This window comes from Neobacillus niacini, assembly GCF_030817695.1.
Taxonomy (GTDB): Bacteria; Bacillota; Bacilli; order Bacillales; family Cytobacillaceae; genus Neobacillus; species Neobacillus niacini_F.
The window spans coordinates 920,812-1,151,497 of record NZ_JAUSZQ010000002.1; the positions used below are offsets into that span (position 1 = coordinate 920,812).

214 protein-coding genes, 17 tRNA genes, 3 rRNA genes, 4 pseudogenes and 2 riboswitches (1 of these 240 cut by a window edge) are annotated in these 230,686 nt (G+C 40.0%); of the genes and pseudogenes, 149 read left to right on the forward strand and 89 right to left on the reverse strand.

Annotated elements, in window-relative coordinates; all coding sequences use genetic code 11:
- Positions 1-95: 95 nt before the first annotated feature.
- Together QFZ28_RS04755 and QFZ28_RS04760 are read right to left on the reverse strand one after the other, a co-directional pair.
- Positions 96-968 (reverse strand): sulfite exporter TauE/SafE family protein, encoded by an 873-nt coding sequence (locus tag QFZ28_RS04755; protein WP_307193592.1) that lies wholly within the window; start codon positions 966-968, stop codon positions 96-98.
- 326 nt (positions 969-1,294) lie between these two features.
- Positions 1,295-1,834, reverse strand: a complete 540-nt coding sequence (locus QFZ28_RS04760; protein ID WP_307193593.1) for a hypothetical protein — start codon at positions 1,832-1,834, stop codon at positions 1,295-1,297.
- 162 nt (positions 1,835-1,996) lie between these two features.
- On the opposite strand from QFZ28_RS04760, the gene QFZ28_RS04765 reads away from it, so the two are divergent.
- On the forward strand, positions 1,997-2,170 hold the full coding sequence (locus tag QFZ28_RS04765; RefSeq protein ID WP_307193594.1) for a YjcZ family sporulation protein: 174 nt from the start codon (positions 1,997-1,999) through the stop codon (positions 2,168-2,170).
- A 207-nt stretch (positions 2,171-2,377) separates the two neighbouring features.
- Here the strand turns inward: QFZ28_RS04765 and QFZ28_RS04770 are convergent, their stop codons facing one another.
- On the reverse strand, positions 2,378-2,521 hold the full coding sequence (locus QFZ28_RS04770) for a hypothetical protein (protein WP_307193595.1): 144 nt from the start codon (positions 2,519-2,521) through the stop codon (positions 2,378-2,380).
- A 171-nt stretch (positions 2,522-2,692) separates the two neighbouring features.
- Positions 2,693-3,736, reverse strand: a complete 1,044-nt coding sequence (locus tag QFZ28_RS04775) for a CdaR family transcriptional regulator (RefSeq protein ID WP_307193596.1) — start codon at positions 3,734-3,736, stop codon at positions 2,693-2,695.
- A gap of 351 nt (positions 3,737-4,087) precedes the next feature.
- On the opposite strand from QFZ28_RS04775, the gene dapA reads away from it, so the two are divergent.
- The 6 genes from dapA to QFZ28_RS04805 all read left to right on the forward strand — a co-directional run bounded on the left by dapA (position 4,088) and on the right by QFZ28_RS04805 (position 10,973).
- The gene (gene dapA / locus QFZ28_RS04780; protein WP_307193597.1) at positions 4,088-4,984 is read left to right on the forward strand and encodes a 4-hydroxy-tetrahydrodipicolinate synthase; all 897 of its coding nucleotides are present in this window, start codon (positions 4,088-4,090) and stop codon (positions 4,982-4,984) included.
- A gap of 24 nt (positions 4,985-5,008) precedes the next feature.
- The gene (locus QFZ28_RS04785; protein ID WP_307193598.1) at positions 5,009-6,334 is read left to right on the forward strand and encodes a gluconate:H+ symporter; all 1,326 of its coding nucleotides are present in this window, start codon (positions 5,009-5,011) and stop codon (positions 6,332-6,334) included.
- A 31-nt stretch (positions 6,335-6,365) separates the two neighbouring features.
- Positions 6,366-7,253, forward strand: coding sequence for a 2-hydroxy-3-oxopropionate reductase (gene garR, locus QFZ28_RS04790; protein WP_373428043.1), 888 nt, complete (start codon positions 6,366-6,368; stop codon positions 7,251-7,253).
- Between the two features lie 72 nt (positions 7,254-7,325).
- Entirely contained in the window at positions 7,326-8,678 is a 1,353-nt protein-coding gene (gene gudD / locus QFZ28_RS04795; RefSeq protein WP_307193599.1) for a glucarate dehydratase, read from the forward strand.
- Positions 8,679-9,031: 353 nt separating this feature from the next.
- The gene (locus tag QFZ28_RS04800) at positions 9,032-10,159 is read left to right on the forward strand and encodes a glycerate kinase (RefSeq protein ID WP_307193600.1); all 1,128 of its coding nucleotides are present in this window, start codon (positions 9,032-9,034) and stop codon (positions 10,157-10,159) included.
- Between the two features lie 106 nt (positions 10,160-10,265).
- Positions 10,266-10,973 carry a FadR/GntR family transcriptional regulator gene (locus QFZ28_RS04805; protein WP_307193601.1) on the forward strand — a complete coding sequence of 236 codons (708 nt, stop codon included), beginning with the start codon at positions 10,266-10,268 and terminating at the stop codon, positions 10,971-10,973.
- Positions 10,974-11,234: 261 nt separating this feature from the next.
- On the opposite strand, the pseudogene QFZ28_RS04810 reads toward QFZ28_RS04805, so the two are convergent.
- Both QFZ28_RS04810 and QFZ28_RS04815 read right to left on the reverse strand, forming a co-directional pair.
- Positions 11,235-11,381, reverse strand: a pseudogene (locus tag QFZ28_RS04810) (GMC family oxidoreductase); the annotation flags it as partial.
- A gap of 80 nt (positions 11,382-11,461) precedes the next feature.
- On the reverse strand, positions 11,462-11,638 hold the full coding sequence (locus QFZ28_RS04815; RefSeq protein ID WP_307193602.1) for a hypothetical protein: 177 nt from the start codon (positions 11,636-11,638) through the stop codon (positions 11,462-11,464).
- A gap of 279 nt (positions 11,639-11,917) precedes the next feature.
- Here QFZ28_RS04815 and QFZ28_RS04820 point away from each other — a divergent pair, with 279 nt between their 5' ends.
- From QFZ28_RS04820 to QFZ28_RS04845, 6 genes are all read left to right on the forward strand, one after another.
- On the forward strand, positions 11,918-12,874 hold the full coding sequence (locus QFZ28_RS04820; RefSeq protein WP_307193603.1) for a sugar phosphate isomerase/epimerase family protein: 957 nt from the start codon (positions 11,918-11,920) through the stop codon (positions 12,872-12,874).
- Positions 12,875-12,909: 35 nt separating this feature from the next.
- Positions 12,910-13,998: a sugar ABC transporter substrate-binding protein gene (locus QFZ28_RS04825; RefSeq protein WP_307193604.1), complete on the forward strand. Its 1,089-nt coding sequence runs from the start codon at positions 12,910-12,912 to the stop codon at positions 13,996-13,998.
- A 70-nt stretch (positions 13,999-14,068) separates the two neighbouring features.
- The gene (locus tag QFZ28_RS04830; protein WP_307193605.1) at positions 14,069-15,592 is read left to right on the forward strand and encodes a sugar ABC transporter ATP-binding protein; all 1,524 of its coding nucleotides are present in this window, start codon (positions 14,069-14,071) and stop codon (positions 15,590-15,592) included.
- Positions 15,573-16,568: an ABC transporter permease gene (locus tag QFZ28_RS04835; RefSeq protein WP_307193606.1), complete on the forward strand. Its 996-nt coding sequence runs from the start codon at positions 15,573-15,575 to the stop codon at positions 16,566-16,568. The genes QFZ28_RS04830 and QFZ28_RS04835 overlap by 20 nt, the downstream gene beginning before the upstream one ends.
- A 5-nt stretch (positions 16,569-16,573) precedes the next feature.
- On the forward strand, positions 16,574-17,491 hold the full coding sequence (locus QFZ28_RS04840; RefSeq protein WP_307193607.1) for a ribokinase: 918 nt from the start codon (positions 16,574-16,576) through the stop codon (positions 17,489-17,491).
- A gap of 28 nt (positions 17,492-17,519) precedes the next feature.
- The gene (locus tag QFZ28_RS04845; protein ID WP_307193608.1) at positions 17,520-18,263 is read left to right on the forward strand and encodes a DeoR/GlpR family DNA-binding transcription regulator; all 744 of its coding nucleotides are present in this window, start codon (positions 17,520-17,522) and stop codon (positions 18,261-18,263) included.
- Between the two features lie 444 nt (positions 18,264-18,707).
- Here the strand turns inward: QFZ28_RS04845 and QFZ28_RS04850 are convergent, their stop codons facing one another.
- The 4 genes from QFZ28_RS04850 to QFZ28_RS04865 all read right to left on the reverse strand — a co-directional run bounded on the left by QFZ28_RS04850 (position 18,708) and on the right by QFZ28_RS04865 (position 20,865).
- A complete protein-coding gene (locus QFZ28_RS04850; RefSeq protein WP_307193609.1) occupies positions 18,708-19,319 on the reverse strand; it encodes a hypothetical protein in 612 nt (203 codons plus the stop codon).
- A gap of 335 nt (positions 19,320-19,654) precedes the next feature.
- Positions 19,655-20,236, reverse strand: a complete 582-nt coding sequence (locus QFZ28_RS04855; protein WP_307193610.1) for an undecaprenyl-diphosphatase — start codon at positions 20,234-20,236, stop codon at positions 19,655-19,657.
- A 294-nt stretch (positions 20,237-20,530) separates the two neighbouring features.
- On the reverse strand, positions 20,531-20,698 hold the full coding sequence (locus QFZ28_RS04860; protein WP_307193611.1) for a hypothetical protein: 168 nt from the start codon (positions 20,696-20,698) through the stop codon (positions 20,531-20,533).
- A gap of 23 nt (positions 20,699-20,721) precedes the next feature.
- Entirely contained in the window at positions 20,722-20,865 is a 144-nt protein-coding gene (locus QFZ28_RS04865) for a hypothetical protein (RefSeq protein ID WP_307193612.1), read from the reverse strand.
- Between the two features lie 111 nt (positions 20,866-20,976).
- On the opposite strand from QFZ28_RS04865, the gene tnpA reads away from it, so the two are divergent.
- Entirely contained in the window at positions 20,977-21,381 is a 405-nt protein-coding gene (gene tnpA / locus QFZ28_RS04870; RefSeq protein ID WP_307193613.1) for an IS200/IS605 family transposase, read from the forward strand.
- 45 nt (positions 21,382-21,426) lie between these two features.
- The gene (locus tag QFZ28_RS04875) at positions 21,427-22,809 is read left to right on the forward strand and encodes a transposase (RefSeq protein ID WP_307196950.1); all 1,383 of its coding nucleotides are present in this window, start codon (positions 21,427-21,429) and stop codon (positions 22,807-22,809) included.
- A gap of 514 nt (positions 22,810-23,323) precedes the next feature.
- Here QFZ28_RS04875 and QFZ28_RS04880 read toward each other — a convergent pair.
- Together QFZ28_RS04880 and QFZ28_RS04885 are read right to left on the reverse strand one after the other, a co-directional pair.
- A complete protein-coding gene (locus QFZ28_RS04880; protein ID WP_307196951.1) occupies positions 23,324-24,328 on the reverse strand; it encodes a DUF3231 family protein in 1,005 nt (334 codons plus the stop codon).
- 471 nt (positions 24,329-24,799) lie between these two features.
- Positions 24,800-25,339, reverse strand: a complete 540-nt coding sequence (locus QFZ28_RS04885) for a DoxX family membrane protein (RefSeq protein ID WP_307193614.1) — start codon at positions 25,337-25,339, stop codon at positions 24,800-24,802.
- A 170-nt stretch (positions 25,340-25,509) separates the two neighbouring features.
- On the opposite strand from QFZ28_RS04885, the gene QFZ28_RS29685 reads away from it, so the two are divergent.
- The 16 genes from QFZ28_RS29685 (at position 25,510) to QFZ28_RS04960 (ending at position 39,852) form a co-directional block, all read left to right on the forward strand.
- Positions 25,510-25,692, forward strand: coding sequence for a TRAP transporter large permease subunit (locus QFZ28_RS29685; protein WP_373428117.1), 183 nt, complete (start codon positions 25,510-25,512; stop codon positions 25,690-25,692).
- A gap of 142 nt (positions 25,693-25,834) precedes the next feature.
- Positions 25,835-26,710 (forward strand): PHP domain-containing protein, encoded by an 876-nt coding sequence (locus QFZ28_RS04890; protein WP_307193615.1) that lies wholly within the window; start codon positions 25,835-25,837, stop codon positions 26,708-26,710.
- A gap of 17 nt (positions 26,711-26,727) precedes the next feature.
- A complete protein-coding gene (locus QFZ28_RS04895) occupies positions 26,728-27,360 on the forward strand; it encodes a DapH/DapD/GlmU-related protein (protein WP_307193616.1) in 633 nt (210 codons plus the stop codon).
- Positions 27,361-27,471: 111 nt separating this feature from the next.
- Positions 27,472-28,173 carry a GntR family transcriptional regulator gene (locus tag QFZ28_RS04900; protein WP_307193617.1) on the forward strand — a complete coding sequence of 234 codons (702 nt, stop codon included), beginning with the start codon at positions 27,472-27,474 and terminating at the stop codon, positions 28,171-28,173.
- A 1,110-nt stretch (positions 28,174-29,283) separates the two neighbouring features.
- On the forward strand, positions 29,284-29,709 hold the full coding sequence (gene phnG, locus QFZ28_RS04905) for a phosphonate C-P lyase system protein PhnG (protein WP_307193618.1): 426 nt from the start codon (positions 29,284-29,286) through the stop codon (positions 29,707-29,709).
- A gap of 16 nt (positions 29,710-29,725) precedes the next feature.
- Positions 29,726-30,331, forward strand: a complete 606-nt coding sequence (phnH, locus tag QFZ28_RS04910; RefSeq protein WP_307193619.1) for a phosphonate C-P lyase system protein PhnH — start codon at positions 29,726-29,728, stop codon at positions 30,329-30,331.
- On the forward strand, positions 30,331-31,455 hold the full coding sequence (locus tag QFZ28_RS04915; RefSeq protein ID WP_307193620.1) for a carbon-phosphorus lyase complex subunit PhnI: 1,125 nt from the start codon (positions 30,331-30,333) through the stop codon (positions 31,453-31,455). Before phnH ends, QFZ28_RS04915 begins: the two co-directional genes overlap by 1 nt.
- Entirely contained in the window at positions 31,455-32,309 is an 855-nt protein-coding gene (locus tag QFZ28_RS04920) for an alpha-D-ribose 1-methylphosphonate 5-phosphate C-P-lyase PhnJ (RefSeq protein WP_307193621.1), read from the forward strand. The genes QFZ28_RS04915 and QFZ28_RS04920 overlap by 1 nt, the downstream gene beginning before the upstream one ends.
- On the forward strand, positions 32,310-33,149 hold the full coding sequence (locus QFZ28_RS04925; protein ID WP_307193622.1) for an ATP-binding cassette domain-containing protein: 840 nt from the start codon (positions 32,310-32,312) through the stop codon (positions 33,147-33,149).
- A 32-nt stretch (positions 33,150-33,181) separates the two neighbouring features.
- Positions 33,182-34,360 carry a phosphonate metabolism protein PhnM gene (gene phnM / locus QFZ28_RS04930; protein ID WP_307193623.1) on the forward strand — a complete coding sequence of 393 codons (1,179 nt, stop codon included), beginning with the start codon at positions 33,182-33,184 and terminating at the stop codon, positions 34,358-34,360.
- Between the two features lie 27 nt (positions 34,361-34,387).
- On the forward strand, positions 34,388-35,107 hold the full coding sequence (locus tag QFZ28_RS04935) for a phosphonate C-P lyase system protein PhnL (protein ID WP_307193624.1): 720 nt from the start codon (positions 34,388-34,390) through the stop codon (positions 35,105-35,107).
- A gap of 92 nt (positions 35,108-35,199) precedes the next feature.
- On the forward strand, positions 35,200-36,231 hold the full coding sequence (phnD, locus tag QFZ28_RS04940) for a phosphate/phosphite/phosphonate ABC transporter substrate-binding protein (RefSeq protein WP_307193625.1): 1,032 nt from the start codon (positions 35,200-35,202) through the stop codon (positions 36,229-36,231).
- A 28-nt stretch (positions 36,232-36,259) separates the two neighbouring features.
- Positions 36,260-37,048: a phosphonate ABC transporter ATP-binding protein gene (phnC, locus tag QFZ28_RS04945; protein WP_307193626.1), complete on the forward strand. Its 789-nt coding sequence runs from the start codon at positions 36,260-36,262 to the stop codon at positions 37,046-37,048.
- Positions 37,038-37,823 carry a PhnE/PtxC family ABC transporter permease gene (locus tag QFZ28_RS04950; protein WP_307193627.1) on the forward strand — a complete coding sequence of 262 codons (786 nt, stop codon included), beginning with the start codon at positions 37,038-37,040 and terminating at the stop codon, positions 37,821-37,823. The genes phnC and QFZ28_RS04950 overlap by 11 nt, the downstream gene beginning before the upstream one ends.
- Positions 37,823-38,683 carry a PhnE/PtxC family ABC transporter permease gene (locus QFZ28_RS04955; RefSeq protein WP_307193628.1) on the forward strand — a complete coding sequence of 287 codons (861 nt, stop codon included), beginning with the start codon at positions 37,823-37,825 and terminating at the stop codon, positions 38,681-38,683. Before QFZ28_RS04950 ends, QFZ28_RS04955 begins: the two co-directional genes overlap by 1 nt.
- Before the next feature lie 269 nt (positions 38,684-38,952).
- Complete coding sequence (locus QFZ28_RS04960; protein WP_307193629.1) at positions 38,953-39,852, forward strand: acyl-ACP desaturase; 900 nt, start codon at positions 38,953-38,955, stop codon at positions 39,850-39,852.
- 423 nt (positions 39,853-40,275) lie between these two features.
- Here the strand turns inward: QFZ28_RS04960 and QFZ28_RS04965 are convergent, their stop codons facing one another.
- Together QFZ28_RS04965 and QFZ28_RS04970 are read right to left on the reverse strand one after the other, a co-directional pair.
- A complete protein-coding gene (locus tag QFZ28_RS04965) occupies positions 40,276-41,016 on the reverse strand; it encodes a hypothetical protein (protein ID WP_307193630.1) in 741 nt (246 codons plus the stop codon).
- A 170-nt stretch (positions 41,017-41,186) separates the two neighbouring features.
- Positions 41,187-41,561, reverse strand: coding sequence for a YmaF family protein (locus QFZ28_RS04970; RefSeq protein WP_307193631.1), 375 nt, complete (start codon positions 41,559-41,561; stop codon positions 41,187-41,189).
- Between the two features lie 310 nt (positions 41,562-41,871).
- Here QFZ28_RS04970 and QFZ28_RS04975 point away from each other — a divergent pair, with 310 nt between their 5' ends.
- The 6 genes from QFZ28_RS04975 (at position 41,872) to gnd (ending at position 49,108) form a co-directional block, all read left to right on the forward strand.
- Complete coding sequence (locus tag QFZ28_RS04975) at positions 41,872-42,939, forward strand: hypothetical protein (RefSeq protein ID WP_307193632.1); 1,068 nt, start codon at positions 41,872-41,874, stop codon at positions 42,937-42,939.
- Positions 42,926-43,669 (forward strand): hypothetical protein, encoded by a 744-nt coding sequence (locus tag QFZ28_RS04980; protein ID WP_307193633.1) that lies wholly within the window; start codon positions 42,926-42,928, stop codon positions 43,667-43,669. The genes QFZ28_RS04975 and QFZ28_RS04980 overlap by 14 nt, the downstream gene beginning before the upstream one ends.
- 335 nt (positions 43,670-44,004) lie before the next feature.
- A complete protein-coding gene (locus QFZ28_RS04985; protein WP_307193634.1) occupies positions 44,005-44,736 on the forward strand; it encodes a GntR family transcriptional regulator in 732 nt (243 codons plus the stop codon).
- Positions 44,729-46,270, forward strand: coding sequence for a gluconokinase (gene gntK / locus QFZ28_RS04990; protein ID WP_307193635.1), 1,542 nt, complete (start codon positions 44,729-44,731; stop codon positions 46,268-46,270). Before QFZ28_RS04985 ends, gntK begins: the two co-directional genes overlap by 8 nt.
- 21 nt (positions 46,271-46,291) lie before the next feature.
- On the forward strand, positions 46,292-47,638 hold the full coding sequence (locus tag QFZ28_RS04995) for a GntP family permease (protein WP_307193636.1): 1,347 nt from the start codon (positions 46,292-46,294) through the stop codon (positions 47,636-47,638).
- Positions 47,639-47,707: 69 nt separating this feature from the next.
- Positions 47,708-49,108: a decarboxylating NADP(+)-dependent phosphogluconate dehydrogenase gene (gene gnd / locus QFZ28_RS05000; protein ID WP_307193637.1), complete on the forward strand. Its 1,401-nt coding sequence runs from the start codon at positions 47,708-47,710 to the stop codon at positions 49,106-49,108.
- 244 nt (positions 49,109-49,352) lie between these two features.
- Here the strand turns inward: gnd and QFZ28_RS05005 are convergent, their stop codons facing one another.
- Both QFZ28_RS05005 and QFZ28_RS05010 read right to left on the reverse strand, forming a co-directional pair.
- Positions 49,353-49,571: a DUF2922 domain-containing protein gene (locus QFZ28_RS05005; RefSeq protein WP_307193638.1), complete on the reverse strand. Its 219-nt coding sequence runs from the start codon at positions 49,569-49,571 to the stop codon at positions 49,353-49,355.
- A 33-nt stretch (positions 49,572-49,604) separates the two neighbouring features.
- Positions 49,605-49,823 (reverse strand): DUF1659 domain-containing protein, encoded by a 219-nt coding sequence (locus QFZ28_RS05010; protein ID WP_307193639.1) that lies wholly within the window; start codon positions 49,821-49,823, stop codon positions 49,605-49,607.
- Positions 49,824-49,941: 118 nt separating this feature from the next.
- Between QFZ28_RS05010 and gloA2 the strand changes: the two genes are divergently transcribed.
- From gloA2 to QFZ28_RS05030, 4 genes and pseudogenes are all read left to right on the forward strand, one after another.
- The gene (gloA2, locus tag QFZ28_RS05015) at positions 49,942-50,328 is read left to right on the forward strand and encodes an SMU1112c/YaeR family gloxylase I-like metalloprotein (RefSeq protein WP_307193640.1); all 387 of its coding nucleotides are present in this window, start codon (positions 49,942-49,944) and stop codon (positions 50,326-50,328) included.
- Positions 50,329-50,713: 385 nt separating this feature from the next.
- Positions 50,714-50,863 carry an aspartyl-phosphate phosphatase Spo0E family protein gene (locus QFZ28_RS05020; protein WP_307193641.1) on the forward strand — a complete coding sequence of 50 codons (150 nt, stop codon included), beginning with the start codon at positions 50,714-50,716 and terminating at the stop codon, positions 50,861-50,863.
- A 218-nt stretch (positions 50,864-51,081) separates the two neighbouring features.
- Positions 51,082-51,438, forward strand: a complete 357-nt coding sequence (locus tag QFZ28_RS05025) for a nucleotide excision repair endonuclease (protein ID WP_307193642.1) — start codon at positions 51,082-51,084, stop codon at positions 51,436-51,438.
- A gap of 96 nt (positions 51,439-51,534) precedes the next feature.
- A pseudogene (locus QFZ28_RS05030) lies at positions 51,535-51,722 on the forward strand (VOC family protein); the annotation flags it as partial.
- Between the two features lie 16 nt (positions 51,723-51,738).
- On the opposite strand, the gene QFZ28_RS05035 reads toward QFZ28_RS05030, so the two are convergent.
- Entirely contained in the window at positions 51,739-51,954 is a 216-nt protein-coding gene (locus QFZ28_RS05035; RefSeq protein WP_307193643.1) for a hypothetical protein, read from the reverse strand.
- A 187-nt stretch (positions 51,955-52,141) separates the two neighbouring features.
- Here QFZ28_RS05035 and QFZ28_RS05040 point away from each other — a divergent pair, with 187 nt between their 5' ends.
- Complete coding sequence (locus QFZ28_RS05040) at positions 52,142-52,996, forward strand: TRM11 family SAM-dependent methyltransferase (RefSeq protein ID WP_307196952.1); 855 nt, start codon at positions 52,142-52,144, stop codon at positions 52,994-52,996.
- Between the two features lie 387 nt (positions 52,997-53,383).
- Here QFZ28_RS05040 and QFZ28_RS05045 read toward each other — a convergent pair whose 3' ends face one another.
- From QFZ28_RS05045 to QFZ28_RS05060, 4 genes are all read right to left on the reverse strand, one after another.
- Complete coding sequence (locus QFZ28_RS05045; RefSeq protein WP_307193644.1) at positions 53,384-54,796, reverse strand: glycoside hydrolase family 1 protein; 1,413 nt, start codon at positions 54,794-54,796, stop codon at positions 53,384-53,386.
- Between the two features lie 87 nt (positions 54,797-54,883).
- Entirely contained in the window at positions 54,884-56,809 is a 1,926-nt protein-coding gene (locus QFZ28_RS05050; RefSeq protein WP_307193645.1) for a beta-glucoside-specific PTS transporter subunit IIABC, read from the reverse strand.
- A 185-nt stretch (positions 56,810-56,994) separates the two neighbouring features.
- Entirely contained in the window at positions 56,995-58,440 is a 1,446-nt protein-coding gene (locus QFZ28_RS05055; RefSeq protein WP_373428044.1) for a L,D-transpeptidase family protein, read from the reverse strand.
- A gap of 357 nt (positions 58,441-58,797) precedes the next feature.
- Entirely contained in the window at positions 58,798-60,171 is a 1,374-nt protein-coding gene (locus tag QFZ28_RS05060; protein WP_307193647.1) for a sigma-54 interaction domain-containing protein, read from the reverse strand.
- A 206-nt stretch (positions 60,172-60,377) separates the two neighbouring features.
- On the opposite strand from QFZ28_RS05060, the gene QFZ28_RS05065 reads away from it, so the two are divergent.
- From QFZ28_RS05065 to QFZ28_RS05085, 5 genes are all read left to right on the forward strand, one after another.
- The gene (locus QFZ28_RS05065; RefSeq protein WP_307193648.1) at positions 60,378-61,418 is read left to right on the forward strand and encodes an NAD(P)/FAD-dependent oxidoreductase; all 1,041 of its coding nucleotides are present in this window, start codon (positions 60,378-60,380) and stop codon (positions 61,416-61,418) included.
- A gap of 37 nt (positions 61,419-61,455) precedes the next feature.
- Entirely contained in the window at positions 61,456-62,538 is a 1,083-nt protein-coding gene (locus QFZ28_RS05070) for an aromatic ring-hydroxylating oxygenase subunit alpha (RefSeq protein WP_307193649.1), read from the forward strand.
- Positions 62,531-63,982, forward strand: a complete 1,452-nt coding sequence (locus QFZ28_RS05075) for an aldehyde dehydrogenase family protein (protein WP_307193650.1) — start codon at positions 62,531-62,533, stop codon at positions 63,980-63,982. Before QFZ28_RS05070 ends, QFZ28_RS05075 begins: the two co-directional genes overlap by 8 nt.
- Positions 63,983-64,002: 20 nt before the next feature.
- Positions 64,003-65,094, forward strand: coding sequence for a tartrate dehydrogenase (locus tag QFZ28_RS05080; protein ID WP_307193651.1), 1,092 nt, complete (start codon positions 64,003-64,005; stop codon positions 65,092-65,094).
- 144 nt (positions 65,095-65,238) lie between these two features.
- Positions 65,239-66,792: a BCCT family transporter gene (locus QFZ28_RS05085; RefSeq protein WP_307193652.1), complete on the forward strand. Its 1,554-nt coding sequence runs from the start codon at positions 65,239-65,241 to the stop codon at positions 66,790-66,792.
- A 125-nt stretch (positions 66,793-66,917) separates the two neighbouring features.
- Here QFZ28_RS05085 and QFZ28_RS05090 read toward each other — a convergent pair whose 3' ends face one another.
- From QFZ28_RS05090 to QFZ28_RS05105, 4 genes are all read right to left on the reverse strand, one after another.
- Positions 66,918-68,018, reverse strand: coding sequence for a GerAB/ArcD/ProY family transporter (locus QFZ28_RS05090; protein WP_307193653.1), 1,101 nt, complete (start codon positions 68,016-68,018; stop codon positions 66,918-66,920).
- 223 nt (positions 68,019-68,241) lie between these two features.
- A complete protein-coding gene (locus QFZ28_RS05095) occupies positions 68,242-69,456 on the reverse strand; it encodes a Ger(x)C family spore germination protein (protein ID WP_307193654.1) in 1,215 nt (404 codons plus the stop codon).
- The gene (locus QFZ28_RS05100; protein WP_307193655.1) at positions 69,446-71,032 is read right to left on the reverse strand and encodes a spore germination protein; all 1,587 of its coding nucleotides are present in this window, start codon (positions 71,030-71,032) and stop codon (positions 69,446-69,448) included. The genes QFZ28_RS05095 and QFZ28_RS05100 overlap by 11 nt, the downstream gene beginning before the upstream one ends.
- 789 nt (positions 71,033-71,821) lie before the next feature.
- On the reverse strand, positions 71,822-72,745 hold the full coding sequence (locus QFZ28_RS05105) for an AEC family transporter (protein ID WP_307193656.1): 924 nt from the start codon (positions 72,743-72,745) through the stop codon (positions 71,822-71,824).
- 550 nt (positions 72,746-73,295) lie between these two features.
- On the opposite strand from QFZ28_RS05105, the gene QFZ28_RS05110 reads away from it, so the two are divergent.
- From QFZ28_RS05110 to QFZ28_RS05205, 20 genes are all read left to right on the forward strand, one after another.
- Positions 73,296-74,845 (forward strand): 16S ribosomal RNA (locus tag QFZ28_RS05110).
- A 196-nt stretch (positions 74,846-75,041) separates the two neighbouring features.
- A 23S ribosomal RNA gene (locus QFZ28_RS05115) occupies positions 75,042-77,980 on the forward strand.
- Positions 77,981-78,180: 200 nt separating this feature from the next.
- A 5S ribosomal RNA gene (gene rrf / locus QFZ28_RS05120) occupies positions 78,181-78,296 on the forward strand.
- Together the 16S, 23S and 5S rRNA genes with 17 tRNA genes alongside form the textbook arrangement of a ribosomal RNA operon.
- Positions 78,297-78,335: 39 nt before the next feature.
- A tRNA-Glu gene (locus QFZ28_RS05125) sits at positions 78,336-78,410 on the forward strand.
- A gap of 117 nt (positions 78,411-78,527) precedes the next feature.
- Positions 78,528-78,603 (forward strand) — tRNA-Val (locus QFZ28_RS05130).
- Between the two features lie 66 nt (positions 78,604-78,669).
- A tRNA-Thr gene (locus QFZ28_RS05135) sits at positions 78,670-78,745 on the forward strand.
- A gap of 29 nt (positions 78,746-78,774) precedes the next feature.
- Positions 78,775-78,850 (forward strand) — tRNA-Lys (locus QFZ28_RS05140).
- A 32-nt stretch (positions 78,851-78,882) separates the two neighbouring features.
- Positions 78,883-78,964: transfer RNA gene (locus QFZ28_RS05145), tRNA-Leu, on the forward strand.
- A gap of 80 nt (positions 78,965-79,044) precedes the next feature.
- Positions 79,045-79,121, forward strand: a tRNA-Arg gene (locus QFZ28_RS05150).
- 7 nt (positions 79,122-79,128) lie between these two features.
- Positions 79,129-79,205: transfer RNA gene (locus QFZ28_RS05155), tRNA-Pro, on the forward strand.
- A 22-nt stretch (positions 79,206-79,227) separates the two neighbouring features.
- Positions 79,228-79,300, forward strand: a tRNA-Ala gene (locus QFZ28_RS05160).
- A gap of 7 nt (positions 79,301-79,307) precedes the next feature.
- Positions 79,308-79,400 (forward strand) — tRNA-Ser (locus QFZ28_RS05165).
- 23 nt (positions 79,401-79,423) lie between these two features.
- A tRNA-Asp gene (locus tag QFZ28_RS05170) sits at positions 79,424-79,500 on the forward strand.
- Between the two features lie 49 nt (positions 79,501-79,549).
- Positions 79,550-79,622, forward strand: a tRNA-Phe gene (locus QFZ28_RS05175).
- Positions 79,623-79,658: 36 nt separating this feature from the next.
- Positions 79,659-79,743 (forward strand) — tRNA-Tyr (locus QFZ28_RS05180).
- A 59-nt stretch (positions 79,744-79,802) separates the two neighbouring features.
- Positions 79,803-79,878: transfer RNA gene (locus tag QFZ28_RS05185), tRNA-His, on the forward strand.
- Positions 79,879-79,915: 37 nt separating this feature from the next.
- Positions 79,916-79,989 (forward strand) — tRNA-Cys (locus QFZ28_RS05190).
- Between the two features lie 14 nt (positions 79,990-80,003).
- Positions 80,004-80,077 (forward strand) — tRNA-Gly (locus tag QFZ28_RS05195).
- Between the two features lie 5 nt (positions 80,078-80,082).
- A tRNA-Ile gene (locus QFZ28_RS05200) sits at positions 80,083-80,156 on the forward strand.
- A 62-nt stretch (positions 80,157-80,218) separates the two neighbouring features.
- A tRNA-Asn gene (locus tag QFZ28_RS05205) sits at positions 80,219-80,293 on the forward strand.
- 136 nt (positions 80,294-80,429) lie between these two features.
- On the opposite strand, the gene QFZ28_RS05210 is transcribed toward QFZ28_RS05205, so the two are convergent.
- From QFZ28_RS05210 to ahpC, 4 genes are all read right to left on the reverse strand, one after another.
- A complete protein-coding gene (locus QFZ28_RS05210) occupies positions 80,430-81,956 on the reverse strand; it encodes a glycine betaine uptake BCCT transporter (protein ID WP_307193657.1) in 1,527 nt (508 codons plus the stop codon).
- A 49-nt stretch (positions 81,957-82,005) separates the two neighbouring features.
- On the reverse strand, positions 82,006-82,671 hold the full coding sequence (locus tag QFZ28_RS05215) for a hypothetical protein (protein WP_307193658.1): 666 nt from the start codon (positions 82,669-82,671) through the stop codon (positions 82,006-82,008).
- 204 nt (positions 82,672-82,875) lie between these two features.
- Positions 82,876-84,405 (reverse strand): alkyl hydroperoxide reductase subunit F, encoded by a 1,530-nt coding sequence (gene ahpF, locus QFZ28_RS05220; RefSeq protein ID WP_307193659.1) that lies wholly within the window; start codon positions 84,403-84,405, stop codon positions 82,876-82,878.
- 13 nt (positions 84,406-84,418) lie between these two features.
- A complete protein-coding gene (gene ahpC, locus QFZ28_RS05225) occupies positions 84,419-84,982 on the reverse strand; it encodes an alkyl hydroperoxide reductase subunit C (protein WP_307193660.1) in 564 nt (187 codons plus the stop codon).
- 276 nt (positions 84,983-85,258) lie between these two features.
- Between ahpC and QFZ28_RS05230 the strand changes: the two genes are divergently transcribed.
- The 11 genes from QFZ28_RS05230 to QFZ28_RS05280 all read left to right on the forward strand — a co-directional run bounded on the left by QFZ28_RS05230 (position 85,259) and on the right by QFZ28_RS05280 (position 96,475).
- A complete protein-coding gene (locus tag QFZ28_RS05230; protein WP_307193661.1) occupies positions 85,259-86,380 on the forward strand; it encodes a sugar diacid recognition domain-containing protein in 1,122 nt (373 codons plus the stop codon).
- 120 nt (positions 86,381-86,500) lie between these two features.
- The gene (locus QFZ28_RS05235; RefSeq protein ID WP_307193662.1) at positions 86,501-87,775 is read left to right on the forward strand and encodes a GntP family permease; all 1,275 of its coding nucleotides are present in this window, start codon (positions 86,501-86,503) and stop codon (positions 87,773-87,775) included.
- A 26-nt stretch (positions 87,776-87,801) separates the two neighbouring features.
- Positions 87,802-88,932: a glycerate kinase gene (locus tag QFZ28_RS05240; protein WP_307193663.1), complete on the forward strand. Its 1,131-nt coding sequence runs from the start codon at positions 87,802-87,804 to the stop codon at positions 88,930-88,932.
- A gap of 552 nt (positions 88,933-89,484) precedes the next feature.
- Positions 89,485-90,285 carry an SDR family oxidoreductase gene (locus QFZ28_RS05245; protein ID WP_307193664.1) on the forward strand — a complete coding sequence of 267 codons (801 nt, stop codon included), beginning with the start codon at positions 89,485-89,487 and terminating at the stop codon, positions 90,283-90,285.
- Positions 90,286-90,419: 134 nt separating this feature from the next.
- Positions 90,420-92,342, forward strand: coding sequence for a BglG family transcription antiterminator (locus tag QFZ28_RS05250; RefSeq protein WP_307193665.1), 1,923 nt, complete (start codon positions 90,420-90,422; stop codon positions 92,340-92,342).
- Between the two features lie 32 nt (positions 92,343-92,374).
- Entirely contained in the window at positions 92,375-92,824 is a 450-nt protein-coding gene (locus QFZ28_RS05255) for a transcriptional regulator GutM (protein ID WP_307193666.1), read from the forward strand.
- Positions 92,825-92,840: 16 nt separating this feature from the next.
- A complete protein-coding gene (gene srlA, locus QFZ28_RS05260; protein WP_307193667.1) occupies positions 92,841-93,392 on the forward strand; it encodes a PTS glucitol/sorbitol transporter subunit IIC in 552 nt (183 codons plus the stop codon).
- Positions 93,393-93,413: 21 nt separating this feature from the next.
- Positions 93,414-94,433 carry a PTS glucitol/sorbitol transporter subunit IIB gene (gene srlE / locus QFZ28_RS05265; protein ID WP_307193668.1) on the forward strand — a complete coding sequence of 340 codons (1,020 nt, stop codon included), beginning with the start codon at positions 93,414-93,416 and terminating at the stop codon, positions 94,431-94,433.
- A gap of 109 nt (positions 94,434-94,542) precedes the next feature.
- Complete coding sequence (locus QFZ28_RS05270) at positions 94,543-94,908, forward strand: PTS glucitol/sorbitol transporter subunit IIA (RefSeq protein WP_307193669.1); 366 nt, start codon at positions 94,543-94,545, stop codon at positions 94,906-94,908.
- Between the two features lie 100 nt (positions 94,909-95,008).
- Positions 95,009-95,677: a transaldolase family protein gene (locus tag QFZ28_RS05275; protein ID WP_307193670.1), complete on the forward strand. Its 669-nt coding sequence runs from the start codon at positions 95,009-95,011 to the stop codon at positions 95,675-95,677.
- Between the two features lie 24 nt (positions 95,678-95,701).
- Positions 95,702-96,475: a Cof-type HAD-IIB family hydrolase gene (locus QFZ28_RS05280; protein ID WP_307193671.1), complete on the forward strand. Its 774-nt coding sequence runs from the start codon at positions 95,702-95,704 to the stop codon at positions 96,473-96,475.
- Between the two features lie 155 nt (positions 96,476-96,630).
- On the opposite strand, the gene QFZ28_RS05285 is transcribed toward QFZ28_RS05280, so the two are convergent.
- From QFZ28_RS05285 to QFZ28_RS05310, 6 genes are all read right to left on the reverse strand, one after another.
- Positions 96,631-98,463: a hypothetical protein gene (locus tag QFZ28_RS05285; protein WP_307193672.1), complete on the reverse strand. Its 1,833-nt coding sequence runs from the start codon at positions 98,461-98,463 to the stop codon at positions 96,631-96,633.
- 319 nt (positions 98,464-98,782) lie between these two features.
- The gene (gene argB, locus QFZ28_RS05290) at positions 98,783-99,556 is read right to left on the reverse strand and encodes an acetylglutamate kinase (protein WP_307193673.1); all 774 of its coding nucleotides are present in this window, start codon (positions 99,554-99,556) and stop codon (positions 98,783-98,785) included.
- Positions 99,557-99,574: 18 nt separating this feature from the next.
- Entirely contained in the window at positions 99,575-100,804 is a 1,230-nt protein-coding gene (gene argJ, locus QFZ28_RS05295) for a bifunctional ornithine acetyltransferase/N-acetylglutamate synthase (protein WP_307193674.1), read from the reverse strand.
- 12 nt (positions 100,805-100,816) lie between these two features.
- Positions 100,817-101,851, reverse strand: coding sequence for an N-acetyl-gamma-glutamyl-phosphate reductase (argC, locus tag QFZ28_RS05300; RefSeq protein WP_307193675.1), 1,035 nt, complete (start codon positions 101,849-101,851; stop codon positions 100,817-100,819).
- A gap of 30 nt (positions 101,852-101,881) precedes the next feature.
- The gene (locus tag QFZ28_RS05305) at positions 101,882-103,870 is read right to left on the reverse strand and encodes a hypothetical protein (protein ID WP_307193676.1); all 1,989 of its coding nucleotides are present in this window, start codon (positions 103,868-103,870) and stop codon (positions 101,882-101,884) included.
- A gap of 15 nt (positions 103,871-103,885) precedes the next feature.
- Entirely contained in the window at positions 103,886-105,106 is a 1,221-nt protein-coding gene (locus tag QFZ28_RS05310) for an ATP-grasp domain-containing protein (RefSeq protein ID WP_307193677.1), read from the reverse strand.
- 197 nt (positions 105,107-105,303) lie between these two features.
- Between QFZ28_RS05310 and QFZ28_RS05315 the strand changes: the two genes are divergently transcribed.
- Positions 105,304-105,867 (forward strand): GNAT family N-acetyltransferase, encoded by a 564-nt coding sequence (locus QFZ28_RS05315; protein ID WP_307193678.1) that lies wholly within the window; start codon positions 105,304-105,306, stop codon positions 105,865-105,867.
- A 148-nt stretch (positions 105,868-106,015) separates the two neighbouring features.
- On the opposite strand, the gene QFZ28_RS05320 is transcribed toward QFZ28_RS05315, so the two are convergent.
- From QFZ28_RS05320 to QFZ28_RS05335, 4 genes are all read right to left on the reverse strand, one after another.
- A complete protein-coding gene (locus tag QFZ28_RS05320; RefSeq protein WP_307193679.1) occupies positions 106,016-106,309 on the reverse strand; it encodes a DUF2535 family protein in 294 nt (97 codons plus the stop codon).
- 95 nt (positions 106,310-106,404) lie between these two features.
- Positions 106,405-107,532 (reverse strand): carboxynorspermidine decarboxylase, encoded by a 1,128-nt coding sequence (nspC, locus tag QFZ28_RS05325; RefSeq protein ID WP_307196953.1) that lies wholly within the window; start codon positions 107,530-107,532, stop codon positions 106,405-106,407.
- 1 nt (position 107,533) lies between these two features.
- Entirely contained in the window at positions 107,534-108,772 is a 1,239-nt protein-coding gene (locus tag QFZ28_RS05330; RefSeq protein WP_307193680.1) for a saccharopine dehydrogenase family protein, read from the reverse strand.
- Positions 108,773-109,446: 674 nt separating this feature from the next.
- Complete coding sequence (locus QFZ28_RS05335; protein WP_307193681.1) at positions 109,447-110,244, reverse strand: 3D domain-containing protein; 798 nt, start codon at positions 110,242-110,244, stop codon at positions 109,447-109,449.
- Between the two features lie 495 nt (positions 110,245-110,739).
- Between QFZ28_RS05335 and QFZ28_RS05340 the strand changes: the two genes are divergently transcribed.
- From QFZ28_RS05340 to QFZ28_RS05350, 3 genes are all read left to right on the forward strand, one after another.
- Positions 110,740-111,510, forward strand: coding sequence for a transporter substrate-binding domain-containing protein (locus tag QFZ28_RS05340; protein WP_307193682.1), 771 nt, complete (start codon positions 110,740-110,742; stop codon positions 111,508-111,510).
- 66 nt (positions 111,511-111,576) lie between these two features.
- A complete protein-coding gene (locus QFZ28_RS05345; protein WP_307193683.1) occupies positions 111,577-112,221 on the forward strand; it encodes an amino acid ABC transporter permease in 645 nt (214 codons plus the stop codon).
- Positions 112,218-112,946, forward strand: coding sequence for an amino acid ABC transporter ATP-binding protein (locus QFZ28_RS05350; RefSeq protein WP_307193684.1), 729 nt, complete (start codon positions 112,218-112,220; stop codon positions 112,944-112,946). Before QFZ28_RS05345 ends, QFZ28_RS05350 begins: the two co-directional genes overlap by 4 nt.
- A 62-nt stretch (positions 112,947-113,008) precedes the next feature.
- Here the strand turns inward: QFZ28_RS05350 and QFZ28_RS05355 are convergent, their stop codons facing one another.
- Complete coding sequence (locus QFZ28_RS05355) at positions 113,009-113,431, reverse strand: HIT family protein (RefSeq protein WP_307193685.1); 423 nt, start codon at positions 113,429-113,431, stop codon at positions 113,009-113,011.
- A 248-nt stretch (positions 113,432-113,679) separates the two neighbouring features.
- Between QFZ28_RS05355 and QFZ28_RS05360 the strand changes: the two genes are divergently transcribed.
- Both QFZ28_RS05360 and QFZ28_RS05365 read left to right on the forward strand, forming a co-directional pair.
- Positions 113,680-115,119 (forward strand): MFS transporter, encoded by a 1,440-nt coding sequence (locus QFZ28_RS05360; RefSeq protein WP_307196954.1) that lies wholly within the window; start codon positions 113,680-113,682, stop codon positions 115,117-115,119.
- A gap of 36 nt (positions 115,120-115,155) precedes the next feature.
- The gene (locus tag QFZ28_RS05365; RefSeq protein WP_307193686.1) at positions 115,156-116,343 is read left to right on the forward strand and encodes an amidohydrolase; all 1,188 of its coding nucleotides are present in this window, start codon (positions 115,156-115,158) and stop codon (positions 116,341-116,343) included.
- A gap of 399 nt (positions 116,344-116,742) precedes the next feature.
- On the opposite strand, the gene QFZ28_RS05370 is transcribed toward QFZ28_RS05365, so the two are convergent.
- A complete protein-coding gene (locus QFZ28_RS05370; RefSeq protein WP_307193687.1) occupies positions 116,743-117,900 on the reverse strand; it encodes a pyridoxal-phosphate-dependent aminotransferase family protein in 1,158 nt (385 codons plus the stop codon).
- Between the two features lie 463 nt (positions 117,901-118,363).
- Here QFZ28_RS05370 and QFZ28_RS05375 point away from each other — a divergent pair, with 463 nt between their 5' ends.
- The 3 genes from QFZ28_RS05375 to QFZ28_RS05385 all read left to right on the forward strand — a co-directional run bounded on the left by QFZ28_RS05375 (position 118,364) and on the right by QFZ28_RS05385 (position 119,683).
- On the forward strand, positions 118,364-118,930 hold the full coding sequence (locus tag QFZ28_RS05375) for an LOG family protein (protein WP_307193688.1): 567 nt from the start codon (positions 118,364-118,366) through the stop codon (positions 118,928-118,930).
- Between the two features lie 217 nt (positions 118,931-119,147).
- Positions 119,148-119,384 (forward strand): hypothetical protein, encoded by a 237-nt coding sequence (locus QFZ28_RS05380; protein ID WP_307193689.1) that lies wholly within the window; start codon positions 119,148-119,150, stop codon positions 119,382-119,384.
- Positions 119,381-119,683, forward strand: coding sequence for a hypothetical protein (locus QFZ28_RS05385; protein ID WP_307193690.1), 303 nt, complete (start codon positions 119,381-119,383; stop codon positions 119,681-119,683). The genes QFZ28_RS05380 and QFZ28_RS05385 overlap by 4 nt, the downstream gene beginning before the upstream one ends.
- 251 nt (positions 119,684-119,934) lie before the next feature.
- On the opposite strand, the gene QFZ28_RS05390 is transcribed toward QFZ28_RS05385, so the two are convergent.
- The 4 genes from QFZ28_RS05390 to QFZ28_RS05405 all read right to left on the reverse strand — a co-directional run bounded on the left by QFZ28_RS05390 (position 119,935) and on the right by QFZ28_RS05405 (position 120,943).
- On the reverse strand, positions 119,935-120,072 hold the full coding sequence (locus tag QFZ28_RS05390) for a YvrJ family protein (protein ID WP_034673739.1): 138 nt from the start codon (positions 120,070-120,072) through the stop codon (positions 119,935-119,937).
- Positions 120,073-120,136: 64 nt separating this feature from the next.
- Entirely contained in the window at positions 120,137-120,355 is a 219-nt protein-coding gene (locus QFZ28_RS05395; protein WP_307193691.1) for a DUF2922 domain-containing protein, read from the reverse strand.
- A 33-nt stretch (positions 120,356-120,388) separates the two neighbouring features.
- Entirely contained in the window at positions 120,389-120,607 is a 219-nt protein-coding gene (locus QFZ28_RS05400; protein ID WP_307193692.1) for a DUF1659 domain-containing protein, read from the reverse strand.
- Between the two features lie 147 nt (positions 120,608-120,754).
- On the reverse strand, positions 120,755-120,943 hold the full coding sequence (locus tag QFZ28_RS05405; protein ID WP_307193693.1) for a Spo0E family sporulation regulatory protein-aspartic acid phosphatase: 189 nt from the start codon (positions 120,941-120,943) through the stop codon (positions 120,755-120,757).
- Positions 120,944-121,438: 495 nt separating this feature from the next.
- On the opposite strand from QFZ28_RS05405, the gene QFZ28_RS05410 reads away from it, so the two are divergent.
- The 3 genes from QFZ28_RS05410 to QFZ28_RS05420 all read left to right on the forward strand — a co-directional run bounded on the left by QFZ28_RS05410 (position 121,439) and on the right by QFZ28_RS05420 (position 124,474).
- Positions 121,439-121,948, forward strand: a complete 510-nt coding sequence (locus tag QFZ28_RS05410; RefSeq protein ID WP_307193694.1) for a DoxX family protein — start codon at positions 121,439-121,441, stop codon at positions 121,946-121,948.
- 79 nt (positions 121,949-122,027) lie between these two features.
- Positions 122,028-122,951 carry a hypothetical protein gene (locus tag QFZ28_RS05415; RefSeq protein ID WP_307193695.1) on the forward strand — a complete coding sequence of 308 codons (924 nt, stop codon included), beginning with the start codon at positions 122,028-122,030 and terminating at the stop codon, positions 122,949-122,951.
- 38 nt (positions 122,952-122,989) lie between these two features.
- Positions 122,990-124,474, forward strand: a complete 1,485-nt coding sequence (locus QFZ28_RS05420) for a hypothetical protein (RefSeq protein ID WP_307193696.1) — start codon at positions 122,990-122,992, stop codon at positions 124,472-124,474.
- Positions 124,475-124,605: 131 nt separating this feature from the next.
- On the opposite strand, the gene QFZ28_RS05425 is transcribed toward QFZ28_RS05420, so the two are convergent.
- The 4 genes from QFZ28_RS05425 to QFZ28_RS05440 all read right to left on the reverse strand — a co-directional run bounded on the left by QFZ28_RS05425 (position 124,606) and on the right by QFZ28_RS05440 (position 130,097).
- Entirely contained in the window at positions 124,606-125,814 is a 1,209-nt protein-coding gene (locus QFZ28_RS05425; protein WP_307193697.1) for a CynX/NimT family MFS transporter, read from the reverse strand.
- 333 nt (positions 125,815-126,147) lie between these two features.
- Positions 126,148-127,470 carry a (Fe-S)-binding protein gene (locus QFZ28_RS05430; RefSeq protein WP_307193698.1) on the reverse strand — a complete coding sequence of 441 codons (1,323 nt, stop codon included), beginning with the start codon at positions 127,468-127,470 and terminating at the stop codon, positions 126,148-126,150.
- Positions 127,467-128,879: a glycolate oxidase subunit GlcD gene (glcD, locus tag QFZ28_RS05435; protein ID WP_307193699.1), complete on the reverse strand. Its 1,413-nt coding sequence runs from the start codon at positions 128,877-128,879 to the stop codon at positions 127,467-127,469. Before glcD ends, QFZ28_RS05430 begins: the two co-directional genes overlap by 4 nt.
- Positions 128,880-128,993: 114 nt before the next feature.
- Positions 128,994-130,097: a CdaR family transcriptional regulator gene (locus QFZ28_RS05440; protein WP_307193700.1), complete on the reverse strand. Its 1,104-nt coding sequence runs from the start codon at positions 130,095-130,097 to the stop codon at positions 128,994-128,996.
- A gap of 86 nt (positions 130,098-130,183) precedes the next feature.
- Here QFZ28_RS05440 and QFZ28_RS05445 point away from each other — a divergent pair, with 86 nt between their 5' ends.
- The 5 genes from QFZ28_RS05445 to QFZ28_RS05465 all read left to right on the forward strand — a co-directional run bounded on the left by QFZ28_RS05445 (position 130,184) and on the right by QFZ28_RS05465 (position 135,418).
- Positions 130,184-131,047, forward strand: coding sequence for a Cof-type HAD-IIB family hydrolase (locus QFZ28_RS05445; protein WP_307193701.1), 864 nt, complete (start codon positions 130,184-130,186; stop codon positions 131,045-131,047).
- 117 nt (positions 131,048-131,164) lie between these two features.
- Positions 131,165-132,070 (forward strand): N-acetylmuramic acid 6-phosphate etherase, encoded by a 906-nt coding sequence (murQ, locus tag QFZ28_RS05450; protein WP_307193702.1) that lies wholly within the window; start codon positions 131,165-131,167, stop codon positions 132,068-132,070.
- Positions 132,071-132,095: 25 nt separating this feature from the next.
- Positions 132,096-132,950 (forward strand): MurR/RpiR family transcriptional regulator, encoded by an 855-nt coding sequence (locus QFZ28_RS05455; RefSeq protein ID WP_307193703.1) that lies wholly within the window; start codon positions 132,096-132,098, stop codon positions 132,948-132,950.
- Positions 132,951-133,052: 102 nt separating this feature from the next.
- Positions 133,053-134,414 (forward strand): PTS transporter subunit EIIC, encoded by a 1,362-nt coding sequence (locus QFZ28_RS05460; protein ID WP_307193704.1) that lies wholly within the window; start codon positions 133,053-133,055, stop codon positions 134,412-134,414.
- Positions 134,411-135,418, forward strand: coding sequence for a MupG family TIM beta-alpha barrel fold protein (locus QFZ28_RS05465; protein ID WP_307193705.1), 1,008 nt, complete (start codon positions 134,411-134,413; stop codon positions 135,416-135,418). Before QFZ28_RS05460 ends, QFZ28_RS05465 begins: the two co-directional genes overlap by 4 nt.
- 49 nt (positions 135,419-135,467) lie before the next feature.
- Here the strand turns inward: QFZ28_RS05465 and QFZ28_RS29690 are convergent.
- Positions 135,468-135,536, reverse strand: a pseudogene (locus tag QFZ28_RS29690) (hypothetical protein); the annotation flags it as partial.
- 6 nt (positions 135,537-135,542) lie between these two features.
- Complete coding sequence (locus QFZ28_RS29695; RefSeq protein WP_373428118.1) at positions 135,543-135,635, reverse strand: IS3 family transposase; 93 nt, start codon at positions 135,633-135,635, stop codon at positions 135,543-135,545.
- Between the two features lie 332 nt (positions 135,636-135,967).
- On the opposite strand from QFZ28_RS29695, the gene QFZ28_RS05470 reads away from it, so the two are divergent.
- From QFZ28_RS05470 to QFZ28_RS05495, 6 genes are all read left to right on the forward strand, one after another.
- Entirely contained in the window at positions 135,968-137,911 is a 1,944-nt protein-coding gene (locus tag QFZ28_RS05470) for a BglG family transcription antiterminator (RefSeq protein WP_307193706.1), read from the forward strand.
- A gap of 184 nt (positions 137,912-138,095) precedes the next feature.
- Complete coding sequence (locus QFZ28_RS05475) at positions 138,096-138,410, forward strand: PTS lactose/cellobiose transporter subunit IIA (RefSeq protein ID WP_307193707.1); 315 nt, start codon at positions 138,096-138,098, stop codon at positions 138,408-138,410.
- Between the two features lie 12 nt (positions 138,411-138,422).
- On the forward strand, positions 138,423-139,373 hold the full coding sequence (locus QFZ28_RS05480; RefSeq protein WP_307193708.1) for a N(4)-(beta-N-acetylglucosaminyl)-L-asparaginase: 951 nt from the start codon (positions 138,423-138,425) through the stop codon (positions 139,371-139,373).
- Positions 139,374-139,441: 68 nt separating this feature from the next.
- Positions 139,442-140,788, forward strand: coding sequence for a PTS sugar transporter subunit IIC (locus QFZ28_RS05485; protein WP_307193709.1), 1,347 nt, complete (start codon positions 139,442-139,444; stop codon positions 140,786-140,788).
- Positions 140,785-141,525, forward strand: coding sequence for a copper homeostasis protein CutC (locus tag QFZ28_RS05490; protein WP_307193710.1), 741 nt, complete (start codon positions 140,785-140,787; stop codon positions 141,523-141,525). The genes QFZ28_RS05485 and QFZ28_RS05490 overlap by 4 nt, the downstream gene beginning before the upstream one ends.
- Positions 141,526-141,537: 12 nt before the next feature.
- Entirely contained in the window at positions 141,538-141,843 is a 306-nt protein-coding gene (locus QFZ28_RS05495) for a PTS sugar transporter subunit IIB (RefSeq protein WP_307193711.1), read from the forward strand.
- Positions 141,844-142,045: 202 nt separating this feature from the next.
- Here QFZ28_RS05495 and QFZ28_RS05500 read toward each other — a convergent pair whose 3' ends face one another.
- The 3 genes from QFZ28_RS05500 to QFZ28_RS05510 are packed head-to-tail and all read right to left on the reverse strand — an operon-like array spanning position 142,046 to position 144,411.
- Positions 142,046-142,495, reverse strand: a complete 450-nt coding sequence (locus QFZ28_RS05500; protein ID WP_307193712.1) for a PaaI family thioesterase — start codon at positions 142,493-142,495, stop codon at positions 142,046-142,048.
- A 15-nt stretch (positions 142,496-142,510) separates the two neighbouring features.
- On the reverse strand, positions 142,511-144,061 hold the full coding sequence (locus tag QFZ28_RS05505; protein ID WP_307193713.1) for a solute symporter family protein: 1,551 nt from the start codon (positions 144,059-144,061) through the stop codon (positions 142,511-142,513).
- Entirely contained in the window at positions 144,058-144,411 is a 354-nt protein-coding gene (locus tag QFZ28_RS05510) for a DUF485 domain-containing protein (RefSeq protein ID WP_307193714.1), read from the reverse strand. Before QFZ28_RS05510 ends, QFZ28_RS05505 begins: the two co-directional genes overlap by 4 nt.
- Positions 144,412-144,690: 279 nt before the next feature.
- Here QFZ28_RS05510 and QFZ28_RS05515 point away from each other — a divergent pair, with 279 nt between their 5' ends.
- From QFZ28_RS05515 to paaX, 13 genes are all read left to right on the forward strand, one after another.
- The gene (locus QFZ28_RS05515; RefSeq protein WP_307193715.1) at positions 144,691-146,019 is read left to right on the forward strand and encodes a phenylacetate--CoA ligase family protein; all 1,329 of its coding nucleotides are present in this window, start codon (positions 144,691-144,693) and stop codon (positions 146,017-146,019) included.
- Between the two features lie 285 nt (positions 146,020-146,304).
- Positions 146,305-147,261: a 1,2-phenylacetyl-CoA epoxidase subunit PaaA gene (gene paaA / locus QFZ28_RS05520; RefSeq protein WP_307193716.1), complete on the forward strand. Its 957-nt coding sequence runs from the start codon at positions 146,305-146,307 to the stop codon at positions 147,259-147,261.
- A 15-nt stretch (positions 147,262-147,276) separates the two neighbouring features.
- Positions 147,277-147,636, forward strand: coding sequence for a 1,2-phenylacetyl-CoA epoxidase subunit PaaB (gene paaB / locus QFZ28_RS05525; RefSeq protein ID WP_307193717.1), 360 nt, complete (start codon positions 147,277-147,279; stop codon positions 147,634-147,636).
- Positions 147,626-148,429 (forward strand): 1,2-phenylacetyl-CoA epoxidase subunit PaaC, encoded by an 804-nt coding sequence (gene paaC / locus QFZ28_RS05530; protein ID WP_307193718.1) that lies wholly within the window; start codon positions 147,626-147,628, stop codon positions 148,427-148,429. Before paaB ends, paaC begins: the two co-directional genes overlap by 11 nt.
- Before the next feature lie 26 nt (positions 148,430-148,455).
- On the forward strand, positions 148,456-148,953 hold the full coding sequence (gene paaD, locus QFZ28_RS05535; RefSeq protein WP_307193719.1) for a 1,2-phenylacetyl-CoA epoxidase subunit PaaD: 498 nt from the start codon (positions 148,456-148,458) through the stop codon (positions 148,951-148,953).
- A gap of 17 nt (positions 148,954-148,970) precedes the next feature.
- Positions 148,971-149,273 carry an EthD family reductase gene (locus tag QFZ28_RS05540; RefSeq protein ID WP_307193720.1) on the forward strand — a complete coding sequence of 101 codons (303 nt, stop codon included), beginning with the start codon at positions 148,971-148,973 and terminating at the stop codon, positions 149,271-149,273.
- A 2-nt stretch (positions 149,274-149,275) separates the two neighbouring features.
- Positions 149,276-150,052 carry an enoyl-CoA hydratase-related protein gene (locus tag QFZ28_RS05545; protein WP_307193721.1) on the forward strand — a complete coding sequence of 259 codons (777 nt, stop codon included), beginning with the start codon at positions 149,276-149,278 and terminating at the stop codon, positions 150,050-150,052.
- Between the two features lie 11 nt (positions 150,053-150,063).
- On the forward strand, positions 150,064-150,837 hold the full coding sequence (locus QFZ28_RS05550) for an enoyl-CoA hydratase-related protein (RefSeq protein WP_307193722.1): 774 nt from the start codon (positions 150,064-150,066) through the stop codon (positions 150,835-150,837).
- Between the two features lie 23 nt (positions 150,838-150,860).
- Positions 150,861-152,384 (forward strand): aldehyde dehydrogenase family protein, encoded by a 1,524-nt coding sequence (locus QFZ28_RS05555; RefSeq protein WP_307193723.1) that lies wholly within the window; start codon positions 150,861-150,863, stop codon positions 152,382-152,384.
- Between the two features lie 167 nt (positions 152,385-152,551).
- Positions 152,552-153,424 (forward strand): 3-hydroxyacyl-CoA dehydrogenase, encoded by an 873-nt coding sequence (locus QFZ28_RS05560; protein ID WP_307193724.1) that lies wholly within the window; start codon positions 152,552-152,554, stop codon positions 153,422-153,424.
- The gene (locus tag QFZ28_RS05565) at positions 153,421-154,623 is read left to right on the forward strand and encodes a thiolase family protein (RefSeq protein WP_307193725.1); all 1,203 of its coding nucleotides are present in this window, start codon (positions 153,421-153,423) and stop codon (positions 154,621-154,623) included. Before QFZ28_RS05560 ends, QFZ28_RS05565 begins: the two co-directional genes overlap by 4 nt.
- Positions 154,624-154,879: 256 nt before the next feature.
- Positions 154,880-155,656: an enoyl-CoA hydratase-related protein gene (locus tag QFZ28_RS05570; protein WP_307193726.1), complete on the forward strand. Its 777-nt coding sequence runs from the start codon at positions 154,880-154,882 to the stop codon at positions 155,654-155,656.
- 82 nt (positions 155,657-155,738) lie between these two features.
- On the forward strand, positions 155,739-156,629 hold the full coding sequence (paaX, locus tag QFZ28_RS05575) for a phenylacetic acid degradation operon negative regulatory protein PaaX (protein ID WP_307193727.1): 891 nt from the start codon (positions 155,739-155,741) through the stop codon (positions 156,627-156,629).
- Positions 156,630-156,753: 124 nt separating this feature from the next.
- Here the strand turns inward: paaX and QFZ28_RS05580 are convergent, their stop codons facing one another.
- On the reverse strand, positions 156,754-157,266 hold the full coding sequence (locus tag QFZ28_RS05580) for a gamma carbonic anhydrase family protein (RefSeq protein ID WP_307193728.1): 513 nt from the start codon (positions 157,264-157,266) through the stop codon (positions 156,754-156,756).
- A gap of 80 nt (positions 157,267-157,346) precedes the next feature.
- On the opposite strand from QFZ28_RS05580, the gene QFZ28_RS05585 reads away from it, so the two are divergent.
- The 7 genes from QFZ28_RS05585 to QFZ28_RS05615 all read left to right on the forward strand — a co-directional run bounded on the left by QFZ28_RS05585 (position 157,347) and on the right by QFZ28_RS05615 (position 163,408).
- Complete coding sequence (locus tag QFZ28_RS05585) at positions 157,347-158,300, forward strand: NAD(P)H-dependent flavin oxidoreductase (RefSeq protein ID WP_307193729.1); 954 nt, start codon at positions 157,347-157,349, stop codon at positions 158,298-158,300.
- 110 nt (positions 158,301-158,410) lie between these two features.
- Positions 158,411-158,539 carry a hypothetical protein gene (locus tag QFZ28_RS05590; protein WP_307193730.1) on the forward strand — a complete coding sequence of 43 codons (129 nt, stop codon included), beginning with the start codon at positions 158,411-158,413 and terminating at the stop codon, positions 158,537-158,539.
- 119 nt (positions 158,540-158,658) lie between these two features.
- Positions 158,659-159,459: a MurR/RpiR family transcriptional regulator gene (locus QFZ28_RS05595; RefSeq protein WP_307193731.1), complete on the forward strand. Its 801-nt coding sequence runs from the start codon at positions 158,659-158,661 to the stop codon at positions 159,457-159,459.
- A gap of 139 nt (positions 159,460-159,598) precedes the next feature.
- On the forward strand, positions 159,599-161,179 hold the full coding sequence (locus QFZ28_RS05600) for a PTS transporter subunit EIIC (protein ID WP_307193732.1): 1,581 nt from the start codon (positions 159,599-159,601) through the stop codon (positions 161,177-161,179).
- Positions 161,166-162,521 (forward strand): 6-phospho-alpha-glucosidase, encoded by a 1,356-nt coding sequence (locus QFZ28_RS05605; RefSeq protein WP_307193733.1) that lies wholly within the window; start codon positions 161,166-161,168, stop codon positions 162,519-162,521. Before QFZ28_RS05600 ends, QFZ28_RS05605 begins: the two co-directional genes overlap by 14 nt.
- 104 nt (positions 162,522-162,625) lie before the next feature.
- On the forward strand, positions 162,626-163,096 hold the full coding sequence (locus QFZ28_RS05610) for a hypothetical protein (protein WP_307193734.1): 471 nt from the start codon (positions 162,626-162,628) through the stop codon (positions 163,094-163,096).
- Positions 163,097-163,252: 156 nt separating this feature from the next.
- Positions 163,253-163,408: a hypothetical protein gene (locus QFZ28_RS05615; protein WP_283862292.1), complete on the forward strand. Its 156-nt coding sequence runs from the start codon at positions 163,253-163,255 to the stop codon at positions 163,406-163,408.
- A gap of 72 nt (positions 163,409-163,480) precedes the next feature.
- Here the strand turns inward: QFZ28_RS05615 and QFZ28_RS05620 are convergent, their stop codons facing one another.
- Positions 163,481-164,398: an aldo/keto reductase gene (locus QFZ28_RS05620; RefSeq protein ID WP_307193735.1), complete on the reverse strand. Its 918-nt coding sequence runs from the start codon at positions 164,396-164,398 to the stop codon at positions 163,481-163,483.
- Positions 164,399-164,643: 245 nt separating this feature from the next.
- Between QFZ28_RS05620 and QFZ28_RS05625 the strand changes: the two genes are divergently transcribed.
- The 3 genes from QFZ28_RS05625 to QFZ28_RS05635 are packed head-to-tail and all read left to right on the forward strand — an operon-like array spanning position 164,644 to position 169,325.
- On the forward strand, positions 164,644-166,440 hold the full coding sequence (locus tag QFZ28_RS05625) for a cache domain-containing sensor histidine kinase (RefSeq protein ID WP_307193736.1): 1,797 nt from the start codon (positions 164,644-164,646) through the stop codon (positions 166,438-166,440).
- On the forward strand, positions 166,418-168,001 hold the full coding sequence (locus QFZ28_RS05630) for a response regulator transcription factor (protein ID WP_307193737.1): 1,584 nt from the start codon (positions 166,418-166,420) through the stop codon (positions 167,999-168,001). Before QFZ28_RS05625 ends, QFZ28_RS05630 begins: the two co-directional genes overlap by 23 nt.
- Before the next feature lie 16 nt (positions 168,002-168,017).
- Positions 168,018-169,325, forward strand: a complete 1,308-nt coding sequence (locus QFZ28_RS05635; RefSeq protein WP_307193738.1) for an ABC transporter substrate-binding protein — start codon at positions 168,018-168,020, stop codon at positions 169,323-169,325.
- Positions 169,326-169,938: 613 nt separating this feature from the next.
- Here QFZ28_RS05635 and QFZ28_RS05640 read toward each other — a convergent pair.
- Positions 169,939-170,844 (reverse strand): nuclease-related domain-containing protein, encoded by a 906-nt coding sequence (locus tag QFZ28_RS05640; protein WP_307193739.1) that lies wholly within the window; start codon positions 170,842-170,844, stop codon positions 169,939-169,941.
- Positions 170,845-171,054: 210 nt separating this feature from the next.
- On the opposite strand from QFZ28_RS05640, the gene QFZ28_RS05645 reads away from it, so the two are divergent.
- The 8 genes from QFZ28_RS05645 to QFZ28_RS05680 all read left to right on the forward strand — a co-directional run bounded on the left by QFZ28_RS05645 (position 171,055) and on the right by QFZ28_RS05680 (position 179,820).
- The gene (locus QFZ28_RS05645) at positions 171,055-171,993 is read left to right on the forward strand and encodes an ABC transporter permease (RefSeq protein ID WP_307196955.1); all 939 of its coding nucleotides are present in this window, start codon (positions 171,055-171,057) and stop codon (positions 171,991-171,993) included.
- 15 nt (positions 171,994-172,008) lie between these two features.
- On the forward strand, positions 172,009-172,896 hold the full coding sequence (locus tag QFZ28_RS05650; protein WP_307193740.1) for a carbohydrate ABC transporter permease: 888 nt from the start codon (positions 172,009-172,011) through the stop codon (positions 172,894-172,896).
- A gap of 22 nt (positions 172,897-172,918) precedes the next feature.
- Entirely contained in the window at positions 172,919-174,538 is a 1,620-nt protein-coding gene (locus QFZ28_RS05655; protein WP_307193741.1) for an ABC transporter substrate-binding protein, read from the forward strand.
- 89 nt (positions 174,539-174,627) lie between these two features.
- Positions 174,628-176,097, forward strand: coding sequence for a glycoside hydrolase family 32 protein (locus QFZ28_RS05660; protein WP_307193742.1), 1,470 nt, complete (start codon positions 174,628-174,630; stop codon positions 176,095-176,097).
- A gap of 55 nt (positions 176,098-176,152) precedes the next feature.
- Positions 176,153-177,118: a carbohydrate kinase family protein gene (locus tag QFZ28_RS05665; RefSeq protein WP_307196956.1), complete on the forward strand. Its 966-nt coding sequence runs from the start codon at positions 176,153-176,155 to the stop codon at positions 177,116-177,118.
- Between the two features lie 821 nt (positions 177,119-177,939).
- Positions 177,940-178,158: a hypothetical protein gene (locus tag QFZ28_RS05670; RefSeq protein ID WP_307193743.1), complete on the forward strand. Its 219-nt coding sequence runs from the start codon at positions 177,940-177,942 to the stop codon at positions 178,156-178,158.
- 139 nt (positions 178,159-178,297) lie between these two features.
- Positions 178,298-178,807: a DoxX family membrane protein gene (locus tag QFZ28_RS05675; protein WP_307193744.1), complete on the forward strand. Its 510-nt coding sequence runs from the start codon at positions 178,298-178,300 to the stop codon at positions 178,805-178,807.
- 236 nt (positions 178,808-179,043) lie between these two features.
- Positions 179,044-179,820: an aminoglycoside phosphotransferase family protein gene (locus QFZ28_RS05680; RefSeq protein ID WP_307196957.1), complete on the forward strand. Its 777-nt coding sequence runs from the start codon at positions 179,044-179,046 to the stop codon at positions 179,818-179,820.
- A 61-nt stretch (positions 179,821-179,881) separates the two neighbouring features.
- Here QFZ28_RS05680 and QFZ28_RS05685 read toward each other — a convergent pair whose 3' ends face one another.
- Positions 179,882-181,573: an L-lactate permease gene (locus QFZ28_RS05685; RefSeq protein ID WP_307193745.1), complete on the reverse strand. Its 1,692-nt coding sequence runs from the start codon at positions 181,571-181,573 to the stop codon at positions 179,882-179,884.
- Between the two features lie 335 nt (positions 181,574-181,908).
- Here QFZ28_RS05685 and QFZ28_RS05690 point away from each other — a divergent pair, with 335 nt between their 5' ends.
- From QFZ28_RS05690 to QFZ28_RS05715, 6 genes are all read left to right on the forward strand, one after another.
- Positions 181,909-182,631 (forward strand): FadR/GntR family transcriptional regulator, encoded by a 723-nt coding sequence (locus QFZ28_RS05690; protein WP_307193746.1) that lies wholly within the window; start codon positions 181,909-181,911, stop codon positions 182,629-182,631.
- Between the two features lie 219 nt (positions 182,632-182,850).
- Positions 182,851-183,570: a (Fe-S)-binding protein gene (locus QFZ28_RS05695; protein WP_307193747.1), complete on the forward strand. Its 720-nt coding sequence runs from the start codon at positions 182,851-182,853 to the stop codon at positions 183,568-183,570.
- Between the two features lie 45 nt (positions 183,571-183,615).
- Positions 183,616-185,043 (forward strand): LutB/LldF family L-lactate oxidation iron-sulfur protein, encoded by a 1,428-nt coding sequence (locus QFZ28_RS05700; RefSeq protein ID WP_307193748.1) that lies wholly within the window; start codon positions 183,616-183,618, stop codon positions 185,041-185,043.
- Positions 185,043-185,759: a LutC/YkgG family protein gene (locus QFZ28_RS05705; RefSeq protein WP_307193749.1), complete on the forward strand. Its 717-nt coding sequence runs from the start codon at positions 185,043-185,045 to the stop codon at positions 185,757-185,759. Before QFZ28_RS05700 ends, QFZ28_RS05705 begins: the two co-directional genes overlap by 1 nt.
- 368 nt (positions 185,760-186,127) lie before the next feature.
- Complete coding sequence (locus tag QFZ28_RS05710; RefSeq protein WP_307193750.1) at positions 186,128-187,915, forward strand: S9 family peptidase; 1,788 nt, start codon at positions 186,128-186,130, stop codon at positions 187,913-187,915.
- Between the two features lie 101 nt (positions 187,916-188,016).
- A complete protein-coding gene (locus QFZ28_RS05715) occupies positions 188,017-188,643 on the forward strand; it encodes a metal-dependent hydrolase (protein ID WP_307193751.1) in 627 nt (208 codons plus the stop codon).
- A gap of 48 nt (positions 188,644-188,691) precedes the next feature.
- Here QFZ28_RS05715 and QFZ28_RS05720 read toward each other — a convergent pair whose 3' ends face one another.
- From QFZ28_RS05720 to QFZ28_RS05740, 5 genes are all read right to left on the reverse strand, one after another.
- Entirely contained in the window at positions 188,692-189,114 is a 423-nt protein-coding gene (locus QFZ28_RS05720) for an alanine racemase C-terminal domain-containing protein (RefSeq protein ID WP_307196958.1), read from the reverse strand.
- Positions 189,115-189,121: 7 nt separating this feature from the next.
- Entirely contained in the window at positions 189,122-189,586 is a 465-nt protein-coding gene (locus QFZ28_RS05725; protein WP_307193752.1) for an alanine racemase, read from the reverse strand.
- The gene (locus tag QFZ28_RS05730; RefSeq protein WP_307193753.1) at positions 189,555-189,878 is read right to left on the reverse strand and encodes an alanine racemase; all 324 of its coding nucleotides are present in this window, start codon (positions 189,876-189,878) and stop codon (positions 189,555-189,557) included. The genes QFZ28_RS05725 and QFZ28_RS05730 overlap by 32 nt, the downstream gene beginning before the upstream one ends.
- A 65-nt stretch (positions 189,879-189,943) precedes the next feature.
- Positions 189,944-191,077, reverse strand: coding sequence for an alanine dehydrogenase (ald, locus tag QFZ28_RS05735; RefSeq protein ID WP_307193754.1), 1,134 nt, complete (start codon positions 191,075-191,077; stop codon positions 189,944-189,946).
- 244 nt (positions 191,078-191,321) lie between these two features.
- Positions 191,322-192,545 carry a PucR family transcriptional regulator gene (locus QFZ28_RS05740; RefSeq protein ID WP_307193755.1) on the reverse strand — a complete coding sequence of 408 codons (1,224 nt, stop codon included), beginning with the start codon at positions 192,543-192,545 and terminating at the stop codon, positions 191,322-191,324.
- 296 nt (positions 192,546-192,841) lie between these two features.
- Between QFZ28_RS05740 and QFZ28_RS05745 the strand changes: the two genes are divergently transcribed.
- The 3 genes from QFZ28_RS05745 to QFZ28_RS05755 all read left to right on the forward strand — a co-directional run bounded on the left by QFZ28_RS05745 (position 192,842) and on the right by QFZ28_RS05755 (position 195,279).
- Entirely contained in the window at positions 192,842-194,236 is a 1,395-nt protein-coding gene (locus QFZ28_RS05745; RefSeq protein WP_307193756.1) for an amino acid permease, read from the forward strand.
- A gap of 101 nt (positions 194,237-194,337) precedes the next feature.
- Positions 194,338-194,598 (forward strand): hypothetical protein, encoded by a 261-nt coding sequence (locus QFZ28_RS05750; protein WP_307193757.1) that lies wholly within the window; start codon positions 194,338-194,340, stop codon positions 194,596-194,598.
- Between the two features lie 177 nt (positions 194,599-194,775).
- The gene (locus QFZ28_RS05755; RefSeq protein ID WP_307193758.1) at positions 194,776-195,279 is read left to right on the forward strand and encodes a DoxX family protein; all 504 of its coding nucleotides are present in this window, start codon (positions 194,776-194,778) and stop codon (positions 195,277-195,279) included.
- Positions 195,280-195,329: 50 nt separating this feature from the next.
- Here QFZ28_RS05755 and QFZ28_RS05760 read toward each other — a convergent pair whose 3' ends face one another.
- Together QFZ28_RS05760 and QFZ28_RS05765 are read right to left on the reverse strand one after the other, a co-directional pair.
- Positions 195,330-195,983: a CoA transferase subunit B gene (locus tag QFZ28_RS05760; protein WP_307193759.1), complete on the reverse strand. Its 654-nt coding sequence runs from the start codon at positions 195,981-195,983 to the stop codon at positions 195,330-195,332.
- 25 nt (positions 195,984-196,008) lie between these two features.
- The gene (locus QFZ28_RS05765; RefSeq protein ID WP_307193760.1) at positions 196,009-196,710 is read right to left on the reverse strand and encodes a CoA transferase subunit A; all 702 of its coding nucleotides are present in this window, start codon (positions 196,708-196,710) and stop codon (positions 196,009-196,011) included.
- A 124-nt stretch (positions 196,711-196,834) separates the two neighbouring features.
- Between QFZ28_RS05765 and QFZ28_RS05770 the strand changes: the two genes are divergently transcribed.
- Complete coding sequence (locus QFZ28_RS05770) at positions 196,835-197,701, forward strand: LysR family transcriptional regulator (RefSeq protein ID WP_307193761.1); 867 nt, start codon at positions 196,835-196,837, stop codon at positions 197,699-197,701.
- Positions 197,702-197,779: 78 nt separating this feature from the next.
- Here the strand turns inward: QFZ28_RS05770 and QFZ28_RS05775 are convergent, their stop codons facing one another.
- The 5 genes from QFZ28_RS05775 to QFZ28_RS05795 form a co-directional block, all read right to left on the reverse strand.
- Complete coding sequence (locus QFZ28_RS05775; RefSeq protein ID WP_373428045.1) at positions 197,780-198,997, reverse strand: M20 family metallopeptidase; 1,218 nt, start codon at positions 198,995-198,997, stop codon at positions 197,780-197,782.
- A gap of 58 nt (positions 198,998-199,055) precedes the next feature.
- The gene (locus QFZ28_RS05780; RefSeq protein ID WP_307193763.1) at positions 199,056-199,889 is read right to left on the reverse strand and encodes a MetQ/NlpA family ABC transporter substrate-binding protein; all 834 of its coding nucleotides are present in this window, start codon (positions 199,887-199,889) and stop codon (positions 199,056-199,058) included.
- Between the two features lie 17 nt (positions 199,890-199,906).
- Complete coding sequence (locus QFZ28_RS05785; protein WP_307193764.1) at positions 199,907-200,557, reverse strand: methionine ABC transporter permease; 651 nt, start codon at positions 200,555-200,557, stop codon at positions 199,907-199,909.
- On the reverse strand, positions 200,547-201,578 hold the full coding sequence (locus QFZ28_RS05790) for a methionine ABC transporter ATP-binding protein (RefSeq protein WP_307193765.1): 1,032 nt from the start codon (positions 201,576-201,578) through the stop codon (positions 200,547-200,549). Before QFZ28_RS05790 ends, QFZ28_RS05785 begins: the two co-directional genes overlap by 11 nt.
- An 87-nt stretch (positions 201,579-201,665) precedes the next feature.
- A riboswitch (SAM riboswitch) is annotated at positions 201,666-201,767 on the reverse strand.
- A gap of 73 nt (positions 201,768-201,840) precedes the next feature.
- A riboswitch (SAM riboswitch) is annotated at positions 201,841-201,940 on the reverse strand.
- A 225-nt stretch (positions 201,941-202,165) separates the two neighbouring features.
- Positions 202,166-202,360, reverse strand: coding sequence for a hypothetical protein (locus QFZ28_RS05795; RefSeq protein WP_307193766.1), 195 nt, complete (start codon positions 202,358-202,360; stop codon positions 202,166-202,168).
- 247 nt (positions 202,361-202,607) lie between these two features.
- Here QFZ28_RS05795 and galE point away from each other — a divergent pair, with 247 nt between their 5' ends.
- Together galE and QFZ28_RS05805 are read left to right on the forward strand one after the other, a co-directional pair.
- Entirely contained in the window at positions 202,608-203,579 is a 972-nt protein-coding gene (gene galE, locus QFZ28_RS05800) for a UDP-glucose 4-epimerase GalE (protein WP_307193767.1), read from the forward strand.
- Between the two features lie 579 nt (positions 203,580-204,158).
- Entirely contained in the window at positions 204,159-205,964 is a 1,806-nt protein-coding gene (locus QFZ28_RS05805; RefSeq protein WP_307193768.1) for a sensor domain-containing protein, read from the forward strand.
- A gap of 140 nt (positions 205,965-206,104) precedes the next feature.
- Here the strand turns inward: QFZ28_RS05805 and QFZ28_RS05810 are convergent, their stop codons facing one another.
- On the reverse strand, positions 206,105-206,824 hold the full coding sequence (locus QFZ28_RS05810; protein WP_307193769.1) for a metallophosphoesterase family protein: 720 nt from the start codon (positions 206,822-206,824) through the stop codon (positions 206,105-206,107).
- A gap of 137 nt (positions 206,825-206,961) precedes the next feature.
- Between QFZ28_RS05810 and purU the strand changes: the two genes are divergently transcribed.
- The gene (purU, locus tag QFZ28_RS05815) at positions 206,962-207,861 is read left to right on the forward strand and encodes a formyltetrahydrofolate deformylase (protein ID WP_307193770.1); all 900 of its coding nucleotides are present in this window, start codon (positions 206,962-206,964) and stop codon (positions 207,859-207,861) included.
- Between the two features lie 48 nt (positions 207,862-207,909).
- On the opposite strand, the gene sleB is transcribed toward purU, so the two are convergent.
- The 7 genes from sleB to QFZ28_RS05850 form a co-directional block, all read right to left on the reverse strand.
- The gene (gene sleB / locus QFZ28_RS05820) at positions 207,910-208,629 is read right to left on the reverse strand and encodes a spore cortex-lytic enzyme (RefSeq protein ID WP_307193771.1); all 720 of its coding nucleotides are present in this window, start codon (positions 208,627-208,629) and stop codon (positions 207,910-207,912) included.
- A 124-nt stretch (positions 208,630-208,753) separates the two neighbouring features.
- Complete coding sequence (locus tag QFZ28_RS05825; protein WP_307193772.1) at positions 208,754-209,749, reverse strand: NAD-dependent epimerase; 996 nt, start codon at positions 209,747-209,749, stop codon at positions 208,754-208,756.
- Positions 209,746-211,134: a hypothetical protein gene (locus QFZ28_RS05830; protein WP_307193773.1), complete on the reverse strand. Its 1,389-nt coding sequence runs from the start codon at positions 211,132-211,134 to the stop codon at positions 209,746-209,748. Before QFZ28_RS05830 ends, QFZ28_RS05825 begins: the two co-directional genes overlap by 4 nt.
- Complete coding sequence (locus QFZ28_RS05835) at positions 211,134-212,195, reverse strand: glycosyltransferase (protein ID WP_307193774.1); 1,062 nt, start codon at positions 212,193-212,195, stop codon at positions 211,134-211,136. Before QFZ28_RS05835 ends, QFZ28_RS05830 begins: the two co-directional genes overlap by 1 nt.
- Positions 212,196-212,351: 156 nt before the next feature.
- Positions 212,352-212,954, reverse strand: coding sequence for an NADPH-dependent FMN reductase (locus tag QFZ28_RS05840; RefSeq protein WP_307193775.1), 603 nt, complete (start codon positions 212,952-212,954; stop codon positions 212,352-212,354).
- Positions 212,955-213,265: 311 nt separating this feature from the next.
- Entirely contained in the window at positions 213,266-214,108 is an 843-nt protein-coding gene (locus QFZ28_RS05845) for an aldo/keto reductase (protein WP_307193776.1), read from the reverse strand.
- Between the two features lies 1 nt (position 214,109).
- Entirely contained in the window at positions 214,110-215,342 is a 1,233-nt protein-coding gene (locus QFZ28_RS05850; RefSeq protein WP_307193777.1) for an MFS transporter, read from the reverse strand.
- A 175-nt stretch (positions 215,343-215,517) separates the two neighbouring features.
- On the opposite strand from QFZ28_RS05850, the gene QFZ28_RS05855 reads away from it, so the two are divergent.
- Entirely contained in the window at positions 215,518-215,886 is a 369-nt protein-coding gene (locus QFZ28_RS05855) for a winged helix-turn-helix transcriptional regulator (protein ID WP_307193778.1), read from the forward strand.
- A gap of 32 nt (positions 215,887-215,918) precedes the next feature.
- Here QFZ28_RS05855 and QFZ28_RS05860 read toward each other — a convergent pair whose 3' ends face one another.
- The 4 genes from QFZ28_RS05860 to QFZ28_RS05875 form a co-directional block, all read right to left on the reverse strand.
- Positions 215,919-216,926: a FecCD family ABC transporter permease gene (locus tag QFZ28_RS05860; RefSeq protein ID WP_307193779.1), complete on the reverse strand. Its 1,008-nt coding sequence runs from the start codon at positions 216,924-216,926 to the stop codon at positions 215,919-215,921.
- Positions 216,923-217,933: a FecCD family ABC transporter permease gene (locus QFZ28_RS05865; RefSeq protein ID WP_307193780.1), complete on the reverse strand. Its 1,011-nt coding sequence runs from the start codon at positions 217,931-217,933 to the stop codon at positions 216,923-216,925. Before QFZ28_RS05865 ends, QFZ28_RS05860 begins: the two co-directional genes overlap by 4 nt.
- Positions 217,934-218,003: 70 nt before the next feature.
- Entirely contained in the window at positions 218,004-218,927 is a 924-nt protein-coding gene (locus tag QFZ28_RS05870; protein WP_307193781.1) for an iron-hydroxamate ABC transporter substrate-binding protein, read from the reverse strand.
- Positions 218,878-219,723 carry an ABC transporter ATP-binding protein gene (locus tag QFZ28_RS05875; protein ID WP_307193782.1) on the reverse strand — a complete coding sequence of 282 codons (846 nt, stop codon included), beginning with the start codon at positions 219,721-219,723 and terminating at the stop codon, positions 218,878-218,880. Before QFZ28_RS05875 ends, QFZ28_RS05870 begins: the two co-directional genes overlap by 50 nt.
- A gap of 318 nt (positions 219,724-220,041) precedes the next feature.
- Here QFZ28_RS05875 and QFZ28_RS05880 point away from each other — a divergent pair, with 318 nt between their 5' ends.
- Positions 220,042-221,094, forward strand: coding sequence for an NAD(P)/FAD-dependent oxidoreductase (locus QFZ28_RS05880; protein WP_307193783.1), 1,053 nt, complete (start codon positions 220,042-220,044; stop codon positions 221,092-221,094).
- A 79-nt stretch (positions 221,095-221,173) separates the two neighbouring features.
- Here QFZ28_RS05880 and QFZ28_RS05885 read toward each other — a convergent pair whose 3' ends face one another.
- Both QFZ28_RS05885 and QFZ28_RS05890 read right to left on the reverse strand, forming a co-directional pair.
- Positions 221,174-221,401, reverse strand: coding sequence for a hypothetical protein (locus tag QFZ28_RS05885; protein ID WP_307193784.1), 228 nt, complete (start codon positions 221,399-221,401; stop codon positions 221,174-221,176).
- A 135-nt stretch (positions 221,402-221,536) separates the two neighbouring features.
- Positions 221,537-223,882, reverse strand: a complete 2,346-nt coding sequence (locus tag QFZ28_RS05890; protein WP_307193785.1) for a DUF4084 domain-containing protein — start codon at positions 223,880-223,882, stop codon at positions 221,537-221,539.
- A gap of 163 nt (positions 223,883-224,045) precedes the next feature.
- Between QFZ28_RS05890 and QFZ28_RS05895 the strand changes: the two genes are divergently transcribed.
- Positions 224,046-225,008 carry a 2-hydroxyacid dehydrogenase gene (locus QFZ28_RS05895; RefSeq protein WP_307193786.1) on the forward strand — a complete coding sequence of 321 codons (963 nt, stop codon included), beginning with the start codon at positions 224,046-224,048 and terminating at the stop codon, positions 225,006-225,008.
- Between the two features lie 347 nt (positions 225,009-225,355).
- Positions 225,356-226,303: a peptide-methionine (S)-S-oxide reductase MsrA gene (msrA, locus tag QFZ28_RS05900; RefSeq protein ID WP_307193787.1), complete on the forward strand. Its 948-nt coding sequence runs from the start codon at positions 225,356-225,358 to the stop codon at positions 226,301-226,303.
- A 14-nt stretch (positions 226,304-226,317) separates the two neighbouring features.
- Here msrA and QFZ28_RS05905 read toward each other — a convergent pair whose 3' ends face one another.
- The 5 genes and pseudogenes from QFZ28_RS05905 to QFZ28_RS05925 all read right to left on the reverse strand — a co-directional run.
- Positions 226,318-226,971, reverse strand: a complete 654-nt coding sequence (locus QFZ28_RS05905) for an MOSC domain-containing protein (RefSeq protein ID WP_307193788.1) — start codon at positions 226,969-226,971, stop codon at positions 226,318-226,320.
- Positions 226,972-227,038: 67 nt separating this feature from the next.
- Entirely contained in the window at positions 227,039-228,268 is a 1,230-nt protein-coding gene (locus QFZ28_RS05910; RefSeq protein WP_307193789.1) for an ATP-binding protein, read from the reverse strand.
- A gap of 122 nt (positions 228,269-228,390) precedes the next feature.
- A pseudogene (locus QFZ28_RS05915) lies at positions 228,391-228,564 on the reverse strand (SPOR domain-containing protein); the annotation flags it as partial.
- Between the two features lie 98 nt (positions 228,565-228,662).
- Positions 228,663-229,571: a DMT family transporter gene (locus QFZ28_RS05920; protein WP_307193790.1), complete on the reverse strand. Its 909-nt coding sequence runs from the start codon at positions 229,569-229,571 to the stop codon at positions 228,663-228,665.
- Between the two features lie 289 nt (positions 229,572-229,860).
- Positions 229,861-230,686: the 3' portion of an aminotransferase gene (locus tag QFZ28_RS05925; protein WP_307196959.1), read on the reverse strand. Its footprint extends 383 nt past the window's final position; 826 of the gene's 1,209 nt are visible here — the last part of the coding sequence; the start codon falls outside the window, past its right edge; its stop codon occupies positions 229,861-229,863.

A 230,686-nucleotide genomic window follows, 5' to 3' on the forward strand; every position in this document is an offset into this window, starting at 1 on the left:
TACCATGATAGCCACGCATGCTATCCCCACTACTACTAGAATAATACATCATTGTAAAAAGTTTACTTCCTTGGAGTTAAGGTTTTGTAAATGTTTTATTGATGAACCGCTAGAGCTCGTTTCCGATTCTTTAATTGATAGAAAATAGCAATCGCCCATAATCCGATAATGAGAACGTATGCTAGGGTCGCTAAAGAAACAGGTAATGCAACGGTTTTAATAATGGTCATTGAATTGGTAAGAATAATAAAACCGCCCACTAACACCCCTAACATATAAGAAGGAACGATTCTTACAAGCCAAGCTGCTATAGGAGCTGCAATTACTCCGCCAATCATAAACGCGATGACCCATTGCCATTGGTACTGGTCCACCCCTAGAAATAAGATGAATCCTAATGTCGCTGATACAGCAATGGCAAATTCACTTGTATCTACCGTTCCAATTACTTTTTTAGGGGAAATCCCATTTTTTGCAATTAATACGGGAGCTGTGATGGGTCCCCAGCCTCCGCCTCCAACTGCGTCAAAGAAGCCGCCAACCATACCAAGTGGTGTTAAGAATTTACTTGAAATGGCTGAACCTTGAGTCTTAGAAGAATGATTGAAAAACAGAAAACGAATTAGAATATAGAGCCCTAGTACGATTAAAAAGATTGAGATAAATGGTTTAATTTTATCTCCAGGTAAACTGCTTAGAAAAGCCGCCCCTATAAACGCACTAATCGAGCCAGGGATGGTTAGTTTCCATAAAATCCTTTTGTCTACATTTTTAAACCATAAATGTGAAGCACCAGACGCGGCAGTGGTGGCAATCTCAGCCATATGAATCGAAGCAGAGGCTGCTGCAGGAGCTATTCCGAACATTAATAGTAATGAGGAGGAGGTTGCCCCAAATCCCATACCCAAAGAACCATCGACAAGCTGTGCTAAAAAACCTATTACAGAAAAAATAATTAATTTTTTCATATTCAACCTCCTCAATACCAAGTAATCTTATATGGATTATAAGTTATGGAGAAAGCTTTTGTAAATACTTTTTTTCAGACATTTTGATTGGTTTCAAATCCAAAACAAACAAGTAAAAGCCACTGTTTCACGTTTAAATACAGTGGCTTTTTACAAAAAAAAGAAAAGCTGCCATAAATATGGACAACTCTGATTATTATAGGTGTCTTCGTTAATTATAATTTATTAGTATTAGTGAGAATCGCTAGTGATAAAAAAGAGTAGAATGCCTTTTCATTATTTACGCAGCAATTCATCAAGTTTCTTTTCTATCTTTTTAAAGTTTATCACTTTAATTTTTCTTCGATTACCATCGTTGGGAAATAATCACCAAATTCATTTGTTTCCTTTTCATTACGATTCATACTGATCGTCCCAATATTAGGATATGTAATCGATAAGATTTCCCAGCCTTCATGTTTTAATAATTCATCTGATAATTGACTATATCTATTAACTGCCATTTCCTTAGCAGGAAACATTTCATTTGGAGCTAAATCAATTGTTGCTTTAATTTCACGATTTACAAAAGACACATTCGTTAACTTGTCACCTTCTCCAATTCCATAATGGTCAATAATTTCTTTCACCTGCACTTCTGTAAGCGGTTGTGGTGTTTCTCGTGGTTGACTTTCTTGAGATAGTTCAATTAACTTCTCTTTATGATCTGCTTTTTGTTGTTCTGTCAGTACTTGTTCTGGTTCATTAGGTTTTTCTTCAGTCTCCTCTATTGGTTCATTTGTTGACTGGTTATTATTTGGTTCTCCTGCATTACACCCTGCTAAGAGTAGTAAAGCAACCGACATCATATAAAGTATTTTTTTCATGTTACTCCCTCCACCAATTGATTTAAACTGAAGATGTGTCTTTGGACATTATTCATTTTTCCCCATATTTTTTTATCTAGACGGGCTCGAATTTCCTTTCCGTGTGTATTATATAGTGAATTGGTAAACTTGCTCTCTATGCAAACGAAAGGAAGTGTTACAATGGATAATATGATTCCGTCACAAACTATGGGGGCTAACGTACTTCCTCAGCCTCAAATGCATTATGGCTATGCGGCTCCATGTGTTCAAACACGTGGTTGCGATAGTTTTATCATTATAATCGTGCTGTTTATTTTATTAATCATTATTGGTGCATTTTGTTTCTGCGATTAAAAGGCACTTATAACGGTGTTCTTAAATAAGCTTCATTCAGGATACGAAAAAGGGGGAGACGAATGGAATCGTCTCCCTCAAATTATTTTGTCTGATATAGAATTACATATTAAAATAAGGGCTGACTTGGTGAATGACCGATACGAGGAGGGTTATCATTCTTGATCACTAACAGGAATTTCGAAAAATTCACCTTTCAAACTTCGACTAATTTTTTATCACTTGTTGTTGGACGCTTTCTATTAGTTCGATTTCACCCCAGTCCATAAGATTGTTTCTTTTCACTTGTTCATAAATTTTTGAATGAATTACTTGATCATTTTTTTCTTCATTGGCTGTTCCTTTTTCCATTCTATATCACCTCTAAATATAGTATGTTTTAAAAACGCTAAATTACACATTGGATATCGTTAACTAAAATCAATTAATTGGAATGGATAATTTCATATATTGGTTGAAACATAGATTCCAACCTAATCGGCCTTCATGCTTTACGCATGAGGGCTGATTTTGATGCAAACATTACTTTGAATGCTTCATTTTATATATGACATATCCAGTATAGAGTTGAAATAAATCTGTAAACTTTTTAGGATTTTTGTTAGTTAATATTTCAATTCTTTGTAAGCGATAGGCTAAACTGTTCCGATGGATATGAAGTTCATTTGAAATTGCGTTCATATCACCACTGTTTTTTATATAGCAAAGAAGTGTTTCAATGAGCTCTTGTCCTTTAGGTGTAGCCTCAAACTCCTGGAAAAAATCACCGATTTCACTAAATGACAAATCTTTATTCGTTAAATAATCAATAAACTTTAGCTCTTGATAATAACAAAAAGTTGAAGGCAGTGTTAGTTTTTCAGCGATATCAATCGCCCGTTCTGCTTCGTGCACGGATTTTGATACAAGTGTACTACTGCCTCCAATTCCAATTTTCGTACGAGGATGGGTATTCATCTGTTCCAATCTTTTTAAGATATCACTATCGGCCGGCACAATGAAAAGTAACGAAGAATGATTTAGTTTGAATGAAAATTCCTGGTCTTTTAAATAGGGTTCTTTAATGGTTTCACCCTTAACGATAATGGCCATTCTTTCCATAGTAAGATTAATCCCCATTGCTTCCCCGTTATTCTTAAAAACAGCATCATATTGATCTTTACGAAAAACCCATTGATATAAAAATTCTTCCTTCATTTGCTCTCGTATTCTACGCTCTGTATATAAATATTCCTGGTTAATTAATAGTTCTGCTGTTACGCGGACTAATTCAGCAAAAGGTTCAACAATGGCTGGTTCTCCGCTTATTCCAATCACGCCGATAATTTTCTTTCTGAAATGGATCGGGATATTTACACCAGGCATGGAGGGACCTTCTGAATCATAGAGGCAAACAATGGTATTTTGTTCGACTGCTGCAATCGCTCCTTGATGCAATTTGCCTTTTCTATTTGCATCCCCACTTCCAATAATTATCCCTGTTTCATCCATAATATTTACATTGTAGGGAATAACGGTCATTACTTTATCTGCAATCTCTTGGGCTAGAACTTTATTAATTTTCATCTGCCAATCCCCTTGAATACTAGAATTATTTGAAAGATTTGTTTATTTGCCTAAAAAAAAAAACAGTTTCTTAGTAATTTGAACGATTGTTTTATTTGTAAGACAATTATACAATAAAACTTGTAAGCGGTTACCAAAAGTTGCAGAAAAATTCAAAAAATGTTTGATTTATTGTAATAAGACGATCATATGAAGAATCTTGACTATTTTAGATTCTAATAAAATCTAATTCACTTGTTCATTTGCCTAAAATAGTCTGGATAAACTTTACCTACACATTCTAGGAATCTGACATCATTTTTGGGAGTTTCAGTAAATTTAAATAATGAAAGAGCGAGAGGAGTTAAAACAATGTTTAAACCAAATGGGGTCATTCCTGCATTAGTCACACCTTTAGATAGAAATGGTAACTTGATGGAAGATGCCCTGCGAAAGGTAATTGATTACACAATCGCAGGTGGTGTTCATGGATTATTTGTTCTAGGAAGCAGCGGTGAAATTTACGGTCTATCGAAAGAGCAGAAGCGCCGGGTTGTAGAGGTAACAGTCGATCACACCGCTGGCAGAGTTCCCGTTTATTGTGGTGCTAGTGAGATTACTACTAGAGACTGTATTCAAACCGCACAGATGGTAGAAGAAATTGGCGGTGTTGCAGCATTATCTGTCTTAACTCCGTATTTTATGTCACCAACCCAAACGGAGTTGGCCGAGCACTTTAAGACAATCGCCAAGTCAACAAATCTGCCAATTATTCTTTATGGGAATGAAGCTCGTACACAAGTGAAAATTGATGTGAAGACTTGCGAAGAACTTAGTATGGTTGATAACATTATTGGAATTAAAGATAGCAGCGGAGATATGACGAAAACTGCTGAGTACTTACGAGTAACCCCTCGCGAATCATTTTCCGTGTTACTTGGGCGCGACACACTCATTTATGCAGGTTTATGTCATGGTGCCACTGGTGCGATCGCGAGCACAGGAAATATTGCACCTAAATTGGTAGCCGATATTTACAATACGTTTGTTGCAGGCGACTATCAAAAATCACTAGAATTGCAGTTTAAACTTGCTCCCTTGCGTTTAGCAGTGGATAAAGCAACATTCCCTGTCGTGTTAAAAGAAGGTTTACGAATGGTAGGAATTGATGTGGGTTATGCATTAGCTCCTGCAGCCGAAATGAATCCAGAAAGCAAGCAAGTTTTAGCTAATGTATTAAAAGACTTAGAGCTCTACCAAACTATCTAATTTCTCGGAGAGAGGAAGTTGACTATGCCATTAGTTTATGTTGGATTAGCTGTTGCTCTTATTTTGGTTTTGATGATTCCATTAAAAATAAATGGTTTTATTGCTTTAATCATTGCTGCTTTATTTGTGGGCTTTCTCCAAGGGATGCCAGGGGATGCATTACTGGAGTCGATTTATGGAGGAATCGGTGGGCAGCTTGATGAATTGATTTTGATTTTAGGATTTGGAGCCATGATTGGAACGGTTATGGCTGATGCTGGAGCAGCTCAACGGATTGCCACCACCCTAATAGACAAAATGGGAATCAAACGGGTTCAATTCGCGATGTTGATTGCTGCTTATATCCTTGGGATTACGATGTTCTTCGAAGTTGCCTTTGTCTTATTAATTCCATTAGTTTTCACGATTGCACGTCAAACAAAGTTAAATTTACTTTGGGTAGCTATACCGACATCGGTTGGGTTATCGACTACACATAGCTTTCTGCCTCCGCACCCAGGACCAGCAGCGGTTGTAGACGCATTCGGTGCAAGCATGGGTTTAACCTTAGTGTATGGCTTGATTATTGCCATTCCTGTAGGCGTTTTCATCGCTTTGACTTGGCCAAGACTGCCATTTGTAAAAAAAATTAATCCTTCTATTCCTGAAGGGATTGGCAGTACGAAGATTTTTAAAGAGGAAGAACTGCCTAGCTTCTTATCCAGTATCACGGTTGCACTTGTCCCAGTGGTACTCATTGGAATATCTGCCGCCTGTGAGGTTGCGTTACCCGAAACGAATAGCTTTAGACATGCTATGGAATTCTTTGGTTCCGCTACGATTGCCTTAATGCTTACGCTATTGCTTTCCTTCTATTTGCTTGGAACTAGGGTTGGTCGGTCCTTAAAGGACGTTATGTCATCGTGTTCTAGCAGTGTAAAGCCGATGGCCATGATTATCCTGGTAATTGGTGCCGGCGGGGCATTCAAACAAGTATTAGTAGACAGTGGTATTGCTGATTATATCAAAGAGTTAACAAACGGGTGGGATATTTCTCCGATTGTCCTTGCTTGGTTAATTGCGGCAATCTTGCGTATTGCTCTAGGATCTGCCACTGTTGCCGTTATGACAGCAGCTGGTGTGGTTCTGCCAATCGCTCAAGCTTCTGGTATTAGCTTGGAATTAATGACTCTGGCTGTAACTTGTGGAAGTATTGCTTTCTCCCACGTGACAGACCCTGGCTTTTGGATGTTCAAAGAATATCTCAACCTATCCGTTGGCCAAGCCATTAAGATTAGAACCACTTATACAACCGCACTCGGTATCCTTGGATTGTTCGGTGTATTAATCCTCAATATGTTTATTGGATAAATGAAAAAGAATTTGTAGGAGTGAAGGAATAATGAAGAAAATTGGATTTATTGGACTAGGAATTATGGGTAAGCCTATGAGCAAAAACTTGCTCAAAGCGGGGTATCAATTGATTGTTAGTGATTTTAATATAGAGGCAATTAAAGAACTAGTATCATTAGGAGCAGAAGTAGAATCAACACCAAAGGCTATTGCTGAAAAATCAGATATCGTCATCACCATGCTGCCAAACTCTCCAAACGTAAAGGAAGTTGCTTTAGGAGAAAACGGAATTATTGAAGGTGCGCATGAAGGATTAATCTATGTGGACATGAGCTCTATCGCCCCAGCTGCCTCTCAAGAAGTATATCGAGCATTAATCGAAAAGGGCGTTGAAATGTTAGATGCTCCTGTCAGCGGCGGGGAGCCAAAAGCAATTGACGGCACAATCTCTGTAATGGTGGGTGGCAAAAAGGAAGTTTTTGAAGAAGTGAAGGATGTATTAGCAGCGATGGCTGGATCGGTTGTGCACGTGGGCGAAATCGGTGCAGGTAACGTTACAAAGCTTGCAAACCAAATCATCGTAGCATTAAACATTGCTGCGGTATCGGAAGCATTTGTATTGGCGCAAAAAGCAGGTGTGAACCCGGATGCTGTTTACCAAGCCGTCCGCGGCGGTTTAGCAGGAAGCACGGTATTGGATGCAAAAGCACCGATGATGTTAGACCGTAACTTCAATCCTGGTTTCCGTATAAACCTGCATATGAAAGACCTAACAAATGCACTGGAAGCCAGCCATGAGTTCGGTGCTCCAGCTCCATTAACGGCAGCTGTTCTGGAAATGATGTATGCATTGAAAGTAGATGGGTATGAATTTGAGGACCATAGCAGTCTAGTAAAATACTATGAAAAATTAGCGAATACAGAAGTTTCTCGTTAAATCTTTAAAAAAACTTCATAGAGAACGCGGTCTTGCGTTCTCTCTATTATAAAATTGATTGGAGAATTTGCCATGAATACAGTTGAGAAAGTGATAAACGCTACTCCAGTTGTGACTGAAATGGAAGTATATCCTGTTGCCGGCCGTGACAGTATGTTATTAAATCTTAGCGGTGCGCACGGTGCCTATTTTACTAGAAACATTGTAATTTTAAAGGACAGCAATGGTAATCTGGGTGTAGGCGAAGTACCCGGCGGCGAAGCAATCCGTAAAACGCTTGAAGATGCTAGAGCGATTGTAGTCGGTTCATCCATTGGTCATTATAACAATATCTTAAATAAGGTTCGAAAAGAATTTGCCGGCCGCGATTCAGCAGGCCGCGGTTTACAAACATTTGATTTACGGATTACCATTCATGCGGTTACTGCCCTTGAAGCAGCGCTATTAGATTTATTAGGGAAGCACTTAAATGTGCCGGTTGCAGCTCTTCTTGGTGAAGGCCAGCAGAGGGATAAAGTAAAAACACTTGGTTACCTGTTCTATATTGGCGACCGTAATCGGACAGATCTACCGTATTATAGCAATCCAGATTCTGAAGTGGAATGGTATCGCGTCCGCCATGAAGAGGCGTTAACACCGGAAGCAATTGTACGTCTAGCTGAAGCTTCACAAGAACTTTACGGCTTTAAAGACTTTAAGCTAAAAGGCGGCGTTTTAGAGGGGAAAGAAGAAATCAAAGCAATCAAGGCATTAAAAGAAAGGTTCCCAGATGCAAGAATTACCCTTGATCCAAACGGTGCCTGGTCATTAGTGGAAGCGGTTGAGCTTTGCAAAGATATGCACGGAATTCTAACCTATGCAGAGGATCCATGTGGTGCGGAAAATGGTTACTCGGGCCGTGAAGTCATGGCTGAGTTCAGAAGACAAACGGGTCTGCCGACGGCAACCAATATGATTGCTACGGACTGGCGTCAAATGGGTCATACCATTTCGCTGCAATCTGTGGATATACCGCTAGCCGACCCACACTTTTGGACGATGCAAGGTTCTGTCCGTGTAGCACAAATGTGTAATGACTGGGGTCTAACATGGGGATCTCACTCGAATAACCACTTTGATATCTCACTTGCCATGTTTACCCATGTTGCTGCCGCTGCTCCGGGTGAAATTACGGCGATTGATACACACTGGATTTGGCAGGAAGGCATTGAACGTTTAACGAAGGATCCATTCCAAATTGTTGATGGACACTTGAACATCCCAGATAAGCCAGGTTTAGGTGTAGAAGTAGATATGGAGCAAATCCTAAAGGCACATGAAGTATATAAAAATATGGAGCTTAACTCTCGTGACGACTCAGTCGGTATGCAGTTCTACATCCCTGGCTGGAAATTTGATAACAAGAAACCATGTCTTGTACGCTAAATAATATTGGGGTGGCTATGCGTGTCACTCTTCTTTTTTTGGCTCTTTTAAAACTGAATGTTGTGTTTGGAAAATAAGCGGAGAATTTCCGTTTAATTTGGAAAATACCCATATTTCCTTAAAAATAAGCGGAGTTTTTCCGCTTATTGTATCCAAATCCTTGGATTTTGTCTTATTTAAAGCAGTTAACCGGAATATCTCCGCTTATATCTGCTTCTTAAGCTTCCTCTATATACAATAGCCGGAAATTCTCCGCCTATGAATTCTCAACCCTACACGAAAATCAACAATGAATAATAACAGAGCCCTTTTTTAGAACGATTAAACTCATTAAATGTAAAGGACAGATTATCATGAAGTTTGTACTAGCTCCCGATTCATTTAAGGAAAGTATGACGGCGAGGAAGGCTGCCCTTGCAATGGAAAAAGGTGTAAAAGCCGTTTTCCCTGATGCAGAATGTGTAGTTGTCCCTATGGCGGACGGCGGGGAAGGCACCGTTGAATCTCTTGTAAGCATGACAAATGGCGAGATGATTAAGACAGAGGTGCTCGGACCACTAGGAGAAAGTGTCATTGCAGAATACGGTCTCTTGGGAGAGGGGCAAACTGCAGTGATTGAGATGGCAAGTGCAAGTGGATTAGAATTAATTAAGCCTGAGGATCGCAATCCCTTATTGACCACTTCTTATGGAACCGGACAATTAATTAAACATGCATTAGACAAAGGTGTCAGCCGGTTTTTAATCGGAATTGGCGGCAGTGCTACAAATGATGGAGGGGCAGGGATGCTCCAAGCGCTTGGTGTTTCTTTTAAAGATGAAAATGGTAAAGAGCTCTCGTTTGGCGGCGGCCCATTGGGGCGTTTGCATACGATTGATGTAAGCGGGCTGGATGAAAGAATTCAGCATGTAAAATTTGAAGTAGCTTGTGATGTCACCAATCCACTAATCGGTAACAATGGTGCGTCAGCTATTTTTGGCCCGCAAAAAGGAGCAACAGTTGATATGGTGCACGTTCTGGACCAAAACTTATCTCATTTTGCTGATGTTATGAAAGAGCAATTAGGCCAGGATATTGCCCATCTGGATGGTGCTGGTGCAGCGGGCGGCCTTGGTGCGGGGTTAATGGCCTTCTTAAATGCCGAGCTAAAAAAAGGAATTGACCTTGTCATTGAGTATACTGGGCTGGAGGAACAAATCAGAGGTGCAGACTATGTTTTTACGGGAGAAGGCAGTATTGATGCCCAGACATTGTTTGGCAAAACTCCTTACGGGGTCGCGAGTGTAGCTAAAAAATACTCTGTCCCTGTTATTGCCTTTGCCGGCAGAATTGGCAATGGAGTGGAACCGCTATACGATAACGGATTTAATGTCATTATTGGAATCTTAAAAGGTGTGACTACATTAGAGGAAGCACTTGATTCGGGAGAAGCGAACTTAGCATTTGCGGCCGAAAATATTTGCCGAGTATTGAAGATATAGTGATTTAGAACGCTGCTGACATTTAGCAGCGTTTTTTCCGCTGGTGAAGCAGGGCAGAAATATAATATAATGGGCTTACAAAAATGCGAAAACAAGGGGCCTAAAAATGGACGAAACTCCTAAAAAAATCATAGTTGAGTCGGTAAATCGTAATACTTTATCCAAGCAGGTGGTCGAAAGTATTATTCAACTATTGATTAGTGGACAGATGAAACCTGGAGATAAACTTCCTACGGAAATGGAATTAATGGAAATACTTAACGTCAGCCGTCCCGTGTTACGTGAAGCACTCAGCTCTCTTGAATCATTGGGTGTTATTAACCGAAAAACACGAGAAGGTACTTTTTTTAATAATAAAATTAGCAGCCATCCCTTTTCCATTATGTTATCCCTTGCACATGATAATCTGCAAGCAATGGTGGAAGCGAGAATGGCATTGGAATTAGGTTTAATTACCATTGCGGCTGAGAAAATTAGCGACGAAGATCTCAAAAGATTAAAACAAACGATTGAAATCATTGAAAACAGTAAAGATCAAAACTATGGAGAAGCAGATATTGAATTTCACCGAATCATCGCCTTAAGTGCCAATAACCAGATTGTAGAGGGAATGGTAGATTCATTAATTGTCACTCTTGTCAAAATCAACAGTGAAATAAAAGTTCGAGAACAAGAACGAACCATCGAGCACCATATGGCGATTTACAAGGCATTGGAAAAAAGGGATCCGTTCGAGGCGTTTCATCAAATGTATTTACATCTTGATTACGTCCGACACAAAGTTTTAAAGGATATTCACGGTAACAAGGAATGATAGATTCCTTTTCAAGGCAAATCCATGTCAGCTGACTGTATATAAGCAAGCTTACTTGGTATCGCTAGGTTACGGGCAAGCGTATAATAACGCATAATTGCTTCCGGGATATCCCTGCCAGTATTTTATAAGAGCAATCGGGACATGGATTGGGTACTGTAACATTCGAATGTACCTTAATGTTTTTCACAAAAAAACCGCAAAAGCGGTTTTTTTTGTGAAGGTTACCTCTTCAATGCTCATCTTACTGGTTAGAAGCAGTTATAAAAAATCCACCAATTCACTATCGTCCACAACAAATTGGTCCGGCTCATTTTGAATAAAACGCACTGCATTCAACCCAATCATTTGTGCCGCAGTAGAGGTATTACCGTCTGGTAAAATTGGAGCAATAGAAAGGTCCGCCATCATTTTTGCCAATTTTGGTTTGCTAGAGTCCCTGCCGCAACTTAATTTAAAAACCATAGAAACGACTAATCCTTTGTAGATTAGCCGTTTACTTTTGCAGTATAACGAACCAGCCCCTTCAAACCGACAAGCTCTCCCTTCGAGAACTCTTGCTTCTTCACCGCTAACCACATTTCTATATGAGTATTAAATTCCTTCACACTATTAAACTGCGAATACCCTTCAAACCCTTCAATTCTGCCTGATTTCAAATTCACAAAAATGCACCACCCTTTCTACCCAATTTTTTTCAAGTGTGATCTTTTCTTATATATGTAATTGAGATATATTGATTTCTAAAAAGCATTAAAAGAAATGAAATAATATGGAAAATAATGATATAAAATAAATAATTTATGAAATATTTTTGTAGATTGTATAAAAATTTTTGAAAAAAATTAAAAAAATATGAAAAAAGTTATTGAATCTTTGAAATCATGCTGTTAAAGTATTAATCAGAAAGCGTTTTCTAAAATTCATTTTTGGAGTGGTTATCAATGAAGTTAGCAACAAGGATTAATTCAATTCTCCCAACAGTCAATGGTGATATTTTAAAGGCAATTGATTTGGTTTCGAAAGTCGATGGTATCACTTCTGTTGACCTTAATTTTCCGGAGCACTTTGAACAGTATACAGTCTCTGAAGTTTCTAACAAACTGCAAGAAACTGGGTTAGAGGTTAATGGACTAGCTTTAAGATTTCGCAAACATTTTATAAACGGAGAATTAGGAAATAGCAATATTGAGATTGCAGAGGATGCATTAAAGTTATGTTATCAAGCAGTAGATGCTTGTAGAGAACTTAATGGTAAAGTCATAACACTTTGGTTAGGCTATGATGGTTTTGATTATCCATTCCAAATAGATTACCCAAAAGTATGGAATCAAGTGAGAAACTTTATTGGAAAAATTGCAGATTATGCTCCTGATTTAAAGATTAGTATTGAATATAAGCCTTATCAAGAAAGATCTTATGCATTCATTGATAGTATCGGTTCTACCATGTTAATGGTTAGTGAAATTGATAGAGAAAATGTGGGTGTAACGGTTGATTATTGTCATATGTTGATGAAAAGAGAAAATCCAGCATATGGCTTAAGTATCGCAACAGAGAGAAATAAATTATTTGGCGTCCATATTAATGACGGATATGGCCAACACGATGATGGCCTAATGGTTGGAACGGTTTCATTCATGCAAACATTGGAATTTATGTATTACCTTAAGAAAGGTAATTATGAAAGCGCTATTTACTTTGATACATTTCCGGTAAGAGAAGAACCTTTAGCAGAAATTCAACAAAATGTCGAAATGATTCTTGAGATTAATAGATTGATTGATTCTGTGGGAATGAGTCATATCGAGAATGTAATTAGTAAGAATAGTGCGATTGAAGCAAGACAACTATTTTTGCAATTCTTGCAAAGTGTCAATCCGACCGTAACAACAAATTAATAATAGAAGGTAAATATAAGGAGGGTTAATCTATCATGAATAAAAAGACAATTCTTGCATTATTGACATCTGCTACTTTAATTTTGGGTGCGTGCAGTGCTAACAGCAGCAATAATGGAGCAAGTGGTGGTGAAGCAAAAGAGAACACAGGTTTTAATCCTGATAAAGAAAATGGAAAACTCTATTCGGAAATTAGAGATGAGCTAGGTCCGGTACCAAAGGTTACGGATGAATTGAACCTTGGCGGTGTCGCAAAAGCTTTTGAAAATGAATACTGGAGAACACTAAAGGAAGGCATGGAAATAGGTGCTGATAAATTCTCTGGCAATGGTTATAACATTAACGCCGATGTTAAATCTCCACAAGGGGAAGCGGATGAAGAAGGCCAATTGTCTATCGTTCGGGATATGATTAATAAAAAATATTCAGGATTGTTGTTATCACCAATATCTGATAGTAATCTCGTTCCTGGGGTAGAAGAAGCAGTAGAAGATGATATTCCCGTTATTAACGTTAATGATGGTATTATTGCGGAAGCTCCTCATTTTGTTGGACCTAAAGCTGTAGAAAATGGCGAAAAAGTGGCAGAATGGGTTTCCGAAAAACTTAATGGAAAAGGAAAGGTTGCCATTGTTGTAGGTATGCCTAAAGCTTTTGCTGCACGACAACGTACGCTGGGATTTGAATCTTGGATTAAAGACAACGCACCAGGAATTGAAATTGTTGAAAAACAAAATGCTGACTGGGATCGCGAAAAAGCAAAAAATACAGCAGAAACTTGGATTAAAAAACATCCTGATTTAAAAGCCATTTTTGCTAACAATGACACAATGGCATTAGGCGTACAAGAAGCTGTTAATGCATCCGGAAAAGATATTCTTGTTATGGGTGTAGATGGAATTGGTGAAGCCTATGATTCTATTCGTAAGGGTGAGCTTGACGCTACCATTGATTCCTTCCCTAAATATAAAGGACAAATTGCAGTCGAGATGATGATTAGAAAAATCGGCGGTCAAGAATTACCTCGAGTGATTTGGACACCACAGGCATTAATAGATTCGACGAATGTCGATACACCAGCTGAAGAAATTATTGGCTGGAATGAACCTGAACTTGCTCAATAAATTTGATTAAAATGACTATAGTCGAATCTGCTGATGATTCGGCTATAGTAATAAAAAGGGGAATTTTATAGTGAAGGACCAAGTGGAAAAGATCATAAAATTTCATAATGTTTCTAAGGTTTTCCCAGGTGTAAAGGCATTAGATCATGTTAGTTTTGAGATACAAAAAGGAGAAATCCATGCCCTTTTAGGAGAAAATGGGGCTGGTAAATCAACCTTATTAAATATCCTTCATGGTGTATATACGGAATATGATGGGGAAGTACATCTGAATAATCAGGTTGTAAAATTCAAAAATGCAAATGATGCTATCCATCACGGAATTTCTAAAGTACATCAGGAAGTAAGTTTAATCCCAGAACTTACCGTTGGTCAAAATATCGTATTGGGGTACGAACCCAAAAAGGGTATGTTACTGGACCATAAATCTATTCATGAAAAGGCAAATGAAATTCTATCAAAACTTAGATGTAATTTTAAAAGCGAAGATAAGGCAGGATCGTTAAGTACAGGGGAAATGCAAATGGTTGCGATTGCAAAGGCGCTCTATCATAAGGCTGAAGTGATCTCTTTTGATGAACCTACAGCATCTTTATCTAGATCTGAAACTGACTCCTTGTTTGAAATCATAAATGAATTAAAACAAAATGGGATTACGATTTTATATGTCAGTCATCGATTAGAAGAGATTTTTGAAATTTGTGACCGGGCAACTGTGCTTCGTGATGGGACTTTTATTGAATCCTTTTATGTTAAAGATGTAAGCAAAGAGCAATTAATCAGGAAAATGGTTGGCCGGGACGTTTCCTCTTTTGCTGTCAGAAATAAAAAGGGTATGATCGGGGAAGAGACTGTGTTAGAGGTTAAAGGATTAACGATTAATAACGTGTATGAAGACATTTCTTTTCATTTAAAAAAAGGAGAGATACTAGGCTTTTTTGGACTAGTAGGCTCGAAAAGAACCGATGTTATTCGCACTATTTTTGGCGCAGAAAAGAAAACAAATGGTACCATCCTGCTGAATGGCAAAGAGGTTGATATAAAGTCTTCCCAGCTGGCTGTAAAGTTAGGGCTTGGCCTTGTTCCAGAAAATCGAAAAACACAGGGATTTCTTAAATTCTTTAATAATGCTGATAATATTGCTTTAACGAAACTCGAGAAATTCACCAAATTTGGTTTGGTTAGCCATAGAAAAAAAACAGAAAACTGCGAGAGCTATATAAATGAAATCAATTTACGGCCTGCAAATCCGCACTATTTAACACATGAACTAAGTGGAGGTAATCAGCAAAAAGTAGTCATTTCTAAATGGTTATCTTCTGATGCAAATATTTTATTTTTAGATGAGCCTACTAAGGGTGTTGATGTTGGAGCAAAGGCGGAAATTTATCGTGTGATGGAAGGGCTATTGGAAAAAGGTAAATCAATTATCATCGTCTCTTCAGAATTACCTGAAGTACTTGGCATGTCGGACCGAATTATCGTCATGAGGGAAGGTCGTAAAGTAATAGAGTTAATGAATAAAGGACTTAAAGAAGAAGATGTACTTCAATATGCAATGGGGGTAAACAAAGATGAAAGCCAAGCTATTTAGTCGTGAAGCCAGTCTGATTTTTGCCATTATCTTGATGGTCATTATTTTTTCTGCAATAGAACCCGTTTATTTAAGTAGTGGAAATTTATTAGACATTTTTGATCAAACCGTAATAAATGGTTTATTAGCTATAGGTATTACGTATGCCATTATTACTGGAGGAATTGATTTATCGATTGGTTCCATCTTTGCTGTCGTCATTGTTATTACTGGGGACTTACTGGTACGAGGTGTGAACCCCGTTTTAGCCATTACAGTAGGTGTTGTCTTAGGTTTTGTACTAGGGGTAGTAAATGGACTATTGATCACTAAGTTTAAATTACAACCATTCATTGCCACATTAGGTACCATGAGTGCATATAGAGGTATTGCTTATATCTATACTGGTGGTTGGCCAGTATTGGACATTCCTGATAATTTTAGATCCATGCTTGCAGGAGACGTCGTTAAAGATGTTCCAGTTTCTGTCCTTATTTTGATTGCGTTTACAATAGTAAGTCACATTATTTTAAAGTATACTAAATTAGGAACGTATATCTTTGCTATTGGTGGAAATGAAGAAGCAACAAGATTATCGGGCGTTAATGTTGACCGAACTAAGATTTTAACGTATGCATTATGTGGTGTAGGAGCTGCTTTAGCTGGGATGATCTTGTTAGCACGTCTCGGTTCAGGTGAACCTGCTACTGGACAAGGCTATGAATTAAATGCGATTGCCGCTGCTGCTATTGGCGGGGCTAGTTTAGCAGGTGGTAAAGGGAACATGATTGCTACCTTACTTGGTGCAATTCTATTGTCAGCATTAAAAGTAGGGTTAGTTGTAGTAGGAGTTGACTCATTCTGGCAATATATTGCAACCGGTGCCATTATCGTCGTTGCAGCTTATTCTGAAGTCATCCAAGATAAATTTAAAAAACTTCGTGCGGTTAAAAATAAAAATACAAACCCAAAATATCCAAAAAGTGTAGGGATGTAGACGCTATGGAAAACAACAAAGTAGCTGTAATTGGAAGCCTTAATTATGATATCGTATTAAAACAGGAAAGATTACCGGAAATTGGTGAAACGATCACGGTGGATGGGGTTTCATTTTGTGGCGGCGGAAAAGGGGCAAACCAAGCCGTTCAATGTGCAAAACTGGGCCTTGAGACATACATGGTAGGCAGAGTAGGTAATGATCATTTTGGGACTATATTAATTGATTCATTGAAGAAATATAATGTGAAAACGGATTATATCGGTTTAGCCGATACGCATACCGGCCTTGGAATTGTAAACTCTTTTCCTGATGGGAGACTGCTTTCTACTATCTCAACAGGTGCTAATTATTCTCTAACCGTTGAGGATATTGACCGGGCAGAGTCAATTATAAAGAAAAGTCAAATTGTGATTTTACAATTGGAAATTCCAAGGGATGTAGTCGAGTATTCAATAAAATTAGCAAAGAAACATAATTGCTATGTGATCGTAAATGCAGCACCAAGTTACAATCTCTCAGAAGATGTCATGGAGTTAATTGATTGTTTGGTTGTAAATGAGTCCGAAGCAAGTTTCTATGCGGGGCGAGAGATTTCTACGGTTGAGGATGCAGTACAATGCTGTGATTCATTATTTAAACAGATTGGAGAACTCTTAATTATCACATTAGGTGAAAAAGGCAGCCTTCTATATGATGGAACCCATACGTTTTGCATTTCACCTGAAAAGGTAAATGTAGTGGAGACAACTGGGGCTGGAGATTCGTATATTGGTGCAATCGCATATGGTTTGATTAATGGTTTAAGTAAAGAGGAAATGGGAAAATTCGCATCGAAAGTTAGCTCAAAAACCGTTACGAAAATTGGCGGCCAGGACGCTATGCCTCATTTAGAGGAAGTTTTAGCTAGTTTTGATGTATAGATTGATGTTAGTTAGGTAGGTATTGAATATGATTCCTTATGTAAGACGAGAAAAAATAATGGAAGAATTAGAAAAAAAGGATTTAATGTATATAGAGGATTTTGTAAGTATCTTTGAAGATGTTTCAGAATCCACGATTCGAAGAGATTTAAAAAATCTAGAAGAAGAAAACCAAATCACTGTCCTTAGAGGCGGTGCTGTTAAAAGAAAGGTTAACACATTCGAGTTGCCGGTTGGCACAAAGAAGTTTCTGAATATGGATGAGAAGGAAAAAATCGCCAAATACGCAGCTTCTTTTGTTAAGGATGAAGAGGTCATTTATATTGACTCAGGGACAACTTGTGCGGCGATTGTAAAATATATAAAAGCTAGAGACGTTCGTATTGTTACTTCAAACACTTTAGTTTTAAATGAGTTAGATAACCCGAATATTTCCAGCTGCATCATAATTGGCGGAGACGTTAATAAGAATTTAGATTCTATAAGTGGTCCTTTATCCGACAATACTTTAAAAAATCTGTATTTCGATCGGTCCTTTCTTGGAGCAAGCGGATTTGGCAATGAAATGGGGGTTAATACACCTGACATCCGAGAAGCTAGCAAAAAAACCATCGTCAATACCAATTCTAAGAAGTGCTATGTATTGGCAGATAGCTCCAAGTATAATGAAAGCACCTTATGTAAGGCATTTGAATTAAATCAGTGTATTTTAATAACGGATAAAAAAATAAATGGGCTTGAGGGGAAAGTAAAATACCACATTGCCGATTAGATGAGATTATGTCTGCTATGGGGGGCATGGGGACGGTTCTTTTGGCCGGTACTAAACCATATAGGTTTGCGGTGGGAACTGTTAGCTTGTCAAGTCCGGGTGCCAGGCACCATGCAAAGAAACTCCAGACAGTATAATTCGCTTACCCACTCACACCCAGGATAAGCCGGAATTATGTTCCTACTTTAATTTTCATATTTTTATGATTATTAGCAATAACATGTAAAGCTCCTTTCGTAAATTCGAAGGGGGCTTTTTCAGGACAATGTTACAGAGTAAAAACTTATAAGTGTAAGAAGGATTCCCCAGTAATTTCCATTGCGAATAATACATTAAACAAATATTTGTGGGTATAGTAATGCCAATAATCATTTTTTCTACAATCATTGGAAAGTAAACGTAGCTGATAGCAAAGAGATATCAGCTACGTTTACAAATTTGATTTTAGTGTGTTTGATTATAATTCATTTGACCTTGGCCTTGACCTTGACCTTGACCTTGACCTTGACCTTGACCTTGACCTTGTCCTTGACTTTGTTGCTGTTGTAATTGTTGTTGTGTTTGATTAATTTGTTGAGTGATTTGGTTTAACATATTAATGGATTGTATTGATTGTTCTACACCAGTTAACGTTTGAGCAGCTTGATGAACAGATTGTTGCAATTGTTGAAAAGTTTTTTGCTGTTGTTGTTGAGCTTGTGAACTAAACTGTTGCAGTTGGTTTAATAGGTCATTTGATTGATTCTGATTCTGATTTTGATTTTGATTCTGCCCTCCAGAAGACATTGTAGTTTGGTCGTTAGCTGAATTAAGTTGATTTAGGGTATTTTGAATCGATTGAATTTGGCTTCTTAACGGTGCAAGCTCAACAGCAATTTCCTCCTCAGCCTTTGCAGCTGCCACCCGTTCAATTTTTGCATTTTCTGCAGTTTTAACTCTTTCTTTAATAACCTTTGTCTTTTCTTCCATAGCAAATTCCTCCTTAAATTGATTGTTTGAAAATGGTTTGGGTGTTGTTTCTATTGCAGGAATAGGGTTATTTCTCTTTTTGCCCATAAAGATAACCACCCCTATAGCAATAGCCAACAAAAGAACTATGAAGAATAACATTCCATTTATGGTAATGCACCTCCAAGTGTATCTACTTGTAATCCTCAGGTAGACAAATATATTATCTTCTAGGTCTAAAGTTTTATTTGTGGCAAGAATATCCAATTAATGAAGTTATTAAAGGTGGTAAACAAACTAACAGATAGGCAAGTAGTAAACTAGGTCGGTCAAAAAAAGCAGATTATTTTCTTTTTCAACGGTTGATTTAAACCAAATACCAAATAAGACGATACAAAAAAATGGGAGTAATCAAACTGTTAAACAAAAAAGGGAATTCCTCCTTAATTTGAGGATTTCCCTTGATGATTTTTTCTCGAGCAGTAATCATGATAAGCCTGTATTATCCGATCAATGATCGGATTCCATAACCATCCTGTCATCTTTACTACTATGCTGGTTATACTTCCTAGTAATGAACTAGCTAAAATATCCAAAGGGTAATGTTGTCCCATCCAAATGCGAGAGAGTCCTGTTAGGATAGCGGAAAGGTACATCATACTACCTAAGAATCTCTTATAAAACATGACAGAGGTTGCTGCTGCAAACGCTAGAGCGGTATGTTTACTTGGAAATGAAGAGTTCTTTTTTGATGGAAATGGGGATAATAAATGGGTCCCAAGATTCAAGAAAGGGCGAGGTTTAAAATAAAACAATTTAATGATTTTATTTAAAACCATCGATACCCCAGCCGAAATGATTGCATATAAAGTGATTTTCTTATGTGAGTTATCTCGAAACCACATGAAGATTAAAATAAATAGAAATAAATAACGAACTTTTTGAGAAAAGATAATCACCATCATATCCAAAAGCCGATAACGACCAGCAAATTGATTAATCGCTCTAAATATCCTGTAGTCCATATACATATCTCCTTTGTCCCTAGTCTACTAACAAGTCTAGTTTTCCTGTTTAAAAAGTTAATATGTATTGAATAGGTGCCTGTCACTCTCGATTTGGTCAATGATTGACTAGAAGCTCTGAAAAACAAAAAGGATTCGGCCGATTACCGAATCCTGGATATTTTTACATAATAGAAACGTTTAAATTTAACAGATAACTAGATTACCCAGTTTGAAAAAACAGTGAAAAGTTCGGGGTGAAGAGGTGGCCGATTTCCACTGGAAGTTTAAGTGCTAGATAAGCAAACTAGAAACTTAAACAGCCTTGGATTTCTTATTTATTTTCTTTTGATTGCGGACCTCCTCATTTCTTATACGGTATGTAGCTACTTTTTCTTTGATCATTTCAGAGTCTTGTTTTTTTGACAGTAGCTTAATGAATAAATCTTCTACTTTATAACTAATGGTTCGGTACATGCCCATTTCTATTCTCCTCTGTTAACCTATCATTTTTTCATGACATAAAATCTTCTGCCTAACCAAACTAATGCTAGTCTACTGACACCACCAACAGCCGCTTTTTGATTATCGCTTTGTTGCTCTTCGTATTCCTTCAATCCTAGTTCATAATTATGTTTAAAGATGACCAATCAAACAACTGCAAGCCCCTACATTCATGTATGGGGTAAGGTTGTATATTTTTAGAACAAATGTTCCTTTTAAATTTGCTAATAGATAGAATTATTTGATATAATAAAGGTATGAAAAGTCTAATTCAATATAAAAGTAATAATAACATAGTGTTTTCTTGCAAGTACCATGTAGTTTGGTGTCCGAAGTATAGAAGAAGTGTATTGATTGATGGAGTAGATGAACGGCTCAAATCTATTCTTATTGAGGTAGCTGAAGAAACGGGCTCTGAAATAATCGAAATGGAGATTATGCCTGATCACGTTCATCTGCTCGTTGAATGCGATCCTCAATTTGGCATAAATAAACTTATTAAAATGATGAAAGGTAGAAGTTCTCGTTATCTACGCAATGAATTTCCTTGGCTAAAGAGTAGAATTCCATCGCTTTGGACAAATAGCTATTTTGTTTCCACTGTCGGCGGAACTACTCTGGAAGTAGTAAAACAGTACATAGAAAACCAAAAAGGAGTGTAAAACGATGGCAGCATCAAAAGAAAGACTCCCTCTTTTATTGCAACAATTCGGTTAAAGACCAATATGATGCAAGAAAAACACCTTTTGATGTTGTCTGATTGTGGCAGACAGCTGTACAATGCTTGTTTAGGGGAAAGTTTGAAAAGGCTAAAGGCTATTCAAAACACTGAATTATATAAGGAAACCATCCGATTATCAAGAACTTCCGAAACAGATATAGAAAAGCGAAGAGCTAACTTTAAATATCTCAATGAGACTTTCCGTTTTACGGATTACTCGATTCAATCCTTTGGGACAAAAACGAAAAATGATTCGAAGTTTATTGCCAATCATTTAGGAACGCACATTTGTCAAAAACTTTCTACCAGAGCGTTTAAAGCAGTTCAAAAATTCGCCTTTAAGAAAGCGAAAAAAGTTAAGTTTAAACGCAAAGGTGAGTTTGTTTCATTAGAGGGAAAAAACAACAGGACCTTTTTAACCTATTCCAATGGGTTTGTTTTTGTTGGTAAAAACCTTTCATTAAAATGCCTATTCGACCCAAAAGATAAATGGATGCAGAATGCCTTAAAGCATAAAATAAAATATTGTCGGATTATCAAAAAGGAAGTAAAAGGGAAAAACCGGTTTTATGTTCAATTAATTCTTGAAGGACACCCCTATCGTAAATATGAAATAGGTAAAGAAGGGATTGGGTTAGATGTTGGTCCTTCCACAATTGCAATCGTAGGGGAATCAGAAGCTGAATTAAAGGAATTTTGTGAAGAAGTAGTTACCATTGATAAAGAAAAAAGAAGAATAAATCGCAAAATGGACCGACAACGACGAGCAAATAACCCCAATAACTATCAAAGCAATGGCGTTGTAAAAAAGGGGAAAAAGAAGTGGGTTAATTCAAAGAGATACATAAAGACTCGTTCCGAACATAGAGAATTGGAACGTAAAATTAAAGAGGTTAGAAAACATCTCCATGGACGAGATACCAATCAAATCCTTCAACAAGCCTCTTCCATTCAAACAGAAAAACTCTCCTATAAAGCCTTTCAGAAGATATTCGGCAAAAGTATTAGCAGAAAAGCACCCAGTATGTTTTTAAAAATGTTAAAACGAAAAGTCACATCACAAGGCGGGACCTTCCGAGAGTTTCCGACTTATTCGACCAAACTATCGCAAACTTGTCATTGTGGTGCCATTAAGAAAAAAAGACTGAAAGATCGCTGGCATACTTGTGATTGTGGGGTTCATGCACAACGAGATTTATACAGTGCATTTTTAGCAAGGTATGTATCGAAATCAGATCATGTAAATATTCAAAAGGCTGAAAAAGATTGGTTTCAAATTTCAAGGGTTTTAGAGGAATGCATATCAAAATTGAAAAATAGAAAGTCGGAAAGAACATCATATCAACATTTGGTTTATAAATTCCTATGAGATTAATAGGTTAAATCTCTCGGTGCAGACATACCCCGGAACAGTCAATAAGTTGTGAGTGGCAAGGAAATCCGAGCCCATGTAAATAGTCTTGTTTCGATTATTTGCATTAGAACGATTTCGGCTGTAGAAGCCTTTTAGACCAAAGTGAAGTCCTCTTTTAGAAGCGGGAGAGCTTAAGTTTTTTAAAGGTGGAACCCTCTCCATTTATGGATGGGTGAGTGTCAGTTCGCCGTTTTTGTATTTAGAAGGTAGGTCGTAGGAGTCTCCTGTTTGTCCTAAAGCAAGTCCTGCCGCACGTATTTGTTTAACCTCTCTATTGGATTCAAAACCTTCCTTTTTTAAAAATAAAAATCGCCTCTTTTCTGTACAATGTGAAGGAAGAGGCGAATAACTTATTAAGGATTTTTATAACTTATCAAAGGGAAGTCCTATAAACAATTTTACGATTCATTAAGACGAAAAATATCTTACTTTTGTTCCATTTTAGTTATCTGTTTTTTCTATAAAACGTTTATTTGGTTAGTTGATTTCGATCCTCAATCTGTGGGGGTTCTTCCATCCAGCCATTTTTGATCATAATTTTACCTCCATCTTGAGCAAAAGTAAAAATATCCTTTGCAAGCAGAGCCATTTTTGCAGGTAGGTCATTTCGTAAACTAAATGCACCTCCTAATGCATTACTTCCGAGACCAAATGAAGTTAACAAACTGGTGTTGTACATCATTAATTTATCAGAAAATGGTGGGATTTTTGAAGTAGTTGCTTTACCGGCATGAGTAGCTGGTGGTTCAATATAACTTTGGCGTAAAAATTCACCTAAATCGATTTCAATCTTCTTTGACAATTTCATCCCTTTTACAAGATAGTTTTGCACGTCCTTATTTGAAGCAACTTGGGCAAATCCAATCATTAATTGCATTCCTACAAGGTTTGTTTCAATGGCATGATGGATAAGAGAAACTTCTATTGTATTTAGGGATCTCGTTTCACTAAACAAATTAAAACTATTTCTATAATTTTTGTTCTCTACAAAATGAACTTCTTTAGGCATTGATACAAAAGCTGGACGTACCAATACCCCTTTTTCTAAAAGGAATTGAGTTGCTTGGCAGTTAATCTCTTGGGCTTCTGCTGTCAAATTGATAAAAAAATCATTAATATCTTTCCGATAGGACATACCACAAAAAAGTGAATAAAGGCTCATTTCCACTTTAGTCATCATATGCAAATACATGATATCAAACAGATAATCAAACAACTTTGGAACTCCTTTTTGTACATCACTTTCTGTAAAACCAATAGGAATAACCGCCTCTTCTTGTTGGAAAATACCTTTAATGATATCTATGGCTTTAGAAGCATTATTATAATGAGTTAGCAAAAGTTGTTTCTCTGCATTATCGGCGTGTTCTATAAAATGCTCTAACATTCTGATAATCATGGTTTTTTCTTGAAAGGTCATCCATAAATTTGCCAATTCTGATGATGTGATTGGAACATCCCTTGAAGTCATAATGCTAAATCCTCCTCTTTTTATTCACTTATTTTAACCTAAAGTAATGATTTTAATAAAAATAATTATTGCTTAGGATTAATAGTAAATGGGGGTAAATTGTATTTGTGAAGAAATACGGGGGCAAGAGTTGAAGGAACGGGGATTGCTGCGGCGGTCCTTTTTTCATAATTCAGCTAACAGGGAGGCTGGTTCCATATTAAGTACGGTTAACCGTATCATAAATTGAACAAGATCAATGAAGTACAAAAGGAAACCGTCACATTAAGGACGGTTTTTAATTTTTAATAAAATTCAAGTGGTATTTTAGAAGTTAATTTAAAATAAAGTTATTAGCACAAAATTAAGTAGTATGGGGGAATGAACATTGAAGATTACAACAATTATGTTATATGTTTTTATTTTGTTTAATATTATAGGCTTGCTCTATTGGATAGGTACAATGTTAAAAGACATATTAACTAAAAGCACTATTTAAGAACTACTATAATTTTTGTCTTTATTAGATGGTATGGAGATAGTTCTTTTGCCTTCTTTTTTATTGATGACCAACAGAGTATCTATTTTAAAATATTTATCGAGACTGAAGTGATATATATTTGACCTAAAAATAATTAATGAAAATGCACTTGTATAAAGAATAAGGCTAATTAAATTTATATTTCCAGAAAGTATAAAATTAATGTGCATAAAGAGACAAGAAAGGATGGAAGGTATGGTAAATAAACCTGCTATAAGAAATATACCAAGCATAATTTGGACAATTGGGATAACGTAGTTCAAAATCATTACATGTTCTAAAGCTATATTCTCTAAAAAAACTTTATAAAAGGGTGGGACATTGGACCTTTGTAATGAACTGATTAGATAATCCTTCAAAAATAAACCTGGTTGGTTAAACCATAACTTGTCAGTAATTTTAGTCACTCCTGCTAATAACCAACCTACTCCAAAAAGAATGCGCATTAAAACAATAAGTGATGGATACAATCCTACACATTTTTTTATTTTCATAAAATTTCTCTCCTTTATTTTTCCTAAGTAATTTTTTGCCCTAAGGAAACTTTTTAGTTAAAAAAGCACTAAAAGTTGTTTAAGTATTTTCCCTAATGAATTGTATGTCAAATAGGTTAAAATGTTTCCTCTTCACATAAAAGTTTCCTGTGCGCAAAATTTATCCGTAAATTTATTATTACCCGCCAGTTGGAACCGTTCTAAATGTTGCGGTTGGTGCAGGTAAAATAAGTATGGAACGTTTGATTAGAGCCATCACCCCGTTCCTCATCGTAGAAGTCGCTATTCTTTTCTTATTAATCTTTATTCCAGAATTAGTAACTGTTCCAATGGAGTTTTTCTCTGGGGAATAGGGAAGCACATATAGGGGGTCAACCACAATGTTAGTGACATTGGGTTAGACCCCTTACTTTATTTACAAACAATTTACCCGCAATTAACACTTTTAACTTGGTACCAAGTTATTCTTAAAGCATAGATAAAGGAGGGACCTACGTGAAAATTGAGTTACATTGTCATACGAATATTTCAGATTGTCCATTGTCGATTGATGAAGTATTGGAGTTAGCTCTTGCACAAGGGGTTACACACTTAGCGGTTACGAACCATGACACCACGAGAGGTCTTGAAGAGGCAGTTGAAACAGGAAAGAGATATGGAATTGAAGTCATTCCAGGTATTGAGATGTCAGGGTTTGATTTTAAAAGAGGCCGGCGTGCACACATTCTCGGTTATTTTATTGAACCTGGCAGTCATGAGGGGATTGAAACGATTTGTCAACCACTCGTTAACCAAAGACACAAAGCTTCTGAGGAAATGGTTGAAAGATTAATCGCTGCAGGGTATCAGATTTCATGGGAGCGTTGTAAGGAAATTGCTCATGGAGGAACAGGCGTTTATAAGCAGCATATCATGCATGCATTGATTGAAGCAGGATATACCACTTCCATTTATGGCCTGCTTTATAAAAAATTATTTAATCGCGGACAAAATGGTGAGGAGGAGGGAATTGCTTTTATTCCAATGAAATATATGGAGGCCAAAATAGCTGTTCAGGTTATTCTTCTTGCTGGAGGAGTACCCGTGCTTGCTCATCCGGGTCAGTATGGCAACTTTGAATTGGTGCCTGAATTAGTGGAAGCTGGATTGCAGGGCATCGAGGTTTGGCATCCGCTGCATGATGAGAAACATGAAGAACAAGCCAGACAGCTGGCAAGGAAATATGACCTTATCATGACAGGCGGTTCTGACTTTCATGGTGAGTATGGAGAACAACCTGTGCTGCTTGGGAGTAAAAGCCCTGGAATGGAGACTCTTGAAGCATTACTAGCGAGAAGAGGGCGGACTGCAAAAACCAATTCATTTCAATAAGGAGCTGAACCATTCCTATGCCATTTATCTATCAGCCCAAAAAAGAAAAGAAGCTATCCATCACTCCAAGCTTCGCTGATTCAAGTCATATTATCAATAGTTACGCAGGGGAATGGACGTCTATTGGAGAAAATAATCATATCATTGAGTCCACCTTTGGTGATTATACCTACACGATGGATGATGTGACGGTTAACTATGCGGAGATAGGTAAGTTTTGTTCGATTGCGTCCCACGTATGTATTAATCCGGTTCAGCACCCAATGGACCGAGTCAGCCAGCACCATATGACCTATCGAAAGGTGGCATACGACTTTGCTGATGAGGATGATGAAGGCCTTTTTAATTGGCGGAGGACGCAAACCGTGAAAATTGGTCATGATGTATGGATCGGTCATGGTGCGATTATTATGAAAGGCGTAGAGATTGGTACGGGAGCTGTCGTTGGATCGGGGGCGGTTGTGACGAAAGACGTTGAGCCGTATACGATCGTCGTTGGGGTTCCTGGCAAGCCCATTAAAAGAAGGTTTTCAAAAGAAGTAGCGGATCGATTGCTTGAAATTGCCTGGTGGGATTGGCCAAGGAAAAAACTTGAAGCCCATTTTGATGAATTAAACGATGTAGACGCCTTCCTAAAAAAGCACGGGTAAGTCCTAGTCCTGGATTAGGGCTTTTTCTAATAATTTACATAGACTTAACCTTAATTTTATATTCAGACGATATACTAGACATAGAGTTCGTGTCGAAAGGGGCAAGCCTTGATGTCTGAAAAAACTTTATTAGTAGATCGGTTGATTTCGGAAATAAGAGAAGGCAAATATAAGCCTAATGACAAATTACCATCGGAAAATGAACTGGCCGATCTGTATAAAGTACCAAGAATGGTGATTCGAAAGGTATATGAGCGCTTGCAGGAGCTTGGTTATATTTTTTCGAAGCAAGGAAAAGGCAGCTATGTTCAAAATCAGAAACTACAAATACCGCTTATTTTAACCGGAGATGTGAGTTTTACTGAAAAAATGAAGGAATTAAAGCATGATTCTAAGACAATCAATCTATCCTGTGAAAAAATTCCATACGATTCTTCCATTTATCATACCTTACAAGTGAACCGTGAAGACGCTGTGTATAAGATTAGTCGGTTACGCATCGTTGATGACTGTCCGATTGCTGTTCATACATCATACTTATCTCAATCTCTTTTTGAAAATATTGATAAGGATGGGCAGGAAATTTACTCAATTTTTCACTATTATCGACAACAAGGCTACACAGGTTTTCAATCGACTCGCAGCCAATTGAGTGTTGTTTTTCCAAGTAAAGTAGAACGAGATCTATTGAAATGTCCCAGCCTGGTACCCCTTTTACTCTTAGAATCAGGCTGTGTAGATCAGAAAACCGGGACAGTGCTTGAATATTCAAAGATTATGTATCGCAGTGATTGTTTTACTTATGTGATCTAAAGGTGTTGTTAGGTCCTGTCCGAAAGAAGGGGCATGCGTACGATTTGTCCTCAAGCCCCTCGATTAAAGACAAATCATTCTTTCCACCTAGTGCGATTTGTCCTCAAGCCCCTCGATTAAAGACAAATCTTTCTTTCCACCTCATGAGATTTGTCCCCAAGGCCCTTGATTGAAGACAAATCATTCTTTCCACCTCATGAGATTTGTCCCCAAGCCCCTCGATTGAAGACAAATCTTATTGGCCACTTATGAAATTTGTCCTCAAGCCCCTCGATTAAAGACAAATCTTTCTTTCCACCTCATGAGATTTGTCCCCAAGGCCCTTGATTGAAGACAAATCATTCTTTCCACCTCATGAGATTTGTCCCCAAGCCCCTCGATTGAAGACAAATCTTATTGGCCACTTATGAAATTTGTCCTCAAGCCCCTTGATTGAAGACAAATCATTCTTTCCACCTCATGAGATTTGTCCCCAAGCCCCTCGATTGAAGACAAATCTTTCTTTCCACCTCATGAGATTTGTCCCCAAGCCCCTGGATTAAAGACAAATCATTCTTTCCATCTTGTGCGATTTGTCCCCAAGCCCCTCGATTGAAGACAAATCTACCTTTCCACCTTGTGCGATTTGTCCTCAAGCCCCTCGATTAAAGACAAATCTTTCTAGCCACTCATGAGATTTGTCCCCAAGGCCCTAGATTGAAGACAAATCATTCTTTCCACCTCATGAGATTTGTCCCCAAGCCCCTCGATTAAAGACAAATCTTTCTAGCCACTCATGAGATTTGTCCCCAAGCTCCTCGATTAAAGACAAATCTTTCTTTCCACCTCATGAGATTTGTCCTCAAGCCCCTCGATTAAAGACAAATCTTTCTGGCCACTCATGAGATTTGTCCTCAAGCCCTAAGTTAAATCAGTTAAAAAACAACAATCAATGCGAAAACCGCCTTTTAAAAAAATCGGCCATTAAGAAGCCGATTTTTTTATTTACAGAAGCAAACAATTCAAACGTCATTTACAAAACCCATACAAACTTAACCATCCTTTTACGTTCGCTCACTTGGCAACAAGATAGAGTTAAACATGTAGAACAAAGACAGTAGGAGGCCTTAGATGAAAAGAAGACGAAGAACAGAGATTTTAATCAATGGCTCTCAAAAACTAGCAGAGGACATGGCCCATTGTATACAAGATAAATACCAGGTGAAGGTCATTCAAGAGCCAGAAAGTGGCTTAGTGATGTTGAAAGTCCGAGAAACTTCCCAAAAAAGCCTGTTTTATCCCGGTGAAGTGTTGGTAACAGAATGTAAGGTTCAAATACTAGGAAACATTGGAATTGGCATCGTGGCGGGAGATCAGCCTGAGCTTTCGTATCATCTCGCTGTGATTGACGCCGCGTTTGAAGCGATGATGCCTGAAACGATTAGGTGGATGGAGTTGCTGCTTGAAAACGAGGAGAAAGTCATTCAGGAGCAGAAAGCTGCTGCCAGCCATTCTATCTTAAAAACAAAAGTAAACTTTGAAACGATGGATGTTTAATGAGGAGGAAAAGATTTTGACACTAGATATCGTTCACGATCTTCAATCTGTTTATCGAAAATTGGTGGATTCTACTTCAAGACCAGGACTCATTTCCGATTTGAGGAAGGAGGCAGCTTTAGTAGAAGAAGAGGATAAAAATAGCTGCAGTGCTTCTGTTTTATTGGTAGCCCAAACCTTATTTGATCAGGAAGTTTCTTTTAAGGTTTTTTCACCTCAAGCAGATAGTGTTTCGAAGACTATTAATCAGTTAACCTATGCAAAGCCGACAGAAGCAAAGAAGGCTGATTTTCTATTAATCCTTCAAGATGCTGAGAAAGGTTGTTTTGAAGAGGCCATTAACCATGCGAAGGTTGGGACGTTAAAAAACCCACATAAATCTGCCTTCCTTATCGTTGAAGCAAAATCTGTGACAAGCGGAGAAGCCCTATTGCTAAAGGGGCCAGGAATTCATACAACAGAACTTATTCATATGGATGTCAATGAAACCTGGGTGGAAAGCCGCCAGGAAAAAAACAAGGAATATCCGTTAGGGATTGATTTGATTTTTATCGATCAACATCATCAGCTAATCGCATTGCCTAGAACCACACAAATTACTAGGAATCGGGTGATGGGTTAATGGGTTATGTTGCCGTAAAAGGTGGTACGCGTGCGATTGAAGAGTCAATCAAAACTTTGAAATATGAAAGAGTCCGTCATGGACAAACTTTAGAAGTAGAAAAAATTAAAGCCGGTATGCGCGGATTGGTTGATCAGGTGATGTCCGAAAGCAGTTTATACAATGAGACGTTGGCTGCCCTGGCGATCAAACAAGCAGAAGGAAATCCAGAAGAGGCCGTCTTTCTGTTAAGAGCTTATCGTTCGACGGTCCCTCGAAAGCATTATTCCAGAGTAATCGAAACAGAACAAATGAATGTGGAGCGCCGGATCTCGGCAAGCTTTAAAGATATCCCCGGTGGACAAATCCTTGGGGCAACAACTGATTATACCCATCGGCTGCTCGATTTTAACTTAATGGATGAAAGTGACGCAGACGTCCAGGAATGGCTTCATCATTATCTAAAGGAAAGCTTTCCAGGCGATGAGCAAAGGCTGACGTTACCAAAGGTGCTCGATTATTTGCGTAAAGAGGGCTTAATCCCCCCTTGCGAAAACAACGACATTGAACCGGATGATGTAACGAGAGAAAGTCTGGAATTTCCTTCGAGCAGAAGTCAACGACTGCAAATTTTAACAAGAGGTGAAACAGGGGCTGTTACTTCCCTTGCTTATGCGGTCATTAGGGGATATGGAGCCTTGCATCCGACTGTCGGCGAGCTTCGCGTTGGCACCTTGCCCGTTACGATTGATCATCCAACCGATGCAGGTGATGAGGATGATGCCTTTTATATTGGCGAAGTAAAGGTCACCGAAACGGAAATGCTCATGCCGGTTACGGTTGAAAAAGAATACGGAAAAAAAGAATTAGAGTTTGAAATCGGCTACGGCCTTGTGTTTGGCCAAAATGAAACAAAGGCGATTGCAATGGGTATTTTAGATAATTGTCTTGAACATCCATCGCTGGAATTTCCTAGCCATAATGAAGAATTTGTTCTTTATCATATTGATTCAGTGGAATCGACGGGCTTTATTTCGCATTTGAAAATGCCTCATTATGTTACCTTCCAATCCAAGCTTGACAGCGTACGGAAAACGAAGAAAGAAGGGTCGAAACATGAGGAAAAACAAGAGGTGAAAAGGTGATGAATACAGCCTATAACTTTGCTTTTTTTGACGAAGGTTCAAAAAGAGAAATTAGAAGAGCGACGCTAAAGGCGATTGGTATACCTGGTTACCAAGTTCCATTTGCCTCAAGAGAAATGCCGATTGGCAGAGGATGGGGAACTGGCGGTTTGCAGTTAACGCTATCGTTAATTGGCAAAAAGGATGTTCTAAAAGTCATTGATCAAGGATCGGATGAATCCGTTAATGCGGTCAATATTAAAAAGCTCGTTTCTGATACGACTGGGGTGGAAACAACGGACCATACCGCTCTTGCAACCCTTATTCAATCGAGACATCGAATTCCCGAGGTGCCGCTAAGACAGGATCAAATTCTCATTTTGCAGGTGCCGCTTCCTGAACCGCTCCGCTATTATGAGCCGAGCGAGAATGAAACGAAAAAACTTCACGCAGAGAAAGAATATAGTGGTGCTTGGTTAATGCTGTTTGAACAGATTATGAAATATGGAAGTATGACAACAGGTGCGGATCACCCTGTGATGGTTCATGATCGATATGTAATGGCACCGAGTCCGATTCCGCGATTTGATAATCCGAAAATGCATGAAAGTGAAGCACTCATTCTGTTAGGAGCGGGTCGTGAAAAGAAAGTGTACGCTGTCCCGCCGTATACAAAGGTCGTATCGCTCGATTTTGAAGATTATCCGTTTGAGCCGGAGTCCTTTCTTGACAAGCAGTGCAGGTTATGTGGTTCAACGGGGGTCTTTTTGGATGAGCTTGTAGATGAAGGAACCAATGAAACGTTCTATCAATGTAATGATACAAGCTATTGTATTGAAACATTAAATGAAGTCGAACCATTTGGAGTGAAATAAATGGCTGAATTTGAAGTACCGGTGTTGTCGATTAAAAACTTAAATAAGCAGTTTGGTAAAGGATGTTTACATTGCCAAGACGGAGAAACTCTCGTTAAAAATTATTGTCCGATTTGTGGAACGGTTTATGCCTGTAGAGATGTATCCTTTGATGTTTTTCCCGGAGAAGTTCTTGGTATTGTCGGAGAGAGTGGCAGTGGAAAATCCACATTGATGCAATGCCTTTACTTTGACCAGGAAGTATCACAAGGAGAGGCCTATCTAGCAGACTACCATAATGGTGAGAAGAATCTGTTTCAAGAGTCCTCTCAGCAGCAACGCTATATTCGTAACAACATCATGGGGAAAGTCTATCAAAATCCTTTATTGGGTTTAAAAATGAACTTTTCATCGATTGGGAATATTGCCGAGAAGCTGATAGCAGCTGGCCACCAACATGTTGGCATGATGGAAAACAGAGGGACGGAACTTCTAAATAAAGTAAACATCCCTGTGCATCGCCGAAAAGAGGCGCCGAAAAACTTTTCGGGGGGAATGCAGCAGCGGGTTCAAATTGCCAAAGCTCTTTCCAATCGCCCTCCGCTTCTTTTACTAGATGAAGTAACGACTGGGTTGGATCTTTCGGTACAAGCGAGTGTCCTCGACTTAATTAAAAGTCTGCAGCGCGAATTAAATATCAGTATTGTTCTCGTTTCACATGATTTAGGCGTTATTCGTATGCTCGCAGACAGAACACTCGTGATGTTGGAGGGAAGGGTGATTGAGCAAGGGTTAACGGATCAAATCCTCGAGGACCCGCAGCACCGATATACACAGCAGCTTGTTCATTCCTTGCTGTAAGGCTGCCATACTGAAATTTAGGGGGAAGTAGTTTGTTTGTGATTACAAATGGAAGATTAATCACCGAAGAAGCGGTTTTGCATGGCTATGATCTGTTAATTGAAGAGGATAGAATTACGAAAATTGCTCCTAAAGGTGAGATTAAATTTGAGGAACAGATAGAGGTAATTGATGCAGCAGGAGGCTATATTTCTCCAGGATTTATCGATATCCATTCGGACTACATTGAGCATATGGCTGCACCTCGACCGACCTCACTGATGAATTTTGATTTGGCTTTACGAGAAACAGAGAAACAGCTTATCTCTCATGGTATTACGACGATGTTCCATTCTCTTTCCTTGTTCAAAGGGAGTGATTATGAATATAAGCCGATTCGTGAGCCTGAAAATGTTCGGAAGTTTATTGATTTAATCGACCGGACCCACAGAATGAAGCACCTGGTCCGCCATCGATTCCATGCAAGATTTGAGATTGATAATGTGGAAGAAGTAGAAAATCTCAAAGGCTATATAAAAGAGAACAAAGTCCATTTAGTTTCATTTATGGATCATACTCCTGGACAGGGTCAGTATCGTCACCTGGAAATTTACCGAAATACCGTGAAAAGCTATAACAATCTCAGTGATTCATCGATTGATGTACTCATTCATAATCACCAAACGAAGGAGAAGCTGTCGATTGAAGATATAAAGGAAATCACGCAGCTTGCGCATGATCACCATATTGCCGTTGCTTCCCATGATGACGATAGCCTTGAAAAGCTCGAACTCATTTCCAGCTTTGGGACGACCATTAGTGAATTTCCCATCACGTTAGAGGTAGCACGCCGAGCGAAGGAGCTTGGCATGTATACGATTGCCGGTGCTCCAAATGTCCTCCTTGGCGGTTCTCACAGTGGAAACTTGGGCGCAGCTGAAGCGATTCAATACCAATGTATTGATATCTTGTGCAGTGATTACTATCCGGCCGCGATGCTTCATTCCATCTTTGAGCTGGTTGAAAACTATGGGATGGATTTAGTTGACATGATAAAGCTTGTCAGTATTAACCCTGCAAAAGCTGTAAAAATGGATCGAGAAATTGGCTCAATCCGTGAAGGAAAGAAAGCAGACTTACTGATCATTGAAAAAATTAGTGATGATTTTCCAGTGATTACGGGAGTATTTGTGGACGGAAAACTGATTCAAAAGACCAATTATCGAATTTAACGCTTATTTTAGAAAGCAGGTGAGTGGGTGAAGACCCTTCTAGAGATTAAGAACTTATCCAAATCGTTTGACCTTCATAATTTGGGAAAACATATCCGGGCTGTCAGCAGTGTGGATATTCAGATAAAAGAAGGAGAATTTGTCGGGATTACGGGGAAAAGCGGAAGCGGCAAGTCGACCATTTTAAAATGTATTTATGGAACGTATCGGATCCAGCAAGGGAGTATTTGGTACCATTCAAAAAAGTTCGGGCGAATTAATTTAGCAGAGGCAACGGAACGAGAACTGCTTTATTTAAGGAAGCATGAAATCGGCTATGTATCCCAATTTTTAAATGTCATGCCGCGAACGACGGCTCGGCAGCTTGTGAAACAAGCCATCCTTGAAATGGGGGACGATCATGACTTGGCGGAAAAAGAAACGGAGAAGATTCTCGCGCATTTTGAATTGGATGAAGAATTATGGGGCAGCTACCCAACCACTTTTTCCGGAGGTGAAAAGCTGAGGCTTAATATCGCACGGGCGATGGTAAAAAAACCGAGATTATTGCTATTAGATGAACCTACAGCAAGTTTGGATCATGATTCTAAACTAAAGGTGAAACTTCTCATTGAACAGCTCATGAAGGAAGGAACAACGATGCTTGGAATCTTTCATGACCTTGAGTTTATGAATAATTTATGTAATCAAGAGTACAACATGCAAAATGGAATTTTCTCTCATTCTACTAGTTTTACCAACTCTTAACAAATCTTTATATAAGATTAATAGCAGCTTGACAATTTGTTGTTACAGTATGGAAGTAGCCAAATTTTAAAAAAAGAGCGAGGAGTTTGATGATGAAAAAGACGTTATTATTTTTACTTTCTTTAGTTATGTTAGTCGTATTTGCGGGTTGTTCAGCTTCTGCGGGAGCTGGAGATAAAGATACCCTCACCATCGCTTGGCTTCCAAATGAATCTGGGGCAGATCTTACCGAAGCTCGTGATGAAATTGGAAAAATAATCGAAGAGAAAACAGGTAAAAAGGTCGAGCATCAAACAACGACAGATTATATTGTTGCGATTGAAGCAATAGCCAATGGAAATGCGGATTTGGCTTTCTTAGGAGCACAAGGCTACATTGAAGCACATAACAAAAATGACAAAGTTCTTCCTTTGGTAGTTCCATCTGGTGCTTCTGGTACCTTGGATGATGCGGTATATTATAGCTGGTTAGCCGTAAATAAAGACAATGTCGATGAATATCAGAATGGCGATGAGTTTGTGATTGACTCGATTCAAGGCAAGAAATTCTCATTTGTATCTAATAGTTCAACATCTGGTTTTAAAGTTCCATCAACAGGAATCGTTGATTACTTCAGTAAAATGGGTGAGTTCAAAGACTTAACAGCAGAAGATTTGCTTGAAGGCGGCGAGGATAAATTCTTTAGCGAAGTTTTATACGGTGGTTCACACCAAGGTTCAGCGGTCAATCTTTTATCAGGAAAAGCGGATGTAGCAGCTTTCTGTGATACATGTGTGAACAATTATGTAGAACTAGCTGATGGGGAAGTGAACCGTCCTGGTGCGGTTTATAAGGTAAAAAGTGATGCAGCGGAACCATTTAACACCGTAGTTGGAAAAGAATTTTCTCTTATCTCTGTTACTCCAGTTCTAAATGCACCATTTGTCATCAACACAGAGACTGTGAATGAAGATCTTCAAGCTCAACTTCTTGAAGTGATGACATCGGATGAGATTACGAACAACGAAAAAGTCTTCGTTCCAGAGGATTCTGAGTTTTCAGGCTTGTTTAAGAAAACGGCAGACGAGCGCTTAGTAGAAGTAGAGGATGCTTGGTTCAACCCAATTCGTGAGCTTTCTAAATAAGTAACCAAATAGTAAGGAGAGTTAACCTATGACAGTCTTATTAGAAGTAAATCATGTTTCCAAACAATTTGGGCGTGATACGAAGGCGTTATCAGATGTTAACTTCTCCGTTCATGAAGGAGAGTTTGTTTCGATCATCGGTCCATCTGGAGCGGGGAAATCCACTCTCCTTCGTTGTATTAATCGGATGATTGATGCAACGAGCGGTGAAATTATCTTTGATAACATGAACGTGATGAATCTGAAGAAAAAGGACTTAAAATTGATCCGCACGAAAATTGGAATGATTTTTCAGCACTATAATCTAGTCAATCGCTTAAGTGTGATCGAAAATACGCTTCATGGCAATTTAGGAAAAAAATCAACATTGGCTGGAGTTTTCGGTCTTTATAATCAAGAAGAAAAGGAGCAGGCAGTTAATCTTCTAAAAGTTCTTGGTTTAGAACAACACATTTATAAACGTGCGGATCAATTGAGCGGCGGTCAAAAGCAGCGAGTTGGAATCGCTCGTGCGCTGATTCAAAATCCTCGGATGCTATTGTGTGATGAGCCCATTGCTTCACTTGATCCCAATTCTGCCAAGACCATTATGGATCACTTGAAAAACATTTCAAGGACAATGGGCATTACCGTTCTTGTAAATCTCCATCAAGTGGATGTGGCGTTGAAGTACAGTGATAAAATCATCGGGGTTAACCATGGTCAAGTTGTTTATAATGGCTCGCCTAAAAACATAACAAAAGAAGATATTCAGCGAATTTACGGATCGGAAGCTGAGGATCTTATTTTTGATGTAGGAGGCATCCATGCAAGCTGATTACTTTGCAAAAAAGAAACGAAATACCCTGGGGTTCCTATCCATTTTAGGAGTTGTCACGGTACTAGCCATTATCATCACTGAGTACAATGTCGCCAAAGGCTTTACTTCTCTACCAAAAGCAGTGGAATGGGGTTTGGCGAACTTTTATCCAACGCAGGAGTCATTAACGAAACTGCCTGATATTCTCGATAAGCTAATCGAAACGCTGTTGGTTTCGATTGCAGCAACGACTACGGGTGCTGTATTTGCTTTACTCTTTGCGATTCTTGGCTCGAATACAACGAGAGTCAATGCCTTTTTTGGTAGTATTAGCAGAGGAATTGCGACCATTTTTCGAAATATCGATGTGGCGGCCTGGGCGATGATTCTACTATTCTCATTCGGTCAAAGTTCATTAACAGGTTATTTTGCCTTGTTTTTTGGTTCGTTTGGCTTTTTAACAAGAGCTTTTGTTGAAACAATTGATGAGGTCAGCGGCGGTTCGGTTGAAGCGTTACAAGCGACTGGGGCGGGTTACTTTTCGATTATCTTTCAGTCGGTGATTCCATCAAGCCTTCCACAAATGATCAGCTGGATCTTATTTATGATTGAAACAAATATAAGAAGTGCCACCCTGATTGGGCTGCTTACTGGCTCAGGAATTGGGTTTACTTTTAACTTGTATTATAAGAATTTAAACTATGATGTCGCCGCTTTGGTTGTTGTCGTCATTATCGCAGCAATATTATTCATAGAAACTGTATCGAATTACGTCAGAAGGGTGGTTCTGTAATGGAAGCAAATGAACAAATAACCTCAGCAAAACAATTACTGGAGCCACACCTGCATAAAAAAATTAGAATAAAAACGGTGACGAAATCGTCTGTTGTTTTAAGAAGCACCATTGTCGTCCTAACACTTCTATCCATTTACGCATTTTATAGTTTCGACTACAAAGAGCTCAATGTTGGAGAAGCGGTTCTATCCACTTTTGCGAACCTAAAAGCAATGTTTCTAGAGCCACATCTTGAGCATTTTACCTTTACCCACGCGCTTTATCAAGTTTTTGTCACATTGGGTCTCGCTTTTTTAACCACTTTGTTTGGAGCGATCATCGCAGTATTTTTGGGATTACTAGCTGCTGAAAATCTGACGAATAAACGAGTTTCTACTGTGATTAAGGGATTTGTGGCTCTTATAAGAGCCGTTCCGACCGTTTTATGGGTGTTAATCTTTGCGGTTGCGGCAGGCCTTGGGAGTGTGGCCGCTGTCATAGGAATGACGTTCCATTCAGTCAGCTATTTAGTAAAGGCGTATTCTGAGTCCTTTGAAGAATTAGACAAGGGAGTGATCGAAGCCCTTCAAGCGAGCGGAGCAAACTGGTGGCAGATTATCTTTCAAGCTGTTATTCCGTCCTCTCTCACGTATATGATTTCGTGGACATTCCTTCGATTTGAAATTAACTTCGCGGTTGCCATCGCAATGGGAGCTGCAGCAGGTGCTGGTGGAATCGGCTTTGACATGTTCATGGCCAGCAATTTCTACTTAGACATAAGGGAAATCGGGGCCATCACCTATTTCATCCTAGCCATTGCCATCCTTCTGGAAATTGTTGCAATCCGATTAAAAAAGAAGCTAAAGGTCAATGGGTAGGGGGACATGGGGACGGTTCTTGTGGTCCAAAGTTAACAAAAAAAACCATGAGAACCGTCCCTGAAAGTGTGGAGAGTTGAGCTCTCCACTTTTTTTTGTCTAATGGTATGGCTATAAATTGGTTTGCTTTTTGCATTGCAGGGGAAAATATAGGAAGAATCTATATTGATAAACTTTTTTAAAAATGAAGTCTATAAAGTCGGAATGTTGTAAATTATATGTTTTAATAGAGTAATACGTAAAAGTGTGTTAAAAGGAGTGGGAGATAAATGCTAACGAATCATTTGGACTTTAGACTTGAACCGCAGTTAAAGGAATTATATGAGGAACATAAGAGAAGGGCTGCAAAAATAGATTGGGGTTATCATGACTTTTTGCCTTGGGATAAAGCGCAGGATTTCCGCAGGGTACCTTGGAACCCTGAACAGGTTACATTGCCTCCAGGTGTGGTAACAGCAGTAGAAACGGCACTTCTGACGGAGGTTAATTTACCTTGGTTCACTTCCCATTTAGATCAAACTTTTAAAGGGTCGCTTTCTGTTATTAAGGAATTTGTCCATACCTGGACAGCGGAAGAAGATCAGCATTCAAATCTTTTGGAGACCTATCTTTTGATTACAAGGAATGCAGACCCTAAGCGCATTCGTCAATTGCACAAGATGACGGTAGAAGGAGGATGGGAGCCGGATTTTCATACCCCATTTGAGACGATGGTCTATACGTCGCTCCAGGAACTTGCAACGATGGTTTTTTATTATAATGTTGCGAAAGTAGCGGGACCTCATGATAAAGAATTGGCTACGCTCCTTAGAAGACTCGCAAAGGATGAAACGTTGCATTATGCGTTTTATCGCGATGTCATCAAATTACACCTGCAACTGGAACCGAATTATTGCTACTATCTGGGTTATGTGATTAAGAATTTTCAGATGCCTGGTACAGTCATGCCTGATTTTGATGATCGGATGGCCATTATTGCAAAGGAAGCCAATTACGGGCCGCTTGAATACTTTGATCAAGTGCTGGATGTGATTGTTGACTATTGGGACATTGAGAACCTTAGACCGATTGCTCCTGAAGCAGAAAAGGCACGACTGGATATCCTTAACTACCATGCAAGGCTTAAACGAGTTAGAGACCGATTCTATGCTGGTGTGAATCGTAAATAGATGTTTTCTATATTGGGTTCGTGTTCAAGAAATTTATGCAGGTTCATGCCTGATTTTTGCAGGTAGAGGGGAAGTTTTTGCAGGTAAGAGGCTTTTAATGAAAGTAGGTAATTAAGGTCTGCCTGCTTCCCTTGAGTATATAACTCAATTTCTACCCTTTAATTACGAAAGTCAGGCTGCCGCCTGGCTTTTTCTGTTATGCAGTATGCCTTCGATACAGATAAGCAGGTAAAGGGTAAATTTTGGCAGATAGAACCGTTAATCAGGCAGATAAACAATTAAATAATGCAGGTAGAGGAGAAATTTTGGCAGATAGCATGCAATTTTCCATTTGCAATTCATTTTTTTATGTCTCCTCACTTTTTTTATCCATTTATATGTATCCGAAAACCACCATGGCTGTATGTGTTCGCAAAGCGAGTCCTACAAAATAGTCAAATGATGGATGTTCGTCCAAGCCATTTTTCCATTTCTTAATAAACTAACTATATAAATAAGGTTGTTAAGAAGGGAGCAAGGAAAATGCCAGGTAAGAAAAAACATCATAAGCACCATCATGGCAAAGACCAGAATGACAATAAGGAAAAACACGAGCACGATGGTGGCAATAAGCACGATAAAAACGACAAGCACGATGGTGGCAATAAGCAGGACAAAAACGACAAGCATGGTGGCGGCAATAAACAGGATAAAAACGGCAAGCAAGATGACTGCAATAAACAGGACAAGAACGACAAGCATGATGATTGTATGAAGCAAGACGATAACGATCATCACGATGATTGTGGCTGTAAAAAGCAGAACAAGAACAACAAGCATGATGATTGTATGAAGCAAGACGATAACGATCATCACGATGATTGTGGCTGTAAAAAGCAGAACAAGAACAACAAGCATGATGATTGTATGAAGCAAGACGATAACAATCATCACGATGATTGTGGCTGTAAAAAGCAGAACAAGAACAACAATCATCACGATGATTGTGGCTGTAAAAAGCAAGATAAGTACAACAAGCACCGTGATTGTAAAAAGCAAGACCAAAACAACAAGCATGATGATTGTCATAAACAAGACAAGAATGACTATCACCATGATTGTGGCTGCAACAAGCAAGACAACTATAACAAATATAATCAATACAAAAAGAATGACTGTGGTCAAAAACAAGACAACAAATGTGGTCAAATGAATCATTATAAAAAGCAAAACAATGATTATAATAAACGCAGACCATGCAGAAATATTGGCTGTTTATTTGGATGTAGATGTTGGTAAATTTTCAAGGGGAGCGTTTCTATACTTTAGAAAGCTCCCTTTTTCATGTATTGAACTTACAGACTTGTTCTTCCACTATAAAAGTGTCTGTGCGGCCGGGCTCCGTTGACGGTGGTGACACCATTAAATTCATGATAATGTCCGCCATTTGGAAGCGGAATCGCAGGTCCGGTTACTCCCTGAATTTGGTGTCTATGTCTGTCATCAACAGAAGTAAAGGTAAAATATCGATGGGTATGCGGGACCCCGGTGGGTGCAGGTTCGGTCGTACCAGCGTATTGATGGCTATGCCCATCATCAAAAGAGGTAATGCCGCTAAAGCCGTGAACATGAACGGGCCTTCCATCCCAAGAAGTAATATACATTCGATGAGAATGCATAGGGTCTGAACCATCTGAAGAATACATAAAACCAGAAACAGGAATATCCATGGAAAATCACTCCTTAAAAAACTTTTTAACAAGGTATTCAATTGCTGCCCATTTAGTGCAAATGGCTCATTACGAATCTTACATTTCTGAGAGGCTGAAAATTGTCATTTGTTTTTAAAAGAAAGTGACAAGATTTTCTCTTGGAATGAAGATGGAGTATGTTTTTCAAAAGGGGTTGTGATGGTTTTAATCAAACGTTTGATTGAGAGGAAGTTTGCAGAGAAGTGTCGAAGTCTGCTTGCAGTTATAGTAAAATGGAAATATCTAGTTCTGGAAAGATAGACAAAGTTATTAATAGAGGTTGTGAAGCATGATCACGGATTTGCTTACTAGGTTAGAAGATGAAAAGGACCAATGGATATACGAAGCAGTTGCCCGTTTTAATGAGCGGTTTCCAGGCTTTGGCGGTCAAAGGTATGATGGGCCAGGAACGCTTGAGGATCAAGTTTTGGAAATGAAAAATATCCTAGATAGCCTTCGTAAACAGACGACTCTCAATCTTGAGAGGATGGAGACTGAAATCAAAACGATGGAAGCAGGTAAGGTGGATGAACAGCGCAGGCTTGAGGACCTTGTTTCAACTATTGAAAGTTTGCAAAGAGAATTGGCGATTTATGACGATGCAGATAAGAGGTTAGAACGGGTCCAGTTGGAGAAGTTCCAATTCTTACTTGAGTATCAGTTTACTTTTGATAAAAAGGATCAAGTGGTGTTTAAGGAGCGGAAGGTTTCCAAGTTGTTGGAAGGCTATGAAATGGTCGAGGGTGACATGCTGGATTTTTACCATAGGCAGCTTTCGAACTGTTGGCTGATGTTTAAAAACAGCATGGAGAACATCTTACCTCATGCCAAGTTCGATGTTGAAACCAATCCTCCAGTAGTGGACCTTCGTTTGAACCATGGAAGAGGTCTGGATCAATACTTGATATTAGGAAATTTTGAAGAGGATTATCGGATTGTTCATGATACATTAGAAATGAATAACAATACTGTCTATGAGTATTATGATAACCAGATTACCCAGTTTAAAAAGAATAGTAGAGAAGAAATGATGCGGCTTGTTGACCATAAGAATGAGTATAGACGATTAGCGGAAGAACAGGTACAAGAGCTGCAGGAAAACATCCATCAAAGGGAAAAACGTTTTATTGAGCTTCAAGATCAATATATTAGGGTAAAACAGGAATGGGAGCAGGATTTGCTGCGGCCAAACGTGCTGGATGAGTTTCTAAAAGAAGAGTTTGTGAGAACTGTGTCAGGCTGGCAGGAGAAGTTATTTTCGGAGAATGCTTCTGATGAGGAACGTTGGGCCTATCACCAGTACTGCCAAATTATTTTAAAGCAAGCAGAGAGGATAATTGGAAATGAGTACTTCTAATACTATTGATGAGAAATATACTGAGGCCATTCAATCACTTAAGAAAATTAATAATGAACTTTTTTATGATGACTTGAAAAAGCTCATGAAAGACCGTGAAGAAAATATTGCTGCCTTGAATGAAGAAGTCTATGAATCTATTGAAAACATGCAGAAATCAATGCAGGGTTTCCCCGTGCAGGTGAGTGCGCGGTTGAGGGAAGAGGTGATTGACCCTCAGAACGAGTTATTTAATCGTGGAATGGACAGGTTTGATGAGAATATCCTGGTGTTGGAAAAGAAGATTGCTTTTTGGCACCAGCAATATCAAGAAAATCTGGAGAAAACGGAAAAACTGTTAGCGGAAGTAAAAGGATTTCAGCAGGAGGATCAAGCGTTTATCATTGGGGAAACAGATAGAGTGATGACGGACCTTAGGCAGTTGCAGGAAGCCATGAGTGAGCAGTCTTCCGCCTTGAATGTGAAATATGAAGTGGTGAGCGATCGATTAGGGTTGATAGTAAAAGAGATTATGGCCCTTGAAGACAGGTATCAAGCGGAAATAGCGGAGTTGACACAGCAGGTGGTACAAGTCCAGAAGGACGCTCAGGACAAGTGGGAAGCGAAGTGGAAACAGAGCGTTGAAAGTGGTGTAAAGCGAGAAAGTCTGTTTAAAAAGTGGCTGATTGGCCTGGCCGTTGGGCAGGGAGTCTCGGTTTTAATGATGATTTTGTATTTTATCATGAAGTAATGTGCAGACTTGCTCTTGGAATGTGGGCAAGTCTTTTTTATTGAAGTTATTATATCTATACGCTTCATTCAGAGAAAAATAATTACCATAACCATGCCGAGGCATGGCTTTTTTAGTTTGAGTGTGTAATTAATTTGGCAGGTCAGTAGATTTTGAAAAAAGCACACTTCGTTATGGATTTACCGTAAACTCTTCCAAAATACGGTTTAAGTTTTTAGTATTTTAATAGTGAAGTGTAACTAAATATTGGAAATAGAAAAGCGCTTGCAAAATTAGAAATCTTGTTTATAATACTTGTATACAAGTATTCTCGTATTTCAAAAGAAGGTGAAGAAATGACAGAAACCAATGAACTTTTATATCCCACAAAATGGCTTTCAAAAGCTTCAACTGGAGATCGTGTAACCAGTGAGCTTAGAATGCGGATTATTTCGGGTATGATTGAAAGCGGTACCGTCCTATCGGAAAACAAATTAGCTTCAGACTTTGCTGTTAGCCGTTCCCCCATCCGTGAAGCATTAAAAGTACTTGCAGCTGAAAAGATCATCCGATTAGAAAGAATGGGAGCCACTGTAGTAGGTTTAACAGAAAAAGAATATTCAGAAATTTATGATGTGCGTATCCTTATCGAAACATTTGTATTTGAACGGCTTGTAAGGGTGGAAACGACTGAATTAGTAAAGGAACTTAGTAAAATACTAGAAATGATGAAAGTTGCCATAAAATACCAGGATGCTGATGAGTTTTCGTATCAGGATGTCCTATTCCACGAAACGATTATTCGAGCTATTGATCATTCTTATATCCTAATGATTTGGGATAATTTAAAACCTGTGATGGAAAGCTTGATTCTTTTATCTATGCGTAGTCGTTTTAAAGAAAAGTATGAAGACTTTTCAAGGATTATTAATAATCATCAACTTTATATTGATGCGATCGAAACAAAAGATCGAGAACTTATGGTCAAATCGTTACATCAAAACTTTGATGATGTTCAAGAGAAAGTTGAGGACTTATGGAGGTCTCAACAGCTGCTTTCAAAAGGAGTCGAACAACAAAATGACTAACTATATGTTAGGAGTAGACATCGGTACTACCAGTACAAAAGCCGTTTTATTTACTGAAAAGGGCGATGTAATTCAAACAGAGAATATCGGGTATCCGCTTTTCACACCAGATATATCAACAGCTGAACAAAACCCAGAAGAGATCTTTAAGGCTGTTTTGGGAGCGATTACTCATATCACGAAACTTCATCCTGATAAAAAGCCATCCTTCATTTCTTTTAGCAGCGCCATGCATAGTGTCATTGCGATGGATGAAAACGACCAGCCACTGACACCTTGTATTACCTGGGCAGATAACCGGAGTGAAGCTTGGGCGCATAAAATAAAGGATGAGTTGAACGGACATGAAGTCTACAAACGGACTGGAACACCGATTCATCCAATGTCGCCATTAGCCAAAATCGCTTGGATTGTCAATGACCGACCTGAAATCGCTGTCAAAGTGAAAAAATATATCGGAATTAAGGAATTTATTTTTAAAAAGTTCTTTGATCAATATGTTGTCGATCATTCCCTCGCCTCATGTATGGGTATGATGAATCTCAAAAACTTGGATTGGGATGAAGAAGCATTAAACATTGCAGGTGTAACGCGTGATCAATTATCTGAACTGGTTCCAACAACGCAAGTTTTCAGCAACTGTGATCCTGACATAGCCAAACAAATGGGTATCGATCCACAAACTCCTTTTGTTATTGGAGCCAGCGATGGAGTCCTTTCCAATCTTGGTGTGAATGCGATTGGAAAAGGTGAGATTGCTGTCACCATTGGGACAAGCGGTGCGATCCGCACGATTATTGAAAAGCCGCAAACAGATGAAAAGGGAAGAATATTCTGCTATGCCTTAACAGAAAAGCATTGGGTCATAGGCGGTCCGGTAAACAATGGCGGGATGGTTCTTCGCTGGATTCGTGATGAATTTGCCTCTTCGGAAGTTGAGACTGCAAAAAGATTAGGAATTGATCCATACGAAGTATTAACCAAGATTGCCGAACGAGTAAGACCAGGGTCAGATGGATTGTTGTTCCATCCATACCTCGCTGGTGAACGTGCACCATTATGGAATCCTGATGTACGCGGCTCATTTTTCGGTTTAACTTTGTCGCATAAGAAGGAACATATGATTCGAGCAGCATTAGAAGGAGTTATTTACAATTTATACACCGTTTTCTTAGCATTAACGGAATGTATGGAAGCTCCTGTTACCCGAATCCAAGCAACGGGAGGCTTTGCAAGGTCGGAGGTTTGGCGGCAAATGATGTCCGATATTTTCGAATCGGAAGTAGTCGTTCCCGAAAGCTACGAAAGTTCGTGCCTAGGGGCTTGTATTCTAGGACTTTATGCAACTGGAAAAATCGATTCATTTGAAGTTGTTTCTGAAATGGTGGGCAGTACCTTTACACATGCACCTGAAGAAGCTTCTGCAAAAGAATACAGGCAATTGCTGCCGATCTTTATCCACTTATCAAGAGTTTTAGAAGAAGATTATACACGGATTGCCAATTATCAAAGAAAGCTTACACCACACAACTAGAAAAAATACGGAGGAATTAAAATGCCATTAGTAATTGTAGCGTTAGGAATTATTGCCTTACTTATTTTGATCATGGGATTGAAATTAAACACCTTTATTTCTTTAATTATCGTATCGTTTGGTGTTGCGTTAGCCCTTGGAATGCCATTAGAAGAAGTGGTTAAAACGATTGAAGCCGGATTAGGTGGAACACTTGGACATATCGGTTTAATTTTTGGACTTGGAGCTATGCTCGGGAAGTTAATCGCTGATTCGGGCGGTGCGCAGCGAATTGCGATGACGCTTGTAAAAAAATTCGGTGAAAAAAATACGCAATGGGCAGTAGTAGTGGCCTCATTCATTATCGGTATCGCGTTATTTTTTGAAGTAGGTTTAGTATTATTGATTCCAATTGTATTTGCGATTTCAAGAGAATTAAAAGTTTCGATCTTGTCACTTGGTATTTCCATGACAGCTGCTTTATCGGTTACACACGGCTTCTTGCCGCCACACCCAGGGCCAACGACGATTGCCGGTGAACTAGGTGCGGACATTGGGGAAGTTTTACTTTACGGTTTCATTGTTGCTGTCCCTACGGTTATCTTAGCTGGGCCAGTTTTTACAAAGATTGCGAAAAAACTTGTACCTGAATCCTTTACAAAAATGGGCAGTATTGCTTCATTAGGCGAATTAAAAACATTTAAACTTGAAGATACACCTAAATTCGGTATCAGTGTATTTACTGCGTTACTTCCTGTTATTTTAATGTCCATTGCGACGATTATTACCTTGCTGCAAAAAACATTAGGCTTCGAAGATAATACTTTATTAGCTGTTATTCGATTTATCGGTGAAGCGGGTACGGCTATGCTGATCTCGCTATTATTTGCTGTTTATTCCATGGGTATCGCAAGAAAGATTCCGATGAAGGATGTTATGGAGTCTTGTACACAAGCGATTCTGCATATTGGAATGATGTTATTAATCATCGGTGGGGGCGGTGCCTTCAAGCAAGTTTTAATCAACGGCGGTGTAGGTGACTATGTTGCGGAATTATTCAAAGGAACTGCGATTTCACCGATTATTCTGGCATGGGTGATCGCTGCGATTTTACGTATTGCATTAGGATCGGCTACCGTTGCTGCATTAACAACAGCTGGATTAGTGATTCCGATGTTAGGACAATCGGATGTTAACCTTGCTCTGGTTGTTCTTGCAACAGGTGCCGGAAGCGTCATTCTTTCCCACGTAAACGATGCAGGTTTCTGGATGTTTAAAGAATACTTTGGATTAACCATGAAAGAAACCTTTGCAACATGGACGTTGCTGGAGACGATTATTTCCGTAGCGGGATTAGGATTCGTACTTTTATTAAGCTTATTTGTTTAATTCATTCCAGGCAGTAAAATCTCTTAGGTTTTACTGCCTATTCATCTTAGATAGAGGGAGTAGAGATACATGTTAAATACAATTGGCGTCATTGGGTTAGGAGTTATGGGCAGTAATATCGCTTTAAATATGGCTAATAATGGTGAACAAGTGGCGGTCTATAATTACACAAGAGATTTAACCGATCAGTTTGTGGAGAAACTTGATGGACAGTCGGTTACCCCTTACTATGAAGTTCAAGATTTTGTACAGTCGTTGGAGACTCCAAGAAAAGTCTTTGTGATGGTGACAGCTGGAAAAGCAATTGATTCGGTGATCGCAGCGTTAGTGCCACATCTTGAAGAAGGCGACGTCATTATGGATGGCGGTAACTCCCATTACGAAGATACCGAACGTAGATATGATGAGTTAAAATCTAAAAGAATTGGGTATTTAGGAATTGGAATTTCAGGCGGCGAAGTCGGGGCCTTGGAAGGACCATCGATCATGCCAGGCGGCGATAAAGACGTCTATGAAAAAGCAGCACCGGTTCTTACAAAAATAGCAGCCCAGGTAGACAATACCCCTTGCTGTGCTTATATGGGTCCAAAAGGTGCCGGTCATTTTGTGAAAATGGTACATAACGGAATTGAGTATGCAGATATGCAGTTAATTGCGGAAGCATATACGTTTTTAAGAGAAAGGTTACATTTATCTGTTGATGAAATTGCTGATATTTTTGAAACTTGGAATCAAGGTGAACTGAAGAGTTATTTAATTGAAATTACGGCAGAGATTCTTCGTAAAAAGGATGAGATAACAGGCTTACCATTGATTGATGTGATTTTGGATAAAACAGGACAAAAAGGTACCGGTAAATGGACGAGCATGCAAGCCATCGATAATGGGATTCCGGCATCGATTATTACACAGTCATTGTTTGCCCGCTATCTCTCCTCTTTAAAAGAAGAACGGGTTCAGGCTGCGGATATATTGGCGGGACCAGAGCTGGATGAGCGGAATTTTGATCGTGATGAGTGGATCGAGTACATTAGACAATCATTATATGTCGGAAAGGTATGTGCCTACGCTCAAGGATTTACTCAATATAAAACGACATCTGATTTGTATGAATGGGATTTACCATTAAAGGATATTGCCCTTATTTTCCGTGGCGGCTGTATCATTCGAGCAGACTTTTTAAATGTAATAAGCGAAGCCTATCAAGAACAGCCCAATCTGGCAAATTTGCTGATTGCTCCTTATTTTGCTGAAAAGGTGAAAGAGTATCAACAAGGACTGCGCAAAGTGGTCTGTGATGGCATTACTGCTGGTATATCGTTTCCGTGCTTAAGTGCTTCTCTTTCCTATTATGATGGATATCGGAAAGGTACTTCAAATGCCAGCCTCCTACAGGCACAACGTGATTACTTCGGCGCCCACACCTACGAACGCAGAGATATGCCAGGAATCTTTCATACCAACTGGTAATAAAAATAATCCTACTCCTTGTATTTTGAGTAGGATTATTTTTTTGAATACAAAAAGATCCGGCAAAATGCCGAATCATCAAAAAGGGGGAATATGATAAAGAGAGAAGATTAATAGGAGGTCCTTCTCATGTCTATATCTTACCTAGTATTCATGAATAAACTATGAATAAAGGTTTAAGGTATTATTAATTAAATATGAAAAAAAAGAGGCTGGCTTCGACTGAAACCGGCCTCTTACTCTATTAAACCATCTCATATTCAGTAACATTGCGGTCAATTACTCTTGCTCCTTTTACAGAAGCAAAATTACCATTTGTAGATGTGAAGATTCCAGACGCGATCATTTCCTCCATCGCTGCCTTTACCACAGAACCGTCAATCGGTTCCTTCGGATTGTCTACAGATAAGCGTGCTGTTTTACCAAACTCGGTAACAAACTCTAATTCTAGTGTTTTAGCCATTTTATTCACCTCCTATCACGATTTATTTTTCGATTACGCTAGTAAATCTGCGTTTTCAAGTCTCTCGATATTGCTGAGAGTATCATTGGATAAACCAATAAGGGCTTGTGCTGCTTGAAAAAGTTGATCTGGGGTGGCGGATTTTTGGATATTATTGAATGTCTTTGCTTTAAGAATCGGTTTGCCCTCATCATCCATTCCCACCTGGAACACCAAACGTAACTTAGACGCTGTTACAACTGCTTGTGCCATTTTTATCACCTCCTTTCACCCTTTATATATAGAAAACAGGGCTAAAAGGACAGGGTGATGGAAAATTTATTTGGAATGTTATACTTTAGTAAAAAGGCGAAAGAAGTGAGAAGAGGAAATGAATTTTAAAAAAATACACCACGTAGCAGTTATTTGTTCCAACTATGAAGTTTCAAAAGATTTTTATGTGCGGGTTTTAGGTCTAACGCCTATTAGGGAAGTGTACCGCGAGGAAAGGGACTCTTATAAACTGGACCTTGAGGTAAATGGACAATACCAAATTGAGTTATTTTCCTTTCCAAACCCGCCAGCACGGGTTAATTATCCAGAGGCTGCAGGATTAAGACATTTGGCATTTGAAGTGGACAATATAGAAGAGGCTGTCCATCATTTAAAAGAATTGCAGGTGAAAGTAGAAGACATACGGATAGACCCATGGACAGAAAAGAAATTTACCTTCTTTGCGGATCCGGATGGGCTGCCGATTGAACTATATGAATGTTAAATACTAGTCGAACTTAATGGGAGTAAATCTCCCGTTACGTTCGACTTTCTTTTTACCATTCTCGAAAGAAAAAAGTTAATTTAGAGGGACTTTTCCTAATTTTAATCAAACGTTTGATTACTAGGTGTCCAAGGTGGAACTTGTCGGAATAGGAGTGTTAATCGTCAGCAAAAAAATCACCTAGATACACTGCATGGTCAAGATATTGCAATACAAATTCTTTTAAGGTATGGGGATTCCTACATTAAATGACAATCTAAGATGAAATCATACAGGGACAGGCAGAAGCCTGTCGAGATTTGATGATAGAAACTAATTCGTTGTATCCGCTTTCAAGTGATACTATTTTTATAAGCCAAAAGTTTTACATAAAGGGGTATTCGTGATGATAAGAGAAGAATTAATAGAACAAATCGAAAGCTTAAGAAGAATCATGATTTCTGTCGGGATGTCCAAAGGGTTTACCTCTACAGAAACGATTAGACTCAGTAAAACACTAGATGAATTATTAAACCAATGGACTGTATCTCTGTAACTGCAGACCTAGTATCTGTATAAACAGCAGTCACAGTTTGAATCTGTAATTTAAAACAGACTCTTAGACCAAAATGGTCTAGGAGTTTTTAATTTAGGGATAAAATGCAAATCAAACTTAATGGAAAAATAGTTTTAAAAGGTTTTTGTAGGGAAATAGTAATATATGTAGATATATGTTAGTATAAACAGCGATATAGAAGAAGGAAGTGAGTTTGCGTGATCAACATTACTGTTCCAAAACCAGATGTTACTATTACCAAACAGGACAATCCAGAGCTGAGTAATATTTATGGATTTACTGATTTTCATCTTATCACTCGTGAAAAGGGTGGTATTTTTATGTTTTATAACAAGAATGATGAGCTATTGTTTGTTGGTAAGGCAAGAAAGTTACGACCAAGAATCAAAAAACATTTTGAGGATACGGTGTCTCCAATCAAAAACCACAGGGATGAAGTTACAAAAATTGAGGTTTGTGTGATTGAAGACCCAACACATAGAGAAATTTATGAGACCTACATTATTAATGAATTAAAGTCGAAGTACAATATCGACAAAGTGTTTTTTAGATGATTTCTTAAGGCAGTAGGGTGAGACCTATTGCTTTTTTTTTATATAGTCGTAACCGTTGAACCAATCGATGAGATACACATCCTAAAGCATTGGGTCAATTATCCGGAAGCGGCTGGATTAAGACATTTGGCGTCTGAAGTGGACAATATATTGAAGAGGGTGTTCACAATTTAAAAGCAATGCAAGTGGAAGTAAAGGACATATGGATAGACCCATGGACACAAAAGAAATTTACCTTTTTTGCGGATCCAGATGGGATGCCGATAGAACTATATGAATGTTAATAGCAAGCTAGGTGTGTTAATCGTCATCAAACATTTCACCGAGATACGCTGCGTGGTCAAGGTACTGTAAAACAAATTCATCTAAGGTCATGGGAATATTGGTATCTTCTAACCAATAATCATAACTGACTGCAATCGTTTTTTTGATAAAATCGTTGCCTAGCCACTTTTGGGCTAATGGATGTTGAAAACTGGAGAGCACTTCATTTACATCCTGAATACTGGTTATCATCAACACCCCCTATAGATTGCCTTTTTTTAGTATATGCAAAAGCGTTCCATTAAGAGGTGAAAATGGAGAATTAACTTTATTGTCATATTTTGAAAAAAAGGGTGAGAATGAATTGGATTGTAATGAAACGACCTATATCTATATTTACGCTGGTTATGAGGATGAACGCTCCTTGCGTGCTCTGGAGATGCGCTCGTTGTTTGGGACCGAATCACAAACAAATATCTTGGAAAGCACTGTAAAAATTGATCCCAGCCGAAGTCCGTTTATAAAGGAAAGAATTGGTGTGATTTTTGAAGGAGAGGGTATGGAGGAACTCCTCAAAAAATTAGCAGCCTTCCAAGTAACTGGAGAAACTTTTAAAGTGATTTGTGTGAAAAATGGCGAGGAACCATTTGAGAAGCGGAGAGCGATTGAGCGTGAAGCAGGCAAACGTATTAAGGGTGTTGCGGATATTCGGAATCCGCAGCGTTTGTTAGCGGTTATGCATTTAAACGGAAGATGGGTTTTCGGTGACTATGTGAAAAGTGAGTCTGTTTGGTTTCGCCATCAGCAGAAGCCGCATCAGTACTCCACTGCGCTAAGTACACGCGTGGCGAGGGCAGTGGTGAATATTGCCTGTCCGAACCCAACTGGGATAAGTGCGATTGACCCTTGTTGTGGAATAGGGACCGTACTTATTGAAGCCCTGTCGATGGGGATTGATATCGTGGGGAGCGACAACAACCCTGTCATTCTCGCGGGGACAAGGGAGAACATTGCACACTTTGGATTTACTGGAGAAGTAACGTTTAAAGATATGCGTGATATCGAAAAACATTACGATGTCGCGATTATCGATTTACCTTATAATTTGTGTTCGGTTATCTCGCCTGAAGAGCAGTTGGAAATGCTCCAAAGTGCACGAAGGTTTGCTAATAAGGTTGTAGTCGTAACCGTGGAACCCGTTGATTCGATTCTTATAGAGGCGGGGTTTGAGATCGTAGACCGGGCAGTTGCGAAAAAAGGGGTATTTACCCGTGAAGTGATAGTTTGCAGGTAAGAATGAAAAAAAAGTAAAATAAAATAAGCGGAGATTTTCCGGTTAAATGTAGAATGGAGCTCGTTTCGGGGTATATAAGCGGAGGTTTTCCGCTTATGCAAAGCAAAATCTCCCATTTTCAAATTTTTTTAGCCAATAGGCGGAATCTCTCCGTCTATTTAAGCCTTTTTAAATAATAGTTACTAATTAAGCGGAATTTTTCCGTCTATTGATCAGCTCAGGTGCTAAATCTAACCTAATTCCCCAACCGATAAGTGCGCAATTTCATTGAAACTTTGAAAAAAAAGAAAAAGACGTATGCCAATTCATACGTCCATTCTTGTGTCTTTTAATAAGGAAGCTCCCGAAAACGGAACCCTTTAGTTTGCAGAATCTACCCTTTTTAAATTATAGGTCTTCACCATTGGTAGCAATAATCTGTTTATACCAATCAAAGCTTTTCTTCTTGATTCTTTTATTCGAGCCTTGCCCTTGACTATCACGGTCCACATAAATGTAGCCATAGCGTTTTTTCAGCTCAGCGGTAGAGGCGCTCACAAGGTCGATTGGCCCCCATGAGGTATAACCCATGATTTCAACCCCATCCCCAATCGCATTTTTCATTTCCTTCATATGCTCGCGAAGGTATTCAATACGGTAATCATCATTGATGGTACCGTCTTCTTCCACTTTGTCGACTGCACCAAATCCATTTTCAACGATAAATAATGGTTTTTGATAGCGGTCATATAACTGGTTACATACCGTTCTTAAGCCTTTCGGGTCGATTTGCCAACCCCATTCTGAGGCTTTTAGATAAGGGTTTTTTACACCTTCAAACAGGTTTCCAGCTGTTCTGGCGGCTTCATGCTCAGGTGCGGTACTCGCCACAAAGGACATATAATAGCTAAAGCCAATGTAATCAACCGTATTTTCAAGCAGAAGCTCTAAATCTCCATCCTCCATTTTGATATCGATATTATTTTCGATAAAGTAATTCGTCATATAGGTTGGATAATAGCCTCTGGATTGAACATCGGAAAAGAATAATGTTTTGCGGTCCTGGGTTAAGGCTGCGAACATATCGTCTGGTCTAGAACTATACGGGTACGTGATCATCGACGCAATCATACAGCCAATCTGCGATACCGGAATAATTTCATGCCCGGCTTTTACAGCAAGAGCACTGGCAACAAATTGATGATGGGCAGCTTGGTAAATGTCCTGTTCGTTTTTTTTGCCATTTTCAAAAAGCAGCCCGCCTCCTGTAAACGGTGCATGAAGGAGAACGTTAATTTCATTAAAGGTCATCCAAAATCTTACCTTGTCTTTATAGCGGGTAAAGATGGTGCGAGCGAATTTTTCATAAAAATTAACGACTTGACGATTCTTCCAACCGCCGTAATTTTTAACTAGCCCAAGCGGCATTTCATAGTGAGAAATCGTCACAACGGGTTCAATATTATATCGGCGTAACTCATCAATCATATCATCATAAAATTGCAAGCCCTTTTCGTTTGGATCTTGGTCATCGCCATTAGGAAAAATTCGTGTCCAGGCTATTGAGAAACGGAACGCCTTAAATCCCATTTCGGCGAATAACGCAATATCTTCTTTATATTTATGGTAAAAATCGATACCCTCATGATACAAATTAAATTGAGTCATCGAAAAATCAGGAGGACTCATGATCCCGTTAGGTGAAACATCTGCAGTGGATAGCCCTTTTCCGTCTTCTTGATAGGCACCTTCCAATTGGTTAGCTGCTACCGCTCCGCCCCATAAAAAACCATCAGGGAATTTTCTTGTTTGTGAACTCATCCCATTCACCCCTTAACTTAATTTGCGTTAAACTGAACATTTTCTTAAAGTGTCTCAACGATTAGTTTGCCCTAGCCGAATATCTCTTTATTTCGTTTTCAACTCAAATAATCGATCACCAGCTTTTATTTGCTTTTGGTCCGTTATAATCGGTGGTTGATAATGATCAGTATTTGTAACGATCACAGGAGTGGTGACAACATATCCTGCCCCTTTAATACCTGGAATATCAAATTCAATCAGTAACTGACTTTTTTCTACTCTCGCTCCTTGAGAGACATGAGAGGTGAAAAATTTACCTTCCAGTTGAACGGTATCCATTCCGATATGGAGTAATATTTCTGCACCATTGTCTGAGGTTATCCCAATCGCGTGGTTAGTTGGGAAAAGCGCGGTGACTGTACCAGAAATAGGGGAGTACAACTTTCCCTCAGAAGGTTCAATCGCAACCCCCTGTCCAAGTGCACCAGAAGCAAAGGCCTGGTCTTTAATTTCTGAAAGAGCTTTTACTTTACCAGTGAATGGGCTAAAAAGAACCTCACTGCCCTGAATCGGATTTGATTTAGTTTGGCCAGTAGGTTTGGTTTCATCAGTTTTCGTATTTTGGTTCGATGTATTATTTTTCCCCATCCCAAACAGCCAAGTTAAAATAAAGCCAACGATAAACCCTACGATCATGGCAATGATTGATCCCCAAAATCCAGCATCCAGTCCTCCTGTAGGACTGATATAGGTAGGTATTCCGAAGATACCCAGGCCGCCAACCATATAGATTTGGGAGCCCATAAATCCTAAAATGGCACCACCCACGGCACCACCGATACAACTGATAATAAACGGTCTTTTTAGAGGCAGGGTAATCCCATAAATGGCCGGCTCGGTCACGCCGAAAATACCGGAAATAAAAGCGGGTAAACTCAATGATTTTATTTTTTGATCCTTGGTCCGTAGCCAAACCGCAAGTACGGCACCAATCTGAGCAAAGGAAGCTGCAAACATCGTACCAAGGACGGGGTCCGCGCCGTGCACGGTAAGATTGTTAATGGCAATAGGGACAAGACCCCAATGCAGCCCAAAGATAATAAATACTTGCCATAAACCGCCGACAAAAAGGCCTGCAATCATCGGGCTGAGATTATATAACCAAAGAGTGGCTTGACCTAAAAGGACCCCCGCCCAAGTTGCGATTGGCCCGATGACAAGGAACGTAATCGGTACAACAATTAATAGCGTTAAAAATGGTACAACAAAGGCTTTTACAACATCCGGTACGACTTTTTTGAAAAATTTCTCAACTTTTGCTCCAAAATATGCAGCCAATATAATCGGGATAACCGAAGAGGCATAGCTCATTAAAATAACAGGTATCCCTAGGAAAGTAATATAAACAGGGGACTGAAAAACACTCCCGGAAAATAAAGTGGTAATCGGGTCACCAGTTGTTAACGTAGTTAAGGTCGGATAAACAAGAGAAGCACCAATTGCCATCCCGATAAAGTGGGATCCACCAAATTTTTTAATGGCGGTATAGCCTAAGAAAATCGGGAAGAAATAAAACAGAGAGTCACCGATTGCATTTAAAATATGGTAGGTCCCTGTTGTATTCTCTAGCCATCCTAGTGCAACGAACAGGGCCACTAAACCTTTAATCATCCCGGTTGCGGCTAGGACTCCAAGAACTGGGGTAAAAATACTAGAAATAATATCAATAAAACTTGCTTTCTGCTTGTCACCACCATCGTCCGCATCGATAGGGGATTGTGATTGGTAACCGCCGACGTTTACCACTGCTTTGTAGACATCTGGCACATGATTACCAATAACCACTTGATATTGGCCACCGCTTTTCATCACAGTGACGACGCCTTCCATGTTTTTTATCGCATCCGTATTCGCTTTTCCTTCGTCCTTCAATTTAAAACGTAAACGAGTGATACAATGAACAACGCTGTTCACATTTTCTTTTCCGCCGACATTTTGTATGATGTCTTTTGCTAATTGCTCATACTTCATCCCAACACCTTCTTTCTTTTAAAATGGGCTGTGTTAAATTGGCCTGTTGATTTCTGCTCCAATCAACAGGGTACTAAATAAAAATTAGCTTTTACACAGCCTTACAATAAAAAACCTGTATTTCTTTGAGCACACATGTGTAGTGTGTTTCAAAGAAATACAGGTTATTCTGATGATATGTTCTTTTAATAAACAACTACTGGCTGGTAGACACTTAGATTATCATAAACGGCTTTCATCACACTAGGGGATACGTTGACACAGCCACCGGATCCTTGTGTAAGATAGGCGTTGCTGTTCCAGTTTGTTCGCCAGCTGGCATCGTGAAAGCCTTGTCCGCTGTTGGTAAATGGAGCCCAATAATCGACTTCGACGGCATAATCAGCTTTACCGACTGCACTGCCCTTAAGGGTGTAAGGTGTCCGCTTAAAGAGAATATACCATACACCAGGTGAAGTATCCTCACCGGTACTGTGTTTACCGGTGACTACATTCGTCGTTAATACCAAATTTCCATCTCTGTAAAGCCAAATACGCTGTTCGGCGATTGATACTTCAGCATAAGTACCGCCAATGCCATTGTTTGCGAGGGTTTCGTAACCGTAGCCCTCTTTGTTCCAGCCGTTTCCATGGATATTAGAAGCAGAAACAGAGGTTTCCCCGTTTTCAAAAGCGGCTTGAACGAGTGCCGTTTCTTTATCGACATCTAGAGCCCAGCCATAGCCCTCACCTTTCACCGATAGCACAGAGCCGGAGTGGGTTGTAAAGGTGAAATCTTTGCCTAATGTGGATTGAGCATTATTAATTTCCGTAATTTTATTCTTAATCGTGCTTGAATCGATTGAAACCTTCATATCTTTTGACACAGAGGCATTTTGGATTACATCGCTGCCCTTTAATGAATGAACCTTATCTTGCACCTTATAGTCAACAGTATGTTGAAGGAGTTCCTGCAGTTTTTTCTCTTGATCTTTTAAGATTTGACTGTCTTTCGCAATTGGTTGAATCAAAATAGGATTCAGACGGATTTCACTCGTCAATGGCTGTTTTTCATAATCCTTTATTAAACTAGGCACATTATATTGAGTACCATCCATACCATTTACGATTGTTATTTTACCTTCTTGTAAGGTTACCTGTGCATCTTTAGGAGCTTGTAAATTCTCATTCATGGAGTTGAGCTTTTGCTCAAGTTCTTTTTTCAAGCCTGCTACTCGGTATTGATCGTCTTTACTTGGTGTTAAAAAATATTCCTTTTCTTTAAATGAAGGAAACAATGTCCACTGGCTTTTTAATAATTTTTTAACTCCAGGGAGATCATCCTCAGTCAATCCCATTTTCGTATCATTTCCGTCAATTAGTAGGTCATTTCCTAGATAGATATCGTTTTTTAAGACCGTTGATTGTAATGTTTTGAGAGCCTCATCAGCAGTTAAGCCGCTAACCTTAATGCCATTAATCTTTATATTCGCATTAAAGTGGTTTGCCTGATACATGTTAATTCCCACTAATAAAAGTGCAATAACAGTGATGATAATAGCTGTAACGTATTTCCAGTTTTTGTACCAAGTAGCTGGTCTTTTGCGTGAATGGCTACTATCCCCAAATGATTGTTCTAAAGCGTTTCCCACATTTGTTCCCCCCACATAACTCTTTGAATCTCCATTTTACCATAGATTTCCAGATATTTTACAATTATATTAATCTTTCATTACAAGTCTACAAGATAGTATAGCGTAAACTTTGTCGTTATTTGTATTAAATTTAACTATTTATTTTTTCTAAATTATGGTAATGAATCTATCGGTAAAACAGATACATGGATTAAGCAAATTAATATAGGCAGAAATTAGGGTCAGTTACTAATGGTTGCATAAGACAAGAGGTTGTCAGCTGCTGACAACCTCTTGTTTTGTTCTTGGTAGAATATTAAGGTGCTTTAAAAGTGTAAAGTTTCTAGGCCTTACACTTTTTTTACTCAAAAATTCTCACCCGTTTAGTAAATCTGAGCAATATTTTCTAATTAGGTTCGATGCTTTCGTTTGGCTAATGCCGAGGTCGTTGGCTACCTTTCTAGAAGATTTGTACGTTTGAAAAGATCTTCTGATAAGGGTCCTCCTTGTTTCATCCAGCGCTTTATCCAAGGAGTTTGGAAGAGCAAGCTGTGTAACCTGTCCGACATTTTCATTGATAATATCCGGTAAGTCAGCCAGCTGAATAATGGAATTGCTTATGATCACCAAACGTTCAATTAAATTTTCAAGCTGGCGTATATTGCCCGGCCAGGAATAGTGAATAAGTATATTCAGGCATTCATCGGATATTACCTTATTTTCATTATATTTCTGATTAAATTTATTTAAAAAGTTGTAAATGAGCGGAACAATATCTTCTTTTCTTTCAGATAACGGCGGTAAGTGAATATCAATCACATTCAAGCGGTAAAATAAATCCTCGCGAAAGGCTTTGTCTTTCACCATATCCGATAAATTTTTATTGGTTGCTGCCATAATCCGAATGTCCACTTTTTTTATTTTATTACTTCCGACAGGGATAAACTGTTTTTCCTGAATGACCTGGAGAAGTTTTGCTTGTACAGATAGAGGCATTTCCCCAATCTCATCTAAAAATAAGGTACCGCCATTTGCAGCCTCGATTAGACCTTCTTTCCCCAATTTACTTGCGCCGGTAAAGGCCCCTTTTGCATAGCCAAACAGTTCAGATTCTAATAATTCCTCAGGAATGGCGGCACAGTTGATGGCTAGAAATGGTCCATTTTTCCGCCTGCTGATTTTATGAATATATTGAGCCAGCACACTTTTCCCTGTTCCTGACTCTCCTAGAATAAGAATATTTGAATCTGTAGGAGCTACTTTTTTGCAAAACTCTAAGATCCTCTTAATCTTGCCGCTATTTGTTACGATATGAGCATCATCAGCAGTCTCGTGAGTGGATTTTGACTCACCATTCTCTTCTTTTGCCTTCATCATTTTAATCGTTTCTACTTGAGTTGATGTGATGACAACGAGGTCAATTTCTCCTTTTTCGTTCAATATCGGGACTGCAGATGTCATTAACTCCGCCCCAATATTTGTGACCTGCCTCATATAACAGGGGACTTTTCTTCTGTAAACCTCGGGTACAATCGAAGGTTTCCAATACCCTTTTTCAAACAGTTCGACATTAAATTTTCCAATGACCTCTGTTGGTTTTAGCCCATAGTGCTTTTCGCAAACCTGATTGACATAAAGAATTCGCTTTTCTCCATCAAGGACGAAGATTTCGTCAGAGGAGTGATCAAGAATTTTTAATAGGGTTTGTACTGTCATTTCAACATTGCCTGTGTAATTCGATATTTTCATGGAAAAGCCCTCATCTTTCAAAGTGAGTTATTTTTGCTTCAAACTAATTGGCATTGAGTCAATTTTAACTCATTTATTCATAATATTCAGCAAATTTTTACTGGTTTTCTGTCTACTTCTTGATTTAACAACATTGGCACAGTACTTGCATTAGAAAAGATATGAGTCAGTTATTATTTTGTTTTAAAACAATTGGGAGGGAAGGTATGGGAGAGCAACTAGAAACATTTGATATTACCATTATCGGCGGGGGGCCAGTTGGTTTATTTACTGCCTTTTATGCGGGAATGCGCCAAGCTTCCGTAAAAGTAATCGAAAGTCTTCCTCAATTAGGTGGACAATTGTCTGCGTTGTACCCTGAGAAATATATTTATGATATTGCTGGGCTTCCAAAGGTGAGAGCAGGCGAGCTCATTGATAATTTGGTGACGCAGATGAATCAGTTTGAACCAACTATTTGCTTAGAGGAATCAGTTGAAAGTATTACGCGTCTTTCAGATCAGTCTTTTGCGATCTTAACGAACAAAGGAACTCATTTTACGAAAGCAGTCATTATTACTGCTGGAAATGGTGCATTCCGGCCACGGAAGCTGAAATTGCGGGGCGAAGGAAAATTTGAAAGCGCTAATATCCATTATTTCGTTCAGGACCTAAGTAAATTTTCCGGACGAAGGGTCGCTGTGTTTGGCGGGGGTGATTCTGCGGTTGATTGGGCGTTAATGCTTGAACCAATAGCCGAAAAAGTATCACTGATTCATAGACGAGATAAGTTCCGTGCCCATGAACACAGTGTTGAATTATTGAAAAAATCAAAGGTAGAGGTTTTAACGCCGTACGTTCCAGTCGAACTACTAGGAGAAAACAAGGTAGAAAAAGTGGTTTTAACAGAAGCGAACACTGACGAGTCTATGGAAGTCGAAGTAGATGATGTTCTTGTTAATTATGGATTTGTCTCCTCACTTGGCCCGATAAAGGACTGGGGTTTAGAAATCGAAGGAAATTCGATTGTTGTCAATTCCAAAATGGAGACATCTGTAAAAGGGATTTATGCCGCAGGGGATATTTGTACGTATAAAGGAAAGATAAAGCTGATTGCAAGCGGTTTTGGGGAAGCGCCGACAGCTGTGAGTAATGCTAAGGTTTACCTTGATCCAAATTCAAAAGTGCAGCACCTTCACAGTACGAGCATGATGGAGAAAAAAGACAAAAGCAGGGAAGACAATAAAGAACAGATCGTAAGAGTTTAATAGTAAAAAAAACAATCTATTGATGGAGGAAATAATGATGGCTTATAACAAAGTGCAAAATGCAACGAATCGTACATTTGAAAGAACGTTACCATATGACAAATATACAGACCCTAAAGTATTGGAAAAAGAAATGGATGTTGTTTTTTCAAAATCATGGCAGCTTGTTGGTCATGTCAGTCAAGTAGAAAAGCCAGGGGACTTTTTTACCGTTGATGTAGCCGGTGAGCCGATTATTGTAAACCGCGGAAAAGATGAAGTGATACGCGCTTTTTACAATGTTTGTCCCCATCGTGCGACAAAGCTAGAAAGAACAGAGGCTGGAAACAAGAAAATCTTGCAATGCGGGTATCATGGATGGACTTTCAAACTTGATGGTCAGTTGAATAAAGCTCCTAACTTTCGCGGGGAAGATGCGGCTTGTGTGAAAGATGCGTGTTTACGATCTGTCTCCATCGGTATTATGGAATCCTTAATTTTCGTGAATCTTGATGATAACGCAAAGCCATTAAGCGAGTCATTTGGCGATTTCTTTGAAAAATTGAGCAAGTTCCCATTCTTAAGTGAGTTAAAAAGAACTCACCAAAGAACACGTGTGATAAAAGCAAACTGGAAGGCTTATATCGACAACTATTTAGAATGTGACCATTGCCATGTTGCCCATCCAGGTTTCGTTGCAGCCCTGGATATGAATAATTACCAAATTATCACATGTGACAATTATTCGATCCAAGGTACCATTGTAAAACCAGATAAAAAGTATGGGACGGTTAATCTAGATGAAGCTGAAATGCAAGGCGGTTCTTTTTACTGGTTGTGGCCGAATTTGATGGTGACGATTTATCCGGGACCTGGTAATATGGCTACCATTCAAATGATTCCAATTGATCACGAAACCTCTATGGCTGTTTATACCTATTATTTCCGTGATGAAAATTTGACGCAAGAAGAAAAAGACTTAGTGGCATTTGCAGAACAGGTTCGCCAGGAGGATATTGAACTTGTAGAGCTGGAGCAAATTGGCTTCCGGTCCCGTGCATTTAATAAAGGCAGATATTCATCCTCAGAAAAAGCGATATTACAATTTCATGAAATGGTATTGGAGGCCCTCAATGAGTAAAAATGTGAGTGAATTAACGTCGACGAAACAGTTCCTATTGATCAATGGACAAAAAGTAGAAGCAGCGAAATTTGCACCACTGTACTCCCCTTATTCTGGTGAGGAAATCGCCCAAATCGCGATGGCAGATACAGAGCTTACGAAAAAAGCAATCGAAGCTGCTTACAACGCGCGTGGGGTAATGGCGAAAATGCCGGCCTATAAACGGGCAGAGATTTTGGAAACGGTTGTTACTCTTTTAAAAGAAAGAGCGGATGAAGCAGCTGAAATTATTACCCGTGAATCCGCCAAACCCATTATGTTTTCAAAGGCAGAAGTGGCAAGAACCATTGAAACGTATAAGTTTGCCGCGGAAGAAGCAAAACGAATTCATGGTGAAACGATTCCTTTTGATGCGGCAACAGGCGGTGTCGGCCGTTTCGGATATACGCTAAGAGAACCGATTGGCGTAATTGGAGCCATTACACCGTTTAACTTTCCGATGAACCTTGTTGCTCATAAAGTGGGGCCTGCGATTGCGGCAGGAAACACGATTGTATTAAAACCTGCATCACAGACACCACTTTCTGCGCTCTTTATTGCAGAACTCTTTCTTGAGGCAGGTCTTCCAGCAGGTGCCCTAAATGTGGTGACTGGCCCTGGTGGTACAGTGGGTGAAGCGATTGTGGAAGATGATCGAGTGAACATGGTTACCTTTACGGGAAGCCCAAGTGTAGGAATTGGTATCCGCAGTAAAGCTGGATTAAAAAAGACAACATTGGAGCTTGGTTCCAATTCTGCCTTAATTATTGATAAAGACACTGACATTGATCAAATTATCGATCGTTGTATCATGGGAGCATTCTCTAACCAAGGACAAGTATGTATTTCCTTACAGCGCGTGTATGCCCATGAAGAGGTGTATGGAGAATTTGTATCGAAATTTACCGCAGCAACGAAGCAATTGAAAATTGGTGACCCATTTGACCCGGAAACTTATATTTCATCATTAATTTCAAAAGGAGAAGCAGATCGTGTATTAAGCTGGATTGACGAAACGGAGGGCAGCACTGCCACAATCGCAACAGGAGGAAAGCTGAAGGACGGTATTCTTGAGCCAACGATTATTACTGATGCAGACCACGATTTAAAGGTATCATGCCAGGAAGCTTTTGCACCGGTTGTGGTTGTGAACAAAGTAAAATCAGTAGAAGAAGCGATTAAAGAAGTAAATAACTCCCGTTTTGGACTTCAAGCTGGTATTTATACAAATAGTGTAAAAAATGCTCTTTTTGCTTCGCAGGAATTACATGTAGGCGGTGTTATTATTAATGACATCCCAACATATCGTGTGGATCAAATGCCATACGGCGGTGTAAAAGAAAGTGGTACAGGCCGTGAGGGTATTAAATATGCAGTCGAAGAAATGACCGAAATGAAATTAGTTGTCTGGAATCATAGTTAAAAATAAGGGGAGTTAACGTCATGAAAATATTAAAAATTGCGGTAATTGCGGGTGATGGTGTTGGGCCGGAAGTGATTAATGAGGGAATCAACGTTTTAAATAAAGTGGCCGGCATCGATTCAAGCTTCAAATTTGAGTTCACCTATTTTCCATGGGGCTGTGAGTTTTATTCGAAACATGGAAAAATGATGGATGATGATGGTATTGAGCAGTTAAAAGAGTTTGACGCGATATACTTGGGAGCGGTTGGTTTTCCTGGCGTCCCTGACCATATTTCCTTGTGGGATTTATTGCTGAAGATTCGAAAAAGCTTTGATCAGTATGTGAATATACGCCCTGTGACATTATTAAAAGGAGCAAAAACCGCTTTAAACGATGTGAAGCGGGAGGATATTAATATGCTGTTTATCCGTGAAAACAGTGAAGGGGAATATTCCGGTGCTGGAGATTGGCTGTTTAAAGGGCAAGAACACGAAGTAGTTTTACAAAACAGTGTTTTTTCCAGAAAGGGAACAGAGCGGATTATCCGTTATGCGTTTGAAACGGCCAAAAAAGAAGGAAGGTCCCTGACGAGTATATCGAAGGGAAATGCTTTGAATTATTCGATGGTTTTTTGGGATCAAGTTTTTGAAGAAGTGAGTGCGGAGTATCCTGAAGTAAAAACGGCGTCGTATCTTGTCGATGCAGCGGCAATGCTGATGATAAAAGACCCGAAGCGATTTGAAGTGGTCGTCACATCCAACTTGTTTGGCGACATATTGACTGATCTAGGTGCTGCTATTGCCGGAGGAATTGGACTGGCAGCGGGGGCAAATATTAATCCGGAAAGAGACTATCCATCCATGTTCGAGCCTATTCATGGTTCAGCACCAGACATAGCGGGTCGAGGGATTGCGAATCCATTAGCGACAATTTGGTCAGCAAGTCAAATGCTCGACTTCTTCGGCTATGAAGTATATGGAAAGATGGTGCTTGATGCCATTGAACAGCTTTTAACAGAAGGGCAAGTCTTAACACCTGATATGAATGGCACGGCTTCAACCTCTGAAGTAGCGGACAGGATTATTGAAATCATTGAATCTACTGTTCCATCAAACACGTTAAACGTGTAAAATGTGTGATATCACGTGATGATCGTTCCTCATGTGATATCACGCCAACTCAAATTTTCAAAATATTCTTTCGATATATACGTTTTTTTACCATATTTAGAAATCGCTTACATTGAAAAAATCTAATCTAAAAGGAGTGTTTATATGAACGGTAAGAAAACCGTATTCCATTTCTCATTGGCCATCAGTTTAGCCTTAATCAGTATCGGGATCTTTGCACCGAAACAATTGGAGAACTTTTCAAACTCTTCGCTAAACTTTATCTATAATAATTTAGGATGGTTTATTCTCGGCAGTGTTTTTATCTTCTTTGCCTTTTGTATGCATATTGGGTTATCGAGGTTTGGGAAAATCCGCTTAGGTGATGATACGGATCGCCCCGAATTTAAAACAAGTACATGGATTGCCATGCTATTCGCCGCTTCTATCGGGATTAGTCTCGTGTTTTGGGGAGTTGCTGAACCTGTATCCTACTATATTGATCCTCCGTTCGGAAAGGCATCCTCCGAACAATCGGCAAAGCTTGCGATGCAATTTGTTTACCTGCACTGGGGTGTTTCAGCCTGGGCCTGTTATGCGGTTGTAGGTGTTTCACTAGCATTCTTCCAATTTCGAAAAAAACTGCCTTCTTCCTTAAGTTCTACCTTTTACCCGTTGGTAGGAGACAGAATTAAAGGCAGGTTCGGCAAATTTATTGATATCGTTGTTACCCTTTCGATCGTAATTGGAATTGCAACATCACTGGGCTTTGGAACCTTACAAGTAAATAGCGGGATGAATTATCTATGGGGTATTCCGGTAGGATTTCTTACCCAGGTGATCATCATTGTCGTCGTAACGGCACTCTATCTTGGATCATCTGTTTCAGGGCTGCAAAGCGGCATGAAATACTTATCTAATTTGAATATGGCTCTCGCTTTTCTTTTATTAGCATTTATGCTGGTACTTGGACCAACTCAATCGATTTTAAAAATCTTTTTACAAGGGATTGGGGATTATGCCCAAAACTTTATTGGTATGTCCTTCAGAACGGAGCCTTATAATGATGGATCATGGATTGGAAGCTGGACACTATTCTATTTTGGCTGGTGGATTGCCTGGGCACCGCTTGTAGGAAGCTTTGTGGCGAGGATTTCTAAGGGACGAACCATTAAAGAATTTATGATGGGGGCCATCTTTATCCCCGTTCTTGGTTCCTTCTTGTGGTTTGCTGTTATGGGAGGATCAGCTCTTGATCTCATCCAAAATCAGGGTAAAACGGCCATTGCGGAGGCTGTATCATCGGATGTAACATCTGCACTGTTTAAATTCTTTGAATACTTCCCGATGAGTACATTCCTAAGTATACTAGCGATGGTTCTTGTGCTAATTTTCTTTATTACATCCGCGGATTCAGCTATTTTTGTACTTGGGATGATTAGTGAAAATGGTAATCCGAATCCTACTCAGACGACTAAAATCATTTGGGGCGTCATCATCGCAGCAGTTTCCGCTGTGTTAATTATGACAGGTGGTTTGTCTGGCTTACAATCAGCCCTCGTGGCAACATCGATACCGCTAGCAGTCCTCATGTTAGTTATGTGTTATTCTACCTATAAAGGGCTGACAAACGAATTGAAAATCATGTCAGCGAAAAATGAACAGCCAGTCACCGTAAAGAATAAAATAACTCAAAGAAAGCATAGCGATGCATTGTAAGCACATTTGAGGGGAACTCGTCAGCAGACGAGTTCTTTTTCCGTGCATCGTTTCAGTGAAAAAGGCGCTCTATGTTAAAAAAATTAGGACAAGGGATTTTTAGCCCCTTGTCCTTACTAGTTTTTTTAATGACTACTACGTTTCCGATTTTTTAAAAAGGCAATTGCTAAGAGCAGTAAGGGTACACCAACAAGGAAGAACGGGTGCAAATAGCGTGTAACAAATTTTAACCCTTCTTTTAAATGCTCAGCATAGCTGCTTGCGATTGTGACAGACATGAACAAAACAACCATCCCCATGGGATAGGTTAACATTGAAGGTTCTTTTATCTTGAAAATAACTGCGGTACTTGCAACGGCAGCATAAAAATATATGCTTACCTTAAAAAAGATACAGATGACCAGAGCTATCATGAAAAAAACATCAAGACGTTCAAGGAATTCTGCCACTTGTATGCTTTGAATGGTACTTAAAAGCGGAAATTGCGAACGAGAAGCAAGGTCAACACCCAATACACCAATGTTAATCGCCATGGTAATGGTAAGATTAATTCCGCTCAGCAAGATTGCAAATAAACCTATTTTTTTCACACTTTTTCTTTTTGTTATATAGGGGAAAATCATTGAAAAAACAATGGCTTCACCGAATGGAAAATATAAGGTTTGAGTAAATACTACTTTGGCTACAGGAAAAATGCCTTCCTCTAGTATAGGTTTTAAATTATTCATATCAATCAGCCCAGAAAAGACAATGAGTATAAAACCAGTAATTGCAAGAAAATAGATAGAAACAAAAAATAATTCTCCGGTCCTTGCAACTACCTCAATACCTTTGCTAACAGAATAAATAATAACCAGCATCAATAAAGCATTTACAATTAATAAGGGTGTTTCAAGATAGGCAAAGGTCAGGAGCATTTCTCCAAAATCGCGAAGTACCCTGGCCGCCGTATACATAAAGAAAATAATATAACTAAAGGCAAGGAGTGTACCTACTATTTTCCCAAGAAGCTTTTGCATGTATTCCGGGGGCACTAGCTCTGGATAATAAAGAAATAAACGGTAATTTACCCAGAATAAGAATAGACCTCCTACCATTCCAAGGAGAATGGCCAGCCATGCGTCTTGTTTGGCATCAATTGCCAACGGTACCAAAATTGCGCTGCCGAGTTCAAATAACAAGATTAGGACAAAAAGCTGGTATAAGCTTATTTTTGCCTTTTCCACGCTTTTGTCACATCCTTTTCATCCTTTTTTATTATTACTTATGGCTCTTTTCTTATCTTTGTTGTTTTTTGAAACAAAATTTAAAGATTGAAGCTAGAGCATCTGCAGAAAATCAGAAATATTTTAAAAGAAAAGAGCCAGCAAACTAAATTCAAAAGCTTAAAATAACTATTTCCACGTTAAAATCGGCTTTAAGATTTTAACAATCTTTACGAATATAGCCCTACTTATTAACCTGGTGGGGGTTGTTACGCAATCCTGTACGACGAATAAAGGCATCAACAACGATATCTGTTTTAACTTCTGGAAAATAAATATCATTCCATTCAGTTGCCATTTTTTCCCATTCCTTAGGGTTTGTTCGATGAAGAGCTTCTCCAAAACCAAAAATATCAGATTTATTTTTTTGGGCCTGCTTTACAGCCATACTAATCTCTTTTTTAATTTCCTTTTCAATTACTTTTTCTATTTTTAAAAGAACATCAGGGTTATTAAGGTCTATGGGTAATCTTGCCTCACCAATATTTCCCTCCGCACGAACATCAATTGATACGCGGGGCTTTCCTTTTTCCATTTTTACACTTACCTTTGTTTTTTGTCTGATTAATTCATATATCATCGCCTCGTCTTTTCCTTCCCACTTTATAGCAATTGCAGATGCATTTAATTTGTCGAGGAGGAATACAGACCCTCTTGCAGTCTCACCATCAATCCATGCGACTAACTTCCCGGTTTTAAATATCGCAAGACTCCCTGCGTAAATTAAGGAGGAGGGTTCTGTTTGCTGGGTATTCTCCACTTTTCCCCCTTTATCTGTATCTCCGCTTACACGAAATCCCGAAACAACTAGTTCCTTCCCAGGCGAGACAAGTGTCTTTATTGTATCTTGCATATTAACAGAGATATTTTCTCCCCATGTTCTTTCCGTGAATTTTAACGTTTTGATTACTTTATTTGCTGGGATTTTATCTATTGCTGTCAACACTTTAACGATGTCGGAAGCATTCGATCCCTGGGCAATCACAATAATGGCTGTACTCCGGAACTCCGCATCTCGTTCAAGTGGATCAAGAATGTCGCTGATGGATTCCTCTTTTGCAAGGTCTTCACCAATGACAACTAAATTGGTATGCGCATAATACAGTCTTCTTGACAATTTACGGGATGTCCTTCTGCTTAATTCGACAATACTATCTCCTGTTCCCGTTACGACGGAAACGGGAGGTCCTTGACTTCCGCCGCCGCCTTGCATGCCGCCAGTAACGTTACCTGGATTGATAATTTGCAAGGTGCCAACATATCTGCCTTCTTCATTCTTGTCTATTCCAATGGCAGCCACAATAGCTAAGTCGGTTAATTCCTTCCTGCTCCAACAACCTGATAAAAGGAGGATACTAACGATAAAAACTAGGAAAAGCAATAATCGTTCACTGTTCATCTCGGTCACCTTTTTCTATAACAGAGTTGACCATCCCCCTGCCTTCAGGAGGTTGAGGTTTCTGGTTATCTCCTACCCGCTGCTCATTATCACTGGTAAAAAGCTTTGGTCGTTTTTTTTGTGCCCACATTGGCAGACGGACAATGGTATCGCCGAGGTTTGCCAGGATAAGGGGAGCCATAGGGGTTAAATATGGTACCCCAAAAGATCGCAGACTGCATAAATGTACAGCTAAAATAATGACCCCTAAAATGATCCCATAAAAACCAAAGGTTGCAGCGGCAAACATAAATCCAAAGCGGATTAATCGTGCGGAGATAGCCACCGCAAAAGCAGGAGTTGCAAAATTGGCTATTGCAGTAATGGCAACTATAATAACCATTGCAGGGGAAACAATACCTGCTTGTACCGCTGCCTGACCAATAACTAGCGCACCAACGATTGAGATGGCTGAACCTACAGCTCTAGGCATCCTTACCCCTGCTTCACGGAGGATTTCAAAAGCCACTTCCATAATCAATGCTTCGAACAACGCAGGAAAAGGCACTGCTTCCCTCTGGGCAGCGATCGCAACCAACAGCTGTGTTGGGATCATCTCTTGGTGAAAGGTTGTCGCCGCGATATAAGCAGCCGGTGCAATAATTGAGATAAAGAATATTAAAATCCTTAAGAATCTTAGTGCAGTTGCAATATCAGCCCGGCCATAATAATCTTCTACCGACTGGAAAAATTGGATAAAAACAGCCGGTGCAATCAGGACAAATGGTGTTCCATTAACAATGATCGCAACCCTGCCTTCAAGTAGATTACCTGCGACCATATCCGGCCTTTCTGTATGATAGAGGGTGGGAAATGTCGTAAATGCCTGGTCTTCGATAAGCTGTTCAATATAACCAGATTCAAGAATACTATCGATTTCAATTCTTTGTAATCGATTCCGGACCTCTTCAACAATTTCATCCTTTGCAATGCCTTTTATATACATAATGGAAACATCTGTTTTCGTGACACTGCCAATCTTCATATTTTCCAGCCATAAATTGGGGTTTTGAATACGTCTTCGAATTAAAGCGGTATTGGTACGAATGGATTCGGTAAACCCATCTCTCGGACCCCGAACGGTTACTTGGCTGCCAGGTTCTTGAATGGAACGCTGCTCCCCGCCTCTGGTGCTGGCACTAAGTGCTTTTTTTGCACCATCAACCAGAATAATACTTTCACCGGACATTAAAGACAGGTACAAGTTGTCCCAATCCGTAATTTCTTTTACATCACCCAGGGCTACTACCTCTTCAAATAGGATTTCAAAAATAGGCCGGCTGTTGTGATTGGGACGATGCTTCATAATCGATTCAATCAAAAAATCATTAATCGCCTTACTATCTGCAATCCCTTCTACAAAAACAACCGCTGCACTTTTGCCATCCCCAAGCTGTAATTTTCGGATGACAACATCAATGCTATTACCTGTTTTTTCTTTTATGTAGTTTATTTGATCCTGTATAGAACTATGAATGGCTTTGGATGGCTGTTCGTTATGTTCTGCCTGTTTCTTTTGTATTTTTAACTTTTTCATTTTTTTGGATAGGGAAAATAGAGACATTGTCACTAAACCTTTCCTGCTTTTTTCTTATTTTCCACTAATTTTAAAAAGGTATTCCTCATTTTCTAAAAAGTACCAGTGGGCTTTCATCAGGAATGAGGAATTATAAGAAAATGAAAATAATTTTTATTACAATTACGATGTTAACCATATTAATCAGTTGTTCCTTTGGAATCGATCTTTTGTTGGGATTTGAAATGAAAACTGCTTTACGTAATGCCGTAAGCCCATTTCGAGTCATGGAGGTTCCCGAATACTTTGTATTTATCTTTCTGATAGCCATTTATTTTCTAAAGAAGCTATATTCTTTAATGAATAAATGGATAAGCAGAAAACTGTCAAAGATGTTGGGGGAGGGATCATAGAAAATCAGGAGACGGTTTCCGATAAAGGGCTCCGTTTTCGGTGTTTCCTTATTAAAAGACACAAGAATTGCTATACGTCTTTTTGATTTCTACGAAATGGCACACTTATCGGTTGGGGGGATTAGGTTAGATTAGATTAAGCACCTGAGCTGATAACTAGACGGAAAATTTCCGCTTAATTAGTAATTATTTTTAAAAAAGGCTTTAAATAGACGGAGAGATTCCGCCTATTGGCTCGGAAAATTCGAAAATGAGGGATTTTGCTTTGCATAAGCGGAAAACCTCCGCTTATATACCCCGAAACGAGCTCAATTCTGCATTTAACCGGAAAATCTCCGCTTATTTTACCTGTACTGGTTACTCAATTAAGGACAAGACATGAGTTTTATCTCTAAAGCTACTTCACCAAAACAATCAATACCGGTAATATGAAAAAGGACAATAGGGTTGTCCAAAGAATCGTTGTAGTTAATACTTTTGGTGACGCGTCAAACTTTTCTGCTAGAATGCCTGCGTTGATCGCAACGGGCATGCATGATAATACTAAGAGAGTGGAGAACATTACTCCTTCAATTTTTAATAGATGTAAGCATAATAAGGCAATCAGCGGGGCGATTAATAATCTCATGCCCATGCCTGTCCAAAAGGTGATCCGTGTATTCCTGGTGATACTTTCTGTTTTTACATTGGCCATTTGTGCTCCTAAGACAGCTAGAACAATGGGTGGGTAGGCTTCTGCAATCATGGAAACTCCGGTGGACAGACCACCTGGCAGGGTTAAATCAAATGTACGTAACACCATGGCTAGCAATACGGCATAAATAGCCGGTAGGGCAAACACCGATTTTAACGCATTTTTTATTGTAAAATGAGATCGTGCTGCAAAGAAGATTCCTAACGTATGCATCATGACCATCTGCATTACAATGAAAACGGAGGCCTTTTCAAGCCCCAGCTGACCAAAAGCAAGCAAGGTGAGTGGGATTCCATAGTTGACCGCATTGGTGAATGAGGAAATCAAGGTTAACCCAGCTATATCATTGGCTGGCAGTTTGAGTAATTTGCCTAAAAGGTTAGCAACAACTGCAAGTAAAATAAGATTTAATAGGGAATAAGCAAGAGTCAAATAGACATCCTCACGCGATAGTCGCGACTCCATTAATGTATCAAAAATCAAGAACGGAGTTATGTAATATAAGGTAAAGTTTAAAAGCGGCTTGATTTCCAGCCTCCCAAACCTACTAAGCAAGACCCCAGCTATGACAGGTAAAGAGAGCGGTACAATCACATCAAAAAGCGTGGCAAAAATTTCGGCTAACATAAAAAACTTCCTCTCTAATTAACAAACTATCATTTAATGTGAAGCATATTAAATGGCAAGACCAAAACATGTTTCTTCAAATTGTATATTTAATTATATAATAATAGATTTTCTCTTCATAATAAGATTTTAATTCCTATAATCATGCCACGACATATATTAATCAAAGTAATTATATTGTAAGTTTATTTTTTGACTTCATATGGACTCAGTTTTGGTTATTGCTTAAAATGAACAGATATTGTTTTCTTAAGAAAGGTTTTGAAGAAATGTTATTCCGAAAAAAAGAAAACTTTCTATTGCATAAGAGAATCAAAGGTGTTATTATTGGGAAGTTGCTTTTAACGCCGATTTTACTAGTTAAAAGTGAGAACAAAAAAGTTAAATTATTATATTGACATAATAATAGAGCGGTGATATGATAGTATCACTGTCGCTTAAGACGTGTTAAATTGCTCTTTGAAAACTAAACAAACAAGAACGTCAACAAACAAATTTTTTTAGCTTTTATTAAAAGCTAAGCCAACGTAACAAATGAGCTAAATCAACTTTCTTGGAGAGTTTGATCCTGGCTCAGGACGAACGCTGGCGGCGTGCCTAATACATGCAAGTCGAGCGAATCTTAAGGTGCTTGCACCTTTTGATTAGCGGCGGACGGGTGAGTAACACGTGGGCAACCTGCCTGTAAGACTGGGATAACTTCGGGAAACCGGAGCTAATACCGGATAATCCTTTTCCTCTCATGAGGAAAAGCTGAAAGTCGGTTTACGCTGACACTTACAGATGGGCCCGCGGCGCATTAGCTAGTTGGTGAGGTAACGGCTCACCAAGGCGACGATGCGTAGCCGACCTGAGAGGGTGATCGGCCACACTGGGACTGAGACACGGCCCAGACTCCTACGGGAGGCAGCAGTAGGGAATCTTCCGCAATGGACGAAAGTCTGACGGAGCAACGCCGCGTGAGCGATGAAGGCCTTCGGGTCGTAAAGCTCTGTTGTTAGGGAAGAACAAGTACCGGAGTAACTGCCGGTACCTTGACGGTACCTAACCAGAAAGCCACGGCTAACTACGTGCCAGCAGCCGCGGTAATACGTAGGTGGCAAGCGTTGTCCGGAATTATTGGGCGTAAAGCGCGCGCAGGCGGTCCTTTAAGTCTGATGTGAAAGCCCACGGCTCAACCGTGGAGGGTCATTGGAAACTGGGGGACTTGAGTACAGAAGAGGAAAGCGGAATTCCACGTGTAGCGGTGAAATGCGTAGAGATGTGGAGGAACACCAGTGGCGAAGGCGGCTTTCTGGTCTGTAACTGACGCTGAGGCGCGAAAGCGTGGGGAGCAAACAGGATTAGATACCCTGGTAGTCCACGCCGTAAACGATGAGTGCTAAGTGTTAGAGGGTTTCCGCCCTTTAGTGCTGCAGCTAACGCATTAAGCACTCCGCCTGGGGAGTACGGCCGCAAGGCTGAAACTCAAAGGAATTGACGGGGGCCCGCACAAGCGGTGGAGCATGTGGTTTAATTCGAAGCAACGCGAAGAACCTTACCAGGTCTTGACATCCTCTGACACTCCTAGAGATAGGACGTTCCCCTTCGGGGGACAGAGTGACAGGTGGTGCATGGTTGTCGTCAGCTCGTGTCGTGAGATGTTGGGTTAAGTCCCGCAACGAGCGCAACCCTTGTTCTTAGTTGCCAGCATTCAGTTGGGCACTCTAAGGAGACTGCCGGTGACAAACCGGAGGAAGGTGGGGATGACGTCAAATCATCATGCCCCTTATGACCTGGGCTACACACGTGCTACAATGGATGGTACAAAGGGCTGCAAGACCGCGAGGTTTAGCCAATCCCATAAAACCATTCTCAGTTCGGATTGTAGGCTGCAACTCGCCTACATGAAGCCGGAATCGCTAGTAATCGCGGATCAGCATGCCGCGGTGAATACGTTCCCGGGCCTTGTACACACCGCCCGTCACACCACGAGAGTTTGTAACACCCGAAGTCGGTGGGGTAACCGCAAGGAGCCAGCCGCCTAAGGTGGGACAGATGATTGGGGTGAAGTCGTAACAAGGTAGCCGTATCGGAAGGTGCGGCTGGATCACCTCCTTTCTAAGGATAATGCAGTCCTTGTGGACTGATAAAACGTTGACTGTTACTTGTTTGTTTAGTTTTGAGGGAGTAATTCTCTCAAAGCTTTTTTTAATCGTTCTTTGAAAACTAGATAATCGTAAGAAGAAGTCAAAGTAAAACCGAGAATCGCCATTTTAGTTTTTCTCTCTTATTTTAATAAGAGTATAACCATTTAGGTTAAGTTAGAAAGGGCGCACGGTGGATGCCTTGGCACTAGGAGCCGATGAAGGACGGGACTAACACCGATATGCTTCGGGGAGCTGTAAGTAAGCTTTGATCCGGAGATTTCCGAATGGGGGAACCCACTGCTCGTAATGGAGCAGTATCTTTACCTGAATACATAGGGTATTGAAGGCAGACCCGGGGAACTGAAACATCTAAGTACCCGGAGGAAGAGAAAGCAAACGCGATTCCCTGAGTAGCGGCGAGCGAAACGGGACATAGCCCAAACCAAGAGGCTTGCCTCTTGGGGTTGTAGGACACTCAACATGGAGTTACAAAGGAACGGGGTAGATGAAGCGATCTGGAAAGGTCCGTCATAGAAGGTAAAAACCCTGTAGTTGAAACTTCGTTCCCTCCTGAGTGGATCCTGAGTACGGCCGGACACGTGAAATCCGGTCGGAAGCTGGGAGGACCATCTCCCAAGGCTAAATACTCCCTAGTGACCGATAGTGAACCAGTACCGTGAGGGAAAGGTGAAAAGCACCCCGGAAGGGGAGTGAAAGAGATCCTGAAACCGTGTGCCTACAAGTAGTCAGAGCCCGTTTATGGGTGATGGCGTGCCTTTTGTAGAATGAACCGGCGAGTTACGATCCCATGCAAGGTTAAGTTGAAGAGACGGAGCCGCAGCGAAAGCGAGTCTGAATAGGGCGTATGAGTATGTGGTCGTAGACCCGAAACCAGGTGATCTACCCATGTCCAGGGTGAAGTCCAGGTAACACTGGATGGAGGCCCGAACCCACGCACGTTGAAAAGTGCGGGGATGAGGTGTGGGTAGCGGAGAAATTCCAATCGAACTTGGAGATAGCTGGTTCTCTCCGAAATAGCTTTAGGGCTAGCCTCACGTTGTAAGAGTCTTGGAGGTAGAGCACTGTTTGGACTAGGGGCCCTCATCGGGTTACCGAATTCAGACAAACTCCGAATGCCAAAGACTTATCCGTGGGAGTCAGACTGCGAGTGATAAGATCCGTAGTCAAAAGGGAAACAGCCCAGACCACCAGCTAAGGTCCCAAAGTTTACGTTAAGTGGAAAAGGATGTGGAGTTGCTTAGACAACCAGGATGTTGGCTTAGAAGCAGCCACCATTTAAAGAGTGCGTAATAGCTCACTGGTCGAGTGACTCTGCGCCGAAAATGTACCGGGGCTAAACGTAACACCGAAGCTGTGGATTGACACCGTATGGTGTCAGTGGTAGGAGAGCGTTCTAAGGGCGTTGAAGCTAGACCGTAAGGACTGGTGGAGCGCTTAGAAGTGAGAATGCCGGTATGAGTAGCGAAAGATGGGTGAGAATCCCATCCACCGTATGCCTAAGGTTTCCTGAGGAAGGCTCGTCCTCTCAGGGTTAGTCGGGACCTAAGCCGAGGCCGAAAGGCGTAGGCGATGGACAACAGGTTGATATTCCTGTACCACCTCTTTATCGTTTGAGTGATGGGGGGACGCAGGAGGATAGGGTAAGCGCACTGTTGGATATGTGCGTGTAAGCAGTTAGGCTGGTAAGTAGGAAAATCCGCTTACCATTAAGGCTGAGCTGTAATGCCGAGGGAAATATAGTACCGAAGTTCCTGATTCCACACTGCCAAGAAAAGCCTCTAGCGAGATAAAAGGTGCCCGTACCGCAAACCGACACAGGTAGGCGAGGAGAGAATCCTAAGGTGAGCGAGAGAACTCTCGTTAAGGAACTCGGCAAAATGACCCCGTAACTTCGGGAGAAGGGGTGCTTTTTGAGGTGAATAGCCTCGAAGAGCCGCAGTGAATAGGCCCAGGCGACTGTTTAGCAAAAACACAGGTCTCTGCGAAGCCGCAAGGCGAAGTATAGGGGCTGACGCCTGCCCGGTGCTGGAAGGTTAAGAGGAGGGGTTAGCTGCTAAGCGAAGCTCTGAATCGAAGCCCCAGTAAACGGCGGCCGTAACTATAACGGTCCTAAGGTAGCGAAATTCCTTGTCGGGTAAGTTCCGACCCGCACGAAAGGCGTAACGATCTGGGCACTGTCTCAACGAGAGACTCGGTGAAATTATAGTACCTGTGAAGATGCAGGTTACCCGCGACAGGACGGAAAGACCCCGTGGAGCTTTACTGTAGCCTGATATTGAATTTTGGTACAGCTTGTACAGGATAGGTAGGAGCCTGAGAAGCCGGAGCGCCAGCTTCGGTGGAGGCGTCGGTGGGATACTACCCTGGCTGTATTGAAATTCTAACCCTCACCCCTGATCGGGGTGGGAGACAGTGTCAGGTGGGCAGTTTGACTGGGGCGGTCGCCTCCTAAAGAGTAACGGAGGCGCCCAAAGGTTCCCTCAGAATGGTTGGAAATCATTCGCAGAGTGTAAAGGCACAAGGGAGCTTGACTGCGAGACCTACAAGTCGAGCAGGGACGAAAGTCGGGCTTAGTGATCCGGTGGTTCCGCATGGAAGGGCCATCGCTCAACGGATAAAAGCTACCCCGGGGATAACAGGCTTATCTCCCCCAAGAGTCCACATCGACGGGGAGGTTTGGCACCTCGATGTCGGCTCATCGCATCCTGGGGCTGTAGTCGGTCCCAAGGGTTGGGCTGTTCGCCCATTAAAGCGGTACGCGAGCTGGGTTCAGAACGTCGTGAGACAGTTCGGTCCCTATCCGTCGTGGGCGCAGGAAATTTGAGAGGAGCTGTCCTTAGTACGAGAGGACCGGGATGGACGCACCGCTGGTGTACCAGTTGTCTTGCCAAAGGCATCGCTGGGTAGCTATGTGCGGACGGGATAAGTGCTGAAAGCATCTAAGCATGAAGCCCCCCTCAAGATGAGATTTCCCATAGCGTCAAGCTAGTAAGAACCCTGAAAGATGATCAGGTTGATAGGTCAGAGGTGGAAGCGTGGTAACATGTGGAGCTGACTGATACTAATCGTTCGAGGACTTAACCAAATAGAAAAGCGGAGGCGACTGTTCAACTTCGATAGACGTTGGAGAGCCGGCACTGCAAATCCCGGTTTTGGATTTGCGGGGACGGATTGAAACGGCCGAGAAGTTAGGAGCCGCAGCTGGACAATATTTAAGGTGAACTCGTTTTACAAACTTCTTCTGAAATTATCTAGTTTTGAGGGAATGATACCTCAATTTAATAGTCTGGCAGCAATGGCGAGAAGGTCACACCCGTTCCCATACCGAACACGGAAGTTAAGCTTCTCAGCGCCGATGGTAGTTGGGACTTTGTCCCTGTGAGAGTAGGACGTTGCCAGGCTACCCCTTTGGGGCTATTTTTTTGCTCAAAATCTATTACGGCCCCTTGGTCAAGTGGTTAAGACACCTCCCTTTCACGGAGGTAACACGGGTTCGAATCCCGTAGGGGTCACCAACGTTTTTTCGCGATAGAGAAAATAACGTTCCATCGCGATAGCGAAAAATAACATTCCACTAACGTTAGCGAAACTAACTTTCCTTTCAAGCCAGCGTTAAGAACATTCATTTATGTGGAGGATTAGCTCAGCTGGGAGAGCATCTGCCTTACAAGCAGAGGGTCGGCGGTTCGATCCCGTCATCCTCCACCAAAGTTTTTTCACGATAGTGAAAATAACTTTCAATATTTCTCAAAGTGAAAATAATTTACCATATACGCCGGGGTAGCTCAATTGGTAGAGCAACTGACTTGTAATCAGTAGGTTGGGGGTTCAAGTCCTCTCGCCGGCACCATGCTTCTTACATCTAAGAACTATTTGTATGAGCCATTAGCTCAGTTGGTAGAGCATCTGACTTTTAATCAGAGGGTCGAAGGTTCGAGTCCTTCATGGCTCACCAAGTTTTTTGCCCAGCAAAATAACTTTCTATATGCGGGTGTGGCGGAATTGGCAGACGCACCAGACTTAGGATCTGGCGCCGCAAGGCGTGGGGGTTCGACTCCCTTCACCCGCACTTAGGTTTTTTTAACTGTAAAATATGCGGAAGTAGTGCAGAGGCATTATTTTTTTTAAGCTAATAGTTATTATAATATTGCGCCCGTAGCTCAATTGGATAGAGTGTCTGACTACGGATCAGAAGGTTATGGGTTCGACTCCTTTCGGGCGCGCCATATATTACGGGAAGTAGCTCAGCTTGGTAGAGCACTTGGTTTGGGACCAAGGGGTCGCAGGTTCGAATCCTGTCTTCCCGACCATGCAAGCCTATTAAATATACATGGGGCCTTAGCTCAGCTGGGAGAGCGCCTGCTTTGCACGCAGGAGGTCAGCGGTTCGATCCCGCTAGGCTCCACTTATTCGGAGGAATACCCAAGTCCGGCTGAAGGGATCGGTCTTGAAAACCGACAGGCGGGTTAAACCGCGCGGGGGTTCGAATCCCTCTTCCTCCGCCATTAGTGTTAGCTAGTTTCAAATTGGTCCGGTAGTTCAGTTGGTTAGAATGCCTGCCTGTCACGCAGGAGGTCGCGGGTTCGAGTCCCGTCCGGACCGCCATTTTTATATCAGTAGGTAACTCTACTGTTGATATAGATATAGTTTGTATGGCTCAGTAGCTCAGTCGGTAGAGCAAAGGACTGAAAATCCTTGTGTCGGCGGTTCGATTCCGTCCTGAGCCATCATTTTTTTTAGGATCTTATTGTTCTTATATATATGGAGGGGTAGCGAAGTGGCTAAACGCGGCGGACTGTAAATCCGCTCCCTCAGGGTTCGGCGGTTCGAATCCGTCCCCCTCCACCAAGTTATTTTCATTAGAAAATAACCAAAGTTTTTTGACGAAGGTGAAAATAACCAATATGGCGATTGTGGCGAAGTGGTTAACGCACCTGATTGTGGTTCAGGCATTCGTGGGTTCGATTCCCATCAGTCGCCCCATTTATCTTGATAAAAAGAGTTAACTCTTTAACAGTTGGGCAGCATAGCCAAGTGGTAAGGCAGAGGTCTGCAAAACCTTTATCCCCGGTTCAAATCCGGGTGCTGCCTCCAAATTTTAATAATATGCGGGTGTAGTTTAGTGGTAAAACCTCAGCCTTCCAAGCTGATGTTGTGAGTTCGATTCTCATCACCCGCTCCAAATAAGGGCCTATAGCTCAGCTGGTTAGAGCGCACGCCTGATAAGCGTGAGGTCGATGGTTCGAGTCCATTTAGGCCCACTAGAACTTTTTGCGAAGCAAAATCGTTAGAATATATGCGACAGCAAAATAACTTCCATTGTTCCGCAGTAGCTCAGTGGTAGAGCTATCGGCTGTTAACCGATCGGTCGTAGGTTCGAGTCCTACCTGCGGAGCCATAACTTTAAATAATTTGATATTCATACATAAAACAAAACCCCCTTTAAGAAAATAGCTAAATTCTTAAAGGGGGTTTTCTTTGTCTATATACCGCCTTGGGTTTTCAGTGCGACTTAATCTACATTTAATATCCCTTTAGGAATGGTACGTACTTCTTTTATTTCCTCTTTGTACTTCGACTTCACTTTTTAACCCTTTCACTAATGAGAAGCACATGACGATCATGATAATCGCAAAAGGGAGTGCTGCAGCAATGGAAGCTGTTTGTAATACGTTCAACCCGCCAGCCAAAAGTAAAACAGCTGCCAAAGCCGATTGAATGACACCCCATGTCATTTTTATTTTATTTGAGGGATTTAATGTACCGCCTTCACTTAGCATTCCTAAAACAAAGGTTGCGGTATCGGCGACCGTTATATAATAAATCGCTACAACCGCAAACCCTAAAATACTTAACACCGAACTTAATGGTAGATAATCAAAGAATGTAAAGATAGACAATGAAACGTTTTCAGTAATATTTTTTGCCAGGTCATGGTTGCCTTTGTTTTGAACAAGCTCAAGCGCGGAGCCTCCAAATATGGACATCCAGAGACAGGTTCCGAGGGTGGGAACAACCAATACGCCAATAACAAATTCCCTTACTGTCCTTCCTTTTGAAACCCTGGCAATAAACATCCCCACAAATGGTGCCCAGGCAATCCACCATGCCCAGTAAAAAAGCGTCCAAGAGGCAATCCATTCTCCTTCACCAAAGGGCTTTAGCCTTAAACTCATATGTATAAAGTCACTAATGTAAAGACCTGTTGTATTAAAAAAGACTTTAATTACAGTCAGCGTTGGACCTACGATTAGAATTAGCAGCATAATCGTAAAAGATAAGATCATCGCTGCATTGGATAAGTACTGGATACCCCTTTCTAATCCTGTATTAATAGAAATAATAAAAATAACTGTTGCCACCACAATTACAATCATTTGGACAAATAACTGATTAGGAACACCGAATATGTCATGCATTCCGGCTGTCACCTGCATGGCACCAAGGCCTAAAGAAGTTGCGATACCAAAGACTGTTGCAAAGATGGATAGGATATCAATTGTTTTTCCAATCGGTCCGTAAATTCTGTCTCCTAATATCGGATGGAAGGCCGAACTTATGGCTGCCGGAAGCCTTTTGTTATATTGAAAAAAAGCAAGTGCCAGCCCTATTACCGTATAAATGGCCCAAGGATCAAGGCCCCAATGGAAAAATGTATATTTCATCGCCGTATTGGCTGCGTCAACCGTATAAGCTTCTCCATAAGGAGGGGTTGTATAGTGCGTTACAGGTTCGGCGACACTCCAGTAAACAATTCCGATTCCCATCCCAGCACCAAATAGCATGGCAAGCCAAGAGGCAGTGTTAAAATCAGGACGGTCTGTTTTCTTACCCAGCCGAATATCACCAAATCTAGAAAACAATAAATAAATTGAAAAAATAACAAAAAATAGGGTAGCACCAAGATACACCCAACCAAGGTAATCGATCGAACCGTTATAAATAATATCGGTAACTTTGGCGAGATTATCGGTAAAAAAAACTCCCCAAACAATAAAAATGAGCGTAAGTATTAATGATATGATAAATACACTGTTTCCCATATTCTTTTTGTTGTCCATGGAATCCTCCTAGTAAAACGTGGTGTCAGATATATTATTTTAAAAATCATCACTTATCAAGGAGGTTATATAGAAATTCCCACTTTTCCGTGTTCATCAACTCAACCTGAGTAATCTCTAATCCGCCTCCGAGGTAAACGGTTTGGTCACTGATGGCGACCACCATTGCTTCAACAACAGAGTCGTTGCCCTTCTTTTTATAGATGTCTCCTAACGAAGGCAGCTGATCGCTGCTGGGCAGACCTAGGATTCCGATGTCGTTCAAGCTCTCGTCTTCATCATTTGCCTTGTCTTTATAATCGATAGGATTACTACCAGCCGCACGGCCAGGTACCATTAATAAATACTCATTATGTTTAACCCCGTGAGAATTACTCGTGATAACCCCTTTGTTATCTGCCGTTTCAACCAATTCAATTTCATTTAATGAATAGGTATCAAGGGAATCGGGCATTGGGTTGTTTATAAGGATATAATCTCCTGCTTCCGCATTTCTGTCTTTTCTGAGTGTATATGCCTTATGATTAAAAATAAAGCTGTCATATTCCATTGGCTTGCATTTTTCAACGCTTGCGGCATTGGTGATTTGCTGTGTTAAGTCTCTAAGCTTAATAAGATGCACGGAAAGTTTATACATGGGTTTTACTCCATATACCTTATGCAACTCATTGTTAAAATAAACAAATTGTCCTTTTCTCACTTGATACAGTTTCACAGATCAATCTCCCTTCAACAACACTATATGATAAAATTGTAAGAAGAAAATTTAATTCTATTATTAGGTTGTCTTAGAATTGAAGATACTATTCTGTTAGAAGGCGAGGGGAAGGGAAGGTGGAAAAAGGATTCAGCTGGGGAAAAAGAAAAAAGCCGCCATACTATCGGTCAAGATAGTACAGCGACATTTTTTATTGTGAGATTAATTTCTAATCAAATAATCGAATGCACCTAAGGCAGCAGTTGCACCTGATCCCATAGAGATAATGATCTGCTTATAAGCACTATCTGTACAGTCACCAGCCGCATATACACCTGGAATGCTTGTAGCACCATGCTTGTCCACAATAATCTCACCGAAGCGAGTGCGTTCAAGGGTACCCTCTAACCAATCTGTGTTTGGTACAAGACCGATTTGAACGAAAATACCTTCTAATTCGATGTGCTTAATTTCTTCTGTTTCACGATCCATATAGGAAATACCATTTACCTTGTCAGTACCGGTAATTTCTTTTGTTTGAGCATTCAGAATAACCGTTACATTAGGCAGGCTGTAAAGACGATCTTGAAGCACTGAGTCAGCTTTTAACTCTGCTGCAAACTCAAGAACTGTTACATGCTTTACGATACCTGCAAGATCAATTGCAGCCTCAATACCAGAATTCCCGCCACCAATAACAGCAACGCGTTTTCCTGCAAACAATGGACCATCACAGTGTGGGCAGTATGCTACACCTTTATTCTTAAACTCCGCTTCGCCTGGGACACCAACATTACGCCAGCGTGCTCCAGTGGAAAGGATAACGGCTTTACTCTTAAGAACAGCACCGTTTTCAAGTTCAATTTCAATGAGATCTTTCTTTTCTAAACGTTTTGCACGTTGTAAGTTTAAAACGTCCACGCCATATTCTTTCACATGCTCTTCAAGGCTTGCAGCAAGTTTCGGACCTTCTGTATATTTCGTACCGATAAAGTTCTCAATACCCATCGTGTCCATTACTTGACCGCCAAAACGTTCAGCCACAATACCTGTACGGATACCTTTTCGAGCTGCGTAAATCGCTGCACTTGCACCAGCAGGTCCGCCGCCGACAACCAGCACATCGTATGGTTCTTTATCAGAAAGCTCGGAAGCATCTGTACCAGAACCCATTTTAGCAAGAATTTCTTCAATACTCATACGGCCGCCGCCAAAGCTTTCTCCATTTAGGAAAACAGTTGGAACCGCCATGATGTTTTTGCCTTCAACTTCAGCTTTAAAAACTGCACCATCAATCATGGTATGGGTAATACCAGGGTTGAGAAGGCTCATTAAGTTTAAGGCTTGTACAACATCAGGACAGTTGTGGCAAGTCAGGCTGATGTAAGATTCAAAGTGATACTCACCTTTGATGGCTTTGATTTGATCAATGACTTTTTGATCAACCTTTGGTGCTCTTCCGCTAACCTGCAAGAGAGCCAATACTAAGGAAGTGAATTCATGTCCTAGAGGAATACCAGCAAACGTTATGCCCGTGTCTTCACCGATGCGGTTTACGCTAAAGCTTGGTGTTCTCTCTAGTTCTGTTCTTTCAACCTTAATGTTGGATGACATGGACGCCAATTCATCTATCAAAAGCAGCATGTCGCGAGATATGTCATCGGTTCCTGCGCTAACCTTAAGAAGGATATCGCCTTCCATCAGTTGAAGATACTGGGATAACTGAGCTTTTATATCTGCATCTAGTAACATTTTTATCTACTCCTTAAATTTTTCCAACTAGGTCAAGGCTTGGCTTAAGTGTTGCAGAACCTTCTTGCCATTTAGCTGGGCAAACTTCGCCTGGATTGTTGCGAACGTATTGTGCAGCTTTAATTTTGTTAACGATTGTGCTTGCATCACGGCCGATTCCGCCTGCATTAATTTCCATAGCTTGTACCACGCCGTCTGGATCAATGATAAAAGTACCACGTTGTGCAAGACCTTCTTCTTCATCAAGTACATCAAAAGCGCGAGTAAGCTTTTGAGATGGGTCACCAATCATAATATATTCAATTTTGCTGATAGCTGGTGAGTGATCGTGCCATGCTTTGTGTGTGAAGTGAGTGTCAGTTGATACAGAATATACTTCAACGCCAAGATCTTTTAGAGTTGCATATTGGTTTTGTAAATCTTCTAATTCAGTAGGGCATACGAATGTAAAATCTGCTGGGTAGAAGCAAACAACACTCCATTTACCTTTAAAGTTTGCTTCTGAAACAGTGATGAAATCTCCATTTTGATATGCGTTTGCTGTGAATGCTTGTACTTCTTTACCGATTAATGACATTGTGTATTTCCTCCTAAAATTAATGTGAGAATGGTTTACATCAAATACTAATAACTAAATTAGAATAATTCTAATACAATGTTTATTATTATATAAAAGCTACCCACTTGTCAACTAGAAAGATTACATTTTTATTAGCCTTTTCAGACAAATCGATTTAAAATTTGGTTTATGACCGAATATAACCCCGCAGGCAGTAAAGTATAACTTCTAATAATAATGATATATTTATAGCAGTCTTTTTGTAGCATAGATAGAAAGAAATGAGGGGTCTATATGAGATATTTAGATCAATCCTTGGCTCAGGAAATTGTGAATCGAACAATGAATATTATAAACCGAAATATTAATGTCATGAATGAGAAGGGCGTAATTATTGGTTCAGGCGATAAGAAAAGGATAAATTCTATTCATGAAGGAGCTATTAGGGTAATAGAGAGCCAATCTGGTTTTGAAATTAGTGAAGCGGAAGCGCAACAACTTTACGGAGTTAAGGCGGGAATTAACCTGCCGATTAACTTTCATGATAAAGTAGTGGGAGTCATTGGGATTACAGGGACACCCGAGGAGATTCGGAACTACGGGGAATTGGTCAAAATGGCAGCAGAAATGATTCTTCAGCAAGCTGTACTAATTGATGAAATGCAGTGGGATGAACGATTAAAAGAAGAATTAACCAGCCAGTTATTGCACGGAACGGAAAAATTAAATTCATTATATTTTGAAAGGATGAAACGACTCGGAATAAACTTAGATATTCCACGAGTTGCTATTATCCTAACGGTTGAAAACCAACCAAATGGGTATAAATGGATTCGCGATAAACTGGAAAATGACGACTTATATGTAATGCATCCTGACCACATAGTTCTATTAAAAAAAGTAGGTATGACGAAAAAAGAATGGGATTATTCCCAAACTGTACACCAAATGGAAAAATGGGCTACTGGGTTAGAAAAATATCAACGGTTGCATTGCAAAATTGCAATTGGAAGCTGCCATCCAGATTTAGAAGGGCTCTCCGAGTCTTATCGAGAGGCAGTCTATACTTTGAATGTGGGGGAGAAACTAGACCCTCATAAAACCATTTATTTTTTTGACGAATATAAATTGCCTATTTTTCTTGCGCGAGCTAATCAACTTGGGATTGGGGGGGAGATTGGTCCATATTTTCAACAATTAAAACAACAAGATAAAAAAGGGGAATTGTTGGAAACATTGATGGTATATGTTGAAGAAAATGGAGATGTTAATAAAGTGGCGGGAAGGCTCTTTATTCACCGAAACACCCTTAGATACCGGTTGGAACGGATTGCTGAATTGACAAACAAGGACCCGCGTAATGTTAAGGATTTACTTGAGCTCTATCTTTCTATTTTGCAAAATCAAATTAAATAATTTTGTGCAAATGCACAAAAAGGCTTAGTTATCCTAAGCCTTTTTTTGATGGACTGAACAATGTAATTAGATGGGGAAACGCTTACAATGAATGTACAATAATCAAGGAGGGACTCACCAATGGATCCACAGATTCAAGTAAGCGCTTTAGGTGCAGTGATTGCACTTGTTGTTGCAATTGTACTAATTTTAAAGAAAGTATCGCCTGCCTATGGAATGATTGCCGGTGCGTTAGTCGGCGGTCTTGTCGGAGGAGTCGATATAACCAATACAGTAACATTAATGTTGGAAGGTGCTAAAGGTATTATTCCAGCCGTATTACGAATTTTGGCTGCAGGTGTTTTAGCTGGAGTTCTGATTGAATCAGGTGCTGCGGCAGTAATTGCTGAAACGATTGTAAAAAAATTAGGAGAAACAAGAGCGTTGCTTGCACTAGCTATCGCAACGATGATCTTAACAACAGTTGGTGTTTTCATCGACGTTGCTGTTATTACGGTTTCACCAATTGCTCTAGCAATAGCTAAGAGAGCTGGAATTTCAAAAACGGCTATTTTACTAGCGATGATAGGTGGAGGTAAAGCGGGTAACATTATGTCACCAAATCCAAATGCCATTGCTGCTTCCGATGCTTTTAATGTTCCTTTAACATCCATTATGGCTGCAGGTATTATTCCAGCCATTTTCGGACTTGCCGTAACGTATATTATTGCTAAAAAACTTGTGAAAAAAGGCTCAACTGTTCAAATGCAAGAAATTCAAACTCATAATGGCGGGCCGCTTCCTTCATTCTTAGCAGCCCTTATTGCCCCTATTGTAACGATTATATTATTAGCCTTAAGACCGTTGTTCGATATTAATATCGACCCGTTAATCGCCTTACCTGTTGGTGGTATTTTGGGAGCAATTGTAATGGGCAGAGGAAGAAAGATAAACGACTATGCTATTTCAGGCTTAGGAAAAATGTCTGGTGTGGCAATTATGCTTCTTGGGACAGGTACACTAGCTGGAATTATTGCTAATTCTGGATTGAAAGATGTTTTAATCGAAGGATTAAATGCAATTGGACTTCCGGGTTATGTTCTTGCACCAGTTTCTGGTATCTTCATGTCTGCTGCAACGGCTTCTACAACTGCGGGTACAGCTGTAGCCAGCCAGGTATTTAGTTCAACGATTTTAGGTATGGGTGTTTCTGCTATTGCTGGTGCTGCTATGATTCATGCGGGTGCAACTGTACTAGATCACTTACCACACGGAAGTTTCTTCCATGCAACAGGTGGAAGTGTCAATATGGAAATTAAAGAACGTCTAAAAGTGCTTCCTTACGAAACACTCGTAGGTTTAACGTTAGCTATCATTTCTACTTTAATTTATGGTGTATTTCATATATTTGGTTAACATCAACTAGATAGGAGAGGAAAAAGATGAAGATTGTCATTGCGCCAGATTCCTTTAAAGAAAGTTTATCAGCACTAAAGGTCGCGGAGTCAATTGAAAAGGGCTTTAAAAGGGTAATTCCTGAGGCTGAATATATAAAAGTACCAATGGCTGATGGTGGCGAAGGTACGGTACAGTCTCTAGTCGATGCAACAGGTGGTGAAATAATTTCAAAAACAGTAACAGGACCACTAGGCGAACCAGTAGGTGCTTTCTTTGGAATTCTTGGAAATAAAACGACAGCTGTAATTGAGATGGCCGCTGCCTCAGGTTTACACCTTGTACCAGCAGAGAAGCGAAATCCTCTCATAACCACAACTAGAGGGACAGGCGAACTAATTGCTGCCGCTCTTGATTACGGTGTTAACCATATCATTATTGGTATAGGGGGCAGTGCAACAAATGACGGCGGTGCAGGAATGGCTAAAGCGCTTGGGGCACATCTACTTGATGAGGATGGCATAGAAATAGGAGAAGGAGGCGGCTCTCTTTGTGACTTAGCCTCTATCAATCTCTCAGAATTTGACCCGCGGTTAGCAAATATTAAAATTGAGGTTGCATGTGATGTTGATAATCCGCTGACGGGGGATAAAGGAGCATCTGCTATCTTTGGACCACAAAAAGGGGCTACTGCTGAAATGGTAGCACTACTGGATCAGAATCTTGGTCATTATGCTGCCATAATTGAGCGAGATCTTGGTGAAAAAATAAATGAAGTACCTGGTTCCGGTGCTGCAGGTGGTCTTGGGGGAGGACTATTGGCCTTTTTACCCTCGGAATTGAAGCGAGGAGTCGAAATTGTTATTGAAGCTACTGGTCTATCTCAAATCGTAGAGGATGCAGATTTAGTCATAACTGGAGAAGGTAAGATTGACGGACAAACTATCTTTGGCAAAACTCCAGTTGGTGTTGCTAAAACGGCTAAAAAATATGGAGTCCCTGTTGTTGGAATTGCCGGAAACGTATCAAAGGATAGTGACGTTGTACATGAACATGGTATTGATGCCATATTCAGTATTGTCCCTGGTGTAATTTTATTAGAAGATGCGTTTAAACATGCAGAAGAGTACGTAGAGAGAACCGCTGCTAATATAGCTACTGTTTGGAAAATGAAGTAATAGGTTGTATCACCATATTTAGAAAACAATATTTTATAGAACTATCACCTTGTCAACTAGAAAGATTACATTACTATCAGTTTTTCAGCAAAACATTTTAAAAAATTGAAGATCACGCTGAGATAGTTATTTTAAATCATTGCGCTAAAAAGCCACCTTTTTAAACTAAAGGTGGTTTTTTAGTTAGGACGCTTTTTGTAAGCGTTCTTATAAAGAAGGGGGTAAATACATAATATCACAGCAAATTTTGACGTGTCCTGCTTTCTGTTAGATAGTCTCTCATTTGAATTGCAAATAACAGTGAAATGGAAAGAGTTTCAACTTCATTTATCTTTATAACTGGAAGAAAACCTTACAAAACAAAGTTCGATAAAAAGGCTCCCTATCAGGCACCGAGTTCTGTCGAAGATTGGAAATCCATGTATTGGGAGCAGACATTTTTTATTTGCATTCGTTTTCACGTTTTTGTGAAAAAGAGTGTATTAATCTAGTCTATTAATCTACTTATACTTAAATCATAAATGAAATCGCTTTATATAGGAGGAGTAAAGTATGAGTGGTTCTTGGCTTGATTTAGAAGGGAAAGTGGCAATTGTCACGGGTGGTGCTTCTGGCATTGGATTACATATTACTAAAGAATTAATTAAAAACGGAGCAAAGGTCGTTGTCTCTGATATTAATGGTGATGAAGGACAACAGGCTGATGGATCGTATTTTATAAACTGTGATGTGACAAAAAAAGAAAGCGTTAACCTTATGGTTGCCCGAACGGTTGAATTGTTTGGTTCAGTGGATATCCTAGTAAATAACGCTGGTGTCAACCTGCCGCGACTATTAGTTGATGTTGTAGGGGAAAGACCAGAATATGAACTTAGTGAGAAAGACTTCGATTTTATGGTAGCGGTAAATCAAAAAGGACCTTACCTCTGTTCACAGGCTGCGGCGAAAGAAATGGTCAAACAAAATAAGGGAGTTATCATTAATGTTGCTTCGGAAGCAGGTCAAGAAGGTTCTGCTGGTCAAAGCTGTTACTCTGCTACGAAAGGTGCCGTCATCTCATTTACTCGTGCCTGGGCAAAGGAGTTAGGGAAATACAACATTCGAGTGGTGGCTTTAGCCCCTGGTATCTTGGAAACAACAGGATTAAGAACTCCTGCCTATGAAGAAGCATTGGCCTATACACGAGGCGTTACGGTGGAAGGATTAAATACAGATTATAGTAAGTCGATTCCGCTGGGACGGGAGGGGCAATTGAAAGAAGTTGGCGATTTGGTTTCTTACCTTGCTTCGGACCGTTCCAGTTATATTACAGGGACAACGGTTAATATTTCAGGTGGTAAATCCAGAGGTTAATAACCAAAAATGAATCGTCAGTAAAAGCTATTTTAATGGATGATTGATTCGGAGCCGAGAAAAAATTTACACATTACTGAAACTATTCCGATATAATCTATATCATCCATTTTTACGAAGAAGGTGGTGAGAATATGTCTGAATTAAATATGGATAATCGAATCGTACAGATCATTGAGTTGATCAGGAAGAAAACATACTGTCCATTGGATTATCTCGCAGAAACCATTGGAGTAAGTACCCGAACCATCCGCAATGATATTAAGCAGCTAAATAGTGACCTTAAGGGAATAGCAGTCATAGAGAATGAACGGGGGAAAGGCTTCCATTTGGAAATTGAGGATGAGCAGTTGTTTTTGAACTTGATTGGAAGCATTTATTCAGAAAAAAATATGCAGGATTCACCCCAACGACGGATTGCTTTTATCATTGACCGCTTACTAAATAGTGATGAAGAGAATACCTTAGATGAGCTAGCTTTTGCTATGAATATTGGCAGGACGACGCTGGTGAATGAATTAAAAAAAGCAGCAGTTGCTTTAGAAACATACAACTTATCGATACTTGGGAAACAAAACAGCGGAATATATTTAAGTGGAAATGAACTAGATTTACGCTACTTTATCCTTGATAACGTATATGACTATATCTATAGCAGCTATCCCTTAGATGAGGATATAAAAGAAGCTATCCTGGCAATTGCTAACGAACATGACTTGGAATCCTCAACTCAAAATAGGCTAATGAAGTCAGTCATTGTTATGCTTGACCGCCTATTAAAAGGCTGCCCTCTTAAAGAGATGGGTGATAAACACAGGAAGCTGCTTGACACTAAAGACTATCAGATAGCTTTTGAAATCGTTGGTGCCATCGAAAGTAAACTTCCGATTAGGATTCCAGAACCAGAAATTCTATTTATAACTTTACCCATTGCGGGCAGGAGAACACCAACTAATAATCGTTCAATTGCTGACATTACCATTACGGATGATGTGAAAAAACTGTTGGAAATGATTATGGAGCAGCTTGGCTTTGAAAAAGAAATTATTAAAGAAAATGGAACTTTCTTTCAGGATTTACACTATCACTTAACCTTTTTGCTGAATCGGCTGATGTTTGATATCAGGATTAAAAATCCATTATTGGCTGATGTAAAGGAAAAATATCCTGTTGCTTTTAAAATGGCAGAAATGGCTGGTCAAGTAATAAAAAAGGAATATGGCTTAACACCTTCTGAAGATGAACTTGGATTTATGGCCGTTTATTTCGGAGTTTTCATTGCACAAAGTGATGTAAACACGAAACGTTTGCGGCAGGTTGCAGTTATATGCGGTACAGGAAGAGGAACGGCCAAACTGGTATCGATTCAACTGCAGAGTCTCCTTAATCAAAATACTCAAATCGATCTTTTTTCGGAAACAGAGGTAACAAAAGAGTTATTGAACCATTACGATCTTGTTTTTACTACCGTAAAACTAAGATTTGAATCGAATACTCCCATCATCATCATTAATGAAATATTCGATGAAAAAAGTGTTTCAAAGCAAATCGAAAAAGTGACCTATTTACAAAAATTTAAGCTTAAAGATGAAGGCAATCATAATTCAATCGTGAAGTTGTTACTGAAAGAAGAGAAATTTTTTCGATTGGATAGCAGTAAAAGCTATCACGAAAATGTAAATGGAATGGTAGACAAGTTAGTGTGTACAGGCTGCCTGGATGAAGGTTTTAAAGAACGGCTAAGTGAAAGGGAAGCAAAAGGATCGATGGTATTTGATCGTTTTATAGCCCTTCCTCATACTAGTAATGCCGCAACCAATAAAATTGAATTAGCACTGGGTGTTTTTCCTGAAACGGTTTTGGCAGATGGGAAAGAAATTAAACTTGTCTTTCTGTTAGGAATTCCAAAACAAACCGATTATGACGCCAGTCTTTTAGTGAAAATATACGATGAAATTATTAAGATTGCTTCCAATGATCAGTTGATTGATCAACTGGCTCAATCATCCAGCTATGAAAAATTAGTGAAATGCCTTGAATATGCAAGTAGGTCATAATTTTTGAAACAAACGTAAGGATGTGAAAAGCATTGAATATTATTGTGATTATGATTTTTATCGCCGGAGCATTTGTGGTTCAAATGGGTTTAGGGTTTCTACAAATCAAGCATTTTTCGAAAGCGTATGCAGAACTGAGAAGAATTGGGAAGGTAGCGATTGGTAAGAAGCCAGGAAGAATCCGTGCAGGAACCATTGTCCTTTTTGCTGTGTCAAATAGCGGTAAAATCTTAAAGGCTAAGAAAATGCAAGGGGTTACCGTAATGGCGACAGTCAAGGACCTGCCTGGGTTTGAGGATAAGAATATTCGAACCTTAAAAGAAGAAGATATGGCCCATTGTAATAAGCTGCTTAAATTAGCCATTCTAGATGCTGTGTCTAACTACAAGACAATCATGAGTGGAGGCGTTATTCCGGAAAAGTATAGTCCTTTTAAAAACATGATGCTAAAAGCAGAACGTGCAGTTGCTGTTAAAAAATAATAAGAGGTGAAAGAGTATGGATTTTATCATTAAATTTGCCGAAGGATTTATGAAATTGTTTCAAACAGGCGCAGATGTATTTATTTCTTGGATGACAGGAATTGTCCCTGTTGTTTTACTATTAATTGTTGCGATGAATACGTTAATTCAAATCATTGGGGAAAAACGGATTAACAATCTGGCAAAGGCCTCAACGAAAAACCCGCTATTAAGATATATGGTTCTGCCATTTGTTGGATCGTTTATGCTAGGTAATCCCATGGCATTATCATTAGGGCGTTTTTTACCAGAAAAGTACAAGCCAAGTTATTATGCTTCAGGTGCTTATTTTTGTCATACAAGTAATGGTTTATTTCCACATATCAACCCAGGAGAATTGTTTATCTTCCTCGGAATCGCAGCAGGGATCGAGACACTCGGTTTTAGTACAGCAGAATTGGCTGTCCGTTACCTCCTAGTCGGATTAATCATGAACTTCTTTGCAGGCTGGATTACTGATTTTACAACAAAAATGGTAGAAAAACAGCAAGGCATTACATTAAGAACAGAAGTGAAATTACATCACTAAGATAAAGAGGGGGTTTACAAGATGACTGAATATCGTTCCATTCAAGTTGTGAAAGGCAGCGGCGGTTATGGAGGTCCGCTGACCATTACTCCAACTGCACAAAAAAATAAAATTGTTTACATTACTGGCGGCGGTTCAAAACCAGACATCGTCGATAAAATTGCCGAATTAACAGGTGCAGAGCCTGTCAATGGTTTTCAAACATCGGTACCTGATGAGACCATCATGGTGGCAATCATTGATTGCGGAGGTACATTACGCTGTGGAATTTACCCGCAAAAAAGAATTCCAACAATTAATATTATGCCTACAGGAAAAACTGGTCCCTTGGCTAAGTTCATCACGGAAGATATCTATGTGTCTGCCGTTGATGTTGACCAGATTCAACCTATCTATGATGCAGAAACACTTGTGGCAGCTGCTGCGGAGAAGCTCCCTGAACAGGCGCCTCAAAGAGAATTCAAATATAGTGCGGATCAAAAAATTTCTCAGACTCTCGCTGCAAAAAAGAATAAAAGTATCGTAACTAAATTTGGACTTGGTGCAGGTAAAGTTATTAATACTTTCTATCAAGCTGCACGTGATGCCGTCCAAACCATGATTACGACAATCATACCATTCATGGCCTTTGTTTCACTGTTGATTGGAATTATCCAAGGATCCGGAATCGGTAACGTTTTTGCGAAAATAATGGCACCTCTTGCAGGCAATATTGGCGGACTACTTTTAATTGGATTTATTTGTTCATTACCATTCTTATCTCCATTGCTAGGTCCAGGTGCCGTTATTGCACAGGTTATTGGTACATTAATCGGGGTCGAAATTGGTAAGGGAAATATACCACCAAACCTAGCTCTACCTGCCTTATTCGCAATTAATACTCAAAATGCCTGTGATTTTATTCCAGTAGGACTTGGGTTAGCTGATGCAGAGCCGGAAACAGTAGAAGTAGGTGTACCATCTGTTCTCTATTCCCGATTCTTAATCGGTGTTCCGAGGGTATTTGTTGCATGGCTGGCCAGCTTTGGATTGTATGAATAAGAAAAAAATATCATATTTAAATAACTTTATATTGATACACCAAGTATTCGAACAACTAAGATATTAAAAGGAGGCATGGGGGCATAACTCATTGTTAATGCCATAGATTATGAAAACTATTTATGAAAACAAAGTAAAAAATATTGGTTCGATGGCGGGTACGTTCTTGGAAGAAAAAATGTTCATTTTATTCGGTACTGAGGCTCCTCAGGATTTAAAAGATTTTTGCTACAACATTGATGTTGTTAATGCAGATGGGGAAATTCAAGAAGGGCAGAAGCTTTACATCAACAACGAAGAGTTTAACATTACTGCAGTTGGTAATCTCGTTCAACGTAATTTAACTACCCTAGGTCATATTACGTTAAGATTTGATGGGACAACAACACCTGAATTACCGGGTACTTTATACTTAGAAAATAAAGACATTCCGTCCATTTACTTAGGTACAAAACTTAAAATCGTAAGTGAATAGTTAAGTTATGTTCAGCAGATATTAACCTCTGCTACTGATAGGAAACAAGAGGCTTAATCTATAAGAGGTTAAGTCTCTATTTTTTGAGGAGGAGAAATAAGTGAGATTATATATTGATTCAGCAAATGTAGAACAAATCCGCCGATTGAATGAGTATTTTCCGATTACCGGTGTCACCACAAATCCGTCTATTCTAGTAAAAGAAAATCGTCCTTTCTTGGAACAGCTTAAAGAAATTAGAGAAGTAATCGGTGAAGAGAAAGAATTATTTGTACAGTTACTTGGGGAGACAGCTGAAGAAATGGTCGATGAAGCAAGGTTTATTACCCGCGAGGTTCCTGGAAAAATTATTGTAAAGATTCCTGTAACAGAAGAAGGGTTAAAAGCGATAAAAATGCTGGTCATAGAAAATATACCTACACTCGCGACAACCATCTATACTCCTTTTCAAGCGCTAATGGCAGCAATGGCTGGTGCGAAGTATGTAGCTCCTTATGTGAATCGTATCGATAATTTAACAGGGAATGGTGTAAAAGTAGTCGCTGAAATTGCCAAGTTATTTTCAACGTATCAGTTACCAGCTGAAATCGTTGCTGCCAGCTTTAAAAATGTTCAGCAAGTCCATGATGTCTGTCTCGCTGGAGCACAATCGGTAACGGCAGGTCCTGACCTTATTGAAAAATTTATTGCTTTCCCTGCTACAGCAACTGACGTTTCAGTTTTTAAAAAGGAATGGCAGAAAGCTTATGGAGTAGATCGTATTAATTGATAAGTTGGGGGAGAGGAGAAAACCATGAAACAAGTAGTATTCTTTGATTTAGACGGTACACTTTTAACAAGTGATTTAAAGGTTGCAAGCAGCTCTATTGAAGCAATACATGCGTTACAGGCGCAAGGAGTAGAACCAGTTATTGCAACTGGCCGAACATTAGCGGAAATTGGTTCCATACTAGAGGAAACAGGCATCCGTTCATGTGTTGTTATGAACGGTCAATATGTCATCTATGACGGGGAAGTAATCTATGAAAATCCATTGGATGTAAGGGAAGTAATAGGATTACATGAGGCAGCGTCACGTAATGGTCATGAATTGGCTTTTTACAACGCAGATAAAATAGCCGTCACAAGTGAAGGGTCAGAGTTAATTACAAAAAATTATATCCGCGTTGGCGGTCAATATCCTCCTATAAATGCCAGTCTATATCTAAATGAATCCATCCATTTAATGCTGATATTCTGCGAAGAAGGGGAAGAATCTTATTATCAGAAAAAATTCCCCTATTTCCAATTTGTAAGGAACTCTCCATACGGTTGTGATATTTACCCAGCAGGAACTTCAAAAGCTTCTGGCATTGAGCGTTTACTCACCCTGAAAAACCTGCCTTTAGAAGCTACATATGCATTTGGGGACGGATTAAATGATTTGGAGATGTTTGAACTAGTGCAGCATCCAATTGCAATGGGGAATGCGTTAGATATTGTAAAACAGTCGGCAAAACATGTAACCCATTCACATAACGAAGATGGTATTTTAAAAGGTTTGGAATTATGTGGATTATTAAAGTAGAAGTTAACTCTAGAAAATTAGAAATCATGGTGCTGGTAAATGCTCAAAAGAACTCGTCTGTGTTGACGAGTTTTTTCACATTTTGTGTCTGTATAAGGCCTTGATCGCTCCGCATAGGGAGTAATCAAGGCCTTATAAGTGGTGGTAAATCTTTATCAATCCAGTTTAGGAAAGTGAAATGCATATAAGCAGTGCAGGAAATCATCAAATGGAAGGGAGGACTCGCCCTCTTGCTCGCCATTTCCGGAAACGCTGGTTCTGATGGAGTTCCCCCATACTTGCAGACTGTCGTTATTTGGGTTATAAAAATACACGCGAATGCACCCAGAAGGGTCAGCGCCTATACGTTGAATAAGGACTGCATGGGCTCCAAGCGCTTGACCAGAATGGTTGTATATAATAATACCAGCTGGCTGGGGGAGACCATCATTAACATTTGGTTTGTTTGAAGGGTGATAGTGCAGGTGGAATTTGGTTTTAAACTGTAAGTCACTGTAAACATCTGAGAACTCGGTCCATATTCCTTTTATATGAAAAGAAGGGTTGATCCATTTATGGGGATCCTGCCCGCGCCCTTCGGAAGCCTTTAACATTTCAAAATAGATTGAATCAAGGTGAGGAATCAAAAGCAGTGAGACGGTATCAATATTTTCCTCATCATTTAATGTGACTTGTGGAAGCGTATCTGAAGAAATCGGTCGACCTTCAAAATAAATCGTGATTTTCCCATTTTCTAAAAAATGATTAAACATTTTAAGCAGCATGATAGGCTCTTTCTGTGACCAATAGCTGAGTGCTCTTGTTGATTGGCACGCGGGGTTAAATCCTTGGCCGATCCCAAGAGGCTGCCCTAAAACACTTATCATTTCCGAGACAAGAAGAGTACGAAGAACTTGTGTATCTGTGATTTTATGATGTGCGGCGAGCCGTTTTTTAATCGTTTCATGAAGGGGTACTTTTAAAAGCTTTCCTAATTCTTTTACAAATTCTTTTGTAAAAATATCTCGTTCCAAAAGGCGTATTAAACCATAAATGCATCTTCTGGTTTTGATTGTAACCGCTGCATCGATGAGAGTGGAAACAAAAGGTAGATTCAACCGCAGGTTTTCTCTGGCTGTTTCATTCCCACCGAGTATATATTGAATCAAATCCGTTTTTTCTTTATTAATATAGTTTAAAAAAATCGCATGGAAAGGCGAAACAAGTCCTGTACTCGTTACTGATGACTTCAGCTGATAGGCTTCCTGAATTAATAATAAGTCATTGCTGACTTTCAGTTTACTTTCATAATTTTCAACCGAAGTCGCAGCGGATATATCAGATGGACAGAATACGGCGTTTTCGTAATGCATCAAGCTTAAATCAGCTTCTTTCTGGCCGCCGGCTAATTTTTTTGCACTGGCAATTAATTTCAGTATTTTGTCTGTTACAATTGGCCTTTGTACAGCAAGATTATGGATTTCTTGATATAAGCTTTGAAAAACTACCGGCGAAAAACAATGGTCTGAAATAAATCTCAAAATATCCGACGCCTGTTTATCATCATAGATATGCTTTACCCGATTTTCTTCCGTTTCCTTCATTAATAATAGATCCATATTTAAAGCCAAAACCTTTGTCAAAAATTCATTTGCTTCATACGCCGACATTTCTGGATGTACATAATCACCCCTGGCAATGGCGAGAATTCTCAGATTGCTCAATGTCTCGGCTGCTGCCGTGATTCCGCCGGCATGTAAAGTACCTCTAACGAGAACAGGATTTAGTTTACGGACATTTTCCCATGGTTTCCCTGCAAATACCCCGGTTTCGTCAAAGAGATGGGCATACTTATAAATCTTTGCCAATCCGTTCGGCTCTTTCAGTAGTTCAACCGCTTCTTCCAAAACTTTCTGTTGAAATAAACTTTTATTTAATATAGAAGATTTTGATAACTGATAAAAGGCTTTTTGAAATGAATCCTCTGAAGTAAAAAGAAAAAGTCCCATTTATCCCTTCCCTTTCCTGCATACTGCCTTTACAATATAATATTGACCAAATACAAAGAGAATTACTTATTATAAGAAAAAACACACAAGGCTTCATTCAGATAGAAAAGTGATGGAAATTTGGCTGGGATTGGAGTTCTTCAACTTTACCAGTGGACCAGAAGAGATTCGATTGCAGGGTTTAAGCAGATTTGTTTGAGTAATTTAGTGAATATTCTAAAAATAATATTTACCTTAATTTAACATATAATAGTTGATATTTCAACTTAGGCAAAAATAAGAAAGGACCCGGAAAATCTTTCGGGGTCCTTTAAGTGAATCAATTTGTGATCAACTGCTTATGATAAATTCTCGTCCCGTTCCAGGTGCCATTTTCAAAAAAGGTCTTTTTACCGGAAACGATCATAACACTATCAATGCCTTTTTCCACAGCATTCAAGGCGGAGTGAACTTTCGGAATCATCCCTCCACTAATTTCACCATTGGCAATATAAGTATCCACCTCTTGTTTTGATAGGGAACGGGCGATTGTACCCTCAATCAAGACACCATCAACATTGGTGACAAACAGGCATTGTTCGGCATGAAGGGCTTTCGCTACCTCTGCGGCCGCATAATCTGCGTTAACATTAAGTTTTTCGCCGCTTTCAGTAATTCCTATCGGAGTAATAACCGGAATGTAGTTCGCATTAACAGCGAGTTCTAAGTATTCTGTATTAACCTTGCTGATTTCTCCAACAAAACCAAGCTCCGCACGGTTTGCATAATCCGCCTGTAAACAATTCGCATCACTTCCATTTATCCCGATAGGGGAGAAGTGGTGATGCTGAAGCATTGCCACAAGTTTTCTGTTTGTCTGTCCTGCTAGAATCATTTCCGCAATTTTAAGTGTCTGCTCATCCGTTTTACGAAGTCCATTGACAAATTGAGGTTTTACATTAATCAATTTGAGCATTTCATTTATATCAGGTCCGCCGCCATGGATAAAAACCAGTTTATAACCAACATTCTTCAATTCGAAGAGACTTGTAAAAAAAGAGGATGTTAACTCGTCCAAAACACTGCCGCCGCATTTGATCACAATATATTTCATCCTATTTTCCTCCTAGCCTTACGTGCGATAGCTGGCATTGATTTTGACATAGTCATAAGATAGGTCACAGCCCCATGCCTTACCGGCACCTTTACCCACATGAAGGTCAACTAAAATCTTGATAAATGGCTGATTTAAATAATTGCGTGCTTCGTCCTCTGAGAACGCACAGGGCACACTATTTTCCAGCATCTTTATAGGACCGATGGCCATATCGACTGTATAAGGATTAATCGCCGCTTTTGTCTGGCCAATCGCGCCGATGATTCGTCCCCAGTTGGCATCGGCACCGAAGATGGCGGTTTTTACTAAACTTGACCCAACAATTTGTTTGGCAATAAATCTTGCTTCCTCATCATCCTTCGCCCCTAGTACCTCTACCTCAACTAACTTTGTAGCTCCCTCGCCATCCCTCGCAATTTGCTTGGCTAGGTTTTCACAAGCCTTCTTCAAAAGCTCAACGAATGTTTCCCATTCTGGATGTTCTGGGGTTAACGGATGATTCCCTGCCAGCCCGTTTGCCAAACACAAGACCATATCGTTTGTAGAGGTATCACCATCCACGGTAATTTGATTAAATGTATGATTGGTTACCCGTTTTAAGGCTGCCGATAAATTCTCAGGCGAGATCGCTGCATCACATGTTAAGAAACCAAGCATGGTAGCCATGTTCGGATGAATCATTCCAGAACCTTTGGCCGCACCTCCGATGGTAATGGTTTTGCCGTCGATTATGCTTGAGTAACCGCAGCTTTTCATCACGATATCGGTGGTGAGAATAGCAGTTTGAAAATCAACTGCATCACTGTTTGATTTACCTGGAGATAATGATTGAATGCCGTTTGAAACTTTTTCCATATCTAAATACTTGCCAATAACACCAGTCGAAGCAACAGCCACATAATTTTCCTTAAGGTTGAATTTTTCAGAGGTTAAGGAGCGCATGATTAATGCATCCTTGTGTCCTCTTACTCCTGTACACGCATTGGCACAGGCACTGTTTACCACAACAGCCTGTAAGAGACCTTCGCGCTCAATGCTTTCTTTCGTTACTATTAAAGGAGCTGCTTGGAATTGGTTTGTGGTATAAACTGCTGCAGCTGAAGCCGGGATTTCACTAATAATGATTCCTAAGTCCTTTTTAGCATGGCGGAGTCCGGCATGGACCCCTGCGGTCGTAAATCCTTGTGGTGATAATATATTCCCATTTTCAATTTCAACAATTTTTTCCTTTAACAATAACTGCATTCATGATCCTCCTTAAGGGTACATAGGAATAAACTCTAATCCCGTTTTCTCATTTAATCCATTCATTAAATTGGCATTTTGAACCGCCTGGCCGGCAGCGCCTTTCATGAGATTGTCAATAACAGAAACGATCGTTAACCTTCCTGTTCGCTCGTCAGCATGTAAACCAATATCACAATAATTTGATCCAGATACTTCTTTGACAGATGGGAAATTACCTTTCTGTCTAATCCTTACGAACGGATTATTCGAATACTGTTCCTTATATAATTCAATAAGTCTATCAGTATTGATATTTTCTGTAAGATTTACATAAATCGTAGCCATGATTCCTCTCGTGATTGGCAACAAATGGGTATTGAAAGTGATAGGTGAAATTTCGGCATCCCACAGGTTCAATTGCTGTTGAATTTCAGGAATATGCTGATGTTCGTTTACTTTATAGATTCGGAAGTTTTCATTGATTTCCGAGAATAGCAGGTTTTTAGATACCGATCTACCAGCACCGGAAGCACCGGATTTTGCATCAACGATAATCATATCCGGATTAATCAGTTTCTGTTTTATTACTGGTGCAAGACCTAATAGAGTTGCTGTAGGGTAACAGCCAGGGTTGGCAATTAAATTAGAATCGATAATTTTTTGTTTGTTCCATTCACTTAACCCATAAACAGCTTTTTCAAGGAGATTGCTCCCTATAGGTTCGTGCTTATACCATTTCCTATATAGTTCTCCATCAGTAAGACGCAGGTCACCAGATAAGTCGATGATTTGAATACCTGTGTGTGCGAAGGCGGGGACTAGTTTACTAGATACCCCTGATGGCGCAGCAATAAATACAATATCTGAATGCTTCGCTATTTTTTCAGCATTGATGTGCTCGAGTTTTAAGCTTGTCATTCCATTCAGATGTGGAAACTCTTCTGATAAAGGAATCTCATCCCTTGTCGTATGAACGGATTGTACCCTAAATACGGGATGGTGATGTAATATGCGAAATAGTTCACCACCGCCATATCCAGTAGTACCGATTATTGATACTTGCATGAGTGACCTCCCCGAAACATGCCTATTTTGTTATTCCCAAAGATACGTTTTGCCCCAGCTTTCCCTTGCCAAAGTTTCTACTTCCTCTACAAGACTATCTTCAACCATATAGATGTCTCCCTGTTCGTATGGGTTGTAATGGAAGGCATACATCCTTGATAAAAACTCATGAAGCGGGAGGGAAGATTCTCCTTCAACTTCACCGAAACCTGTAACGCTGGGGCTAATGCCTTGCCCCCAGTTCTGACCGCTGTCGTTGTTCGGATTGTAAAAATAGATTCGGTAATTTGCATTCTGATCTTTATGAATCCTTTGAATCGATACCGCATGCAGACCGAGCAGCGTCCCGTGTACGTTAGTCGTGAATATGCCAACTGGGTTTGGATAAATCAATTCGTACCCCTCATTATAGTCCGGATGGTGAGTGGCATAGAATAGCCTGACAAAGGTGGAATAATTTGTCACTTTCAGTGTTAGTGGATCGATCACATTTATAAAGCCCTTTGGTATCCACTCTCCATAGAATTCGGGGTTTACCCACTTATGACCGTCTTCTCCACGAAGGAGTGTACGTTTCATCATTTCGTTATAGATTTTATCGAGGTGGGAAACAAGAACAATGGATACGGGATCCAATTCTTGGTGAATTTCTCCAGCAACTCCGTCAGCCAGGAGGCTTGAATGGATTGCTTCACCTTCAAAAGTCATGTCAATATCATGATCACGAGCCGCGCGGGCAATGTATTCCAACAGCTGTCCAATTCCATGCTGGGACCAGAGGGAGATGGCTCTCGCAGACTGGCAAGTTGGATTGAGACCCTGGCCCACTCCAAGCGGCTGACCGAGTACACTAATGACCCCGGCAACGAGCACACCGTTCAGGCTGATCCCGCACCGTTCATATTCAGGCTTTGAAAGGATTTGTTTTACCTGAGCGTGAATCGGGAGCTCGAACAGCCGGCGAATGGCTGGTGCCACATGTTCCTGGGAAAGAACTCCGCGGTCAAGCATTCTTGCAAGGCCGTAAATAGATTGCCTTGTTTCTGGATAAATAGAGAGTTGAATCATATCGTGAATTAATTCTCTATTGGCATTAAAGCTGGCTGTCCCTGTTTCTGTTAAATCAAGGGCAGCTGGAATTAAGTCAGGATTCTTTCGGTTAAGGAATCTCAGCAGTACGGCATGATGGGGTGAAACAAGCCCCGTATCTTTCATGGAACCAGCAAAGATCTTAGCCTCAGCCTCAAGTTCATCACTATAGGCATCCTTTATTCTCAACCTATACTCTCTTTGAGAGGACGCATCCTTACTTAGTGGTGTAGGGGCATTGGCTGCACGTGAGTACTTTTTAAGTGCTTCCGCTGTTCTTTCATCTTCTACACTTTCCATTAGTGGTTCAAACATGGCAATCATGTTTAGAATCCGTCCCGTCATAATCGGGCGCTGAACAGTTAGGCGATCAATCTCCTGAGCAATTTTATCAGCGATTGCTTTAAACGAAAGCTCTTGACCCAGGTAGCGGAACAAGTGCTGTGCCCGGATCATATGATCATCCAGCTGAATACGGTTTTCCTCGTTTTCCGGCGGAAATAACAGGTCAAGATTAAGAGCAAGGACTTCATTTAAAAATACGTGTGCTTCTTCAGCTGTAACGCCCTCGTGTATGTAATCCCCTTTGGCGATGGCAAGCATTCTCATTTCACTTAACAATTCGATAATGGATTGGACACCTTTAAGCTTCAATGAACCGCCGGCCAAGGGAGGCTGCATTTTTGCTGGATCTTCCCACGGACCTTCTTGGAACACACCCGCTTGGTCAAACCGATGGGCATTCCCATAGAGGATGGACAGCCCATCATCTGAACGGGAAAGCTCAATCGCAAGTTGGAAGACTTCTGTCTGGTACATGCTTTTTGCGAATGATTTTGCTTCGTCGAGTCTGTTTAGAGCATTTTCGAATCTATTTTTTAATGCGGCTGTTAGTTTACTCATTCTTTTCCGCTTTGTTTGGTTCGTCATCCGTTTCTTCCCTCCTTAAAGGTAAAAATCATGCTTTTCATATTTTTTCATGAGCTCCCTCATGATTTGGCTGTCATCCCCAGAAAAGAAAATCGTTCCATAATGATTTCCAAAGCCCACTCGTTCTGCCACTTTGGAAGTAACAGGTATGAACATATCATGTCTTTCGAAATAAGGATGATTTTTAAGCTCATCAGGCATACTGAGTTTTTCAATGACTTTTACATTTGGATATACCATCAGGCTGCCGGCATAACCCTTTGCAGAGACCACTTCTTCAGGGAAAAAGGCCTCAAGTTCTTCTTCCGTTGTATCTGGGTCGCTACAAAGAATCTGTGCCTGAAACGCACTAAAGCCATATGCCTTTTCAATCAATTCAAATATATGACCACCTGGAACACGGGCAGCCACCTCGCCGAAATTCAATGTTCCATCCGGGGAGATGAAATATTCAGGATGTATAACTCCGTATTCGACTTCAAAAGCTTCTACAAGCTTCTCAATCTCTTCCTTAATTTGCGGCCGCCATTCTTCAAGAGAAGGAGAAGCAGGCACAAAGTTGGAGTGACCAAGCTTAACGTACTCGGTAATATTTAGGAACTTCACCTTGCCATTATGGATAAAAGCTTCACAGGAGAATTCCTGACCATCCAGATGGCTTTCCATAAGAAGCGGAAACTCTGAATCACAAATTTGTTCAATCTCATGTCGATCGCGAATCATCCGGTGGCCGACTGTTCCTGCTTTATTAAAAGGCTTTACATGGATGGGGTCATTCAGATCGCCATCCAGCTTAATTAATGCCTCATTTACTCTATTTAAGAACCGATAAATGTCATCTTTGTTTTCTGCTTCTGCAAATACGCCTACACGGATGCCAGCCATTTGTGCTTTACGCTTCATCAACCCTTTGTCCCGAAGTAACAGTGATTTATTGAAAATGCGCGGGTTATTTCGTAGCCTTGCATTAAGAGCACCAGCCCATTCAACAGTTTCCTCATAAATCGGTACAGCTACTTTTGTATTCAGGTTCTTTAATATTTCATAAAGTTCATCCGACTGTTCCTCTAAGTGGTCGAATACCCATGGAACAAACTGGATGTCATGGGTATCAGCAAAACTTTGAAATTCAGGTGGACCCACCACCACAAAAGGTCGATTCATTTTGTCAATCGCTTCAATTGCATGAAGACTCCAGCCAAGTAATGCCGTTACTGTACCCTTGCTCTCTTTCATCTGCATAACTCTCCCTATTTTGAATGTGGACAAGATTATAACAGCATTATTTTAACAAAATAAAAATTAGAATTTTCAGATTTACACAAAAAGTACAAATACTTAAAACTAATTTAATAAAAAATTTACATTAAATCACTAAAATAAGAAGGGAAGTTGATGAAAATTGAAAAAAATTCTGTCAAAGGGGTATTAGGATGAGCCACTGGTATACTAGATTGACTGATTATTTTCCAGAAAAAGAAATGAAATCCAAAAGGCATTTTGAAGTACTTTTTCATGAAAAGCAAGGAATCTATCAATTAGAAGAAAGCACAGGCCATGTGCTTGTATACTTCGAACATTCAGATTTTATCTTCATAGATTATATCCTAGTGACCGGAAACAACCGCGGGAATGGGAGAGGAAGTAAGATCCTTGATCAGTTGAAAAGAAAGGGAAAAGCAATCATATTAGAGGTGGAGCCAGTAACTCTGATAGACCCTGACTCGGAAAAACGAATACGATTTTATGAAAAAAATGGTTTTCTAAAGATGGAATCGATTCGTTATGAAAGAATCCATATGGTAACAAATGAGTTGAATAAAATGGACATCTTCTGTTGGTCTCCAGTACATAGAACGGAAGATTGGGTGTATAACCAAATGAAAGCTATATATGATGAAGTACACGCTTTTAAAGCCGGTGAACTGTACAAACGCAATCCCCAGCCAGTATCAGATGTTCTCTGGATGGAAGAATTAATGATTGTTAATGCTTAGTTGAAATAGTAGAGGACTAGTAAAAATTTATTAATTTTTATGGAGATTAAGCCAAAAAGGTCAGCCCTACGATTAAGATAGTGGGGGCTGACCATTTGTTTTGAACATCTAGTTAATTTTTTATGTAATGTTTTATAGATAAGAAAGATTAAGCGTTATTTCGAAAATCTTCTATTTTGTATAAATCCTTGAAGTCAGTCCAACTCATTTTTCGTTTCAAATGTTCCCGGAAAGAATGGCAGCAATTTTCTTGGGGTTTATTATAGAGAAGTGAAATAAATCGCTGTAAACGAGCTTGTATCGGAAAATAGTACCCATTGTTTATTTCTAATACCGGGATATCTATGACTTTAATCTTTTGTCCAAAAGTATTTTTGAATTCCAGGCTTTTACATAGCAAAATATCATCTTCTTTTTCCAATTTCTTTCTATTATAACTCATTAACGAACTAAAGCGTCAAAATATTTTTACTATTTTGTGGAATGATTTTCATAAAAAAACCAGACCCTGAAACAGAATCTGGTTTTAATTGCTATTTATGCTAATCTCACTTTGAAATCTTGATAGCCGAATTCACGGACGATACGACAGTCGCCGTCTTTATTCTGAACGGCAATCGCTGGTAAAGGCATACCGTTGAAGGTAGTGTTTTTTACCATTGTATAGATGGCCATATCACCGAAAACTAATCGATCGCCGCTCTTTAATGGCTGGTCAAAAGAATAATCGCCGATTACATCACCTGTAAGGCAGGTTTGTCCACCAAGACGATAGGTAAATGGCTTTTCGCCACTTTCACCTGATCCAAACAATGGAGGACGATAAGGCATTTCCAATACATCAGGCATATGGCAGGTTGCAGAAGTGTCAAGAATCGCAATCTCGATTCCATTTCGATGTAAATCAAGTACAGAAGTGATTAAATACCCTGCATTTAGCGCAATCGCTTCACCGGGCTCAAGATATACTTCTAATCCGTATTTCTCCTGCATTCTTTTGATACAGTTTTCCAGTCTAGGAATATCATAATCTTCTCTAGTAATATGGTGGCCGCCGCCAAAATTAATCCATTCCATTTGTGGCAGCCACTCGCCAAACCTTGCTTCGACTGCATTTAGAGTGGTCTCTAAATCGTCAGAGTTTTGCTGACAAAGGGTATGAAAGTGCAATCCTGAAACACCATCAAGTAAATCAGGACGAAAATCTTCCTGTCTTACACCGAATCTAGAACCTGGTGAACATGGATCATAGATTTCATGGCCAACTTGCGTTGAACATTCAGGATTGATGCGCAAACCGACTTTTCTGCCAGCTGCAAGTGCTTTATCTTTAAACTTTTCCAGCTGTGAGAAGGAATTAAAAATAATATGATCGCAAATGGAAATAATCTCGTCGATTTCATCATCACGATAGGCAGGGGCAAAGACATGATTTTCTTTGCCCATTTCCTCATAACCAAGACGTGCCTCGAACAAACCACTTGCTGTTGTACCGCTTAAATACTTTCCAATGAGGGGATACATTGTTGTCATAGAAAATGCTTTTTGTGCTAAAACAATTTTAGCTCCTGTACGTTCCATGACACCGTTCAGGATTTTGAGGTTCTTCTCTAGAAGACCCTCATCTACTACATAACAAGGTGTTGGTAATTCTTCGAATCGCATTTTATCGAACAAACTCCAACTTTTTATCATTCACTGGCTCATCAACTAGAACAGGATTGAAGTCCTCTACCCATGGAAGTCCCCATTTGTTTAACTCTTCCATGAATGGATCTGGATCAAATTCTTCGATATTGAATACGCCTGGTTTATTCCACTTTCCAGTCATCACCATTGCTGCACCGATCATTGCTGGTACACCAGTTGTATAAGAGATCGCTTGAGAACCAACTTCTCTATAGCACTCTTGGTGGTCACATACGTTGTAAACATAATACTTAACCGGTTTTCCGTCTTTTTTACCTTGGAAGATACAACCGATATTTGTTTTACCAACTGTACGTGGTCCAAGTGAAGCTGGATCTGGTAATACTGCTTTCAAGAACTGAAGCGGAATGATTTGCTTTCCTTCGAATTCAATTGGTTCGATAGAAGTCATTCCTACATTTTCAAGCGCTTTAAGGTGTGTAATATAGCTTTGGCCAAATGTCATGAAAAAGCGGATACGCTTAAGACCTGGCATGTTTTTCGCAAGAGATTCAAGCTCTTCGTGGTATAGCAAGTACATATCTTTTTCGCCCACTTCAGCGAAGTTATAAACGCGCTTGATTTCCATTGGCTCTGTTTCGACCCAATCACCATTTTCCCAGTAACGGCCGTTCGCAGATACTTCACGGATATTGATTTCAGGGTTGAAGTTTGTAGCAAACGGATAGCCATGGTCGCCGCCGTTGCAGTCAAGAATGTCGATATACTCAATTTCATCGAAATAATGTTTTAACGCATAAGCAGAGAATACTCCAGTTACACCTGGGTCGAAGCCGCTGCCTAAAAGTGCTGTAATGCCAGCTTTTTCAAAACGCTCTTTGTAATCCCATTGCCATTTGTATTCAAATTTTGCTGTATCTTCTGGCTCGTAGTTCGCTGTATCCATATAGTGTGTCTTTGTTGCAAGACAAGCATCCATAATCGTTAAGTCTTGATATGGTAATGCTAAGTTCATTACGATGTCTGGTTTTACTTCATTGATTAATGCAATTAACTCATCTACATTGTCTGCGTCTACTTGAGCAGTCGTAATTTTTGTTTTCGTGGTACCTTCTAATTTTGCCTTTAAATCATCGCATTTTGATTTTGTACGACTAGCGATACAAATCTCTTCAAATACGTCACTGTTTTGAACACATTTATGAACTGCAACTGATGCCACGCCGCCGGCGCCAATAATAAGTGCTTTTCCCATTCTCGTAACCCCCAACTTAATAAATTTTTTCCAACAAAAAAAACAAGTGAAAAAACGCTTGACAGCGCACAACACTTGTTTAGATATAATCAATATTATTAAGCACAGTATACCTTAAAGCATAAGTATACCCTTAGCATAAAAGTCCTAGGACATTATGAAAGAAAGCTCTCTAATATTCAAAATATATCATCATAGGATCAGAGTCTATATAGCAAATAATTACTTTTACTACTCTTATTGACCGTTTCACAAGTTGTGTGCATCTGCACTGGTTGTAAAGTAACCAACTTATAAAATTTGAGCTTTTAACTCAATCAATAAGGCAACTAAAGTTGCCAATCGGCATTTGACCCGGCTGTCCGTATGGCCTTAACTTCTTTAGGGAAGTGGTCAAAAATTATCTGCTGGAAAGACTCGAGGGATATATTGAATATCAGCTTTCCATTAACAACGCTATTTCATATTATCAGAATCTAAATAGCGTCGCAATAGAGAATTTAATTTTTTTTATCTCGAGTTTGTTCCTTTTTTTGGTAGTTCCCCTTTAGTATAAAAGGGGAGATAAAAAATTGTGAGCATTTTGGAATAAACGATAGCGTTTTTTTTCAGCGTTTTACTGAACAAAAAACACTGCAATTCCTTATTTGATAAGGTTTTACAGTGTATTCATCTTAGTTTAATATCGTTACTTTTAATTGTTTTCTTCCAAAATTGATTGCTTCTTGTTTAGAAGGAATAAAGACATCAATTTTATTTCCTTTAATGGCACCGCCTGTATCTCCAGCGATTGCTTCACCATAGCCTTCTACATAAACTTTACTGCCGAGCGGTATAACACTTGGGTCAACGGAGATGACCTTTTGATTTGGATTTTCTAAAAGGTTAATTCCAGTCGCAGTTATACCGGAGCAGCCTTCACAAGTAGCGGTATAGGCAGTCGCTTCAACTGTAATTTCCTTTGAACTCGGTGCTGCCGCTTCTACTGCTGGTACAGGCGCTGCTGCTTCTACTACCGGTGCTGGTGTTGGAACCGCTTCTGCTACAGGAGCACTATCCTTTTGAACTTCTACAGGCTGTTCTGGTCGTTCTGATAAAATTATATTAGTAGTTTCTAAACCCTCAAAAATTACTAGACTTAAACCGGGATGGATAAGATCTGTATGTAATTGGTTCCAATCTTTAATTTGCGAAACTGTTACCTGATGATTATTGGCTATACCCCATAATGTGTCACCTTGTATTACAGTATAACGTTTTTCAGGTGCAACGGTTAATAAGTCCCCAGGATGTATTAAATCTGTAGTAAGATTATTTATCTTTTGGAGATTTTCTAATGACATATTATTTGCGCGTGATAGCGCCCAAAGGGTGTCCCCTTTTTGTACGGTAATACTTGCAGCTTGTACATTAGCACTTACAGTTACTGAGAGTACAGCAACTGCTAAAATTGAAACAAATTTCTTAAGCATTTCTTTTACCCTCCATGTTCTTTGATTGCTAATTTTTAACCATCGTAACATAGAATTTTCTGAGAAAAAGAACAGGGAGGTGTTAGTTACGTTACATCCGTGGCATTTATATTGCAATAATATTTCTGAAATAAACTAGTAATCAGAAAATAATATAATGAGTTAGGAGATCCACCATGCACCTTATTAATAGGTAAGAAAAAGCAGGGAGCTGTCAAAATGCGTGGTTTATTTGGGCAGGTGAATTTCAAATTATAAAAATTATTGCATGTGTAATTTTTTCCTTGTTAATCATCTCCAATGCCTTTTTTATTTTGATATAAATAGCTTTTTAGATTTATAATAGATTCGTACATCGGGATAATCATCGTTTAAATTCGATTAATTTGTTATATTTCAATAATTGCCACTACTACTTTTATCTTAATTTATGCTATATTATTTAAGTCACAATTTTACTACGGTAATATTACTTTTAAATGGGGAGTGAAAGAAATGAAAAAATTTGGCCTATTTACGTTGTTCTTGGTCCTTACTTTATTAATCGCGGCCTGTGGGACCGATAAAAATGCAAGTGAAACTGGTAATAGTGAAAAAGTATATAAAGTTGGTGTAGATACAACTTATCCTCCGTTTGAATTTAAAGAAGGAGACGAGTATAAGGGTATCGATATCGAATTAATTAATGCGATTGCGGAAAACCAAGGGTTTGAAATTGAACTTTCTCCAATGGATTTTGGCGGTATTATTCCAGCAATGCAAGCGGGCCAGCTTGATATCGCTATTGCAGGAATGAGTATTACAGATGAAAGAAAAAAGATTGTCGATTTCTCAACACCGTATTTTGACGCTGGTTTAATCGTTGTTGTTAAAGAAGATAATACAACGATCAAATCTGTTGATGACCTTAAAGGAAAAAAGGTTGCGGTTAAAAAAGGTACGACCGGTGCAACATATGCAGTAAATAACGCTCAAAAACTAGGACTTGAAGTGGTACAATTTAACGATAGTCCTGCCATGTTCCAAGAAGTATCAAATGGAAATGCAGACGCCCTAATTGAAGATTACCCTGTTATCTCTTATGCTATTGCCCAGAAGGATCTAGGATTAAAACTTGTGGGAGATCGTTTAAATGGAGATCAGTACGGAATTGCTGTATTGAAAGGTGAAAACCAGGAGTTATTAGAAAAGATTAATAACGGACTTGCTGAGCTTAAAAAAGATGGAACATATGATAAAATTATAAAAACGTATCTTGCTGAATAAAATAATAGGACAAGGCGTGCTTAAAGCGAGCGCGTCTTCTTTTTGAAATGAAAGGGGATGAACAACGTGGATATTATTGTTTCTGCTTTGCCTATGTTATTAAAAGGGCTTCAAGTAACACTTTATATCTTTTTGATTGCTATCATACTCGGTTTTTTAATAGGTTTAGTCATTGCCTTGCTGCGCCTTTCACCACTTAAGGTCTTAAACTGGATCGCAAAGGTTTATGTAGATGCCATTCGAGGAACGCCATTTATTGTTCAATTGTTCTTTATCTATTTTGGTTTAAATTCACTACAGGTCATTTCTTTAAACAGTACAACTGCTGGGATCATTACGGTTGCGATCAATGCAGGGGCCTATTTTGCTGAAATTATAAGAGCGGGTATTCAATCGATTGATAAGGGACAAACAGAGGCAGCAAGGTCGATTGGTTTTACTGGTGCACAAACGATGCGCTATATCGTGCTTCCGCAGGCTTTTAGAAGAATGCTGCCAACCATTACGAATCAATCCATCATTAGCTTAAAAGATACTTCGCTTTTATCCGTCATTGGTATTGCCGATTTAACACAGCAAGGACAGATTCAAGCATCAGCCACATTTGAAGCTTTTAGGATTTGGCTTGCTGTCGGTGTTATTTACTTCATCATTATTTATTTGTTAACACTTCTTGCTAATTTCGTAGAGAGGAGGTTTCAACTTCGATGAGTATGATCACGGTAAAAAACTTGAGTAAATCATTTGGTAACCTAGAGGTTTTAAAGGATATTAATGCAGAAGTGAAGGAAAAAGAGGTTATTTGTGTTATCGGTCCTTCTGGTTCAGGTAAGAGTACATTCCTGCGCTGCTTAAATCGCTTGGAAGAGATATCTGGCGGTCAGGTAGTCATTAATGGACATGATATTACGGACAAAAAGGTCGATCTTAACAAGGTTAGACAAGAGGTTGGAATGGTATTTCAACAATTTAATTTATTCCCTCATATGACTGTTTTAGAAAACATCACATTGGGTCCTGTTAAGATTCATTCTACAGAGAAGTCAGCAGCGGAAAAATTAGCGCTTGAGTTACTCGATAAAGTAGGACTAAGAGAAAAAGCAAATAGCTATCCGGGCGAACTGTCCGGTGGACAAAAGCAACGTGTTGCGATTGCAAGGGCACTAGCCATGAATCCTAAGATTATGCTTTTTGACGAGCCGACTTCTGCACTTGATCCTGAAATGGTCGGTGATGTTTTAGAAGTTATGAAACAGCTTGCGAAAGAGGGTATGACAATGGTCGTTGTTACCCACGAAATGGGCTTTGCCCGAGAAGTTGGAGACCGTGTTATTTTCATGGATGGCGGCTATATTGTGGAAGAAAATGAACCGAATGCGTTATTCGGCAACCCGCAGCATGAACGAACGAAAGCTTTCTTAAGCAAGGTGCTATAGGTGCCTGTCACCGATAAGTAACTATGTAAAAGGATGGTGCACTGTTGCACCATCCTTTTACATTAAAGTAATTCTTTAATTTTCTCGATGATTTCCTTATATTTTTCTTCTGTTAAGTATGTTTTCTCCGGATTCATTACAAAAGTGGAACCCCAATCTTCTTTGTCTACGTATTTTGGCACAATGTGCATATGTAGGTGGTGCATTTTATCACCATACGCCCCGTAATTAATTTTCCCAGGTTGGAAAGCCTTGTCCACAGCTGCTGCAACTTTTTTTACATCGTTTATATAAGCTGCTAACTCCTGGTTATCCAGTTCATATAGTTCTTTTATATGGCCTTTATATACAACATTACATCTGCCTGTATATGTCTGTTCTTTAAAAAGCAAAACCGTGGAAACCTCGAGATCACAAATTTCAATCATAAGGTTGTCCCGTCTTTCATCCTTCATGCAATACATACAATCTTTATTTAGCTCCATCTTTTTCATCCTCGTCTATTTATGAATGTAAATCTGTCTTTATTCTACCCCTAATAAGATGAAAAGTAATTGTCTCAAAGTGTTGACTTTAATGAACGCATCATTGTTTTTATGCTCCGTGGTCTGTTAATGATGGGTAACTTTTTATAATTAAGGGTATAGAAACATTAGGGTTCCTGTTTGACTAATGTTATTCGGGTTAGTGCATTCTAACTTTAACAGGTACCTAATAAAAATATAGGAGGCAAATCATGGAGACAAGTTATAAAGGTACAGATAAGATGATCACCGGGATTGTGTTCGGCGTAATCACATTTTGGCTTTTTGCACAAGCAATGGTTAATGTGGTCCCAGCGGTTCAAAAAGATTTAGGGATTTCATCCGGAACACTAAATATAGCGATTAGCTTAACAGCCTTATTTTCTGGAATGTTTATTGTAGCTGCTGGCGGGCTAGCTGATAAAATTGGCCGAAAAAAAATCACCTACCTCGGGTTAATTTTAAGCGTAGTTGGTTCCCTTTGCCTAGTAATAGCGCAAGGATCGACATTGTTAATTATCGGACGTATCATTCAAGGACTTTCCGCAGCTTGTATTATGCCCGCAACGATTGCCTTAATGAAAGCTTATTTCGAAGGAAAAGACAGACAACGTGCCCTTAGTTTCTGGTCGATTGGATCTTGGGGCGGCTCGGGAGTATGTTCGTTTGCAGGTGGGGCGATTGCAACGTATATGGGATGGAGATGGATCTTTATTTTCTCTATCGTATTTGCCCTTCTCGCCATGTGGCTGATTAAAGATACACCTGAAAGCAAAGCGGAAGGAACCGGTAAGTTTAAATTCGATTATAGTGGTTTAGCGATTTTTATCGTGACCATGCTTGCATTAAACGTTTTTATTACTTTCGGCGGGGACTTAGGCTGGACAAGTCCAACTTCCATTATCGCTGCTATTGTTACTATTGTTGGAGCTTTTGTTTTCTTCAAAGTTGAAAAAAGGAAAGAAATTGCACTAATTGATTTCTCATTATTTAAAAATAAACCCTACGCGGGTGCCACATACTCTAACTTTTTGTTAAATGCAGTAGCCGGAACGCTCGTTGTCGCGAATACGTATGTTCAAGTCGGTCGGGGATTCACTGCCTTTCAGTCAGGAATGCTGTCGATTGGCTACTTAGTCGCGGTGCTTGCGATGATTCGCGTCGGAGAGAAAATCCTGCAAAAAGCAGGTGCGAAATTACCGATGATCTGGGGCGCGATTATCACCACAGTGGGTGTAGCCCTAATGGGTTTAACCTTCTTGCCTGATTTTGCTTATACGGTTGTTGTATTCATTGGGTTTGCTTTATTCGGTCTTGGTCTTGGGGTATATGCGACGCCGTCTACCGATACATCCGTATCCAATGCCCCATCAAACAAAGTAGGTGAAGCAGCTGGGATTTATAAAATGGCGAGCTCACTTGGCGGTGCATTCGGTGTTGCGATTTCCGCAACCGTATATAGTTCGGTTGCAGCGAATGGAAATGTAGCGACTGCGGCGTCGATAGGGATCATCGTTAACGTGGTTTTTGGGGTACTTTCCATTCTTTCAATTATGTTCATGGTTCCGAATAGTGCAGGAAAAACTTCTGAGGCTCCAGCAAAAAAACCAAGACGTACACCAACACCAACACCGAGAGAAAGTCACTAATTGAATAATCTTTGTATCGAAGGGGAGATGAAAACGATGAAAAGCGATCTAATGGGCATGTTAGAATCACGTAAAGAAGAAATCATCGAAATCCGCCGCCATTTACATGAAAATCCTGAACTTTCTTTTAAAGAGGAGAAGACGGCTCAGTATATTGCGGATTTTTATAAAGGGAAAGATGTTGACATTCAAACGAATGTTGGGAATGGGTACGGCATTATCGTTACAATTAAAGGCGGGAAACCTGGAAAAACCATTGGTCTTCGTGCGGATTTTGATGCCCTTCCAATCGTAGAAGAAGCGGACGTGCACTTCAAGTCAAAGAATGAAGGTGTCATGCATGCGTGCGGACATGACGGACATACGGCGTACTTGTTAGTTTTGGCTGATTGCTTGATTCAATTAAAAGAGTTGATCCCAGGCACCATCAAAATCATTCACCAACATGCGGAAGAAGTTCCGCCAGGCGGAGCGAAAAGTATTGTTGAGTCTGGTTTGATTGACGATTTAGATGCCGTATTTGGTATTCATTTGCTGCCAATGGGACCAGCTGGTACAGTAGGTTATCATGCTGGGTATTCCTTCAATGGACGAGCCTACATGAAATTGAAAGTGCAAGGAAGAGGCGGGCATGGTTCCTCGCCGCATCTCGCGAACGATGCCATTGTGGCTGCAGCACATTTTGTTACGGCAGCCCAAACCATCATTAGCCGTAGATTAAGTCCTTTCGATGTAGGTGTTATTACGATTGGATCGTTTGATGGAAAAGGGACATTCAACGTCATCAAGGACAGTGTAGAACTCGAAGGCGATATTCGCTATATGACGGTAGAAACAAAAGAAACGATTGAAAAAGAAGTGAAGCGGATTGTACGAGGAATTGAAGAAGAGTTTGGCGTAACCTGTGAACTTACGTATACACCAGATTACCCGCCTTTATACAATGACCCCGAACTTACCGCGATGGCGGCAGAAAGCTTACGAAGCATGAATGATCCTGATATTAAAGAAGTCAAAGAATTTCCGGCGTTGTCTCCATCCGAAGACTTTGCTTATTATGCGGAGAAATTCCCTGCCTGTTTCTTTTACATTGCCTGTACACCAAAAGGAGTAGAAAAACCTTATTTCAATCATCATCCAAAATTTGATATTGATGAAGACGCACTCCTAGTTGCTGCCAAAGCAGTTGGCCAGGTTGTATGCAGTTATTATGAATTAAACTAAAACCGGCAATCTATTTACCATTTTTTTGACGGGGATTGGCGTAATGTGTTATCAAACTAGAACCATTCCTCGACAATAAATTTCCTGGGAAACAATATTACGTTCGTTTTATAAAAGGGATTTCGGCATTTTTAATCAATCGTTTGGTTAGTAGGATATAGTAGAGAAATGAGTAGAATGATGTCTTTTAATGAGGAATATCTGAAAGGATACCACCTAATGGCGGTATCCATGGTTCATTTAGTTCGTTGAAATTTCGTTAAGAAAAAAGTATTTGGTCAAAGCGGAGAGGATGGAGTGACCCAAGAGCATGAGAATAAGGCAATAGGGTCAATGCACAGGAGTCCTATAAAAGGGAAGAGGCACAATCCAATAAGACTATGCCTCGAAAAAGTATTATTATTTCTGCAGAGAAGTTAAGAAAACGTTTTGTGCCGCAGCCACCCCTGCCCCTGCCTCAAAGCTATACGAGAAATCTTTTAATCCAGCTTCGATCAGTGAAACAGCTTGAAGGATATCACTTGGGAAGCAATAGCCCATATGCCCAAATCGGAATATCTTGCCTTGGAGGTGACCAAGTCCTCCAGCAAAATCAAGGTGATACTTTTCCTTTAAATGCCCTATAAATGAGGATACTTCTATCCCTTCTGGAGCACATATCGCGGTAATGGTTGGTGACGCATACTCATCGGATGTAAGTAGTTCAATTGAAAGGGCTCTCATGGCTTCGCGAACCATATTCTTCAGTCGTTCATGTCTAGCAACGGTTTGTGCAAATCCACCTTCCTCCTCAATCAAATCACAGACAGCAGAAAGTCCCATAATCAATGAGATGGCAGGGGTGTTAGGCGTCATGCCTTTCGAAGCCCACTCACGATAGCTTAGTAAATCTAAGTAATAAGCAGGTTTATTTGTTTCCTCGATTACTTTCCATGCCCTTTCGCTGACGGCTAAAAGCGCAAGTCCAGGAGGGAGCATCATTGCTTTTTGTGAACCAGTTACTAAGATATCAATTCCCCACTGGTCCATTTCAGCAGGAGCTCCGCCGAGGCAGCTCACTCCATCAACAATAAACAGAGCGTCGGTTTGAGTACGAACAACCTCTGCTAATTTTTCAATAGGGTTTAGGATTCCTGTCGAAGTCTCATTATAGGTTGCAAAAACGGCCTTTATATTCGATAGAGGTTTAAGAAACTGAGTAAGGTCTTCCGCCGTGCATGCTTCGCCCCAACTTTTTTCAAGTTTATGTACTTTAAATCCGTATCTTTCACAAATAGACACGAAATAATTGCCAAAGGCGCCGACAGTGATTACCACGACTTCTTCACCAGGGGAAACCGTGTTTACAGCTGCCGCTTCTAATGCTGCGGTACCGCCAGATGGCAGAAGCAGGATATCTTGTTGGGTTCCGAAAATGGGTTTCACGCGATTGGTTGTTTCTTGATATAACTGTACAAACTCTCCTGTTCGATGACTAATCATGTCCTGGTTCATAGCCAGCTGAACCTTTTTCGGTATTGGGGTTGGACCTGGGTGTCTTAAAATATTTGGATACATACTTTTCCCTCCATTTAATCAGTAGTTTGTTAAAACTTGAGGACTGCTTTTGTGTCTCCGTTTTTACATATGGAATATCATGGTATCTCTAACTCTATCATATTACAAATTCAAGCTTAATCACAACCTTGAACGGTAAACAAAACGTTTGAGAATCGTGTTCGAAAAACGTTAACATTAGTCAAAAACCTTTTGTGTGTTTTATATGTTTATTCTTGGGACATAACATATAAGGTAACGAACTTCATAAGATTTTAAAAAAGGGAGGTGTAGTAATGGGAAGGAGTTTACGAATAAAGATTCCATAAGAATGGGCGTTGATTGCCGGTTCCATAATTACATTTATACCCTGCAGGAGCGCGGTTTTTCTTAAAAAGCAGGAAATTCATTCTTCCTGTTTTTTGTCTTCTTTTCCAGCATTCACTATAATTATATTAAAACTTACCTTTAGGGAGGCAGCAACATGAAACGAGTGGCAGTTTATTGCGGTTCAAGTTTGGGTGCTTCTGAGGCATATAAAACAGGAGCTATTCATTTGGGGAAAGAACTGGCAAAGCGGAATATTACCTTAGTTTACGGCGGTTCAAGTATCGGTTTGATGGGAGCTGTCGCGGATACGGTGTTAGAAGAGGGCGGCCAAGCCATTGGGGTGATACCGAAGTTACTGGAGGAACGAGAGATTTCTCATAAAGGGTTAACGGAGTTAATAACCGTTGAAACCATGCATGAACGAAAAGCAAAAATGGCAGATTTGGTTGATGGTTTTGTGGTTTTACCTGGGGGAACCGGGACTCTTGAAGAGTTTTTTGAGGTATTTACCTGGGGTCAGATTGGCTTGCATAAAAAGCCGTGCGGTCTTCTCAATATTAACCATTATTACGACCCATTAATCAGCCTGTTTAATCATATGATTGACCAAAAGTTTTTGCAAGAAAAGTTCCGAAAGATGGCGATTATTGAGGAAGAGCCAGCAGCATTACTTGATAAATTTTTAAACTACCAGGCGCCTTCCATCAAGGTATTTGAATAGCAAGGCAAAAGCAGTGAATGTTCACTGCTTTTAATATTACTTGAGTCCCAAAAATGATAGATAAGTACATATCGCTGCTACGGTGAAGAAAGGGAAGGAAATTAGAAAATTTATTCTCAATTTAAATCCATACGCAAATGAATTCAATGAATTAATTTTTCAATATGGTTAAAAAATGGTACAATATTGGTAATCTAAAATAAGGAGGGCTATGAATATGAAACCAATTAAAGTGGAAGATGAAGAGTTTAAAAGGGCAGTTTATTCAGGTGAGTCCTATTTTCAAGTCGGTGATCGAAAATTTATTTTATTTGAAGTTGAGCAAATAAATGAACCCAATGTATACGAAGTAGTTGACCCGGAAGAGGAACAAAAATTATTAGAGGCTTTGAAAAGTGATAATCCTGTACTATCAGAAGAGGAAATCAACAGAATGTTGAATGATAAAATATGAAAGTACTGTGGAGAAAGTCAGCGATTCAATCATTAATTGAGCTTGATAGATGGAGATTTACAGTTGATTTGCCCCCAATTGCCTCATTACTTAGGTTATCAATCGAGAGTTACTTCCAAAACAAAGACTTCACCATTCATATTCCAGGTAGAACAGTGATTATTAGAAAGTACCCTGTTGATTTACGTATGTTTTTAATATCTTTAGGAAAATCTGATCCATACAAGGTGTTTTTTCGACTTACTTCAAATGATATTGAGATATTTTTAATAAGACATCCCCATCAAAAACCTCTTTAATATTTTTCTGCAGAGTTTACAATTCTCACCCAGCATAACAAAATCCTTTTTTAAACAGAGAAAAAAGAGCCTAAAAAAAGGGATCCGGCCAGTTGCCGAATCCAAAAAGAAATCTTATAAAAGGGGGTTATGGAAGAGAGAGAAAAAAGTTTGTCCTCTTCATGTACTTATCTTACCCCCAAAATATGAACAAACTATGAACAAAGGTTTAAGGTTCTATTAATTTGGCAGTGACATCTACCTTTAAGCTTCTACGCCTTCATGCGTTCGGGAAGATTTTGAATCGATTGGACTACCATATCTAGCTTCGACTCAATCCGATATAGCAAATAGAGGGTCACAACGATTGGGAATCCTACCTCACTGATGAGAGGTATCATTTGCTCCACGAGATTTCACTCCTTTCTTTAATAAAAGACCGGCTTCCATTGGAACCGGCCTCCTTCTACGCTATTAAATGATTTCATATTCTGTTACATTGCGGTCAATCACGCGGGCTCCTTTTACAGCAGCAAAATTACCATTTGTAGATGTGAAAACTCCTGAGGCGATCATTTCTTCCATCGCGGCCTTTACCACAGATCCGTCAATCGGTTCCTTAGGGTTATCGATTGATAACCGTGCCGATTTACCAAACTCGGTAGTAAACTCCAACTCTAATGTTTTAGCCATTTCATTCACCTCCTATCACGATTTATTTTTCCATTAAGCTAGTAAATCTGCATTGTCGACTCTCTCAATGTTACTGAGAGTATCGTTGGACAAGCCAATCAATGCTTGTGCTGCTTGGAAAAGTTGATCAGCAGTCGCGGATTTCTGGATGTTACTAAGTGTCTTCGCTTTTAAAATGGGTTTTCCTTCGTCATCCATGCCTACTTGAAACACCAAACGTAATTTAGACGATGTTACCACTGCCTGTGCCATTGTCGATCACCTCCTTTCACCCTTTATATATAGAAAAGTAGGCCAAAAGGACATGGTCCGAAAAAATAAATTCAAGCTGGAGTGACCGAGATGAGAAATCTGTTAGAAATAAAAGAGACCAGCAAATTTTTGCTGGTCTCTCACCTGTTAGATTAGTTGTTCTATTTTCTCGTTAAAGTATTCATTCATCAGGCAATCGAGTTTGATTGATAGACTTATATATTCGGAAGTATTAGGACCAGTTTGGTTAAATAATTCACTTAGTTTTATTTTTAACTCCACGATGTCCATTAAAAGTTCCTTGTTTTCGTTTTGGGTCAATTTGATTGTTTTCATCATACACCTCGTATGTTTTTTTGTACTGTGGTTTGGAAGGTGCGATGACTTGATTTCCAAGTGCTTGAATATTATGATGGTTAGCATTTTTCCAAAGCCTTTCCGATAGTAACATAGAATATCTTAGCTGTGAACAGTGATTTAAATAGTAGGAAAATTGAGAAAAGGGTAAATGATATTGATATATCTTGCTGCTGTAAACACCCTCTAATTTGACATGATTTCGACAAAAAATAAGTTATTTTGTAATAACGTCTAAATTGCAACAATTTTTGTATGAGGTCCAACTATAGCCGCCATTAGCAGAGGATTGGAAAGATTAGCAGATTAAGATTGAGGCGGCTTAGAAAATAACATTTTTATCAGCTGTTCAACATTCCGTCATAACATTTCAAACAAACTGTGAACTTACCACTATACCCATGTTACTAACTAGCAAAATCCAATATAGTGTAAGTATAAAGAATAAGTAAATTTTGAAAGGCGGAATGACTTATGTTTAACAAATTTTTAAGAGAAAATAAAATCTCAGCAGCTATTTTAACCGTAATTCGTTTATACCTTGGATATGCTTGGTTCACAGCTGGTTTAGGTAAAATTACAGGTGGATTCGACGCTTCAGGGTATTTGAAAAATGCAGTAGCAAATCCGGTAAAAGGTCCAGATGGCAATATGGTTTACGGCTGGTACGTTAACTTTTTAGAAAGCTTTGCACTGCCAAACATTGATTTGTTCAACTTCATCGTTCCTTGGGGCGAAACTTTAATTGGCTTAGGACTTATGCTTGGATGTTTAACAACCGCCGCTATTGTTTTCGGATTAGTGATGAACTTCAGCTTTTTCTTAGCAGGAACCGTATCTCATAACCCAACAGATATTTTCTTAGGCTTCATCATCTTAGCAGCAGGTTTCAACGCAGGTAAATATGGTTTAGACCGCTGGGTGGTTCCATTCATCCGCAAAACAACAAAGACTTATACTGAAAAAAATAAAGCAGCAGCCTAACTGGTAGGTACAAGAGACGATTCGTTCCCCCGAATCGTCTTTTTTGTGTGTTATAAATTACCCATATTTTTCGTGGGCTTTGGGTGAAAAGAATCGTTTATATGGAAAGACGACAAAAAATGACTATTTTTCTCGAATTTTGTCCGTGAAGAAAGGGGGTGAAATCGTGCACTTCCGTCAATATTTTATAGCGGCCCTACTGGTTGGTGCGGCGATGGTTTTTCCAGACAATGCTTTTGCTGAGAAGAATGAACTTCGTCCTCAAAAGGGACAAGCTCCAACTTCAATACCGGAGCATGCTTCAATACCAGAACCGGCACCAACCTCAGTACCTGCAACAATAGCGGTACCAGCAAAAGCTGAAGAGGCGCAATCGCTGAACAATACGATTCCTGAACATGCTCGTGAAAACCAAGCACAAGCCAAACAGCTCCCAGCCCAAAATACTCCAAATCAGGCTGCGTTGGATAAAAGTTTGCCAGAGCAGGCAAATGGAAACGCGAAGTCGGTGGTAAAGAAGGCTGAGAAGGTTGTTCAGGTCAATGTCCCCGAACAAGCAGAGGCTGTCCAGGCAAATCATAAAGTAGAAAATTTGAATCCTAAAAATTCTATCCAAGATACTGATAGTGAAGTTAAAGTCGAAAAAGCAGATAATACTGTCTATTTACAAGGCGAAGACGTAGACATAACAAAATCAGGATCCGTTGTGCAGGAGCCAAAGAAAGATCCTGCTAGCAAGGAAGAGATACCTAAGGTGAACCAAGTACTGAATCAAACACAGAGAAGCAATAGCTCTGGGGGTCCATCAAATGATCGGGTCAATCATGGGATAAATAATTTAAGCTTTTTGGATAAATGGTTTGAATGGAATCACTACTTTGAAATCAAACTTGTCCAGCCATACCTTTCGCGGCAAGCCTTGATGAATACTCAATGGGTGAATGCTCCGCCCTCGCCACCACCGCAGGCAGCTCCTTTATTAACCAATGTCACCCGAAGCTAAAAGCCACGGATTATGATAATAAAAGGAGCGAAATAATAATGAAACATTACTTAAACCCTAATAAAGTTGCTAAATCTTTTATACTTGCAGGAGCATTATCGTTTGGAATTTTTGCTGGAGGTCAATTTACCGCAGCAGCAGGCCCAGATCAAGCTAAAGCTGAAAAAACGGTTCAGGTGAAACAATCCACTAACGCAAAGGTTAATGTGGATGTTAAACCAGTTGTTCCAGCAGCACCAGTTGTACAGGCAAAGGATGAAGTAAGCGTACAAGTAAAGCCTTATGAAGAAAAGGCTAGTAAGTCGCAGGCGAGCGTACATGCAAGCGAAAATGCACAATTGCATGCAGCACCAAATTCAGCTGTACATGGAAAGGGAGAAAACCCTGAAAATGTGGTTGTGGAAGAGGAAGTAGAGGAAGAAGTACAAGTTGAGGAAACAACACCTGTCATTGAACTTGAACCCGAAGCTGCAACGGATGTAACTGAAGCAGATACCACTGCTGATTCTGAATCTGAAGAAGCAGTTGACGTTGATAACGATATTACTGTAAAAACAGAAGATGAGGATGACGCGGCAAAAGAAGAGGAAGAAGAAACAGATACTGACTCTGACTCAGTTGTAAGAATTGAAGATGAAGAAGAAGATGATGAGGATGAAGATTCTGAAAACATCGATTTTGAAACAGACGCAATTGTAAAAAATGAAGATGACGAAGAAGCTGAAGCTGTTGAAGAAGAGGAAAAGGTAAACCCATCTGCAGCAAACAAAGTAAAGTCACAAGCTAGTGTAAAAGCTAGCGATACTGCTAAAGCACATGCTGCGGTAAATTCAGCTGTACTAGCTGTAGCAGCAGAAGTACCTGCTGAAGAAGCTGTTAAAGTAGAAACTGAAGAGGTTGCAGCAGAAGTAGTGGCTGATGAGGAAACAGTAGTAGTTGAAACTGAAACAGAAGAAACTGAAGTAGTTGAAGAAGAGGCAGAAGTAAATGAGGTTGAAAAAGTAAACCCGTCTGCGGCTAACAAAGCAAAGGCACAAGCAAGTGTAAATGCAAGTGATACTGCTAAAGCACATGCTGCGGTAAATTCAGCTGTACTAACTGTAGCAGAAGAAGTACCTGCTGAAGAAACTGTTGAAGTAGAAAATGAAGTTGAATCTGAAGAGGTTGCAGAAGATGTAGCGGCTGATGAAGAAGCAGTAGTAGTTGAAACTAAAACAGAAGAAACTGAAGTAGTTGAAGAAGAGGCAGAAGTAAATGAGGTTGAAAAAGTAAACCCGTCTGCGGCTAACAAAGCTAAGGCACAAGCAAGTGTAAAAGCAAGTGATACTGCCAAGGCACATGCGGCTGCTAATTCGGCTGTACTTGCAGTAGCAGAAGAAGTATCTGTTGAAGAAACAGTAGAGGTTGAAGCTGATGTTGAGGTTCAATCTGAAGAGGTTTCAGAAGATGCAGTGACTGATGATCAAGCTGTCGAAGTTGAAACTGAAGAAGATGCTGTGGTTGAAATTGACCTAAAAAACTAATCTATATTCATTAGAAACCGAAGGAGTTTTCCTTCGGTTTTTTATCGTCATGTTTAACAACTGCAGCTATGTTCTTCGGATTAGAGATGACAAAAAAAGACGATTCCACGCGAATCGTCTTTTTGCTATCCTTAAACATATCTATTCCGGCCGGACAACATTCCAAATACCACAATGACCACTGAAACTACAATTAGGGTAAGGATGGGAAGGGTCCAAGAATGCGCCATATCATATAAATAGCCAATAAACAACGGGCCAACCGCTGCAAGGAGGTAACCTGTTGATTGCGTCATTCCAGATAACTCAGCTGCTTGATGGGCACTGCGAGCACGAAGCCCGATATAGCTTAGCGCTAAAGGAAAGGCTCCTCCCAATGCGAATCCGATTAAGGCAATACTCACGATTAAAACCGGATACGATGAACCCAACAGTAATCCACTATAACCAACAATGGCACACATCCCTAACATGAATGCAATCCATACTTGTGATTGAGCACGTCCTGCGAGGACGGGAATGATGAAACTAGCGGGTAATCCAACTAGCTGGGTAAAGGAAAGCAACCAGCCAGCAGTTTCTATACTTATGCCATGACTTTGCAAGATCTCAGGTAACCAAGAAATCGTTACGTAAAATAAAAAAGACTGAAATCCCATAAAAATCGCGATTTGCCAGGCAAGGGGAGTACGCCACATTGTTGTTTTTGTGGCAGAACCCTGCTTCTGCATAATGCCTCTCGAATCGTCCCTTACGTTATTTTTTCGAAGAAGAAGCCACACTACGATTGCCACTACGACAGGTATCGTCCATACGAATTGGGCACCCTGCCACCCTAGGTTTAAATTGATGGCTAAAGGAATACTGATTCCAGATGCTAAGGAAGCGATTAATCCCATTGATGTTGAATAAACACTGGTCATTAAACCAAATTTGTACGGAAACTTGTCCTTCACGACGGCTGGCAACAGAACATTTCCGATTGCAATTCCCAATCCCGCCAACAGAGTCCCGCTGAAAAGGAAAAAGGTCATAGGGATGGACCGGATACCAATACCGATTAGAAGGGATGTTAAGCCAATAATTAACGTCACTTCATTACTCAATCGATTCGCTATTTTGGGAACGAGTGGAGACATGAAAGCGAAAACCACTAAAGGCAAGCTCATCAATAACCCTGCACTCCAATGGGCAAGTCCCACATCCTCCTGAATCATCCCTACTAACGGTCCTAGCGATGTAATGGCCGGGCGCAGATTAAAGGCAATCAGGACAATCCCGACAATAAAAAAATATATATAAGTTGATTTCGTATTCGCTTTTGATTCTAAAAGTTCCAAAAAGGCAGCCCCTCTCACATCAACAAACTTTCTAAAGTATAGCACAATATTTGGAAATGAGGCTAAAGGAAATCTCAATCCTTCCGGAGAGGGATTTTTACCGAATAAAGAATCCTTGTCCACACCAATAGGAAGCCTTTTTAACCGTTTATAATGTTGTTCAAACTTCCGTCAAATCAATTCAAACTATAGCGAGCAGCAACAAAAAAGACGATTCGCTCCCCCTCGAATCGTCTTTTTTTGTTGGTTCGTTTAGCAACGCAGATATATTCGGTTTATCGCTGATATAATCTATATAACGCTAATATATCGGAAGACTGTATGAAAAAACGTTTATTTCACCGCTTCTGCCAACAAATCCACGATATGAACAGCACGTATTTTACCGGCTAAGCCTTCGCGTTCGATCCCGAGCTGCATTTGCAGTAAGCAGCCAGGGTTGGCGGTTACAATTGTAGTTGCATGTGTGGCTTTTGCCTGGACCATTTTATAGTCGAGCATAACCATGGACATCTCAGACTCGACAATATTGTAGATTCCCGCAGACCCACAGCAGCGGTCAGCTTCCTTCATTTCTTGATACTGTACCCCGTTTATCGAACCCAACAGTGTTCGCGGTGCAGAAGCAGTTTTCATCACATTTCGTAAATGGCAGGAATCCTGGTAAGTAATCACCTGAGCAGGAAGTTCTAATTTCACTTTTTTATGAAAAGAAACCGCTACGAGTATTTCAGAAATATCCTTGATTCTCGACTTAAACTGAGCGGCGCGTTCTTTCCAAACTGGGTCATCCTTCAACAGGTGATCATAATCAACAAGCAAGGCGCCGCAGCCGCCGGCATTGGTAATAATAAAGTCGACACCCAAGTCTTCGAATGCCGTAATATTTTTCTTGGCAAGCTCCTTCGCTGCATCCTTTTCGCCGCTGTGCCCGTGCAAAGCACCACAGCAGGTTTGCTGCTTTGGAATTACAATCTCGCAGCCAGCTAATTGCAATAATTTCATGGTAGCGTCGTTTGTTTTCATAAACATGGTATCCATCAAACAGCCGCTGAAAAAAGCAACCTTGTGTACTTTTTCCGTCAATGCTGGAAGATGTTCAGGCCGGTTTTTCATTTCTTTCATCGTTGGAACTTTCGGAAGCACTCTTTCCATAGTGGCTAAATTGTTAGGCAAAAACCCTAAATATCTTGTTTTGCGCGCAAGGGTTTGAATCCCAGAACGCTGATAAAAACCAAGTAAACCGACCATTGTTCGCATACGGTTTTGGTGAGGGAATAAACCTTCGAAAACCGTTTTTCTAACGGCTCTAACAGGTAAAGAATGTTTCTTGTTCTGATTGATAATGTCTCTTGCTTCTTCTAATAAATGACCATAATTAACGCCAGAAGGGCAGACCGGTTCACAGGCACGGCAGCCAAGGCAAAGCTCGAGTGAACGTTCAAAATCCTCATCCGGTTCAACGATTCCGTCGACGACCGCTTTCATCATCGCGATTCTGCCACGCGGCGAATGGGATTCTTTATAACCTGATTCGATATACGTTGGGCAGGTTGGAAGACAAAAGCCGCAGCGCATACAGTTTAAGAGCTCATCCTCGTTCATCCGCTCTTTAAATTGCTGTTGAATTCTTTCTTGTTCCAGTAAGGTTGTCATCTTGTAATCACCACGCGTTTCTTGCTGTCTTTCGCAAAGACTTTACCGGGGTTCATGATGTTATTCGGATCAAATGCCTGTTTAATCCCCATCATGGCAGCGATTCCTTCTTTTTTCAGCTTCCATTCAAGATATGGTGCCTTCATCGCGCCGACTCCGTGTTCCCCCGTTATCGTTCCGCCTAATTCAATTGCTTTTTCAAAAATCTCCGCGAATGCCTTTTCGACGCGTTCCATTTCTTCGTGATTTCTTGCATCCGTTGCACAGGTAGGGTGGAGATTGCCGTCACCAGCGTGACCGAAGGTACAAATCGTCAACTGATATTTTTCAGTAATTTCATTAATGGCTTTAACCATATTGGCTATTTCTGAACGAGGAACGGTTGCGTCTTCTAAAATAGTTGTCGGTGCTAAACGAGCAATTGCCGAAAGTGCCGCGCGTCTTGCCGTTCTAAGCGCCATGGCTTCCTCTTCGGTTGCCGCGATTTGAATCGATACAGCATGTTCCTGTTTACATACCTCTGCGATTTTAGCTATATCGCGCTCCACTACTTCAGGCGGACCGTCCTGTTCAATTAACAGAACCGCTTGAACATCTGTTGGCAGTCCGATTTGAGCGTAATCTTCGACTACCTTTAAAGTAGCTTGATCCAAAAACTCAAGCGTGGTCGGAATGATTTTATTGGCAATAATTTTTGAAACAGAACGAGCAGCAGCGGAAAGATCCTGATAAAGAGCGAGCATCGTTTTCCGCGTTTCCGGCATTGGAATCAACTTCAAGGTCGCTTCTGTAATGACACCAAGCGTTCCTTCAGAACCGACAAATAGACGAGTTAAATCGTAACCGGCCACATCTTTTGCCAGCTTACCGCCTGTGCGAATAATATCGCCATTTGGCAGAACGGCTTCCAGTCCGATGACATAATCTCTGGTTACGCCATATTTGAGTCCGCGCAAACCGCCTGAATTTTCATTGATATTGCCGCCGATTGTCGAGATTTTCATGGAACTTGGATCGGGTGGATAGAATAGCCCCTTTTCCTCAATCGCATGAATCATATCGAGCGTAATCACACCAGGCTGAACCGTAACTGTTAGATTTTCTTCGTCAATCTCAAGAATTTTGTTCATATGTTTAAAAAGCAGGACAACCCCGCCCTCCGTTGGGCAAGTTCCCGCACAAAGGTTTGTCCCAGACCCCCGTGGAACAATCGGAACTCCGTATTGATTACATATCTTCAATATTTCAGATACTTCCTCTGTATTTTGCGGACTGATCACCGCTTCCGGCATTGACTGGAAGTTAGGTGTTGCATCATAGGAATAGACTAAACGTTCAATCTTAGAATCATCGAAGTTTTTTTCAGTAACGATAGAAATCAATTTTTCCTTTACCTCATTCGAGAGCATGCTATTTCCCCCAATTCGTACTATTTGCTTGCTTCTTAAAGTATAAAAAAAACAGGCCTAAGCCTGCCATGGAGAAACATCTAAAATACTAACATATTTGCGCTCAAATTTTGGTTATTCATCTAAAAATAAAACAGCGAGATACAGACAAAACAAATCATGGATACTGTTTGGGTTTAAATGTGTCAGTTCCTCGATTTTTTTTAAACGGTAATGGAGTGTGTTGATATGAATGTGTAAGGATTGGGCCGTATTTTTTAAAGAATGGTTTTGTTTAAATAGTTCTACTAAGGTTTCCAAAAGGTCCTTTTCTGTTAAAAGCGGTGCGATCGTCCGTTGAATGTATTCAGCTTTAATATCTGACGTTAGTTCTCCTGTAACCATTTCAATGATTAATTCTTCGTCAAAAATAATCCCTCTATTTCGCCTAGCCAGTTTTAACGCTCTTTCGGCCTGTGCATAGGAATGGTGCAGGTTGTGTGGTGCAGCACATTGACCAACGCCGGCATAGGAAGTTATCCCAAAGCTATTTTTAATATATAGAAGAAAGTATTCTAGTCGATTTTTGATGGACGTTGGTTTAATGGATTCGGAGCAATCGATTAATACAATGATTCGTTCGTTTCCTGACCTTGTGACCACATCGTTTTTATTTTGAGAAAAGGCATTCAAAATAGAAGACCACACATCCCTGGATAATGGGTGCTCTCTTTGTTCAAACTCGATGATGACTGCGGTGCGGCGGAGTTCAAGATTTATTGTCAGTGCTCGAGCACGTTCAAGCAAATCTGAACTTGGTTCTTTTGCCTGGAGCCATTCGAGAACGAAGGTTTCCATCGCCCGGGAATGATAGTCAAACTGTTCACCATAATAATTTTCGCTGATTAACAGCTCGGTCATTTTGCGGATAATTTCACCAAAGGGGGTGACGGTTTCAGGGTCACCGGTAATCCCGATGACGCCAATGACATGTTGCTGAAAGAAAATTGGGAGATTGATTCCGGATTTTACCCCTTTTAATTGTGGGGTATCTTTTTCAGTAATAATCAGCTTTTTCTTCTGTTGTGAAGTAATGAATGCTCCTTCATGGAAGTTACCTATTCGATCTCGATTGGTGCTGGCCATGATGATGCCCTCTGTGTTCACGACAATGATTTCTTCTGCTATTAATCTCTGGACTTCCTTGACAATTTTTTCAGCGAGTTCTGGTTGAAGCATGTACAGCATCACCTGCCATTGATTAAAATGATATTTTAATAAATACTATAAACATATTGAAAAAATAGTGCAAAGGGGAGAGTAAGTTGGCATATAAATTATTAGCAACCGATTTGGACGGGACTTTATTAAATGAACAAAGAGAAATTGATAGGGAAAACATTCAAGCGATCCACGACTTTCGAGAACAAGGAGGAAGGGTGGTTATTTGCAGCGGACGTTCTCCACTTTCAACACGGTGGATTGCCAATACGATAGGTCTAAAAGGGGAACCAATCATCGCTTATAATGGGGCGATTATTCTTGATGAAAATGGCGAGATCAGTGAGCAGGCCGTATTCGAGCATGACCACTTGATGAGTTTTTGGGAATTGTGTGAGGGGGAAGGCTTCTACGCACACTTTTACGAGGGTGATACATTGCTTGTTCCAAAAGAAACAAAATGGAATAAGAACTGGATTGAAAATAATATCCCTTCTCTTGAAAAAACAGGCGGAAGAGGAGTGGATATAAAAAATTTTCGGGGGCAGTGCCAGGTGAAAATCGTCGATGATTTTTATCGATATATTAAGGCTAATCAACCAGATATCACGAAAATTGCCGTTTTTGATGAAGAGGGCAGGCTTGCTGATTTTTCAAAAGTGATTGGTCAGCAGGTTGGCGGAATGGAAGTCAGCAGCAGTCTCAATTTTTTAAATTTGGAGATTTCACCAGCAGGAGTTAGCAAAGCTTCTTCACTTTTAAAACTAAGTGAAAAGTACGAAATTCCTATCACCCAAATGGCTGCGATTGGCGATAATTATAATGATTCGCTGATGCTAACCGCTGCAGGACTTGGAATAGCGATGGGAAATGCACCAGATGACGTAAAGGCGCTTGCCGATCAGGTAACGGGAAGCAATCAAGAAGCAGGGGTTGCACAGGCGATCCGACGTTATCTATTAAAATAGGTTTTGAAACGATATTTTAAAATTTTAATAAAATTATTGAATTATTATTTCAACGGCGTTATAATAAAATTACGGAAATCGCTTACAACTAGAAAAAACAAACAGGAGGATAAGGGAATGATCGAAGAAAATCTCGAATTATTAACGACCGAGTCCCGAAATCAAGAAACCATGCAGATTGATACGGCCGAGGCCACCGATATATTACGAATCATGAACGAACAAGATCAATTGGTCGCACTTGCTGTCAAAGAAGTTTTACCAGGAGTAGAGGCAGCGGTTCAGTTTGTATTTGAATCCTTTAAAAACGGCGGCCGCCTGATTTATTTAGGTGCCGGTACGAGCGGGAGATTAGGTGTACTGGATGCTGTTGAATGTCCGCCAACCTTTAGCACCGACCCTGAAATGGTGGTAGGTCTGATGGCCGGAGGAGAAGGCGCCTTTTTGAAAGCTGTTGAAGGAGCAGAGGATGACCCTGAACTTGGTGTGAATGACTTAAAGCAATTGGAACTGACTGAAAATGACACCGTGATTGGCATCGCCGCTAGTGGAAGAACGCCTTATGTGATTGGCGCCCTTCGCTATGCACGAAGCATTGGAGCGAATACCGTAGCGCTTTCGTGTAATAAAAATGCCGCGATTAGTAAAGAAGCTGACCAAGCGATTGAAGTCATTGTCGGTCCAGAGGTTCTAACGGGATCAACTCGCTTGAAATCAGGGACAGCCCATAAAATGATTTTGAACATGATCTCCACCTCATCGATGATTCTTTTAGGAAAAGCCTACGAGAATTTAATGGTCGATGTGAAGGTGAGTAACTTAAAGTTAAAGGAACGCGCAATTGGGATTATCCGCAAAATTACTGGCGTTTCCTATGAAGTGGCTTTAGAGACATTAGAAAATTCAGATCTGCAAGTTAAAACAGCGATTGTGATGATTATGACTGAAACAACAAAACCGCAAGCAGAAGAATTATTAGCAGCAGCAAATGGCTATGTAAAAATCGCCATCCAGAAAAAATGATTGTGATGAAAAGGTGGTAATAAGTGTGGCAGCAGGCGGATTAAAAATGCTCCAAAACATGCTGGATCAGCTTCCGGCTTCCGAGCGAAAAATTGCACAATATATTCTTGAAAATCCACGAAGTATCTTAAACAGTACCGTTAATGATATCGGGACTCAAGCGAAAACGAGCGGGGCTGCGGTCATTCGCTTATGTAAGTCACTCGGATTAAATGGTTTTCAAGATTTAAAGGTAAGAATTGCGGGCGATTTAGTCAAGCCTGCAGAACAAGGGTATCGTGACATTGAACCGGGTGAATCTTATTTTTCCATCGTTCAAAAGACAACTAGTAATAGTATTCAGAGCATCCGTGATTCCGAGGAGATTATCAATTATGAGGAATTGGAGCGGGCGGTTCAAACGCTGCTCCCTGCTCAGAATGTCCACTTTTTTGGAATTGGCGCTTCTAATATTATTGCAAAGGACGCGCAGCAGAAGTTCCTGCGGATTCAAAAAAATGCAACCGCTTTTACCGATACACATCTTGTTGCAACATTGATTGCGAATGCGGGCAAGGATGATGTGGTATTCGCCATCTCTCATTCAGGGGAAACCGCTGAGGTGGTTAAAGTGATGGCTCTCGCGAAAGAGCGCGGCGTAAAGACGATTAGTCTAACTAAATATGGACAGTCCTCGGTTGCGTCTTTAGCAGATATTAAACTGTTTACCTCTTATTCTGGGGAAGCACCTTTCCGAAGTGCGGCGACATCATCACGGCTTGCTCAGTTATACATGATGGATATTTTGTTTTTATCCATGGCAACTGTTCAGTATGAGCATACGATTCAAGCCATTGATCAAACAAGGGAAGCGATTCGGTTTATTAAAGAAGGAAATTAAAGCTTGCAGGGGGTGATGTGAACACTATTTACACCTTGTTAGATGGGGAAATAGATTCACGTGATTCAGGTTTAAAAATACAACAGAGAGTAGGGGAAATTCATGGCTGGAGAAAATAAAATATTAGCTGAAAAGATTCTTGAGCAATTAGGCGGCTCCACTAACATTGGCAACTACACACACTGTATGACAAGACTTCGCGTAACACCGAAGGATGAGTCTGTTGTCAATAAAGCAGCGCTTAAGAAAATAGACGGAGTTCTTGGAGTGGTGGAGGAAGAAACGCTTCAAATCATTCTTGGACCTGGAAAAGTAAACAAAGTAACGGAAGAGTTTGGCAAGTTGATCGACGCTGACGGGGGAATTGATTTAAAAGAAAAGGCAACAAGCACAAAGGCAGAAATCAACAAAAAGAATGCAACACCATTTAAGATGTTTTTACGTAAAATCGCCGGAATTTTCATTCCATTAATCCCAGCTCTAGTGGCATCAGGTTTAATTACAGGGATTACAAAAGCGATTGTCCAAGCAGGCTGGTTAGCAGGGGATTCACAGCTAGCAACCATCTTGTCTGTTATCGGCGGCGGATTATTCGGTTATCTTGGAATTTTAGTTGGTACAAATGCAGCGAAAGAATTTGGCGGTTCACCAGCACTGGGTGCGATTGCCGGTATCTTAATTATTAACCCGGCTGTTGCAGGTATTCATTTGTTTGGTGAAGATTTGCTACCTGGACGCGGTGGTTTAATTGGGGTTCTGTTTGCCGCTATCTTTATTGCTTTAGTTGAGCAGCGAGTGCGTAAGTTTGTTCCAACAAGCCTTGATCTTTTCATCACACCAACTGTGGCTTTATTGGTTACTGGTATTGTTACTTATCTTGTTTTTATGCCGCTTGGTGGATTCGTTTCAGATGTTATCACAAAAGGATTAACTTCCTTACTTGATATGGGCGGTGTTGTTGCCGGCTTCGTTCTAGGTGCAACATTCCTTCCGCTTGTTGTAACTGGTTTACACCAAGGTTTAACACCAATTCACTTAGAGTTAATTAATACAATCGGTGATGACCCGCTTTTACCAATCTTAGCAATGGGTGGTGCAGGTCAAGTAGGTGCTGCGTTTGCCATCTACCTTAAAACAAAGAAAACTCGCTTAAAAAGAGCGATTGGCGGTGGTCTGCCAGCAGGTATTCTTGGGATCGGTGAGCCGTTAATCTTCGGTGTTACCCTGCCATTAGGTCGTCCGTTCCTTACAGCATGTTTAGGTGCTGGTGTCGGCGGTGCGTTCCAGGCAGCATTTGGAATCGCAACAGTCGCAATCGGTGTATCTGGTTTACCACTTGCCTTCCTTGTCGTTACAGGTCAAGTTCTCCTTTATTTAGTTGGGGTATTAATCGCCTATGCAGCAGGATTCTTGTTCACGTATTTATTCGGTTTCAAAGACGAAATGGCTGGTGAATTTGATTGATCGGTATCTCCTTCTATCTAAATGATCCTTTAGCAGAAGAACGAATTGCCATGGCTGGAAATATGGGTGTGAAGCGGGCGTTTACCTCGCTTCACATACCAGAAGAATCTGGTGATTTAGCGAGTCGTGCCATGACGCTGCTTCAGTGTGCGAAGGAAGCGGGCATAGAAGTGTATGCAGATGTGTCGTTAAAAACCCCTGGTCACTTGGGATTAGATAGCTTGTTTGATTTAAAATCACTTGGGGTCAGCGGCCTCAGACTCGATGACTTTTTTGAGCCGGAGTTGATCTTGAAGCTTGCACAAGAGTTCAAGCTTGCGTTGAATGCCAGCATTTTATTTGAGGATGATATTCGTGCACTGCTGGATGGCGGTTTACAAGCGGGTCAGCTTTTGGCTTGGCATAATTTTTATCCAAGGGTTGAAACAGGGCTATCTGATTTGTTTTTTGAGAGACAAAATGAACTTTTTAAAAAGTATGGAATTCCTGTTAGTGCCTATATTCCAGGTGATGGGGAAAAACGTGGTCCGTTGTTTGAAGGGCTGCCAACACTCGAAGAACATCGCGAAATGGATCCGTTTTTAGCGGCATTGGAGCTATCCCATTATGGAGTTAAAGATATCTATATTGGTGATCCAGAGGTAAGTGAGGCGCTTCTTAGGAGATTAATCGATTTTGATCTTGACAATTGTGTCGAGATTCGGATTGAAGGGTTTCAAGAAGGAGAGTTCAAGCTCCGCCCTGATTTTTCCCGTGATGTCCTAAGATTAATGGATACAAGAAGTGTGGATCCTGTCGCGCCTGAAAATACTTCTGAACGTTTTGTTGGGAGTATTACTAGAGATAATGACCGTTATGGCCGTTACCGTGGTGAGGTTCAAATCACCCTGTGTGACCTGCCTGCTGATGATCGGGTGAATGTGGTAGGAAGAGTTGTTGAGGAAGATATCGTGCTTCTGTCCTACCTCAAACCTGGACAAAAGGTGAAATTCATCCATGGATAAAGTGAACTGCCTCATTTTGATCTGACCCAATAAAGTTAGACAAATATTTTTATGCAACCTTTAAGACTTTAGTTCGGTATTCCGCCGGACTCAGGTCTTTTAATTTTGCCTTCATCCGTTGCGATTATAATAGTGTATATAATTCTTTCGTGACTCGACGGTTCCCATAACGACCTTTATGTTCATGGGAAATCTCTTTAATAACTTCCTTTACCATCTCATATCCCACGAGGATCTTCTTTACGTATTCTAACGAATGGTAATGCTCCCTACGTTTACAGTGATTTCACCTACAAACGGAGAGAATACATTAACAAGATTGTAGGTAAATAGATAGAAGGAAGTTATTACTAAAAAATAATTATACGCTATATTACGATGTTCCTCATCGCCCTCCTTTATGGTTTTTTTAGACTCTATGAACCTATTGGTTGGCACACAAAACTATCAATTGATCACTTGAAACTGTCCCTGTGGAATGCCTATGGTTCTGATATAATAGATGAAAAATGGTTTACGACAACGCGGTTTGTCTGGAGGTGACTCTAAATGGATAATTTTCATCCCCGTCAACGAACGATTATAAAAATGCTCTATGAAAAGAAGGCAGTGATGAAAGGAGGAGAGTTGGCTGCTGAGCTTGGGGTATCGGATCGGACGGTACGAAACGATATCGCCTATATTAATTCCGTAGTAAATATGGACCTGATCGTGTCTCAAAATAAAAAAGGCTATCAATTATCGGATTACGTTAAAGCCAGGGAGATTGTCGCGAATGATGGAGAAGGGATTCCTGTTCTTCCTGAAGAGCGGATCAACTATATCTTGAAACACCTCCTCTTTCGGAACAGGGAGCTAGATCTATATGAACTTTCGGAAATGCTTCTGGTCAGTGATGCAACGATTGAACTTGACCTTAAGGAAATTAAGAAGCTGATTTCTGAAAATAACCGGGACCTGAGCTTATCAAGGAAGGCAGCATCCATCTCGTTGGCAGGAAGTGAAAAGGATAAACGAGCCCTTTTTAGTGAGCTTTTATTTAAGGAAACGAACAGAAACTTTTTTAATATTTTCAAATATGAACGGTACTTCCATCACCTCGACTTGGGTCTTATTCAAAGAAAGCTCATGCAGGCGGTGGAGAACTATCGCATTCATCTCAATGAAATGGCCGTGGTCAATCTAGTCATCCATATCGCGATTACCATTGACAGGATTAAAAGTGAAAATATCCTGGATATGGAAGTGGAATTGGACAAGGTGTTGGGAATGCGGGAATATAAAATGGCTGAAGAGCTTTGTGGCCAGTTAGAAGATGCGTTTGGGGTCAAGTTCCCTCGAGGAGATATCATCTATATTTCTTACCTTATCTTAGGGAAAAGCATCATTAAAAATAGATATAAGGAGAAAAAAGAACTTGAGGGGATCATCGACCCTCAGATAGCAAGCCTTACGGAGGCGCTGATTGCTTCAATAAACAGGGAATTCGGCATCAGCTTTATAGAGGACGACAACCTCTTTATCGGATTATGTCTACACACTAAAAGAATGATTGAAAGGGTCAACAGCCATGTTTTGTTGCGGAACCCCTTACTGGATGAGCTAAAAATTAAATATCCATTTATCTTTGAACTTGCTGTTTTTGTTTCGAAGGAATTTTACAAAATAACGGGACTAGTCATAAAGGAAGACGAGATTGGATTTATTGCTCTTCATCTCGGTGCAGCCTTTGATAGTCTTAATGGCAACCAAACCATCAAACGGAAAATTGCCCTCATTTGCCCGACCGGTTACACCACAAGTGAGCTGTTGAAGTCAAAACTGTATTCCGTGTATCAAGACAAGATTGAGATTCTTGGAACATTTTCCTTTATGGAGTTGGATAAGCTGCAGAAGCAGGAGCCGGACCTTATCCTTTCTACTGTTAAGTTTGAATATGAAATGGACATCAAAGTGATTGAGGTATCACCATTTCTTGATCAGAAGGATATTGAAAAGATTAATCAACATTTATATCTTTATGGAAATGATATCGGGCGATCCCGGTTTTTGAATGATGTTCATTATTTTTTCAGAAAGGATCTTTTCTTTAAGGGCAACATGTTTAAGAATGAATGGGAAGTTATTGAATATCTTGGGAATCAGCTCTCTACAAAGGGGTATACGCCAGAGGAATATGTCAACCTTGTGATGGAAAGGGAGAAGATTTCTTCTACGTCTTTTGGGAATCTTCTTGCGATACCGCATCCGATTGTTATGAATGCGTATGAGACGGTTATTGCAGTAAAGATTCTGCAGAAACCGATGATGTGGGGAAAAAACAAGGTCCAGCTTGTGTTTATGTTTGCCCTTAAGGAAAGTGACAGAAAAAAATTAAATGAACTATATAAGCATATTATTGAAATCGTTGAGAAACCGGAAGGAGTCCAATACTTAATCAAATCTGAAAATTATAATGACTTTATCTCAAGAATTTTATCTTATGATGCATAGTAATCCCGGCTTTTGTGCCGGGATTTTGTTGTCTTCAGCATTTTTGCCATTTTGTTTCCGTATTACCTTCAATAAACATTTTCCTATTTGATAGGAAAATGTTTATTGGAGAAGGAACAGGATGGAAAATTATAATAAAAAGTAAGTAAGGCAATCTATTTTTTGTATCAAGGAGGTGAAGCTAGTGGTAGAAATCGAACAAACGGCATTTGAGATTATCGCATCCGCAGGTGATGCCCAATCCATGATGTTGAGTGCTCTTCAATGTGCAAGAGAAGGGAAGTTTCAAGAAGCAGAAAATCTTATGAATGAAGCAAAAACGTCACTAGCAAAGGCGCATAATGCCCAAACGGGTTTGATCGTGGAGGAATCAAAAGGGAATAAATCAAAATACTCAATCATTATGGTTCATGCACAGGATCATTTAATGAATGCCATACTATCTCAAACATTAATCGGTGAAATGCTTCATTTGTATAAAAGATTAGAAGAGAAATAAGGAGGGATGAAGGTGAAGTGGGGTATTATTGCGACCTGGCGGATGGCGAAAGAAGGTGTGGAAGCCGCTAGTGACATGCTGAAGGAAGGCGGAAGTTCAGGTGATGCAGTGGAGACAGCCGTAGGGATGGTAGAGGATTATCCCCTTTATAAATCAGTGGGTTATGGCGGGCTTCCGAATGAAAACTGCGAGGTTGAACTTGACGCCGCGTTTATGGATGGAGATACACTTTCAATCGGTGCTGTAGCTGGGATAAAGGACTATAAAAACCCGGTGTCCATCGCAAGACGACTGAGTGAAGAACGGTTTAATACCTTCCTTGTGGGAGATGGTGCCGAGGAATATGCCCATAAAAATGGTTTTGAAAGAAGGAATATGCTGACGGAAAGGGCAAGAAAACTTTGGGAAAAACGGGTCAAAGAGATTCGCGAGAAAAACCTGAGCCCTTATGACGGCCATGATACGGTCGGGATGGTTTCCGTTGATTCCATGGGACAGATGGCATCCGCCACATCCACAAGCGGACTGTTTATGAAAAAACGAGGAAGAGTGGGGGATTCCCCGCTATCTGGATCAGGATTCTACGTTGACAGCAACATAGGCGGAGCTTCCGCAACCGGGCTTGGCGAAGATTTGATGAAGGGCTGTGTATCCTATGAAGTGGTCCGTTTGATGAAAGAGGGCATGCATCCTCAGGCTGCTGCCGAGCGTGTAGTGTATCAGTTTACCCGCTATCTGACAGAGAAAAGCGGAAAAGCAGGAGCCATGTCAGTGGTTGCCATGAACAACCGTGGTCAGTGGGGAGTCGGCACCAATGTGGAGTTCTCCTTTGCCGCTGCCACCTCAGAAGAAATGCCAATGGTATATGTGGCCTATCCAAAAGGAGACAAAACCGTATGCGAACCGGCATCGGAGGAATGGCTTGAAGCCTACACCAAGCGGATTACCAGTCCTGTTGAATAGAAATTCAGGGAAGTAAACAGCATTCGGGGATTTTAGGTCCCTAACTAGTATAAAAGGGGGTACAGTATATGGAAAAAATTCAAAGATTCCTTGAAACCAAGCTTTTGCCTGCTGCAACAAAGGTAGCCGGGCAAAGACATCTTGCTGCAATCAGAGACGGATTTATCTCGTTTATTCCATTTTTAATTATCGGTTCCATCTTTATCATTATTCAAGATTTTCCTGCACCAGGCTGGCAGGAGCTGCAGGTCAAACTCTTCGGGGAATTTTTTAATCAATTTATTATTCTTCCAAAGCGGGTAACCTATGATATCATGTCGATCTTTATTGTTGCGGCGATATCCTATAAACTCGCACAATCTTACAGGATTGATGCCTTCTCGGCTTCGATGTTGTCTATTAGTGCCTTTATCTTGTTAACACCTATTACCACGACCATTGACATTGATGGGACTTCACATGTAGTGGAAAAGGTCATCACAGTTGGTGGCTGGTACGGTACGAACGGAATTATTGTAGCCATTATTACTGCTCTAGTGGTAACCGAAATGTTCAATTTTTTTATCAAAAAAGGAATCATCATCAAGATGCCGGATGGTGTGCCGCCAGCGGTATCACGGGCATTCTCGGCACTTCTACCGGGATTTGTTATCATTGTTGTTATGCTTTTGGTCAGATTGTTATTCATGCAAACACCATACGAAAATATCCATGATTTTATCTACCAAGTAGTTTCATTACCGATGCAGAGTTTGGTCGCTAATAATATTTTTGGTGCCATCGGGACGGTATTTGCAATCAGTCTTCTCTGGTGTTTGGGGTTAAACGGCGGAACCATTGTAAATGGAATCATGAGACCGTTTTGGGTACCGCTTCAAGACGAAAACCTGGCCGCAATCGAAGCCGGGAAAGTGGCACCCAATATCATTACTGAGCAGTTCTTTGATATGATCTGGATTGGCGGTGCAGGTGCAACGCTTGCGGTGGTCTTGGTGCTTTTATACAAGGCAAAGTCAAAGCAGTACAAGGAGCTTGGAAAAATGTCACTGGCACCGGGGTTATTTAATATTAATGAGCCCATCATGTTTGGCTTACCTGTGGTTCTAAATCCAGTCTTGATGCTTCCGTTACTCCTTGGACCGATCGTGATCACCATCGTTAACTACACAGCGATGGCGCTTGAAATTGTCGCTAGGCCGACAGGAGTAATTATTCCATGGACAACACCACCTTTAATCCAAGGATTCCTGATAACAGGACATTGGTCAGGTGCCTTGCTTCAATTAGTCGATATCGTCATCGTCATGCTCATTTGGTTGCCATTCATCGCCGTGATGGATAAGAAAAAGGTAGCCGAAGAAGCAGGTGTTCCTGATAGCAAGAATTCAAAAGGGAAAATGAGCGTTTCGTCATGAGTGAGAATATTGCTGAGAATCGTGAGGAAAAACGTGCTGATTCATTAGGAGATGTAGTGAAGATTGAGCTTATTGCGGCTACTTTTGAGGATGCAAAGAAGATTGAAGCCTATGGAGGCGATAGGATTGAGCTTGTCAGTGCTCTTTCAGAAGGCGGATTAACGCCAAGCTATGGGCTCATGAAATCTGTGATCGAATCTGTCAACATCCCGGTCAATGTGATCATAAGACCGCATTCGCAATCTTTTGTTTATACGAATGAAGAGATTGAGTCGATGAGGCAGGACATTAAAATGGCCAAGGAGCTTGGAGCCAATGGTGTCGTGATTGGCGCTCTTAATGAAAAAAAACAAATATGTGAACAAAGCCTTAACAGACTCTTAGAAGCTGCATATGGTCTAGAGGTTACCTTTCATCGAGCAATCGATGAACTAGAACATCCAGTAGAAGGAGTAAAAATTCTTTCACACTATAAAAGCATAAATAGAATTCTGACATCAGGCGGGAAAGGAAGCTTGAGTAAGAATAGGGAGATCATCCGAAAAATGGTCCTTCACTCCGGTCATATCAAGATATTGGTTGGAGGGGGCTTGAACTTTGAAAATGTTAAGGAAATCATGGAAGCAACTTGTGCCCCTGAATATCATTTCGGTACCGCTGTGAGGGTCGAGAGTTCTCCTTTTAAGAATATAAGTGAGGACTTACTAAAAAAACTCTTTACGTTAATAGAGAAATAGGAGGAACAAAAGATGAATATCATTTTAGTCTGCTTTGCAGGTATGTCAACAAGTATGCTGGTCAGTAAAATGGAGAAGATCGCTGCGGAACGTGGAATTGAGGCTAATATTAGTGCTATGCCGGCAACAGAAATCTATGATGAACTAGATGGAGCGGATGTTGTACTGTTAGGACCACAGGCTCGTTATGCCCTTGATAAGGTAAAAAGTGAGGCAGAACCCAAGGGAATTCCCGTTGCGGTTATTGATTCCATTCTTTATGGAACCATGAACGGTGGAGCGGTTTTGGACATGGCTCTAGAAATGGCAAAGAAATAAGATTATGAATCAATGAAAAACGGTCAAGCTTTGTAAGCTTGACCGTTTTGACGGTTTCTGTTTTCTTTGTTTCTTTCTTCAAGGAGGGACGCCCCTGTACAAAACTGAGATTTGTGGAAAGAGACCGGCTTCAATTTGAAGCCGGTCTCTTAATCTATTAAATAATCCCTGTTCGATTACTTGCACATCCGGTATAAAAGCTTTATTTATCCTGTTTTACAAAATAATGACTCTTTCTGTAAACCATCGCTTCCATTGTTGCGATTAGTTCATTTTCACTTTGGACATTGATTTTGTACCAAGCGAGTTTGTGATTTTTCTTTATTTCTTTTGCTTTTGCGGTTAGGGTCCTGCCACGTTTGCCAGCAGATATAAAATTAACATTTGTTGTGACACCCACTGCTGTTTTGCCATATGAGTTGCTCGCTGCGGCAAAAACGTAATCTGCAAGTGAAAAGATAATTGCCCCGTGAACTGTTCCATGGGCATTAAGCATGCGGTCGTCCGGAACTAATTCAGCTTCCGCTGTACCAGGTCCGAGATTTGTTAACTTCATGCCAAGAAAAGCTGCAAAGGGTTCGTCTTTTAGAACTTGCTTAATTTCATTGTAATGTAAATCATGAATTGCCTTATCATCTAATTGAATAGTCATGGAATTCTCCTTTGCTTAATGATCTTTTGCAGTGCTTATGCCATATCCAGTGTTTGATTTGAACAGTACTTCCGCAAATTTATTTTCGTCTTCTTTTGCTTTAGACAATACTGTACCTAAATATGCACCTATAAAACCAAGTGGGACGGTAAAAATGGTCGGGTTGCTCATTGTGAAGATAGGGTCTCCTGTGAAAATGCCTATTCCAGGCTGCGGATTCCAAACATTTGGGCTAAGCATAACTAATACAAGCGAGCTGATTAACCCAAATAACATACCGCAGATAGCTCCATTTGTATTAAATCGTTTCCAGTAAATTGTACAAAGAATAACTGGCAAGTTTGCGCTAGCTGCGATACCTAATGCCAGTACAGAAAGGAAAGCAACATTCAGAGACTGCGCAAATAATGCGATCACGATTGAAATAGCCGCTACACTAACTGACGCGATACGTGCAACGAGAACTTGCTGCTTTTCGGTCATTTTCCCGTCTTTAATAATTTCTCCATAAATATCATGAGCAAAAGCGGATGCTGACGTTAAAACAAGACCGGATACTACCGCTAGAATAGTAGCGAATGCAACTGCTGAGACGAAGGCGAACAAAAATTCGCCGCCTACGGTTAATGCGAGAAGTGGTGCGGCCATGTTTCCAGCTGGGTTTGCTTCAACAATGCGGTCAAAACCGACGAATGAAGCAGCACCGAACCCTAGGAAAATCGTCATAATAAAAAATGCGCCAATAAACCATGTTGAATATACAACAGATTTTCTTGCCGTCGCCGCATCTTTTACCGTAAAAAAGCGGACAAGTAAATGCGGTAGTCCTGCTGCGCCAAGGACAAGTGACATATTAAATGAAATCATATCGAGTCCATTCGTGTATTTATTTCCTGGATTTAAAAAGTCATTACCGAGAGGTGTTGCTGTCTTAACATGGTTGAACATTTCTGCGATGTTAAAGTTATATCGGGAAAATACAATAAACGTCAATACTGTAGAACCGCCAAGCAAGAGAGCGGCCTTAGTTATTTGTACCCAGCTTGTCGCCCGCATCCCACCGAAAATAACATAAATTGTCATTAATATACCAACGAGAAGAACGGAAAGACCGTAATCGATTCCAAGCAGCAGTTTAATCAATCCACCAGCACCGACAAGTTGAGCAATCATATAAAAAATAGAAATGATGAGGGTGTTTGCTGCGGCGATCCCACGTACCTTTTTTGACTTAAAACGTGCAGAGATCATATCGGCTAACGTGTATTTTCCAAGATTACGAAGCGGCTCCGAAACAAAGTATAATAAGACGAGAAACGCGACAAGGTTACCAATGCTCATATAAAAGCCATCGAAACCAATCAGTGCAATAGCCCCTGTAATCCCGAGGAAAGAAGCAGCGGACATAAAGTCACCAGCCACAGCCAATCCATTTTGCCATGCAGTCAACCCACCGCCAGCTGTATAAAAATCACTCGCGTTTTTCGTTTTCTTAGAGGAATAATACGTTACTGTAAGCGTTAACAATATAATGCCTAAAAAAAGTATTAGAGATAATGTGCTCATCCGCCAAGCTCCTTCTTATATTTAGTTAAAATCGTTTGGGCCATTTCATCATACTTCTCTGATTTTTTAAGGTAGACAATGCCGCCAATCCAAACGACAACAAATTGTAGCAGTGCATATACCCATGCCCATGTAATATTCAGAAAAGCTTCTCCTTTTAATACATCTGTATAAGCAGCTAAAAGAGGCAGAACAAAATAAAACGTTAGGAAGAAAGTAGTGACCGGGATAATAAAAGCTTTTTTCTTTTGAAGTAAATCTTTAAAATCTTTGCTCTCAACCAATTGATCATAGGGTTTCTTTTCGACATGTTCCTCGGCTAAATAGCCTTTAATTACTAGTGATTCCATAGTAACCTCCTCTTGAATAATACGATTTTAAAACGGTGGGGCTATAAAGTGATATATATCACTATTGTCAAAACTATCATAAACAGAAAATTAAGTAAACTAAAATTTATAAATTATTAAAAAATCACGAATTTTCTATTAAGTTTATTAGTAAACACTATTGACAACGTGGAAATGTCGTATTAATCTGAAAATATATTACTAGATTTTTTATTTTCGTTTTAATTCCGTTATGTAATATTTTGTGAAAATGAAAAGCAAATGAGGGGGACTGAAACAATGTACAATCCAGAAGTTGAAACCGCTACCCGTACTGAAATGGAAAGTTTGCAGCTGACACGTCTTAAGAAAACGGTTAGTCATGTATTTGAGAATGTACCATTTTACAAGGAGAAATTTAATGAACTAGGTATTACTCCAGAAGATATTCAACAGTTAAGCGATGTGACAAAGCTTCCATTTACCAAAAAACAGAATTTTCGTGAGCAATACCCATTCGGTCTATTTGCGGTTCCCATGAATGAGGTTGTCCGCATTCATGGATCATCTGGAACGAGCGGTAAGCCGACAATTGTAGGATATACAAAAAATGATATTGAAAACTGGTCAGTGATTGTTGCCCGTGCCATTGTCGCTGCTGGCGGACGGAAATCAGATATTTTTCATAATGCCTACGGCTATGGATTGTTTACAGGCGGGATTGGTCTTCATAACGGAGCAGAAAAGTTAGGCGCGGCAACATTACCAATTTCGGGGGGAAACACAGATCGACAAATTACACTTATTAATGATTTGAAACCGAGGGGTATTTGTGGAACGCCATCTTATATTCTAAATATTGCTGAAAAGATGGAAGAAATGGGGATGAACCCTGCTGAATATGGAATCGAATATGGTATTTTTGGCGCTGAGCCTTGGTCGGAAGAAATGAGAGCGACACTTGAAAAGAAACTAAAATTGAAAGCGGTTGATATTTACGGCCTAAGTGAAGTTATGGGACCGGGTGTCGCGATAGAATGTCATGAAGCGCAGGACGGACTTCATATCGCAGAAGATCACTTCCTGGTTGAAGTTATTCATCCAGAAACGCTCGAACCAGTAGCAGATGGTGAAGTTGGAGAACTTGTTTTTACTAGCTTAACGAAGGAAGCGCTGCCAATTATTCGTTATCGAACAGGGGACCTTGCCGCTATTACCCGAGAAAAATGTATATGCGGACGTACGACAACAAGAATGTCTAGGGTAAAAGGTCGAACAGATGACATGATCATTGTCAGAGGTGTAAACGTTTTCCCTTCAGAAATTGAACGGGCATTGTTGCAAGTAAAGGGACTCGTTCCTCATTATCAGATTCACCTTGTTAAGAAAGGTGCAATGGACAGTGTTGAATTACATGTTGAAATTGAAAGCGATTTCTACTCAGAGATTGATGGAGACTTATCACATGCCAATGTTATGAAACTGAAGAAGTCGGTCCAGCACCATATGAAAAACACATGTCTAGTGACAATGGATATCGTTGTTAACATTCCAAAAAGCATCCCGCGTTCAGAAGGAAAAGCTATTCGCATTGTTGATAAGCGAAACAGTGCTTTGATCAGCGTATAATGAAACTGTCATTATCACAGAAGGGAATAGTGCATTCTGTTTCTACATTTTTATCAAGAAGAACAAATGCCATTCCCTCCGTCATTGTAATCTGCGGCCGCAGATTACAATGCACGTTTCTTAATCCAAAATTGATTGATTAAAGTAGGGTCGTCACGGTTTAGAGAATATTCCTCATTTTTTTATTTTAAAATAATGACGCAATATTCTTGCTTTTAATATAACCATAAAATATAATTACGTTAAATAAACGTTATATGTATTTTGCGAAAAGGGGGATTTGAAATGAGCGTTCTTTTAAATGAAACAACAGAACAGGAAAAGCTGGAGCAATTTATTGCTAGAATCAAAGCTGGAGATAAAATTGAAGCCGATGATTGGATGCCCGATGAATATAGGAATACATTAATCAAATTGATATCTATGCATGGTATGAGCGAAATAATGGGAGCACTTCCTGAAAAGGAATGGGTACCTAAAGCTCCCACTTTGAATAGAAAGCTCGGGATTATGGCGAAGGTACAAGACGAAATGGGACACGGCCAATTATTGCTTCGCGTTGTGGAAGATTTATTAAAACCGTATGGCAAAAAGCGGGACGATTTGATGCAGGATCTTTTTAATGGAGATTTGAAGTTTCATAATGTTTTCCATATGGAAGCTAAATCATGGGGAGATGCAGGGTTGATTGGCTGGTTAGTTGACGGAGCGGCCATTATCACTCAAACGGATATGCTTGGTGCATCTTACGGTCCATATGCCCGTGCCTTACACAGAATTTGTGCAGAAGAGGTTTTCCACGCGCAACATGGAGAAGCCATTATTATGGCATTGGCTGAAGGTACAGAAGAACAGAGACAAATGGTGCAAGACGCACTTAATTATTGGTGGGAATCTTTGCTGCTTTTCTTCGGACCGCCAAGCAAGAATGAAATGGGTGCCTCAAAACAAGATGTTACCCTAAAGTATAGAATCAGAACGGGCACGAATGAAGGACTTCGTCAATCTTTCTTTAGCAAATATATTAAGCGGATTCATTCCCTTGGTTTTACCATTCCAGATGAAACGCTGCGATTTGATGAGGAAACGGAAAAATGGATTTATAAACAGCCTGACTGGAATAAATTGAAGAAGATTGCTAGAAATGAAGGACCTCGTTCACAAGAGCGCTTGAATCTTAGAAGAGTTTCTTACAAAAATAACCAATGGGTACGTGAAGCATTGTCTCCAAAGACTGTCTAAGGGAGGGGAAAGGACATGGAAACTAGGCAAGAATCTTATTTTGAGGAGTTTGAAGTATTTAGCCGCAAGACCCCAACTGCACCAGTACAATATCATTTTAGCTTGCTCGCGCCTAATGAGGATATCGCAATCCTGATGGCGCAGGAAAATTTTATGCGACGTGAAACAGTGGATGATATCTGGGTTGTAAAACGTCAGAATATACGTAAAATGACTTCGGAAGAAAAGAAAACGCTTCAACGTTTAGATAATAAAGACTACCGCAAAACAAAAGGATACGGCTATTTAAAGAAAAAATGGCGAAAGTACGAACAAGAAATGCTTGACGAAAAGGAAATTTTGTCTTGGGCTGGAGGTGTGAAAAGTGGCAAATAATTCATCAGTAGAGAATACGGCCATTAAAGAGTTGTTATTTCAATTAGCAGACGATGACTTTATTCATTCCTATCGTGGATCTGAATGGCTTGGTCTTGCGCCCCACATAGAGGAAGACATAGCTACTTCCTCTATTACACAAGATACAATGGGTCACGCGGCCATCTTCTATCAATTGCTAGAGGAACTCGGTGAAGGGAATGCCAATCAACTGGCCCATGACCGTCCAGCAAATGAAAGGCGTAATGCGATTATCTTGGAACTCGTCAATGGACCTGGATCATATATGGAACAACCGGATTATGATTGGGCTTTTGCGGTTGTGCGAAATTACTTCTATACCGAAGCTAAAGCGATTAAGATTCAATCTTTACAGTCAAGTTCATATGAGCCGCTGGCTGAAGTTGCAGCAAAGGTACAAATGGAACTTTACTATCATCTAATGCACTGGAAAACATGGTTCGTTCAACTTTTAGGTTCAGGCCATGAAGAAGCTGTTTCCCGAATGAAAGCAGCTATTGAAAAAACGCTGCAGGATTTCCAAGGTGTTTTCTCTCTTGGAGAACATCGAAATAAAATCGTGCAACAAGGTTTAATTGAAAGCGAAGCGGTTTTACTGACTAAGTGGAATCAGGCTGTTGCACCTGTATTGAAAAGTGTTGGGCTAGAAGGGCCCATTGAAGTAGGAATGGCTCAAGGCGATGGACGAAATGGGAAGCACACAGAGGATTTAGAGAAGGCACTCGAAACTTTATGTGAAGTATACGCTAGTAATAAAGCAGCTTCCTGGTAATACAAAAGGAAAAGGGGAGGGGTACTATGTCTGCCGTGTTATTAACATCAGAAGAAATCTATAAACTACTGGAAAACGTAAAAGATCCTGAAATTAATACAGTCAGCATCCTTGATTTAGGAATGGTGGAGAATGTGGAGATATCAGGATCAGATGTTTCAGTAAAAATACTGCCTACCTTTCTAGGTTGTCCAGCTCTGCCTATCATTCAAAAAAATGTTGAAACAGCCGTTAAACAGCTGCCAAGCGTTGAAGGAGTGAGCGTAGAATTCCTGCGTTCCCCCTCCTGGACATCTGACCGGATTACAGAAAAGGGGAAAGCAGGGCTAAAGGTATTCGGTATCTCCCCTCCCCCCCGACAAATAAAAGAAGATGGATCGTGGCATATAGATTGTCCGTATTGTGAATCCACGTATGTCACGATGGAAAACATATTCGGACCAACAGCGTGCCGCAGCATTTTATATTGCAAATCATGTAAAAACCCATTTGAAGCAATGAAACCAATGATTAAATTTATGTAAATTACGGAGGGAATAAAATGGTAAAGTTAATTGCTCTATATAAGCAGCCGGAAAATAAAGAAGAATTTGATGAACATTATTTCAATGTTCACGGTCCTATCACAGAAAAAATCCCAGGTCTTCAAAAAATGGTCGTTACGAAGATAGTCGGAACACCAATGGGGAAAGACTCTGAATATCACATTCTATGTGAAATGTATTATGAAAATCACGAAGCGCTTCAACAAGGTATGCGTTCCCCTGAAGGAAGAGCTTCAGGAAAAGACTTGATGGGCTTTGCTGGGAAACTCGTTACCATGATGATTGGTGAGGAAGTATAAGGATGGGACTGTTTCAATATATTGAAACTTCTGTCGAGAATGAAATTGGTTTTATCACTTTAAATCGGCCGAAACAATTAAATGCGCTGAACCGAACGATGGTCGGTGAAATTGTTTCTGCAGCAGAAGAATTTGACCGTGATACCCAAGTGAAAGTCATCTTATTATCCGGTCATGGAAAAGCATTTTCTGCTGGGGCGGATATTGATGAGATGGCCAATGACAATCCTGTTAGGTTGGAATTGTTAAATCAATTTGCTGATTGGGACCGGTTAAGTCTCGTTAAAAAGCCTATCATTGGTGCAGTCAAAAGCTTTGTATTCGGCGGTGGCTTTGAACTTGCCTTATCATGTGACTTACTTATAGCTGCAGGAGATACACTGTTTTCCTTTCCGGAAGTAACACTTGGAGTTATGCCTGGAGCAGGAGGGACACAAAGACTGACGAAGTTAGTGGGTAAAACAAAGGCACTTGAATGGATCTTGACCGCCGAAAGGATCAATGCAGAAACAGCGTTAAAATATGGCATTATTAATAAAATTGTCGCACCTGAATTATTGATGGAGGAAGCAATAGCTTTCGCAAGAAAGATTACGGCACAGCCATCTTTAGCAGTCAGAATGATCAAAGACTCTGTTAATAAGGCAGTGGATTACTCCTTATATGAAGGAATGCAATATGAAAGAAAAAATTTCTACCTGCTCTTTGCTTCAGAAGATCAAAAGGAAGGCATGGCAGCGTTTGTAGAAAAAAGAAAGCCTAATTTTACAGGCAGATAAGGAGTTATGCTATGTACGAAACAATTACTTATCGGATTGAAAACGGGGTAGCTTGGCTCAGTCTAAACCGACCTGATAAACTGAACGCTTTTACATCACAAATGAATAAAGAAATCCAAAGGGCAATGAAACAATCATCAAACTCTCATGAAGTACGTGCGATTGTCATTACCGGAGAAGGAAGGGCCTTTTGTTCCGGCCAAGACTTAGCAGATGTGGACGACAGCATGAATTTAGGGCAAATGCTCCGTGACGATTACGGTCCGATGATGAAGGAAATCGCCAGATGTGAAAAACCAATTATTGCAGCGGTAAACGGTGTGGCTGCAGGGGCAGGCTTCAGTCTGGCGTTAGCCTGTGATTTCCGGCTTGTCTCTGAGAAAGCAAGCTTTTTAAATGCCTTTGTCAATATTGGGTTAATTCCTGATTCGGGTAATCTGTATTACCTTTCACGAATTGTCGGTCATGCAAAAGCATTAGAGCTATCTGTATTAGGTGAAAAAGTGCCTGCTGCTGAGGCAGAAAAAATGGGTCTTGCTACAAAAGTAATTGGTGTAGAGGACTGGAACGAGCAAGTGACAGCCTTTGCAGAAAATATTGCAAGCAGACCAACGAAAGCAATCGGGTTAATCAAAAGATATTTAGAAGCCTCCTACCATCTTTCTTTTGAAGAATATTTGAAAGAAGAAGCGGAAGGACAACGAATTGCCGGCTTAACAAAAGATTATGTTGAAGGGGTAACGGCATTTACAGAGAAACGCAAAGCTCAATTTATAGGTGAATAACATAAAAAAGGGAGTGGGATTAAATGGTAAAAGTACAAGAAGCACCAATATTTGAAAAAGTAGAAATGAAGCGTGATTATTACCATCTAGTTATTAATGGCGAAAGAGTTGAAAGTTCTAATGGAGCGACTATCGATGCTTACAATCCTGCCACTGGTGAAATCCTTGCCAAGGTTGCAAAAGCTACACAAGAAGATGCAGAAAGAGCGGTACAAGCAGCTCTTGCGGCATTCGAAAACGGAAAATGGAAAAGATTCCCCATTAATAAACGTTCTCGTATTTTAAATAAAATTGCAGCAATTATGCGTTCCCGTTTTAATGAATTAGTTGAATTGGAAGTATTAAATAGCGGTAAATCTATTTCAGCAGCACAAGGTCAAGTTATGCAAGCTGTTGAAGTTTTTGAATTTTATGCAGGTGCCATTGTAGGACATAGCGGCTCCGTAAATAATATGGCAGGTCAATTCCATAACTATACAGAGAAAGAACCTGTAGGTGTATGTGCACAAATTATTCCTTGGAACTACCCATTGATGATGGCGGCGTGGAAGATTGCACCTGCAATCGCGGTTGGATGTTCTGTCATTGTGAAACCAGCTTCGTTAACACCGTTAACAGCCATTGTTTTAGGAGAAATTTGTATTGAAGCAGGAGTTCCAGCGGGAGTTGTTAATATTATTCCTGGTTCTGGTTCTGACGTTGGAAATTATCTTGTTGAACATCCGAATGTAAATAAAGTAGCTTTCACAGGTTCGACGCCAATTGGCAGAGATATCATGGGCAAGGCTTCTAAAACATTAAAGCGTGTAACATTGGAGCTTGGCGGAAAATCTCCGAATATCGTATTCGAGGATGCTGATATTGAAGCGGCTGTAGATGGGTCACTATTCGGTATTTTCTATAATACAGGACAATCTTGTGAGGCGAGATCTCGCTTATATGTACATGAAGATATCTATGATGAATTTGTTACTAGATTCGTAGAAAAAACGAAAAAGCTTAAATTAGGAAATCCATTAGATAAAGAAACACATGTTGGATCCGTTATCGATCAAGGTCAATTAGATGTTGTTGATAGCTATGTTCAATCAGCTATTGCAGATGGAGCTGAAATCTTAGCAGGTGGAAAGCCGGCAGTAGTTGAAGGATTCGAAGGCGGTTATTGGTATGAGCCGACGGTTATTGGTAATGTGAATCACAATATGAAAGTAGTAAAAGAAGAAATCTTTGGACCAGTTGTCGTGATTATGAAGTTCAAAGATGAAAAAGAGGCTATTAAACTAGCAAATGATACAGAGTTCGGTCTTGGTTCAGCCATTTGGACGAAAGATGGTGCCCGTGCAACTCGTGTGGGTAACCAAATCCAAGCAGGGATTGTCATGGTAAACTGCCCATTCTCAGCTTTCCCAGGAACACCTTTCGGCGGTTATAAACAATCAGGGTTCGGACGGGAGCTTTGTATTGAGACATTAGATCTTTATACTGAAACGAAAAGTTTTATTTCCTATTATGGAAGCCGCCCATTAAATCCTTTCGGCATTCAATAATGTAAAACTTCTATCAGGGGGGCCTGTTGCTGATAGATAATAAATAGCGCAAAAAAATATTGAATAAAGGCTGGCTGAAAATATTTCAGAAAAATCATTCGGGTATAGCTGGATGCTAATCTGATTCTATCGCAGCCAGCCTCTATTATTTAAAAGGGGAGAGTTAAATGATTACAAACGTAGTAGTCGTAGGCTCTGGAGTAATGGGCAGAGGGATCGCCTATGTAGGAGCAACCGGAGGATTTGACATCACATTAGTAGATGTGAATCCATCTGCATTAGACAGCGCACAAAAAGAGATTGATATTATTTTTGAAAAAGGTGTACGTTACGGAAAAATCACTTCTGAAGAAGCGGATTCAGCAAAAAATCGATTATTATATTCTTCCGATTTAAAAGAAGCTGCTTTTAAAGCTGATTTAGTCATAGAGGCCGTTCCAGAGCGTGCAGAAATTAAAAAGGCTGTATTTGAAACAATTGAAGAGCATGCACAAGAACACTGCTATTTTGCGACTAATACTTCCACTATGAGCCCGACAGAAATTGGTTCTTATGGGAAGCGTCCTGAAAAAACGATTGCGATGCATTTTTTCAATCCTGTACAGAAAATGCCGCTGGTCGAAATTGTACGCGGCCTCGAAACGAGTGATGATACAGCAGCAGTCATAAAAAAGGTCGCTGAGAGAATGGGGAAAGAGACAGTAGTCATTAACGAATTTCCGGGTTTTGTAACAAGCCGGATCAGCTGCCTAGTTGGGAATGAAGCGTTCTATATGCTTCAAGAAGGGTTAGGAACACCTGAAGAAATTGATAAAGCAATCAAGCTTGGGTTGAATTATCCGATGGGGCCATTTGAGCTGGGGGATTTAGTAGGACTAGATGCCCGTTTAAATAATTTAAAATATTTACATGAAAAACTTGGTGAAAAATACCGTCCAGCGCCACTTCTTGAACAGTATGTAAAAGCGGGAAGGCTGGGCCGCAAGTCTGGAAAAGGTGTGTACGACTATACAAAAATTGAAGAGCTGGTGGGAAAATGAGGGACGTTGTAATTGTTGATGCGGTAAGAACACCTATCGGGAAGTATAAAGGAGCTTTAAAAAGTGTACGTCCAGATGATCTCGGAGCAATTGTAATTAAAGCGCTGACAGAGCGGAATCCAGGGCTGCCACCGGAACAAATTGAAGATGTCATCTTCGGAAATGCGAATCAGGCAGGAGAGGATAATCGAGATGTAGCGAGAATGTCCGCACTTTTAGCTGGTCTTCCAGTGAACGTAGCTGGAACAACGATTAATCGTTTGTGCGGATCAGGACTTGATGCGGTTATGTATGCTGCACGATCCATAGCTGTAGGAGAAGGCGATATTTACATCGCAGGGGGAACGGAAAGTATGACTAGAGCACCATATGTCATGGCCAAACCTGAGAGTGACTTCCCTCGGGGATCGATGGAGCTTCAAGATACAACGATTGGATGGCGATTTACGAATAAAAAGCTCGAAGAAATGTATGGAGCAGATTCCATGCCTCAGACAGCTGAAAATGTCGCGCAACGCTGCTCGATTTCACGGGAAGATCAGGATCAGTTTGCACTTCAAAGCCAGCAGCGGGCAAAAACAGCAATGGAATCCAATCGTTTTACGGAAGAAATCGTACCAGTTCGTTTTCATGATCGGAAAGGAAACGAAGTTGTCTTCGATCAAGATGAGCATCCACGTCCAGATACAACGATTGAAAAACTGGCTAAACTGCGTCCGATTTTTAAAGGCGGGACTGTAACAGCTGGTAATGCATCAGGAGTAAATGACGGTGCATCCGCTTTATTATTAATGAGTGCAGATAAGGCAAAAGAACTTGGTTTGAAGCCCCTTGCAAAATATGTGGTTGGAGCGGTTGCCGGTCTTGAGCCTGCTGTTATGGGCCTTGGTCCAATATATGCAACGAGAAAAGCGCTTGATCGGGCAAACTTATCGGTAAACGATATCGGTCTTGTAGAACTAAATGAAGCTTTTGCATCACAGGCGCTGGAATGCATCCGCCAGCTTGAGTTAGATCAGGAAAAGGTTAATGTAAACGGCGGTGCTATCGCGTTCGGACATCCTTTAGGTGCAAGTGGTGCCCGTATTTTAACGACGCTTCTATATGAAATGAAAAAACAAAATGTTCAATATGGACTGGCGACAATGTGTGTGGGAGTCGGTCAGGGGATAGCGGCAATTATTGAAAATATAGACTAGGAATTTCAAAGGCTGTCTCGAATAAGAGAGATGGCCTTTATTTTTAAAAAAGGTTGTTTTCGTAATGATTGTTGTTAAAATCCTAAAGCCGATTTTAACGTGGAAAGAGTTATTTTGCGCTTTAGAATTTAGTTTGCAGCTCTTTTCTTATTAAATTTATTCTATTTTCCTGCAAAAACTTAGCACAATCATTAAATTTTGTTCCAAAAAACAACAATGTATAAGAAAAGAGCCTAAAAAAGAGAGGGAAAATACCATGGAAAACGTATTATATGAAGTGATAGATCATATTGGATATGTAACAGTAAACCGACCGGACGTATTAAATTGTTTTAACTATGATACACTACGTGAACTGCAGGAGGCTGTTGATTCCATTCATGTAAATCCTGAAGTGCGCGTTGTTATTTTTACAGGAGCTGGCCAAAAAGCATTCAGTGCCGGTGCTGATTTGAAAGAAAGAAAGACATTGAATGAGGCACAAGTAAGAAGAAATGTAAAAGCGATTCGGGATGTGTTTAATAGTATTGCAAGCTTGCCACAGCCGACAATCGCAGCGGTTAATGGTTACGCGCTTGGCGGAGGATTTGAGTGGCTGCTGTCGTGCGACTTTGCGATTGCGGCACAAGGTATTTCCATGGGGTTGACCGAAACAAGCTGGGCGATCATTCCAGGTGCAGGCGGAACCCAGCGTCTTCCCCGACTGATTGGTGAAATGAAAGCCAAAGAATTAATTTTAACAGCGAAAAAAATCTCATCAGAGGAGGCGCTCGACCTTGGTATTGTATTAAAAGTGGTGCCACATGATGTGCTTTCAAAAGAATGCAAACAATTTGCTGAAAACATGATGAAAAATGGTCCTGTTGCGTTAAAACAGGCGAAATATGCGATCATTCAGGGAATGAACACAGATTTACAAACGGGGCTTGCGATTGAAGCGAAAGCGTATGAACTGACGATTCCAACGGAAGACCGGATCGAGGCGCTCAATGCGTTTAGTGAGCGGAGAAAACCTCAATTTTCAGGGAGATAAAATTGACGTTTATGATATAATAGAAAAAAACGTCTCGTTCAAAATATGTAATGGACAGGGAAAAAGAAAGAGTGAAGAGGTTATGGGTACAAACACACAATCGATGATTTTCACCATTTATGGAGATTATTTACGTCATTATGGAAACAAAATTTGGATTGGCAGCTTAGTTCGATTATTGAAAGAGTTTGGGCATAATGAACAGGGCGTTCGTGTCGCGGTTTCCCGAATGGTGAAGCAAGGGTGGATTCAGTCGGAAAAGCAGGGAAACAAAAGTTTTTACTTTTTGACAGGACGAGGTGTTTCCCGGATGGATGAGGCCGCCAACCGGATTTTTAAACTGAACCCGCATGAATGGGACAGAAAATGGCGTATTTTAATGTATTCGATTCCTGAAGAAAAACGACAGATTCGTGATGAGCTTCGACAGGAACTATTGTGGAGTGGATTTGGCAGTTTCGCTAATGCCTGCTGGATTTCACCGAATAACCTTGAAAAAGAAGTGAATCTTTTAATCGAAAAGTATGATATTAGAGAATACGTTGATTTCTTCGTCTCGGACTATAAAGGGCCAAAAGATAGTCAATCGCTTGTGGAAAAAAGCTGGCCGCTTGAGGAAATCGAGAATAAGTATGAGGAGTTCATCTCAAAGTACAGTAAGCAATTCATTGTACATCAAAGTGTGCTAAGCAAAGGAGAAATGTCCGACTCAGAGTGCTTTGTGGAGAGAACAAATCTAGTTCATGAATACAGAAAATTTCTGTTCATTGATCCAGGTCTGCCAAAGGAACTTTTGCCGCCAAAGTGGAGTGGTAATCATGCGGCTCTGCTATTTAGTCAGTATTATAAACTTTTAGCGGAACCAGCCAGCAGGTTTTTTGAAAATGTCTTTGAAGCGGATAATGATTTACGCAGAAAGGATCATTCCTATGACGCGAAAAATCATCCGTTAATTATTCATTCAAAAAAATAAAAGCTGCCTCAAAAGTCATTGATGTAAGACCTTTTGAGGCAGCTTTTTTTGTGAAGAAGTGAGTTAGAAATCCGGTGCAGTTTTTCATTTTCTAAAAACCAACAGTATACGGCCCTTAAATTATTTATTTAAGGATCTCTTTAAATTCCCGTCCTTTTTGTACATATGAATCAGTAGATAGGCGAATAAGTTCTAGGTCTTTATCTGATAACTCCCGGACGATTTTTCCCGGCGAACCAACGACAAGTGAGCGAGGAGGTATTTTTTTGCCCGCGGCGATTAGTGTGTTCGCGCCAATAATGCATTCTTCTCCGATTTCCACATTGTCTAATATGGTAGAGCCCATGCCAATAATGGAACGTTTCCCTACTTTGCAGCCGTGCAAAATAACGTTGTGCCCTACTGTAACTTCGTCTTCAATGATAACAGGACATCCTTCGAATAAATGAATGGTGGAGTTATCTTGAATACTGCACTTTGCGCCAATGATAATGGAATCCTCATCCCCTCGTAAAACAGCATTAAACCAGATGGAGGATTCTTCTTTAATCGTAATATCGCCAATTAAGTAAGCGCCAGGTGCCACGAAAACTGTTTTATGAATGGCAGGGGTTATGCCATTGAATGGGATAATCATTTCTTTCGCTCCTTTTAAAAAATCAGAATTGTTTTTCTAGTGATAATAGTATAACATGAAATTAATAGGGGGTTGAAAAAATGAAACATATTTGCGAACTTTTTTCTATTCAATATCCAATCATTCAGGGGGGAATGGGGAATATAAGTAATGCACAGCTTACGGCAGCTGTATCTAAAGCTGGAGGTCTTGGAACAATAGGTTGTGGAACGATGACTCCTGAGCAGGTCGAAGCCATTATTCTTGAAACGAAAGACAAAACGCATAACAGTTTTGCGTTGAATATACCAATTAATGTTAGTCCTTATACAAAAGAAATGATTCAACTTGTGTTAAAGCATAACATACCGATTGTATCATTATCGGCGGGTAATCCTGCTCCTTTTATTCCACTCTTGCATGAAAAAGGCATAAAAGTAATTGCGGTTGTTGCATCGATGAAACAAGCTCAAAAGGCAGAAGCTGCAGGGGCAGATGTACTGGTGGCAGAAGGGTTTGAGGCTGCCGGTATTAATTCAAGTCTGGAATTAACCACATTTACGCTCATACCACAAATAAGCCGCCATGTCACAATACCGGTTGTGGCTGCGGGTGGCATTGGAGATGGTCAAGGTCTGGCTGCAGCTTTAATGCTCGGTGCTGCCGGCGTACAGTTAGGAACCCGATTGATTGCAACGAAAGAAGCACCCTTTCATTCATTATATAAGCAAAGGCTTCTTGACGCAGGGGATACCGAAACCGTTATTTTAGGACGTTCAGTAGGACAAGTAAGACGCGTTTTAAAAGCACCATATGCTACTCGCATTATTGATTTGGAACAAAGCGGATTGGCCTCGGAACAATACCGTGACATGACATCAGAGGACCACCACATTGCTGGTGCAATCCAGGGGGATGTTGAGAATGGTTTCATGAATAGCGGGCAGGTGGCCGGACTCATTGAACATATTCCAACCGTGAAAGAACTGCTTGATGGAATGATGAACGACGCTAGAAAACAAATGGAAGATCGATTAAGCAGCTTTACTGTATGATATAATTAAGGGTTGAATTTTCATTGTTTTACTAACCCTGGATAATGGAGACTATAGGCGAACCAAATTAGATAGGAATAGAAAACAGGTAGCCAATCAATACGAAAAGTATGTGGATGACACCGGAAGAATTAATGCGCAAGAAAAAAATGAGGAAAAACTTACTTTACATTAATATAATGATTGCTACGATTTTACGAAGTACGTTAGTTACAATCCTAGCAAATAAGGTATCATAAAAAAAGAATCCATATCTAATCCGATTAGGATTCTTTTTTTTGGGGTGACGACGGCAATGTAATGGTAAAAGAACTAGGAGTTATACTAATAAGAAATCGTGAAGACATGAGGTTGAAAAATGGAAAAGTCAGAGAAATTTTTTTTGGATTACATACATGATAAGGACTTAAACCAATCGGAAAAGGATATTTTGTCCTATCTGATCGAGAAAAAGTTTGAAAATAAGCAGCTAAGTATTCGGAAAGCGGCCGATGATCTTTTCGTTTCGACGACTTCGATTATTCGGGTTTGTAAAAAGCTCGGTTTCAGTGGTTATAGTGAATTCATTTACAACCTAGGTCTAAAAGTGACGCAAATGGCCGATTCGGAATCTGAAACAATTGCCGGCATCCACGGACCATACGAACAAACCCTAAAGGAGTTTGGTGAAAACTTTAAGATTACCTTTAAAGCCATCGGGGAAAAGAACATCGAGGATTTCTTACATGAAATCGAACGGAATAAGATGGTCTATTTTTACGGTGCAGGATTTTCTACGTTATTTTCAAACTATCTGGCAAAGAAACTAGAATTGTTTGGCTACTACGTATCGAACGCTTCTACAAGTGACAGCCGAGCAATCTTTTTCAATAATATTCAAAAGTACAATCTGCTAATTGTTTTTTCTCGTTCTGGTGAAACGGGTAAAGTGATTGAAAAGGTACAGATTGCAAAAGATAAAGGCTTAAAAACAGTTCTTTTTACTGGCAATAGTAAGAGTACCACCGCCCAAATGGCGGACATTGTTTTCTCCGTTCTTGATCCCACTATCGAGTCACAGCGGGAGTTTCAGGTGACTTCGTTTGAATCGAATATGTTTATGTTAATTGATATTATCCTCATTTTGGCGATTAAAAGAGGGATTATGAAGGAATATTAGACCCCCTTTATGTAACATGTTACGTTATTTGTTAACATGCTACAGAATCGCCTTTTCCCCTTCCTCGACAGAAAAATCCAAGCTATACTGTGAACTGTAAATGATAGCGTTTACCTATAAAAAGAAAGGAAGGCTGCAAATGAAACAAGTCATAAATGGTCTCCAGTTATTTGGAAAATCTTTGTTTGCACCAATATTGATATTGCCGATTATCGGACTCTTCATTGCCTTTGGTAATGTGTTTGGAAATGGGAACTTAGCACAATACGTTCCGTTACTTGAAAATCCAGCTATTCAAAATATCGGAAAGTTTATTTCCTCTTCCGCTGTTTCGATTTTACAAAACCTTGCACTCGTTTTCGCGGTTGGGATTCCAATCGGATTAGCGAAAAAGGATAAGGGTTATGCCGCTTTAACAGGATTAGTAACCTTCGTTATTTTTATCAATGCTATGCACCAGGTTTTAAAGCTTTCTGAGCGATTAGTGGCTCCTGAAGCAATGCAGCTTTCAGGACAGGCAACCGTATTAAATGTCCAAGTCTTAGAAATGGGTGTGTTTGCAGGAATCTTAATCGGTGCGCTTGTTGGCGTACTGCACAATAAATATTGTGATACCGAGTTTAAAGGTGTTATGCAAATCTATTCTGGTCACCGCTTTGTAGCGATCCTAGCGATTCCAAGTGCGATGATCCTAGGAGCACTTGCAGCAGAGTTTTGGCCGTTCGTACAAAATGGTATTACCGCATTAGCTAATGGAATCAGAAGCTTAGGCGATGTTGGTTTCCTTATTTACGGTTTCTTAGAGCGAATCTTAATTCCAACGGGACTTCATCATCTAGTCTATACACCGTTCTTATATACAGAACTTGGTGGAACCGCGACAGTTGCTGGCGAAGTGGTTTACGGCGCAAGAAACATATACTTTGCTGAAATGGCTGACCCAAGTGTGGCGGTACTAAGCAGTACGGTTAACTGGGATGCTCGCGGATTAGCGAAAATGTTTGGTTTAATGGGTGCCGCGTTAGCAATGTATGTAACAGCGGATAAAAAGAATAAGACAATGGCAAAAGCGATTCTTTTACCAGCGGCAGTTACTTCTTTCTTACTTGGTGTAACAGAGCCACTTGAGTTTGCTTTTCTATTCACTGCACCTATTCTTTTCTTCACACATGCAGTGTTAGCAGGTACCGGGATGATGTTATTAAATATCTTTGGTGTCCATGCCATTGGGGCCAATGGTGTCATTGACTTCTTACTTTACAACCTGCCATTAGGAACAACGAAGTCAAACTGGCCTATGTTTATTTTAGTAGGATTGATCATGTTTGCAGTTTACTTTGTGGTTTTCAGAACGTTAATTGTAAAAATGAATCTTAAAACTCCTGGACGTGAAGAAGGTGCAGCGGAAGCACCACAAGCAGTACCAGGTGAATTGAAATTAAAACCAGCGCCAGGCACAAATGCTTCTCCACTTGGTGAAACGATTGTCACAGCACTTGGCGGCAGTGAAAATATTGAAAATGTGGATAACTGTTATACACGATTACGACTTGTTTTGAAAGATCCTAATGTAGTAGATGAACAGCTGCTAAAGGAAACAGGTTCAAAGGGTGTTATTAAGTCAGGAAACAATGTTCAAGTAGTTTATGGATTGAATGTGAAGTCTGTTCGAGACCAAGTCGATCAAAAATTAGGAGGACTTAACTATGAAAACATATAAATTAGCGATTGCAGGCGGCGGAAGCACATATACACCAGGTATTGTTCGAAGCTTAATGGATAGATTAGAAGATTTACCTTTATCTGAAATTAGATTTTACGATATTGATGGCGAACGTCAATCAAAGGTAGTAGTAGCAGCGAAGGCCGTTATCGCTGAATACACTGATTCAATTAAGGTAATCGATACAACGGAACCGGAAACAGCATTTGATGATGTAGACTTTGTGTTTGCACAAATGCGTGTTGGTAAATATGCGATGAGAGAGCTTGATGAAAAAATTCCTCTTTCACATGGTGTAGTAGGTCAAGAAACATGTGGTCCTGGCGGTCTAGCATATGGACTAAGAACCATTTTCCCAATGGTTGAATTAATTGATTTTGTTGAAAAATATGCAAAAGAATCTTGCTGGATTGTGAACTACTCTAACCCTGCTTCTATCGTCGCTGAAGGTGTCCGCAAGCTTCGTCCAAATGCAAAAGTCATCAATATTTGTGATATGCCGGTAGCAACAATGCGTAACATGGCGGGAATCCTTGGCGTTAATCGTGAAGACCTAGTGGTTGACTACTTTGGCTTAAATCACTTCGGCTGGTTCACAAAAGTTGAGGTCGATGGTGTTGACCGTCTTCCAGAGCTTCGTGAGCACATTAGTAAGTGGGGTCTTTTGACAGAAGATATTTCAAAAATTGACTATCGTCATGCCGATGCTTCTTGGATTAAAACGTTTAAAAATATTAAGCCGATTATGGATTTCTTCCCGGATTATATTCCAAATCCATACTTGCAATATTATTTACTTCCAGACTACATTGTTGAGAATTCTAATAAAGAATATACTCGTGCCAATGAAGTGATGGACGGTCGTGAACAGTCATTGTTTGAAACGGTTAGGAAGTTTGAAGAAACAGGTATTTTAGATGACGCCTTCCACGTTGGTGTTCATGGAATCTTTATCGTCGATGTAACCATTTCGATTGCTCAGAATCTAGCAAAACGCTATCTAGTAATGGTAGAGAATAAAGGAACCATTCCTAATCTGCCAGCGGATGCGATGATTGAAGTACCTGCGTTAATCACGAGCAAAGGTCCAGTACCTGAATATGTGGGTGAAATCCCATACTTCCACAAAGCAATGATTGACCAGCAGCTTGCTTCTGAGAAAATCTTAGTCGAAGCCATTACTGAAGGTTCTTATGAAAAAGCATTACAAGCATTTACGCTTAATAAGACGATCCCATCTGCGATTGTGGCAAAGAAAATTCTCGATGATTTAATTGAGGCTAATAAAGAATACTGGCCAACGCTTACGAAAAAGTATCAAGAAGGCGTATTGGTATAATACGTTTTTCGGAAAAGTGCACACAGCTTGCTGTGTGTGCTTTTTTTGTTATGGATGTCGAAAAGTACCTTTTTTGGGCAATTATAAAGGAAGGAGGGGATTATATGGATGATTTGAAATATCTCAACCCGACCGAGCTGCTCGAGAAGATTTATAATACACTTTGTTCTGAGTATGAGGACGAAGCCCATTACGACAATGACCAGGACAAACAGGAGATAGAAGTAACAAAAAAGCGTCTAACCAAAAAAGTCTTCAACGAATTTGTTGTCGATGATGAATATTTCTTAACCATGGATCCAAAAACATTTAAAGAACGCTATCATTTATTTGAAAAAGACCTATTCAAATTGATCAATGGATGCAGCAAACATGGAGTTCCCTATGAAAAATTCCTTCAAATCATAGATGACCTGCTGGCCTGTGCCAACTATCGATTAAACGCCTTTCAACAGCTCGAAGAAGAAATCACAAGAATAAAAGCAGAAAAGGCACAAGAAGACGCAGAACCCGAAGCAGAAACAGCGGAAGAAGAAACGGAAGAAGAAACAGAGGAAGAAAGTGAAGAAGAATAGCGTAAGGTGTAAAAAATATACAGTGATGTATAAATGGTGCCTGTCACCACTCGTGGACACTGTCCACGGGTGGTGACAGGCACCAAATTGCTTTTTTTATTTTGTCATATTGCTGGTAGATCTGGAAAGGCTAAGGATAAAAGGAGGTTGATTGGAATGAAGATGAAAAGGTTATTGATGATGTTACTTTTAGGTTTCTCTCTTTTCACTATAACGGGGTGTGGAAATGATGAGCAGCCGGAAGAAGGGGAAAAGATTGAGGATGTAGAGGAAGAGGATCAAATCGGTGATGACGAAGTTGATGATGAATAAGGGTTAAACCCTTTTGGCATATCACCACAAAATAGAAGGAGTGCCCTTAACGGCACTCCTCTGTGCTTTATACTATGGCAGGATGTTTCCAGCAGCACGAAAGATTTCGTACCACTCTTCGCGTGTTAGAGTGATTTCACTTGCTTTACAACATTCCTTCAACCTATCAACGTTCATCGTACCGATAACTGGCTGCATTTTGGCTGGATGGCGCAGCAGCCACGCAATCGCGATGGTGGTATTGCTCACCTCATACTTAGCGGCAATTTCATCGATCTTCTGATTCAACTCTGGAAACTTTTCATTCCCAAGGAATACACCTTCAAAGAATCCGTATTGGAACGGTGACCATGGCTGAATGGTGATGTCGTTCAGTCTGCAAAAATCAAGCACACTGCCATCACGATTAATTGCTGAGTCGTTCTCCATGTTCACGTTCAATCCATTGGAGATCATGTTCGCGTTTGTGATACTTAATTGCAGCTGGTTGGCTACAATGGGTTGCTTCACATATTTCTGCAGCAGCTGAATTTGCATTGGATTTTGGTTGGAAACGCCAAAATGACGTACCTTTCCAGTGGTCTCCAGGATATCGAATGCCTCCGCGACTTCCTCAGGTTCCATAAGTGCATCTGGACGGTGCAGGAGCAGCGTATCTAGATATTCGGTGTTCAGCCGTTTCAAAATTCCATCGACGGAATGTAAAATATGTTCCTTTGAAAAATCAAACATCCCTTTCCGAATGCCACATTTTGATTGCAGGATGATTTTCTCACGGATGTCTGCATTCATATGTATAGCGTCGGCGAAGATTTCCTCACAGGCTCCACCGCCATAAATGTCCGCATGGTCGAAGAAGTTCGCACCTTGCTCTAACGCTGTTTGGACAAAGCGTTCAGCCTCGTTCTTTTCAAGTGAATTGATTCGCATGCAGCCGACCGCTACAACCGGTACCTCTAATGTACTGCTTCCTAGATTCATTGTTCTCATTATCTATGTCCTCCATTTTAAAAAAATTGGGTACATCAGTATTCTAGCATGGAAACTACCACATGGATATTCCTACCTATTTTGACACATAAGCATAAAAGTATCAAAATTCACTATCAAATTCCCTGTAAATTCCTGTTTTACATGCACTAGAGTCTAGCAATATTTAAGTGCTATAATGGATTATTCCTATTAATAAAAAAATGTAAGGGTTTTCTGAGCTTCTTTTTTTGAAGGAGGGTGGCATGTTTTTTTCATTACGCAATCGTTTATTACTCATTTTTACATGTTTGCTGACGATTCCATTTGTTATTCTATCAATCATAATTCCTAGCTTTTTTACGTCTGTTATTCGAGAACAGACTCAAGAGTTGACGATAGAAATGATGGATCAGTTTTCACTTTATGTCGATTCCGTTACTACTCAGGCAGAGGATTTGGGCAAACAGGTGCTTGTTAACCAGACCACACAAGAATGGATTAGATTAAATAGACAAGGTGCTGACAAGGAAGAAATCGATTCATTAATGAATCAACTTAAACAGGGTCTATCCTCGATCATGATTAACAATTCTAATGCGATGTCGATTTCAGTGATGCTTGATGATGGGACCGGGACTTGGGGTGTTCATTCCTCACTTCATGAAACAGATTGGTATCAGGACTTTACCCAACATAATCAGGACTATGTTAAGTCGCATTTAGATCCGTTTCAGCAAAGTCATGAAATGCAACAAAAGAAGATCAACAGCTATATTTTGCCCCTCATTGATACCAATACAATGATATCAGCAGGGGTCATTAAGGTGAATTTCCCATCTGCTTTACTAGAAACGGCGCTAAATAAAATAACGATTGGACAAAATGGACATACCTATTTGTTAAATCAGCAGGGTGAAAACATTTTGGCAGGGAAGGTAAAGACCCCAAATTCAATCCTGAAACAAAGTTTAAAGCAAATCACTACTAGCGATGACCAAGAAGGGCTAATTGAAGCCGCTTATCAGAAGGAGAAGTACTTAGTTTTCTTTCAAAAGCTGCCAGTAGGGGATTGGATCTTAATGAGTGCAGTGACAGAGTCCGATTTATTCGCAAGGGCCAATCATTTACAGCAGAACCTTCTGCTAACGAGTGCAGTCCTTTTTTTCATAACGATTGTAGCATCGGTCATTCTGTCAAACAATATTACAAGTCCTTTAGGAAAACTGGCAAAAGCTCTTGGGTTTATCAAACGGGGAGATTTTTCAGGGGCGAAACGTTTTATGCCGCACATTAAATCTCAAAATAATGAAGTTGATTACCTTATCAATGTTACGGAACATACAATTGACCAATTACAGAATTTAATTGAAACCGAATATGAAGCCAATTTACGCCGGAAAGATGCGGAATATAAAGCCTTATTATTACAAATCAACCCTCACTTTCTGAACAATACGCTTGAGATTATTGGAAGTTTAGCGCTTCAAGAGAAAAATAAAGAGGTTATGAATGTTAGCGTTTATTTAGGGAAAATGCTCAGATATTCCTTAAATACAAAAAGCAATATTGTGCCGTTAGGTGAAGAAGTAAATTATATCAAAAGTTACACGAACATATTAAAGTTAAGATATGAGGACATGATCACGGTTCAATTGGATGTAGATCCTGACACCATAACGATTCCCGTAATAAAATTCATTTTACAGCCACTCGTGGAAAATGCTGTGAAGTATAGTTTCAGCGAAAAGACGTATGCAGATATTTTTATAAAAACAGAAAAGATTGGAAGTCAAATTAGTCTGTCAGTGGCAGATAAAGGGATGGGGATGTCTGAAGAAATCATTTCCAATTTATTATCCCAAGCAGATGAAACCCTAAACGTATTGGAAAGCAAAGGGAACAGCATTGGGCTAAGAAATGTACTTGGACGTTTAAAGCTTACCTATGGAAATGACTTTTCCTACCGTATTGAATCTACTAAAAATGAAGGCACTAAGATTTCTTTACTGATTGATATGAAAAGGGGGGATAGACAGGATGAAGGTGTTAATCACAGATGATGAGATTCAGATTCGAAAAGGATTACGCTTAAAGGTTGACTGGGAAGAAGAGGGATTTCAACTTGCAGGAGAGGCTTCAAATGGGAAAGAAGCTCTTGAAATCCTCCAAACCAAGGATATCGATATAGTGATTACCGATATGAGAATGCCTATTATGGATGGAGTAGAATTGGCCAAACACTGTCATCAAGAGTTTCCTCATGTAAAAGTCATTGTTTTATCAGGTTATTCCGATTTTGATTATGTGCGGAATTCACTGCAGCAAGGCGTTAAAGACTACCTATTGAAACCTGTTGCGCCTGATGAATTAGTGGAAGCATTGAGGAAGATTCGGAAAGAAATAGAGGAAGAGAAAAGAAAACAGATGGAACTCGCGCAAATGAGCCGACTAGTTCATTCTCATTTACAAGAATTGCAGGAACAATTTATCCTTCATTTAGCAAAAGAAGAACGATTACAGCTCCCCATTGTAACTGAAAGGCTTCAGCAGCTTCAGCTAGAAGAACTGACAAATGAAAATGCAAAAGTAAAGTTTTTAACAGTAGAAATTAGAGAAAGCCACAATCCCAATCGTCTTGAGGAACTCAGGGTTCCATTTCAATTGTTGTGTAAGGAAATCGCTCAACTGCAGAAATCAACATATGTATTTACGGATCCAAGCTATCCGAATATGGTTCAATTTTTACAGCTAATTGATTCAAATTCTTCAACGACCAATCATTTCGTTTTGCAAATTCAACAAACCGTTAACAAGTTGCTAAAATTAGAAACAGTTATTGGTATTGGTACGATTGTGAATGGACTTTCAGAGTATAGGAGCGGATATATATCCAGTTTACTTGCTTGGAGCCAAAGTCAACTTGGATCAAAGTCTCAGATTATGGATCAAACTGCTGCAAGCGAAGAAGTGTTTGACTTTTCTCCGGATTTTGAGAGACGGATAACGAATTCAATTGAAAATGTGGATTTTGCTGCATTTAAAGATAACCTAAAGATTGTTCTTGAAGGGTCAGAAGGCCGTTCGGTTATGTCGTTTTCCTTTGCTGCCAACCAAGTGTTATTTATGTTAGGTTCATTAGCCAAAAAGTACGATGTCGAGACGAAAGACATTCAAAATACGATTTGGAATTGCCAACAAAATATATGGAAGCTTTATTCCCAACATAAAGTGAAAGAGGACCTGATTCAATTAGCCTCATTGATCATTGAAAAAGTGCGTCTTGCTCGTTTTTCCAATAAGAAGTTAATCGATAGTATCCGCCATTATTTGGACCAGCACTATGCTAGTGAAATATCCCTTACCACCTTGTCCACGTTATTTCACATTAATAGTGCCCATTTATCGGAAACATTCAAACATCATGTGGGACAGAACTTCAGCGATTATCTGGTTAATTTGAGGATGAATAAGGCAAAACAATTGCTTAAAGATAAACAGTTGAAAATCATTGATGTCAGTAATTTAGTTGGTTTTTCAAACTCTGGGTATTTTAGTACGGTCTTTAAAAAACACTTTGGACAAACACCTGTAGAATTTCGTAACTCGATAGGTCGGTTGTAGGGAGGAGGGTATTAAGGTGAGGAAATGGTTAACGCTCATCATTCTTTTAAGTATAGCGGGTTTGGCCCTTTTTTATTTTTTTACTTTACCAAGTGAAAGTCCAAATAAAGAGAAACAGGTAAAACAAGTCGAGCTGACCTTTTTACGAAATTTAGCGAATCCAGCGTTTAATCAAGCCTATGAAGAGGTGGTCGCTGCTTTTGAAGCTACACACCCCAATATTAAGATTAATATGCAATCGATGCACTGGGGAAGTGAATACGAATTAAGGCTTCGAACCGAACTGGCGGCAGGAAACCATCCTGATATTATGGCTATTGATAGCCCTAACCTGGCTCTTTACGCAAACTCCGGTTCACTATTATCGATTGATTCCTATATGAAAGCGGAAGGGAATATTGAAGATATACCTGAAGGAGTATTAAAGGGTTTAACTTATAATGATGAAATTTACCTAGCCCCAATTGTGGAATCGAGCATTGCTTTATTTTACAATATGAATATTTTCAGGGAGGCCGGAATCCCCTTTCCTTCAGGAAATCCGAATAATCCCATGACATGGGATGAAGTGCTGGAAATTGCCAAAAAAATAAACAATCCTGAAAAAGGTGTGATAGGGATAGACCCAGCGCAAGGCTTTGGGGTTGGAGAAGGCCCTGCTTATTTTAAAATGCCGATCCTTTGGCAGTTCGGAGCGGATGTTCTTAGTCCAGATAGGTCAACTGCTGAGGGGTATCTCAATTCTAAAGAAGCGCTAGAAGCCTTGCAATTTTATCAAGATTTATATAGTAAGCATGGGGTAGCGGCGGTTGATATGCCTCCTGCTCCTTTTGAAACAGATAAGCTTGGGATGACGGTATTGGGTTCTTGGGCGATATCGGAATTGCAACAAACTCCTGGTTTTGTGTTAGGAGAAGATTATGGGGTCGCCCCGCTGCCGAAGGGGCAATATCAAGTTGTCCCGAATGGCGGCTGGGCACTTGGGATTTCATCTAAGACCAAGCATCCGAAGGAAGCTTGGGAATTTGTAAAATTCGCTACAGGGTATGAGGGTGCTAAGTTGTTCGTCGAAATCTCCGGTGATTTACCTGCGAGATATTCAGTTGCAAAAGACTTCCCTGAACTCAATGAATATCCCAAAAATATCTTTGTCCAACAAGACCAAAACTACTCGAAAAATCGACCGGTAACTCCTGCCTATCCGGTCCTCAGCGAAGCGATTAAGGATTTGTTCGAGGAAGTAGGTAAGGAAGGAAAGGATGTTGGAATCGCTGCGAATGAAGCAACGGAAAAGATTAATAATGGTTTAAAAGATATTAAATAAGGTCCTCTAGTTTAGTAACTAGGGGACTTTTGCTATGTATGTGAGCATGAATTCCTAGTGTACACACGTTCTTGAGGACAATACTTTTCATGTAACTGCTCGATTAGTCCTTAAGCAGGGGTATTGAGGACAAAACAGGAGAGTGCCCAAAGAGGATTCGTCCTCAATCAGGGTTATTGAGGACAAAACTAATGAGTGCCCAATAAAGATTCGTCCTCAATCAGGGGTATTGAGGCAAAACAGGCGAGTACCCAAAGAGGATTCGTCCTCAATCAGGGGTATTGAGGACAAAACTAATGAGTGCACAATAAAGATTCGTCCTCAATCAGGGGTATTGAGGACAAAACTAATGAGTGCCCAAAGAGGATTCGTCCTCAATCAGGGGTATTGAGGACAAAACTAATGAGTGCCCAGAGAGGATTCATCCTCAATCAGGGGTATTGAGGACAAAACTAATAAGTGCCCAAAGAGGATTCGTGCTCAACAAAAAGGTATTGAGTGTCAAAACCAGAGGTAGCAATAAGATATGTCTCCAATCAATCTACAAAATATCAAGAATATAAAAATATCCTTAAGACAATGTCTTAAGGACAAAAATAGAATCATGCTACATTCATTCATAAAAGGCCCATTGGCCAAGGCCAGTAATTTTAAGATTCTTTCCTAGAACCCTGCTTATTCTTTTCCTAGAATCGACTATGCCACACCATTCATGAATAACGTTTGTCGTGATTTTTTGCTCTGGAAACAGAAGCTTGAATTCCTCAACATTGCGCATGACCGCAACTGTTACCAATTCTATACAACCGCAGTTATTACAGATCAATTTCTTCCCAACTATCGTTACGGAAAATGAGTTACATTTGGAGCAGGTCATCCCCTTTTTCATCTCTTCATAATTATAGGCAGGGAGCTGTAGAATAGGTGGGACTAGTTGATGTAAGGAAATGAGTTGGTCCGCTAGATTTTTATGCGACTGATTAAGCCGTGATGGCTTCTGGTCTAATTTTTTCATAAAGCGGTCAAGCTGGGTTGGAAGTACAAAAGGCAGGTCAGGAGGAGTTTGAAATAGCGTAAACTGGGGGTTAATGAAAATAACGTATGCTTCAACGGTTAGTTTACTTCCTACCGATTGAAGAAGATTGCTAAGCAGTAACTTACTTCGTTTCAGTTGGTCTAGCGGGTTCTGGATATCTCTTCCGCTGTGTGTTTTAAAATACTCAGCGTCATAAACGAACTCGCCTTCGAAATTCTTCACATCAAAGAGGGAATAGGTGTCTTGAAAAATAAGGGATGAATCCAGTTGAAAACTAGACTTGTTATGCTCCAGCTGTAAATCATTCAAAATATAGCTGCTACGTTTAAGTTTCTCCGTCAATACATCGAACTGAACTTCCCCTTGAAAACCTTTCTCTTGGTTTTGATAATACCTCTGATCATCTTCAGTTAATTTCATTCGTTTGTTCAAAATACGTAAAACTTTTAATACAAATGATACACTTCGTGCTTTGTATGGCATATCCCACATCCTTTCTCTTTCCCATCATATCGAAAAAGTAGAGTGAAAGCGATGTCAAACTTCCGAAAATTTTAAACTGTTATAACCAAAAATATTAAACTCTTATTTCCCCCCATTTTGTTATATTTAACCCAAGTTGAAAGTGCTTTCAACAGATTATCTGAATAGGAGGATAAGAGAGTGGAAGAAATAGTAAAGGCAGAGCAAACCATACCGGTTAGTAAACCAGCAGCAACTACAAAACTAAGCAAAAATTTAACTTACATTAAAAAGAACTACATTCTTTATTTGCTTATTGCTCCTGCTGTTATTCTTACAATTATATTTAAGTATATCCCCATATACGGGGCGACAATAGCCTTTAAAGATTTTAGTCCGATCCGGGGGATTACGGGGAGTGAGTGGGTAGGGTTTAAACATTTTACCAGTTTCCTAACATCGCCTAATTTCATTGAAATATTAATGAACACGATTAAATTAAGTTCTTTTGAATTGTTAATAGGATTTCCTATTCCAATCATATTGGCTCTTATGTTAAACCAACTCCGAAAATCGAGTGTGAAAAAGAATATTCAGTTAGCCCTTTATGCACCGCATTTCATATCAGTGGTAGTGGTTTCGGGGATGGTGTTTCTTTTTCTATCGCCGGTTGGACCTGTTAATGCGTTGTTATCTACCTTTTTGGATAAGCCGATCTCATTCATGTCTGACCCTGATTATTTTAGATCCATCTACATCTGGTCGGGAGTTTGGCAAGGGGCTGGCTGGGCTTCGATCGTTTATGTTGCCGCACTTGCGAACGTTGACCCGCAGCTTCATGAAGCAGCAACACTTGACGGGGCATCACTCCTGCAACGGATCTGGCATATCGATCTTCCAACACTTAAGCCAGTCATGGCAGTCTTGTTTATCTTGGCGGCTGGAGGGATTATGGGAATCGGCTTTGAAAAAGCCTATTTATTGCAAACACCAATGAATTCACCATCATCAGAAATTATCGCCACTTACGTTTATAAACGAGGGCTGCTTGCAGGTGATTATTCCTTTGCAACCGCAGTTGGATTATTTAATGCCGTTGTAAATGTGATTTTACTAGGAGTTGTCAATCAAGTGGTTAAAAAACTAAACGAAGGCGAAGGACTTGTTTAAGGAAGGAGGAAAAGTATGAACAACCAAATCAAACATCCAAAGGGCGACCGAGTTCTTCTTTTGACCAATAATATTCTACTAACAATTATCGTCCTTGCCATAGTAGGGCCACTATTATATGTCTTTTTATCGTCTTTCCTAGAACCGAATGCAATCATTCGAAAAGGACTATCGTTAAATGCCTCTGATTGGTCATTAGAAGGTTATACGCGTCTCTTTACGGATGACACCATTGTGAGAGGATTTATAAATTCACTTCTTTATTCAACTGGATTTACGATTGTGACCGTTCTCGTTTGTCTCTTTGCCGGATACACGTTATCCGTAGAAGGCTTAGTTGGAAAAAAAGTATTTATGGTTTTCTTCCTATTTACCATGTTTTTTGGAGGAGGATTAATCCCGACTTATTTTGTTATTCGTGATTTAGGGATGCTGAATACGATTTGGGCGATTATCCTGCCTGGTGCTGTTAATGTCTGGTTTATTATTCTTGCCAGAACTTATTTTAAAGCGGTTCCAAATGAGCTGAAGGAGGCTGCGCGAATCGATGGCGCCTCCGATTTAAAAATCTTTTTTAAAATCATTTTACCTTTATCGAAACCGATTATCTTTGTACTAGCTTTATATGCCTTCATTGGACAATGGAACGCCTACTTCGATGCGATGATATACCTGGATGATCGAGAATTACATCCGCTGCAATTAGTATTACGTTCGATTCTGATACAAAACGAAGTACAACCTGGAATGGTTGCGGATGTAGAGGCAAGGAACGAGCTCATGAGGATTTCAGAGATGATCCGCTATTCATCGATTGTCATTGCAAGTTTACCGTTATTGATTATGTACCCATTCTTCCAAAAGTATTTTGAAAAGGGAGTAATGGTTGGTTCACTAAAATAATAAAAAAAAGTGAGGGTTTATGATGAAAAAAAGAATGCTTACAATGGCTTCAGCGCTGCTGCTTTCAGGGTCTTTACTTCTAACTGGCTGTACCAGTAAAAGCGGCGGCAGCGAAAGTTTCTCTTCTAAGGATTATGGGCTAAAGGATGTAACCTTCCCATTGAAAGAGGAAAAAACCTTAAAGATTATGACATCGAGTTCACCATTAGCACCAGAGGATCCAAATGAGAAGTTAATTTTTCAACGCTTAGAAGATCAAACGGGTGTAAAAATTGATTGGAGAAACTATACAACGGATATCTTTAATGAAAAAAGAAATTTAGCGATTGCTAGTGGTGAATTACCAGATGCTATTTTAAATGCAGGTTTTAGTGATTATGAATTACTGAAGCATGCGAAGGATGGTGTTATTGTTCCTGTTGAAGATATGATTCAATATATGCCGAACTTACAAGCTGTCCTTGAAAAAGCACCTCAGTATAAATCAATGATGACGGCTCCTGATGGACATATCTATGCTTTCCCATGGATAGAGGAGCTAGGTGAAGGCAAAGAAAGTATTCACTCTGTTGACGCCTTCCCTTGGATTAATATGGAATGGTTAAATAAACTAGGGTTAGAAGTTCCAAAAACAACAGAAGAGTTAAAGCAAGTATTACTTGCGTTTAAAACCCAGGATCCAAATGGTAATGGTGAAGCGGACGAGATCCCAATGTCATTCATCATTAATGATGGCGGACAGGATCCACATTCATTATTCGGTGCATTTGGCCTAGGCGATAACTGGGATTTCACGGTTGTCACCAATGATGGAGAAGTAAAACTTACAGCGGCTGATGAAAGCTATAAAAAGGCCATTAGCTGGTTCAACGATTTATACAATGAAGGATTAATCGATATCGAAGCATTTGAGCATGATTGGAACACGTATCTTGCAAAAGGCAGAGACAAAAAATATGGTTTGTACTTCACATGGGATAAAGGGAATATCACTGGCATGGGCGATGATTACGATCTGTTAGCTCCATTAAAAGGTCCAGAGGGACATCAAAATGTTGCGAGAACAAATGGAATGGGCTTTGACCGCTCACGCTTAGTGGTAACATCAGCAAATAAAAACATTGAATTAACAGCAAAGTGGATTGACCAGCTTTATGATCCATCTCAATCCGTTCAAAATAACTGGGGCACGTATGGGGATGAAAAGCAACAAAATATCTTTGAAATGGATGAGGCAACAAAAATGTTAAAACACCTTCCTTTAGAAGGTACTGCACCAGTTGAATTGAGAGAAAAAACATCTGTCGGCGGACCGTTAGCCATCTTAGATAGCTACTATGGTACTGTGACAACGAAACCAGAAGACGCTGCTTGGAGATTGAACTTAATGAAAGAAGTTATGGTTCCTTACATGGAGGCAGATAATATTTACCCACGTGTATTCTTCTCGCTAGAGGACCTAGATCGACTTTCTGTTATCGAAACGGATATGTTTGCTTATATTAAGCGAAAACGTGCGGAATGGATTGCAAATGGCGGAGTTGAAAAAGAATGGAATGATTATCTAGCTGAATTAGATCGACTTGGTCTACAAGAGTGGCTGGATATTAAGCAAAAAGGTTACGATCGAAATCAGGAATAGTACCCGGAAATTAGTCTGAGGCTGTACAAGTGCATTGGCAAATGTACAGCCTTTTTTACTAACTTAATAGAAAGAAGGAGCGATAAAAAATGACACAAACCTATAAAGAGCAGTATCGTCCACAATTTCACTTTTCACCGGAAGAAAAGTGGATGAATGATCCGAATGGAATGGTCTTTTTTAATGATGAATATCATTTGTTGTATCAATACCATCCATTTGGAACAACATGGGGACCAATGCATTGGGGACATGCGGTAAGTAAGGACTTGATTCATTGGGAGCACCTGCCAATTGCCTTATATCCGGATGAAATTGGTGCCATTTTTTCAGGGAGCGCAGTCGTCGATTGGAAGAATACCACAGGCTTTTTTGAAAAAGATCAACCAGGATTGGTTGCGATTTATACCAGTGCCGGCACTTACCCTGATTCTGATAGACCGCTTCAGCAACAAAGCTTAGCTTATAGTAAGGACAATGGAAGAACGTGGGTGAAGTTTAAAGGCAATCCTGTCCTTTCAGACGTGAACATTACCGATTACCGTGACCCTAAAGTTTTTTGGCATGAAGAGACAAATAAATGGGTGATGGTGCTGGCTACGGGCCAAACGATTACGATTTATACTTCCTATAACTTAAAAGAGTGGGAGTTTGCCAGTGAATTTGGACATACTGCCGGTTCACATGATGGCGTATGGGAATGCCCTGACTTATTCAAACTACCAGTAGTTGGCGGACAAGAAAAGTGGGTAATGATTGTTAGTATCGGTGATAACGGCCAATCAGCAGAAGGTTCAAGAACACAATATTTTATCGGCCAGTTTGATGGGTCGACTTTTGTGAATGACCATGACGATTCGACGATTCTTTGGTTAGATTTCGGCCGGGATAATTATGCAGGTGTGAGCTGGTCCGATATCCAAGATGGAAGACGTATTTATCTTGGCTGGATGAGTAACTGGCGCTATGCGAATCAAGTCCCAACTGAAGCGTGGAGAAGCGCAATGACGTTACCAAGAGAATTATCCTTAGCTACCACTGAGGCTGGCATCCGTTTATTCCAAATACCAGTTGCTGAGGTTAGTAAGATTAGAAAAGGAACGGAATCATATCAAAAAATATCAGTTGAAACAGGAAACGGTGTTTCAATCCCGTTAGCTCATTCTTTAATGGAAATAACGATTGAGTTTGAAAAAGAAAGTTCAAGCCAATTTGGATTAATCATACGGCACTCTGAGGAAGAAAAAACCGTAATTGGTTATAATGCAGTAGAAGAAAAGCTATTTGTTGACCGTACACAATCTGGAGAACATAGCTTTTCGACGTCCTTCGCAGCGGTACAAGAAGCACCGTTAAAGTTGGAGGATCAAAGGTTGAAACTCCAGTTGTTTTTAGACACTTCCTCCATTGAGGTATTTGCAAACAATGGTGAGGCTGCTATTACAAGCTTAATTTTTCCGTCTGAAACTGGGCAAGAACTCATATTATTTTCAAACGAAGGAACTACAAATATGCTGGAATTAAACGTAACAGAACTTGATTCCATTTGGAGCAAGTAAGTTAAGTATGGAAGCTCTAATCGTTCAATTGGTTAGAGCTTTATTTTATAAAAGGATGGTGTTTGGTTTGAGTTCATCAATTATATGCATGGGTGAATTATTAATCGATTTTTTCTGTACCGATGTGGACATTAACTTAGTAGAAGGACAAAATTTTCAAAAACAAGCTGGGGGAGCACCGGCTAATGTCTGTGCGACGATTGCGAAATTAGGAGGTACAGCTCTTTTTAGTGGAAAGGTTGGGAATGACCCATTTGGGCAATTTCTAAAGAAGACTCTTGAGGACGCCCATGTCGATACATCAATGGTCGTATTCGATGATTTACACCCAACCACATTGGCCTTTGTATCCTTACAGGCAAATGGCGAAAGAGATTTTGTATTTAATCGCGGAGCTGACGCCTTTTTAGTCGAGGAAGAAATTGATATTGATAAGCTAAATGAGGCCGCAATCCATCATTTTGGCTCTGCCACTGCATTATTAAGCGATCCCTTTCAATCCACTTATTTTCATGTAATGCGTAATGCAAAGGAAAAAGGAAAATTTATTTCATTTGATCCTAATTACCGAAAAGATCTATGGAAAAACAGAATTCCAGAATTTATCGACTTGGCAAAGAAAGGGATCGCCTTAGCTGATTTTGTAAAAGTGAGTGATGAGGAGCTCAAACTGATTGCAGGAATCAATAACTTGGCTGAGGGAACAAATTCTCTTCATGAATTAGGAGCAAAAATAGTCGCTGTAACATTAGGGAGTGAGGGAACGTATCTGTCAAATGGGCAAAATAGCGAAATGGTTCCAAGTGTAAAAATAAAATCCATTGACTCCACTGGTGCTGGTGACGCCTTTGTTGGTGCAACCTTATACCAATTGGCAAAAGATAACCCCGAGATAGAAGACTTTGAAAAACTAAAAGAAATTATTTATTTTAGTAATAAAGTAGGTGCCTTGGTATGTACTAAGGTAGGAGCAATTACTGCAATACCAACGATAGAAGACGTTTTAACTCGATTTTCCTGATATCCACATTTGTTGTTCAAACTTGATTCGTACCCCCTCGAATTGTCTTTTTTAATTGAAGGTAATCAGCATTGCGGGTATCATAACCCAGATATCTACAACGTAAACGGAAGGTAGATTGGCAATTCAATCCCTTGGATTAAGGACAAATCCTTTAGTCGGAGCCGTGGGATTAGCCCTCAATCCCCCAGCTTAAGGACAAATCTTTCTGGTCGTAGTATGCGATTAGTCCTCAATCCCCCGACTTGAGGACAAATCTTTCTGGTCGTAGTATGCGATTAGTCCTCAATCCCCCGACTTGAGGACAAATCTTTCTGGTCGTAGTATGCGGTTAGTCCTCAATCCCCCGGCTTGAGGACAAATCTTTCTGGTCGTAGTATGCGATTAGTCCTCAATCCCCCGGCTTGAGGACAAATCTTTCTGGCCGCAGTATGCGATTAGTCCTCAATCCCCCGGCTTGAGGACAAATCTTTCTGGTCGTAGTATGCGGTTAGTCCTCAATCCCCCGGCTTGAGGACAAATCTTTCTGGTCGTAGTATGCGATTAGTCCTCAATCCCCTGGCTTGAGGACAAATCTTTCTGGTCGAGTATGCGATTAGTCCTCAATCCCCCGGCTTGAGGACAAATCTTTCTGGTCGCAGTATGCGATTAGTCCTCAATCCCCTGGCTTGAGGACAAATCTTTCTGGTCGCAGTATGCGATTAGTCCTCAATCCCCCGGCTTGAGGACAAATCCTTATAGGAGGAGCGTCCGATCGTCCCCAATCCCCCGGATTAAGTGGTTCAAAAGGATTTACACAAACAAATATCGGTTTAGGGCTTATGTTAGGGTGTTTAACAACAACTGCAATTTTCTTCGGTCTAGTGATGAACTTCAGCTTCTTCTTAGCAAGAACTATATCTCATAATCCAACAGACATTTTGTTAGGCTTCATCATCTTAACTGCAGGTTTCAACGCAGGTAAATTCGGTTTAGACTACCGGGTAGTATCATTCATTAACAAAACTGTTAGAAAAAGCAAAGCAAAAGCAACAGTCTAAAAAGTGCAGGGTTATTCAAACTTCTGTCAAATCATTTTGAACATATTGTGAAACTGTTCACATAACGATGTTTTTAAAGTTAGAAACCGAGTATAGTGTAAATATAAAGAACAAACAAAATTGAAAGGCGGAATGACTTATGTTTATCAACTTTTTAAGAGAAAATAAAATCTCTGCGGCTATTATAACTATTATTCGTTTATACCTTGGCTACGCGTGGTTCACAGCAGGTTTTGGAAAATTAATGGGCGGCTTCGACGCTGCTGGTTTCTTGAAAAATGCGGTAGCGAATCCGGTTAAAGGGCCAGATGGTAATATGGTTTACGGCTGGTACGTTAACTTTTTAGAAAGCTTTGCACTGCCTAACATCGATTTGTTCAACTTCATCGTTCCTTGGGGCGAAACATTAATCGGTTTAGGACTTATGCTTGGATGTTTAACAACAGCAGCAATGTTCTTTGGTTTAGTAATGAACTTTAGCTTTTTCTTGGCAGGAACCGTTTCACATAACCCAACAGACATTTTCTTAGGCTTCATCATCTTAACGGCAGGTTACAACGCAGGCAGATACGGCTTAGACCGCTGGGTCGTTCCATTTATTCGTAAAACAACTAAAACTACTACTTCAAAACATAAAGCAGCAGCCTAACTAGTAGGCGCAAAAAGACGATTCGCTCCCCCCGAATCGTCTTTTTGTGTTAAAAAAAGGAATTGAGCGGGGACATGTTGAATTGATAATTCTGGTAATTGTAAAAATAAGGAGAAATTAACTATGAGTATTTCTAGTGAATTTAAGAAAAAAATCACCAATGCTTTTGGCCCCGCTGGAAAGGCGAGATAGATTCTTTAGAGCACAGAGTCGAGACGTATCTACAAAAATGGGAGCTGACCAGTAAAGGACCTGTTGATAATCTTTCATATAATTTTGTTTTAAAAGTTACCGATTCAAATGGAACTCCATTGATGTTAAAACTGGGTGTTCCAAACTTTGACACCAGAAATGAGATGGTCACGCTTCACGCCTATAGTGGAGAAGGGTGTGCCAAGATTTTGAAGTCTGACCCTGAAAATGGCGTAATGCTGCTGGAACGACTCATCCCTGGGACAATGCTTTCAGCTGAACGTGATGAAATGGTTGTGTTAGAGAATTACATAAAAGTTTGGAAGGCAATTCGCAGACCTGTACCAGATGGAACCTCAACGCCATCGCTCACCCACTGGTTTGAGGGGTTATCCCGCTACCGAAACACCGGTGAGGGTCCTATCTCATTGGAGCATGTTGAGTTAGCAGAGAAGTTTTTTCAAGAGGTAATGGAAACATCAGAAGGACCCCAGCTGCTTCACGGCGACCTGCACCATGAAAATATTCTTTATTCGGAACATAAGGGCTGGATGGCGATTGACCCTAAAGGTGTCGCTGGAGACCCCTATTTTGATGTGATTTCTTTTTTAATCAATCAATTAGAGTCAAAGCCTGATCCAAAAAGCATTCTTAAGCTTCGTGTCGATACAATCAGCGAACAGATAGGACTAGACCGCCAGCGACTGCTAAAAGCTGCCATTGCACTAGGAACACTCTACGCATGCTGGGGTGTAGAAGATTTAGCCGATTGGGAAACAACCTATCAATGTGTGAAATGGTTTATTGAATTTCTCGACTAGTTAATAGAAAAGCTTACTTAAAACGAAAAAGCTCTCTCCAATGGCGGAGAGAGCTTTACTGTTAAGGAATCATCCACGATAATACATTGCTTTGCAGGAATGTAATGATTGCGACAAGCAGTAATAAGAAAAGACTATGCTTAACGGTAAAGCGGAATAAATCAGATTCTTTCCCTGCTAGTCCAACTGCGGCACAAGCAACGGCAATGGATTGCGGAGAAATCATTTTACCTGTTACGCCGCCAGATGCGTTAGCGGAAAGTGCCAATACAGGATCCATTCCAATCGATGTTGCTGTAACTTGCTGAAGCTTTGCAAACAACAGGTTTGCGGATGTATCTGATCCTGTTATAAATACGCCAATCCATCCTAGGAATGGAGAGAAGAATGGGAAGAGTGCCCCAGTTTTTGCTAAGACCATTCCAAGAGTCGTGCTCATTCCGGATGCGTTTGTTACATAAGCATATCCTACAACAGATGCAATTGTTAGGATTGGATATTTTAGTTCGTTCAATGTTTCACCGAATGTGATGGCAAAATCACGCCAAGAGATTTGGACAATAAATTTCGTAACGATGGCCGCTAAAAGAATCGCAGTCCCAGCTGCTCCTAAAATTTCAAGCTTGTAAATAGCAGGAATTGGTGCACCTGAAGCACCAATGATTTTGTTATGAAGCCAAGGAACTTCAGGTACAAACGTGAGCGCATGACCAATGGTATTTATTGCTTTTAGAATAGCATTTGTTCCTTCATAATGACCAGTTAAAGCTAATTTAATAGTTGGAATACCCCACAGAGAAATAAATCCTGTCAAAATTAAGAATGGTGACCATGCTTTAAAAATTTGACCGGCAGTGAATGTACTATTACTAGGAATTGAAGCGTTCGCAGCCAATGTTGCAGCCATTTCCTGTTCGGCAGAAAAACGATAAATCGTTTTTGGCCGCCAAAATTTCATGAAGATAGCTAAGGCAAATAGTGATACTAAAGCAGAAAGAACATCTGGCAATTCAGGCCCTAAGAAGTTAGAAGATAAATATTGTGTAACAGCAAAAGTCAGACCAGAAACTAAGATTGCTGGCATTACTTCAAAGGCCTTTTTAAAGCCAGCCATAATCACAATTAGATAAAAAGGAATAAAAACGGATAGGAACGGAAGCTGACGGCCAACCATTTTAGAAATTTCCGTAGCAGGAATGCCTGTTGGACCTTCCATCGCAATAATCGGAATACCAATTGCACCAAAGGCAACTGGAGCTGTGTTTGCGATTAAACAAAGACCCGCTGCATATAAAGGGTTAAATCCAAGGCCAACTAATAAGGCTGCCGAGATAGCAACCGGTGCACCAAATCCAGCGGCACCTTCAAGAAAGGCTCCAAAAGAGAAGGCAACGAGTAAAGCTTGAATGCGTCGATCCTCTGTAATCGATAAGACAGAACTGCGAATAATATTAAATTGTCCGGTTTTCACGGTCAGTTTATAAAGAAAAACAGATGTAATGATAATCCAGCCGATTGGCAATACACCATAAACAGCTCCTTGGGTGGCTGACATAACAGCCGTCACAGCAGGCATTTTAAAGGCGAATACAGCAAGTACTAAAGCAAGAAGTAAAGTGGTAAGCCCGGCTATATAACCCTTCATTCTTTTTATGGCCAAGGCCCAGAAGAAATATAGAATTGGTATCAGTGCAACGATAGCAGTTAAAGCAAGATTGTCACCAACGACTGTAAAGTTTTGTGTGAATGTCAAAGTCTCTTCCCCCTATAATAAAAATGGTAAATCCCCTAAAAAACATATCCCCCTTAAAAAGTAATCGTTTTCAAATTTTTAGATAACATGATGATAAGGTCATCAGATGACCTGCACAATCAAATTATATTTTGTGAATATAAAAAATTCAATACTTTTAATAAAATTATTTCCATGCTGTAAAAGCATAATAAAAGAGTGAGTTCGAAAATTTTACTGTATAATAAGGGTATATTTCCTTACTAATTAGGGATAAATCTTTGTAGTTAGACAGTTGTCTATTACCAGGCGCCTTGCACATTTTATGTATAAAGGGATTAATGAGGTGGAAATAGTTGGAATATAAACGGATAAAACCGAAAAAAATATATGAGGAAGTTGCAGAAACGTTGCATGAAATGATTCGAACCGGACAATTAAAGCCCGGCGATCGGCTTGATTCCGTTCAGCAGCTATCCGAAAATTTTCAAGTAGGACGATCTGCGATAAGAGAGGCATTGTCCGCCTTAAAGGCGATGGGACTTGTTGAAATGAAGCAGGGTGAGGGTACTTTTGTAAAGGGTTTTGAAGCTAAGCAGATTACCTTTCCATTATCAACAGCCATCCTTATGAATAAAGAGGATGTAGCTCATTTATTAGAGGTCAGAAAAATAATTGAAACGGGAGCAGCGATTGCAGCTGCCCGAAATCGCGATGCTAGTGATTTACAAGCGATGTCTCAAGCTCTAAAAGAAATGAAACAGGTTAAAGGGGACGAGGAATTAGGAGAGAAAGCTGATTATACGTTTCATCAGGCTTTATCAGCTGCCTCTCAAAACCCGCTTTTATCTAAGCTCTTGGAGCATGTTTCTGGGCTAATGGTGGAAACAATGAAGGAAACACGTCGGCTATGGCTGTTTTCAAAACAGACATCGATTGAAAAGCTTTATGAAGAGCATCTTGCAATATATAACGCGATTGAAGAACAAAACGAAGAAAAGGCAAGACAGGCGATGCTCTTACACCTGGAGAATGTGGAAGAGATTCTAAGAAAATATTTTGAAGAAACCGGCAGCTAAATAAAAAAGGTCCAAAAGGGAAAAATTGTCTTTCTAGCAGACACTTTTTTCCTTTTTTATATTTTTTATGAAACCTCTTTCAAAAAATGGATTGTTTGTAGTAGTATAAACATTGTGAATAAACATTCTAAAAGTTGGTCATCAGATGACCTGCTCACCAATATGGATGTTACATCCAAAATTCGTAATAAAAAATTACCTATTAGGGGGTTGGGGAAAATGAAAGTAACTCTTTTTGTTACTTGTTTAGTAGATATGTTTCAAGGGGATGTTGGAAAGGCAACAGTGGAGGTTTTGGAACGACTTGGATGTGAAATAGAATTCCCGGAATCACAGGTATGCTGCGGGCAGCCAGCCTATAACAGCGGTTATGTAAAAGAATCGAAAGAGGCAATGAAAAGAATGATTAAGACGTTTGAACATGCAGAATACGTTGTAGCGCCATCAGGCTCTTGTGCCTACATGTTTACAGAATATCCACACGTTTTTAAAGGTGATCCAGTTTGGGAGCTAAAAGCAAAAGCACTTGCTAATAAAACCTATGAATTAACTGAATTTATTGTCGAAGTTTTAAAAGTAGAAGACGTTGGAGCCAAGCTAGAGGGGAAAGCAACCTTCCACACTTCTTGTCATATGACAAGGCTGCTGGGGGTAAAAGAAGCCCCTATGAAATTATTAAGCAATGTAGAAGGGCTGCAGGTTACAGAACTTCCCGAGAAAGAGAAATGCTGTGGATTTGGCGGTACTTTTTCTGTGAAAATGGCACAAATATCAGAGCAGATGGTAGATGAAAAAGTTCAACATGTAGAAGAAACTCAGGCAGACATTTTAATTGGCGCTGATGCAGGCTGTTTATTGAATATAGGTGGGCGGATTGACAGAAAAGGCAAACCAATTAAAGTTATGCACATTGCAGAGGTACTTAACAGTCAATTATAAACAAATAGACTACAAGATTAACAAGTAAGAAAAGGGGGATCACATATGGCAATGAAAATAAGCTCTGAAAAGTTCACTAACCGTGTTGATAAAGGTTTGAATGATACCTTTATGCGCGGTGCGGTTTCAAGTGCACAAGAACGTTTCCAAACTCGTCGTCTTACCGCTGCAGAAGAACTGGGGAACTGGGAGGATTGGCGTTCACACGGGGAAGAAATCCGCCAGCATGTTCTTGAAAATCTAGACTATTATTTATACCAATTAAGCGAGAATGTTTCAAATAGAGGAGGGCATGTCTTCTTCGCCCAAACGGCTGAAGAGGCAAGGGAATATATTCAACGTGTTGCCCAAAAGAAAAACGCTAAAAAAATCGTAAAAGCAAAATCAATGGTAACGGAAGAAATCAATTTAAATGCCGCCCTTGAGGAAGTTGGGTGTGAGGTGATTGAAACGGACCTGGGGGAATACATCCTGCAAGTGGATGACCATGAACCTCCATCCCACATTGTTGTTCCTGCCCTGCACAAAAATAAAGAGCAAATCCGTGATGTTTTTAAAGAAAAGCAAGGATATCAGCAGACAGAAAAACCAGAAGAGCTTGCTTTACATGCACGTGAAAAACTGCGTCAAGAATATTTGACCGCTGATATCGGGATAACAGGATGTAACTTTGCTATTGCTGAAACAGGTTCCATTACCCTGGTAACAAACGAGGGGAATGCAGACTTGGTTTGCGCCCTGCCAAAAACACAAATTACGGTGATGGGGATGGAGAGACTTGCTCCAACTTTTGAAGAGATGGAAGTTCTCGTTAGTTTATTGACAAGAAGTGCAGTAGGACAAAAGCTGACAAGCTATATCACCGTATTATCAGGTCCAAGAGATGAAGGAGATGTTGACGGGCCGGAAGAGTTTCATCTTGTGATTGTGGATAATGGAAGGTCGGAAATTCTTGGCGGAGAGTTCCAATCCGTTTTACAGTGTATTCGCTGTGCGGCCTGTATAAATGTTTGTCCTGTGTATCGACATGTTGGAGGACACTCATATGGATCCATTTATTCCGGTCCTATCGGTGCTGTTTTATCACCATTATTAGGCGGTTATGATGACTATAAAGAACTGCCTTATGCTTCTACCTTATGCGGTGCCTGCACAGAAGCGTGTCCGGTAAAAATTCCATTACATGAGCTTCTTCACAAACATCGCCAGGTAATCGTCGAAAAGGAAGGTCGAGCTCCTATTTCTGAAAAGCTTTTAATGAAAGCGTTCGGTATCGGTGCCGCGTCACCGACTCTTTATAAGTTCGGTTCAAAACTTGCACCAACAGCGATGTCACCATTTAAAAATGGCGATAAAATATCAAACGGACCAGGACCTTTAAAAGCTTGGACAGAAGCTAGAGAGTTCCCGGCACCAACTAAAGAAAGATTCCGCGATTGGTTTACAAATCGTCCAAAGGGAGGAGATCAGTAATGACTGGAACCATACAAAACCGTGATTCCTTTTTAGGTCAAATTGCTAATCGTTTAGGTCGTGATAGAATAACGCACTTGGAAAGACCAAAGTGGAATTATAATCCCCAGGATGAAGTGTTAAAAGATGCAAACCAGGATGAATTATTGGAGGTTCTAAAACAGCAATGTAAAAATATTCATACTGAAATTGTGATTACTGATACAGGGAAGCTGTCTGATTCTTTGAAACAAGTGGTCAATAAGTATGGTGGAGGATTGGTTACAGCTTGGAAGGATGAACGCTTCGATCAATTCGGTCTAACAAACCTTATGCAGGAAGAATGGCCGCAAGAAGGGATCGATCTTCATGTTTGGGATTATACAAAAGGTGAAGAAAATATTAATATCGCTGAGCATGCTAATGTAGGAATTACCATTAGTGATATTACGTTAGCAGAGTCTGGAACGGCCGTGCTTTTTAGCAGCAAGGATAAAGGAAGAACAGTTAGCTTCTTACCAACAAATTCTGTAATCATCATTCCGAAAAGCAGTATCGTTCCCCGAATGACACAGGCTGCACGTATCATCAGGGAAAAAGTAAAAAATGGAGAACAAGTTGCATCTTGCATCAACTTTATCACTGGACCCAGCAACTCAGCAGACATCGAAATGATCCTGGTTGTCGGTGTTCATGGACCGATTAAAGCAACCTATATTGTTGTGGAAGATATTTAGAAAAATGCTTGCCATAAAAGCTAGAGGACCTTACCGGTTGAGGAATCTAGTTAAGCACCTGAGTTGCTAAATAAGCGGAGAAATTCCGCTTATTTAGCAATTAGTATAAAAAAAGGCTTAAATAGACGGAGATATTCCGCCTATTGGCTCGGAAAATTCGAAAATGTGGGATTTTTCTTTGATTAAGCGGAAAACCTCCGCTTAATTTCCCCGAAAAGAGCTCCATTCTGCATTTAACCGGAAATTCTCCGCTTATTTTATTTTTGCTGGTTACTCGATTCTAAATAAATACAGAATGATACGAAACATCACACAATAGAATGAAAGAAGGAAATTTTTTTAAAGTTATTGTGAATGGTGGGAATGGAATGAAGGAAATAACCATTGACCCTTATATCCACGTTCGTATGGTAAAAAGTTTTGAATACGACCCGAGGGGAAAGAAAATTAGCTTTATTTCGGATTTTACAGGGGTCCCACAGGTATGGGAGCTGGATCGGGAGCACAGGTGGCCGGCGCAAACTTCTTTTACGATGAAAGGAATCACCTTTATTAAATATATTGCTGGAACGTCTGACCTAGTTTTTGGGATGGACGCAGATGGCGATGAAAAAGAGCAGCTGTACTTATTAAAGGAGAACGGTGACAAAATTCCTTTGACCAACTCGCCAGAACATCTTCATTTATTTGGCGACAGCTCACCAGATGGGAAATGGATTGCTTGGTCCAGTAACCGCCGGAATCAAGCTTATTTAGATATTTATATTCAGAATCTAGAGACCTTGGAAATTCGCCGGGTATTTACCCAAGACGGAACGTATATGGTGGAAAAGTGGTTTCCTGATGGAAAAACGCTGCTAGTAAAAAAAGCAAACTCTCCCCTTGATCATGATTTAGGGGTATTTTCACTTTCTACGGGAAAAATGGACTGGATTACTGAACATAAAGGTGAAGCCAGTTATAAGGATTTTCATTTTAATAAGGAAGGAGATCATCTCTACCTTCTGACCAATCAGGACAGTGAGTTCTTTGGACTCGCATTGATAGAGATATCTACCAAACGCTTTACCTGGCTGGAGAGGGAAGAATGGGATCTTGAAGATCTAGCCATGAATAAGGATAAAAATAAATTAGCTTTTTCCGTTAATCAGGGGGGAATTTCAAAAGGCTACCTTGTTGACCTGGACCGAAGTAAATTGTACACGTGGGATACACCCATGGGAGTGATTTATAATATCAGGTTCTCACCAGATCAACAAAAGCTGGGGTTTGTATTAAATGGACCCGCCCATCCTCCTGACATTTGGGAGGTGGACATCAAGACTCTCCAAGCAAAGCGGCTTACCTATATCTCGCGTACACCGATTCTAGAGGAAAAACTAATTGAGCCTGAACAAATCTCGTTCCCGTCCTTTGACCAGATTCCAATACCAGCCTTTTACTATAAGCCCAATCGTAAGCTTGAGAAATCCCCGGTGGTTGTCTATATTCATGGGGGACCGGAAAGCCAAAGCCGTGCGGTGTACAGCCCGTTTTTGCAATATTTCTTAAACCAGGGTTATGCGGTGGTTGCCCCAAATATCCGCGGCAGTACGGGATATGGAAAAACCTATACACATCTCGATGATGGGCGAAAACGAATGGACGCGGTAAAGGATGTTATTTTTTTAATGGAATGGCTGAAAAAAACAGGGGATATTCATGTAGATAAGGCTGCGATTGTCGGAGGGAGCTATGGCGGATTCATCGTACTCGCTGCCATCAGCCATTTTCCCGAATTGTGGGCAGCGGCCATTGATATCGTAGGTATGTCGAGTATCCGAACATTCCTGCAAACAACCAGCCCTTGGAGAAAAAAACTGCGAGAGGCGGAATATGGAACCATTGAAAAGGATGGCGATTTTTTTGACCAAATTGACCCCTTGAATCATGCGGATAAGATTAAAGCACCGCTAATGATTATTCATGGAGTAAATGACCCTCGCGTTTCAATCCAAGAATCGGATCAAATTGTTAAGAAACTTAAGGCGAGAAATCATCCAGTCCGGTATATCCGCATTGAAGAGGAAGGTCATACGATGATGAAACTCAAAAATAAATTAACTTCCTATACGGAGATGGCGGAATTCCTTGAAAAATATTTGGGGAAAGGATGACTTTAGTAGGATAATAGTAGGATTTTATCGGAAACTCCTAAACAGAACAAATGTTTTGTTGTATGATAAAGGTTACTATGAAAATAGAGGTGGATGTAACTTTGAATGGTACCGCACATACAGCAATTGGAGCTGCAACAGGATTTATTGCGGCCAACACCTTCCATTCTTCTCCTACTGAGACAATCATTCTCGTTGGACTAGGCGCGGTTTCGGGGTTAATGCCTGATTTAGATATCGATGGAAAGCTTCGCGGTAAAATTACCTTATCCCATAAGGTAATTCGGTTGGCTGCATTATTTATAGGACTCTTGATGGTGTTTTATAGTTTTTATGAGGGCAGCGCAGTAGATAAATGGTTTGGTATCGGAATCGGACTGGCGATAATGATTGTCTCATCACTAATCAAACAAAAGCATATGCTAACCATCACCGGAATTGCTGTGCTTACAGGGGGAATCTCGTTGTCTGAAATATGGTTAATTTTGCTTGGGGTTTATATCGTCGCAGCGTCGATTACCGCTCACCGCAGCTATACTCATTCTATCTTGGGCGTTATTTTCTTTGGGGTAATAGCTTCAAAATTAGAAGGCTCCCTTGGTATGGATGGTATTTTCTATGCTTGTCTTGGGGGGTACATTAGTCATTTAATTGCTGATTTAAAAATACTGCCGTTTAATAAACGCGGGATTAAGCTGTTTTTACCTGTTTCAAAGATAGAATTATAGTTTAAAACAGGTCACATCCAAAGTTGATGTGACCTGTTTTTTCAAGAATTATATATATTCAACCGTTTGCAGGACTTGACCCTGAATCTCGTTTCCTGCAGCAACCGTATAAATACGTGGAACACGTTTCCCTATTAAACACACAACTTCATAGTTAATCGTCCCCATAAGAAGTGCCATTTCATCAATAGATTGAAAAACTTCGTCATTTCCCCCAAAAATAACTACTTCATCTCCCTGCTTGCAGGAGGGTACGCTTGTTACATCAATCATCGTTTGGTCCATGCAGACACGGCCGGCCACTAGAACTTTTTGTCCATGTACTAGGAATTGACCGCAGTTGGAAAGGAGTCTCGATAGTCCGTCCGCATAACCAATGGGAAGGGTGGCAATTATTCTTTCCGTTGATGGAGTATAGGTACATCCATAACTAATTGGCTGCGACCTGGAAACTTTTTTAAGCCATGCAATTTTCGTTTTAAAGCGTCATCGCTTGCTGAAGTGAAATGGGATGTTCCTTCAACGACACGTCCGGATACAGACCGTATAATCCAATTCCAACACGGACCATGTCTAGGTGCATTTCGGGGAAATTCATTGTCCCGGCAGTATTACAGCAATGCTTTAAAGGAATCGAAATTCCTTTGTCATCTAAATAGGCAGTAACAGAACGAAATCGTTCGAATTGCTGTCGTGTATAGGATGGGTCCTCACTATCAGCGTTAGCGAAATGAGTGAAAATACCTTTAAGAACAATGAATGGTGACTCCAATGCTTTGACGGCTAAAACCAGTACTTCTTCGCGGGTTTGCACACCAATTCGGGTCATACCGGTATCGATTTTTAAATGGATGGATACCGTTTTTTGAAGCGCAATAGACTGTAAAATAATTTCATCAAGTACTTCCTCACTAAATACAGTAATATCTACCCCGGCGATCATTGCCTGCCGAATGGAGCGAACGGGGGTATATCCCAACAACCAAAATTGGCTGAGTTATCCCTGCCTCACGCAGTTCAATCGCTTCATCCAAAATAGCCACCGCCAGGTAATCAGAACCCGCTTCTATAGCGGCTTTAGCAGCCTGGACTGCCCCGTGGCCATAACCATCGGCTTTTACCACCGCCATCAAGTTCACGGACGACCCGATATATTTTTTAAATTGGTTAACATTATGTTTAATGGAAGCTATTGAAATTTCCGCCCATGTATCTCGATAACTATGTTGATTCACAATTCTCCCCCCCTGAAATCCCCTATGAAAAAACCCTCAAGATAAACTTGAGGGTACCAAAATGGCTAGTTCAATACAACTTCCTTTTCCAATGCTATTTCCACTGGTACATATACATAGTTAAGGTCTTTTGCTACCGCTTCATAGGTAACTTCGCCGTTCGCAACATTTACTCCTAGCTTTAATGCCGGATTTTCAGAGATGGCCTTTACAACACCTTTATTCGCAATTTGCAATGCATATGGAACGGTTGCATTTGTAAGAGCCATTGTAGATGTTCTTGGAACTGCCCCAGGCATGTTAGCAACCGAGTAGTGAACAACACCATGTTTTTCAAAAGTTGGGTTGTCGTGAGTGGTTACATGGTCAATCGTTTCAACGCTTCCTCCTTGGTCAATCGCAACGTCAACGATCACAGAACCAGGCTTCATCGTTTTAACCATTTCTTCGGTTACTAGTTTAGGAGCTTTTGCCCCTGGAATTAATACCGCACCGATGACTAAGTCTGCTTCCTTCACTGCTTCAGCAATGTTGAAAGGATTTGAGATTAATGTTTTAATTTGGTTTCCGAAAATATCATCCAAGTAACGTAGACGGTCTGCGCTTAGGTCAATAATCGTTACATCTGCGCCTAAACCAATCGCCATTTTTGCTGCATTTGTTCCAACAATACCGCCGCCAATGATTGTTACTTTACCACGGCTAACCCCTGGAACACCTGCAAGCAAAATCCCTTTACCGCCATTGAATTTTTGTAAAAATTGTGCCCCGATTTGTGCAGACATACGACCAGCTACTTCGCTCATTGGAGTAAGAAGTGGAAGCGTACGGTTAACTGATACCGTTTCATAGGCAATTGCAATTACACCGCTGTCTTTAAGTGCTTGTGCTAAAGCAGGCTCTGCCGCTAAATGGAGGTAAGTAAATAATACTAGACCTGGACGGAAGTATTTATATTCACTTGCTAGTGGTTCCTTCACTTTCATGATCATTTCAGACTGATTCCAAACATCAGCTGCTGATTCTATTAATTCAGCACCCGCTTGAGTATAATCTACATCTACGAAACCGCTTCCAATTCCTGCCCCTTTTTCAACTAAGACTTTATGTCCAGCCTGAACGAATGAAACTACCCCAGCTGGAGTTAATGCCACACGGTTTTCATTGTTTTTAATTTCCTTCACTACGCCAATAATCATTATCGTTATCCCCCTTAGAAGTCTTAAGTGATTTTTTCTGACTTAAGAATAATCCTTTCCAAGCTTTTTTTCTTTGTTTAGAAAGCAGAAATAACAGAACTCAATTTGTGAAATTACACAAAACATTCACAAATACCTTGATATAAAAGGAAAAGAGAGAGGGATAACAAATAGAAAAATAAAATATAGTTTTGTTGAAATATTCAAACAGAAGGTGCCTGTCACCGTTGACAGGCACCTTCTGTTATTTATACTTTTCAAGCTTAAGGTCTAAGTAGAGGGTTATTTTTTGGTTTGGGTCTCGTAGGTTTATTTCTCCTATTTCTGCTATGCGTTTGAGCCGGTAATTTAAGGTGTTGGTGTGTACATTTAGCACATTTGCTGCTTCGTGGACATTGCTGTCTTTGTTTAGAAAAACTTCTAATGTGGCTACAAGGTCGGTGTTATTTTTTTTATCATAGTCTTGAAGCTTTTTAAGAGAATAGTTTTCATTTTGGTCTGTACCTGCTTTCTCTATTAAAACATCAATATATTTATAAATTCCTAAGCTTTGGTAACCATGGATATCCTTTGCTTCACTAGGGAATTTTCTTTTTACGGATAGTACAGTTCGAGCTTCTTTGTACGATTTTTCCACTTTTCCTAAATCACTATAAACACTGCTATAGCCCTGAACGATGGATTCAATTCCAAAACGCTCTTTCATCTTCGCTACGAACAGCTCACAAAATGCATTTAGTTTATACACTGGCTGACTAATTCCATCTAGAGAAATAAACAAGATTAATTGTTGATGGTCAATGGTGTACAGCAATATCTTTGGCAGCTGAATGGTTTTTAATAGATAGGCAATTTGCTTTTCATCGTCTCTTCCTAACTCCTTTGAAAATTGAAAAACGGCTACCGCAAATAGTGTAGGAGGCGAAATTTGCAGCGCTAGAAACTTATCAGTAATTTCTTCAGTGGAAGAAAGATGACTCGTTAGAAGCTGCCAGAAAAACTCTTGAAATTGCTCTTCTTTTTTATTTTTACGGTTCTGAAGTTGTATTAGTTTATTTTTGGTTGCGTCCGCAGCTCGCTTTAAACAGTCGATTTCTTCGTCGCCTAAAGTTTTTTCAATCTCTAACGCCCAAATGAAGCCGAGTACTTCATCATTTTTCCAAATCGATACGGCAACTCTATTTCCTAACCCAATCTCATCCACCGTCTTAACCCTGACAGGCTCACGGCTGGTTAACAAAGAAGGAATGACCCCTTCTTTCCATAAGGAATTAATCACTTTTTCCGGTACCCGGCGGCCAATAATCGTGGCAATCCGTGCCGGGTCGGTTCGATCATCATGGGTACTGTAGGCGAGGAGACGATGGTTCGCATCTTCTATTGTTATTGGACATTGTAAGACTTCACTTACCATATCTGCAAATTCTTCTAAACTATCAAAACTTGCGCGGAACGGATCATTTTTCATTTCACTTACCACCTTTATCAATGAGATTGTGCACAATGTAACGTATTTGTCATTTAAAACAATAATGTTTTAATAGATTTGTTTTTATACTACAATATAAAATGTTCACAGATATGTTATACTAATGTCACAAAGTTTTAACTTTTAATATTTTAGAAACCTTTGTAAACGCTATCAATTCAAAAAAAGAATAGGGGGATATTATTTAAATAGAAGCAGTAGGTTTTATTCGAATAATATTGTATCTTTTTTAGCGCAAAAGGGAAATAGGAGAATTCAACTATAGGGGGTAGACTATGCAAAAAAATTCAAATCAATTACAAAGAGGTTTAGAAGAAAGACATATTACGCTTATGTCTTTAGGAGCAGCGATTGGGGTAGGTCTGTTTCTAGGGTCAGCAACTGCTATTAAGCTTGCGGGACCTGGTATTATTCTCGGTTATGCATTTGCCGGAATGATTATGTTCTTTATTATGAGGGCTCTTGGTGAGATGGCGATTCAAAAACCTGTGGCCGGTTCTTTTAGTCAATATGCTCGTGACTATTTAGGTGCGTTGCCTGGTTTCTTGACAGGATGGAATTATTGGTTCTTATGGGTTGTAACATGTATGGCTGAGATTACGGCAGCAGGAATCTACATGGAGTATTGGTTCCCAGAAGTGCCTCGCTGGATTTGGGCGCTGGCAGCTCTCGTCATTATGGCTTCCGTCAATTTCTTAAACGTAAAAGCCTATGGTGAACTTGAATTTTGGTTTGCGTTAATTAAGATTATTACCATTATATTTATGATTGTAAGTGGTCTTGGAATGATAGTTTTAGGGATTGGTAATGGCGGTATTGCAACTGGTATCAGCAATCTTTGGGAGAATGGAGGAATCCTTCCAAATGGGATTACTGGGGTATTAATGTCCTTACAAATGGTTATGTTTGCTTTCCTAGGTATTGAGATGATTGGGATTACTGCCGGGGAAGTAAAGAATCCGGAAAAAACATTAGCTAGAGCGATTGATACCGTTTTCTGGCGAATTCTTATTTTCTATGTAGGTGCCTTGTTTGTCATTATGTCGATTTATCCTTGGACCGAAATCGGCGCTCAAGGCAGTCCGTTCGTTTTGACCTTTGATAAGCTTGGAATCCCGGCTGCAGCTGGAATCATTAACTTTGTTGTCTTAACGGCTGCGCTATCTTCATGTAACGGTGGTATTTTTAGTACTGCACGAATGCTCTTTAACTTAGCTGAAAATGATGAGGCACCAAAGGGATTAGGTAAATTAAACAAGAATGGTGTTCCTAGTAAAGCTGTTTTAGTAACAGCGGGTGCCCTATTAGTGGGTGTTGTTCTTAACTATTTAGTACCAGCAAAAGTATTTACATGGGTAACAGCAATTTCAACGTTTGGTGCGATTTGGACGTGGTCGATGATTTTATTATCACAAATCAAGTATCGTAAGAGTTTAACGCCAACTCAATTGAGAGGTCTAAAATATAAGATGCCGTTATTCCCATTCACATCTTATTTTTCATTAGCATTCTTACTTCTAGTAGTAGGATTAATGGCGTTCTTCCCAGATACTAGAGTCGCGTTAATCGTTGGACCACTTTGGCTTGGGATCTTAACAGCCTTCTATTATGGTAAGGGATATCATAAACGAGGAAAGTTAGAGCAGGAGAGCGTAGAACAAGTCGGATAAAATAAGCATGTTTTTGGCAGGAATATTGCCAAAAACATGCTTTTTTAATGGTTTCTTGGTATATTTTACTTAACGAATATACATAGTAGGGAGAGGGAATTTTGGAAGGTTTTTTTGGATTGGCTTTAAATATCATCCTCACCATTTATTTAGTGATTGATTCTAAAAAGCATGGCAAAAACCCCGTTTTATGGGGAATACTTGGTTTCATTTTTGGTGCGATTGCTTTAGGGATTTATTTAATTAAAACAGATAGAAAGGTAGTCGGCTGGATTGTTACCATTCTAAGTATTATTGGATATTTAGCGCTAATTCTAATCGTTGGATTGGCAATTCTTTTTACAGTTGCAGGGTTTTCTTAAAAAAAGGAAGGGGGAAACCTTTCCTTTTTTATGTGGTCTCGATAAATGCTGTTCAACATTCTGTCAAATCATTTTGAACACATTGTGAAATTATTCACATTTTCATGTTATAAAAGTTAGAAACCGAGTATAGTGTAAGTATAAAGAGCAAACAAATTTTGAAAGGCGGAATGACTTATGTTTAACAATTTTTTAAGAGAAAATAAAATCTCTGCAGCTATTTTAACTATTATTCGTTTATACCTTGGCTACTCTTGGTTCACGGCTGGTTTTCATAAAATTACAGGCGGCTTTGACGCTTCAGGATTCCTAAAAGGAGCGATTGCCAAACCAGTAACTGGTCCAGACGGCAATATGGTCTACGGCTGGTACGTTAACTTTCTAGAAAGCTTTGCTTTACCAAACATTGATGTGTTCAACTTCATCGTTCCTTGGGGTGAAACATTAATCGGTTTAGGACTTATGCTTGGATGTTTAACAACAGCAGCAATGTTCTTTGGTCTAGTAATGAACTTCAGCTTTTTCTTAGCAGGAACAGTTTCTCATAACCCAACAGATATTTTCTTAGGCTTCATCATCTTAACTGCAGGCTTTAATGCAGGTAAATTCGGTTTAGACTACTGGGTAGTTCCATTCATCAACAAAACCGTTAGAAAAAATAAAGCAAAAGTAACAGCATAATAATAGGCAGCAAAAAGACGATTCGTCCCCCTCGAATCGTCTTTTCTTATCTATCGAACTTCAGTGAGTAGTTCTGACACTGTGAATGTGGCTTCTGTTTGTTGCTTAACTTCTTCAACACTGACTCCACTAGCAGTCTCAATTAGGACCATACCATTTGGTGTGAAATCAAAAACGGCAAGATCAGTAATGAGACGATGTACCACTTGTTTACCAGTAAGTGGAAGAGTGCATTCTTTCTTTATTTTAGATTCTCCGTGTTTGTTGACGTGTTCCATAATCACGACGACCCGTTTGGCTCCATTGACAAGGTCCATAGCCCCGCCCATTCCTTTGACCATCTTTCCTGGAATCATCCAATTCGCAAGATCACCATTTTCAGACACTTCCATGCCTCCAAGGATTGCTAAGTCGATATGACCGCCGCGAATCATCGCAAAGGATTCAGCACTGTCAAAAAAAGAAGATCCAGGAACGGTTGTAATCGTTTCTTTTCCTGCATTAATCAAATCTGGATCTTCCTGACCATCTATCGGGTAAGGTCCAATACCAAGCAGTCCGTTTTCCGACTGTAATAATACGTTGAAATCCTGAGGAATCTCATTGGCAACAAGTGTCGGCATTCCGATTCCTAGGTTAACATTCATTCCATCTTTAATTTCCTGCACCGCTCTTTTCACAATCGTTAAACGAGTGTCTCTCATTTTCATTCGCTCCTTTTTTCTCGAGTTAAGCCTGAACTACTGTCCGCCGTTCAATCCGTTTTTGATAGTTGCTGCCAACTAAAATACGCTGCACATAAATACCTGGTGTGTGAATTTCATCTGGGTCTAGCTCACCGGCCTCAACGATTTCTTCGACTTCAGCAATCGTAATTTTACCTGCCATTGCAGCAAGTGGATTAAAATTGCGTGATGTTTTACGGTAAACGAGGTTGCCAAGTGTATCTGCCTTCCACGCTTTCACAAGAGCAAAGTCCCCAACAATCCCGCGTTCAAGCAGATAGGTTCTTCCATCAAATTCCTTGACTTCTTTTCCTTCTGCTATCAGGGTTCCCATACCTGTTGCCGTATAAAAACCTGGGATACCTGCACCGCCAGCGCGTATACGTTCAGCTAAGGTGCCTTGTGGCGTCAATTCTACTTCGAGTTCACCACTTAAAAATTGCTGTTCAAAAATTTTGTTTTCTCCTACATACGAGGACACCATTTTCTTAATTTGCTTGTTTGCTAGGAGCAGCCCTAAACCCCAGTCATCCACACCACAGTTGTTACTGACCACCGTTAAATTTTTTGTCCCCTTTTCCCTCAAAGCTTGAATCGCAAACTCAGGAATACCGCACAAACCAAAGCCGCCGACAATTAAAGTAGCACCATCCTGAATGTCTGAAACCGCTTCCGAAAAAGAAGTAACTAATTTAGTAGATTTCATCAATATTCTCCCCTTTTTAGTCTGAATATTCTATTACTTACTAGTTTACATGCAGGTGATTTATAAGTAAAATACATAAAAAGAATAAATAATATGAATCTCCGGAATAAATGGAGGGGCTAATTTGGAACTTCGGGATTTAAAATCTTTTATTGAAGTGGTGATTCATCAAAGTTTTACAAAAGCGGCGGAACATTCCTATCTTTCACAGCCATCTTTCAGTAAGGCTGTGAAAAAGCTAGAAGAAGAATTGAACGTAGAATTGTTCGACCGCTCCACCCGTCATTTACGGTTAACTGATGCCGGACAAATTGTTTATGAGCAAGCTCAAAAGGCACTAGAGTCATTGTCTGAAATCACCAACCTCCTTGATGACTTAAAGAACGTTACATCAGGTGAAATAAAAATAGGGATTCCACCGCTAATTGGCACCTTGTTTTTTCCGAATATAGCAATGCGAGTTCAGGAAAAATATCCTAACGTTTCTTTGCATTTAGTGGAACGGGGTGCAAAACTAATCGGTCAGCTTGTTGAGAACGGTCAGGTTGACCTCGGCATTATCGTGCTGCCGGCTGATACTTCAAAGTTTAATGTGCAGCCATTTATCAAAGATGAGTTTGTTCTTTATGTACATAAAAAGCACCCGCTTGCGATGCGGAGCACCGTTGAGATAAGCGAATTAAAAGAAGAGAAGTTTATTCTTTTTTCAGATGAGTTTACACTTCATGACTATATTAAAAATGTTTGTATAGAGGCAGGTTTTATTCCGGAGGTCTCTTATCAGAGTTCTCAGTGGGATTTAATACTGGAGCTTGTTTCATCCGAGTTTGGCATAACTCTACTGCCAAGGTCTATTTACAGCAAGCAAAATAACCCAAACGTTCAAATTGTTCCAATAGCAGAACCAACATTACACTGGAGACTTGGCCTCATTACGAAAAAAGAGGCATACCACTCGTTTGCTTTGAGAGAAGTTTTAAAGATGTTTTGAAATGAATCATCCATGTTCAAAATGAGAAAATTATAAACACAAGCGCCCAGCGACAAGTTTCAGTCTCTGAGCGTCTTTTTATTTGGATTCTGCTGCTTTTCTTTCTTTGAATTCCGCTTTAATCTGAGCTAATGTACCAGGGTCTGTAATCAGTTTTAACGCAGTTAGTGCAAGAGCTTTTGCACCCGTAATCAAAGCTTGGTCTCCTTTAGGGGATGCTGCTGCTTCTCTAAATGGTACCGTATGTGGAATAAGGCTGCTGGCACCAATTTTTATATAGGGATGAATAGTTGGGACAACCTGACTGATGTTTCCTGCGTCTGTTGAGCCGATGCCTTTGTCCCCACTTTCAACCACGGTTTCACCAAGTTCTTCCACGATTTCCTTGAATACAGCATTATAACAATTATTTAATAGAAGGTTATCAACTTCATTTTGGAAGGCAATAACGTTTAACTTTGCCCCTGTAGCCAATGCCGCGCCTTCTGCAACTGCTTTTACTCGTTGGGTAACTTCGTTCAAACCAGTTCTTGTAGCAGCTCGGATGTAAAATCTTGCCTTTGCATATTCAGGGATAATATTTGGTGCATCCCCGCCATGGGTGATGATTCCATGAATTCGAACATCGCCCGGCAGCTGCTGCCTTAAGGCATTGATTCCATTAAACAACAGAATGACTGCGTCGAGTGCATTAATTCCTTCATGCGGGTTGGCCGAGGCATGTGCCGGTTTTCCGATAAATTCAAAGTCCAGTGGATCTACAGCAAGAGATGAACTGGTTAACCGCGTCTCAGCATTCGGGTGGATCATAAGTGCGGCGTCAATCCCATTCACTAGTCCATGTTTAACAAAGCTGCCTTTTGCACTGCCATTTGGACCGCCTTCTTCTGCCGGAGTACCGAAAACAACTGCTTCTCCGCCTGTTTCTGATAAAACCTTGCTCAAGGCAATCGCTGCAGCGACACTAGTTGTTCCGATAATATTATGTCCGCAGGCATGCCCTAGACCAGGAAGGGCGTCATATTCAGCTAGGAATGCAATAGAAGGGCCTGGTTTGTCTGACTTTTTACGAGCGATAAATGACGTTTCATGTCCAGCAACTGCCTTTTCAACCTCAAAGCCTTCTTTTAAAAGAATGTCTGTCAGAAGGGTAGAAGCAAAAAATTCTTCGTTGCCGATTTCAGGGTTTTCATGAATTCTATGGCTAGTTGAAAGGTAAAGCTCTTTATTGCTTTCTACATTTTCAATGATTGTTTCTTTTAATGTTGTAATCGACCTAAGAGTTTCTGACATCATTTCTCCTCCTTAGATTGTCCAGCTCCAGCGCCTAAGCAAGGCGCTGGAGCTTTTCTTTCTACCATCCAATATTGCTTAATGGTACAAATGTAGGGATCATGTTGCCTTTGTACTCTTTTTCAATAAATTCTGCTGTATCTTCCGATTGGTAAAGTTCTGCTATTCTCTTATAAGTTTTGTTGTCTTTGTCCTTTGCTTGGACAGCAATAATATTTAGGTAAGGGGTAGCTGTTTCACTTTCAACAAAAATCGCATCTTCTAATGGGCTAAGACCGGCATCGCCCGCAATCCCGTTATTGATTACAGAAGCGGCAACATCCGGCAATGCTCTTGGTGTTTGTGCCGGTACAACAGAAACAAATTCAATGTTCTTAGGGTTTTCTTTTATTTGCGTTAAGTCACCATTTGGATCGAAATCTTTAGGTAATTCAATGAGTCCTGCTTCTTGAAGAAGTAATAATGCACGGCCTTGATTAGATGCATCGTTCGGAAGCGCAATTTTTGCACCATCTGGAATGTCTTTGACATCTTTGTATTTTTCAGAGTAAATTCCCATTGGAGCAAGGACGGTTGTCGCGATAGGCACTAGGTCTAAATTGTGTTCTTTAATAAATACATCGAAATAGGCAACGGTTTGGAATGCATTAACATCAATTTCGCCTTCTGCTAGAGCAGTGTTTGGAGCAACGTAATCAGAGAATGAAACGATTTCGATATTGATTCCCTCTTTTTCAGCCTTTTTCGCTACAAAATCCCAAATACGTGTATCGGTTCCGCTAACACCAAGCTTAACTGTAGTGGATTCTTTACCCTCCGATGTTTTTTCTTCAGCGCAGCCAGCGCCAATAATGGCTAATGCAATAATAATGATGGATAGTAATAGTTTTTTCATGGTATGTTTCCTCCTAGTTATCTTCGTCTAATTTTTTTTGCTGCTATATTTCCAAATGACTGTAGACCTTGTACGATCACAATCAGAATTCCTACTGTAATCATCATCGTGACGGTATCAAAACGCTGGTAGCCATATGTAATGGCCAAATCCCCAATTCCACCACCGCCAACTGCGCCAGCCATTGCCGAAGCACCAACAAGACCGATGGTCGCGATAGTCAGGGCAAGAACGAGTGAGCTGAGTGCCTCTGGAATAAGAAATTTAGTAATAATTTGCCATGGGGTTGCGCCCATTGCCTCTGCTGCTTCGATGACACCAGGATCAACCTCTAGTAATGAATTTTCTATCAATCTAGCAATATAGGGACCTGCATAGAAAACGAGAGGGACAACTGCTGCTGCGGTTCCAATCGAAGTTCCAACAATCAATCTTGTAACGGGGATCATCGCCACCAATAAAATGATGAATGGAACGGATCGGAAAATATTAATAACTCCATTTAATATATTAAAAAACGGCAGATTCTGAAGCAGGTGACCTTTCCGTGTAACGACAAGCAAGATTCCTAACGGCAGACCAAGGATGGTTGAGAACAAGAGTGAAAAAGCGACCATTTGGACCGTTTCAATTAAAGCAGAGATAATTTGCTCTGAATTAACTAGCATGTGCAGCCACTTCCTTTATGCTGATATTTTTCTGATTAATATAGGTTAATGCCCGGATGACTTCTTTGTCAGAGCCTTGGAACTCAACAATGAGGTTTCCAAAAGGAGTTCCTTGAAGCTCTGTAATATTGCCAAACAAGACATTGATATGAATATCAAACTGTTTGGCCAGTTCTGATAATAACGGCTGACCCGCAGTGCTGCCGACAAAATTGATCCGGAAAATCCTCTGCATTCCATCATGCTTTTGGATGATATCCTTAATAGAATCAGGCAGCTGGTCATTCATGACGGTGCTTACAAAGTTTTTGGCTGTCTGTGTTTTCGGAGCTGAAAAGACATCGAACACCGTGCCTTCTTCAATAATTTTTCCCGCTTCGATCACAGCCACCCGGTCACATATCTCTCTAATTACCGCCATCTCGTGGGTGATAATGAGAATCGTGATGTTGTATTCCTTATTGATTTTTTTCAACAGCTGCAAAATCGAGCTGGTTGTCTGTGGATCAAGTGCAGATGTGGCCTCGTCGCAAAGCAGAATCGAAGGCTGTGTTGCCAAGGCCCTTGCAATGCCAATTCGCTGCTTTTGTCCGCCTGAAAGCTGGTCAGGGTAATAGTCCGCTTTGTCTGCTAATCCGACAAATTCTAGTAGTTCCTGAACGCGCTTCTTAATTGCCTCCTTGGGAACCTTGGCAAGTGTCAGGGGCATTGCCACGTTTGCAAACACTGTTTTTGAGTTTAATAGATTAAAGTGCTGAAAAACCATTCCAATATTTTTCTTAATCTCACGGACTTCTTTAACGGACATAGAAGTGAGGTCATGACCATCGACTATTACACTACCTGAAGTAGGACGCTCTAGTAAGTTTACACAGCGGATAAGTGAACTTTTACCGGCACCGCTAAACCCGATTACTCCGAAAATCTCTCCCTTATTAATCTTCAAATCAATTCCGTTCAGTGCGGCAACCTGCTGTCCGCCACTTTCATAAACCTTTTTAAGATTCTGAAATTCGATCATGGTTTATCTCTCCTTTATAAAAAGTAAAAAACCCTCTTCCTAGAAACAAGAAGAGGGTATGCCAATGAAAAGCAATAGCAAAAACTCTTCTTATCTCCCAAGCCATGTGCTTGCTGGATTTGGCACAGAATCAAATATTCCGCTGCCGAGGTGTCATAGGGCCAGTCCCTCAACCTCTCTGGATAAGAAATATTATTCAGTTAAAAATAAAAAACCTCTTCTTTGTAAAAGAAGAGGGCAAATTAAAAAATCATAGGTCCTCTTCTTATCTATCAAGTCGCACTTGCTGGATTTGGCACAGAATCAGATATTCCGCTGCCGAGGTGTCATAGGGCCAGTCCCTCAACCTCTCTTGATAAGAAGTATTTTTACTTTATTCATTTTTTGAACTTGTTAATTAATTTACTGTAGGAATAGTAAAAAGTCAAATCCCTTTTTTAAAATAATAATTAATCTTTTCTAGTTGAAGCGTTATCATCCTCTATAGATAGGTAATTTGATAAAATATAAAAATTTTTTTGCAGTCTTCAAATAAAGGAAAAGAGAGCAAAAGAAATCGCTCTCTTCAAAGTTGCCTATTTTTCAAACTACCTTCTTTTTACTAAAGAAAGTACCCCTTGGATGATTAATACAAGAGAGAATATAAGGATCGCGAGGACTCCAATTAGAACAACTAATGGGCTAAGAGGGGCCCAAAATCCGGTTAGCGGTACTCTTAATAAGGCAAAACCAGCGATGACACAAAGTAAATATAAAAAAGGACTACGTTCTAATACACTCATTGCATACTCACTCCTTTCGTGGGGTTAATTCATTAATATTCATAAAGGGAGTTGTTTAGTTACCATAATAATAAATCAGTCCTATATAACTATCTTTTTGGAAATTTAATCCACTACTATAGGAACAAGGATTAGTGCCTTTTTTTCGAAAATTAATTTTGGACGTAGTTGGGGGTGAATTTGTTACAATGATTTTGTGATAAAATAAAACATATAAGAAAATTTTTTTACATAAGGGGAAATGACGATGATTCTTGTTGTTGGCGGTGCCGGTTATATCGGCAGTCATCTTGTTAAGGAATTAGTGGAAAAAGAAGAGGTAATTGTGTTAGATAACCTGTCTACAGGTCATCTTAAGGCAGTTGATACAAGAGCTATTTTTGTACAGGGCGACCTCGGAAATGAAGAAGACTTACAAATGATTTTCTCCAGTTATCCAATTAAGGCGGTTATGCATTTTGCAGCATTCAGTTTGGTAGGAGAGTCTGTGGTTGATCCGCTCAAGTATTATGAAAATAACGTAGCAGCTACGTTAACGCTTTTAAAGGTAATGATGAAAAACAAGGTAAAGAACTTTATTTTTTCATCAACTGCGGCTACATATGGGATTCCAAATGTTGAGATTATCGATGAACAAACAGTCACATCACCGATTAATCCTTATGGTCATTCTAAATTAATGATTGAACAAATGCTTGCTGATTTTTCTAAAGCATATGGCCTAAACTATGTCGTTCTTCGTTACTTTAATGCCGCTGGCGCACATGAATCATCTAAGATTGGTGAAAGTCATGACCCAGAAACACATTTAATTCCAATTATTCTACAGCAGCTATTAGGACAGCGTGAAAAAGTTTCCGTTTTTGGTTCTGATTATGATACTCCGGATGGTACATGTATTCGTGATTACATTCATGTTACTGACTTGGCCAGCGCACATATCCTTGCTCTTGAGGCTTTATTAAGTGAGAAGAAAAATGCTGAGGTCTACAATTTAGGAAATGGTCTCGGGTATTCCGTAAAAGAGGTCATTGAGACGTGTGAGAGAGTTACTGGGGTTAATGCAAATGTTGAAATGGCTGACCGGCGTGCAGGAGATCCTGCAAGGCTCGTTGCTTCATCACAAAAGATTTACAGTGAATTAGGCTGGAAAGCAGAGCGGAATTTGGAACAGATTATTGGCGATGCCTGGAAATGGCATAAAAAACAACAATATTAAAAAAAATACCCTTGTCAGCAGCTGTTGGCAAGGGTATTTATATCACTAGAATAGAATTCGAAGGAGTAACTTTATCCAACCGAAAAACGCAATCCATAGCGGTACACTTAATGAAGTACCCCAAACCAGCCCATAAGCAAAATTACCCTGCTCGTCCATGAAATCCACTCCCTATTGTAGTTGTAGATTATCCTTTTCTTAGTTTCCGATTGGTTTCATTCATTATAAAGTAAAGCGCTTTCAATGACAATGGTACAAACTACTTAATTCATAGTGTTAACTGCCATAGTAAAAAGATGCCAAAAAGAGGTTGAGAAAAAAAGAAAAGCATGTCTCTCAAATAGAGTTTTTTTCGACTTTTGGAAAACCATCTTCGACAGAATATTTTCCAGGAAATCGATATAATTTGGTTTTTCCTAAGGGTTTGAGACAATAGTAAGCAATCGTTTGATTAGTAGTAAAAGGTGAAAATAATGTCTGAGTTTGTTGATATCAATCACAGCTATTTTTGCACGTTTGGTATAAGGTCACTATAAGTAGTGTTTAATCCTCAGTTTTCATGGAAAGGAGATTTCTCTCTTGAGGTATGATATCAAAAAGCCAGATATAAGTTCTTTTGTAGAGATTTGTAAGTTCTTACATTCAAACGTTCCATTTCCGTGTTATTTGATGGACTTGGAGGGCAGTATTGTTTTTTCGAATGGAGCTGTTCAAGAAATAACAGGTTATGAACGACATCATGATTATCAACGGAATTTTGTCACGGTAATTGAAGAAGAGGAGATTTACAAGACGATTGAGCATATTAATGCTGTCCTTAAGGGAGAAAAGAAAAGTGTTCAAACGAGGATTAGAAATCGGAACGGTCATGTGACAGATGTAAATATCTCTTCCATTCCGGTAATAGTAGATGGTGTAATTATCGGTATATTTGGCTATATGACCAGGGTATCAAATGAAAATAATTTTTTACATTCCATCCCTTGGAGTTGGGATACTATTTCTACTGGTATTAAGAGGATTGATCGGACTGTTGCCGATTTTACAAAAAGGAAAAAAGCTGAGGAAAAATTAACGTTTTTAGCTTTTCATGATTCATTGACTGGTCTGCCGAACCGGAGGAAATTGGATTATGAGCTTCATAAAGTATTAAAAGAAGCAAAGGAAAAGAAAAAGAAGGTCGGGGTTATATTCTTGGATCTCGACCGATTTAAATATATCAATGATTCTCTTGGTCATAAAATGGGCGATAAGGTTTTACAGGCCATTGCAAACCGGTTGAAGGGCAGTTTGAGAAGTGATGATATTATCACTCGCCAAGGCGGGGATGAGTTTGTAATCTTGCTAAAAAACCTTTCCACAAAAGAGGAGCTTCATGAGGCGGCAGCAAAAATAAATGGGATTATAGCAGAACCAATCCGGCTGCTTGGTAATGAGTTTGTACTGAGCGCCAGTATCGGGATGAGTATTTTCCCTGATCATGGGTACGAGACAGAAGGATTAATACAGAAGGCAGACCAAGCGATGTACCTTGCAAAGGAAAGCGGGATAGGGTTTCAGTCCTATGAATTAGGAATGGCGAAAAGTCTATCACGAAAATTGCTGCTAGAGCAATATCTTCATAAAGCCATTGAAAAAAATGAATTATATCTGGTGTATCAGCCAATTGTTGATGTTTACGGAAAACGAGTGATTGGGGTAGAAGCTCTTCTCCGTTGGCAGCATCCTATTTTAGGGGCCATCACACCCGGAGAATTTATCGAAATTGCCGAAGAATCAGATTTAATTATTAAGTTAAGCAATTGGGTGTTGGAAACTGCAAGTAGACAGCGAAAAATATGGGCGGATATGAACTTGCCGCCATTTTATGTATCGATTAATGTCCCAGCAAGACAAATTAATTTGAAATCGTTCCTTGAAGGTATTAAGGAAACATTAGCACGGCATCAGCTGCCAGCAAATCTGTTAAAGATTGAAATCACCGAAAGAACAGCGATGACGAATATCCAGAAAACATTGACCACGATAAAAGAATTACAGGATATTGGGGTGGATATTATCCTCGATGATTTTGGGGTTGGTTATTCTTCCATTAGCTATCTTGTTCAATATCCATTTAATACGATAAAAATAGATAAGTCTTTCATTGAAGGTTTAGACAATAAAAATCAGCGGTCTGTTTGTCGGACATTAGTGGCAATGGGCAGGAACCTAGGGATGAATGTGGTGGCAGAGGGAGTGGAAGAGTTAGAACAATATCAATTCTTATGCAGTATTGGCTGCCATAATATGCAGGGCTACTATTTTAGCAGGCCCACTAGTGTTGAATTGGTAGAGACGTTCTTTACGTCTGACCAAAAGGGCTTACAGGGCAAATTTAAATAAGGCCGAAGATCGTTCAAGTCTTCGGCACTTATTTATTAATAAATCTTATCCATCGTAATAAATTCTGTTGTATCCCTATTAAACTCCACTTTTTTTTAAAAAGCAAAACCGCTGTCAAAAAGGGAACAGCGATTTTATCTTTAAATTTTTGCATTCCGAATAACCTTACTCATCATTTCTGCATTTGGGTAATTAACTTCATGATAGAGTGCCACGACACTTTCGAGATCATAACTTACTCTTCTAATAGAAGTTTTGATATGTCCGTCCTCGACTTCAACCAGTCCATAGGATGCTTTTGCCAGGCCATCGAATGGTAAACCCACACTGCCGATGTTGATAATGACCTTGCCATTTAGGTATCTAATATATGGTTTGTGGATATGTGCATAAACGAATACCTGTACATTTTGTGCCTGCATTAAACGTGTTTCGATTTGGTTGTCATCAGCGTTAGGCAGTACGATATCAAATAAACTCGTTGGCGTGGCGTGGAACGCTGAAATCGCAATATCTTCGATTGTTAGATTTAATTGAGTAGGCAGGCTCTCTAAATAATCCATGTCTGATGGTTCTAGCTGCTCCACAATCCATTGGCGTTCAAGGTTCATTAACTCTAGGACCTTATCAGCCACTTCACCTTCTCGAACACCACGCACGACCCATTCATCGGCATTTCCTTTTATTACTTCCGTATGTAAAGAGCGGACTAGGTCAAGAGAACGTTTAGGCTCTGGTCCGCGATAACAAGTGTCACCCAGCACATAAATTTTATCAATCCCTTGCTTCTCAATATCCGCAAGTACCGCATCAAGGGCGATGGCATTCCCGTGTATATCAGAAATGAAAGCAATTTTCATAGCAAAGACAACCTCCTTTTTAAAAATTTTACCATTATTTACTTGTGAAATAAAATTAGAATTTTCAATAAAAACTTCGCTTCTCTAGGCTGTCTGCTGTATAATCTTTTCTAATAATAAATAGAGGAGTTATGATGATGAATTCATACATAAAGGATCAATTAGAACAGTTCCAACAAGAGAACCGTAATCGTGGCCGTTTGCTTGTCAGCTGTCCGGATCAGCCGGGGATTGTTTCAGCCATCTCGCAATTTTTATTTTCGTATCAAGCCAATATCATCGAATCTAGTCAGTATTCAACCAATCCGGAAGGAGGAGAATTTTTTATCCGAATTGAATTTGAATGCCCGAATCTAAAGGAAAAGGCAAAGGATATGGAAGGGCAGTTTGCTCCGATTGCTGAGAAGTTTTCGATGGATTGGAAATTAGCGCATGTCTATCATGTGAAAAAAGCGGCAATCTTTGTGTCGAAGGAGCTTCACTGTTTGCTTGAATTACTTTGGGAATGGCAAAGCGGTGATTTAATGGCGGATATTGCGCTTGTCATCAGTAACCATGAGGAGGCAAGGGAGGCGGTTGAAGGATTGAATATCCCGTTTTATTATATTCCCGCAAATAAGGATATTCGTGAACAGGTCGAATCCCAGCAGCTTGAACTGTTGAAAGAGTATGAGATTGATTTAGTAATATTAGCGCGTTATATGCAAATTCTGACTCCTAAATTTGTTGCTGCCAATCCAAAGAAAATCATTAATATTCATCATTCCTTTTTACCGGCGTTTATTGGGGCAAGACCCTATGAGCGTGCCCATGCCCGCGGTGTAAAGTTAATTGGAGCAACCTCTCATTATGTAACCAATGACCTTGATGAAGGACCAATTATTGAGCAGGATATTGCCCGTGTCGATCATCGTGATGATGTCGATAATCTGAAAAAGATTGGCCGCAGAATAGAAAGAAGTGTCTTGGCTCGGGCGGTTAAATGGCATATCGAAGACCGGATTATTGTCCATCAAAATAAAACCATTGTTTTCTAATAGACAAAATAAGGCTGACTCTAAGGTTGGAAATGAGTCAGCCTGTTTTTATTTACAAAATATATGTTTACCGATTTTCTTGATTTGAGGGCGGCTCCATATCCAGCTGCTTGTTGCTGTATCCGGATTAAAATAATAAATGGCGTTTCCGCTAGGATCCCATCCGTTTACTGCATCCAAAACGGCTTTCTTTGCCGTTTCATTGGGTGTTAAATTAATTTGTCCATCGGCAACAGCAGTGAAGGCTCCTGGTTCATAGATAACGCCGGCAACGGTGTCCGGAAATGAAGCGCTTTGAACTCGATTTAGTATAACAGCGGCCACAGCGACTTGACCAATATAGGGTTCTCCTCGTGATTCTCCGTATACGGCGTTCGCCATTAATTGGATATCGTTTTGACTGTACCCATTAGGAACATTGGCGCTAGTACTACCTGAACTGCCTTGCTTTTCATATTTTGTTGCTTTTACAAGCATGGCCTTCGTTTGTGCCCCGACAATCCCATCAACAGGAAGACCAAACTGATCTTGAAAATTCCGAACTGCCCAATATGTACCCCATCCAAAAACCCCGTCAATTTTACCTTTATAAAAGCCATTATAGGAAAGGCGTGATTGCAGTTCAATCACATCTTCCCCCGAGGAACCTTGCTGGAGTACCTGGTTAGTAAATGCTTGAATATCCTTACTTTGATCGCTATTGGCTAAAGATGTTACAGTTAGAAAAATCATAATCAGCAATATCTTCAAGATTGCTTTCCTCTGCACAGGTTCAACCTCCTAACGATTTTATAAAGCAGTATAATACTATACTTTGATATTTTTTACATTTCTATGTACTAAATAGACAAGAGACCGATTAAATAACCGGTCTCTTGATTTGAGAAAGATCTTATTTATGGTATTTTTTATACCATTCTACGAAATGACCCAACCCGATTTCTAATGGGGTAGAAGGGGAGAAACCGGCCGCTTTCTGCAGGTCGGTAATATCTGCATAGGTCTCTTTTACATCTCCAGGCTGCATAGGGAGAAATTCAATCTTTGCTTTTTTTCCAATGATATTTTCTAAGGTGTTTATAAAATCCATTAATCTGACGGGGCTATTGTTGCCAATATTATAGACTTTGTAGGGAGCATGACTTGTACTTGGGTCAAGGTCTCGGTTTGGATCTGGCTCAGGCGGCTGTTCTAGTAATTTTAGAATACCTTCGACAATATCATCAATATAGGTGAAATCCCTGCGCATGTCGCCATTATTGTACACCTTTATCGGATTCCCTTCGATTATATTCTTTGTAAAAGAATAATAGGCCATATCTGGTCTGCCCCAAGGTCCATACACGGTAAAGAAACGAAGTCCAGTAGTCGGGATATTGAATAAATGACTGTAGGTATGTGCCATCAATTCATTCGCTTTTTTTGTAGCCGCATAGATACTAATCGGATGGTCAACAGGGTCTTGGGTAGAGAATGGTGTTTTGGTATTGGCTCCATATACAGAACTAGAAGACGCATATAGCAAGTGCTCCACTTGATAATGCCTGCAGGCCTCTAAAATATTCACAAAACCTACTAGGTTGGAATGAACATAGGAGTGTGGATGGGTGAGACTATAACGGACCCCGGCCTGCGCAGCTAAATTTATCACAATGGGGATAGTATGACTCTCAAAAATTTTGTTTAAGCCTGCTGAATCGGCTAAATCTACTTTGTAAAAAGTAAACTTTTCGTCATTCTCCAGCTGTTTTAGCCTCTCACTTTTTAGACGAACATCGTAATAGTCATTAAGGTTGTCCACACCGATTACGTGATGACCTTCGGCTAACAAACGTTTAGAAAGATGGTACCCAATAAAACCTGCCGCACCTGTCACTAAAATGTTCATTTTTTATCCGATCCTTTTTTACGATCATTTCCCTTTTTTATATCCTTGTTATCCCTCTTACCGCCGTGCTCCCTTTTTTGACTGTTACGATCATGCCCTTTTTTATGGTCGTGGTCCTTACCATGACCCTTGTCCTTTTTATGGCCATTCCCTTTTTTACTGCTGCGATTTTTTATTACTGGCAAAACAGTAGGAATGTCCTTAATTTCCATTTGTACTTCCTCTTCGGTAAGTGGGATAGGCGTTTTCGTCCATTCCGCATGTGTGGCAGCATCTAGAACCTTTACTTGCTCAAGGAAATCAGTCAGGAAACCTCTTTCATGAAGGTTTTGAAAAAGTTCAAGAGGTCTTTCTTGCAGACGAGAGTATGAGTAGACATGGTCAACCATTTTAAAACCATTGTTAGTGACAAATACATGTCGTAAAGGGGCATCTATTTGTTTAAATCCAGCCTGTTTTTGGGAGGTTAGAATGTCTAATAAGAGTTTTGTCACGACGGGTGGAAGGGTGGTTTGTTTCTTTAGAAAGGTGTTTAAGTCTGGTCCCACAAAATATTCCATGACAACGTAGTTATTTCCGCTTTCATAAACTTTTGGAATAAAGGAAAGGTCCTGATTAGCCAATAAAATGGTTTTTTCCATTTCGCAATGTCCTGGTTTTCCATAGATTTTTACGCATTTATCCTCAGCAATACGATAGACCGCACCTTGATGACCTGCACCAATTAATGTTTGCGAGATGACACTATCCACTTTTACTCTTTCACCATCTCCTCCTGAGAAGACGGGAATGTTTCGGTAATCTATTTTGTTTTCATCAAAATATCTCTGCCATGTTTCATATGTGTCCGGTTCTAATTTTCTTACTTGAGATAGGAAGGATTCTTTTAGTAACATCATGTTTAAATCTCTCAATAATTTAAGTGGTACCGGATGTATGCGCTTGAAGGCATTTACATGGTCAATTACCTTAAGTTCTTCATTTTCAAGGACGAAAATATCCCGTAACGGAGCATCAACCATTGTGAACTGTGCCTTTCTCATTTCACCTAAAATATACAGAAGTTTTCTTGTAATCGATTCTGGGATAAAGGTACAATTCCGGATGTATTCCTTCAACGTTGGTGCATTAAAGTATTCCATGACGATATAGTTTTCACCATATTCATATAATCGTGGAAAGAACGATAAGTGCTGTCCTGCTTTTAATGCTTCTAATTCCATTTGGGCCTGCAGGGTATTAGAATAAATTTTTACACAGCGCTCTTCGGATAATTTAAAGACAGCACCCAGAGCACCCATTCCGATTAAAGGATAGTTAGTGGGGTTGTCGATTAATAGTGTTTTTGGTCCTTTGGTTACTTTAATTAATCTGAAATCTGCCATTATGATCCCCCTAACAATTCATCATAATATTTGGCCTGCAAGAGAAGCTGCTTACTTTGGTCAAAATTTTGTTCTACGTTTTGACGAGCGGCTAGGCTATAGCCTTCCCATAGGTGTCTATTCAGTAACATAAATTCTAATGCTTGAGCAAGATGGTCAACATCGTTTTCGCGTACTAAAATACCATCCTGATTGTTGGTGATGATTTCCGGAATACCAGCATGATTCGTGGCGAGAACAGGAATACCAGTTGCCATAGCTTCTTTAATGGTATTTGGAATTCCTTCTACATCTCCATTAGATGCCGTTAAACTTGGGGCGCAAAATATATCAGCTTTTCCCATTAACTCCGGAACTTGGCTTTTTGGCACACGATTTAGGAGGCGGAAGGATGTACCTAAATTCAGCTGCGCGGCTAGGGATTTAATATAGCCTTCCAACTCACCGCCGCCAATAATGGTAAGGGTAGCTTTTGGGAATTTGGATTTAATCTTTTTAAACGCCTGCATTAAGACATGGTGCCCTTTCTTTTCTACTAATCTTCCAATCGAAACAATGTTTTGTGAGCCTTGTAGATTTGGCCCCTTATAAGGGAAAAGGTTAAGGTCTACTCCTCCATAGAGAACCCTGATTTTTTCCGCGGGACATCCCCATAAATGAATACGATGTGCTAGATACTGACAAACTGGGAAAAAGCGCTCTCCTTGTTCAAAAAGCATTTTCATGCCATCTAAATAGCCGACTGGCTGATTGGCAAGGGTTGCATCTCTGCCACGGAAGCTGGTTACGAGCGGCAGATTGGTTTCTTCCTTAAATGGTAGTAATAATAAACCTAATTGGCCATGGTGGGCATGCATCAATGATATTTTGTTTTCTTCTACATATTCTTTTGGCGAGAAAACTTCACTTAGATAGTGAACCTTATCGTTTAGAAGCGGCAGATTAACCATATACTTCGGCTGCCTGACTAAATGAATATAATCATAGCCAGGGACTTCCCGAATCTGGGGAATATATTGAGTCGGGTCCACCCTTAGGTTTAAATGGATTACTTTAGGCAATTGTCATTCTCCTTTCAAAATAATATCTAAATTTTATAATCCTCTAAAAATAAGGTATGCATTTTGAAAGGCAAGGCTTGGACAAACTGGTAAAAACAGAAAATGCGCCACAGTCAATAAAGACTGTGGCGCATTTTAAGAACCATATTTATAAAATTATCTTAGTGTTTTTAAAGCTCCGCTCCAAGCGATTACTTCATCAAGCATTGCTGTCATGTTGGTTTGGTGTAGATCTTGAGGTTTGAAGACACTTCCGTTTTCAAAGTCTGTGAATAAAGACAATGTTGGATGTGTACGAACGTCAGCCACTTTTACTTCACCAAGGATTCCACGTAAATGTTCTGCAGCACGCGCTCCGCCTGTTGAACCGTAGCTTACGATACCAGCAGCTTTGTTGTACCAAGCTTCACGTGCAAAATCAATTGCATTTTTTAATGCGCCAGTAATGCTGTGGTTGTATTCTTGAACAACGAATACGAATCCATCTAAACTCGCAAGCTTTTCATTCCAAGCAGCAATTCCTGGTTCTGTTCCATCAGTAGCACCTAAGAAAGGCAGGTTGTAATCTGCGATATCAACGATTTCATAATCTGCATCTCCGCGCCCGTCTGCGATTCCTTTTACCCATTCTCCTACTTGCGGGCTAACACGTCCTTGACGTGTGCTTCCTAAGATAATACCGATTTTTAATTTTGGATTTGTCATTGTTTCTTCCTCCTTAGTAGTTGTTGTACCAAATAATTTGTTAAAAAAACCCATGATGTCCACCCCTTTTGTTTATTTTTTATTTTATTTAGGTTTTTTTTGATTTAAGTGATTTGAATTAAAATATATTCAAATTTATTATTTTTAATTCGAGATAAATATATAACAGATTTATCTCAATGTCAAGAGATTGAATTCATTAAAAAGATTTATGAAGCCCAAACTTAGCTTGGGAAAATGAAAGTGGTCCTCATGAAGGGGGCATGAATCCCATAAAAGATTAGGGAGAGTTTAAAATCTGAATTTGTTAAAAATATATAAAAAGATTTATGGCGCTCCCTTCTTAAGGAGCGCCATAAATCTTTTTAAAAATCAAAGTTGTCAGGGTCTGGACCTACTCGATGATTTTCATTTAGACCACTAATTTTGTTCATATCTTCTTTTGAAAGCTCAAAATCAAATATGGATGCATTTTCAATAATTCTGTGTTCTTTGGTGGATTTTGGTATTGTTACAACGCCATTTTGTAAATCCCAGCGTAAAATGACTTGAGCGACAGTTTTGTTATATTTGTTGGCTAGTTCCTTTAGTAAAGGGTTATCAAATAATTGACCCTGCATTAAAGGCGACCAGGCTTCAAATTGAATTCCATTGCGATCACAAAAGGCTTTGACCTCCTGCTGAGTTAACCGTGGATGGTATTCAACTTGATTGACCATGGGTTTCACTACGGCAACTTGCATTAATTTTTCTAAGTGGTGAACTTGGAAGTTACTAACACCAATTGCTCTGACTCTGCCTTCTTTATAAAGAGTTTCTAATACCCGCCATGCCTCTATAAATTTATTCTCTACAGGCCAATGAATGAGGTATAGATCAAGGTAGTCGAGACCTAGTTTTTTTAAGCTTGCTTCATATGCGGCTATGGTTGCTTCATAATCTAAATCAGAATTCCAAACTTTTGAGGTAATAAATAATTCATCTCTCGTAATACCGTATTCGTTGATTGCCTCACGAATTGCCTGTCCGACTCCTTCTTCATTACCATAAATAGCGGCTGTATCAATACTGTGGTAACCTTGTTTAATCGCAAATTTCACAGCATGAACTAATTCAGGACCTTCTTCTACCTTAAATACACCAAGACCGAACCAAGGCATTTTTACACCATTATATAAAGTAGTTGTTGCTTGTAAGTTTTTTGTCATCTTATTGAACCTCCATTTTTTGATTTGAAAATAAACACTGGTTATCAATAACGGTTTTGTCTTTTTCTTCAAGCTTTCGGCTCCAGCCAGTAAGGAAGACAGCGCCAAGAACCATCAGGGATCCAATCCAAGTGGTATGGATTAATCCAATTGAATCAGTTATGATTCCACCCAAATAGGAACCACTCGCGATCCCTGCATTAAACGCAGCAATATTAAGGGCAGAAGCTACGTCTACAGCACTTGGCACATACCGCTCTGCCAGCATCACCACATACACTTGTAATCCAGGTACGTTCATAAAAGCAAGTATCCCCATAAAGAAAATCGTGATTAATCCTGCTATTTTAAATGGTGCGGTAAACATTAAAATAAATAGAACAACAGCTTGGACGATAAACATATAGAATAGGGCCTTAATCGGATTTTGATTAGATACCTTTCCTCCAATCATATTTCCAATCGCAATCGCAATCCCATAACCAAGTAGAATGGCAGCTACCGTTCCTTCTTTAAAGCCTGTGATATCCTGCAGGATTGGAGATAGATAAGTAAACACTACAAACGTTCCTCCATATCCTAAAGCTGTAATGATAAATACAAGTAAAAGTCTGCCATTTGTGACTATTTTGATTTGATCACGAAAAGATGAAACAGTACCTTTTCGTAAAGACGACGGAACCAGGATGCTATTCGCAAGGAATGCAATGCTTCCGACAACAATAATCAGAATAAACGCCATTCTCCAGCCAAATTGTTGACCTATAAAGGTACCAAACGGAACACCAGTTACCGTGGCAACGGTTAGTCCGGTAAACATAATGGAGATTGCACTGGCTCTCTTATTTTCTGGTACTAAATCAGCTGCGATGGTAGAGCCGATTGACATGAAAATACCATGTGAGAGGGCAGAGATAACGCGCGCCGCCAAGAGTACGCCGATGCTCGTTGCACTTGCCGCCAGACCATTTCCGATAATAAAAATGACCATGATCCACAGTAATAATGATTTCCGTGACATACTAGAAGTAAGAGATGTCAGAATCGGTGCTCCGAAGGTTACACCTAGTGCATATAAGGAAACCGTTAAACCGGCAGTTGTAACGGGTATTTCTAAATCATTTGCAATTAACGGTAAAAGTCCGACACTGATAAATTCAGTGGTTCCAATTGCAAAGGCACTAATGGCTAATGCCAGCAGTGCAAACAAACTTTGTTTATTATTGAAAGACATGTGTTGTCTCCTCCTTATGAAAATTTTTGAACGATTTGCTTGGTACAGCTCAATCGATAAATGTTATTATGGGATATAGTGAAACATTAGTGAAGTACGCACTTTAAAGTGATATAGATACTTTCAGGTAATATAGGTACCAAAAAGTTCCTATTAGTGAGGAGGAAATTTACGTATGAAACAAAAGAAATATAATATATCTGTTGAAGCAACATTAGAAGTGATTGGTGGCAAGTGGAAGTGTGTGATTCTCTGTCATTTAACCTACGGCAAAAAACGAACAAGTGAATTGAAACGCTTGATGCCTGATATAACGCAGAAAATGTTAACGCAGCAATTACGTGAATTAGAGGAAGATGGAGTCATTAACCGAATCGTTTATAATCAAGTTCCTCCAAAAGTGGAGTATGAGTTAAGTGAGTATGGCAGGAGTTTAGAAGGGATCTTAAATTCACTTTGCACATGGGGAGAAAAACATATTGCCAAAGTGTATGGAAGTTTGGATGTCTTAGAAGAAAACGTACTAAATGAACATTTAAAATAAAAAGGCGTATCCTTTTTTCAAGGATAACGCCTTTATTTTTTCAATAATAGATAGACAAAGTACGGTGCTCCAATTAGAGCAACCATGATACCGGCTGGGATACCCGCGGATTCCATAATATTTCTTCCCACAGTGTCGGCAAATACGAGCAGCCAGCCGCCAATGAGAATGGCAATCGGAATAAATAATTGATTTCGCGGTCCTACTAACGCTTTTGCCATATGCGGCGCCATTAAGCCGATAAAGGTAATTCCTCCCGTAACCGAAACCGCTGAGGCAGCAAGGGCAACGGCAGTTATAAGAAGAACAATCCGTTCTTTTTCAATCGAAACTCCGACTCCGATTGCAACGGGTTCACTTAGACTTAGCAGATTCAATCGATTAGCTTTGTATAAGGTAAAAGGAAGCAGTACAACCAGCCAAGGGAGGAGTGCCCAAATAAATGGCCAATCGGTTCCCCAAATATTCCCTGCTAACCATTTAGCAATAAAATCGACTTTTTCGCGTTCAGCAGAAGAAATCAGGACGATCATGGCTCCGGAAAGTGCCATGGAAAATCCGACCCCGATTAACACCAGCCGTACCGGCTGCATTCCTTCTGTTTTGCTGTACGCGAATATATAAATAAGAATGGCAGTCAGCAATGCTCCGACAAACGCAACTAGCGGCAGCATGTAGACAAACGAACCTGAATCGATTGGAAAAAACAGAAAGAAAACAGTGACAGCAACACCCGCACCAGAGTTAATCCCGATTATACCAGGGTCAGCTAAATCATTACGGGTGATTCCTTGTAAAATAGCCCCTGATAAAGCTAGTGCCATTCCAGCTAAGAGGGTAATGATGATTCGCGGTAATCGAACCGAAAATAACACAAATTCCTCTTTAAACGTACCTTGACCAAGAAGGGCAGGAATCAGCCTGTCGTATGACAGAGAAGCATAACCTAACCCCATCCCAATCACGAGCGTTACGATAATTAATGCAAATAAACTTCCTAAAATGATACGTTGTTTTCTTAGTAACGAGGGATGGATCATGAGAATGCCTTACCTCCTTTACGGACAATCACAAGAAAGAAAGGTAAACCCAAGGTTGCCACAATCGCCGCCACAGGTGTTTCAAAGGGAGCATTCATGGTCCGGCCAAGTGTATCGGCAAAAAGCATAAAGGTAGCTCCAGAAATCGCCGTCATTGGGAGAATAAAACGGTAATCGGTCCCGACCATTGCTCGAACAACGTGGGGAACCATTAAGCCTAAGAATGCCATATTTCCGATGAGGGCAACAGAAGCACCAGCTAATAAAATGATTGCGATAAAGAGAATCACCTTTATTTGTGTTGTTTTTTGACCTAATCCAACCGCGACTTCTTCATTTAAACTAAGAATCGTAAGCTGCCTTGATAAAAAGAAAGAAACTAGTAACCCAACCAGGATGAAGGGAACAATAATCTGAAGCTGCCCCCATGTCGTGCCAACCATACCTCCAGCGGTCCACATCGAGACATTTTTCGATATTTTAAAATAAATACCAATTCCTTCTGCAATGGCATATAGAAAAGCAGAAACGGCTGCTCCGGCTAAGACAATTCTTAACGGAGAAAAGCCGCCTTTTCTCATCGCACCGATACCGAACACCATGGTTGTTCCTGCCGCTGCTCCAATAAAACAGGCAATGGTGACGCTGAAATAATTTGCTGAAGGTATAAAAGCAATGATGAATGCAAGTGCGGCATTTGCCCCAGCGGTTAAACCCAGTAATCCTGGATCAGCAAGTGGATTCCTAGTGATTCCCTGCATAATTGCTCCGGAGACGGAAAGGGCAGCCCCAACGACGATGGCAGCGATTTCACGGGGCAGACGAATTTCACGAATGATGGATATCTTTTCACCCTTTGCATCCGAAAATAGAGCCTGCCATACATGGTGGAGAGAAATATCTGCTGCTCCCATGGTCATGGATAGGACAAACATCGCGGCAAATACAAGCAATCCGATTATCAGTTTAAAGCCAAAAGGAATGGAACGTCGGTTTTCTTTCATCATAACTCTCTCATCTTTTCTTTCATAGAATAGGGGGAAAAGGAATCCTGTCCAAAGGATTCCTTTTCTAATATTAATTACCTGAAAATGATTTCTTAATGAATTCTAGCTGTTTTTCAAGTGTGATTGGATCACTGAAGGAAGCACCTTGCCCATTCATTTCAAAAACGCGATTGTTTTTTACGGCCGGAATGTTTTTGTATGTTTCGGTTTCTTGGAAGGAAGTATCAGCGTCTGAGTATTTACTCAAGATCATATAATCCCCTGCATACTCAGGAATTACTTCCGCAGATAAAGTAAAGTAGCCTGATGATTCAGCAACTTCTTTTACTTTTTCAGGCATTTTTAGTTTCATAGCCTGATAAAGGATTTCTGTTCCGCGTGCCCAGTTGCTTCCGAATACATAGAGATCTTTACCGTAGCTTTCCATAACGGATACGGTTGCATCTTCACCAATTTTTGCACGGATTTCTTCTCCGGCTGCTTCAGCTTCTTTTTTAAAGTTGTCAACCCAGCTTCGCGCTTCTTTTTCTTTATTTAATAGTTTTCCAATTTCTAAGTGCTGTGTTAAATAATCAACTTTGCCCCAAGTGTACGTGACAGTAGGAGCAATTTCCTTTAACTTATCTACATTCTTAATATTAGATAAACCAATAATTAAGTCTGGTTCTAATTCAATAATTTTTTCGAGGTCTTCATCGGATACCTCTGCAACATCCTTTAATTCTTTTTCAAATGTCGGGTTATTCTTTGACCAAGTATCGACACCAACCACATTCACGCCTAAATCGATGACATTACCAGTGAAACCGGAAAGCATAATGACACGTTTCGGATTTGCAGGAACTTCAATCGGTCCATTTTCAGATTGATAAGTGATCGTTTCAGATTCTTTTCCAGCTGGTGCTGCATTTTCCTCTTTTTTGGTTGTTTCGGTACCGCAGGCACTAATAATTAACACTAAGAGCAGAATAAATGGCAGTAGTAGTTTTTTCATCTTTTGTTTCTCCCTTTAGTAGATTGTAGGTTATACACATTGGTTTTTTTGTACGTGGATCATGACCGATTAAGGCGTCAATATTAAATACCTTTTTCAGCACTTTATGGCTGATGACTTCTTCACAACTTCCTGCTTTTACAATTTCACCGTCTTTTAAGGCAATAATATGATCGGCAAAACGTGCAGCTTGGTTTAAATCATGAAGGACCATGACAATCGTCCGCTCCTGCTCGTGATTTAATTTTTGAAGAAGCTCTAAAACTTCTAATTGATGGGCCATATCCAGGTAGGTCGTTGGTTCATCCAGGAAAATAATTTCCGTTTCTTGTGCCAGTGCCATCGCAATCCATACTCGCTGACGCTGTCCGCCTGATAGGGCGTCAACAGGACGGAACTTATAATCAATGGTTCCTGTTACTTCCAGGGCCCAGTCAATCACTTCATAATCCTTTTTGGTTAGGCGGCCAAACCCTTTTTGATAAGGGAAGCGGCCATAAGATACAAGCTCTCCAACAGTTAGTCCACTTGCACTTTCTGGTGTTTGCGGAAGAATAGCCATTTGCTTCGCTAGAATCTTCGTGTTTACTTTTGAAATATCTTTTCCGTCCAAAAGGATAGACCCAGATTGGTGCGAGATGATTCTTGTAATTGCTTTCAAAAGTGTCGATTTTCCGCAGCCATTCGGACCGATGATGGTTGTGATCTTTCTATCTGGAATTTCAATGCTTAAACTTTTGACAATTAAACGTTCACCATAGCCAATGCTTAGGTCATCAGTAGAAAGGCGAACCATTGTAATCCTCCTTTTGTTTCAGTTGATAGTTCATAATTGATAATGATTATCAGTTTTGTTATGACATAACTATAAAGGTGAGTGATAATGATTGTCAATTACAAATATGTGAAAAATTTGTTAGCGTTTCATAGTGTTTATTTATAAGAGTCTCATTTCCTTATGAAATATAGGTTTGTAGTATATTTTTATCTGTCAAAAAATCGACAAATTTTGTAGCCACAGAATTTTCAAAAATACCTATTGTAAATCGAAGGAAAATCCATTACTCTTATTGATAATGATAATCAATTACAGTTGGTTAGGGAGTGGACGGAAATGGAACAACAAGAATTGTTTGATGTGACGGTTATTGGCGGTGGACCCGCAGGCCTTTATTCCACCTTTTATAGTGGACTCCGGGAAATGAAAACAAAGGTCATTGAATATCAACCGCAATTAGGCGGAAAGATTCATGTCTATCCAGAAAAAATGATCTGGGATGTGGGAGGTTTAACACCAATTACGGGAGCAAAATTAATGGAACAGCTTGTTGAACAGGCGTTAACCTTTAGTCCAACACTTGTTTTGAATGAAAAAGTAGAGTCGATTGCTCGTAATGAAGAAGGAATCTTTGTTTTAACAGGGTCTTCAGGTCAAAAGCATTACTCAAAAACAGTGATTGTCGCGATTGGCAGCGGCATTTTAAATCCGCAAAAGCTAAATATTGAAGGTGCAGAGAGGTTTGAAGTATCAAATTTACATTACACTGTTAAATCCTTTGCACAATTTAAGGATAAGACGGTAATCATATCAGGCGGCGGGAATTCTGCTGTAGATTGGGCCAATGAATTAGAATCAATTGCGAAAAAGGTCTATTTAACCTATCGAAAAGAGGAATTGGGGGGGCATGGACAAGAAGCACAGGCAACAAAGCTGCTTGAAAGCTCAGTAGAATGTTTCTTTCAATCTTCGATTACCAAGTTAATTGCCAATGGAGACCGCGATGAAATCGCCACCGTGGAATTAACGAACCACGAAACAGGTGAGGTATCATATTTGGCAGTAGATGAAGTGGTGATTAGTCATGGGTATGAACAGGACGCAACTCTATTGGAAAATAGTGAATTGACTATTGATAGGGTAGATAATTATTATATCGCCGGAAACGCAACAAGCGAATCCTCCATTGAGGGTCTTTATGCCGCAGGGGATATCCTTATGTACGAGGGGAAAATCAATCTCATCGCCGGTGCCTTTCAGGATGCGGCAAATGCAGTAAACAAAGCGAAGAAGTTTATTCAGCCGGATGCTGCTAAAGTCGCGATGGTTTCTTCCCACAATGAGGCTTTTAAAGAGCGTAATAAGGAATTAATCAAGCAAATGATATAAATTAGGTGGACTGATGTCCACCTTTATTTTATTAGCATCGCAATTAAAAAAGCTGATTGGGGTCTCAATCAGCAACGTGTTAAATTTGCTTTTTTACATCTTCTCTAATGGATTCAATAAGGGTATCTGATAAATTAGCCGGCAGGGATGTGCCATCTGTATATACCCAAGCATTAATGATTTCCAGGTCTGCTTTTTTAAACGTAATGCTGTAATTCGTTTGATTGTGGGTAAACTCTGCTGTTACATATTCCTCACTATCAAAATCATCATCAATAATCATGTTGGTTATCTCATACGGCTTCACAATACAGTCTCCTTTTAACATACGATAAAAATAGTGTTTGCTAAAAAGGAAGGTTTATACACAAATTGAGCGAAACAGGCACTGTCCACCTATGGTGGACAGTGCCTGTCACCGTCAAAAGGAACTTTAAATGAATTATGAGATTTTTGCTGGCGTTTTATTTTCAATCAGGGCACTTACTTGCATAACTGTTAATGGTTTGCTGTACAAGTCACCTTGAACAACATCACAATGGTGTTCTCTTAGGAATAACAGCTGGTCGTTACTCTCAATTCCTTCCGCAATCACAGATAATCCCAGGCTGTGGCCTATGTAAATAATCGTTTCTACTAAGGCTTTGTCTTTTTGACCACCCATAATATCTTGGATAAATGGTTTTGGAATTTTTAAGGTGTTAATTGGAAACCTTTTAAGATACATTAAGGAGGAATATCCTGTACCGAAGTCATCAATGGATATTCTCACGCCCAAATCCCGCAGTGTCTGCATTTTTTTTATAGCTGCTTCCGCGTCCGTAAAAGCCACGCCTTCGGTAATTTCTAACTCTAAATAATTAGGATTAAAGCCAGATGTCTTTAAAGCCTTAATGACCATTTCAACCAAATTTTCGTGAAGGAATTGAACAGGAGAAAGGTTTACAGCAATTTTTAAGGCGCTTTGACCATTATCATGCCAGGCTTTTCCCTGCATACAAGCAGATTTTAGGACCCATTCCCCAATAGGAATAATCAAACCCGACTCTTCGGCAACCGGTATAAATTGATTTGGAGATACCATACCTGCTTCCATTGTATTCCACCGAAGTAATGCTTCTACTCCGACAATTTCCCCCGTTTGTAAACTTACCTGTGGTTGATAATTTAAAACAAATTCATTGTTTTTTAGCGCCTTTCGCAGCCCGTTTTCGAGTGCCATTTTTCTTGAAATACTTTTATTCATATCCATAGTAAAGAATTTGTAGTTATCTCTTCCCTCTTCCTTGGCGCGATACATGGCCATGTCTGCATTCTTCATTAGTTCTTCGGTGTTTTTTCCATCACTTGGGTAAAAAGCAATCCCGATACTCATGGAGACATGTAGTTCTTGACCTTGAATCGTAATCGGTTTTGCCACAATCGATCGAATTCGTTCTACTAATGGGATGACATCCTCTTCCGTACGGATCCGATTTAAAAGAACAGTAAATTCATCTCCGCCTTGCCGAGAAATTGTATCGATTTTCCGAACACTTTTAGCCATTTCTTTGGTAACATGCTTTAATAGTAAGTCGCCAAATTCATGACCTAGTGTATCATTAATATTTTTAAACCGGTCTAAATCGATAAAGATTACCGCTAGTTTATAATGATTGCGTTTCGCCTCATCCATTGCCGTTTTCAGCCGTTCCAAAAACATCCTTCTATTTGGCAGCCCGCTTAGTACATCATGGTAGGCCATATGTTTCATTTTCCGTGCTGCGGAAAGAAGCTGCTGGTTTTTAAAGCTTAGTTCCTCTGTCCTTTCCCCAATTTTCAGCTCTAATTCCTCTGTTAGTTCATGATATTTACCCAGCAATGTTTGATTTTCAAAGGAGGCAATGATGTGACGTACCATCAGCAAAAGAAACGCTGCTGCTGAACCAATCATTAAACTTTTTGAATCATGAGTGTAAAAGGTCATAACCATAAATAAAAGGATTACGCTTATATAAGGCAATAATAATCGTAGAGTAATAGAATCTCTTAAAGTCTTATTTTTCTTTACAGGAGATACATCTTCATTACTTATCGCAAGTGTCCCTGCAATCCCCATTAATAAAGGTGAAAGTGACCATAACGGAAGAAATAAACTTTCTGAAAAAGGGATATTCATTATCGTAAAAATAAGATAGGAAGAGTCTGCAATCACTTGAATCAATAAACTTGAAAGTATTACAATATTGGAAAGGGATAATTTCCCAAAATCAAAATAGAAAATCAGGGCACCGAAAAGTAGGATTAAATCCCCGATTGGAATTCCTATAAATAAATTTTGAGTTAAGATATCATGCATGATGAAATGCCAGCTAAATGCAATAGCTGCAGTCATAATAATACTAGTATCAAAGGTAAATTTTATAAGATTGCGGTTTACATCTTTCGTTTGAATTTTGTAAATAAACGCCATAACAAAACATACGATTTGAATGATATAGAAGAGATGATTCCATTCAAAAGACAGAAGTTCTTTTTGTAAAAAATAACGGCTTGTGAGCGTAACCATAAAGTTGAAAAAACATCCAAGCGAAAAAAAAAGCCATAGGTAATTACGGTTCGTTTTCTGTCTTCGATAAACGAAAAGTAGAATAATAGATGAAGTTAGAGGGGCAGCTAGTACAAATAGATTCTCCCCAGTTGTATTGACAACATCGTTACTTTTCCAGAAGTAAAGCAAGATATAAAAGCCCAGAGTATGTAAAAGTGTATAGTAAATATATAGCTTTTTTCTAACCAACCAATCCATCCATGACACTCCTATGAGAAATCAGATATATTTCCATTTTACTTGAATAAAAGTAAGGCTATTTTACCATGTAGCAGTGCAGGAGGTTGTCGAAAAATGTCAGAATAAGTAGCATTTGTTTATTTTTACCATTAACATGAGAATATAGGGAGTGAATACGAAGTTGAAACCAAAAATATACATAACTCGGAAGTTGCCGGACCCGATTGTTACAAGGTTAGCAGAAGTTTGTGAGATAAAAATGTGGGAGAAAGAAGAAGAACCCGTTCCTAGAGAGATCCTTGAAAAGGAGATTCAGGATGTGGAAGGTCTTTACTGTTTATTAACGGAGAGAATTGACAAACCCCTTCTAAATATGGGAACAAAATTGAAAATTGTTAGTAATATGGCGGTTGGCTATAACAATATTGATGTGGCTGCAGCAACAGAAAAGGGGATTATGGTCACCAATACACCCGGGGTATTAACAGAGACGACTGCGGATTTAACCTTTGCGCTGCTAATGGCAACAAGCAGGAGATTGGTAGAAGCCTCCCATTATCTGCGTGAGGGGAAGTGGAAAACCTGGTCGCCAATGCAACTAACTGGGCAGGATATATATGGCGCGACCTTGGGAATCTTCGGATTGGGCAGGATTGGAGAGGCGCTCGCCAAAAGAGCAAAAGGATTTGATATGAAAGTTTACTATCATAACCGTTCACGAAAGGTTGAAGTCGAGGAGGTACTTGGTATTAAGTACGTAGATAAAGAAAAATTACTACGGGAATCTGACTTCATATGTGTGTTAATGCCTTTTACACCAGAAACGAAGAATTATATTGGTGCTGCAGAGTTATCACTTATGAAGCAGTCTGCTGTCTTGGTTAATACTGCCCGCGGAGGGATTGTTGACGAAGAGGCCCTTTATGACGCCTTGAAGAATGGGGATATTTGGGGCGCCGGCATCGATGTATTTGAAGAAGAGCCGGTGAAGACAAACCACCCGCTGCTTAGCCTTCCAAATGTTGTTGCCCTGCCACACATCGGCAGTGCTAGTGTGAACACCAGACTAAAAATGGCGTTACTCGCTGCAGAAAATTTACTGCAAGGTCTTCAGGGCGAAACACCGAAACATTTAGTGAATTGATAAGGACTTAATAGAAAAAGGTTAGGATCCTCCTAACCTCTTCCATTTATTGCTCTAATAGCCATTTGGTAACTGTTTTAGACTCATCTTCTGATAATAGTCCGCCCGGCATCATGCCGACCCCATCATTCAGTAATTTCAGCATCTCCTCATTGCGGATGGCTGGGTTTAGTTGCGGATTGCAGGAATTGGTTGCGGATAGGCTGGATTTAGTTGCGGATTGCAGGAATTAGTTGCGGATAGCGAGAAATACTTGCGGATAGCAGAAAATACTGGCGGATGGCAAGAAATACTGGCGGATGGCGCAGAATACTGGGAGATAGCAGAAAATACAAGGAGTTGGTCCAATGACGGAAGTCGTAACGTTTGCGGGTGGTTGTTTTTGGTGTATGGTATCGCCGTTTGATGAGCAGCCTGGAATCAAAGAAGTGATTTCAGGTTATACAGGCGGACATAAGGAAAACCCGACCTATGAGGAGGTTTGCTCGGATACTACGGGGCATTATGAAGCGGTACAAATTACATTTAACCCTGACATCTTTCCCTATAAAAAATTGCTGGAGATATTCTGGCAGCAAATTGACCCAACGGATGAGGGCGGACAATTTAATGATCGCGGTTTATCGTATCGGACGGCGATCTTTTATCACACTGAAGAACAAAGGATAATGGCAGAAGACTCAAGGGCAGAGCTCGCTGCAAGTGGACGTTTTCAAAAGCCGATTGTCACACAAATCCTGCCCGCTGGTCCCTTTTATCGAGCAGAGGAACAACATCAGGACTATTATAAAAAAATGCCTTTTCACTATAATCATTATCGTGAGGGTTCAGGCAGGGCAAAATTCATACGTGAAAACTGGAAAAGGCGTAAAAGTGATGAGGAATTAAGAAAAGAATTAACTCCGATTCAATATGAGGTCACTAGGAAAAATGCAACCGAGCCACCATTCAAAAATGAATATTGGAATAACACAGAAGAAGGAATTTATGTCGATATCATTTCGGGTGAGCCGCTTTTCAGTTCACTTGACCAATATGACGCAGGCTGCGGATGGCCAAGCTTTACGAAGCCGCTAAGGCGATATGAATTGGAGGAAAGGTTCGATACTTCCCATGGAATGAGGCGGATTGAGGTTCGCAGCAAAACATCTGATTCCCATCTTGGGCATGTGTTTGATGATGGACCCGGTCCGGACCGTGCCAGGTATTGTATTAACTCGGCCGCACTCCGGTTTGTGTCTAAAGATAAACTTAAAGAACAAGGCTATGGACAGTTTTTAAAACTGTTTACGTAATGAACTCCCAGGGCTTAGCCTGGGAGTTTTTCAATCTTCTCAAGGAGATACTTTTTCCATTTAGGTGCCAACTCTTCAATCCCCACTATTTTTTCAATCACTTCAACGGATGGTGAGGGGTCATGGAAATAGAGATGATGGATAGACGAGACGGTAATTTGCTCAGGATGGGAATCCAACTTTTTAATCTGAGAATCTGCTGTTATTTTTCCTTCTTCCAGCACTCTGAAAAAATACCCGGTATACCCAGTTTCCACGATTCTTTTTAATAAAAGGTTATTATTATTCCGTTTATTGATGGTGGAGCAAGGATACCGGCCTTGAGAAACCTGCAGTACGGCCTCGCCAATCTGAAAGATATCTCCAATACAAACCTGATCTTCTCTCATACCAATAGGAGTTAAATTTTCCCCGAATGCAGAAGGCTCCAATGTTTTTCCAAAGACACTTTCCCAATGTGCATAATGCTCAAAGGGATATACGCAGACAACACGGTCTGAACCGCCATGATACTCAGGATTGGCCACCTGATCGCCATTTATCTGATCAAAACCCACAAACAGCTCTTCACATTGTTCTTTCCAGATTCCGGACTCGTAAGCCTCATCCTTATAAACCATATTTTTAGGCAAACCCTTACTTAGATAAATAATTTCTCTATTGTCCAAAGCTCTCCGCCTCCTTGTCAATTATTTTACTACAAAATAAAGAAACCCTCATAAACTTGAGAGTTCCCTAAGTAAGACTAAAGACTCGCTGGGTAATGGTTGGTAAAATAATTTCGATTGTCGTTCCTTGATTTACTTCACTATCAATCGTTAATTGACCATTATGGCTTTCAATAATTTTATAACACGTCATAAGGCCGAGGCCCGTTCCCTTTTCTTTTGTCGTATAAAAAGGTTCACCGAGGGTCGGAATTCGGTCCTTTGGAATACCAATCCCCTGATCGATAATTTGAATAGAAATTTTCCCTTCTTCCTTTGCCTTAACCTTTACATCTATATTTCCGCCGGTAGGCATAGCTTCTATTGCATTCTTTAGCAGGTTTAGAAAGACCTGTTTTAATTGGTTTTCTTCACAGCTTATTTTGGGTAAATCACATTCAAATTCTACGAAGATCTGGACATTGTTTAAGATAGATTGCGTATTAATTAAGGTTACAACATCTTTAATTAATTCTTTTACATCTTTTTCGGCAAAAACAGCAGCGGTTGGTTTTGCGAGTACAAGAAATTCTCCGACGATGTTATTGATTCTGTCAAGCTCTGATAACACAATATCATAGTATTCTTCCTTATGTGTCGAGCTTTTGAATAATTGAATGAAGCCTTTAATGGAGGTAAGTGGATTTCTGATTTCATGGGCTATACCTGCGGCCATTTGACCGAGTAGTGCCAATTTCTCAGATTTTTGGAGGAGTTGTTCCGTTTGTTCTTTTCTTTTTGTGATATCATTTCCGATTGATAAGACAGCTTCTTTTCCACCAAATGTAATGGACAAGGAAGAGCCTTCAAAGACAAATACAGATCCATCCAATTTTTTAAATTTGTATTCAATGTTGTTTAATGGGTGTACTTCTTTTTTTACTTGTTTCAAACGTTCTTCAAGTCTATCCTTATAGTCCGGAAAAAGATAATTATAAAGAGAGGTTCCTATAACGTCTTCCTTACGTTTTGCGCCTATCATCGTGACGGCCGCTTTATTTACATAAACTACCTTTTTATCTTGGTGAATAATGACAGCCTTTGGCAATGAATCTATTAATTGTCTATAGCTTTCTTCACTATCACGCGCTTTTTTCCCAAAGAACCGTACCCGGTCATATTGCCACCCAACCAGCCAGGCAATCGCTGTAAAAATAAGAAAGTCAACGGTAAAAAAACGCTCATGCTCCACAACGGTTTGGAAGCCGGAAAATAGCACCGATATTAACACTAGAGTAATTTGCCCTATTCTATTCATACATTTTCCTCTAATTATCTGAATTTGTTATTATCATATCATGAATGGCTAAAAAATTAATAGAGAATTAGTATAAAAGGCTTATTTATCATGGTCTGGCAGTGGAAAACAAAAGACAAGCTTTATGCTGGCTTTTGATAGTGTTCTCGAGTTTTTTCTGCGTTATCCCTCGTTGAAAAGGAGCCTGCTTGTACCCGGAACCAAGTTTCACCATAAATGTTGGTGGATACAATAAAGGATTGGATTCCTTTTGAACGCAGAAAAGCTACTCGTTTCTGTGCATTTTCCCTAGATTTGAAAGATCCAGCAAATACTCTATTTTATGTGAAGAAGACAGGGGTGTCTACGGACAACCGCCTGTAAAAGTTGAAAAACCCCCTAATGGAGGTTTCATTCAAGTCCCGCTGTTAACGGTTCCTTTAAAATGAATTCTTTTTTGCTGCTGCGTTAAAAAGAAAAACACACCAAGAAGCACAAGCAGTCCACCGGCAATTTGCCAGCTGGCAAGGTGTTCATTTAATAAGATGACTGCCAATATCGTGGCACCCACAGGTTCACCTAGAATACTCATTGAAATAGTTGTAGCATTCACATAGTTTAAGAGCCAGTTATTGATAATGTGGCTAATCGTCGGAACCGTTGCGAGCAAGAGGAAAATTCCCCATTCCTTGGCTGGATAGCCGCCGAAAGCGACTGAGGTGCTAAAATTATAGATTGATAGAACAATCGTTGCAATGAAAAACACACTAAAGCTGTAGATCCAATGGGATACTTTTTTAACAATGCTTTGGCCAATCATCAAGTAACCAACAACCGCAATCACACTTAAGAAGGAAAGGATATCTCCAAGGATGGCGTCCTGACTTAAAGCAAAGTCGCCCCAGCCAATCATCATTGCGCCGATAATGGCGATTCCCATTGTCATCAACGCGGAAGCTGTTGTTCGTTCTTTAAAAAGGAAGTAACCGCCTATTAAAGAGACAATTGGCTGCAAGGCAAGGATGATGGTTGAGCTTGCGACAGTGGTTAATTTTAACGAACCGAACCAAAGCACAAAATGTAAGGCTAAAAATAGGCCTGAAAAAAATAATAAGACCCAATCATTTCTTGTTATTTTTTTAAATTCTTCGCGGTTTTTCCAGACGATAGGAAGCATTAATAAACTTGCTAGCAACATGCGGTACATACTTAAAATCGAAGCAGGTGCGTCAGACCATTTTACAAAGATGGCTGAAAACGATATGGCAATAATAGAAATCGTAAGCGGCAAAACAATAGATCTGGAGTTATCTTGATGGTTCATTTCTATCCTCTTTTCATTTCATAAAATATACAAGAATCTTACCATAAATGCTGCTCTCCAGATACTAACAAAACTCACCAGCCATACATAGGAGGAAATGAATCGGATTGTGTCGATATTTCGGAAGAATGATGTATAATAACGTGGAGAGATGAGGGAAATGGAAAATGAAAGATTAGATAGAATGGAAAACATGCTGCAACTTAACTTCAAAAATTTTTTCCTTCCTTTAAATGAAACCATTATGAAAAACGTCAAGCCCTTAGGGTTGACGTTTTTTTAAAAGTATTTAAATGTTTGTAGATAGCTCTTGGACCGGTTTTCCTTTCGATTCTAATGAGTCCATAAACCGCCCGATTCGTTTTATTGCTTCTTGGAGTTGTTCCATCGAAGTGGCATAGGAGCATCTGATATACCCTTCGCCGCTCTCGCCAAAAGCACTTCCAGGAACAACGGCTACTTTTTCTGCTAGTAAAAGCTCTTCGGCAAATTGTTCCGAGGTCATGCCAGTACTTTTAATAGAAGGGAAGACATAAAACGCCCCACCAGGAGTGTGACAGTCCAACCCGATATTGTTTAACGATTGAACGATGTAATTCCGTCTTCTACGGTAACTTCTTCTCATGCTTTCCACTTCGTGATACGTATTTCGTAAAGCCTCGATCGCACCGTGCTGCAGCATATGAGGTGCACACATCGTCGTGTATTGTAAAATTTTCACCATTTGCTCCGTAAATGGCTTAGGAGCGGCTAAGAAACCTAGTCGCCAGCCTGTCATTGCAAAGCCTTTGGAGAAGCCGTTAATCAAGATTGTTCGGTCGTACATGCCCTCGATGGATGCGAAGCTTGTATATTCTTCATCATAAGTCAGTTCAGCATAAATTTCATCGGAGACCACAAGTAAGTCGTGTTTTTCTACGACCGCTGCAATTTTTGTAAGTTCCTCTTTATTTAAATAGGTTCCCGTCGGGTTATTGGGAGAACAAAGCAAAATGGCTTTTGTTTTAGTCGTAATGGCGTTTTCAATTTGTTCAGGTGTAAGCTTGAAGCCATTACTTGGGTCTGTTGAGACCGGAATTGGTTTCCCGCCTGCCAACGTAACTAATGGTGCATAT

Bases quoted from the DNA above. Each gene is read 5' to 3' on its own strand.
- QFZ28_RS04755 (WP_307193592.1), bottom strand. From the start codon at position 968: ATGAAAAAATTAATTATTTTTTCTGTAATAGGTTTTTTAGCACAGCTT.
- QFZ28_RS04760 (WP_307193593.1), bottom strand. From the start codon at position 1,834: ATGAAAAAAATACTTTATATGATGTCGGTTGCTTTACTACTCTTAGCA.
- QFZ28_RS04765 (WP_307193594.1), top strand. From the start codon at position 1,997: ATGGATAATATGATTCCGTCACAAACTATGGGGGCTAACGTACTTCCT.
- QFZ28_RS04770 (WP_307193595.1), bottom strand. From the start codon at position 2,521: ATGGAAAAAGGAACAGCCAATGAAGAAAAAAATGATCAAGTAATTCAT.
- QFZ28_RS04775 (WP_307193596.1), bottom strand. From the start codon at position 3,736: ATGAAAATTAATAAAGTTCTAGCCCAAGAGATTGCAGATAAAGTAATG.
- dapA (WP_307193597.1), top strand. From the start codon at position 4,088: ATGTTTAAACCAAATGGGGTCATTCCTGCATTAGTCACACCTTTAGAT.
- QFZ28_RS04785 (WP_307193598.1), top strand. From the start codon at position 5,009: ATGCCATTAGTTTATGTTGGATTAGCTGTTGCTCTTATTTTGGTTTTG.
- garR (WP_373428043.1), top strand. From the start codon at position 6,366: ATGAAGAAAATTGGATTTATTGGACTAGGAATTATGGGTAAGCCTATG.
- gudD (WP_307193599.1), top strand. From the start codon at position 7,326: ATGAATACAGTTGAGAAAGTGATAAACGCTACTCCAGTTGTGACTGAA.
- QFZ28_RS04800 (WP_307193600.1), top strand. From the start codon at position 9,032: ATGAAGTTTGTACTAGCTCCCGATTCATTTAAGGAAAGTATGACGGCG.
- QFZ28_RS04805 (WP_307193601.1), top strand. From the start codon at position 10,266: ATGGACGAAACTCCTAAAAAAATCATAGTTGAGTCGGTAAATCGTAAT.
- QFZ28_RS04820 (WP_307193603.1), top strand. From the start codon at position 11,918: ATGAAGTTAGCAACAAGGATTAATTCAATTCTCCCAACAGTCAATGGT.
- QFZ28_RS04825 (WP_307193604.1), top strand. From the start codon at position 12,910: ATGAATAAAAAGACAATTCTTGCATTATTGACATCTGCTACTTTAATT.
- QFZ28_RS04835 (WP_307193606.1), top strand. From the start codon at position 15,573: ATGAAAGCCAAGCTATTTAGTCGTGAAGCCAGTCTGATTTTTGCCATT.
- QFZ28_RS04840 (WP_307193607.1), top strand. From the start codon at position 16,574: ATGGAAAACAACAAAGTAGCTGTAATTGGAAGCCTTAATTATGATATC.
- QFZ28_RS04845 (WP_307193608.1), top strand. From the start codon at position 17,520: ATGATTCCTTATGTAAGACGAGAAAAAATAATGGAAGAATTAGAAAAA.
- QFZ28_RS04850 (WP_307193609.1), bottom strand. From the start codon at position 19,319: ATGGGCAAAAAGAGAAATAACCCTATTCCTGCAATAGAAACAACACCC.
- QFZ28_RS04855 (WP_307193610.1), bottom strand. From the start codon at position 20,236: ATGGACTACAGGATATTTAGAGCGATTAATCAATTTGCTGGTCGTTAT.
- QFZ28_RS04860 (WP_307193611.1), bottom strand. From the start codon at position 20,698: ATGGGCATGTACCGAACCATTAGTTATAAAGTAGAAGATTTATTCATT.
- tnpA (WP_307193613.1), top strand. From the start codon at position 20,977: ATGAAAAGTCTAATTCAATATAAAAGTAATAATAACATAGTGTTTTCT.
- QFZ28_RS04885 (WP_307193614.1), bottom strand. From the start codon at position 25,339: ATGAAAATAAAAAAATGTGTAGGATTGTATCCATCACTTATTGTTTTA.
- QFZ28_RS04895 (WP_307193616.1), top strand. From the start codon at position 26,728: ATGCCATTTATCTATCAGCCCAAAAAAGAAAAGAAGCTATCCATCACT.
- QFZ28_RS04900 (WP_307193617.1), top strand. From the start codon at position 27,472: ATGTCTGAAAAAACTTTATTAGTAGATCGGTTGATTTCGGAAATAAGA.
- phnG (WP_307193618.1), top strand. From the start codon at position 29,284: ATGAAAAGAAGACGAAGAACAGAGATTTTAATCAATGGCTCTCAAAAA.
- QFZ28_RS04915 (WP_307193620.1), top strand. From the start codon at position 30,331: ATGGGTTATGTTGCCGTAAAAGGTGGTACGCGTGCGATTGAAGAGTCA.
- QFZ28_RS04920 (WP_307193621.1), top strand. From the start codon at position 31,455: ATGAATACAGCCTATAACTTTGCTTTTTTTGACGAAGGTTCAAAAAGA.
- QFZ28_RS04925 (WP_307193622.1), top strand. From the start codon at position 32,310: ATGGCTGAATTTGAAGTACCGGTGTTGTCGATTAAAAACTTAAATAAG.
- phnD (WP_307193625.1), top strand. From the start codon at position 35,200: ATGAAAAAGACGTTATTATTTTTACTTTCTTTAGTTATGTTAGTCGTA.
- phnC (WP_307193626.1), top strand. From the start codon at position 36,260: ATGACAGTCTTATTAGAAGTAAATCATGTTTCCAAACAATTTGGGCGT.
- QFZ28_RS04950 (WP_307193627.1), top strand. From the start codon at position 37,038: ATGCAAGCTGATTACTTTGCAAAAAAGAAACGAAATACCCTGGGGTTC.
- QFZ28_RS04955 (WP_307193628.1), top strand. From the start codon at position 37,823: ATGGAAGCAAATGAACAAATAACCTCAGCAAAACAATTACTGGAGCCA.
- QFZ28_RS04960 (WP_307193629.1), top strand. From the start codon at position 38,953: ATGCTAACGAATCATTTGGACTTTAGACTTGAACCGCAGTTAAAGGAA.
- QFZ28_RS04970 (WP_307193631.1), bottom strand. From the start codon at position 41,561: ATGGATATTCCTGTTTCTGGTTTTATGTATTCTTCAGATGGTTCAGAC.
- QFZ28_RS04975 (WP_307193632.1), top strand. From the start codon at position 41,872: ATGATCACGGATTTGCTTACTAGGTTAGAAGATGAAAAGGACCAATGG.
- QFZ28_RS04980 (WP_307193633.1), top strand. From the start codon at position 42,926: ATGAGTACTTCTAATACTATTGATGAGAAATATACTGAGGCCATTCAA.
- QFZ28_RS04985 (WP_307193634.1), top strand. From the start codon at position 44,005: ATGACAGAAACCAATGAACTTTTATATCCCACAAAATGGCTTTCAAAA.
- gntK (WP_307193635.1), top strand. From the start codon at position 44,729: ATGACTAACTATATGTTAGGAGTAGACATCGGTACTACCAGTACAAAA.
- QFZ28_RS04995 (WP_307193636.1), top strand. From the start codon at position 46,292: ATGCCATTAGTAATTGTAGCGTTAGGAATTATTGCCTTACTTATTTTG.
- gnd (WP_307193637.1), top strand. From the start codon at position 47,708: ATGTTAAATACAATTGGCGTCATTGGGTTAGGAGTTATGGGCAGTAAT.
- QFZ28_RS05005 (WP_307193638.1), bottom strand. From the start codon at position 49,571: ATGGCTAAAACACTAGAATTAGAGTTTGTTACCGAGTTTGGTAAAACA.
- QFZ28_RS05010 (WP_307193639.1), bottom strand. From the start codon at position 49,823: ATGGCACAAGCAGTTGTAACAGCGTCTAAGTTACGTTTGGTGTTCCAG.
- gloA2 (WP_307193640.1), top strand. From the start codon at position 49,942: ATGAATTTTAAAAAAATACACCACGTAGCAGTTATTTGTTCCAACTAT.
- QFZ28_RS05020 (WP_307193641.1), top strand. From the start codon at position 50,714: ATGATAAGAGAAGAATTAATAGAACAAATCGAAAGCTTAAGAAGAATC.
- QFZ28_RS05035 (WP_307193643.1), bottom strand. From the start codon at position 51,954: ATGATAACCAGTATTCAGGATGTAAATGAAGTGCTCTCCAGTTTTCAA.
- QFZ28_RS05040 (WP_307196952.1), top strand. From the start codon at position 52,142: ATGCGCTCGTTGTTTGGGACCGAATCACAAACAAATATCTTGGAAAGC.
- QFZ28_RS05045 (WP_307193644.1), bottom strand. From the start codon at position 54,796: ATGAGTTCACAAACAAGAAAATTCCCTGATGGTTTTTTATGGGGCGGA.
- QFZ28_RS05050 (WP_307193645.1), bottom strand. From the start codon at position 56,809: ATGAAGTATGAGCAATTAGCAAAAGACATCATACAAAATGTCGGCGGA.
- QFZ28_RS05060 (WP_307193647.1), bottom strand. From the start codon at position 60,171: ATGAAAATATCGAATTACACAGGCAATGTTGAAATGACAGTACAAACC.
- QFZ28_RS05065 (WP_307193648.1), top strand. From the start codon at position 60,378: ATGGGAGAGCAACTAGAAACATTTGATATTACCATTATCGGCGGGGGG.
- QFZ28_RS05070 (WP_307193649.1), top strand. From the start codon at position 61,456: ATGGCTTATAACAAAGTGCAAAATGCAACGAATCGTACATTTGAAAGA.
- QFZ28_RS05075 (WP_307193650.1), top strand. From the start codon at position 62,531: ATGAGTAAAAATGTGAGTGAATTAACGTCGACGAAACAGTTCCTATTG.
- QFZ28_RS05080 (WP_307193651.1), top strand. From the start codon at position 64,003: ATGAAAATATTAAAAATTGCGGTAATTGCGGGTGATGGTGTTGGGCCG.
- QFZ28_RS05085 (WP_307193652.1), top strand. From the start codon at position 65,239: ATGAACGGTAAGAAAACCGTATTCCATTTCTCATTGGCCATCAGTTTA.
- QFZ28_RS05095 (WP_307193654.1), bottom strand. From the start codon at position 69,456: ATGAACAGTGAACGATTATTGCTTTTCCTAGTTTTTATCGTTAGTATC.
- QFZ28_RS05100 (WP_307193655.1), bottom strand. From the start codon at position 71,032: ATGAAAAAGTTAAAAATACAAAAGAAACAGGCAGAACATAACGAACAG.
- QFZ28_RS05105 (WP_307193656.1), bottom strand. From the start codon at position 72,745: ATGTTAGCCGAAATTTTTGCCACGCTTTTTGATGTGATTGTACCGCTC.
- QFZ28_RS05210 (WP_307193657.1), bottom strand. From the start codon at position 81,956: ATGGACAACAAAAAGAATATGGGAAACAGTGTATTTATCATATCATTA.
- ahpF (WP_307193659.1), bottom strand. From the start codon at position 84,405: ATGTTACTAGATGCAGATATAAAAGCTCAGTTATCCCAGTATCTTCAA.
- ahpC (WP_307193660.1), bottom strand. From the start codon at position 84,982: ATGTCATTAATCGGTAAAGAAGTACAAGCATTCACAGCAAACGCATAT.
- QFZ28_RS05230 (WP_307193661.1), top strand. From the start codon at position 85,259: ATGAGATATTTAGATCAATCCTTGGCTCAGGAAATTGTGAATCGAACA.
- QFZ28_RS05235 (WP_307193662.1), top strand. From the start codon at position 86,501: ATGGATCCACAGATTCAAGTAAGCGCTTTAGGTGCAGTGATTGCACTT.
- QFZ28_RS05240 (WP_307193663.1), top strand. From the start codon at position 87,802: ATGAAGATTGTCATTGCGCCAGATTCCTTTAAAGAAAGTTTATCAGCA.
- QFZ28_RS05245 (WP_307193664.1), top strand. From the start codon at position 89,485: ATGAGTGGTTCTTGGCTTGATTTAGAAGGGAAAGTGGCAATTGTCACG.
- QFZ28_RS05250 (WP_307193665.1), top strand. From the start codon at position 90,420: ATGTCTGAATTAAATATGGATAATCGAATCGTACAGATCATTGAGTTG.
- srlA (WP_307193667.1), top strand. From the start codon at position 92,841: ATGGATTTTATCATTAAATTTGCCGAAGGATTTATGAAATTGTTTCAA.
- srlE (WP_307193668.1), top strand. From the start codon at position 93,414: ATGACTGAATATCGTTCCATTCAAGTTGTGAAAGGCAGCGGCGGTTAT.
- QFZ28_RS05270 (WP_307193669.1), top strand. From the start codon at position 94,543: ATGAAAACTATTTATGAAAACAAAGTAAAAAATATTGGTTCGATGGCG.
- QFZ28_RS05280 (WP_307193671.1), top strand. From the start codon at position 95,702: ATGAAACAAGTAGTATTCTTTGATTTAGACGGTACACTTTTAACAAGT.
- QFZ28_RS05285 (WP_307193672.1), bottom strand. From the start codon at position 98,463: ATGGGACTTTTTCTTTTTACTTCAGAGGATTCATTTCAAAAAGCCTTT.
- argB (WP_307193673.1), bottom strand. From the start codon at position 99,556: ATGAAATATATTGTGATCAAATGCGGCGGCAGTGTTTTGGACGAGTTA.
- argJ (WP_307193674.1), bottom strand. From the start codon at position 100,804: ATGCAGTTATTGTTAAAGGAAAAAATTGTTGAAATTGAAAATGGGAAT.
- argC (WP_307193675.1), bottom strand. From the start codon at position 101,851: ATGCAAGTATCAATAATCGGTACTACTGGATATGGCGGTGGTGAACTA.
- QFZ28_RS05305 (WP_307193676.1), bottom strand. From the start codon at position 103,870: ATGACGAACCAAACAAAGCGGAAAAGAATGAGTAAACTAACAGCCGCA.
- QFZ28_RS05310 (WP_307193677.1), bottom strand. From the start codon at position 105,106: ATGAAAGAGAGCAAGGGTACAGTAACGGCATTACTTGGCTGGAGTCTT.
- QFZ28_RS05315 (WP_307193678.1), top strand. From the start codon at position 105,304: ATGAGCCACTGGTATACTAGATTGACTGATTATTTTCCAGAAAAAGAA.
- QFZ28_RS05320 (WP_307193679.1), bottom strand. From the start codon at position 106,309: ATGAGTTATAATAGAAAGAAATTGGAAAAAGAAGATGATATTTTGCTA.
- nspC (WP_307196953.1), bottom strand. From the start codon at position 107,532: ATGCGATTCGAAGAATTACCAACACCTTGTTATGTAGTAGATGAGGGT.
- QFZ28_RS05330 (WP_307193680.1), bottom strand. From the start codon at position 108,772: ATGGGAAAAGCACTTATTATTGGCGCCGGCGGCGTGGCATCAGTTGCA.
- QFZ28_RS05335 (WP_307193681.1), bottom strand. From the start codon at position 110,244: ATGCTTAAGAAATTTGTTTCAATTTTAGCAGTTGCTGTACTCTCAGTA.
- QFZ28_RS05340 (WP_307193682.1), top strand. From the start codon at position 110,740: ATGAAAAAATTTGGCCTATTTACGTTGTTCTTGGTCCTTACTTTATTA.
- QFZ28_RS05350 (WP_307193684.1), top strand. From the start codon at position 112,218: ATGAGTATGATCACGGTAAAAAACTTGAGTAAATCATTTGGTAACCTA.
- QFZ28_RS05355 (WP_307193685.1), bottom strand. From the start codon at position 113,431: ATGGAGCTAAATAAAGATTGTATGTATTGCATGAAGGATGAAAGACGG.
- QFZ28_RS05365 (WP_307193686.1), top strand. From the start codon at position 115,156: ATGAAAAGCGATCTAATGGGCATGTTAGAATCACGTAAAGAAGAAATC.
- QFZ28_RS05370 (WP_307193687.1), bottom strand. From the start codon at position 117,900: ATGTATCCAAATATTTTAAGACACCCAGGTCCAACCCCAATACCGAAA.
- QFZ28_RS05375 (WP_307193688.1), top strand. From the start codon at position 118,364: ATGAAACGAGTGGCAGTTTATTGCGGTTCAAGTTTGGGTGCTTCTGAG.
- QFZ28_RS05380 (WP_307193689.1), top strand. From the start codon at position 119,148: ATGAAACCAATTAAAGTGGAAGATGAAGAGTTTAAAAGGGCAGTTTAT.
- QFZ28_RS05385 (WP_307193690.1), top strand. From the start codon at position 119,381: ATGAAAGTACTGTGGAGAAAGTCAGCGATTCAATCATTAATTGAGCTT.
- QFZ28_RS05395 (WP_307193691.1), bottom strand. From the start codon at position 120,355: ATGGCTAAAACATTAGAGTTGGAGTTTACTACCGAGTTTGGTAAATCG.
- QFZ28_RS05400 (WP_307193692.1), bottom strand. From the start codon at position 120,607: ATGGCACAGGCAGTGGTAACATCGTCTAAATTACGTTTGGTGTTTCAA.
- QFZ28_RS05405 (WP_307193693.1), bottom strand. From the start codon at position 120,943: ATGAAAACAATCAAATTGACCCAAAACGAAAACAAGGAACTTTTAATG.
- QFZ28_RS05410 (WP_307193694.1), top strand. From the start codon at position 121,439: ATGTTTAACAAATTTTTAAGAGAAAATAAAATCTCAGCAGCTATTTTA.
- QFZ28_RS05420 (WP_307193696.1), top strand. From the start codon at position 122,990: ATGAAACATTACTTAAACCCTAATAAAGTTGCTAAATCTTTTATACTT.
- QFZ28_RS05430 (WP_307193698.1), bottom strand. From the start codon at position 127,470: ATGACAACCTTACTGGAACAAGAAAGAATTCAACAGCAATTTAAAGAG.
- glcD (WP_307193699.1), bottom strand. From the start codon at position 128,879: ATGCTCTCGAATGAGGTAAAGGAAAAATTGATTTCTATCGTTACTGAA.
- QFZ28_RS05440 (WP_307193700.1), bottom strand. From the start codon at position 130,097: ATGCTTCAACCAGAACTCGCTGAAAAAATTGTCAAGGAAGTCCAGAGA.
- murQ (WP_307193702.1), top strand. From the start codon at position 131,165: ATGATCGAAGAAAATCTCGAATTATTAACGACCGAGTCCCGAAATCAA.
- QFZ28_RS05460 (WP_307193704.1), top strand. From the start codon at position 133,053: ATGGCTGGAGAAAATAAAATATTAGCTGAAAAGATTCTTGAGCAATTA.
- QFZ28_RS29695 (WP_373428118.1), bottom strand. From the start codon at position 135,635: ATGGTAAAGGAAGTTATTAAAGAGATTTCCCATGAACATAAAGGTCGT.
- QFZ28_RS05470 (WP_307193706.1), top strand. From the start codon at position 135,968: ATGGATAATTTTCATCCCCGTCAACGAACGATTATAAAAATGCTCTAT.
- QFZ28_RS05485 (WP_307193709.1), top strand. From the start codon at position 139,442: ATGGAAAAAATTCAAAGATTCCTTGAAACCAAGCTTTTGCCTGCTGCA.
- QFZ28_RS05490 (WP_307193710.1), top strand. From the start codon at position 140,785: ATGAGTGAGAATATTGCTGAGAATCGTGAGGAAAAACGTGCTGATTCA.
- QFZ28_RS05495 (WP_307193711.1), top strand. From the start codon at position 141,538: ATGAATATCATTTTAGTCTGCTTTGCAGGTATGTCAACAAGTATGCTG.
- QFZ28_RS05500 (WP_307193712.1), bottom strand. From the start codon at position 142,495: ATGACTATTCAATTAGATGATAAGGCAATTCATGATTTACATTACAAT.
- QFZ28_RS05505 (WP_307193713.1), bottom strand. From the start codon at position 144,061: ATGAGCACATTATCTCTAATACTTTTTTTAGGCATTATATTGTTAACG.
- QFZ28_RS05510 (WP_307193714.1), bottom strand. From the start codon at position 144,411: ATGGAATCACTAGTAATTAAAGGCTATTTAGCCGAGGAACATGTCGAA.
- QFZ28_RS05515 (WP_307193715.1), top strand. From the start codon at position 144,691: ATGTACAATCCAGAAGTTGAAACCGCTACCCGTACTGAAATGGAAAGT.
- paaA (WP_307193716.1), top strand. From the start codon at position 146,305: ATGAGCGTTCTTTTAAATGAAACAACAGAACAGGAAAAGCTGGAGCAA.
- paaB (WP_307193717.1), top strand. From the start codon at position 147,277: ATGGAAACTAGGCAAGAATCTTATTTTGAGGAGTTTGAAGTATTTAGC.
- paaD (WP_307193719.1), top strand. From the start codon at position 148,456: ATGTCTGCCGTGTTATTAACATCAGAAGAAATCTATAAACTACTGGAA.
- QFZ28_RS05540 (WP_307193720.1), top strand. From the start codon at position 148,971: ATGGTAAAGTTAATTGCTCTATATAAGCAGCCGGAAAATAAAGAAGAA.
- QFZ28_RS05545 (WP_307193721.1), top strand. From the start codon at position 149,276: ATGGGACTGTTTCAATATATTGAAACTTCTGTCGAGAATGAAATTGGT.
- QFZ28_RS05550 (WP_307193722.1), top strand. From the start codon at position 150,064: ATGTACGAAACAATTACTTATCGGATTGAAAACGGGGTAGCTTGGCTC.
- QFZ28_RS05555 (WP_307193723.1), top strand. From the start codon at position 150,861: ATGGTAAAAGTACAAGAAGCACCAATATTTGAAAAAGTAGAAATGAAG.
- QFZ28_RS05560 (WP_307193724.1), top strand. From the start codon at position 152,552: ATGATTACAAACGTAGTAGTCGTAGGCTCTGGAGTAATGGGCAGAGGG.
- QFZ28_RS05565 (WP_307193725.1), top strand. From the start codon at position 153,421: ATGAGGGACGTTGTAATTGTTGATGCGGTAAGAACACCTATCGGGAAG.
- QFZ28_RS05570 (WP_307193726.1), top strand. From the start codon at position 154,880: ATGGAAAACGTATTATATGAAGTGATAGATCATATTGGATATGTAACA.
- paaX (WP_307193727.1), top strand. From the start codon at position 155,739: ATGGGTACAAACACACAATCGATGATTTTCACCATTTATGGAGATTAT.
- QFZ28_RS05580 (WP_307193728.1), bottom strand. From the start codon at position 157,266: ATGATTATCCCATTCAATGGCATAACCCCTGCCATTCATAAAACAGTT.
- QFZ28_RS05585 (WP_307193729.1), top strand. From the start codon at position 157,347: ATGAAACATATTTGCGAACTTTTTTCTATTCAATATCCAATCATTCAG.
- QFZ28_RS05590 (WP_307193730.1), top strand. From the start codon at position 158,411: ATGTGGATGACACCGGAAGAATTAATGCGCAAGAAAAAAATGAGGAAA.
- QFZ28_RS05595 (WP_307193731.1), top strand. From the start codon at position 158,659: ATGGAAAAGTCAGAGAAATTTTTTTTGGATTACATACATGATAAGGAC.
- QFZ28_RS05600 (WP_307193732.1), top strand. From the start codon at position 159,599: ATGAAACAAGTCATAAATGGTCTCCAGTTATTTGGAAAATCTTTGTTT.
- QFZ28_RS05605 (WP_307193733.1), top strand. From the start codon at position 161,166: ATGAAAACATATAAATTAGCGATTGCAGGCGGCGGAAGCACATATACA.
- QFZ28_RS05610 (WP_307193734.1), top strand. From the start codon at position 162,626: ATGGATGATTTGAAATATCTCAACCCGACCGAGCTGCTCGAGAAGATT.
- QFZ28_RS05615 (WP_283862292.1), top strand. From the start codon at position 163,253: ATGAAGATGAAAAGGTTATTGATGATGTTACTTTTAGGTTTCTCTCTT.
- QFZ28_RS05620 (WP_307193735.1), bottom strand. From the start codon at position 164,398: ATGAGAACAATGAATCTAGGAAGCAGTACATTAGAGGTACCGGTTGTA.
- QFZ28_RS05625 (WP_307193736.1), top strand. From the start codon at position 164,644: ATGTTTTTTTCATTACGCAATCGTTTATTACTCATTTTTACATGTTTG.
- QFZ28_RS05630 (WP_307193737.1), top strand. From the start codon at position 166,418: ATGAAGGTGTTAATCACAGATGATGAGATTCAGATTCGAAAAGGATTA.
- QFZ28_RS05640 (WP_307193739.1), bottom strand. From the start codon at position 170,844: ATGCCATACAAAGCACGAAGTGTATCATTTGTATTAAAAGTTTTACGT.
- QFZ28_RS05650 (WP_307193740.1), top strand. From the start codon at position 172,009: ATGAACAACCAAATCAAACATCCAAAGGGCGACCGAGTTCTTCTTTTG.
- QFZ28_RS05655 (WP_307193741.1), top strand. From the start codon at position 172,919: ATGAAAAAAAGAATGCTTACAATGGCTTCAGCGCTGCTGCTTTCAGGG.
- QFZ28_RS05660 (WP_307193742.1), top strand. From the start codon at position 174,628: ATGACACAAACCTATAAAGAGCAGTATCGTCCACAATTTCACTTTTCA.
- QFZ28_RS05665 (WP_307196956.1), top strand. From the start codon at position 176,153: ATGGTGTTTGGTTTGAGTTCATCAATTATATGCATGGGTGAATTATTA.
- QFZ28_RS05670 (WP_307193743.1), top strand. From the start codon at position 177,940: ATGTTAGGGTGTTTAACAACAACTGCAATTTTCTTCGGTCTAGTGATG.
- QFZ28_RS05675 (WP_307193744.1), top strand. From the start codon at position 178,298: ATGTTTATCAACTTTTTAAGAGAAAATAAAATCTCTGCGGCTATTATA.
- QFZ28_RS05695 (WP_307193747.1), top strand. From the start codon at position 182,851: ATGAAAGTAACTCTTTTTGTTACTTGTTTAGTAGATATGTTTCAAGGG.
- QFZ28_RS05700 (WP_307193748.1), top strand. From the start codon at position 183,616: ATGGCAATGAAAATAAGCTCTGAAAAGTTCACTAACCGTGTTGATAAA.
- QFZ28_RS05705 (WP_307193749.1), top strand. From the start codon at position 185,043: ATGACTGGAACCATACAAAACCGTGATTCCTTTTTAGGTCAAATTGCT.
- QFZ28_RS05710 (WP_307193750.1), top strand. From the start codon at position 186,128: ATGAAGGAAATAACCATTGACCCTTATATCCACGTTCGTATGGTAAAA.
- QFZ28_RS05725 (WP_307193752.1), bottom strand. From the start codon at position 189,586: ATGATCGCCGGGGTAGATATTACTGTATTTAGTGAGGAAGTACTTGAT.
- ald (WP_307193754.1), bottom strand. From the start codon at position 191,077: ATGATTATTGGCGTAGTGAAGGAAATTAAAAACAATGAAAACCGTGTG.
- QFZ28_RS05740 (WP_307193755.1), bottom strand. From the start codon at position 192,545: ATGAAAAATGATCCGTTCCGCGCAAGTTTTGATAGTTTAGAAGAATTT.
- QFZ28_RS05745 (WP_307193756.1), top strand. From the start codon at position 192,842: ATGCAAAAAAATTCAAATCAATTACAAAGAGGTTTAGAAGAAAGACAT.
- QFZ28_RS05755 (WP_307193758.1), top strand. From the start codon at position 194,776: ATGTTTAACAATTTTTTAAGAGAAAATAAAATCTCTGCAGCTATTTTA.
- QFZ28_RS05760 (WP_307193759.1), bottom strand. From the start codon at position 195,983: ATGAGAGACACTCGTTTAACGATTGTGAAAAGAGCGGTGCAGGAAATT.
- QFZ28_RS05765 (WP_307193760.1), bottom strand. From the start codon at position 196,710: ATGAAATCTACTAAATTAGTTACTTCTTTTTCGGAAGCGGTTTCAGAC.
- QFZ28_RS05775 (WP_373428045.1), bottom strand. From the start codon at position 198,997: ATGATGTCAGAAACTCTTAGGTCGATTACAACATTAAAAGAAACAATC.
- QFZ28_RS05780 (WP_307193763.1), bottom strand. From the start codon at position 199,889: ATGAAAAAACTATTACTATCCATCATTATTATTGCATTAGCCATTATT.
- QFZ28_RS05785 (WP_307193764.1), bottom strand. From the start codon at position 200,557: ATGCTAGTTAATTCAGAGCAAATTATCTCTGCTTTAATTGAAACGGTC.
- QFZ28_RS05790 (WP_307193765.1), bottom strand. From the start codon at position 201,578: ATGATCGAATTTCAGAATCTTAAAAAGGTTTATGAAAGTGGCGGACAG.
- QFZ28_RS05795 (WP_307193766.1), bottom strand. From the start codon at position 202,360: ATGAGTGTATTAGAACGTAGTCCTTTTTTATATTTACTTTGTGTCATC.
- galE (WP_307193767.1), top strand. From the start codon at position 202,608: ATGATTCTTGTTGTTGGCGGTGCCGGTTATATCGGCAGTCATCTTGTT.
- QFZ28_RS05810 (WP_307193769.1), bottom strand. From the start codon at position 206,824: ATGAAAATTGCTTTCATTTCTGATATACACGGGAATGCCATCGCCCTT.
- purU (WP_307193770.1), top strand. From the start codon at position 206,962: ATGAATTCATACATAAAGGATCAATTAGAACAGTTCCAACAAGAGAAC.
- QFZ28_RS05825 (WP_307193772.1), bottom strand. From the start codon at position 209,749: ATGAACATTTTAGTGACAGGTGCGGCAGGTTTTATTGGGTACCATCTT.
- QFZ28_RS05830 (WP_307193773.1), bottom strand. From the start codon at position 211,134: ATGGCAGATTTCAGATTAATTAAAGTAACCAAAGGACCAAAAACACTA.
- QFZ28_RS05840 (WP_307193775.1), bottom strand. From the start codon at position 212,954: ATGGGTTTTTTTAACAAATTATTTGGTACAACAACTACTAAGGAGGAA.
- QFZ28_RS05845 (WP_307193776.1), bottom strand. From the start codon at position 214,108: ATGACAAAAAACTTACAAGCAACAACTACTTTATATAATGGTGTAAAA.
- QFZ28_RS05850 (WP_307193777.1), bottom strand. From the start codon at position 215,342: ATGTCTTTCAATAATAAACAAAGTTTGTTTGCACTGCTGGCATTAGCC.
- QFZ28_RS05855 (WP_307193778.1), top strand. From the start codon at position 215,518: ATGAAACAAAAGAAATATAATATATCTGTTGAAGCAACATTAGAAGTG.
- QFZ28_RS05860 (WP_307193779.1), bottom strand. From the start codon at position 216,926: ATGATCCATCCCTCGTTACTAAGAAAACAACGTATCATTTTAGGAAGT.
- QFZ28_RS05865 (WP_307193780.1), bottom strand. From the start codon at position 217,933: ATGATGAAAGAAAACCGACGTTCCATTCCTTTTGGCTTTAAACTGATA.
- QFZ28_RS05870 (WP_307193781.1), bottom strand. From the start codon at position 218,927: ATGAAAAAACTACTACTGCCATTTATTCTGCTCTTAGTGTTAATTATT.
- QFZ28_RS05875 (WP_307193782.1), bottom strand. From the start codon at position 219,723: ATGGTTCGCCTTTCTACTGATGACCTAAGCATTGGCTATGGTGAACGT.
- QFZ28_RS05880 (WP_307193783.1), top strand. From the start codon at position 220,042: ATGGAACAACAAGAATTGTTTGATGTGACGGTTATTGGCGGTGGACCC.
- QFZ28_RS05890 (WP_307193785.1), bottom strand. From the start codon at position 223,882: ATGGATTGGTTGGTTAGAAAAAAGCTATATATTTACTATACACTTTTA.
- msrA (WP_307193787.1), top strand. From the start codon at position 225,356: ATGACGGAAGTCGTAACGTTTGCGGGTGGTTGTTTTTGGTGTATGGTA.
- QFZ28_RS05910 (WP_307193789.1), bottom strand. From the start codon at position 228,268: ATGAATAGAATAGGGCAAATTACTCTAGTGTTAATATCGGTGCTATTT.
- QFZ28_RS05920 (WP_307193790.1), bottom strand. From the start codon at position 229,571: ATGAACCATCAAGATAACTCCAGATCTATTGTTTTGCCGCTTACGATT.